General features: G+C 63.3%; 200 protein-coding genes, 1 tRNA gene, 2 other RNA genes, 6 pseudogenes and 1 riboswitch (1 of these 210 only partly in view). Of the genes and pseudogenes, 127 read left to right on the forward strand and 82 right to left on the reverse strand.

All coding sequences use genetic code 11. The features are described 5' to 3' along the window. Both pbpC and IHQ72_RS16595 read right to left on the reverse strand, forming a co-directional pair. Positions 1-1,525, reverse strand: the 5' portion of a protein-coding gene (pbpC, locus tag IHQ72_RS16590) for a penicillin-binding protein 1C (RefSeq protein WP_258123410.1). 566 nt of this gene lie to the left of the window's left edge; the window shows 1,525 of its 2,091 coding nt (coding positions 1-1,525); it begins with the start codon at positions 1,523-1,525; the stop codon falls past the left edge of the window. A 297-nt stretch (positions 1,526-1,822) separates the two neighbouring features. Continuing rightward, on the reverse strand, positions 1,823-7,303 hold the full coding sequence (locus IHQ72_RS16595; RefSeq protein ID WP_258123411.1) for an alpha-2-macroglobulin family protein: 5,481 nt from the start codon (positions 7,301-7,303) through the stop codon (positions 1,823-1,825). A 287-nt stretch (positions 7,304-7,590) separates the two neighbouring features. On the opposite strand from IHQ72_RS16595, the gene IHQ72_RS16600 reads away from it, so the two are divergent. The 6 genes from IHQ72_RS16600 to IHQ72_RS16625 all read left to right on the forward strand — a co-directional run bounded on the left by IHQ72_RS16600 (position 7,591) and on the right by IHQ72_RS16625 (position 24,187). Then, positions 7,591-9,519, forward strand: a complete 1,929-nt coding sequence (locus IHQ72_RS16600; RefSeq protein ID WP_258123412.1) for an autotransporter assembly complex protein TamA — start codon at positions 7,591-7,593, stop codon at positions 9,517-9,519. After that, the gene (locus tag IHQ72_RS16605) at positions 9,519-17,435 is read left to right on the forward strand and encodes a translocation/assembly module TamB domain-containing protein (RefSeq protein WP_258123413.1); all 7,917 of its coding nucleotides are present in this window, start codon (positions 9,519-9,521) and stop codon (positions 17,433-17,435) included. The genes IHQ72_RS16600 and IHQ72_RS16605 overlap by 1 nt, the downstream gene beginning before the upstream one ends. Positions 17,436-17,834: 399 nt before the next feature. Continuing rightward, positions 17,835-19,490, forward strand: a complete 1,656-nt coding sequence (locus IHQ72_RS16610; protein ID WP_258123414.1) for an ABC transporter substrate-binding protein — start codon at positions 17,835-17,837, stop codon at positions 19,488-19,490. A 227-nt stretch (positions 19,491-19,717) separates the two neighbouring features. Beyond that, on the forward strand, positions 19,718-20,752 hold the full coding sequence (locus IHQ72_RS16615; RefSeq protein WP_027153847.1) for an ABC transporter permease: 1,035 nt from the start codon (positions 19,718-19,720) through the stop codon (positions 20,750-20,752). Between the two features lie 12 nt (positions 20,753-20,764). Continuing rightward, positions 20,765-21,922 (forward strand): ABC transporter permease, encoded by a 1,158-nt coding sequence (locus tag IHQ72_RS16620; RefSeq protein WP_258123416.1) that lies wholly within the window; start codon positions 20,765-20,767, stop codon positions 21,920-21,922. A 48-nt stretch (positions 21,923-21,970) separates the two neighbouring features. Continuing rightward, a complete protein-coding gene (locus tag IHQ72_RS16625) occupies positions 21,971-24,187 on the forward strand; it encodes a dipeptide ABC transporter ATP-binding protein (protein WP_258123423.1) in 2,217 nt (738 codons plus the stop codon). A 13-nt stretch (positions 24,188-24,200) separates the two neighbouring features. Here IHQ72_RS16625 and IHQ72_RS16630 read toward each other — a convergent pair whose 3' ends face one another. Next, positions 24,201-24,791, reverse strand: coding sequence for a transglycosylase SLT domain-containing protein (locus IHQ72_RS16630; RefSeq protein WP_258123424.1), 591 nt, complete (start codon positions 24,789-24,791; stop codon positions 24,201-24,203). A gap of 217 nt (positions 24,792-25,008) precedes the next feature. On the opposite strand from IHQ72_RS16630, the gene IHQ72_RS16635 reads away from it, so the two are divergent. Further along, positions 25,009-26,547 carry a trimethylamine methyltransferase family protein gene (locus tag IHQ72_RS16635; RefSeq protein ID WP_258123425.1) on the forward strand — a complete coding sequence of 513 codons (1,539 nt, stop codon included), beginning with the start codon at positions 25,009-25,011 and terminating at the stop codon, positions 26,545-26,547. 243 nt (positions 26,548-26,790) lie between these two features. Continuing rightward, positions 26,791-29,232 (forward strand): GcvT family protein, encoded by a 2,442-nt coding sequence (locus IHQ72_RS16640; protein WP_258123427.1) that lies wholly within the window; start codon positions 26,791-26,793, stop codon positions 29,230-29,232. A gap of 19 nt (positions 29,233-29,251) precedes the next feature. On the opposite strand, the pseudogene IHQ72_RS16645 reads toward IHQ72_RS16640, so the two are convergent. Further along, a pseudogene (locus IHQ72_RS16645) lies at positions 29,252-29,644 on the reverse strand (DoxX family protein). A gap of 189 nt (positions 29,645-29,833) precedes the next feature. On the opposite strand from IHQ72_RS16645, the gene IHQ72_RS16650 reads away from it, so the two are divergent. Further along, positions 29,834-30,322, forward strand: a complete 489-nt coding sequence (locus IHQ72_RS16650; protein WP_258123428.1) for a hypothetical protein — start codon at positions 29,834-29,836, stop codon at positions 30,320-30,322. A 274-nt stretch (positions 30,323-30,596) separates the two neighbouring features. On the opposite strand, the gene IHQ72_RS36895 is transcribed toward IHQ72_RS16650, so the two are convergent. Both IHQ72_RS36895 and IHQ72_RS16660 read right to left on the reverse strand, forming a co-directional pair. Further along, complete coding sequence (locus IHQ72_RS36895; protein ID WP_309508892.1) at positions 30,597-30,965, reverse strand: hypothetical protein; 369 nt, start codon at positions 30,963-30,965, stop codon at positions 30,597-30,599. A gap of 84 nt (positions 30,966-31,049) precedes the next feature. Continuing rightward, positions 31,050-31,826 (reverse strand): VOC family protein, encoded by a 777-nt coding sequence (locus IHQ72_RS16660; protein ID WP_258123429.1) that lies wholly within the window; start codon positions 31,824-31,826, stop codon positions 31,050-31,052. A gap of 179 nt (positions 31,827-32,005) precedes the next feature. Here IHQ72_RS16660 and IHQ72_RS16665 point away from each other — a divergent pair. From IHQ72_RS16665 to IHQ72_RS16695, 7 genes and pseudogenes are all read left to right on the forward strand, one after another. Next, positions 32,006-32,722, forward strand: a pseudogene (locus IHQ72_RS16665) (gamma-glutamylcyclotransferase). 138 nt (positions 32,723-32,860) lie between these two features. Further along, positions 32,861-34,225, forward strand: a complete 1,365-nt coding sequence (locus IHQ72_RS16670; protein WP_258123430.1) for an NAD(P)-dependent oxidoreductase — start codon at positions 32,861-32,863, stop codon at positions 34,223-34,225. A gap of 2 nt (positions 34,226-34,227) precedes the next feature. Continuing rightward, positions 34,228-35,541, forward strand: coding sequence for an NAD-dependent dihydropyrimidine dehydrogenase subunit PreA (gene preA, locus IHQ72_RS16675; protein ID WP_258123431.1), 1,314 nt, complete (start codon positions 34,228-34,230; stop codon positions 35,539-35,541). Positions 35,542-36,016: 475 nt separating this feature from the next. After that, the gene (locus tag IHQ72_RS16680) at positions 36,017-36,535 is read left to right on the forward strand and encodes an RrF2 family transcriptional regulator (RefSeq protein WP_258123432.1); all 519 of its coding nucleotides are present in this window, start codon (positions 36,017-36,019) and stop codon (positions 36,533-36,535) included. Between the two features lie 12 nt (positions 36,536-36,547). After that, on the forward strand, positions 36,548-37,006 hold the full coding sequence (locus IHQ72_RS16685) for a carboxymuconolactone decarboxylase family protein (RefSeq protein ID WP_258123433.1): 459 nt from the start codon (positions 36,548-36,550) through the stop codon (positions 37,004-37,006). 63 nt (positions 37,007-37,069) lie between these two features. Continuing rightward, positions 37,070-37,447, forward strand: coding sequence for a DoxX family protein (locus IHQ72_RS16690; protein WP_258123434.1), 378 nt, complete (start codon positions 37,070-37,072; stop codon positions 37,445-37,447). A gap of 103 nt (positions 37,448-37,550) precedes the next feature. After that, complete coding sequence (locus IHQ72_RS16695; protein ID WP_258123435.1) at positions 37,551-38,045, forward strand: DUF3592 domain-containing protein; 495 nt, start codon at positions 37,551-37,553, stop codon at positions 38,043-38,045. 277 nt (positions 38,046-38,322) lie between these two features. Here IHQ72_RS16695 and IHQ72_RS16700 read toward each other — a convergent pair whose 3' ends face one another. Together IHQ72_RS16700 and IHQ72_RS16705 are read right to left on the reverse strand one after the other, a co-directional pair. Then, the gene (locus IHQ72_RS16700) at positions 38,323-39,162 is read right to left on the reverse strand and encodes an SDR family NAD(P)-dependent oxidoreductase (RefSeq protein WP_258123436.1); all 840 of its coding nucleotides are present in this window, start codon (positions 39,160-39,162) and stop codon (positions 38,323-38,325) included. A 218-nt stretch (positions 39,163-39,380) separates the two neighbouring features. Further along, positions 39,381-40,010: a TetR family transcriptional regulator C-terminal domain-containing protein gene (locus IHQ72_RS16705; protein WP_258123437.1), complete on the reverse strand. Its 630-nt coding sequence runs from the start codon at positions 40,008-40,010 to the stop codon at positions 39,381-39,383. A gap of 255 nt (positions 40,011-40,265) precedes the next feature. Between IHQ72_RS16705 and aptA the strand changes: the two genes are divergently transcribed. The 4 genes from aptA to IHQ72_RS16725 all read left to right on the forward strand — a co-directional run bounded on the left by aptA (position 40,266) and on the right by IHQ72_RS16725 (position 44,799). Continuing rightward, positions 40,266-41,594 (forward strand): omega-aminotransferase AptA, encoded by a 1,329-nt coding sequence (gene aptA / locus IHQ72_RS16710; protein WP_127315311.1) that lies wholly within the window; start codon positions 40,266-40,268, stop codon positions 41,592-41,594. A gap of 69 nt (positions 41,595-41,663) precedes the next feature. Beyond that, the gene (locus IHQ72_RS16715) at positions 41,664-42,914 is read left to right on the forward strand and encodes a Zn-dependent hydrolase (protein WP_258123438.1); all 1,251 of its coding nucleotides are present in this window, start codon (positions 41,664-41,666) and stop codon (positions 42,912-42,914) included. A gap of 62 nt (positions 42,915-42,976) precedes the next feature. Next, positions 42,977-44,428: a dihydropyrimidinase gene (gene hydA / locus IHQ72_RS16720; RefSeq protein WP_258123439.1), complete on the forward strand. Its 1,452-nt coding sequence runs from the start codon at positions 42,977-42,979 to the stop codon at positions 44,426-44,428. Next, the gene (locus IHQ72_RS16725; protein ID WP_258123440.1) at positions 44,425-44,799 is read left to right on the forward strand and encodes a hypothetical protein; all 375 of its coding nucleotides are present in this window, start codon (positions 44,425-44,427) and stop codon (positions 44,797-44,799) included. Before hydA ends, IHQ72_RS16725 begins: the two co-directional genes overlap by 4 nt. A 35-nt stretch (positions 44,800-44,834) precedes the next feature. On the opposite strand, the gene IHQ72_RS16730 is transcribed toward IHQ72_RS16725, so the two are convergent. Continuing rightward, on the reverse strand, positions 44,835-45,239 hold the full coding sequence (locus IHQ72_RS16730) for a cupin domain-containing protein (protein WP_258123441.1): 405 nt from the start codon (positions 45,237-45,239) through the stop codon (positions 44,835-44,837). A gap of 116 nt (positions 45,240-45,355) precedes the next feature. On the opposite strand from IHQ72_RS16730, the gene IHQ72_RS16735 reads away from it, so the two are divergent. The 5 genes from IHQ72_RS16735 to IHQ72_RS16755 all read left to right on the forward strand — a co-directional run bounded on the left by IHQ72_RS16735 (position 45,356) and on the right by IHQ72_RS16755 (position 50,352). Beyond that, on the forward strand, positions 45,356-46,147 hold the full coding sequence (locus IHQ72_RS16735; protein WP_258123442.1) for an ABC transporter ATP-binding protein: 792 nt from the start codon (positions 45,356-45,358) through the stop codon (positions 46,145-46,147). 516 nt (positions 46,148-46,663) lie between these two features. Continuing rightward, complete coding sequence (locus IHQ72_RS16740; protein ID WP_258123443.1) at positions 46,664-47,542, forward strand: ABC transporter permease; 879 nt, start codon at positions 46,664-46,666, stop codon at positions 47,540-47,542. Continuing rightward, positions 47,539-48,675 carry an ABC transporter permease gene (locus tag IHQ72_RS16745; protein ID WP_258123444.1) on the forward strand — a complete coding sequence of 379 codons (1,137 nt, stop codon included), beginning with the start codon at positions 47,539-47,541 and terminating at the stop codon, positions 48,673-48,675. Before IHQ72_RS16740 ends, IHQ72_RS16745 begins: the two co-directional genes overlap by 4 nt. An 80-nt stretch (positions 48,676-48,755) precedes the next feature. Further along, positions 48,756-49,727 (forward strand): ABC transporter substrate-binding protein, encoded by a 972-nt coding sequence (locus tag IHQ72_RS16750; RefSeq protein WP_258123445.1) that lies wholly within the window; start codon positions 48,756-48,758, stop codon positions 49,725-49,727. A 175-nt stretch (positions 49,728-49,902) separates the two neighbouring features. Next, positions 49,903-50,352, forward strand: a complete 450-nt coding sequence (locus IHQ72_RS16755; RefSeq protein WP_258123446.1) for a CHRD domain-containing protein — start codon at positions 49,903-49,905, stop codon at positions 50,350-50,352. Positions 50,353-50,448: 96 nt separating this feature from the next. Here IHQ72_RS16755 and IHQ72_RS16760 read toward each other — a convergent pair whose 3' ends face one another. The 3 genes from IHQ72_RS16760 to IHQ72_RS16770 all read right to left on the reverse strand — a co-directional run bounded on the left by IHQ72_RS16760 (position 50,449) and on the right by IHQ72_RS16770 (position 54,302). Beyond that, positions 50,449-52,098, reverse strand: a complete 1,650-nt coding sequence (locus IHQ72_RS16760) for a thiamine pyrophosphate-binding protein (protein WP_258123447.1) — start codon at positions 52,096-52,098, stop codon at positions 50,449-50,451. Beyond that, complete coding sequence (locus IHQ72_RS16765) at positions 52,095-53,270, reverse strand: CaiB/BaiF CoA transferase family protein (RefSeq protein ID WP_258123448.1); 1,176 nt, start codon at positions 53,268-53,270, stop codon at positions 52,095-52,097. Before IHQ72_RS16765 ends, IHQ72_RS16760 begins: the two co-directional genes overlap by 4 nt. Positions 53,271-53,366: 96 nt before the next feature. After that, on the reverse strand, positions 53,367-54,302 hold the full coding sequence (locus IHQ72_RS16770; protein WP_258123449.1) for an alpha/beta fold hydrolase: 936 nt from the start codon (positions 54,300-54,302) through the stop codon (positions 53,367-53,369). A 195-nt stretch (positions 54,303-54,497) separates the two neighbouring features. Here IHQ72_RS16770 and IHQ72_RS16775 point away from each other — a divergent pair, with 195 nt between their 5' ends. The 5 genes from IHQ72_RS16775 to IHQ72_RS16795 all read left to right on the forward strand — a co-directional run bounded on the left by IHQ72_RS16775 (position 54,498) and on the right by IHQ72_RS16795 (position 60,268). After that, a complete protein-coding gene (locus tag IHQ72_RS16775) occupies positions 54,498-55,517 on the forward strand; it encodes a ribonuclease T2 family protein (RefSeq protein WP_441338648.1) in 1,020 nt (339 codons plus the stop codon). Between the two features lie 207 nt (positions 55,518-55,724). Next, entirely contained in the window at positions 55,725-57,374 is a 1,650-nt protein-coding gene (gene ettA / locus IHQ72_RS16780; protein ID WP_258123451.1) for an energy-dependent translational throttle protein EttA, read from the forward strand. Between the two features lie 45 nt (positions 57,375-57,419). Then, positions 57,420-58,190 carry a trans-aconitate 2-methyltransferase gene (tam, locus tag IHQ72_RS16785; protein WP_258123452.1) on the forward strand — a complete coding sequence of 257 codons (771 nt, stop codon included), beginning with the start codon at positions 57,420-57,422 and terminating at the stop codon, positions 58,188-58,190. Positions 58,191-58,383: 193 nt separating this feature from the next. Then, positions 58,384-59,505: a beta-ketoacyl-ACP synthase III gene (locus IHQ72_RS16790; protein ID WP_258123453.1), complete on the forward strand. Its 1,122-nt coding sequence runs from the start codon at positions 58,384-58,386 to the stop codon at positions 59,503-59,505. 145 nt (positions 59,506-59,650) lie between these two features. Then, positions 59,651-60,268 carry an MOSC domain-containing protein gene (locus IHQ72_RS16795; protein WP_258123454.1) on the forward strand — a complete coding sequence of 206 codons (618 nt, stop codon included), beginning with the start codon at positions 59,651-59,653 and terminating at the stop codon, positions 60,266-60,268. A 13-nt stretch (positions 60,269-60,281) separates the two neighbouring features. Here the strand turns inward: IHQ72_RS16795 and IHQ72_RS16800 are convergent, their stop codons facing one another. The 3 genes from IHQ72_RS16800 to tsaA form a co-directional block, all read right to left on the reverse strand. Next, positions 60,282-61,241, reverse strand: a complete 960-nt coding sequence (locus tag IHQ72_RS16800; RefSeq protein WP_258123455.1) for an aminotransferase class IV — start codon at positions 61,239-61,241, stop codon at positions 60,282-60,284. Positions 61,242-61,349: 108 nt separating this feature from the next. Then, complete coding sequence (locus IHQ72_RS16805; RefSeq protein WP_258123456.1) at positions 61,350-61,661, reverse strand: DUF2293 domain-containing protein; 312 nt, start codon at positions 61,659-61,661, stop codon at positions 61,350-61,352. Continuing rightward, entirely contained in the window at positions 61,658-62,179 is a 522-nt protein-coding gene (tsaA, locus tag IHQ72_RS16810; RefSeq protein ID WP_258123457.1) for a tRNA (N6-threonylcarbamoyladenosine(37)-N6)-methyltransferase TrmO, read from the reverse strand. Before tsaA ends, IHQ72_RS16805 begins: the two co-directional genes overlap by 4 nt. Positions 62,180-62,323: 144 nt before the next feature. Here tsaA and IHQ72_RS16815 point away from each other — a divergent pair, with 144 nt between their 5' ends. Further along, complete coding sequence (locus IHQ72_RS16815) at positions 62,324-63,346, forward strand: ArsR/SmtB family transcription factor (RefSeq protein ID WP_192363051.1); 1,023 nt, start codon at positions 62,324-62,326, stop codon at positions 63,344-63,346. Next, positions 63,346-64,263 carry a methylenetetrahydrofolate reductase [NAD(P)H] gene (gene metF / locus IHQ72_RS16820; protein ID WP_258123458.1) on the forward strand — a complete coding sequence of 306 codons (918 nt, stop codon included), beginning with the start codon at positions 63,346-63,348 and terminating at the stop codon, positions 64,261-64,263. Before IHQ72_RS16815 ends, metF begins: the two co-directional genes overlap by 1 nt. A 529-nt stretch (positions 64,264-64,792) precedes the next feature. Here the strand turns inward: metF and IHQ72_RS16825 are convergent. Further along, positions 64,793-65,710 (reverse strand): DMT family transporter, encoded by a 918-nt coding sequence (locus IHQ72_RS16825; RefSeq protein WP_258123459.1) that lies wholly within the window; start codon positions 65,708-65,710, stop codon positions 64,793-64,795. Positions 65,711-65,927: 217 nt separating this feature from the next. Here IHQ72_RS16825 and IHQ72_RS16830 point away from each other — a divergent pair, with 217 nt between their 5' ends. Together IHQ72_RS16830 and IHQ72_RS16835 are read left to right on the forward strand one after the other, a co-directional pair. Beyond that, entirely contained in the window at positions 65,928-67,148 is a 1,221-nt protein-coding gene (locus IHQ72_RS16830) for an alanine racemase (RefSeq protein WP_077383117.1), read from the forward strand. 153 nt (positions 67,149-67,301) lie between these two features. Continuing rightward, entirely contained in the window at positions 67,302-68,849 is a 1,548-nt protein-coding gene (locus IHQ72_RS16835) for an acyl-CoA synthetase (protein WP_258123460.1), read from the forward strand. 189 nt (positions 68,850-69,038) lie between these two features. Here IHQ72_RS16835 and IHQ72_RS16840 read toward each other — a convergent pair whose 3' ends face one another. Next, positions 69,039-69,770, reverse strand: coding sequence for an SDR family oxidoreductase (locus tag IHQ72_RS16840; RefSeq protein ID WP_258123461.1), 732 nt, complete (start codon positions 69,768-69,770; stop codon positions 69,039-69,041). A gap of 131 nt (positions 69,771-69,901) precedes the next feature. Between IHQ72_RS16840 and IHQ72_RS16845 the strand changes: the two genes are divergently transcribed. After that, entirely contained in the window at positions 69,902-70,795 is an 894-nt protein-coding gene (locus tag IHQ72_RS16845) for a LysR family transcriptional regulator (protein ID WP_258123462.1), read from the forward strand. Between the two features lie 93 nt (positions 70,796-70,888). On the opposite strand, the gene IHQ72_RS16850 is transcribed toward IHQ72_RS16845, so the two are convergent. Continuing rightward, on the reverse strand, positions 70,889-72,070 hold the full coding sequence (locus IHQ72_RS16850; RefSeq protein WP_258123463.1) for a lytic murein transglycosylase: 1,182 nt from the start codon (positions 72,068-72,070) through the stop codon (positions 70,889-70,891). 79 nt (positions 72,071-72,149) lie between these two features. Beyond that, positions 72,150-72,941 carry a glycoside hydrolase family 25 protein gene (locus IHQ72_RS16855; protein WP_258123464.1) on the reverse strand — a complete coding sequence of 264 codons (792 nt, stop codon included), beginning with the start codon at positions 72,939-72,941 and terminating at the stop codon, positions 72,150-72,152. Between the two features lie 331 nt (positions 72,942-73,272). Between IHQ72_RS16855 and IHQ72_RS16860 the strand changes: the two genes are divergently transcribed. Together IHQ72_RS16860 and IHQ72_RS16865 are read left to right on the forward strand one after the other, a co-directional pair. Continuing rightward, positions 73,273-74,652: a serine hydrolase domain-containing protein gene (locus IHQ72_RS16860; RefSeq protein WP_258123465.1), complete on the forward strand. Its 1,380-nt coding sequence runs from the start codon at positions 73,273-73,275 to the stop codon at positions 74,650-74,652. A gap of 20 nt (positions 74,653-74,672) precedes the next feature. Then, positions 74,673-74,993 carry a hypothetical protein gene (locus IHQ72_RS16865; protein WP_258123466.1) on the forward strand — a complete coding sequence of 107 codons (321 nt, stop codon included), beginning with the start codon at positions 74,673-74,675 and terminating at the stop codon, positions 74,991-74,993. Here IHQ72_RS16865 and IHQ72_RS16870 read toward each other — a convergent pair. From IHQ72_RS16870 to IHQ72_RS16900, 7 genes and pseudogenes are all read right to left on the reverse strand, one after another. Beyond that, positions 74,980-75,384 (reverse strand): annotated as a pseudogene (locus IHQ72_RS16870) (class I SAM-dependent methyltransferase); the annotation flags it as partial. The gene IHQ72_RS16865 and the pseudogene IHQ72_RS16870 overlap by 14 nt on opposite strands. A gap of 183 nt (positions 75,385-75,567) precedes the next feature. After that, positions 75,568-76,514, reverse strand: a protein-coding gene (locus IHQ72_RS16875) for an IS630 family transposase (protein WP_143744659.1) whose coding sequence is annotated in 2 segments (ribosomal slippage) — positions 75,568-76,173 and positions 76,176-76,514 — 945 coding nt in all. Because the reading frame shifts where the segments join, the coding sequence is not laid out codon by codon here. Between the two features lie 197 nt (positions 76,515-76,711). Continuing rightward, a complete protein-coding gene (locus IHQ72_RS16880; protein WP_258123467.1) occupies positions 76,712-77,917 on the reverse strand; it encodes a M14 family metallopeptidase in 1,206 nt (401 codons plus the stop codon). 103 nt (positions 77,918-78,020) lie between these two features. Then, on the reverse strand, positions 78,021-79,673 hold the full coding sequence (locus tag IHQ72_RS16885; protein WP_258123468.1) for an alpha/beta hydrolase: 1,653 nt from the start codon (positions 79,671-79,673) through the stop codon (positions 78,021-78,023). A 423-nt stretch (positions 79,674-80,096) separates the two neighbouring features. Beyond that, a complete protein-coding gene (locus IHQ72_RS16890; RefSeq protein WP_258123469.1) occupies positions 80,097-80,783 on the reverse strand; it encodes a class I SAM-dependent methyltransferase in 687 nt (228 codons plus the stop codon). Beyond that, a complete protein-coding gene (locus IHQ72_RS16895) occupies positions 80,780-82,078 on the reverse strand; it encodes a BtaA family protein (RefSeq protein WP_258123470.1) in 1,299 nt (432 codons plus the stop codon). Before IHQ72_RS16895 ends, IHQ72_RS16890 begins: the two co-directional genes overlap by 4 nt. A 32-nt stretch (positions 82,079-82,110) precedes the next feature. Then, positions 82,111-86,028, reverse strand: a complete 3,918-nt coding sequence (locus IHQ72_RS16900; protein WP_258123471.1) for a hydantoinase B/oxoprolinase family protein — start codon at positions 86,026-86,028, stop codon at positions 82,111-82,113. 178 nt (positions 86,029-86,206) lie between these two features. On the opposite strand from IHQ72_RS16900, the gene IHQ72_RS16905 reads away from it, so the two are divergent. After that, positions 86,207-86,410, forward strand: a complete 204-nt coding sequence (locus tag IHQ72_RS16905; protein ID WP_258123472.1) for a hypothetical protein — start codon at positions 86,207-86,209, stop codon at positions 86,408-86,410. A 130-nt stretch (positions 86,411-86,540) separates the two neighbouring features. Here the strand turns inward: IHQ72_RS16905 and IHQ72_RS16910 are convergent, their stop codons facing one another. Beyond that, positions 86,541-86,825: a hypothetical protein gene (locus tag IHQ72_RS16910; protein ID WP_258123473.1), complete on the reverse strand. Its 285-nt coding sequence runs from the start codon at positions 86,823-86,825 to the stop codon at positions 86,541-86,543. A 45-nt stretch (positions 86,826-86,870) separates the two neighbouring features. Between IHQ72_RS16910 and IHQ72_RS16915 the strand changes: the two genes are divergently transcribed. From IHQ72_RS16915 to IHQ72_RS36905, 7 genes and pseudogenes are all read left to right on the forward strand, one after another. Continuing rightward, entirely contained in the window at positions 86,871-87,590 is a 720-nt protein-coding gene (locus IHQ72_RS16915) for a J domain-containing protein (protein ID WP_258123474.1), read from the forward strand. Continuing rightward, a complete protein-coding gene (locus IHQ72_RS16920; RefSeq protein WP_258123475.1) occupies positions 87,587-88,354 on the forward strand; it encodes an N-acetylmuramoyl-L-alanine amidase in 768 nt (255 codons plus the stop codon). Before IHQ72_RS16915 ends, IHQ72_RS16920 begins: the two co-directional genes overlap by 4 nt. 185 nt (positions 88,355-88,539) lie before the next feature. Next, a complete protein-coding gene (locus tag IHQ72_RS16925; protein ID WP_258123476.1) occupies positions 88,540-89,271 on the forward strand; it encodes a lytic transglycosylase domain-containing protein in 732 nt (243 codons plus the stop codon). A gap of 59 nt (positions 89,272-89,330) precedes the next feature. Continuing rightward, positions 89,331-89,728: RNase P RNA component class A (gene rnpB, locus IHQ72_RS16930), an RNA gene on the forward strand. Between the two features lie 180 nt (positions 89,729-89,908). Further along, positions 89,909-90,184 carry a type II toxin-antitoxin system ParD family antitoxin gene (locus tag IHQ72_RS16935; RefSeq protein ID WP_258123477.1) on the forward strand — a complete coding sequence of 92 codons (276 nt, stop codon included), beginning with the start codon at positions 89,909-89,911 and terminating at the stop codon, positions 90,182-90,184. Continuing rightward, a pseudogene (locus IHQ72_RS36900) lies at positions 90,181-90,270 on the forward strand (type II toxin-antitoxin system RelE/ParE family toxin); the annotation flags it as partial. The gene IHQ72_RS16935 and the pseudogene IHQ72_RS36900, both read left to right, overlap by 4 nt. A 125-nt stretch (positions 90,271-90,395) precedes the next feature. After that, complete coding sequence (locus IHQ72_RS36905) at positions 90,396-90,488, forward strand: hypothetical protein (protein ID WP_309508974.1); 93 nt, start codon at positions 90,396-90,398, stop codon at positions 90,486-90,488. A 9-nt stretch (positions 90,489-90,497) separates the two neighbouring features. On the opposite strand, the gene IHQ72_RS16945 is transcribed toward IHQ72_RS36905, so the two are convergent. Then, the gene (locus IHQ72_RS16945) at positions 90,498-91,613 is read right to left on the reverse strand and encodes a cystathionine gamma-lyase (protein ID WP_258123478.1); all 1,116 of its coding nucleotides are present in this window, start codon (positions 91,611-91,613) and stop codon (positions 90,498-90,500) included. Between the two features lie 402 nt (positions 91,614-92,015). Between IHQ72_RS16945 and mraZ the strand changes: the two genes are divergently transcribed. From mraZ to IHQ72_RS17060, 23 genes are all read left to right on the forward strand, one after another. Next, positions 92,016-92,474, forward strand: coding sequence for a division/cell wall cluster transcriptional repressor MraZ (mraZ, locus tag IHQ72_RS16950; protein ID WP_123151963.1), 459 nt, complete (start codon positions 92,016-92,018; stop codon positions 92,472-92,474). Further along, positions 92,471-93,502 (forward strand): 16S rRNA (cytosine(1402)-N(4))-methyltransferase RsmH, encoded by a 1,032-nt coding sequence (gene rsmH, locus IHQ72_RS16955; RefSeq protein ID WP_258123479.1) that lies wholly within the window; start codon positions 92,471-92,473, stop codon positions 93,500-93,502. The genes mraZ and rsmH overlap by 4 nt, the downstream gene beginning before the upstream one ends. Before the next feature lie 6 nt (positions 93,503-93,508). Then, on the forward strand, positions 93,509-93,904 hold the full coding sequence (gene ftsL / locus IHQ72_RS16960) for a cell division protein FtsL (protein ID WP_258123480.1): 396 nt from the start codon (positions 93,509-93,511) through the stop codon (positions 93,902-93,904). Then, a complete protein-coding gene (locus tag IHQ72_RS16965; protein WP_095494763.1) occupies positions 93,901-95,625 on the forward strand; it encodes a peptidoglycan D,D-transpeptidase FtsI family protein in 1,725 nt (574 codons plus the stop codon). Before ftsL ends, IHQ72_RS16965 begins: the two co-directional genes overlap by 4 nt. A gap of 54 nt (positions 95,626-95,679) precedes the next feature. Further along, a complete protein-coding gene (locus IHQ72_RS16970; RefSeq protein WP_258123481.1) occupies positions 95,680-97,134 on the forward strand; it encodes a UDP-N-acetylmuramoyl-L-alanyl-D-glutamate--2,6-diaminopimelate ligase in 1,455 nt (484 codons plus the stop codon). After that, the gene (locus IHQ72_RS16975) at positions 97,131-98,564 is read left to right on the forward strand and encodes a UDP-N-acetylmuramoylalanyl-D-glutamyl-2,6-diaminopimelate--D-alanyl-D-alanine ligase (RefSeq protein ID WP_258123482.1); all 1,434 of its coding nucleotides are present in this window, start codon (positions 97,131-97,133) and stop codon (positions 98,562-98,564) included. The genes IHQ72_RS16970 and IHQ72_RS16975 overlap by 4 nt, the downstream gene beginning before the upstream one ends. A 24-nt stretch (positions 98,565-98,588) precedes the next feature. Continuing rightward, on the forward strand, positions 98,589-99,671 hold the full coding sequence (mraY, locus tag IHQ72_RS16980) for a phospho-N-acetylmuramoyl-pentapeptide-transferase (protein WP_258123483.1): 1,083 nt from the start codon (positions 98,589-98,591) through the stop codon (positions 99,669-99,671). 8 nt (positions 99,672-99,679) lie between these two features. Beyond that, entirely contained in the window at positions 99,680-101,083 is a 1,404-nt protein-coding gene (murD, locus tag IHQ72_RS16985) for a UDP-N-acetylmuramoyl-L-alanine--D-glutamate ligase (protein ID WP_258123484.1), read from the forward strand. Beyond that, a complete protein-coding gene (gene ftsW / locus IHQ72_RS16990) occupies positions 101,083-102,234 on the forward strand; it encodes a putative lipid II flippase FtsW (protein WP_258123485.1) in 1,152 nt (383 codons plus the stop codon). Before murD ends, ftsW begins: the two co-directional genes overlap by 1 nt. 1 nt (position 102,235) lies before the next feature. Next, positions 102,236-103,363, forward strand: coding sequence for an undecaprenyldiphospho-muramoylpentapeptide beta-N-acetylglucosaminyltransferase (gene murG, locus IHQ72_RS16995; RefSeq protein WP_258123486.1), 1,128 nt, complete (start codon positions 102,236-102,238; stop codon positions 103,361-103,363). Further along, on the forward strand, positions 103,360-104,766 hold the full coding sequence (murC, locus tag IHQ72_RS17000) for a UDP-N-acetylmuramate--L-alanine ligase (protein WP_258123487.1): 1,407 nt from the start codon (positions 103,360-103,362) through the stop codon (positions 104,764-104,766). Before murG ends, murC begins: the two co-directional genes overlap by 4 nt. Then, on the forward strand, positions 104,763-105,728 hold the full coding sequence (gene murB, locus IHQ72_RS17005) for a UDP-N-acetylmuramate dehydrogenase (protein WP_258123488.1): 966 nt from the start codon (positions 104,763-104,765) through the stop codon (positions 105,726-105,728). Before murC ends, murB begins: the two co-directional genes overlap by 4 nt. Positions 105,729-106,027: 299 nt before the next feature. After that, positions 106,028-106,954: a D-alanine--D-alanine ligase gene (locus IHQ72_RS17010; RefSeq protein WP_258123489.1), complete on the forward strand. Its 927-nt coding sequence runs from the start codon at positions 106,028-106,030 to the stop codon at positions 106,952-106,954. Then, positions 106,942-107,883, forward strand: a complete 942-nt coding sequence (locus IHQ72_RS17015; protein WP_258123490.1) for a cell division protein FtsQ/DivIB — start codon at positions 106,942-106,944, stop codon at positions 107,881-107,883. Before IHQ72_RS17010 ends, IHQ72_RS17015 begins: the two co-directional genes overlap by 13 nt. After that, on the forward strand, positions 107,880-109,187 hold the full coding sequence (ftsA, locus tag IHQ72_RS17020) for a cell division protein FtsA (protein WP_258123491.1): 1,308 nt from the start codon (positions 107,880-107,882) through the stop codon (positions 109,185-109,187). The genes IHQ72_RS17015 and ftsA overlap by 4 nt, the downstream gene beginning before the upstream one ends. A 67-nt stretch (positions 109,188-109,254) precedes the next feature. Further along, positions 109,255-110,907: a cell division protein FtsZ gene (gene ftsZ, locus IHQ72_RS17025; RefSeq protein ID WP_258123492.1), complete on the forward strand. Its 1,653-nt coding sequence runs from the start codon at positions 109,255-109,257 to the stop codon at positions 110,905-110,907. A 273-nt stretch (positions 110,908-111,180) separates the two neighbouring features. Next, positions 111,181-112,128: a UDP-3-O-acyl-N-acetylglucosamine deacetylase gene (gene lpxC, locus IHQ72_RS17030; protein WP_258123493.1), complete on the forward strand. Its 948-nt coding sequence runs from the start codon at positions 111,181-111,183 to the stop codon at positions 112,126-112,128. Between the two features lie 203 nt (positions 112,129-112,331). Beyond that, positions 112,332-113,201 carry an outer membrane protein assembly factor BamD gene (locus tag IHQ72_RS17035; RefSeq protein WP_258123494.1) on the forward strand — a complete coding sequence of 290 codons (870 nt, stop codon included), beginning with the start codon at positions 112,332-112,334 and terminating at the stop codon, positions 113,199-113,201. A 13-nt stretch (positions 113,202-113,214) separates the two neighbouring features. Continuing rightward, on the forward strand, positions 113,215-114,885 hold the full coding sequence (gene recN, locus IHQ72_RS17040; RefSeq protein WP_258123495.1) for a DNA repair protein RecN: 1,671 nt from the start codon (positions 113,215-113,217) through the stop codon (positions 114,883-114,885). 140 nt (positions 114,886-115,025) lie between these two features. Continuing rightward, positions 115,026-117,233: an NAD-dependent DNA ligase LigA gene (gene ligA, locus IHQ72_RS17045; protein WP_258123496.1), complete on the forward strand. Its 2,208-nt coding sequence runs from the start codon at positions 115,026-115,028 to the stop codon at positions 117,231-117,233. Beyond that, the gene (locus IHQ72_RS17050; protein ID WP_258123859.1) at positions 117,233-117,925 is read left to right on the forward strand and encodes a DUF2461 domain-containing protein; all 693 of its coding nucleotides are present in this window, start codon (positions 117,233-117,235) and stop codon (positions 117,923-117,925) included. Before ligA ends, IHQ72_RS17050 begins: the two co-directional genes overlap by 1 nt. 102 nt (positions 117,926-118,027) lie before the next feature. Beyond that, the gene (locus tag IHQ72_RS17055) at positions 118,028-118,756 is read left to right on the forward strand and encodes an AzlC family ABC transporter permease (RefSeq protein ID WP_258123497.1); all 729 of its coding nucleotides are present in this window, start codon (positions 118,028-118,030) and stop codon (positions 118,754-118,756) included. Further along, positions 118,753-119,049, forward strand: a complete 297-nt coding sequence (locus IHQ72_RS17060) for an AzlD family protein (protein ID WP_258123498.1) — start codon at positions 118,753-118,755, stop codon at positions 119,047-119,049. The genes IHQ72_RS17055 and IHQ72_RS17060 overlap by 4 nt, the downstream gene beginning before the upstream one ends. 31 nt (positions 119,050-119,080) lie before the next feature. Here IHQ72_RS17060 and IHQ72_RS17065 read toward each other — a convergent pair whose 3' ends face one another. After that, positions 119,081-120,925: an aminopeptidase P family protein gene (locus IHQ72_RS17065; RefSeq protein WP_258123860.1), complete on the reverse strand. Its 1,845-nt coding sequence runs from the start codon at positions 120,923-120,925 to the stop codon at positions 119,081-119,083. A 433-nt stretch (positions 120,926-121,358) separates the two neighbouring features. Between IHQ72_RS17065 and IHQ72_RS17070 the strand changes: the two genes are divergently transcribed. Continuing rightward, positions 121,359-121,544, forward strand: coding sequence for a hypothetical protein (locus tag IHQ72_RS17070; protein WP_029351430.1), 186 nt, complete (start codon positions 121,359-121,361; stop codon positions 121,542-121,544). Positions 121,545-121,555: 11 nt separating this feature from the next. Here the strand turns inward: IHQ72_RS17070 and IHQ72_RS17075 are convergent, their stop codons facing one another. Both IHQ72_RS17075 and IHQ72_RS17080 read right to left on the reverse strand, forming a co-directional pair. After that, positions 121,556-122,428 carry a 50S ribosomal protein L11 methyltransferase gene (locus tag IHQ72_RS17075; protein WP_258123861.1) on the reverse strand — a complete coding sequence of 291 codons (873 nt, stop codon included), beginning with the start codon at positions 122,426-122,428 and terminating at the stop codon, positions 121,556-121,558. 86 nt (positions 122,429-122,514) lie between these two features. Continuing rightward, complete coding sequence (locus IHQ72_RS17080; protein ID WP_258123500.1) at positions 122,515-123,036, reverse strand: SCO family protein; 522 nt, start codon at positions 123,034-123,036, stop codon at positions 122,515-122,517. A gap of 304 nt (positions 123,037-123,340) precedes the next feature. Here IHQ72_RS17080 and IHQ72_RS17085 point away from each other — a divergent pair, with 304 nt between their 5' ends. The 3 genes from IHQ72_RS17085 (at position 123,341) to IHQ72_RS17095 (ending at position 125,053) form a co-directional block, all read left to right on the forward strand. Further along, positions 123,341-123,829 carry a CreA family protein gene (locus IHQ72_RS17085; RefSeq protein ID WP_258123502.1) on the forward strand — a complete coding sequence of 163 codons (489 nt, stop codon included), beginning with the start codon at positions 123,341-123,343 and terminating at the stop codon, positions 123,827-123,829. A 70-nt stretch (positions 123,830-123,899) separates the two neighbouring features. Continuing rightward, positions 123,900-124,541: a DapH/DapD/GlmU-related protein gene (locus tag IHQ72_RS17090; protein WP_258123503.1), complete on the forward strand. Its 642-nt coding sequence runs from the start codon at positions 123,900-123,902 to the stop codon at positions 124,539-124,541. An 83-nt stretch (positions 124,542-124,624) separates the two neighbouring features. Then, positions 124,625-125,053 carry a low affinity iron permease family protein gene (locus tag IHQ72_RS17095; protein ID WP_258123504.1) on the forward strand — a complete coding sequence of 143 codons (429 nt, stop codon included), beginning with the start codon at positions 124,625-124,627 and terminating at the stop codon, positions 125,051-125,053. Between the two features lie 3 nt (positions 125,054-125,056). Here the strand turns inward: IHQ72_RS17095 and IHQ72_RS17100 are convergent, their stop codons facing one another. Continuing rightward, entirely contained in the window at positions 125,057-125,923 is an 867-nt protein-coding gene (locus IHQ72_RS17100; protein ID WP_258123505.1) for an SDR family NAD(P)-dependent oxidoreductase, read from the reverse strand. Between the two features lie 135 nt (positions 125,924-126,058). Between IHQ72_RS17100 and IHQ72_RS17105 the strand changes: the two genes are divergently transcribed. After that, positions 126,059-126,340: a hypothetical protein gene (locus IHQ72_RS17105; protein ID WP_029351415.1), complete on the forward strand. Its 282-nt coding sequence runs from the start codon at positions 126,059-126,061 to the stop codon at positions 126,338-126,340. 6 nt (positions 126,341-126,346) lie between these two features. On the opposite strand, the gene IHQ72_RS17110 is transcribed toward IHQ72_RS17105, so the two are convergent. The 3 genes from IHQ72_RS17110 to IHQ72_RS17120 all read right to left on the reverse strand — a co-directional run bounded on the left by IHQ72_RS17110 (position 126,347) and on the right by IHQ72_RS17120 (position 128,274). Continuing rightward, entirely contained in the window at positions 126,347-126,922 is a 576-nt protein-coding gene (locus IHQ72_RS17110; RefSeq protein ID WP_258123506.1) for a TMEM175 family protein, read from the reverse strand. Between the two features lie 72 nt (positions 126,923-126,994). Continuing rightward, positions 126,995-127,249 (reverse strand): hypothetical protein, encoded by a 255-nt coding sequence (locus IHQ72_RS17115; RefSeq protein WP_258123507.1) that lies wholly within the window; start codon positions 127,247-127,249, stop codon positions 126,995-126,997. Next, entirely contained in the window at positions 127,249-128,274 is a 1,026-nt protein-coding gene (locus tag IHQ72_RS17120) for a LacI family DNA-binding transcriptional regulator (protein WP_258123508.1), read from the reverse strand. Before IHQ72_RS17120 ends, IHQ72_RS17115 begins: the two co-directional genes overlap by 1 nt. Positions 128,275-128,471: 197 nt before the next feature. On the opposite strand from IHQ72_RS17120, the gene IHQ72_RS17125 reads away from it, so the two are divergent. From IHQ72_RS17125 to IHQ72_RS17145, 5 genes are all read left to right on the forward strand, one after another. Beyond that, positions 128,472-129,500 (forward strand): Gfo/Idh/MocA family protein, encoded by a 1,029-nt coding sequence (locus IHQ72_RS17125; RefSeq protein ID WP_258123509.1) that lies wholly within the window; start codon positions 128,472-128,474, stop codon positions 129,498-129,500. A 2-nt stretch (positions 129,501-129,502) separates the two neighbouring features. Beyond that, entirely contained in the window at positions 129,503-130,408 is a 906-nt protein-coding gene (locus IHQ72_RS17130; protein WP_258123510.1) for a sugar phosphate isomerase/epimerase family protein, read from the forward strand. A gap of 103 nt (positions 130,409-130,511) precedes the next feature. Further along, on the forward strand, positions 130,512-131,525 hold the full coding sequence (locus tag IHQ72_RS17135; RefSeq protein WP_258123511.1) for a substrate-binding domain-containing protein: 1,014 nt from the start codon (positions 130,512-130,514) through the stop codon (positions 131,523-131,525). 64 nt (positions 131,526-131,589) lie between these two features. Further along, positions 131,590-132,387, forward strand: coding sequence for an ATP-binding cassette domain-containing protein (locus IHQ72_RS17140; protein ID WP_258123512.1), 798 nt, complete (start codon positions 131,590-131,592; stop codon positions 132,385-132,387). Beyond that, complete coding sequence (locus tag IHQ72_RS17145; protein WP_258123513.1) at positions 132,384-133,436, forward strand: ABC transporter permease; 1,053 nt, start codon at positions 132,384-132,386, stop codon at positions 133,434-133,436. The genes IHQ72_RS17140 and IHQ72_RS17145 overlap by 4 nt, the downstream gene beginning before the upstream one ends. A gap of 16 nt (positions 133,437-133,452) precedes the next feature. Here the strand turns inward: IHQ72_RS17145 and IHQ72_RS17150 are convergent, their stop codons facing one another. Further along, entirely contained in the window at positions 133,453-136,155 is a 2,703-nt protein-coding gene (locus IHQ72_RS17150; RefSeq protein WP_258123514.1) for an ATP-dependent helicase, read from the reverse strand. 219 nt (positions 136,156-136,374) lie between these two features. Between IHQ72_RS17150 and IHQ72_RS17155 the strand changes: the two genes are divergently transcribed. Further along, the gene (locus tag IHQ72_RS17155; protein WP_258123515.1) at positions 136,375-138,687 is read left to right on the forward strand and encodes a glucose/quinate/shikimate family membrane-bound PQQ-dependent dehydrogenase; all 2,313 of its coding nucleotides are present in this window, start codon (positions 136,375-136,377) and stop codon (positions 138,685-138,687) included. Between the two features lie 5 nt (positions 138,688-138,692). Here the strand turns inward: IHQ72_RS17155 and IHQ72_RS17160 are convergent, their stop codons facing one another. Both IHQ72_RS17160 and IHQ72_RS17165 read right to left on the reverse strand, forming a co-directional pair. Then, positions 138,693-138,851: a hypothetical protein gene (locus IHQ72_RS17160; RefSeq protein ID WP_258123516.1), complete on the reverse strand. Its 159-nt coding sequence runs from the start codon at positions 138,849-138,851 to the stop codon at positions 138,693-138,695. Between the two features lie 283 nt (positions 138,852-139,134). Continuing rightward, positions 139,135-140,214 (reverse strand): IS630 family transposase, encoded by a 1,080-nt coding sequence (locus IHQ72_RS17165; RefSeq protein ID WP_258116586.1) that lies wholly within the window; start codon positions 140,212-140,214, stop codon positions 139,135-139,137. A gap of 146 nt (positions 140,215-140,360) precedes the next feature. On the opposite strand from IHQ72_RS17165, the gene IHQ72_RS17170 reads away from it, so the two are divergent. Continuing rightward, on the forward strand, positions 140,361-141,266 hold the full coding sequence (locus IHQ72_RS17170; protein WP_258123517.1) for a dienelactone hydrolase family protein: 906 nt from the start codon (positions 140,361-140,363) through the stop codon (positions 141,264-141,266). 261 nt (positions 141,267-141,527) lie between these two features. On the opposite strand, the gene IHQ72_RS17175 is transcribed toward IHQ72_RS17170, so the two are convergent. The 3 genes from IHQ72_RS17175 to IHQ72_RS17185 all read right to left on the reverse strand — a co-directional run bounded on the left by IHQ72_RS17175 (position 141,528) and on the right by IHQ72_RS17185 (position 143,306). Next, positions 141,528-141,665, reverse strand: coding sequence for a hypothetical protein (locus IHQ72_RS17175; protein WP_258123518.1), 138 nt, complete (start codon positions 141,663-141,665; stop codon positions 141,528-141,530). Between the two features lie 35 nt (positions 141,666-141,700). After that, positions 141,701-141,994 (reverse strand): CBM9 family sugar-binding protein, encoded by a 294-nt coding sequence (locus tag IHQ72_RS17180; protein ID WP_258123519.1) that lies wholly within the window; start codon positions 141,992-141,994, stop codon positions 141,701-141,703. Positions 141,995-142,397: 403 nt separating this feature from the next. Then, on the reverse strand, positions 142,398-143,306 hold the full coding sequence (locus IHQ72_RS17185) for an EamA family transporter (RefSeq protein ID WP_258123520.1): 909 nt from the start codon (positions 143,304-143,306) through the stop codon (positions 142,398-142,400). Positions 143,307-143,395: 89 nt separating this feature from the next. Between IHQ72_RS17185 and IHQ72_RS17190 the strand changes: the two genes are divergently transcribed. After that, the gene (locus IHQ72_RS17190) at positions 143,396-143,875 is read left to right on the forward strand and encodes an Lrp/AsnC family transcriptional regulator (protein ID WP_258123862.1); all 480 of its coding nucleotides are present in this window, start codon (positions 143,396-143,398) and stop codon (positions 143,873-143,875) included. 160 nt (positions 143,876-144,035) lie between these two features. Here the strand turns inward: IHQ72_RS17190 and IHQ72_RS17195 are convergent, their stop codons facing one another. Beyond that, positions 144,036-144,233 (reverse strand): hypothetical protein, encoded by a 198-nt coding sequence (locus IHQ72_RS17195; protein WP_258123521.1) that lies wholly within the window; start codon positions 144,231-144,233, stop codon positions 144,036-144,038. Between the two features lie 112 nt (positions 144,234-144,345). Beyond that, on the reverse strand, positions 144,346-144,852 hold the full coding sequence (locus IHQ72_RS17200) for a thioesterase family protein (RefSeq protein ID WP_258123522.1): 507 nt from the start codon (positions 144,850-144,852) through the stop codon (positions 144,346-144,348). A 98-nt stretch (positions 144,853-144,950) separates the two neighbouring features. Here IHQ72_RS17200 and IHQ72_RS17205 point away from each other — a divergent pair, with 98 nt between their 5' ends. Further along, positions 144,951-146,363 (forward strand): FAD-binding oxidoreductase, encoded by a 1,413-nt coding sequence (locus tag IHQ72_RS17205; RefSeq protein WP_258123523.1) that lies wholly within the window; start codon positions 144,951-144,953, stop codon positions 146,361-146,363. 94 nt (positions 146,364-146,457) lie between these two features. Next, complete coding sequence (locus IHQ72_RS17210) at positions 146,458-150,492, forward strand: AsmA family protein (RefSeq protein WP_258123524.1); 4,035 nt, start codon at positions 146,458-146,460, stop codon at positions 150,490-150,492. Positions 150,493-150,498: 6 nt separating this feature from the next. On the opposite strand, the gene IHQ72_RS17215 is transcribed toward IHQ72_RS17210, so the two are convergent. From IHQ72_RS17215 to IHQ72_RS17230, 4 genes are all read right to left on the reverse strand, one after another. Continuing rightward, positions 150,499-150,726 carry a ribbon-helix-helix domain-containing protein gene (locus IHQ72_RS17215; protein ID WP_258123526.1) on the reverse strand — a complete coding sequence of 76 codons (228 nt, stop codon included), beginning with the start codon at positions 150,724-150,726 and terminating at the stop codon, positions 150,499-150,501. A 20-nt stretch (positions 150,727-150,746) separates the two neighbouring features. Next, positions 150,747-150,992 (reverse strand): DUF4169 family protein, encoded by a 246-nt coding sequence (locus tag IHQ72_RS17220; protein ID WP_258123527.1) that lies wholly within the window; start codon positions 150,990-150,992, stop codon positions 150,747-150,749. A gap of 18 nt (positions 150,993-151,010) precedes the next feature. Next, positions 151,011-151,544 (reverse strand): SspB family protein, encoded by a 534-nt coding sequence (locus IHQ72_RS17225; protein WP_123151927.1) that lies wholly within the window; start codon positions 151,542-151,544, stop codon positions 151,011-151,013. Positions 151,545-151,662: 118 nt separating this feature from the next. After that, on the reverse strand, positions 151,663-152,352 hold the full coding sequence (locus tag IHQ72_RS17230) for a TetR/AcrR family transcriptional regulator (RefSeq protein WP_123151926.1): 690 nt from the start codon (positions 152,350-152,352) through the stop codon (positions 151,663-151,665). 161 nt (positions 152,353-152,513) lie between these two features. Between IHQ72_RS17230 and IHQ72_RS17235 the strand changes: the two genes are divergently transcribed. Further along, complete coding sequence (locus IHQ72_RS17235; protein WP_258123528.1) at positions 152,514-153,719, forward strand: multidrug effflux MFS transporter; 1,206 nt, start codon at positions 152,514-152,516, stop codon at positions 153,717-153,719. Between the two features lie 32 nt (positions 153,720-153,751). Here IHQ72_RS17235 and IHQ72_RS17240 read toward each other — a convergent pair whose 3' ends face one another. Together IHQ72_RS17240 and ssrA are read right to left on the reverse strand one after the other, a co-directional pair. Then, positions 153,752-154,333: an AAA family ATPase gene (locus IHQ72_RS17240; RefSeq protein ID WP_258123529.1), complete on the reverse strand. Its 582-nt coding sequence runs from the start codon at positions 154,331-154,333 to the stop codon at positions 153,752-153,754. Positions 154,334-154,490: 157 nt separating this feature from the next. Then, positions 154,491-154,848: a transfer-messenger RNA gene (gene ssrA, locus IHQ72_RS17245) on the reverse strand. A gap of 169 nt (positions 154,849-155,017) precedes the next feature. On the opposite strand from ssrA, the gene IHQ72_RS17250 reads away from it, so the two are divergent. The 6 genes from IHQ72_RS17250 (at position 155,018) to IHQ72_RS17275 (ending at position 159,649) form a co-directional block, all read left to right on the forward strand. Further along, a complete protein-coding gene (locus IHQ72_RS17250; RefSeq protein WP_258123530.1) occupies positions 155,018-155,329 on the forward strand; it encodes a DUF2853 family protein in 312 nt (103 codons plus the stop codon). Positions 155,330-155,501: 172 nt separating this feature from the next. Next, entirely contained in the window at positions 155,502-156,296 is a 795-nt protein-coding gene (locus IHQ72_RS17255; protein ID WP_258123531.1) for a thymidylate synthase, read from the forward strand. Positions 156,297-156,594: 298 nt separating this feature from the next. Next, positions 156,595-157,392, forward strand: coding sequence for a molybdate ABC transporter substrate-binding protein (modA, locus tag IHQ72_RS17260; RefSeq protein ID WP_258123532.1), 798 nt, complete (start codon positions 156,595-156,597; stop codon positions 157,390-157,392). Positions 157,393-157,405: 13 nt separating this feature from the next. Beyond that, positions 157,406-158,110 (forward strand): molybdate ABC transporter permease subunit, encoded by a 705-nt coding sequence (gene modB / locus IHQ72_RS17265; RefSeq protein WP_258123533.1) that lies wholly within the window; start codon positions 157,406-157,408, stop codon positions 158,108-158,110. After that, positions 158,107-159,219: a molybdenum ABC transporter ATP-binding protein gene (gene modC, locus IHQ72_RS17270; protein ID WP_258123534.1), complete on the forward strand. Its 1,113-nt coding sequence runs from the start codon at positions 158,107-158,109 to the stop codon at positions 159,217-159,219. Before modB ends, modC begins: the two co-directional genes overlap by 4 nt. 88 nt (positions 159,220-159,307) lie before the next feature. Beyond that, positions 159,308-159,649, forward strand: a complete 342-nt coding sequence (locus IHQ72_RS17275) for a winged helix-turn-helix domain-containing protein (RefSeq protein WP_258123535.1) — start codon at positions 159,308-159,310, stop codon at positions 159,647-159,649. A gap of 33 nt (positions 159,650-159,682) precedes the next feature. Here the strand turns inward: IHQ72_RS17275 and cobF are convergent, their stop codons facing one another. Continuing rightward, positions 159,683-160,459 carry a precorrin-6A synthase (deacetylating) gene (gene cobF, locus IHQ72_RS17280; RefSeq protein ID WP_258123536.1) on the reverse strand — a complete coding sequence of 259 codons (777 nt, stop codon included), beginning with the start codon at positions 160,457-160,459 and terminating at the stop codon, positions 159,683-159,685. 133 nt (positions 160,460-160,592) lie between these two features. Between cobF and IHQ72_RS17285 the strand changes: the two genes are divergently transcribed. From IHQ72_RS17285 to IHQ72_RS17310, 6 genes are all read left to right on the forward strand, one after another. Next, positions 160,593-161,606 (forward strand): DUF4424 domain-containing protein, encoded by a 1,014-nt coding sequence (locus IHQ72_RS17285; protein WP_258123537.1) that lies wholly within the window; start codon positions 160,593-160,595, stop codon positions 161,604-161,606. Then, positions 161,606-162,124, forward strand: coding sequence for a dihydrofolate reductase (locus tag IHQ72_RS17290; RefSeq protein WP_258123538.1), 519 nt, complete (start codon positions 161,606-161,608; stop codon positions 162,122-162,124). The genes IHQ72_RS17285 and IHQ72_RS17290 overlap by 1 nt, the downstream gene beginning before the upstream one ends. 142 nt (positions 162,125-162,266) lie before the next feature. Further along, on the forward strand, positions 162,267-163,367 hold the full coding sequence (gene hflK, locus IHQ72_RS17295) for an FtsH protease activity modulator HflK (RefSeq protein WP_258123539.1): 1,101 nt from the start codon (positions 162,267-162,269) through the stop codon (positions 163,365-163,367). Further along, positions 163,367-164,311 (forward strand): protease modulator HflC, encoded by a 945-nt coding sequence (gene hflC, locus IHQ72_RS17300; RefSeq protein ID WP_258123540.1) that lies wholly within the window; start codon positions 163,367-163,369, stop codon positions 164,309-164,311. Before hflK ends, hflC begins: the two co-directional genes overlap by 1 nt. Positions 164,312-164,317: 6 nt before the next feature. After that, on the forward strand, positions 164,318-164,506 hold the full coding sequence (locus IHQ72_RS17305; RefSeq protein ID WP_258123541.1) for a DUF2065 domain-containing protein: 189 nt from the start codon (positions 164,318-164,320) through the stop codon (positions 164,504-164,506). A gap of 142 nt (positions 164,507-164,648) precedes the next feature. Continuing rightward, positions 164,649-166,163, forward strand: coding sequence for a DegQ family serine endoprotease (locus IHQ72_RS17310; protein ID WP_258123542.1), 1,515 nt, complete (start codon positions 164,649-164,651; stop codon positions 166,161-166,163). A 44-nt stretch (positions 166,164-166,207) separates the two neighbouring features. Here IHQ72_RS17310 and IHQ72_RS17315 read toward each other — a convergent pair. Next, positions 166,208-166,779 (reverse strand): annotated as a pseudogene (locus tag IHQ72_RS17315) (GNAT family N-acetyltransferase). Continuing rightward, on the reverse strand, positions 166,776-167,663 hold the full coding sequence (gene serB, locus IHQ72_RS17320) for a phosphoserine phosphatase SerB (protein WP_258123543.1): 888 nt from the start codon (positions 167,661-167,663) through the stop codon (positions 166,776-166,778). Before serB ends, IHQ72_RS17315 begins: the two are co-directional and overlap by 4 nt. Here serB and miaA point away from each other — a divergent pair. Further along, positions 167,653-168,621, forward strand: coding sequence for a tRNA (adenosine(37)-N6)-dimethylallyltransferase MiaA (gene miaA / locus IHQ72_RS17325; RefSeq protein ID WP_258123863.1), 969 nt, complete (start codon positions 167,653-167,655; stop codon positions 168,619-168,621). The genes serB and miaA overlap by 11 nt on opposite strands. A 104-nt stretch (positions 168,622-168,725) precedes the next feature. Beyond that, positions 168,726-169,517, forward strand: coding sequence for a GGDEF domain-containing protein (locus IHQ72_RS17330; RefSeq protein ID WP_258123545.1), 792 nt, complete (start codon positions 168,726-168,728; stop codon positions 169,515-169,517). Between the two features lie 562 nt (positions 169,518-170,079). Here the strand turns inward: IHQ72_RS17330 and IHQ72_RS37095 are convergent. Further along, positions 170,080-170,247: a BA14K family protein gene (locus tag IHQ72_RS37095; RefSeq protein WP_374120397.1), complete on the reverse strand. Its 168-nt coding sequence runs from the start codon at positions 170,245-170,247 to the stop codon at positions 170,080-170,082. 204 nt (positions 170,248-170,451) lie between these two features. On the opposite strand from IHQ72_RS37095, the gene IHQ72_RS17335 reads away from it, so the two are divergent. Further along, positions 170,452-170,631 (forward strand): hypothetical protein, encoded by a 180-nt coding sequence (locus IHQ72_RS17335; RefSeq protein ID WP_258123546.1) that lies wholly within the window; start codon positions 170,452-170,454, stop codon positions 170,629-170,631. A 164-nt stretch (positions 170,632-170,795) separates the two neighbouring features. On the opposite strand, the gene IHQ72_RS17340 is transcribed toward IHQ72_RS17335, so the two are convergent. Beyond that, positions 170,796-170,927 (reverse strand): helix-turn-helix domain-containing protein, encoded by a 132-nt coding sequence (locus IHQ72_RS17340; RefSeq protein ID WP_258123547.1) that lies wholly within the window; start codon positions 170,925-170,927, stop codon positions 170,796-170,798. A 184-nt stretch (positions 170,928-171,111) separates the two neighbouring features. Between IHQ72_RS17340 and IHQ72_RS17345 the strand changes: the two genes are divergently transcribed. Continuing rightward, on the forward strand, positions 171,112-173,244 hold the full coding sequence (locus IHQ72_RS17345) for an adenylate/guanylate cyclase domain-containing protein (RefSeq protein WP_258123548.1): 2,133 nt from the start codon (positions 171,112-171,114) through the stop codon (positions 173,242-173,244). A gap of 47 nt (positions 173,245-173,291) precedes the next feature. On the opposite strand, the pseudogene IHQ72_RS17350 reads toward IHQ72_RS17345, so the two are convergent. Then, positions 173,292-173,651, reverse strand: a pseudogene (locus IHQ72_RS17350) (helix-turn-helix domain-containing protein); the annotation flags it as partial. Between the two features lie 99 nt (positions 173,652-173,750). After that, positions 173,751-175,589 carry an ATP-binding protein gene (locus tag IHQ72_RS17355; protein WP_258123549.1) on the reverse strand — a complete coding sequence of 613 codons (1,839 nt, stop codon included), beginning with the start codon at positions 175,587-175,589 and terminating at the stop codon, positions 173,751-173,753. 154 nt (positions 175,590-175,743) lie between these two features. Here IHQ72_RS17355 and IHQ72_RS17360 point away from each other — a divergent pair, with 154 nt between their 5' ends. Next, on the forward strand, positions 175,744-176,310 hold the full coding sequence (locus IHQ72_RS17360) for a helix-turn-helix domain-containing protein (protein WP_258123550.1): 567 nt from the start codon (positions 175,744-175,746) through the stop codon (positions 176,308-176,310). Positions 176,311-176,356: 46 nt separating this feature from the next. After that, complete coding sequence (locus IHQ72_RS17365) at positions 176,357-176,884, forward strand: GNAT family N-acetyltransferase (protein ID WP_258123551.1); 528 nt, start codon at positions 176,357-176,359, stop codon at positions 176,882-176,884. Positions 176,885-176,886: 2 nt separating this feature from the next. On the opposite strand, the gene IHQ72_RS17370 is transcribed toward IHQ72_RS17365, so the two are convergent. Continuing rightward, positions 176,887-177,750, reverse strand: coding sequence for a LysR family transcriptional regulator (locus IHQ72_RS17370; protein ID WP_258123552.1), 864 nt, complete (start codon positions 177,748-177,750; stop codon positions 176,887-176,889). Between the two features lie 121 nt (positions 177,751-177,871). Between IHQ72_RS17370 and tmpA the strand changes: the two genes are divergently transcribed. From tmpA to IHQ72_RS17435, 13 genes are all read left to right on the forward strand, one after another. Then, a complete protein-coding gene (tmpA, locus tag IHQ72_RS17375; protein WP_258123553.1) occupies positions 177,872-179,023 on the forward strand; it encodes a 2-trimethylaminoethylphosphonate dioxygenase in 1,152 nt (383 codons plus the stop codon). Beyond that, positions 179,020-179,604: a (R)-1-hydroxy-2-trimethylaminoethylphosphonate oxygenase gene (tmpB, locus tag IHQ72_RS17380; RefSeq protein WP_258123554.1), complete on the forward strand. Its 585-nt coding sequence runs from the start codon at positions 179,020-179,022 to the stop codon at positions 179,602-179,604. The genes tmpA and tmpB overlap by 4 nt, the downstream gene beginning before the upstream one ends. 30 nt (positions 179,605-179,634) lie before the next feature. Then, entirely contained in the window at positions 179,635-179,835 is a 201-nt protein-coding gene (locus IHQ72_RS17385) for a hypothetical protein (RefSeq protein ID WP_258123555.1), read from the forward strand. 462 nt (positions 179,836-180,297) lie between these two features. Further along, on the forward strand, positions 180,298-181,458 hold the full coding sequence (locus tag IHQ72_RS17390) for a PcfJ domain-containing protein (protein WP_258123556.1): 1,161 nt from the start codon (positions 180,298-180,300) through the stop codon (positions 181,456-181,458). 328 nt (positions 181,459-181,786) lie between these two features. Further along, positions 181,787-183,538 (forward strand): acetolactate synthase 3 large subunit, encoded by a 1,752-nt coding sequence (locus tag IHQ72_RS17395; RefSeq protein WP_258123864.1) that lies wholly within the window; start codon positions 181,787-181,789, stop codon positions 183,536-183,538. 90 nt (positions 183,539-183,628) lie between these two features. Next, entirely contained in the window at positions 183,629-184,201 is a 573-nt protein-coding gene (gene ilvN / locus IHQ72_RS17400) for an acetolactate synthase small subunit (protein ID WP_258123557.1), read from the forward strand. A gap of 150 nt (positions 184,202-184,351) precedes the next feature. Beyond that, positions 184,352-184,948 carry a LysE family translocator gene (locus IHQ72_RS17405; RefSeq protein WP_258123559.1) on the forward strand — a complete coding sequence of 199 codons (597 nt, stop codon included), beginning with the start codon at positions 184,352-184,354 and terminating at the stop codon, positions 184,946-184,948. A 171-nt stretch (positions 184,949-185,119) separates the two neighbouring features. After that, positions 185,120-186,319, forward strand: a complete 1,200-nt coding sequence (locus IHQ72_RS17410) for an efflux RND transporter periplasmic adaptor subunit (RefSeq protein ID WP_258123561.1) — start codon at positions 185,120-185,122, stop codon at positions 186,317-186,319. Positions 186,320-186,335: 16 nt separating this feature from the next. Continuing rightward, the gene (locus tag IHQ72_RS17415) at positions 186,336-189,500 is read left to right on the forward strand and encodes an efflux RND transporter permease subunit (RefSeq protein ID WP_258123562.1); all 3,165 of its coding nucleotides are present in this window, start codon (positions 186,336-186,338) and stop codon (positions 189,498-189,500) included. A gap of 65 nt (positions 189,501-189,565) precedes the next feature. Beyond that, positions 189,566-190,171, forward strand: a complete 606-nt coding sequence (gene nthA, locus IHQ72_RS17420) for a nitrile hydratase subunit alpha (protein ID WP_258123563.1) — start codon at positions 189,566-189,568, stop codon at positions 190,169-190,171. Continuing rightward, positions 190,168-190,827 (forward strand): nitrile hydratase subunit beta, encoded by a 660-nt coding sequence (nthB, locus tag IHQ72_RS17425; protein ID WP_258123564.1) that lies wholly within the window; start codon positions 190,168-190,170, stop codon positions 190,825-190,827. Before nthA ends, nthB begins: the two co-directional genes overlap by 4 nt. Continuing rightward, positions 190,814-191,179, forward strand: a complete 366-nt coding sequence (locus IHQ72_RS17430; RefSeq protein WP_258123565.1) for a nitrile hydratase accessory protein — start codon at positions 190,814-190,816, stop codon at positions 191,177-191,179. Before nthB ends, IHQ72_RS17430 begins: the two co-directional genes overlap by 14 nt. A gap of 147 nt (positions 191,180-191,326) precedes the next feature. Further along, positions 191,327-192,454: an ATP-dependent DNA helicase gene (locus IHQ72_RS17435; protein ID WP_258123865.1), complete on the forward strand. Its 1,128-nt coding sequence runs from the start codon at positions 191,327-191,329 to the stop codon at positions 192,452-192,454. 25 nt (positions 192,455-192,479) lie between these two features. Here the strand turns inward: IHQ72_RS17435 and IHQ72_RS17440 are convergent, their stop codons facing one another. Beyond that, the gene (locus IHQ72_RS17440; protein ID WP_258123567.1) at positions 192,480-192,884 is read right to left on the reverse strand and encodes a SpoIIAA family protein; all 405 of its coding nucleotides are present in this window, start codon (positions 192,882-192,884) and stop codon (positions 192,480-192,482) included. A gap of 112 nt (positions 192,885-192,996) precedes the next feature. Here IHQ72_RS17440 and IHQ72_RS17445 point away from each other — a divergent pair, with 112 nt between their 5' ends. Together IHQ72_RS17445 and IHQ72_RS17450 are read left to right on the forward strand one after the other, a co-directional pair. Next, positions 192,997-193,737: a pyridoxine 5'-phosphate synthase gene (locus IHQ72_RS17445; RefSeq protein ID WP_258123568.1), complete on the forward strand. Its 741-nt coding sequence runs from the start codon at positions 192,997-192,999 to the stop codon at positions 193,735-193,737. A gap of 103 nt (positions 193,738-193,840) precedes the next feature. Next, the gene (locus IHQ72_RS17450; RefSeq protein ID WP_065012335.1) at positions 193,841-195,754 is read left to right on the forward strand and encodes a potassium transporter Kup; all 1,914 of its coding nucleotides are present in this window, start codon (positions 193,841-193,843) and stop codon (positions 195,752-195,754) included. 55 nt (positions 195,755-195,809) lie between these two features. Here the strand turns inward: IHQ72_RS17450 and IHQ72_RS17455 are convergent, their stop codons facing one another. Further along, complete coding sequence (locus tag IHQ72_RS17455) at positions 195,810-196,700, reverse strand: SDR family oxidoreductase (protein ID WP_258123569.1); 891 nt, start codon at positions 196,698-196,700, stop codon at positions 195,810-195,812. A 136-nt stretch (positions 196,701-196,836) separates the two neighbouring features. Between IHQ72_RS17455 and IHQ72_RS17460 the strand changes: the two genes are divergently transcribed. Beyond that, positions 196,837-197,247, forward strand: coding sequence for a winged helix-turn-helix transcriptional regulator (locus IHQ72_RS17460; protein WP_258123570.1), 411 nt, complete (start codon positions 196,837-196,839; stop codon positions 197,245-197,247). 92 nt (positions 197,248-197,339) lie between these two features. Here the strand turns inward: IHQ72_RS17460 and IHQ72_RS17465 are convergent, their stop codons facing one another. Further along, complete coding sequence (locus IHQ72_RS17465) at positions 197,340-198,101, reverse strand: glutathione S-transferase family protein (RefSeq protein ID WP_258123571.1); 762 nt, start codon at positions 198,099-198,101, stop codon at positions 197,340-197,342. Positions 198,102-198,200: 99 nt separating this feature from the next. Here IHQ72_RS17465 and IHQ72_RS17470 point away from each other — a divergent pair, with 99 nt between their 5' ends. Further along, on the forward strand, positions 198,201-198,659 hold the full coding sequence (locus tag IHQ72_RS17470; RefSeq protein WP_258123572.1) for a MarR family winged helix-turn-helix transcriptional regulator: 459 nt from the start codon (positions 198,201-198,203) through the stop codon (positions 198,657-198,659). A gap of 26 nt (positions 198,660-198,685) precedes the next feature. On the opposite strand, the gene IHQ72_RS17475 is transcribed toward IHQ72_RS17470, so the two are convergent. Beyond that, entirely contained in the window at positions 198,686-199,114 is a 429-nt protein-coding gene (locus IHQ72_RS17475; RefSeq protein ID WP_258123574.1) for an anthrone oxygenase family protein, read from the reverse strand. 181 nt (positions 199,115-199,295) lie between these two features. Between IHQ72_RS17475 and IHQ72_RS17480 the strand changes: the two genes are divergently transcribed. The 3 genes from IHQ72_RS17480 (at position 199,296) to IHQ72_RS17490 (ending at position 202,315) form a co-directional block, all read left to right on the forward strand. Then, entirely contained in the window at positions 199,296-199,961 is a 666-nt protein-coding gene (locus IHQ72_RS17480) for a TetR/AcrR family transcriptional regulator (RefSeq protein ID WP_374120398.1), read from the forward strand. Positions 199,962-199,985: 24 nt separating this feature from the next. Continuing rightward, positions 199,986-201,005 (forward strand): ketol-acid reductoisomerase, encoded by a 1,020-nt coding sequence (gene ilvC / locus IHQ72_RS17485; protein WP_258123577.1) that lies wholly within the window; start codon positions 199,986-199,988, stop codon positions 201,003-201,005. A 389-nt stretch (positions 201,006-201,394) separates the two neighbouring features. Next, entirely contained in the window at positions 201,395-202,315 is a 921-nt protein-coding gene (locus IHQ72_RS17490; RefSeq protein ID WP_441338649.1) for a DUF3592 domain-containing protein, read from the forward strand. Here IHQ72_RS17490 and IHQ72_RS17495 read toward each other — a convergent pair. Beyond that, a complete protein-coding gene (locus IHQ72_RS17495; protein WP_258123578.1) occupies positions 202,275-202,559 on the reverse strand; it encodes a PilZ domain-containing protein in 285 nt (94 codons plus the stop codon). The two genes, IHQ72_RS17490 and IHQ72_RS17495, sit on opposite strands and share 41 nt — an antisense overlap. A 202-nt stretch (positions 202,560-202,761) precedes the next feature. Next, entirely contained in the window at positions 202,762-203,358 is a 597-nt protein-coding gene (locus IHQ72_RS17500; RefSeq protein WP_258123579.1) for a BA14K family protein, read from the reverse strand. A 156-nt stretch (positions 203,359-203,514) separates the two neighbouring features. On the opposite strand from IHQ72_RS17500, the gene IHQ72_RS17505 reads away from it, so the two are divergent. Then, the gene (locus IHQ72_RS17505; protein ID WP_258123580.1) at positions 203,515-204,627 is read left to right on the forward strand and encodes an endonuclease/exonuclease/phosphatase family protein; all 1,113 of its coding nucleotides are present in this window, start codon (positions 203,515-203,517) and stop codon (positions 204,625-204,627) included. A gap of 12 nt (positions 204,628-204,639) precedes the next feature. Then, positions 204,640-205,356 (forward strand): hypothetical protein, encoded by a 717-nt coding sequence (locus IHQ72_RS17510; protein ID WP_258123581.1) that lies wholly within the window; start codon positions 204,640-204,642, stop codon positions 205,354-205,356. Positions 205,357-205,455: 99 nt separating this feature from the next. Here IHQ72_RS17510 and IHQ72_RS17515 read toward each other — a convergent pair whose 3' ends face one another. The 4 genes from IHQ72_RS17515 to IHQ72_RS17530 form a co-directional block, all read right to left on the reverse strand. After that, the gene (locus IHQ72_RS17515; RefSeq protein WP_258123582.1) at positions 205,456-205,698 is read right to left on the reverse strand and encodes a hypothetical protein; all 243 of its coding nucleotides are present in this window, start codon (positions 205,696-205,698) and stop codon (positions 205,456-205,458) included. 128 nt (positions 205,699-205,826) lie between these two features. Beyond that, complete coding sequence (locus IHQ72_RS17520) at positions 205,827-207,044, reverse strand: ABC transporter permease (RefSeq protein ID WP_258123583.1); 1,218 nt, start codon at positions 207,042-207,044, stop codon at positions 205,827-205,829. 2 nt (positions 207,045-207,046) lie between these two features. Beyond that, positions 207,047-207,751, reverse strand: coding sequence for an ABC transporter ATP-binding protein (locus IHQ72_RS17525; protein ID WP_374120370.1), 705 nt, complete (start codon positions 207,749-207,751; stop codon positions 207,047-207,049). 4 nt (positions 207,752-207,755) lie between these two features. Then, positions 207,756-209,048, reverse strand: a complete 1,293-nt coding sequence (locus IHQ72_RS17530) for an efflux RND transporter periplasmic adaptor subunit (RefSeq protein WP_258123584.1) — start codon at positions 209,046-209,048, stop codon at positions 207,756-207,758. 112 nt (positions 209,049-209,160) lie between these two features. On the opposite strand from IHQ72_RS17530, the gene IHQ72_RS17535 reads away from it, so the two are divergent. Together IHQ72_RS17535 and IHQ72_RS17540 are read left to right on the forward strand one after the other, a co-directional pair. Continuing rightward, complete coding sequence (locus tag IHQ72_RS17535) at positions 209,161-210,072, forward strand: PhzF family phenazine biosynthesis protein (protein WP_258123585.1); 912 nt, start codon at positions 209,161-209,163, stop codon at positions 210,070-210,072. 162 nt (positions 210,073-210,234) lie between these two features. Then, positions 210,235-210,310: transfer RNA gene (locus tag IHQ72_RS17540), tRNA-Lys, on the forward strand. Positions 210,311-210,426: 116 nt separating this feature from the next. Here the strand turns inward: IHQ72_RS17540 and cobT are convergent. Genes cobT through cbiE form a run of 7 tightly spaced genes read right to left on the reverse strand, consistent with a single transcriptional unit; the run spans position 210,427 to position 216,733 of the window. Further along, positions 210,427-211,437: a nicotinate-nucleotide--dimethylbenzimidazole phosphoribosyltransferase gene (gene cobT / locus IHQ72_RS17545; RefSeq protein ID WP_258123586.1), complete on the reverse strand. Its 1,011-nt coding sequence runs from the start codon at positions 211,435-211,437 to the stop codon at positions 210,427-210,429. A gap of 24 nt (positions 211,438-211,461) precedes the next feature. Next, complete coding sequence (locus IHQ72_RS17550; protein WP_258123587.1) at positions 211,462-212,223, reverse strand: adenosylcobinamide-GDP ribazoletransferase; 762 nt, start codon at positions 212,221-212,223, stop codon at positions 211,462-211,464. Then, entirely contained in the window at positions 212,220-213,533 is a 1,314-nt protein-coding gene (locus tag IHQ72_RS17555; RefSeq protein ID WP_258123588.1) for a cobyrinic acid a,c-diamide synthase CobB, read from the reverse strand. The genes IHQ72_RS17550 and IHQ72_RS17555 overlap by 4 nt, the downstream gene beginning before the upstream one ends. Further along, positions 213,530-214,348: a uroporphyrinogen-III C-methyltransferase gene (gene cobA / locus IHQ72_RS17560; protein ID WP_258123589.1), complete on the reverse strand. Its 819-nt coding sequence runs from the start codon at positions 214,346-214,348 to the stop codon at positions 213,530-213,532. Before cobA ends, IHQ72_RS17555 begins: the two co-directional genes overlap by 4 nt. After that, positions 214,345-215,109, reverse strand: coding sequence for a precorrin-4 C(11)-methyltransferase (cobM, locus tag IHQ72_RS17565; RefSeq protein ID WP_258123590.1), 765 nt, complete (start codon positions 215,107-215,109; stop codon positions 214,345-214,347). The genes cobA and cobM overlap by 4 nt, the downstream gene beginning before the upstream one ends. Then, on the reverse strand, positions 215,106-215,492 hold the full coding sequence (locus tag IHQ72_RS17570; protein ID WP_258123591.1) for a cobalamin biosynthesis protein: 387 nt from the start codon (positions 215,490-215,492) through the stop codon (positions 215,106-215,108). Before IHQ72_RS17570 ends, cobM begins: the two co-directional genes overlap by 4 nt. After that, a complete protein-coding gene (gene cbiE / locus IHQ72_RS17575) occupies positions 215,489-216,733 on the reverse strand; it encodes a precorrin-6y C5,15-methyltransferase (decarboxylating) subunit CbiE (protein ID WP_258123592.1) in 1,245 nt (414 codons plus the stop codon). The genes IHQ72_RS17570 and cbiE overlap by 4 nt, the downstream gene beginning before the upstream one ends. Before the next feature lies 1 nt (position 216,734). Between cbiE and IHQ72_RS17580 the strand changes: the two genes are divergently transcribed. Next, positions 216,735-217,517, forward strand: a complete 783-nt coding sequence (locus tag IHQ72_RS17580; RefSeq protein WP_258123593.1) for a cobalt-precorrin-6A reductase — start codon at positions 216,735-216,737, stop codon at positions 217,515-217,517. Here the strand turns inward: IHQ72_RS17580 and IHQ72_RS17585 are convergent. The 8 genes from IHQ72_RS17585 to IHQ72_RS17620 form a co-directional block, all read right to left on the reverse strand. Then, positions 217,481-218,245: a precorrin-3B C(17)-methyltransferase gene (locus IHQ72_RS17585; RefSeq protein WP_258123595.1), complete on the reverse strand. Its 765-nt coding sequence runs from the start codon at positions 218,243-218,245 to the stop codon at positions 217,481-217,483. The two genes, IHQ72_RS17580 and IHQ72_RS17585, sit on opposite strands and share 37 nt — an antisense overlap. Beyond that, a complete protein-coding gene (locus tag IHQ72_RS17590) occupies positions 218,242-219,003 on the reverse strand; it encodes a precorrin-2 C(20)-methyltransferase (RefSeq protein ID WP_258123596.1) in 762 nt (253 codons plus the stop codon). Before IHQ72_RS17590 ends, IHQ72_RS17585 begins: the two co-directional genes overlap by 4 nt. Next, positions 219,000-219,647, reverse strand: coding sequence for a precorrin-8X methylmutase (locus IHQ72_RS17595; protein WP_374120371.1), 648 nt, complete (start codon positions 219,645-219,647; stop codon positions 219,000-219,002). The genes IHQ72_RS17590 and IHQ72_RS17595 overlap by 4 nt, the downstream gene beginning before the upstream one ends. Further along, positions 219,644-220,984 carry a precorrin-3B synthase gene (gene cobG / locus IHQ72_RS17600; protein WP_258123598.1) on the reverse strand — a complete coding sequence of 447 codons (1,341 nt, stop codon included), beginning with the start codon at positions 220,982-220,984 and terminating at the stop codon, positions 219,644-219,646. Before cobG ends, IHQ72_RS17595 begins: the two co-directional genes overlap by 4 nt. After that, positions 220,981-224,445 (reverse strand): cobaltochelatase subunit CobN, encoded by a 3,465-nt coding sequence (cobN, locus tag IHQ72_RS17605; protein ID WP_258123599.1) that lies wholly within the window; start codon positions 224,443-224,445, stop codon positions 220,981-220,983. Before cobN ends, cobG begins: the two co-directional genes overlap by 4 nt. Before the next feature lie 18 nt (positions 224,446-224,463). Beyond that, complete coding sequence (cobW, locus tag IHQ72_RS17610) at positions 224,464-225,501, reverse strand: cobalamin biosynthesis protein CobW (RefSeq protein WP_258123600.1); 1,038 nt, start codon at positions 225,499-225,501, stop codon at positions 224,464-224,466. Further along, on the reverse strand, positions 225,498-225,932 hold the full coding sequence (locus IHQ72_RS17615) for a DUF1636 family protein (RefSeq protein ID WP_258123601.1): 435 nt from the start codon (positions 225,930-225,932) through the stop codon (positions 225,498-225,500). Before IHQ72_RS17615 ends, cobW begins: the two co-directional genes overlap by 4 nt. 38 nt (positions 225,933-225,970) lie before the next feature. Further along, a riboswitch (cobalamin riboswitch) is annotated at positions 225,971-226,174 on the reverse strand. 29 nt (positions 226,175-226,203) lie between these two features. Continuing rightward, positions 226,204-227,403: a winged helix-turn-helix domain-containing protein gene (locus tag IHQ72_RS17620; RefSeq protein WP_258123602.1), complete on the reverse strand. Its 1,200-nt coding sequence runs from the start codon at positions 227,401-227,403 to the stop codon at positions 226,204-226,206. Between the last annotated feature and the right edge of the window lie 139 nt (positions 227,404-227,542).

The raw sequence follows: 227,542 nt of genomic DNA on the forward strand, positions 1-227,542 counted from the left end.
CGGCACCCTCGGGCGGCTTGACGCCCGACAATATGTCGGTGATCTGCCAGTTCGCCTGATCGTCGAGGATGGTAGCGGTGGAGCGCTCGGCACTCGCCGGCTCGGTGCCGTCATTCAGCGTGTGCGCCTTGCCGCCATTGGCAAGCCCGGCATAGAGCTGGACGAGGTCGCGCAGCGTCACGCCGACGCCGCCAAGACCGATGGCGAGACCCGGCGCCTTGTTGACGGGCAGGATCGGCGTGACGCCGGCCTGGCGGAAGCGCGCGAGCAGCCGCGCCGGCCCGACCGCGTCGAGCACACTGATCGCCGGCACATTGAGCGACAGTTGCAGCGCCTGCCGGATGCTGACGTCGCCCTGGTAGTCCATGTCGAAATTCTTCGGCCGGTAGCCGGAAAAATCGGTCGGCCTGTCGTCGATCAGCGTTTCCTGCGCCACCAATCCCTGTTCGAAGGCGAGCCCGTAGATGAACGGTTTCAGCGTCGAACCGGGCGAGCGGACGATCCTGGTCATGTCGATCCAGCCGGAGCGGCTGGCGTCGAAATAGTTGGCAGAGCCGACTTCGCCGAGGATCTCACCGGTGCGGGCGTCGGCCAGCACCATGGCGACGGAGAGGCGGGGGCCGAGCCTGGTTGCGGCATCCCTGGCCACCTGTTCCAGCCCTTCCTGGACGCTCTTGCGGATCGTTAGTCGCAGCTTCTGGCCAGGAACGGCCCTGGGCAGCATCGCATTGGCGGCATGGGCGGCGAGCGCCGGCAGCGTGCGGCGGATGGCGGAAACGTCGTCGAGCGCGGCACGTGCGGCCTCGCGCTCGCCGAGCAGGCCTGACGAAGCCATCCGCATCAGCACCCGGTCGCGAGCGGCGTGGGCGATTGAAAGGTTGCGGTCGGGCCGGCGCTTTTCCGGCAATTGCGGCAATGCGACGAGCAGGGCCGCCTCCGAGACCGTCAGCCGCTTCGGCTCCTTGCCGAAATAGGCGAGCGAGGCGGCGCGCACACCTTCGAGATTGCCGCCATAGGGCGCCAGCGTCAGATAGCGTTCGAGGATCTCGCGCTTGGTGAGCCGCCGCTCGATCTGTAGGGCGCGCAGCATTTGCTTGACCTTCGAGCCAAGGCTGCGGCTGTCGCGCGGTTCGGTCAGCCTGGCGAGTTGCATCGATAGTGTCGAGCCGCCGGAGACGATACGGCCATTGGCCACGAACTGGCCGGCGGCGCGGGCCAGCGCCAGCACGTCGACGCCTTCATGGTCCCAGAAGCGCTTGTCCTCGTAAGTCACCAGCATGTCGACGAACTGTCTGTCGACCTGGTCGAGATGGGTGGCGAGCCGCCAATAGCCGTCCGGTGTGGCGAAGGCCCGCAACAGTTGGCCGTCGCGGTCCTGCACTTCGGTCGATACCGTCAGCGCCGCCGGCAGTGGTGGCGGAAAGGCGCGGTCGAGCTGCCAAAGCCCGCCCGCGGCGATTGCCGCAAAGCCGGCGAGGGAGGCGGCGGCGATGGCCGAACGGCGCAGGATTTTTCGGGAGAGCATGGCGCTGCCCTTCTTCCTTCTCCCCTTGTGGGAGAAGGTGGATTGGCGCGCAGCGCCAAGACGGTTGAGGGGTGCTGGCCAGAGCGCTATTGGTGCCAAGCTGGAACACCCCTCATCCGACCTCGCGGAGCCTGTCCTCGGGCTTGCCGGAGGCAAGACCCGTGGGCGAGGCCACCTTCTCCCACAAGGGGAGAAGGGAGAGCCGGCCGCGACCTCGGCTCCCTTTCTGCAACGCTGAAGATTGGCGAGATCCTTTGCGAAGGTGCCATCGTCATGTTCCTGTTCGCCATCTTTGCCTTACGGCGCCTTGACCTCCATCATGCCGGTCGCGGTACGGGCCGAATATTGCGGCCGGTACATGTCCTCGACACTTGCCGCCGGATGGGCATAGGTGCCCGGCGTCACCGCGCGCACGACATAGGCGAGCGTGATGTTGCGGTCGCCGTCGCCATCATTCGGATTGAAGGCCGCGACGAAACGGTCGTCGCGGAATTCGAGATGGGCGGCGTCGGTCTGGGCCAGCCAGGAGAAGTTCGACAACTGGGCGCTGGAAACCAGGCCCGGATTGTCGATCTCGAAGCCGGCCGGCAGCAGATCGGTGATCACCAGCCGCGACGGCCATTTGTTCTGCTCGTAGATATTGAGCACGACGACATAGCGTTCGTTCTGGTTCGCCTCCGTGACATTGGCTTCGGTGCCGTCGAGCTTGTAGTAGGTGCGGCCGATGGTGAAGCCGTTGCCGCTGGCCGGCAGCGGCTGGATCGGCGAGGCCACCGTGGTGACGACCGCCTGCAGCGGGCTGCTGCCGGTGTTGGCGACAGTCAGCGGGCTGTCGGCAATGTCGCTGCCGGCGATCTGGTCCGAATAGGCGCCGGCATGCGGCGCGCCATTGATGGTCAGCGCGATCGCATCATTGCCGGCCTTCAGCGCGCGGGCCGCCAGCAGCATCCAGGACTCGTCCTGCGTGCTGGTCCATCTGACGGCGGCGCGTTCCTGCGTCACCAGCTTGATCAGCGCCGGCACGATCGTTGGTACCGGCTTCGATTCGGCGGCAAGCGCCAGCATCGCCGCGCCGTCACGCAGCGGCGAGCCATAATCGGACCTGTAGTCGTCGTATGCCGAGCTTGAACTGGCCAGTTGCAGGGCGGCCTGGAAGGTGGCTTCCGAGCGCTGCGTGTCGCCATAGAGCGCCAGGCCCGCCGCCAATTGGGCGACTGCCATCGGGCTGGTAAAGGCTTCGAGCTGTGTGTCGGCATAGTAGCGCAGATCGCCGATCGAGGCCTTCTTGTTGCGGGCCAGCACATAGAGCGCATAGGCGATCTCGCTGCCGCGATCCTTGACGTCCTGGTCGTAGCCGATCGCGTTTTGCAGATTGCTCAGCGCCTGGTTCATCGCCTGGGCCGGCACGTCGTATTTCTGCTCGCGCGCCCGGGTCAGGAAGTCGGTGACGTAGGCGTCGAGCCACAGGTCGCCGGAGCCCGGACCCCACAGGCCGAAGCTGCCGGCCGACGCCTGGTAGCTCAGCACCTTGTAGATGGCGTCCTGGATGCGGCCATGCAGGTCGGCGTCGCTGGCCATGCCGACGCCCGAGGCCATCTCGTTGACATACAGAAGCGGCATGGCGCGGCTGGTGGTCTGCTCGGCGCAGCCATAGGGGTAGCGGTCGAGCGTCATCAGGAGCGACGGCACGTCGAAGGCCGCCGCCTGCGAAACGCCGACGCTGACCGAAGCGCCGTCGAGCAGGCTTGCCGCCAGGAGCTCCTTGTCGACGCGCAGCGACCCGCCATTGCCCTTGAGGTCGACCACCATGCGGGTGGTCACCGGCAATTGCGCCGGGCGCACCGGCACATAGAGCGTCTGCTCGACAGCGGTGCCGTCGGCATGGGCGAGCTTGATGGTGATCGAGGCGTCACCCGGCGTTTCAGCGATCAGCGGCACGGTCAGCGTCTGCCGTTTGCCCTTGGCGAGCGTCAGCTTTTCGGGCAGGGCGGCACTGCCGGTCGAAAGATTGCCGGTGGTGTTTATCGACAGTGCATAGTCGCCCTCCGGACCGTCGGTGTCGGTGACATCGAGCCGCATGACGGCCGAATCGTCGGGCGCCAGGAAGCGCGGCAAGCCGGCGGTGATCACCACCGGATCGCGCACGATCACGTCGGACTGGGCATGACCGACCCCGTCCTCGGTCCAGGCGACGGCCATGACGCGCACGGTGCCGTTGAACTGCGGGATGTCGAAGTCGATCCGCGCCTTCCCGTCGGCATCGAGTTGGACCGGACCGGAGAAGAAGGCGACCAGCTTTTCGGTCGGCGGGTTGCCTTGCGACTGTATGTTGGCGCCGTCGCCGCCGGTGCGCAGCTTGCCTGACGTGCCCAGCGAGCCGTCGATCAGGCGGCCGTAGAGGTCGCGTACCTCAAGGCCGAGCATGCGCTGGCCGAAGAACCAGGTCTCCGGATCCGGCACCTGGTAATTGGTCAGATTGAGAATGCCGAGATCGACGGCCGCGACCATGACATAGGCGTTGGCGCCCGGCTGCACGCCGGCCACGGAGACCGGGATCGACAGCTGCTGGCGTGGCATGGTCTTGTCCGGCGGCGTCAAGGTGACGGCGAGCTTCTTCGAGCCCGGATCGACCTTCAGCCATTTGACGCCTATGGCGCGCGCCGGCATGCGGGTTTCCTGCGCATCGCCCGGCCTGAACAGCGTTGCCGTGACATAGGCGCCGGCGCCCCAGTCGTCGTCGACCGGGATGTCGATGGTGCTACCGCCGGCCGGCACGCTGGCTGTGACGGTCTTCAAGAGTTTGTCGGCGCCGATGGTGACGAGCAGCTCGCCGGCAAAATGCGGCGACACTTTGAGCTTGGCCACTTCGCCCGCCGCGTAGTTGTCCTTGTCGAGGGCGATTTCCAGGCCGTCAGGCGTTTCGGTTGTGGTGGAGCTGACATACCAGCCGGCGTCGAATTCGTAGCTGGTCGCCGGGCCTTCCGGGTCCGAGGTCTCGATTTCGAGCCGATAGCGGCCCCAGTCGACCGGCAGCGAGACGGTGGCCTCGCCGTTAGCGGTCAGGTCGACCAGGCCGTTGGCCACCGACTTGGTGAAAGTGACCGGCTCATAGTTCCAGGAATTGCTCGAGCGGTACCATTGGTAATTGCGTTCGACCTTGACCAGCGACCATTGCGCGCCCTGCAACGCCTCGCGCTTGCCGTCGGGGTCGACGGCAATCAGGCTGAACTTCGCCGTGCCGCCTTGCGGCACCTCGTCACCGTCGAAATCCGGGCGGATGCCGATCATGTGGCCTTGCGGCCGGATGCCGATGTTGAGCGAGCGCTCGACGGCGCGGCCGCCGGTCTCGCGCATCCTGACCGTAACCTTGGCATCGACCAGTTTGGTGGTCGAGGGCAACTGGTCGACGGAAACCGGGAAGGTTGCCTTGCCGTCTTCACCGACCACCGGCAGGCCGGTGAACGGCGTGACTGACGGTTCCGCCGACTGCTCGTCGGCGAGGCCGAAGGAATAGCCCTTGAAGCGGTCCCAGTCGCGGATGGTCGACAGCGTCAGTTCGCCTTCGAGCGCCAGCCCCGCGGCCGGCGCGCCATAAAGGAAGCGGCCGTCGACGGTGACGTTGGCAGTTTCGCCCTGCGCGATCTCCTGCTTGTCGGCGGACAGGTCGAACTCGATGCGATCCGGCACGAAATCCTCGACCAGGAACATCTGGCTAGCGACCGCCGCCTGCTTGGGGTCGGTGTGGATCGCTACCGTCCAGGTGCCCCGCATGGCGTTGGGTTCGAGCGGCAGGTCGACGGCATGGCCGCCAGCCGACACGCCATCGCTGACGCTGCGGCGGTTCTCGACGCCGTCGGGACGGGTGAAGATGAAGGTCAGCGGCAGGTTCTCGATCGCCTTGGCGGCGCCATCGCGGGCAAGCGCCGCGACATGGACGTCCTCGCCGGCGCGGTAGATGCCGCGTTCGGTCCAGGCATAGACGTCGAGCGCGCCCGGCGCCGGACGCCCGGTGACGCCACGATCGGAAAGATCGAAGCCGGCGCGGCCCATGTCGAGGAAGACGAAGTCGCTGTCACCCTGCTTGGCTGTCAGCACGGCTGGGACCATGCCGCCGTCGCCGCGCGTCAGTCCAGGGTTGAAGACGGCGCGGCCTTCCGCGTCCGTGGTTGCGGTGCCAAGGATTTCATTGTTCCTGGCCAGCAGCGTCAGTTCAGCACCTGATATCGGCTTGGCGGTTCCGAGCGAACGGGCAAAGACGTTCAGCCCATCCTGCCCGGTATAGGTCGACAGGCCGATATCGGAGACGACGAACCATTGCGTGGCGCGCGAATCATATTCGTTGTCATTCTCATCGACCGGTTGCGCGGTCAGCACATAGACGCCGGGCTTGCGCTGCGGCAGCGCTTCGTCGACCGGGAAGGAGGTGGTGACTTCCTTGTTCAGGTCGTTGGCGATGTCGAGCTGGCCTTGCCAGACCGGCTCGCCCATCTGATCGGAAATGTTGGAGATGTCGTAGCCGTCAAGCTGGCGCAGGAACTGATAGCCGGACAGAAGCTGGGTCAGCGAACGGTCGCCGATGCGGTAGAGCTTCATTTCGGCGACGTTCATGTTGACGGTGACGACCGGGATGCCGCGGCGCGCGCCGGCAGGCAGCACGAAGCTGTCGCCGGTGAAACGGGCGGACGGGGCGCGGTCCTGCACATAGATCGACAGCACCACCGGGGCGGTGATCACCTCGCCGATGGCGGCCGGCAGGCCGGGGCGGAAGGTCACGTCGTAATGCTGGCCGTGCTCGAGCCCCTCGACGCAAATCTGCTTGTCCTTGGCCTCGACGCCCTTGGGGGCGGCGTTGTCGACGGTGACGAATTGCGAGTAGTCGACACCGGTCTTGACCAGGTCCTCGGAAAACTGCGCGCAGATACGCGGCGCGCTGGTGTCGGCGTCGACCGTGTGATCGACGACGCGGAAGCCTTTGCGGGCCTTGAGATCCTGATAGGCGGCCGAGACCCAAGGCGAACTGACCAGCGCGAGGCTCGCTTCGTAGGCCTGCAGGGCCGGCCGGGGGAGGTCGCGGCGGTCGAGCCCGTCGCCAAGCAGTGCCAGCGCTTCGGAGCGCGTTTTTGTGGTGCGCAGCAATTTGTAGGCGTTGAAGCCGGCGGAGGTGGCGTTCGCCGGCAGGGTGGACGCCTCCGCGCTGTTGGCGGTCGGCTGCACGGCGAGCGTTTCCCGCGCCAGTTCGAGCCAAAGCTGGCCATCTTCGGGCAATACCGAAACCAAAGCCTCGTATTTTTGGATGGCCAAGCGGTGGTCGCCGGTCTGCGACGCTTGTTTTGCCCCCTCCCTCAGCGCCGTCAGCCCTTCGGTGGGCTTGGTGTAGGCCGGGCCCGTGAGCCTGTTGCGGTATTGCTGGGCCTGGTCGGCCATCCAGGCGGGGAAGAAGGCGAGGTCCGGCGGCGCGCCAATATCGGGGTCGCCATCGACGTTGACGACCTTGCCGGCGACGGCGCCGTTGAATGGCTTCAGCGTGTTATAGTCGGATTTGAGAAAGCACCATTTGACTTTGGGGTTATAGGTGAAGGCGCGGCAGGCGGGATCGCCGAGACATGTCGTCTTGCACTGGTCGAGGCTGACATTCTGGTCGGATCTGAGATCGAAACCGAAATAATCGGAATTGTCCGATGTCACCACCCGGCGCGCTTCGGCCGCTTGCGCGACACTGCTCCAGGCGAAAAAGAGAAGGAAAAAGATCGACAGACCACGAGCCGCGCGCATTGCCATAACACCCTCCAGACACTGCTTACGTTACGTCTACGTTTCGTCCAGACATGTTCAAGCTCAGTCACGCTTGTCAACACGAGGACGCGGCAGGTTCCGCCTGCCAACGGTTTCCTTTCCGGCCGATGACCGGTAGTACCTCCATAGGACAGGGATCACGCATTCTTGCGGCGACGCAGAAGGTGTGAATTCCAAGCCCTGTCCATTTCAGACAATTGGATTGTGGCTCCTTTACGAGCAATTCAGAACTTCATTCCAATTTTAGCTTTGGCAGCTAGTGTAGAGTTGTAATGTCGGCGTATGAAAGGCAGATGTCGGGAGGAACCGCGCCACGGCGCGTGCTTTCGCACGCCCTGCTTTTCGCCTTGCTGTGCTCGACTGCATTGGTTGCCGCGAGCGGAAATGCGGCCGCTTTCGAGATCTTCGGCATCAAGCTGTGGGGATCGTCAGAGGATGAAGACGCCGACATCGTCGATCCGCTGCGCTATGCGGTGACCATCGAGGCGCCCGACGCCGACGAGGACCTCGCCGAGAAGCTCGAAAACGCCTCGGCGCTGAAGGACGACGAAGAACGTCCAGTCTCTGGTTCGCTCGGCCTGCTGGCCAAGGCGCGTGGCGACCGCGATCAGCTTGTCGCCGCACTTTACGCGGACGCCCGCTACGAGGGCGTCGTCACCATCACCATCGAAGGCAAGCCGCTCGACGATTTGCCGCCTGACGCCGAATTTTCGGGTCCGCAGCCGATCCCGGTGGTGATCAACATTGCGACCGGGCCGAAATTCACGCTTGGCGACATCAGGCTGGAGGGCGATGCGGCGGGGCTGGCGGGCGCCGATTTCGGCCTGATCGCCGGCGGCGATGCCGGTTCCGGTGCCGTGCTCAAGGCCGAGGCGTCGATCGTGCGGGCGCTCAAAGAGGAAGGCAGGCCGCTGGCCAAGGTGACGGACCGCGAGATCGTCGCCGACCACGCCACCTCGACGCTCGACGTAACGCTGACCGTGGCGGCCGGGCCGGTTGCCGGCTACGGCGACACCACGGTTGAGGGCACCGAAAAGGTCGACCGCGATTTCACCGAATATATGACCGGCCTGAAGCGCGGCCGCCAATATTCGCCGGAAGAGATCGACGAGGCGCGCGACCGGCTGCTCGGGCTGGAAGTCTTCAACAGCGTGACGCTGAAGGAGGCCGACGGTCTCGACGCCGACGGCAACATCCCGATCGGCGTCGAAGTGAGCGAGCGCAAGCCGCGCTATTTCGGCCTTGGCGGCACCTTCTCCAACACCGAGGGGCTCGGCCTCGAAGGCTATTGGGGCCACCGCAATCTGTTCGGCCGTGCCGAAAAGCTGCGCATCGAGGGCGCAATCAGCGGCATCGGCAGCAATGAGTTCACCGAGCTGAACTACAATGCCGGCATCATGTTCGAAAAGCCGGGCATGGTCGGGCCGGCGTCGAAATTCTTCGCCGGCGTCAGCACCGTATTAGAGCATCCCGACGCCTACGACAATTTCTCGGTCAAGGGCAACACCGGCCTGTCTTATGAACTCGACAAGCAGCAGACGGTTTCCGCCGAAGTCGCGCTCGACTATTCGAAGATCACCGATTCTTTCGGCAAGCACACCTATCTGATTGCCAGCGTTCCGCTGCGATATGTCTATGACAACCGCGACAACCGGCTGAACTCGACGACGGGATTCAGGGCGCTGGCCTATGCCGAGCCGAGCTACGACATTTTGAACGGTTCGGCCTTCGTCAAGCTGAGGGGCGAAGGATCGACCTATCAGTCGCTCGACACGGCTTCGAAATTCATCCTGGCCGAACGCGTCGCCATCGGCTCGATCATCGGTGCCGGCCTTCAGGATGTTCCGGCCAACCGGCGCTTCTATGCCGGCGGCGGCGGTTCGGTGCGCGGTTATGCCTATCAGGGCATCGGTCCGAAGGACGCCGACGGACAGCCGATCGGCGGGCTTTCGTTGTTCGAGACCTCGGTCGAGATGCGCATCGCCATCACCGACACGATCGGCGTCGTGCCGTTCGTCGATGCCGGCACGGTCTCGACCAAGCAGTTCCCGGATTTTTCCGACATTCAGGTCGGCGCCGGCGTCGGCCTGCGCTATATTACGCCGTTCGGACCGCTGCGCATCGATGCGGCGGTGCCGCTCAACCGGGGTCCCGATGACCCGCATTTCGGCATCTATGCCGGCATCGGCCAGGCGTTCTGATGACAATGGTCAAGCGCATCCTCCGCATTGTCTTTTACACGCTGCTCATCGTGGTGGCGGCGGTGGTCGGTGCGCTCGTCGTGCTGACCAAGACCGAGCGCGGCCGCGACAATCTCGCCGGCATCATCTCGACCGTGGCGTCGACCGATGACCGGAAGGTCACGGTCAGCGGCATCGACGGCATCTGGTCCGGCGCGCTGACTGTCGATCATGTGGTGCTGGAGGATCGCCAGGGCGCCTGGCTGGTGGCGCGCAAGGTGGCCGTCGACTGGTCGCCGCTGGCGCTTTTGTCGAAAAACTTCAGCGCCGGCCGCATCGCCGCCGATCGCATCGAGCTGGCGCGGCTGCCGGTGGCCGGCACCCAGCCGAGCCAAGGTGGCGCCACCACCCTGCCGGTGTCGCTCGACATCAAGCAGATCGACCTGCCGGAAATCGCGGTCGGGCAGGCGCTGGCCGGCAGCGGTATCGCAGAGCTCGCGGCCAAGGGGTCGTTCAAGGCCGACGCGGCGCCATTGGCGCTCGAAACCAGCCTCAACATCACTCGCCACGACGGCAAGCAAGGCAAGGTCGACGCCAACATCCATTTCGCGCCCGCCGACAATAAGCTCGACCTCGATCTGAAGGCATCCGAGCCGGCCGGCGGCATCATCGCCAATCTGCTCAATTTGCCCGATGCGCCGCCGGTCAACATCGTCGTCACCGGCACGGGGCCGGTCGCCAACTGGAGCGGCATCGGTACCTTCGTCGTCGACGGCCAGATCGTCACCCAGCTCACCGGTCGCCACCAGCTTACCGACAGGGGCAATTATGTCGAGGCCAAGGGCGACGGCGACTTCCAGCGCTTCTTGCCCGATAATCTGAAATCCTTGTTTGCCGGCAAGACCAGCTTCGACCTTGCCGGAACCGCGATCATGACGGGCGGCGTCGAAGTGGAGCGCGCCAGCATCGACAGCGATGCCGTGCATGGCACGGCCGCGGGCATCATCGACCCCAATGGCGCCAGCGACCTTTCGGTGGAGCTCGCCGCCAAGGGCCCACCGATCGTGCTGAGCCTCGGCACCGCGGCGCAGCCGGTGACCGTCGCGATCACCGGCGCCACGGCCCGCGCGTTCGGCGGCGGCAAGGCGCCGATAGTCGACATCGGCGCGTCTCTGGTCTCGGTGGTGGCGGGCGGCACGCGGGTGGACGATCTGTCGGCTGAAATCCATTCCGACGGCTTCAACATCCAGGACCGCAGCGGACCGGTCACCATCAAGCTTATAGCCGGCGGCCTGAACACCGACGTGGCGACGCTGGCGCCGCTGGTGACCGGCAGGGTGACCGCGGACCTCGCCGGCTCGGTCAGCAAGGACGAGATCGTCGTCGATCAAGGCACGCTGCGCAGCGATGCGCTCAATGCCTCGGTGACGTCCAGGGTGAGGCTGGCCGATTTGGCGATGACGCTCAAGATGAATGCCGATGCCGTCTCGACTGCGCTGCCGCCGCAGATCCGCTCGGTTCTGGGCAAGCGCGTGACATTCTCGGCGACCGCGACCCGTGACCCGCAAGGTTCCTTTGCCGCCAATGCGCTGCAACTCACTTCGGGCTCGCTGAGCGCCAGCGGCACCGCCAGCGCGACTGGCACCGACATCCAGGCCGATATCAAGGGCACGCTCGGCGATGTTTCGGTACTGTCGCCGATGGTTGGCGTACCGGTCGGCGGGGCCGTCGATTTCGCGCTGACGGCGAGCGGTGCGCGCACGGCGCCGGATTTCTCGGTCTCGGCCGACAGCGACAGCCTGACGGCGTCCGGCCGTACGGTCAAGACGATCAAACTGGCGGCGACGGGGAAGGCCGACATCGCCAACCCGGCCGCCGATGTCTCGCTGACCGGGTCCGTCGACGACCAGCCGCTCGATCTCAGGGCATCGTTGGTCACGCGTGACGGAAAGCGTTCCCTCAACGGCCTTAGCCTGTCGCTGGCCGACAACAAGGTCTCGGGCGATCTCGCTCTCGACGACAGCTTGCTGCCACTCGGCACGCTGACACTCGAAGCGCCCGATATCGGGCCGCTGGTCGCACTTGCCGGGCAGACGGCGGCAGGCGACGTGCAGGGCAGCATCCGCCTCTCGAGTGATGGTGGCGCGCCGACGGTCGCGATCGATCTGACGAGCGGGTCTATTTCGCGCGGCGATCTGGCGGCAAAGACCATCGCCGTTAACGCGCTGGTCGCCAACTATCTCAAGGCACCGGCGATCTCCGGCACGATCAAGGCTGATACGGTCACATCGGGGGCCACCGTGATCAGCGGCATCGGTGTCGATTTGAAGCGCGAAGGCGACTGGACCGGGTTTTCCGGCGGCGCCACCGTCAAGGACATCCCGGCCAGGGCCGAAGGCAGGGTGAAGATCGCCGACGGCACGACAAGTGTCGAGATCGCTTCCGGCGAAGCGACCATTCGCGGCATCAAGGCGGCGGTCGCGCAGCCGTCGACCCTGAGCATCGCCAATGGCACAGCCAGCATTGAGAAGCTGATGCTCGATGTCGGCGGCGGATCGGTGACCGTGTCCGGCACCGCCGGCCCGACGCTCGAGCTCGCGGCGGAGTTTTCCGCACTGCCGGCCGCCCTTGCCAATGATTTTTCACCCGGCCTCGTCGCCGCGGGTACGCTCGGTGGAACGGCGCAAGTGACGGGACCGTCGGCAGCCCCCAACATTCGTTTCAAGGCGCAGCTCAGCGGCGCCGAGACCAGCCAGACCCGCCAGGCGGGGCTCGGGCCGCTCACCTTCGATGCGGCAGGCAGTTTCTCGTCCGCCGGCGGCATTGCCATCGACCACGCGACGCTCGCCGGTAACAAAATTTCCGGCAAGGCCGCCGGCACCATCAATCCGAACGGCGCCAGCGATTTTGCGCTCGACCTGGCCTCGACCGGCCCGAGCCTGCCGCTGGCGCTTGGCAGCACCGAGAGCCCGATCAATCTCGAGTTGCAGGCGCTGTCGGTGGAGGTCGCGGGGCAGGGCATGCAATCGACGCTGAATATCTCCGCGACACTGCCGTCGGTCGCAACCAACCTCGCCAAGGCCGAAGGCATCGCGCTTGCGCTCCATTCCGACGCCTTCGATCTGAAGGGCCGGACAGGGCCGATTTCCGGCACGATGACGGCGGACAAGATCGGCCTGGACAATCCGACCATCGCGCCGCTGCTCGCCGGAAAGATCACTGCCAAGGTCGCCGGCGATCTCGCTACCGATACCATCGTCATCGACAGCGGCTCGGTGACGAGCGAGGCACTGAACACCGGCTTCAACGGAAGGGTCTCGCTGGCCGACGGCGCCATCGATCTCAACCTCAGGGTGGATGCGGCTTCCGCAGCGCTGCCGGCGGCAGTGCGCGGTGTGCTCGCCGAGCGGACGCAGCTCAGCGCGGCACTGAAGCGCGACGCCAACGGCAATGTTACCGCCAACGCGATCAGGCTGGTGTCCGGCGCGCTGACCGCCGACGGGCAGGCCAGCCTTGCCGACAACCAACTCGCCGTCGACATCAAGGGCGCGCTGACCGACATCTCGCTTCTGTCCGGGGATGCCAAGGGCGCCATCGCTTTCGCGCTGAACGCGCAAGGCGCCGGTACAGCGCCGGACCTGTCACTGACGGTCGACAGCGACCGGCTTTCGGTGGCGGCGCGAGAAATCACCGGGCTAAAGCTCACCGCGACGGGGAAGGGCGACATCGCCAGCCCGGCGGCCGATATCTCGCTCACCGGATCCATCAATGACGAGCCACTCGATTTCAAGGCGTCGCTGGTAACGCGCCAGGGAAAGCGGTCCATAAACGGACTAAGCCTGTCGCTGGACGACAACAAAGTTTCGGGCGACCTTGCTCTCGACGATAGATTCCTGCCGCTCGGCACGGTGGCGCTGGATCTACCCGATATCAGTCCGCTCGCAGCCCTGGCGCTGGAAAAAGCTAACGGCGACGTGCGTGGCACGATCGCCTTCTCGAAGACCGGCAATGCGCCTGAGGTCACCATCAAGGCTTCGACGGCTTCGATTTCACGCGGCGATGTTTCGGCAAAGACGGTCACCATCGATGCATCGATCGCCAACTATCTCGCGGCACCGGTGATCTCCGGAAAGATCCGTGCCGACAGCGTCACCTCCGGCGGCACCGTCATTCGCGGCATCGATGTCGATCTCAAGCGTGACGGCGACTGGACAGGCTTTTCCGGCGGCGCCAACGTCAAGGACATTCCGGCCAGGGCCGAAGGCAGGGTGAAGATCGCGGACGGCACGACAAGTGTCGAGATCGCTTCCGGCGAAGCGACCATTCGCGGCATCAAGGCGGCAGTCGCGCAGCCGTCGACCCTGAGCATCGCCAATGGCACGGCCAGCATCGAAAAGCTGCTGCTCGATGTCGGCGGCGGATCGGTGACCATGTCCGGCACCGCCGGCCAGACGCTCGACCTCGCGGCGGAGTTTTCCGCGCTGCCGGCAGCCCTTGCCAATGATTTTTCACCCGGCCTCGACGCCGCGGGCACGCTCGGCGGAACAGCGCAAGTGACGGGACCGTCGGCAGCCCCCGACATTCGTTTCAATGCGCAGCTCAGCGGCGCCGAGACCAGCCAGACACGCCGGGCGGGGCTCGGCCCTCTCAACCTCGATGCGGCAGGCAGCTTCTCCTCCGCCCGCGGCGTCGCCATCGACCACGCGACGCTCGCCGGTGACAAAATATCCGGCAAGGCCGCCGGCACCATCAATCCGAACGGCGCCAGCGATTTTGCGCTCGACCTCGCCTCGACCGGCCCGAGCCTGCCGCTGGCGCTTGGCAGCACCGAGAGCCCGATCAAGCTCGAGCTGCAGGCGCTTTCGGTAAAGGCTGCAGGGCAGGGCACGCAGCCGAAGCTCGATATCTCCGCTGTTCTGCCTTCGGCCGCCACCAATCAAGCTAAGGTCGAGGGGCTCACCCTGGCATTGCACTCGGACGCCTTCGACGTGAAAAGCCGGACAGGGCCGATTTCCGGCACGGTGACGGCGGACAAGATCGGCCTGGACAATCCGACCATCGCGCCGCTGATCGCCGGCAGGATCACGGCACAAGTCGCTGGCAGCCTCGCGACTGACACCATCGTGATCGACAGCGGGTCGGTGACGGGCGACGCGCTGAACACCGGCTTCAACGGAAGGGTCTCGCTGGCCGACGGCGCCATCGATCTCAACCTCAGGGTGGATGCGGCTTCCGCAGCGCTGCCGGCGGCAGCGCGCGGTTTGCTCGCGGAGCGGACAGAACTCAGTGCCGCGTTGAAGCGTAACGCCAATGGCAATGTCACCGCCAACGCGATCAGGCTGGTGTCCGGCGCGCTGACCGCCGACGGGCAGGCCAGCCTTGCCGACAACCAACTCGCCGTCGACATCAAGGGCGCGCTGACCGACATCTCGCTTCTGTCCGGGGATGCCAAGGGCGCCATCGCTTTCGCGCTGAACGCGCAAGGCGCCGGCACCGCGCCCGACCTGTCGCTGACGGTCAACAGCGACCGGCTCTCGGTGGCCGAACGCGAGATCACCGGGTTGAGGCTCACCGCCACCGGCAAGGCCGATGCCGCCAACCCGGCGGCCAATGTACAACTGACCGGAAATGTCGCGGGCCAGCCCCTGCAAGGCCGTGTCGTGCTGGCTACGTCCGACGGCAAGCGCGCCATCAACGGGCTTTTGCTGTCACTCGGCAAGAACCGGGTATCGGGCGACCTGGCACTTGACGAGGCGTTCGTGCCTGATGGCACCGTGGCGCTCGACCTGCCTGATATCGGACCGCTCGCAGCCCTTGCGCTGGAAAAGGCGGAAGGCGACATGCGTGGCACGATCGTTTTCTCGAAGACCGGCAATGTGCCCGAGGTCACCATCAAGGCTTCGACGGCTTCGATTTCACGCGGCGATGTTTCGGCAAAGACGGTCACCATCGATGCATCGATCGCCAACTATCTCGCGGCACCGGTGATCTCCGGAAAGATCCGTGCCGACAGCGTCACCTCCGGCGGCACCGTCATTCGCGGCATCGATGTCGATCTCAAGCGTGACGGCGACTGGACAGGCTTTTCCGGCGGCGCCAACGTCAAGGACATTCCGACCAGGGCCGCCGGCCGCGTCAGGATCGCCAACGGCACGACGACGGTCGAGCTCACCTCCGGCCAGGCGACCATGCGCGGCATCAAAGCGGCGATCGCGCAGGCCTCGACCATCACCATCGCCAACGGCACCACCAGCCTGGATCGGCTCGCGCTCAACCTCGGCGGTGGCACGGCGACGGTTTCGGGCAAGGTCGGGGAGGCGCTCAATCTCAACGCGACGCTGGCGCGGGTGCCGATGTCGCTCGCCAACAGTTTCTCGCCGGGCCTCGATGCCGCCGGCTCGATCTCGGGCACGGTGAAGGTGACGGGCGCGCCGGCCAATCCGGCCGTCGCCTTCAAGATCGACGCCGCAGGCGTCCAGACGTCGCAGACCCGCGGCGCCGGTTTCGGCGGCATGAGTGTTTCGTCCTCCGGTACGTATTCAGGCAACAGACTGGCCTTCGACGCCAACATGAGCGATGCCGCCGGTCTCGGCCTCAAGGGCGGCGGCACGGTGGCGACATCAGGCACGCCCACCCTTGATCTCGACTTTTCCGGCAAGGTGCCGTTCGCCTTCCTCACCCGGACACTCGCCGCGCAAGGCCTGTCGTTGAGCGGCACGGCCGACGTCGATTTGAAGGTGCGCGGCCCGGCGACGTCGCCGGTGATCACAGGCACGGTCCGCACGTCGGGTGCCCGCCTGATCGATGCACGCTCGGGACTTGCGATCAACGATATCACCGCCGATGTCGCGATCGGCGGCGGCGTCGCCAGGATCAACCGCCTGACCGGCAATTTGTCGACGCGCGGCAGCCTGTCGGCCAGCGGCACGGTCGGCATCAATCCGGCGCAAGGTTTTCCGGCCGACCTGTCGGTCAAGCTCGTCGACGGCCGCTATACCGACGGCAGGGTGGTCACCGCCAATCTCGGCGGCGACCTCACCATCAAGGGACCGCTCGCGTCGGCGCCGGTCATTTCGGGCACGATCAACCTGGCCAAGACCGTGATCACCGTTCCCGAAAAGCTGCCGGGTTCGCTAGCGGAGCTCGACGTCAAGCATAGGAACGCACCGGCCGCCGTGCGCGCGCAGGACAAGGCGTTGCGCCCGGCGACTGCGAGCGGCAGCGGCGGTGGCGGCGGCCTCAATCTCGATGTCACGGTCAACGCGCCGAGCCAGATCTTCATCCAGGGCAGGGGTGTCGATGCCGAGCTTGGCGGATCGCTGCGGCTGACCGGCCCGGCATCGTCGCCGCAAGCCGTCGGCACCTTCACCTTGCAGCGCGGGCGGCTGACGATCCTCGCCAAGCGGCTGACCTTCACCGAAGGCACGGTCGGCTTTTCAGGGTCGCTGGTGCCTTATCTCAACCTCACAGCGACATCGACGACGAGCAGCGCCACCGTCACCATCGTGGTATCGGGCGAGGCGACCAATCCGAAATTCAACTTCTCGTCGGTGCCGGCGCTGCCGGAAGACGAGGTCCTGGCGCAACTGATTTTCGGCCGCTCGATGTCGAACCTGTCGCCGCTGCAGATCGCCCAGCTTGCCGAAGCCGCCGCGCAACTGGCCGGTGTCGGCGGTTCGACCTCGCTGCTCCAGAACCTGCGCAGCGCGATCGGCGTCGACGATCTCGACGTCATCACCGACGAAGAGGGCGGCACCGCGGTCTCGGCCGGCAAATATCTCAACGACCGCACCTATGTGACGATCCAGAAGGGCGACAAGCCCGGTTCGGGCAAGGCGGCGATCGATCTCGATGTCGGGCGCGGCGTCAAATTGCGCGGCGAGGCCACCGATGCCGGCGAAGCCAAGGGCGGCGTTTTCTACGAGCGCGAATACTGAAGCCGGCCGACGCGAAAGGGTCTGGCAATCCGACAGTCGTCGCCGTTCTGGCACCCTGTCCGGGATCGGCTGGCGCTGTGCAAAGCTTGGCGCATCACGCAGAAAATCGGAATCGATTTTCGGTTAGGGATCATGCGCAAATCAGAGTGCTACAGCGTCCTTTGCGCGCCCAACGGTACGGGCGGCGCTGTATCGAATGTCTCAGTTTGATCGATGCCGGAGATTCGAACGGAATCTGCCGGGCAATAGCAATTTTGCGCCAAGACTGTCGTTATCACGCGAACTGCTTCCCTTCCAAAGTTGCACATTCCTTGGCATGTTCCCAACCCGTGCCGTTTTTGACATCATGGCCCGGATGCGGAATGGTAAAAGGCAGAAAGCCAACAATGGGAGTTCGTGATGACAATCTACAAGAGTAATGGCGATCGCGTTCCGGATCACATCCATGCAATGGCCGAAGAAGCCAGGGCCGGACGTGTCGATCGCCGCGAGTTTCTCGCTTTGGCCAGCGTCTTCGGCGCGTCCACGGCGATGGCCTATGGTATGCTCGGCCTCGCCGACCCGACGCCGGCGAGAGCGCAGGACGTACAGGGCAAGAAGGGCGGCATACTGAAGGTCGCTATGTGGATCAAGGATGCGAAGGATCCGCGCAAGGCCGACTGGTCGGAGATCGCCAATGCCGAGCGCCAGGCACTCGAGCCGTTGGTCAAGTACACAAACGAATACACGTTCCGCCCCTACCTGCTCGAGAGCTGGGACGTCAACGACGATGCCACCGAGTACACGCTGCATGTGCGCAAGGGCGTCACCTGGAACAACGGCGATCCGTTCACCGCGGACGACGTCATCTTCAACTTCAAGCGTTGGGCCGACAAGAAGGCCGAAGGCAATTCCATGCCCGGTCGTCTCGGCTCGCTGGTCAAGGACGACAAGCTGGATGAAAGCGCAGTCACCAAGGTCGACGATTTGACGGTCAAGCTGAAGCTCAGCACGCCGGATATCGCGCTCATCCCCAACGTGTGCGACTATCCCGGTCTCGTCGTCCACAAGACCTTCGACGAAAAAGGCGGCGATTTCAAAGCCTGCCCGATCGGCACCGGTCCGTTCGAACTCGTCTCCTACGATGTCGGCCAGAAAGTCGTCTACAAGCGCCGCGAAGACAACAAGTGGTGGGACGGCGAGGTCTTTCTCGACGGCATCGAGTTCATCGACTACGGCACCGATCCGGCAGCCACGGTCAGCGCCTTCGAATCCGGAGAGGTCCATACCAATTTCGAGACGTCGGCCGATTATGTGTCGATCCTCGACGGTGTCGACCTGGTCAAGTACGAGGTGGTCACCGCAGCGACCATAGTCTGCCGGACCAACGTGGCCAACAAGCCTTATGACGACCAGAAGGTTCGCAATGCGCTGCAGCTCGCGGTCGACAACGCTGTCGTGCTCCAGCTGGGCGGTGGCAATGCCGGCACCGTCGCCGAAAACCACCATGTCTCCCCGATCCATCCGGAATATTACGAGCTGGCGAAGATTGCCCGCGATCCAGCCAAGGCGAAGGCGCTGATGGAGGAAGCCGGTCAGGCCGATTTCGAGCACGAGCTGATCACGGTCGACGAAGACTGGCACAAGAATACCGGCGATGCGATCGCCGCGCAGATGCGCGACGCCGGCATCAAGGTGAAGCGCACGGTGCTGCCGGGTTCGACGTTCTGGAACGACTGGACGAAGTATCCGCTGTCGATGACCAACTGGAACATGCGGCCGCTCGGCGTCCAGGTTCTGGCGATCGGCTACCGCACCGGCGAAGCCTGGAACGAAACCGCCTGGTCGAATCCCGAATGGGATGCCAAGCTCAACGCCGCGCTTTCGGTCGCCGACGCCGCCAAGCGCAAGGAGATGATGAAGGACATCGAGCAGATCCTGCAGGATTCCGGCATCATCATCCAGCCCTACTGGCGCAAGCTCTACAGTCACTCGGTGCCTGCCGTTAAGAACTACGCCATGCACCCGACCTTCGAGCGCGACTACGGCAAGGTCTGGCTCGACGAGGAGGCCTGATCGGATCGATCGTGGAAGGGGCGGTTCGCCCCTTCCACCCACGCCATGCATGATTCCAGACCCGAAAGTAGGCGCAGCAAGAAAAGCGCGGACACTTCGGATGGGGGCGTGCAATAAGACAGGGTTGATCGCATTCTGAGGGTCCGTTTGACAGCCAGCTCTGCCGATAGCGGCTGATTTGGCTCCAAGCCGGCCTCAACCCCAACCAGACCGGCAGGGGGACCGCCATGCTCTCTTTCATCCTTCGACGCCTCGGCACCATGGCATTGACGATGCTGTGCCTGACGATGGTCGTGTTCTTCCTGATCAATCTCGACCCCAATCTGAAAAAGCTGGCGATCAGCCAGACTGAAATGCACACCTCGGCCGAGCAGCTCGAAAGCTGGCTGGTCAATCATGGCTACCGCCAGAATTTCTTCTCCCGTTATGGCCAATGGCTGGGTATCGTGCCCAAACAGCCGGTCACAGACCCGGCAACGGGCAAACCCGCGCGACGTTTTTCCTTCTGCAACGATCCTGTCGAGCCGACGTTCTCCGGCGTCCTGCAAGGCGACTTCGGCTGCTCGACCAAATTCAAGACGACGGTCGCGTCGAAGCTTTTCCCGGCGCTCGGCGCCACCGGCATACTGATGTTCTGGGTGCTTGTGGTGATGGTGCCGATCTCGCTTCTGATCGGCATCCTCGCCGGCATGCGCGAGGGCTCGCGAACCGACCGGACGTTGTCCGTCGCCTCGATCGCCTCGACGGCGACGCCCGAATATGTGTCGGGCGTCATTTTCACCGTCATTTTCGCCTCATGGCTCGGCCTGCTGAACGGTTCGGCGGCTTCGGCCAGCCGGGGCATCACCTTCTACAATTTCACGCTGCCTGTCATGACGCTGGCGATCTACGGCATCGGCTATATCGCCCGCATGACCCGCGCCTCGATGGTCGAGGTGATGACGCAGCAATATATCCGCACCGCGCGGTTGAAGGGCCTCTCCTTCGGCAGCGTCGTGGTCAAGCATGCGCTGCGCAACGCGCTGATCGCGCCGTTCACTGTCATCATGCTGCAATTTCCCTGGCTGCTCACCGGCGTCGTCATCGTCGAGGTGATGTTCCGTTACCAGGGGTTCGGCTACACGCTGGTCGAGGCGGCCGGCAACAACGACATCGATCTTTTGCTCGGTTGCTCCCTGGTCTCGGTGTTCATCGTGCTGATCACGCAGCTCATTTCCGATGTCGGCTACGCGTTTCTCAATCCGCGTATCAGAGTTCAATAGGGGATCGGGCGGATGCAGCTTGAATATATCGGCGCCTTCAATGTGGTGCTTGGCGTGCTTGCGCGTTTCTGGCCGGTCTGGATCGCTCTCGTCCTGGTGATGGGGGCGAGCTTCACCTACAAGAAGAGGCTTGGCCTCTACGGTCAACTCTTCGACAGCAGCGTCGGCGTCGTCGGCGTCGGCATCTGCCTGTTCTGGCTGTTCACGGCGATCTTCGCGTCAACCATCTCGCCCTTCAATCCGCTTGTCCAGATCCCGATCATGAAGGACGCGCTGCCTGGCGCGGTCGAGCCGCAATCGGGACTTGTCTACCTGTTCGGCGGTGACAAGCTTGCCCGCGACGTGTTCAGCCGTATGATCTATGGCAGCCAGATCGTGCTGATCATCGCGCCGGCGGCGACCGGTTTCGCGCTGATGGTCGGCATCACGCTTGGCCTGCCGGCCGGCTATTATGGCGGCAGGATCGATACGGTTCTGTCCTTCCTCGCCAATCTGGTGCTCGCCTTCCCGGTGATCCTCCTGTTCTACCTCTTGGTGACGCCAGGCATCATGGAGACGCCGATTCCCTATGCGATGGCCGGCCTGTTCTTCCTGTTCCCGATTATCTTCTTCAGCGTGCTGTTCTGGACGCGCTACAAGAAGCGGCCTGACCGGCTCTACATCCTCCTGGGGCTGACCCTTGTCATTGGCGGCTGGGTCTACGCCGGCCTGGTCTTCGATGCCGACCCGTTCAGGATCATCCATATCGATCCCAACCAGCTCAACATCTTCGTGGCGGTGGTGTTCGCCTCCAGCCCCGGCGTGTTTCGCATCGTGCGCGGTCTGGTCATGGACATCAAAACGCGCGACTATGTGGCGGCGGCGCAGACGCGCGGTGAATCGCCCTGGTACATCATGCTGTGGGAGGTCCTTCCCAACGCTCGCGGGCCGCTGATCGTCGATGCCTGCCTGCGTATCGGCTACACCACGATCCTGCTCGGCACGCTCGGCTATTTCGGCCTGGGGCTGGCGCCCGAGAGCCCGGACTGGGGCACGGCGATCAAGGATGCCAGCCGGCTGCTGCGCTCCTTCATCCATCCGGCCCTGCCGCCGACGATCGCGCTGATGTCGTTCGTGCTGGGCCTTAATCTGTTGGCCGACTCGCTGCGCGAACAATCGATGAAAGATTGATGGACGGGTCTTCGACCCTACTTAGCAGAACAAGGATTGGAGCGACCCATGAATGAGGCAGTTCGAAATCCCGCCAAGCCGACCAATGGGCCGATCATCGAGATCGAGAACCTGTCGATCTCCTTCTTCACCCGCAAGGGTGAGATACCGGCCGTCATGGACTTCTCCTGCACGGTCATGCCCGGCGAAGCGATGGGCATCGTCGGCGAATCCGGCTGCGGCAAGTCGACCGTGTCGCTCGGCATCATGCGCGACCTCTCCAACATCGGAAAGATCGTCGGCGGCCGGATAAAGTTCCAGGGCAAAGACATGGGCGAGCTGTCCGACGAGGAACTGCGCGCCATCCGCGGCAACAAGATCGCGATGATCTACCAGGAGCCGATGGCCAGCCTGAACCCGGCGATGAAGGTCGGCCAGCAATTGATGGAAGTGCCGCTGATCCACGACAAGGTGTCTAAGGAAGAGGCTTATCGACGCGCGCTGGAAATGGTGCGCTCGGTCAGGCTGCCCGATCCCGAGCGCATGATGCGCTCGTTTCCGCACCAGCTTTCCGGTGGCCAGCAACAGCGTATCGTCATCGCCATGGCGCTGCTGTCGAAGCCGGCGCTGCTCCTGCTCGACGAGCCGACGACAGCGCTCGACGTGACGGTGGAAGCCGGCATCGTCGACCTGGTCAAAGGGCTCGGCGAGAAGTTCGGCACCTCGATGATCTTCGTGTCGCACAATCTCGGCCTGATCCTGGAAACCTGCGACCGCATCACGGTGATGTATTCGGGCGAAGCGGTGGAGACCGGCAAGATCAAGGACGTCTTCGACCGGATGCGCCATCCCTACACGCAGGGCCTGTTCCGCTCGATCCCGCTGCCCGGCGCCGACAAGAATTCGCGGCCTCTGATCTCCATCCCGGGACAATTGCCGCTGCCGCACGAGCGGCCGAAGGGCTGCAATTTCGGCCCCCGCTGCCACCACTTCGTCGAGGGCGTCTGCAACGCCGCCGAAATCCCGATGATCGCGGTCGACGGCCATGAAGGCCATTTTTCGCGCTGCGTGCGCTTCAACGAGATCGACTGGGAGGCGCTGCCGCCCGGCGCCAAGAAGGTCAACGAGCGCGTCGAGCCCGGCGCGCCGGTGCTCAAGATCGAGGATCTCAAGAAGTACTACAAGGTCGGCGGCAGCGAGGTGTTCGGCTCGAGGGAAGGCCGCGTCGTCAAGGCCAACGAGACGATCTCTTTCATGGCACGCGAATCCGAGACCGTCGCCATCGTTGGCGAGTCCGGCTGCGGAAAGTCGACACTGGCCAAGGTGCTGCTCGGGCTGGAGACGGCAAGCTCCGGCAGCGTGACGCTGGGCAACAAGCAGATCGAGTCGACCAGCATCGAGAAGCGCAGCGTCGAGACGGTGTCGTCGATCCAAATGGTGTTCCAGAACCCGTTCGACACGCTCAACCCCAGCCATACGGTCGGCTCGCAGATCATCCGCACCCTGGAAAAATTCAATGTCGGCAACACCGTCGCTGATCGTCGGAAGCGGATGCTGGAGCTTCTCGACCTGGTGAAGCTGCCGCGGGCGTTCGAGACCCGCAAGCCGCGCCAGCTTTCCGGCGGCCAGAAACAGCGCATCGGCGTGGCGCGGGCCTTTGCCGGCGACGCCAAGGTGGTGGTGGCAGACGAGCCGGTCTCGGCGCTCGACGTGTCGGTGCAGGCGGCAGTGACCGAGCTCCTGATGGACATCCAGCGCAAGAACAAGACGACGATGCTGTTCATCAGCCACGATCTGTCGGTGGTGCGCTATATCGCCGATCGCGTCGTCGTGATGTATCTCGGTTATATCGTCGAACAGGGCACGACCGACCAGATATTTTCGCCGCCCTATCATCCCTACACCGAGGCGCTGCTCTCGGCGATCCCGATCGCCGACACCAGCGTGGTCAAGAAGCACATCGTGCTGGAGGGCGACATCCCGTCGGCGATGAACCCGCCAACCGGCTGTCCGTTCCAGACGCGCTGCGGCTACAAGAAGCTGGTGCCGGACAATCTTTGCGAGACGCAGGTGCCCCCGGTCAAGCATCTCGGCGACGGTCATATGAGCCTGTGCTGGCTTGCCGACGACGTGCTGGCGAAAATGGAGCCGGTGATCAAGTTCGACAAGGAACATGCCGCCAATGAAGGCGTGCCGGAAGACGCGCCGCATGGTGCCGGTCCGGGCTTTGCCGGCGCCCCGCCCAAGCGTCCGAGCGGCAAGAGGCCGAAGCTGACGGACGGTTAGATCCGTGGCGCCATCAAGGCGCACACTGGCGTAGCTGTGCGGCGTAATCGCGAGCCATCTGCTCGGTGGCCCGCGCGTAGCGCTGCACGCCGGCATCGCCCCGTTCGCCGCGCTTGTAGGCGGTCCAGCCAAGATAATAGGCCAGATACAGATTGTAGGTGTCGTTGCGGGCGACGCCGAGCGTGTCGGCGGTCTTGGAATGATACCAGCCGACGAAATCGACGGCATCGGCAAACTTGGTGCGGCGCGCCGCCCAGCTGCCCGTCTCGCTTTGATATTGCGCCCAAGTGCCGTCAAGCGCCTGCGAGAAGCCGGCGGCGCTGGAGACACGTTTCCAGGGAATGAAACCCAGAAGCTTGGTGCGCGGCGGCTTGGAGTTGCTCTTGAAGCCGGATTCCTTGCGCACCGTCGCCATCAGCACGGGAACCGGCACGCCGTATTTCTGCTCGGCGCGCTCGGCCGCTGCCTGCCAGTTGTCGAACCAGCCGTCATTCTGGTCGAACACGGCACAGACATCGTTGATATGGCTTGGCGGCGTCGCGCAGGCCGACAGCGCCAGCAACACGGTAACAGCTACAATTTTACTAAAACCCGACCTACACATTGGAAGAGGATTAGGCCGAAAACATAAAAGGAATCTTGCGGCGTTCCTTAACGGCTCATCGGCCGCTTTGGCTGGGGTAGAGCAATGATAATATTCCGACGCTTTCTGTCGCCTTTGTCGCAATGAAATTCCTAAAATGCCGCCTTGGCTAAAATCACGTCCGCAGGCGGCGGATTTCTGACAGCCCGGTCGTAGCCGCGGCGCTTTGATGCAGCACATGACCGAACCGAGACGCAAGCGCGGCGCCGCGCGAACCAGCAACAGGGGACCGACCGCCATTCCGCAACTGCCGTTGCGCCGCGTGACAAATCCCTATCCGCCAATGGCGATGCTCTCGGCCGACCAGATCGAGGCGATCCACGAAGCCTCGATGCACATTCTGGAGAATTTCGGCATCGAGGTGATGAGCCCGCGGGCGCTTTCCCTGTTCGATAAGGCCGGGGCCAAGGTCGATCATGCGTCGATGACTGTCCGCATCGACCGGGGCATGATCGACGAAGCATTGAAGACGACGCGGTCCAGCTACCGGCTTACGCCGCGCAACCCGGCCCGTGCCGTCCATCTCGGCGGCAACACCATCAACTTCACCCTGGTTGCCGGGCCGCCCAATGTGCACGACATGGAACGCGGCCGCCGCGCGGGAAACCTGCGCGACTATTGCGATCTCACCCGGTTGGCGCAGCATTTCAACTGCATCCACATGCTGGGCAACCAGGTCTGCGCCCCGGTGGAACTGCCGGCCAATTCCCGCCACCTCGACACCTATTTCGCCAATCTGACGCTGACCGACAAAAGTTTTCACGTCTCGGCGATCGGCCGGGGCAGGGCGCTGGACGGCATCGAAATGATGGCGATTTCGCGAGGGTTGACGCTTGATGAGATGCGCGACGATCCAGGCGTCACCACCATCATCTCGGTCAACTCGCCGCGCCGCTTCGACGAGATGATGGCCGAAGGGCTGATGACCATGGCCGAGTTCGGCCAATCGGTCGCGGTGACGCCGTTCACGTTGATGGGAGCGATGAGCCCGGTGACGCTTGCCGGCGCGCTGGCGCAACAGAACGCCGAGGCGCTGTTCGGCGTGGTCTTGACGCAGCTTGTCCGCCCTGGCGCCCCGGTCATGTATGGCGCCTTCACCTCCAATGTCGACATGAAGTCCGGTGCACCGGCCTTCGGCACGCCGGAGAACACCAAGGCCAACATCGCCTCCGGGCAGCTGGCACGGCGCTATGGACTGCCCTACCGGACGACGCCGGGCTCGGCCTCCAACGCCGCCGACGCGCAAGGCGCCTATGAGACGCTGATGGCGCTGTGGGGCGCGGTGCTCGGCCACGGCAATCTCGTCTACCACGCAGCCGGCTGGCAGGAGGGCGGGCTGACCGCGTCGTTCGAAAAGTTCATCATCGACGTCGAGATGATCCAGCACATGATGGAGTTTTTGCGTCCGATCGAAGTCAACGAGGCGGAACTCGCCGTCGAGGCGCTGGGTGCGGTGCCGACCGGCGGCCATTTCTTCGGCGAGCCGCACACGCTGGAGCGCTATGCCACCGCCTTCTACCAGCCGATGCTCTCCAATTGGCAGAACTACGAGGCCTGGCAGGAGGCCGGCGGGCTCGACACTACGGCGCGGGCGACGCGGCTGTGGAAGAAAGCGCTGGAAGACCATGTCGAGCCGACGATGGATATTTCCGCGCGCGAGGCGCTGGAGGCGTATGTGGCCAGGCGCAAGGAAGCGATCGGGCCGGGCGAGCCGTGATGGTCGAAGGCTTGCGCTCGTGTACCCCCCTCTGTCCTGCCGGACATCTCCCCCTCAAGGGGGGAGATTGGCTGTCACGTTCTCCTTCGCCAATCACCAACGTTGAAAGGAGCGCGGCGGCGCCGTCGCTGCTGATCTCCCCCCTTGAGGGGGAGATGGCCGGCAGGCCAGAGGGGGGTGGCTTGGCTCCTCCCGCCCCGATTCATCGTTCCCCTCCAACTCCCTGAAATAACGAGAAAACCCATGAAATCGCATGCAAAGGTCGTGGTCATTGGCGGAGGCGTCGTCGGCTGTTCCGTGCTGTTCCATCTGGCGCGTCACGGCTGGACCGACATCGTGCTCATGGAGCGTGACGAGCTGACCTCCGGCTCGACCTGGCATGCGGCCGGTGGCATGCACACGATCAATGGCGATCCCAACGTCGCCAAGCTGCAGAAATACACGATCTCGCTTTACAAGGAAATCGAAGAGCTGTCCGGCCAGGCGACCGGCGTCCACCTGACCGGCGGCGTGCTTCTGGCGGCGACCGAGGCGCGGCTCGACTGGCTGCGCGGCGTCGTCGCCAAGGGACGCTATCTCGGCATCGACCTCGAGGAGATTTCGCCTGATGAGGCGGCCGAGCTGATGCCGCTGCTCGACCCGAAGCAGTTCGTCGGCGCCGTGCGCAACAAGGAGGATGGCCATCTCGATCCATCGGGGGTCACCCACGCCTATGCCAAGGCCGCGAGGAAGCTCGGCGCCGGGGTTGAACGCTTCACCAAGGTCGAGGACATCGTGCGCCGCGCCGACGGGCTGTGGCGCGTCATCACCAACAAGGGCGAGGTGATCGCCGAGCATGTCGTCAACGCCGGCGGCCTGTGGGCGCGCGAGGTCGGCCGCATGGTCGGGCTGGAACTGCCGGTGCTGGCCATGGAGCACATGTACCTGATCACCGAGGACATGCCGGAGGTTGCCGCCTGGAACCAGAAGACCGGCACGGAGATCATCCACGCGGTCGATTTCGACGGCGAACTCTATCTGCGCCAGGAGCGCGGCGGCATGCTGATGGGTACCTATGAGAAGGCCAACAAGCCATGGTCCGAATTTTCCACGCCCTGGAATTTCGGCCACGAACTGCTGGAGCCTGACATCGACCGCATCGCGCCATCGCTGGAAGTCGGCTTCCGCCATTTTCCGGCCTTCCAGAACACCGGCATCAAGCAGATCATCAACGGCCCCTTCACCTTCGCGCCCGACGGCAACCCGCTGGTCGGGCCGGTGCGCGGCCTGCCGGGCTTCTGGGTCGCCTGCGGCGTTATGGCCGGCTTTTCGCAGGGCGGTGGCGTCGGCCTTGCACTGTCGAACTGGATGATCGAGGGCGATCCCGGCGCCGACATCTGGGCGATGGATGTCTCGCGCTACGGCGACTGGGCAACGATGGCCTACACCAACGCCAAGGTGCGAGAGAATTATTCGCGGCGTTTTTCCATTCGCTTCCCCAATGAGGAGCTGCCTGCCGGGCGGCCGCTCAAGACCACGCCGGTCTACGACCTTTTGTCGGCCAAGGGCGCGCAATGGGGCGTGGCCTTTGGGCTGGAAGTGCCGCTGTGGTATGCGCCCGAGGGCGTCAGGGACGAGTTCTCGTGGCGGCGCTCGAGCGATTTCGAGCATGTTGCAAAAGAGGTGAGGACAGTGCGGACAAGTGTCGGCCTGTCGGAAATCTCGTCATTTGCCAAATACAGGGTGACAGGCGAGGGCGCGGCGGCCTGGCTCGACCGCCTGCTTGCCTGCAAGCTGCCAAAGCCCGGCCGCATGACGCTGGCGCCGATGCTGAAAGAAGACGGCAGGCTGATCGGCGATTTCTCGCTGGCCAATCTCGGCAGCCCCAATTCCAACGGGGAGGGCTGGTTCCTCGCCGGTTCCGGCATTGCCGAGGAGTATCACATGCGCTGGTTCGAGGCGCATCTGCCGCAAGATGGTTCGGTCCATATCGAGGCGCTGGGGGCGAGACTGACTGGCCTGTCGATTGCCGGTCCGAGGGCGCGGGACGTGCTGGCAGAAGTCACGCGGGCGGATGTGTCGAATGCGGCGTTTCCGTTCATGGCCATCCGCAAGGTGGATATCGGCATGGCGCCGTGCCTGGTCGGCCGAGTCAGCTACACCGGCGATCTCGGCTACGAGATCTGGGTGGCGCCGGAATATCAGCGTGCCGCGTACCAGACCCTGATGGCGGCTGGCGAAGAATTCGGCATCGGCCTGTTCGGCTCGCGCGCGCTCAATGCGCTGCGGCTGGAGAAGAACTACGGCTCGTGGGCGCGCGAATACCGGCCGACCTATGGTCCGCTGGAGGCCGGGCTCGATCGCTTCGTCGCCTACGGGAAAGAAACCGATTTCATCGGCCAGCAGGCGGCACTCGCCGAGCGTCGGCAAGGCGGCAAGCTGCGGCTGCGTGCCTTTGTCGTCGATACGGCAGACGCCGACGTCATCGGTGACGAGCCGATCTGGTTCGACGGCGTCGTGCGCGGCTGGGTCACGTCAGGCGGCTACGCGCATCATTCGAAGACGTCCGTGGCTATGGGCTACGTGCCGAAGGAAATCGCCGATGAGGCCGACGGTTTCGAGATCGAGCTCTTGGGGAAGCGCTATCCCGCGCGCGTGCAGCCGACACCGCTGTTCGACGCGAATCTCGAGCGGATGCGGGGGTAAAGGCGCCGCTGGTGGCGGCTCAAGCGCTGCGGCGGTTGTCCAGCGCCAAGGCGCCGGGACCAGCAAACACCAGATAGAGGAAAATGAAGCAGAACGAGATCGTCGCGTCGCCGCCATTGTTGACGGGGAAGAAATCGCGCGGCATGTGCGCCATGAAATAGGCGATCGCCATCTCGCCGCTGAGAAGAAACTCGACCGGCCTGGTGAAAAGCCCCAATACCAGCAGGATGCCGCCGACGAATTCGAGGATGCCCGCGGTCAGCGATAGGCCGCTCAGGGTGGCGGCGTGTTAGCTGACCGGGAAATTGAACAATTTCTGGGTGCCGTGCTCGATGAACTGCAACGCGGTCATGATGCGCAGAACCCCCAGCGCCTGCGGCTGATATCTGGCAAGGCCGTCGAAAAGCTTCATCTAAACTCCATCTTACCCCGAACCGGCCATAGATTATCGCCCGGCAAGGGACCATTCACTTCGCATGGCCTGCCATCAACAATCGGTGATTAGAATGTTCCTCGTCCTTTTATTCTCGCTAGGGTTGCATTAAAATCGCTATAGTTGTATTGATAGCCAGACACTCCAAACCATGTGGGTTCGTTTGCCATGAGAAAAATCCTCGTCAGCCTATTCGCCATCCTTGCAGGCACGAGCGTCGCCATGGCCGACGACGCCGGCTGTGCTGCCTTCAAATGGCCGGTGACGCGCGAGGAGGCCCTGTTTGCGGCAGCGCCCGCCGCGCAGTCCGCGGCTGACCTTTCGGTCGGCGAGGCTGCAGATGTCGCGTTGGCGCCAGTCGACACGATCAGCTTCACCGTTCCGCCGGAACGCGCGCCGGCAGCCGGTACATTCGGCGCGACGGCAAGCGTAGCCGTTCCCCCTGAGGGAGAGCTCCAGATCAGCCTGTCTGATGAGGCCTGGATCGATGTCGTTCAGGACGGCAAAGCCGTGAAGTTGGCGGCTTTCAGTGGTATGAAGACCTGTCCGGGGATCCGCAAGAGCGTGCGCTTCAAGCTGGCCGCCGGCCCGGCGACCATCCAGCTCAGCGGCGCCACGAAAGAGACCCTTAAGGTTGCGGTGCTGGCGCCGGAATGACTTTGCGCCCTGAGGCAATTCATTTGCTCGCATCGCACCAACGGTGCGGTGCGGCTGTTCAATTTTGATAGGTATCGGGCTGGTTCAGTGTCCCGGCGCGATCAGCGCGAAATTCGGGCGAACCGCCGCCATGAGCACGATAGATTTCGCCTAAAGAACATCACCCGGATTGAATGGAACTCCGGCTCCCCGAAGTGCTTTCGCCAACTCGCGCTCCCAATTCTTGCCGTCGCTGAACGACACATAGCCGATGCCATCAAAGTCTGAAGGTTTCTCAACACCCTCGCCCATGAGTGCGCAGACGTTCTTTGATTCGAGCTTGCCGATGAAATCCTAGCTCGAACACTACGTTTTGTCGGGCTCGCTTCCAGTCCGGCGTGTCCCTCGCGGCTGGCGAGGCCGCGGATCTGGCACTCTTGCCGGTCGATACGATCAGCTTTACGCCCGCAGCCGGCACGTTCGGCGCGACGGCAAGCGTGCCGCCGGAGGCGCGCTCCAGATCAGCCTGTCCGGCGAGGGCTGGGTCGATGTCGTTCAGGACGGCCATGCCGTTCGCTCGGTCGATTTCAGCCGCGTGAAAACCTGTCCTGGCATTTGCACAAGCGTGCGTTTCAAGCTTGCGGCGGGTGCCGCGACCGTCCAACTCAGCGGCGCCAAAAGGCCGGTCTCAAAGTTGCGGTGCTGACGCTGGAATGATCCAGCGGCAGCACTCGGTCGGTCAGGACGCCTACCGCACCGGCGCCGTTAGTGCGAAATGGGCGCCTTGTGGGTCCGTGCACATCACGATCCAGCCGCCGCCGGGTACCTCCATCGGGCCCATAAGGATCTTGCCGCCACTGTCGGTTACGCGCTTGGCCGCCGCGTCGATGCTAGGTACATTGAAATAGAACTGCCAGACCGGCACGGGAATCTGCTCGGGCTTGTTCATCATGCCGCCGATAGGTTCGCCACCAGCGGCGAAGAGCTGGTAGATGCCCATCGGCCCCATATCCATGGCGTCGCCCTTGGTCCAGCCGAACTGGCCGGAATAGAAATCGAACGCGGCGCGCCAGTCGGTCGTGTAAAGTTCATGCCAGCCGACATGGCCGGGAGTAGTGGCCGGCACGGGCGGCTGGTCGGGGACAATTGGCTGCAGGAAGTTGAAGGCCGCGCCTTGCGGATCGGCGACGACGGCAAAGCGGCCGACGCCCGGAATGTCATCGGGTTCGCGATGAACCGTACCGCCGGCCTCCTTCAGCGATTTCGTCGAAGCGTCGACATCCCTGGTGTGGATGTAACCGACCCAGGCCGGCGGCATACCCATCTTGCGCACTTCGTCCGGCTGCGCCATCAGCCCGCCGACGCCGCGCTCGCCGACATTCATGACGACATAACGCAGCATGCCTGGTGCGCCGTCGAAGGCCTGCGCCTTCCAGCCGACCACATCGGTATAGAATGCCTCGGCAGCGTCGAGATCGGTGGTCATCAGTTCGTACCAGAAGAAGGGCATCGGGGACTTTGGCATTGTCGTGCTCCTTGCGTTTCCAGTTGTGGATTGTGGTTCGATCCATCCTAGGACGATCTTGGCGACAGAAATCCGACATCTGGGCCACAAATCGATCGCGGCAAGGCGCCCCTCATTTCGCAATCTTGCGCATGTTGCGGTTTTCGACTTTGCTTGCCGTCAACGAGGGTTGTTGATCCATGCGCCGGATGTCGCTCACTTCAGAGCTTGTCGCGCTATGCCATCGGGAGGAGGCCGATCCCGGTCCCGATGGAAGCTGGACGCAACTGAACGATGAGGATTTCCAGACCCTCGCGTCGCGGCTATCGAGCGAAGCAGACGCGGGCCCCTTGTGGGTGTTCGCCTATGGCTCGCTGATCTGGAAGCCGGCTTTCGCGTCCGTCGAACAACAGCGCGCTACCCCTTTCGGCTGGCACCGGTCCTTCTGTCTCGACATTGCCCGCTGGCGCGGCAGCGCTGCGCAGCCGGGACTGATGATGGCGCTCGAACGAGGTGGCCGATGCGATGGTGTGATCTACCGCTTGCCGGAGGGAGAAAAGCCGCTGCAGATCGAAAGACTGTTGCGGCGCTAGATCGACGATCACGAGAGCGTCGGCTCGGTCAGATGGCTTCCGGTGCGTACGGCTCAAGGTTCAGTGCGGGCGCTGGGCTTCTGGGTCGGTGTGACCGGCAGGGGGACGTCGCTCAACCAGCCGCTGGAGAGGGTAGCGCAAGTGCTGGCGCGGGCGTGCGGGCATGTCGGGTCGGGCGCCGAATATCTCTACAACACCGTCCATCATCTGGAAGAATTCGGCATTCGCGACCGCAATCTGGGGCGGCTGCAGGAACTGGTCGCGAACGAGATCAGGTCGATCCATGGCGGTGCCCCCGGAATGGGCCTGCTGTCTGCGTCGTGATCGCTCGCACACGAAAACATGACTACAATTATCATATTTTTATTAAGCGTTTTCAGCAGCTTGGCTGAAAATTGACCAATTGATAAAAAAACAAAACGTGTTAGCCTTCCCCAAAACCACAAGAAATGGGGAAGCGGAATGGCGACTGGTCATTTCAAGCAGGGCATTGCCGGCGGCCGGCTTTCGCCTGAACAATATGCGGATAATTTTTCCGACCTGCATCCGCCGCTCGATCATCACGAGGCGCTGGTCGAGTCCGACCGCTGCTATTTCTGTTATGACGCGCCGTGCATGAATGCATGCCCGACCTCGATCGACATCCCGCTGTTCATACGCCAGATCTCGACAGGCAATCCGATCGGCTCGGCCAAGACGATTTTCGATCAGAACATTTTGGGCGGCATGTGCGCCCGCGTCTGCCCGACCGAGACGCTGTGCGAAGAGGTCTGCGTGCGCGAAGTGGCGGAAGGCAAGCCGGTGCAGATCGGCCGCCTGCAGCGTTATGCCACCGATGTCGCCATGGCTGAGAATAAGCAGTTTTACCGGCGCGCCGCCCCGACCGGCAAGACGATCGCCGTGGTCGGCGCCGGGCCGGCCGGCCTTGCCGCCGCCCATCGGCTTGCCCGCCACGGTCATGACGTGACCATCCTGGAAGCCCGTCCGAAGGCGGGCGGCCTCAATGAATACGGCATCGCCGCCTATAAGAGCATCGACAATTTCGCCCAGGCCGAGGTCGACTATATCACGTCGATCGGCGGCATCGACATCCAGAATGGCAAGGCGCTCGGCCGCGACTACCAGCTGTCCGACCTGACCAGGAATTACGATGCGGTGTTTCTCGGCATGGGGCTTGGCGGCGTCAACGCGCTGCGCGCCGACGGCGAGGAGGCGCAAGGCGTCACCAATGCGGTGGAGTTCATCGCGGAGCTTCGCCAGGCGAGCGATCTTGCCAGCCTGCCGGTCGGCCGGCGGGTCGTCGTCATCGGCGGCGGCATGACGGCGATCGACGCGGCGGTGCAGTCGAAGCTGCTCGGCGCCGAAGAGGTAACGATCTGCTACCGGCGCGGGCAGGAGCACATGAACGCCTCGGAATTCGAGCAGGACCTGGCCGCCGCCAACGGCGTCACCATCCGTCACTGGCTGCAGCCGAAGCGAGTCATTGCCGAAGGCGGCAAGGTGTCGGGCGTCGAACTCGAATACACGGCGATGGATGGCGAGAAACTCGTCGGCACCGGCGAGCGGCTGACGCTTACCGCCGACCAAGTGTTCAAGGCGATCGGCCAGAGCTTTGTCCCGGCTGCGCTCAACGGCAGCGGGGCCTTGCTTGCTTTGGAAGCCGGCCGCATCAAGGTCGATGCCGAAGGCCGCACCTCGCTGGCCAACGTCTGGGCCGGCGGCGACTGCATCTTTGGCGGCGACGACCTGACCGTCTCCGCCGTCGCACAGGGCCGCGACGCGGCCGAATCGATTCACCGGGCACTGACCTCGAACGGGAGGGCATGAGCATGGCAGACATCCGCAACAATTTCGTCGGCATCAAATCGCCGAATCCGTTCTGGCTGGCCTCGGCGCCGCCGACCGACAAGGCCTACAACGTCATCCGCGCCTTTAAGGCGGGCTGGGGCGGCGTGGTGTGGAAGACGCTTGGCGAAGAGGGGCCGCCGGTGGTCAACGTCAACGGTCCGCGCTACGGCGCGATCTGGGGCGCCGATCGCCGCCTGCTCGGCCTCAACAACATCGAACTGATCACCGACCGCGACCTGCAGGTGAATCTGCGCGAGATCAAGCAGGTCAAGATGGACTGGCCCGACCGAGCTATTGTCGTCTCGTTGATGGTGCCTTGCGAGGAGCATGCGTGGAAGGCCATCCTGCCGGTGGTCGAGGAGACCGGGGCCGACGGCATCGAGCTTAATTTCGGCTGCCCGCACGGCATGTCGGAACGCGGCATGGGTGCCGCCGTCGGTCAGGTGCCGGAATACATCGAAATGGTGGTGCGCTGGTGCAAGGCCAACACCCGCATGCCTGTTATCACCAAGCTGACGCCCAACATCACCGATGTGCGCAAGCCGGCGCGGGCCGCCCTTGCCGGCGGCACCGATGCCGTCTCGCTGATCAACACCATCAATTCGATCACCGGCGTCAATCTCGATAGTTTCGCACCGGAGCCGACGATCGACGGCAAGGGCTCGCATGGCGGCTATTGCGGCCCTGCGGTGAAGCCGATCGCCATGAACATGGTGGCCGAGATCGCCCGCGATCCGGAAACGCATGGGCTGCCGATCTCCGGTATCGGCGGCATCACCACGTGGCGCGACGCTGCCGAATTCATGGCGCTCGGCGCCGGCAATGTGCAGGTGTGCACGGCGGCGATGACCTATGGCTTCAAGATCGTGCAGGAGATGATCGCCGGCCTGGAAAACTGGATGGACGAGAAGGGCCATGCCTCGCTCGACGACATCGTCGGCCGCGCCACGCCCAACGTCACCGACTGGCAATATCTCAACCTCAATTACGTCGCCAAGGCGCATATCGACCAGGAGGCCTGCATCAAATGCGGCCGTTGCCACATCGCCTGCGAGGACACTTCGCACCAGGCGATTACCAGCATGGTTGATGGCGTCAGACATTTCGAGGTGATCGAGGCCGAATGCGTCGGCTGCAATCTCTGCGTCAATGTCTGCCCGGTCGAGAACTGCATAACCATGGAACCGCTGGCGGCTGGCGTGATGGACCAGCGCACCGGCAGACCGGTGTCGCCGGTCTACGCCAACTGGACGACGCATCCGAACAATCCGATGGCCAAGGTGGCGGCGGAATAGGGAGCGGACGGGTGAGCCATCTGTCTCCCTGGGCAGAGGAGATTTGTTCGGCGCCTGAGCGTGCAACTCCGCAGAACTTGGGTTCCTCGCCCCACGAAGTGGGGAGAGGTGGCCCGGCGAAGCCGGGACGGAGAGGGGCCTTCGCGGCGGCTGGGAACTGTTCAAGGCTCATGATGGACTTCCCATCTTGCTCGCGCCCCGATCCTTCACCGGTTCTGGCTTCGCGACTGTCGTCCCCCTCTCCGTCCCGGCTTCGCCGGGCCACCTCTCCCCCGCTCCACGGGGGCGAGGAACCCAAGTCCTGCAAACTGGCGCCCGCAGGGCAATAAAGGGGCGGCGCAACGATCTGAATGGATCAGGTGCCGGAATTCCTGAAACGTCATAAACCCGCCACCGAACCTCCAAAGTGGGCATTTCCTATTGCGGATAGAATTTATCCACGATAAGATATATCCATGAATTGGAGATCAGCTCAATGAAGCTGGGCGAGGGCGTCGAAGCGGCCATCCACTGCGCCGCGATGCTGGCCGGCGTGGAAGGCGCGGCGACTATGCCGGGTGCTGCCATGGCTGAAGCGTTCGGCCTGTCGCCGAGCTATCTCCTCAAGCATCTCAACGCGCTGACGGCGTCGGGTATCCTGGAATCGGTGCCGGGGCCATCGGGCGGTTACCGGCTGGCACGGCCGGCCGAGCGCATAACGCTGCTCGACATCGTGCTCGCCGTGGAAGGACGGGAACCGGCCTTTCGTTGCGGCGAAATCCGTCAGCGCGGGCCGGCCAGGCTCGATGCCTCGGTCTACGTCAAACCCTGCGGCATCAGCGTCGCGATGCTGAAGGCCGAACGCGCCTATCGCGCCGCTCTTGCCGAGGCCCGGCTGTCCGACATCGTGGCGGAATACGTGAGCGATGCCGATCCCCGTTCAGTCGCCGCGAACTGCGCCTTTGTCGAGCGCCATCAGCGACCGCAGAAATCGAGTTCAACCAAGCAAGCGTGAAAGGTAATGACGATGAAGCAGAGGCTGCAATTCTTCGGCGCGGCGCCGGAAATCATGAAAGCGGTGTCGGCGCTCAACAAGGCGGTCGACGAATGCGGGTTGGAGGCAAGCCTGCTGCACCTGATCAAGCTGCGGGCGTCGCAGATCAATGGCTGTTCGTATTGCGTCGAGATGCACAGCCGCGAGGCGCGCCACGACGGCGAGACCGAACAGCGGCTTTATCTCGTCTCCGCCTGGAAGGAGTCGCCGCTGTTTTCCGAGCGTGAACGCGCAGCCTTCGCCTGGACCGAAACGGTAACGAAGATCGCGGACAGCGGCGTGCCGGATGATCTTTACGCAAAAACGCTCGAACAGTTTTCGGAAGAGGAACTGGTCAAGCTGTCCGTTGCGATCGGCATGATCAACACCTGGAACCGGCTCTGCGTTCCCTTCCACGCCATTCACCCGATGCCGGCGGCCAGGGCTGCTTGAGCGGACGGGACTGGACGCGCGGTTATGTGCCGCGCGTCTCTTTTTTGCTTTGGGATCAAGAGTATGTTGTCGAATTTTGAGAATGAGATTCTTCTTGCCGCCCGCCTGCTGCTTGGCGGCGCGTTCGTCTTTGCCGGCCTGCGCAACATCCAGAACGCGGGCCTCCTGACCCAGATGATGACGACACGCGGCGTGCCGCAGGCGCGGCTGATGCTGCGGCTCGGCATCGTCCTTCAGATCGTCGCCGGAGGGCTGGTGATTGCAGGCATCTGGACCGCTCTTGCGGCGGCATGTCTGATCCTCTTCCTGCTGGTCGCGACACCGATGTTCAACAATTTCTGGGATCACCAGGGTTCGGAGCGCGCCGCCCGCATCAACGGCTTTGTCGGCAATGTCGCGCTGACCGGAGGATTTCTAGCGCTGATGGGCCAGGCACTTTAAGGAGAATCGCGCAGCCGATATGGTATGAATTGTCATCTGCGCATTAATCGCTCCGTTGCGATTGCCTCGTATGATTGGCTCAGTTTCGCTTGTCGGAGCCTTTATGGAGCAAAGCTGGAATAGCTTCTGGGGAAGCGTTTCGCAGGCCTTTCACCTCGCGCTCTCGCCGCTTCGGGCGCTTGCCGAAACATTCGGCTATTTTCCGAGCGATATCCAACTCTGGTGCTTCGTCTGCGGTCTCTTTTTCCTGGTGCTTGTCGTTCCCCACACCTATGGCGATCTCGTGCTTCGGCACCGTCGCGTCTATGTGACAGGCAAGGTGGTGGAGATAAAGATGTCCGACGACTCGCCCAGAACGCCGACCATCGAATTCGCCGATCGTCGCGGCAAGATCTGGCGCTTTGAATCGCATTTGCCGGTCAATAACATGACCGGTTCGGTCGGAGCGGCGGTAAAGGTCATGTATGATCCCCTGCATCCGAACCGGGCACGGGAAGTGGGGCGGCCGATCATGAAGGCAGTCCATACGGTGGTATGGTATGCCATTATCGCCGGGCTAATGGCGCTGGCCTTCTGGCCCGGCCTGACGTCCGATTGAGCCTTTTCGAACAGCGCGCCATACCGCTTGTTTTGATGCATGTCGTTATCCCAAAACCGCTGCGCACCCTCGGGTCAAAGCCCGACGGCAGTTTCTTGGGCGACGTGCACTATGCGGCAAATCGCAGGCCGGCCCCGCCAAGGCTGCGCCATGCACCTTGAGCTTTTCCTGGTTGCGGCCGGTGATGGTCACCTTCATACCCGAGCCCGGCTTCCGCGCGTGGCCAGGCCGATGCCGGACGAGCCGCCGACGATCACGGCATGTTGGATTTTCTCAGTCATGAATGCCGTTCCTTCGATATCGGGGAGGGGCGCCCGACGAGGTCAAGGCTCAATGTCCGCAATTGCTGTCTTGCCTTCGCGTCATAGGCTTGCGCGTTGGCACGAGATTCTCTCTGGCCGTCGAAATAGAGGCCGCTCCGCCCTTCGAGCGCTGGCGATGTCGCGATGTTGAGGATAGCATCGGCGCCCGTCTCGACCGAGTTCCACGGCGTGATGCCTGCGTGCCGGACCATGGTCGTGTTCATGTAGCTTGCCGGATGCAGGCTGTTGACGGTCACATTGGTGCCCTTCAGCTCCTGCGCCAGATCGAGGGTGAACATGATCTGCGCAAGCTTGCTCTGGCAGTAGGCGCGGACGCCATCATAATTGCGGGTCAACATGACATCGTCGAAATCGATCGCCTGCTGGCCGGCCGAGGCGACATTGACGATGCGCGCCGGGGCGCTCGCCTTGAGCAGCGGCAGAAGCTCCGATGTGAGCAGGAAGCCGGCGAGATAGTTGACGGCAAAGCGCAGTTCGTAGCCGTCGGCGCTGACCTGTCGTTTGGTGCCTGCGGTGCCGATGCCGGCGTTGTTGATGAGAATGTCGAGCCGGCCCGTGCGGGCGCGCACGGCCTCGGCGAGACGGCGGACCTCGGCCAGGGACGAGAGGTCGGCGACGAGAAGCTCGGCCTTGCCGCCGGCAGCTTCGATCTCGGCGACCGTCGCCTTGCCCCGTGTCCCATCGCGGCCATGCACCAGGACACGCGCGCCGCCGGCGTCGAGCCTTTGCGCGACCAAACGGCCGACGCCGTCGGTCGATCCGGTGATGAGGACGGTCTTGTCTTTCAGTTCCATGCTCAGAGCCTCCGTGTCGTTGCTTTGAATGGAAGATGGGACATCCGGCACGCTTCAAACAGTTCAAATTTTAGCCTGGTACCATACTGCTATAACGACGCCGATGGATTCCCCGACGCATTCAGCCGATGGTTGGCCGCAGCCCGTCAGCCTCGTCAATCCCAGGGCGTAGCAGCGGGAAGCGGCGTCGCGAAGACCCCAGGACGACGAAACGAGAGTTAGCTCTTCGGCTTCAGCCCCTCGATGAACAATTGCTCGAGAAATCTTGCTGCATCCTCGAAACGGCCGTCGCCGCCGCGGTTGGGGCCGAGCACGGCGCGGACCTGAACGTCGAAATCGGCATAGTGCTGCGTCGTCGCCCAGATCGAGAAGATCAGGTGCCAGGGGTCGGTGCGGGCGATCCTGCCGGCGCGCATCCAGCCCTTGATGACGGCGGCCTTCTCGTCGACCAGCGTCTTCAACTCGCCCTCCAGCATGGGCATGATGCGCGGGGCGCCCTGCAGGATCTCGTTGGCAAACAGCCGGCTTTCCCTAGGGAAATCGCGCGCCATTTCGAGCTTGCGCCTGATGTAGCTGCGCAATTCGGTCAAGGGGTCGCCGATGTCGTCGAGTTCGCGCAGCGGCGCCAGCCAGGTGTCCAGAAGCCGCTGCATCAGCGTCTCGTGGATGTCCTCCTTGCGGCGGAAATAGTAGAGCAGGTTCGGCTTCGACATGCCGGCGGCTTCGGCGATCTGGTCGATGGTCGAGCCGCGAAAGCCGTTGGTTGAGAAGACCTCGAGCGCCGCCTCCAGGATGAGCTCCCGCTTTTGCTGCTGGATGCGGGTGCGGCGCGGGGCCGGGGTATCCATGCCTGTCGTCATCCCCGCAGGACATTGCCGCGAGGGCCATCTGGACCAATTCTCTGGACCAGTTTTTCTCCGGCCTGTGGAGCGCGCTTCAGATGCCGCATTTCCGCTAGTAATCCCTTGACCGCCGACAGCGCGGTGCTAACGTTTGTCCAATCGGTCAAAAATTTGCGTAGCACGAAAACGCAGCAGAGACCAAGTGTCGGGAAGACCAAGCGTTAGCCGCACCGAAACAGGTTACAAGGGGAAGTCTTGGTCATGTCCAACCGGCTGAAAGTCACGCCGAACGATCTCAGCGCATTCTGGATGCCGTTCACGGCAAACCGGCAGTTCAAGCAGGCGCCTCGCATGATGGTGTCCGCCAAGGACATGCATTACACGACGAGCGACGGGCGCAAGGTTCTCGACGGCACCGCCGGCCTGTGGTGCGTCAATGCCGGCCACTGCCGGCCGAAGATCACCGAGGCGATCCAGCAGCAGGCGGCCGAGCTCGATTATGCGCCGGCGTTCCAGATGGGTCATCCGATCGTCTTCGAACTGGCGAACCGCCTGGTCGACCTCGCGCCGAAGGGCATGGACCATGTGTTCTTCACCAATTCCGGATCGGAATCGGTCGAGACCGCGCTGAAGATGGCGATCGCCTATCACCGCGCCAAGGGTGAGGGCTCGCGCACCCGCCTGATCGGCCGCGAGCGCGGCTATCACGGCGTCAATTTCGGCGGCATCTCGGTCGGCGGCATCGTCACCAACCGCAAGATGTTCGGCACGCTGCTCGGTGGCGTCGACCACATGCCGCACACGCATCTGCCCGAGAAGAATTCGTTCACCAAGGGCGTGCCCGAGCATGGCGCGGAATTGGCCAACGAACTGGAGCGCATCGTCGCGCTGCATGACGCCTCGACCATCGCGGCCGTCATTGTCGAGCCGGTAGCCGGTTCCACCGGCGTCATCTTGCCGCCGAAGGGCTATCTCGAGAGGCTGCGCGAGATCTGCACCAAGCACGGCATCCTTTTGATTTTCGACGAGGTCATCACCGGCTTCGGCCGCCTCGGCACGCCGTTCGCCGCCGACTATTTCGGCGTCACGCCCGATATCATGACGACCGCCAAGGGCGTCTCCAACGGCGTCATCCCGATGGGCGCGGTGTTCGTCAAGAAGGAAATCCACGACGCCTTCATGACCGGCCCCGAGCATATGATCGAGTTCTTCCACGGCTACACCTATTCGGGCAATCCGATCGCCTGTGCGGCAGCCCTCGGCACGCTCGACACCTACAAGGAAGAGGGGCTGCTGACCCGCGGCGAGGAACTGGCGCCGTATTGGGAAGACGCGCTGCATTCGCTGAAGGGCGAGCCGAACGTCATCGATATCAGAAACATCGGCCTGATCGGCGCGATCGAGCTGGCGCCCATCCCCGGCAGTCCGACCAAGCGTGCCTTCTCGGCCTTCGTCAAGGCGTTTGAGCGCGGCGCGCTGATCCGCACCACCGGCGACATCATCGCGCTGTCGCCGCCGCTGATCATCACCAAGGGCCAGATCAACGAATTGATCGACCATGTGCGTGAAGTGCTGAGGGCGGTGGACTAGATACTCCACAACGTATAGGGCGGCGACGGGAACCGTCGCCCTTTATGTGAATAGATGAGAGGAACTTGAATGGCCGCTCCCGGCGAGAATCTGCGAATCAATTCAGACCGTTTGTGGGATTCGATAATGGAGATGGCGAAGATCGGCCCCGGCATTGCCGGCGGCAACAATCGCCAGACGTTGACCGACGCGGACGGCGAGGGGCGGCATCTGTTCAAGCGCTGGTGCGAGGCGGCGGGGCTCGAAATGGGCGTCGACGAGATGGGCACGATGTTTGCCCGCCGCGAAGGCACCGAGCCGGATCTGCCGCCGGTCTATGTCGGCAGCCATCTCGACACCCAGCCGACCGGCGGCAAGTATGACGGCGTGCTCGGCGTGCTTGGCGGGTTGGAGATCGTGCGCTCGCTGAACGAGCTCGACATCAAGACCAAACATCCGATCGTCGTCACCAACTGGACGAACGAGGAAGGCGCGCGCTTTGCGCCGGCGATGATGGCATCCGGCGTGTTCGCCGGCGTCCTCGACCAGGCCGATGTCTATTCGCATGTCGACAAGGACGGCAAGAAGTTCGGCGAGGAGCTCGAACGCATCGGCTGGAGAGGCACCGAGAAAGTAGGTGAGCGCAAGATCCACGCCTTCTTCGAGCTGCATATCGAGCAAGGCCCGATCCTTGAGGACGAGGGCATCGACATCGGTGTCGTCACCCATGGCCAGGGGCTGAAATGGCTGCAGGTGACGCTGACCGGCAAGGAGGCGCATACCGGCTCGACGCCGATGCCGAAGCGCCGCAATGCCGGGCTCGGCATGGCGCGGGTAATCGAGCTGGTGCACGAGATTGCCATGGACTATCAGCCCGACGCCGTCGGCGCGGTCGGCCACATGGAGGTCTATCCGAACTCGCGCAACATCATCGCCGGCCGCACCTTGTTCACCATCGACATCCGCTCGCCGGAAAAGGAGGTGCTGGATGCCATGGACGGCCGCATCCGCGAGGGCATCGACACGATCTGCGAGGCGCTCGACATCAAATATCAAATCGATCAGGTCGGCCATTTCGATCCGGTCACCTTCGACGCGGGCTGCGTCAAGGCTGTGCGGGATGCGGCAGAGCGCCTGGGTTATACGCATCGCAACATCGTCTCCGGCGCCGGCCACGATGCCTGCTGGATCAACCGCGTCGCGCCGACGGCAATGGTGATGTGCCCCTGCGTGGACGGGCTCAGCCACAACGAGGCCGAGGAGATCACCAAGGAATGGGCGGCGGCCGGCGCCGACGTGCTGTTCCACGCGGTGGTGGAAACAGCGGTGATTGTGGAGTGAACTAGAAACCAAGATTCCGAACGCCGCTCACCAAGAAGCGCGAGAAAAACAAGGGAACAAAAATGACCAAAGTCATCAGGAACGGCACCATTGTCACCGCCGATCGCACCTGGAAGGCCGACCTGCTGACGCAGCACGGCAAGATCATCGCCATCGGCCCGGACCTGCATGGCGACCACGAGTTCGACGCTACCGGCTGCTATGTCATGCCGGGGGGCATCGATCCGCACACCCATCTCGAAATGCCGTTCATGGGCACCTATTCGGCCGACGATTTCGAGAGCGGCACGCGCGCCGCCCTCGCCGGCGGCACCACCATGGTTGTCGATTTCTGCCTGCCGTCGCCGCAGCAGTCGCTGCTCGAGGCCTTGCAGATGTGGGACAACAAGACCTCGAAAGCCTCCTGCGACTATTCCTTCCATATGGCGATCACCTGGTGGGGCAAGCAGGTGTTCGACGAGATGGCCACCGTCGTCGACAAGGGTATCACCTCGTTCAAGCACTTCATGGCCTACAAGGGCGCGCTGATGGTCGACGACGACGAGATGTATTCGTCGTTCCAGCGCTGCGCCGACCTTGGCGCGCTGCCGCTGGTTCATGCCGAGAATGGCGACGTGGTTGCCGCCCTGTCGCAGAAGCTGCTGGCCGCCGGCAATAACGGCCCCGAAGGGCACGCCTATTCGCGCCCGCCGGAAGTGGAAGGCGAGGCGACCAACCGCGCCATCATGATCGCCGACATGGCCGGCGTGCCGCTCTATGTCGTGCATGTCTCCTGCGAGCAGGCCCATGAAGCCATTCGCCGGGCGCGCCAGAAGGGCATGCGGGTGTTCGGCGAGCCCCTGATCCAGCACCTGACGCTCGACGAGAGCGAATATTTCAATAGGGACTGGGACCATGCGGCGCGCCGGGTGATGAGCCCGCCCTTCCGCAACAAGTTGCATCAGGATTCGCTGTGGGCCGGCCTGCAGGCTGGATCGCTGCAAGTGGTGGCGACCGACCATTGTGCGTTCACCACTAGCCAGAAGCGTAACGGCATCGGCGATTTCACCAAGATCCCGAACGGCACCGGCGGGCTTGAGGACCGCTTGCCGGTGCTGTGGACCACCGGCGTCAACACCGGCCGGCTGACGATGAACGAGTTCGTCGCGGTGACCTCGACCAACATCGCAAAAATCCTCAACATGTACCCTAAGAAGGGCGCCATCGTCGAAGGCGCCGACGCCGATATCGTCGTCTGGGACCCGAAGCGCAAGAAGACGATCACCTCCAAGAAGCAGCAGTCGGTGATCGACTACAACGTCTTCGAAGGTTTCGAGGTCACCGGCCTGCCACGCTTCGTCTTCTCGCGCGGCGAACTGTCGATTCAGGAGGCTGAGGTCAAGGCGAAGCCCGGCCATGGCGAGTTTGTCGCTCGCGAGCCGAATGCAGCGGTCAACCGGGCGCTGTCGACCTGGAAGGAAATTTCCGCGCCACGCAAGGTGGAACGCACGGGTATTCCGGCGACCGGGGTGTGAGCTTGGCGAGTCCGGCAGCGATCGTCTCACTGGTTATGGCGAGCATTACCGCCGTTCCGGCAGCGGCTGAGGTCCTTGCCGGTTCCTATGGCAATGATATCGGTTGTGCCGGTGTACGGCTCGGTTATCAGGACAGCGATGCCTATGTCGTCCTGACCGCCGATGGCGTCGAAACCTATGGCAGCGGCTGCCGGTTCGCGCGGCAACTGGTCACGGCGCCTGGTACGCAGTCGTTCAGCTCGACTTGTTTCGCTGAAGGCGAGGAGGGAACGACGACTGAGACCGTCGAGGTCACCAACAAGGGAACGGACGTTTTCTTCGTGACCATTCCCGGCCTTGAAGAGATAGGGCCGTTGAAATCATGTTCGTGACGGTGCCGATGACGGCCTCTCCGTCGATGCCGGCCTCAGGCGACCAGCCCATCCAGTTCCGGCAGCAGGACGACGCTTTCCTGTTCGTTGGGATCGGTGCGGGCGATGACCGCCGAGGCCGGGCTGTCGCTCAGATTGGCCGGCAGATGCGGCACACCGGCCGGAATGTAGAAGAGGTCGCCGGCCTTGACCACGATCTGCTGCTCGAGCCCGTCGCCGTACCAGGTATGGACCTCGCCCGAGAGCACATAGATCGCCGTCTCATGGCTTTCGTGCATATGCGCCTTGGCGCGGGCACCGGGCGGCATGGTGAGCAGGTGCATGCAGATGCCGGTAGAGCCGACCGTCTCAGTGGCGATGCCGGTGAAATAACTCAGTCCCTGCTTGCCTTCATAAGAGTTTTCGGGGCGGATAAGATGGCAGGTGGTTTTGGGCGGCATCGGGAAAACTCCGGGCGACGATCGAGTGAGACACGGTAAGTGGAAAGCAGCATTGTGGCAAAAGCAACGGGATTCCGGCCGGCGCGGCAGCGGCGCGAAAAGGCAGGCTGCAGCCAATGACCGGACAGTCGCCAGCCGTCGTTTCGGCAATCAAACTCGGCCTGACCTTCCAGACCAATGACGGTCCGGTGCAGGCGCTGTCTAATGTCGACCTGACCATCGGCAAAGGTGAATTCGTCTCCTTCATCGGGCCGTCCGGCTGCGGCAAGACGACCTTGCTGCGGGTCATCGCCGATCTGGAGAAACCAACCTCGGGAACCATCTCCGTCAACGGCATGACGCCCGAGCAGGCGCGCCAGAGCCGCGCCTATGGCTATGTCTTCCAGGCGGCCGCACTTTATCCGTGGCGCACGATCGAGCGCAACGTGGCGCTGCCGTTGGAGATCATGGGCCTCTCCAAGGCAGAGCAGGCGGCGCGCATCAAGCGCACGCTCGACCTCGTCAACCTGGGCGGCTTCGAGCAGAAATACCCGTGGCAGCTTTCCGGCGGCATGCAGCAGCGTGCCTCAATCGCGCGGGCGCTGGCCTTCGACGCCGATCTTCTGTTGATGGACGAGCCGTTCGGCGCGCTGGATGAGATCGTGCGCGACCATCTCAACCAACAGCTGCTGGAGCTTTGGGAGCGGACCAACAAGACCATCTGCTTCGTCACCCACTCCATTCCCGAGGCGGTCTACCTCTCGACGCGGATCATCGTCATGTCGCCGCGTCCGGGACGTGTCAGCGACGTCATCGAATCGACGCTGCCGAAGCAGCGGCCGCTCGACATCCGCGAGACGCCGGAGTTCCTGGCGATCGCGGCGCGCGTCCGCGATGGGCTCAGGGCAGGACACAGCTATGAGGATTGAGCGGGTGGAGAACGGGCTCCCTCCGTCCCATGAGGCGCTTCCGCCCCGCGAGGGAGCGGTCAACCATGCCTTCGTCATCCTAGGGCGGAGCAGCCGCGAAGCGGCGTGCGCACACCCTAGGATCCATTCCGTGACTTCGGCCGAAAGGCCCAAACGGCTCAGAATGTCGGCCACGCAGGCGACGACGGCTGACGTTCTCTTGAGGTCGGGAGCAATGTTCCGCACCGTTGCGGAGTGCGAAAGTTACGGCATGGATCCTAGGGTCTGCGCCGCGTCGCTTCGCTCCTTGCTTCGCCCTAGGATGACGAAGGCGTGGTTGGCCGCTCCCTCTACGCACGCCGCTTTGCGGCTGCTCCGCCCTAGGATGACGAAGAACAGGCATGGCCGTACGTGCGGCAGCGCTGCCAGCAGAGGGGGGTTGGCGGCGTTGCAGCCGAAGTCACCCGGCCTCCGCTTCGCTCCGGCCACCCTCTCCCCGTCGGGGAGAGGAGGGCGCCAGTCGCCCGAGGGCTGCTGATGGACTCCTTTCGCGACAAGATCGTTCCGGTGACCTCGATCCTCGCTGGCGTGGTGGTCGTCTGGTATGTTTTCGCCGTCATCCTCAACGCGCCGTTCCAGCGCGATCTCGACCGACGTGCCGGCGAGACGCCGGGGGTTGTGGAATTCATCGGCAAGACGATGTCGCAGCCGAAGCCGACGCTGCCGGCGCCGCATCAGGTGGCTGTGAATTTCTTCGAGAACACTTTTCTGCGCAAGGTCACCAGCAACCGCAGCCTTGTCTACAATGCCTGGGTGACGCTGTCCTCGACGCTGCTCGGCTTCGCCTTCGGCACGGCGCTCGGCATCGTGATTGCCGTCGGCATCGTGCATGTGGCGACGCTCGACCGCAGCCTGATGCCGTGGATCATCGCCTCGCAGACGATTCCGATCCTGGCGGTGGCGCCGATGATCATCGTCGTGCTGGCGGCGATCGGCGTCACAGGCCTGATCCCGAAGGCGCTGATCTCGACCTATCTGTCGTTCTTCCCGGTGGCCGTCGGCATGGTCAAGGGCCTGCGTTCGCCGGAACTCACCCATCTCGACCTGATGCACACCTACAATGCCAGCCCGTCGCAGACCTTCTGGAAACTGCGCGTGCCGGCGTCGGTGCCGTTCCTGTTCACCTCGATGAAGGTGGCGGTCGCCGCCAGCCTGGTCGGCGCCATCGTCGGCGAACTGCCGACCGGTGCCGTCGCCGGCATCGGCGCCAAGCTGCTCGCCGGCGCCTATTACAGCCAAACGATCGACATCTGGTCGGCGCTGGTTGCCGGCTCGGTCGTGGCGGCCTTGCTGGTGATGGTGGTCGGCATTGCCGGGCGCATCGTCGACCGCGCCATGGGCGGGAGGCCGGCATGAGCTCTCTCCTCAGCCTTTCGTCGATCACGCCTCGTTCCTGGCAAGGGTATGCAGCGCTTGCGCTTCTTGCCGGCGCGATCCTTCTTTGGCCGCTTGTCGATGCGGCGCCCGGTTATGGTATCGCCACCGCTGCTTTGATTTTCTTGTTGCTGCTTCTGGCAATCGAGGCCGATAATTTCCCACCGGCAATTGGGGTGGTGTTGCTCTTCCTTGGCGCGCATGGCGCGGCGTGGCTGCTGCTCGCCGGCATAACCGGCAATGAAGGCACCGCTCGTGCATCGTTCTATTTGCTGCTTGCCGCGGCATGGCTTCTGGCCTGGCGCTGCGTGACGGTCCTGTCCGCGCTTCGCCCGACCTCGCGCTGGGCGGCAACCGCTTTGAGGCTGATCATCCCAACGATCTTCGGCGCCTGGATCCTGATTATCTGGGAAGCGGTGACGCGCGGCGCGGGCATTCCTTTCATCCTGCTGCCGCCGCCAAGCGCGATCGGCGTGCGCATCGCCAATTCGCTGCCGATGCTGGCCGCCGACGTGCGGCAGACCATCTTCAAGGCGGTGATCTTCGGCTACGTCGTTGGCAGCGGTGCCGGCTTCCTTGCCGCCATCGCCGCCGACCGCGTGCCGTTCCTACGCCGCGGGCTTTTGCCGATCGGCAATATGGTCTCGGCACTGCCGATCATCGGCGTGGCGCCGATCATGGTCATGTGGTTCGGCTTCGACTGGCAGTCGAAGGCCGCCGTCGTCATCATCATGACCTTCTTCCCGATGCTGGTGAATACGGTCGCCGGGCTTGCCGCCTCCGGCCATATGGAGCGCGACCTGATGCGCACCTATGCGTCTAGCTACTGGCAGACGCTGTTCAAGCTGCGGTTGCCGGCGGCGGCGCCCTTCATCTTCAACGCGCTGAAGATCAATTCGACGCTGGCGCTGATCGGCGCCATCGTTGCGGAGTTCTTCGGCACGCCGGTCGTCGGCATGGGATTCCGGATTTCGACCGAAGTCGGACGGATGAATATCGACATGGTCTGGGCCGAAATCGCAGTTGCAGCACTTGCGGGTTCGGTCTTTTATGGCGTGGTCGCTCTTTTCGAGAGAGCAGTCACGTTTTGGCATCCCTCCGTCCGTGGTGGATAGGCGGTGGCGGGTTTGGAATCAGGGCGCATTGAAGGTCCTGATCCTAAAAGGGTGAACACTTAACTTCAGAGGGTAAAAACATGAAAAGACTTGTTATTTCGATGCTGGCCGGCGCGATGTCGCTTGCCGCGTTCCAGGCGATGGCCGCCGACAAGGTGACGCTGCAGCTGAAATGGGTCACACAGGCCCAGTTCGCCGGCTACTACGTCGCCAAGGACAAGGGTTTCTATGAGGCCGAGGGCCTCGACGTCGAGATCAAGCCGGGCGGCCCCGATATCGCGCCCGAGCAGGTGATCGCCGGCGGCGGCGCCGACGTCATCGTCGACTGGATGGGCGGCGCGCTGGCCGCGCGCGAAAAGGGTGTGCCGCTGGTCAATATCGCCCAGCCGTTCAAGAAGGCCGGCATGCAGCTGGTCTGTCCCAAGGACGGCCCGGTCAAGACCGAAGCCGACTTCAAGGGCCGCACACTCGGCGTCTGGTTCTTCGGCAACGAATATCCGTTCTACGCCTGGATGAACAAGCTCGGCCTGAAGACCGACGGCGGCCCGGACGGCGTCACCGTGCTGAAGCAGAGTTTCGACGTGCAGCCGCTGATCCAGAAGCAGGCGGATTGTATTTCGGTCATGACCTACAACGAATATTGGCAGCTCATCGACGCCGGCTACAAGCCGGAAGAGCTGATCGTGTTCAACTACTCGGCCATGGGCAACGACCTGCTTGAGGACGGGCTCTATGCCTTGGAGGACAAGCTCAAGGATCCGGCCTTCGAGGACAAGATGGTGCGTTTCGTGCGCGCCTCGATGAAGGGTTGGAAATATGCCGTCGACAATTCCGACGAGGCGGCCGGCATCGTCATGGACAATGGCGGCCAGGACGAGAATCACCAGAAGCGCATGATGGGCGAAGTCGCCAAGCTGATCGACAATGCCGACGGCAAGCTCGACCCGGCGACTTACGCGCGCACCGCCAAGGCGCTGCTCGACCAGAAGATCATCACCAAGGAGCCGACCGGCGCCTACACGACCGCCATCACCGACAAGGCGATCAAGTAGGGAGCCATCAATAGAGGCGATCAACTGGGCTCCTGCAGTCGAAAAAGGGGGCGGGCGACCGCCCCCTTTTTTGGGGATGTAAAATAGCCGTTACCGGTGGAAACATCCGCTCGCCGCAACCGTTGTTGCGGTGCATCCAGCTTCAGCGGATGTCATCGCCACAACGGAGATTTCCATGCGCATGCAATCCTTCTCGCCAATGCTTTCGGGGCTGGCCGTTTCGGCTTCCTTCCTGTGCGCTTCACCGGCCTTGGCCGACATGATGAAGATGAAGGCGACGCTCGATGGCGCTCAGCAGAATCCGCCCATCACCACAGAGGGCAAAGGCGAGGCCGATCTCGGCTTCAACACCGCCACGAAACAGCTGACCTGGAACGTGACGTATTCAGGTCTCAGTGGACCGGCGACGGCCGGACATATTCACGGTCCGGCAGCAAAGGGTGAAAATGCCGGCGTCGTCGTCCCGTTCAAGGGCGCTCCGAAAAGCCCGTTCAAGGGGGCGGCGATCCTGACCGACGCGCAGGCTGCCGACCTGATGGCCGGCAAATACTACATCAACATCCATACGGCGGCCCACAAGGACGGCGAGATCCGCGGGCAGATCGAGAAGGCGGCGACGATGTAGCGCAACGTCGCCCGAGGGTGACTATAGCGCTGCATTAACCTGTCGAAGTTTGCGGGACAGAGGGGCGCGAAGGAACTCGGCCTATGCCTCTGGCACTCAGGACCTGTCTCTTATCTGGGTCATCGTCCGGGTCGGCGTGATGGCCTCGGGATCGAGCCTGATCTCGACAATCGACGGCTTGCCGCTGGCACGCGCGCGTTCGAAGGCCGGCGCGAAGTCGGCCGTCTTCTCGACCGTCTCGCCATGGCCGCCATAGGCGCGGGCGAGAGCCGCGAAGTCGGGATTCTTTAGGTCGGTGGCGACGACACGGCCCGGATACTCGCGTTCCTGATGCATGCGGATGGTGCCGTAGATGCCGTTGTTGACGACGACGACGATGATCGGCAGATCGTACTGCACCGCGGTGGCGAACTCCTGCCCGTTCATCAGGAAGCAGCCGTCGCCGGCAAAGGCGATCACGTCGCGCTCGGGAAACAATTCCTTGGCGGCGACCGCTGCCGGCGTGCCGTAGCCCATCGAGCCGGAGGTTGGCGCTGCCTGCGTGGCAAATCGGCGGGAACGGTGGAAGCGGTGCACCCACGTCGCGTAGTTGCCGGCGCCGTTGGTGAGGATCGCGTCGTCGGGCAGCATTTTTTCGAGATAGTTCATGATCGGCCCCATCTGGACAGGGCCGGGGCCGCTTTCGGGTGGTGTCGACCAGTCGAGATAGGCTGCGTGCAGCTTCGGTGTTTCATCAGCCCATGCCGGCGTGGCAGCTGGCTTGCGCCCGGCAAAGGCTTCGACGAAAGCGGACGGCGAGGCGTTGATCGCCAGCGTCGGCCGATAGACACGGCCGAGCTCGCCTGCGTCGGCATGGACATGGACCAGCGTCTGGTCGGGGTAGGGGCTCTTGAGCAGCGTGTAGTCGGAGGATGGCATCTCGCCCATGCGGCCGCCGACGAGCAGCACGAGGTCGGCCTGCTTGATGGCGGTGGCCAGCTTCGGGTTGATGCCGATGCCGACATCGCCGGCGTAGTTCGGGTGGAGATGATCGAACAGCATCTGGCGGCGAAAGGAGCAGCCGACTGGCAGCGACCAGGCTTCGGCGATCGTCCGCATTTGCGCGACGGCCGCCGCATCCCAGCGCGTGCCGCCGAGGATCACGAAGGGGCGCTTTGCCTTGCCGAGCAGCTTTTCCAGCGCATCGATCTCGGCCTCGCCCGGCCGCGTTTCGACCGGCGTGTGGGGCAGGGCTTCCGGCGCTTCGGCCAAGCTGGTCAGCATGTCTTCCGGCAGCGAGATGACGACCGGGCCGGGACGGCCGGACGTCGCCACCGCGAAGGCGCGGGTGACGAATTCGGGGATGCGCGCGGCGTCGTCGATCTCGACCACCCATTTGGCGATATCGCCGAAGAACCTGACGTAGTCGACCTCCTGGAAGGCCTCGCGCTGCTTGGCGTGGCTGGCGACCTGGCCGATGAACAGGATGACGGGAACCGAATCCTGCATGGCAATGTGGATGCCGGCCGAGGCGTTGGTGGCGCCGGGGCCGCGGGTGACGAAGCAGATGCCGGGCTTGCCGGTCAGGCGACCATGGCAGTCGGCCATCATCGCAGCACCGCCCTCCTGGCGGCAGACGATGGTGCGGATCGGCGAGTCGTGCAGCGCGTCGAGCACCGCAAGGTAGGATTCGCCGGGCACGCAATAGATACGGTCCGTTCCGTTGGCTTCGAGCGCATCGACGATCAGTTGTCCGCCGGTCTTCATTTTCCTGACCTCTCCAGTTCGGCAAGGATTTCTTTGGTGTGTTCGCCGAGGCGCGGCGAGGGCCGCTCATAGAACAACGGCGTGCCCGACATGATCATTGGCGCGCGCACCGAGGGCAACAGATTGCCATGGCCGTCGTCGAGGTCGAGCCGCATGCCGCGCGCGATGGTCTGCGGGTCGGCGAACATCTCGCCGATCGTGTTGATCGGGCTGGCAGGCACGCTTGCCGCCTCCAGCTTGGCCAGCAGCGGATCGCGATCGAAGGTCTTCAGCGCCTCGATTATATGCTCGCGCAGCGTCGCCCGGTTGGCGACCCGGGCGGGATTGGTGGCGAAATCGGGGTTCGATGGCAGGTCGTCCAATCCGACGGCGGCGCAGAATTTGGCGAACTGGCCGTCATTGCCGATCGCCAGGATGATGTGGCCGTCCTTCACCGGCACCACTTCGTAGGGCGCGATGTTCATATGCGCATTGCCCATCTGCACCGGCGATTTTCCCGAGACCAGATAGTTGAGGTTCTGGTTGCCGAGCGCCGAGATCTGGCTGTCGTAGAGCGCCATGTCGATATGCTGGCCTTCGCCGGTCTTCTCGGCGTGGCGAAGTGCGGCCTGGATGGCAATGACCGAATAGAGGCCGGTGAAAATGTCCGATATGGCGACACCGGCTTTTTGCGGCTCGCGGCCGGCTTCGCCGGTGATCGACATCATGCCGGCCATGCCCTGGATGATGAAGTCATAGCCGGCGCGCGGCGCATACGGCCCGTCCTGGCCGAAGCCGGTGATCGAGCAATAGATCAGCCGCGGGTTGATTTTGCGCAAGCTGTCATAGTCGAGGCCATATTTCTTCAGGCCGCCGAGCTTGAAGTTCTCGATCAGCACATCTGATGTCGCGACCAGCTGGCGTACGGTCTCGGTACCTTCGGGCGTCGAGAAATCGATGGCGATGGAGCGCTTTCCGCGATTGCAGGAATGGTAGTAGGCGGCCGAAAGGTTTTCGCCGTCATGGCTCATGACGAAGGGCGGACCCCATTTGCGGGTGTCGTCGCCGCCATCAGGGCTCTCGACCTTGATCACGTCGGCGCCGAGATCGGCAAGCAACTGCCCAGCCCACGGCCCGGCCAGGATGCGGGCGAGTTCGATTACTCGGATGCCTTTCAGCGGAGGCTCGGTCATGGATCACCGTGATTGATCGGGAACGCAGCCTGTATCAATCCCACGTGCTGCTGTCACGGTTCTTGCAATGGGCCAACCCGACCATGCCAATGTCGATCACGCTTGTTTCAGCACCCTATCGGCCCATGCGGCGAAATCGTTCATGATGATATCTCGATTCACCTCGTTCAGGCTTTCATGGCGGGTCTCGACGTAAACCTTTGAAACGAGATTCGAAAAGCCCATCCTGTACAGGCGGCCGGCGAGCTGGCCGACCGCCTTGCCGCCGTCGGTGGCGGGGTCCTTTTCGCCGCCGACCAGGCAGATCGGAAGGGCCTTGCGGACGCCGGAAAAATTGGCGTCGTCGGCACCGTCGAAGACAAAGCCGAACAGGTCGCGCCACATCGACACGGATGCATCCCAGCCGCACAGCGGATCGGCGATGTATTTGTCGACTTCGGCTGCGTCGCGCGACAGCCAGTCGAACGGCGTCCGGCGATCGGGGACGGCCTTGCCCCAGGCCTGGAAGGTCAGTCTCGGCAGCATGCGCGACGGCATGTCGGAGCCGAGCCGGAATTTTTCCCAGGCCAGGATCATTTGTGCGGCACGGCCGGCGAGCCCGGCGGAAAAATTGGCGTTCCAGATGGCGGCGGCGTGCAGCCGGTTCGAATGGTGAAGCATGAAATTCAGGGCTACGAGGCCGCCCATGGAATGGCCGAAGACGATGACCGGCAGGCCGGGATGGTCACCGGCGATCAGGTCGTGCACCGCCGCGATATCGGCGATGACCTTGGTGCCGCCATCCGATTGAGCGAACTGGCCGAGTGGCGCATCTGGCGCCTTGGTGGCGCCGTGGCCGCGATGGTCATGGGCGTAGACGTGGTAGCCGCGCTCACCCAGAAAGGTAGCGAAGCGGACATAGCGCGCCGCGTGTTCGGCCAGACCGTGATTAATCTGGACGACTGCGAGCGAGCGGCCCTCGGCGCGTTTCACATAAAGGTTGAGCTCGGCACCGGTCGGCGATCGGAGCACGCGCTTTTGGCTGAATGACATTGTCGCTTCGTCTCCAACGCGCCTTGTACGCCTGCGAACGTTTGTGTGCGCCGACGCCGGTTTTGCGTCAATCCGTGATTCCGCAGCGCAGTTCTTGCGCCGCAACGCGGGGTATCGCAATTCTGACATGGAGAATTTGTTACCGAGAGAGGGCGGCAGTCTGTTGCCGCAGCAGTTTTCGGCCGGGGTACTTTTATGCATATGCGGACAGGTCTTGTTTTCGGATTGGCGCTTGCCGCCGCGTCGCCGACAGGTGCTGCGTGGGCCGAGGTGAAGTTGAGCGGCTCCTTCGTGGCCGACGCCACCTGTCCAGCGACGCAGGCCATCAAGAGCGGCAAGAATCCCGGCAACATCTCGACAGATGCGGGACAGAGCTACGAACTTCTGGCCGGCAACAAGGATGCTCCCACGCACTATCTGATCCTCGTACCCGGGGCCGATCCGGAGCGCCGCTGGGTGAAGGTCGATTGCGGCCATGTTTCGGGCGCGTCAACGATGCCGACAGCACCCGCGCCGGCCGACCGGGAGAAGTCTGCTGCGCCCGCTTCGGGAAAACCCGAATATGTCCTCGCGCTGAGCTGGCAGCCGGCCTTTTGCGAAACCAAGCCCGGCAAGACCGAATGCAAGGCACAGACTGCGGCCGGTTTTGACGCGACGCATTTCACCTTGCATGGGCTGTGGCCGCAGCCGAACGGAAATTTCTATTGCCTGGTGGCAGCGGCCGATAAGGCGAACGACAATCCGGCGCACTGGCAGGACCTGCCGCCGGTCGAACTCGAGCCGAACACGCGGTCGGAGCTCGATCAGGTGATGCCGGGCACTGCATCCGATCTCGACAGGCATGAGTGGATCAAGCATGGCACCTGTTACGGCAAGAGCCAGCAAGAGTATTTTTCCGATGCGCTGAACCTGACGCGCGCGGTGAATGCTTCACCGGTGCGTGATCTTTTCACGCAAAAAATTGGCCGGGTTCTGACCTCCGACCAGATCCGCGCCGCCTTCGACAGTGCTTTCGGTCCCGGCGCGGGCGAGCGGGTTCGCGTCTCCTGTTTGAACGACCGTTCGAGCGGCAGGCGGCTGATCGGCGAACTGACGCTCGGCCTGGCCGGCCCGATCGGCCCGAACTCTGCGCTCAGTAAGCTGTTGCTGGCGTCGGCGCCGACGAACGATGCCGGTTGTCCGAAAGGCACCATCGATCCGATCGAGTTCCAGTGACACGCCGTGCCGGGCGGGATGCCTACGCGCCGATGCCGCGTCCCACCTGGAGATGCCGGCGCTGACGGTGATGTCAAACCGGCTGGTGGGTGCCTTGACCGCATGTCAAAAATGCCAAAACAGTTTGCCGTTCGGCGCGGCATCGCCTACATAGCGCGCAACTTCCATTCAATCCGACATCCAGTCGACTTTTCAGGGAAAGCGCGCGTGGCACGCCAGTTCATCTATCACATGGCCGGCCTCAACAAGGCCTATGGCACCAAGAAGGTGCTCGAGAACATTCACCTCTCCTTCTACCCCGACGCCAAGATCGGCATCCTCGGCCCGAACGGCGCCGGCAAGTCGACCATCCTCAAGATCATGGCCGGCATCGACAAGGAGTGGAGCGGCGAGGCATGGCTGGCCGAAGGCGCCACCGTCGGTTATCTGGCGCAAGAGCCGGCACTCGATGCGAACAAGACCGTGTTCGAGAACGTCATGGAAGGCGTCGCCGCCAAGACCGCGATCATCGAGCGCTACAACGAATTGATGATGAACTATTCCGACGAGACGGCCGACGAGTCGGCCAAGCTCCAGGACGAGATGGACCGGCTGAACCTGTGGGATCTCGAACAGCAGGTCGAGATGGCGATGGAAGCGCTCGGCTGTCCGCCCAAGGAAGCCGATGTCACCAAGCTGTCGGGCGGCGAGCGCCGCCGCGTCGCGCTTTGCCAGCTCCTGCTGCGCCAGCCCGACCTTCTGCTGCTCGACGAGCCGACCAACCATCTCGACGCCGAGACGACGGCGTGGCTGGAAAAGCATTTGCGCGCCTATCCGGGCGCGGTGATGATCATCACCCACGATCGCTACTTCCTCGACAACGTCACCGGCTGGATCCTCGAGCTCGACCGTGGCCGCGGCATTCCCTATGAGGGCAACTACACCAAATATCTCGAAGCCAAGGCCAAGCGGCTCAAGCAGGAGGGCCGCGAGGACGATGCGCGCCAGCGGGCGATCGGCCGCGAGCGCGAGTGGATACAGTCCAGCCCGAAAGCCCGGCAGACCAAGTCGAAAGCGCGCATCCAGGCGTTCCAGGATCTGCTGGATGCGGCCGACAAGCGGCGTCCGAGCGACACGCAAATCGTCGTTCCGCATGGCGAGCGGCTCGGCAATGTGGTGATCGAGGTCGAGGGCCTGTCGAAGGGCTTTGGCGACACGCTGTTGATCGACGATCTCGAATTCAAGCTGCCGCCCGGCGGCATCGTCGGCGTCATCGGCCCGAACGGCGCCGGCAAGACGACGCTGTTCCGCATGATCACTGGCCAGGAAAAGCCGGATGCCGGCACGATCCGCGTCGGCGAGACGGTCAAGCTCGGTTACGTCGACCAGAGCCGCGACGCGCTCGACCCGACCAAGACCGTGTGGGAAGAAATCTCGGGCGGCGCGGAAGTGGTCAAGCTCGGCAAGTTCGAGGCCAACACCCGTGCCTATTGCGCGTCGTTCAATTTTCGTGGCGGCGATCAGCAGCAGAAGGTCGGCAATCTTTCCGGCGGTCAGCGCAACCGCGTCCATCTCGCCAAGATGCTGAAGACCGGCGGCAATGTGCTGCTGCTCGACGAACCGACTAACGATCTCGATACGGAAACGCTGGCCGCGCTCGAAGACGCGCTGGAAAACTTCGCCGGCTGCGCCGTCATCATCTCGCACGATCGCATGTTCCTCGACCGGCTGGCGACGCACATCCTGGCATTCGAGGGCGACAGCCATGTCGAATGGTTCGAGGGCAATTTCGAGGATTACGAGCAGGACAAAATCCGCCGGCTCGGCCCCGATGCCGTCAATCCGCACCGCATGACGTACAAGAGGTTGACGCGGTAGAGCTTTTTTAGGGCGGCGAATTCTCAAATGATCTGAGGAGCTGAAATGGCCGACTGGTCCGCCGCCCAATATCTCAAATTCGAGGACGAGCGCACGCGGCCGTCGCGCGACCTTGTCGCGCAGGTGCCGGTGGAGGCACCGCGCAGAGTGGTCGACATCGGTTGCGGGCCGGGCAATTCTACCGAATTGCTGGTCGAACGCTGGCCGAGCGCGCAGGTCAGCGGCTTCGACACCTCGCCTGACATGATCGAGAAGGCGAGGGCGCGTCTGCCTGTAGTAACCTTCGAACTGGCCGATGCGGCGGCGTGGCAGCCCGAACAGCCGGTCGACGTGATCTTTGCCAATGCGGTATTCCAGTGGCTGCCGGAGCATCCGGCGATCTTGCAGCGGCTGATGGGATTTTTGGCGCCCGCCGGCGCGCTTGCCGTGCAGATGCCCGACAATCTGGGCGAGCCGTCACACCGGCTGATGCGGGAGACGGCGGCCGAAATGCCGTTTGCCGAAAAGCTCGAGGGTGCTGCGCGCGGGTCGTTGCCGCCGGTATCGTTCTATTACGATCTTTTGTCGCCGTTCTCCGACCGGCTCGACATCTGGCACACCGCCTACAATCACCCGCTGGCCGATGCCGGGGCAATCGTCGAGTGGCTGAAGTCGACCGGACTGAAGCCGTTCCTCGATCCGCTCGACGAGGACGATCGGCGGCTTTTCCTCAAGCGCTACTCTGCCAGAATAACCGAAGCCTATTCGAAGACGGCAAACGGCAAGGTGCTGCTGCGTTTCCCGCGCCTGTTCATCGTCGCGCGGCGATCCGCTTAGAAACGGTAGCCACACAGAGAGGCAGTGCCTGGCGGCGCTTGATCCGCACCATTTTCGGCAACGCAAGGTTGTGGTCTTTTGCCTCAGGCACTTGATTTAAGCCGGCGTAAACACCCACCAGATACGAAAAACAGTTGCGCCCAACCTTCGCGGCGCCCAAATGAGAGCCGCAACGCCTGCGCATGGGGTGGAAATGCATCGCGTCATCATCAGCGGCATCGGCGTTGAAATCCCCGAGCCTTCGATCACCAATGAAGAACTGGTCGACAGCTTCAATGCCTGGGTCGACACGGAGAATGTCCGCCGCGAGGCTTCGGGCGAGACGCTGCTGCAGAAGTCGGACAGTGCCTTCATCGTCCATGCTTCGGGCGTACAGACCCGCCATGTGATCGAGCGGGAAGGCATTCTCGACCCGACCCGCATGGCGCCGCGCATTCCGGCGCGGCCCGACGATGCGCTGTCGCAGGAGGCTGAGTTCGGCATCGCGTCGGCCAGGAAAGCGCTCGACCATGCCGGCCTGGAGCCTGGGGATATCGACCTGGTGATCTGCTCGGCCTCGCATCACCAGCGGCCCTATCCGGCGATCGCCATCGAGATGCAGCAGGCGATGGGCACGAAGGGCGCCGGCTTCGACATGGGCCTTGGCTGCTCGTCGGCGGCGGCGGCATTGCATATTGCGGTCAATCTGGTGCGGGCTGGCGCTCACAGGCGCGTGCTGGTGACGACGCCCGAGATCATCACCGGCCATCTCAACTTCCGCGACCGGCAGACGCATTTCATCTTCGGCGATGCTTCGGTCTCGATGGTCGTGGAGGGGCTTGCCCAGGGCGATAAGCGGCCGGGGCGCTTCGAGGTGCTCGACACGCGCACCTGGACGCAGATGTCCAACAACATTCGCACCAATCTTGGCTACTACACGCGCACCGCCCAGGACGATCCTTATATGATCAATCTGGAAGGCAATCTGATCAAGCAGGTCGGCAACAAGGTGTTCAAGGAAGTCACCGTCGCCGGGCACAAGTTCATCGTCGAGTTCCTGGCCGAGCACGGGCTGACGCCGCAAGCGATCCGGCGCTTCTGGCTGCATCAGGCCAATGCCCGGATGAACGCCATGATCCTGAAGCTGTCGTTCGGCCACGAGGTCGGCCATGACCGCGCGCCGATGGTGCTGGAGCGCCTCGGCAACACCGCCGGCGCCGGCGCGATCGTCGCCCTGTCGGAGAACCACGCCGACATGAAGGCCGGCGACTACGGCCTGCTCTGCGCCTTCGGCGCCGGCTATTCGATTGGCGGGGCGCTATTGCGCATGCTCTGATCTACTTTGGCGCGAACGGCACCAGCATTAGCGGGCGCCGGTATGTAATCGCATCAGTCTGCTTGATTGGAGTATCAGTGCTTTAGACTGGACCTGATGAGCTCACTGCGGCTAATTGCTTGGCATCACGCACGGAGCGAAGCCTATGCTGGATCTGTTCCCCGAGACCGAAAACCCGGTCGAAATCATCCCGGCGCGGAAGCTTGCCGCGCAGGTGGCAGCGGTTTACGTCGCGCCATCGGATCATTTCGAGACACGCGCGGTGGATGAATTGCGGCTCGGCTTCGACGGCATTGACGGCGATTTCCACGCCGGTGCGACGCGGCGCTCCGGCGGGCGCGAGCCCTGGTATCCACGCGGCACCGAGATGCGCAACGAGCGGCAGCTGTCTGTTGTGGCGGCGGACGAGCTGGCGATCGTCGCCCAGCGGATGGGCATCGCCGAGATCAAGCCGGAGTGGATCGGCGCCAATCTGTTGATCGAAGGCCTGCCGCATTTCTCCATGCTGCCGTCCGGCACGCTGCTGTTCTTCAGGGGAGGCGTCACCATCAAGGTCGACGCGCAGAACGGACCTTGCCGCATCGCCGGGCGCTTGGTCGCCGAAAATGCCGGAATGGCCGACCATGCGACCGGCGCGCTGCTGTTCCCGAAGGCGGCAAAGCGGTTGCGCGGCCTCGTCGCCTGGGTCGAAAAACCAGGCCGCATCACGACCGGCGAGGAGATTTCGGTGCGTGTGCCCGAGCAGTGGATTTACCGGGCCTGAGGCCAGGGATGGGTCAGGGATAGCGCACCGGGCTGGACCAGACCGGGTCTTCGTGCTTTTGCCAGTAGATCGCCATGAGGCGCTTGGTAATCGCGCCGACCTTGCCGTCCGCGACCGGAATACCGTCGATCATCGTCACCGGCATGATGCCGCCGGCGGTCGAGGTGATGAAGACCTCGTCGGACCGACGCAGCGCAGCGACGCTGACATCGGCCGCTGCAACGGCAAGCCCTGCCTCCGCGCAGAGATCGAAGACGGTGCGACGGGTGATGCCGGGCAGCACGCCGGCAGCCGGCGTCGACAGTTTACCGTCATCCACGCAAAAGACGTTGAAGCCGGGGCCTTCCGCGACATTGCCGTTGAAATCGAGGAGCAGCGCGGTCTCGGCGCCGCGGTCATAGGCGTCGTAGAGGCCTCGCACCAGGTCGAGCCAATGATAGTTCTTGATCGCCGGGTCGATCGAAGCCGGTGGGATGCGCACCTTGTCGCTGATTGCCACATGCAGGCCGCGCTGCAATTGCTCGGCATTGGCGACCGAGCCGAAGGGAACGGCGAACGCCATGAAACGGTTGACCGCGTCGCGCGGGTCGCGGCTGAAGGTCGGCGAGGCGCCGCGCGTGCACAGCATCTCGACATAAGCGGCGCGATGACCCGACAGCGCCACGCAATTTTCGAGGATCTCGGCGACGCCATCGCGGCCGAACGGGATCGTCATGCGCAGCTTTTCCAGCCCGCCGAAGAAACGATCGAGATGGAGGTCGAGGCGGAAGAAGCGACCGTTCCAGACATGCACCGTGTCGTAGGTGGCGTCGGAATGCAGGAAGCCCCAATCCAGCACCGAGATCTTGGCTTGCGACATCGGTAGATATTGCCCGTCCAAGAAGGCAACCCCGTCCGGATAGGAGTGCGGGTCTATGTGGCGGGCGGAGAGCGAGGGCAGTGGTTCGGCCTGCGGATCGATCGAGTTGCTCATTACGTCCTCCGTCAGGTCGTTTTTCGCCGACCAGATGGCGGGATAGAGCGGCACGGCGGGTGGTACAAGACACAGGCTGGTCCTGCCGCTGGGCCATTGAGGAACTTGTTACTCTTCCTCCTCGTCATCGAGCAGACGCGTGGCGCGCCAGCGGGTCAGCACGCTGTTGGTCTGTTCCATGACGAAGAAGCGCGCCGAGTCCCGGTCGTAGCCTTCGGCCAGCAGTTTTTCGTAGTCGGTGTGCACGTGACGGATATGGGCGATGGTCGCCAGCCACACCGCGATCGTCGGCGGCAAGCTCTTCATATGCACCGCGCCGGCGTCGGCGCGGATCTTTTCCATGTCGGCATAGGGCGCCAGCGGCAAGAGCGCTGTCAGCGCCTTGGCGATGGCGCGGCGGCGGCCGGTCGGCGCGCTCAACGCACAACCTGTCCGGGCTCGTCCCGTCCGGCAATGGTTGCGTCGGCAAAGGCATCGGTCGAGGCGAAATAAGGCTTGATATCGATGACCGGCGTGCCGTCGAGCACGTCGATGGCATCGAGATCGATACGGCCCGTGTCGATGTCGAGGGCGACGAGCCTGGCGATATGCAACCCGACCGGGTTCGGCCGGGCCGGGGAGCGCAGCGAAAAAACGCCTTTCGGTTCAGCTGCATGGCGGGGTTTCTGAACAATCATGGTCCGCGGCGCGTGGTGCAGCCAGGACAGGATGATGACGTGGCTGGCGCGCTCCAAGCCAAGCAAGCCGTCACGATAGCGCTGATCGATCGTGAGAACCGCCTGCTGTCCCGTTTCCCGCGCGGCTTTCATGTTCTTGGGGCAAGTTTCCCGCGCGGTCCAGGGCGAGGCGATGCGGCCGATGAAGACGACATGGCCGTCCGGCGGCATATCGGCCGGATCGGTTTCCAGAAGCCTTTCGCCGCTGCGCGTCTCGAACATGGTTTTTCGCCCCGATCCTGCTTCCGGCTTTGCGCGATCCGTCACGCATGCGCCATTTTCTTGTCCGGAAGCGACATAGCACTTGCAAGGCTATCAAAATCGACATAAACATATGTTTATATCTTTTTCAAAGAGAATGCCCGCATGCATGTCGCTCTCGACACCATGGTAGATACATTGAAGGCGGCGGCCGAATCCAGCCGGTTGCGCATCCTGGCGTTGCTGTCGCGCGGCGACCTGACCGTCTCCGATCTCACCGAAATCCTCGGCCAGTCGCAGCCGCGAGTCTCGCGCCACCTGAAGCTGCTGCTGGAGGCGGGGTTGATCGGCCGCTATCAGGAGGGCTCATGGGCCTTCTTCCGGCTGTCGGATTCGGATGCGGCGCGGGATTTCGTGCTGCGGCTGGTGTCCGGCATCCGGGGTGCCGATCCGCAGGTCGAGCGTGACCTCGAGCGGTTGGCAGCGGTCAAGCGCAAGCGGCAGGATCGCGCCGCCGAATATTTTTCCGTAAATGCTGCAAGCTGGGACCACATCCGCTCGCTGCATGTGCCGGACCGCGCCGTGGAGGCGGCGCTGCTCAAGCTCGTCGGCAAGCGGCCGTTCCAGTCGATGCTCGATCTCGGCACCGGCACCGGGCGGCTGCTCGAGATCTTTTCGCCGCTCTACCGGCGCGGCATCGGCATCGACATGTCGCGCGAGATGCTGACGGTGGCGCGCGCCAATCTCGACAAAGCCGGCATTTCGAATGCGCAGGTGCGCCAGGGCGATATTTTTGCGCCACCGGTCGAGCGCGACGCCTTCGATCTCGTCACCATCCACCAGGTGCTACACTACCTCGACGATCCCGCCCGCGCCATCCGCGAGGCAGCAAGGCTGCTGCGCCCGGCAGGCCGGCTGGTGATCGTCGATTTCGCTCCGCACGCGCTGGAATTCCTGCGCGACGTGCACGCGCATGTGCGGCTCGGCTTTTCCGACCGGCAGATCACCGAGTGGTTTTCCGAGGCCGGGCTCGATCTCGAGGACAGCCAGGAATTCGAGCCGCGCGGCGGCAACGAGGCCAGGCTCACCGTCAAACTGTGGCTCGGCCGTGACCAGCGCATGCTGATCGCCGATCCTTCCAACCACGCACAACCGGCCAATGCCTATCCGATAGGGGAAACCGCCTGATGAACCAGTTCCGCTTTTCCCGCCGCCCTGACATTGGCGACAAGGTCAGAGTTTCGTTCGAGTTCTTCCCCCCGAAGAGCGACGAGATGGAAGCACGGCTGTGGGACACCGTCACCCGGCTGCAGCCGCTCAAGCCGAAATTCGTCTCCGTCACCTATGGCGCGGGCGGCTCGACGCGCGAGCGCACGGCGCGGACGGTCAAGCGCATCCTCAACGAAACGGCGCTGACGCCGGCGGCGCACATGACGTGCGTCGATGCGGCGCGTCACGAGGTCGATGAAGTGATTCAGGAATTCGCCGATATGGGTGTCACCCGCTTCGTCGCCTTGCGCGGCGATCCGGCCGAGGGCGTCGGCGCCGCCTACCGTCCGCATCCGGACGGCTATGCCAATGGCGCCGAACTGGTGGGGGCGCTGAAAGGTGTCGGCGATTTCGACATCTCGGTCTCCGCCTATCCGGAAAAGCATCCGGAGAGTCCGGATTTCGCCACCGACATCGACATGCTGAAGCGCAAGGTCGACAATGGCGCGACACGGGCGATCACCCAGTTCTTCTTCGACAATGATCTCTACGAGCGCTATGTCGAGCGGGCACGGCGGGCCGGAATCTACATACCGATCGTGCCGGGCATACTGCCGGTCCACAATTTCACCCAGGTTGCCAATTTCTCGGCGCGCTGCGGCGCGCTGGTGCCGGCGTGGATGGCCGAGCGCTTCGACGGGCTGCAGACGGACCCGCAGACGCATGCGCTGGTGGCGTCCGCGGTGGCGGCCGAGCAGGTGCTGGACCTTGTCGAGCGCGGCGTTGGCGATTTCCATTTCTACACGATGAACCGGGCCGATCTCGTCTTCGCCGTCTGCCACATGATCGGCATCCGCTCGCATGAGGTTGAAGCTGCGGGGTCTGCTGCGGCGTAAGTCTCGGCCGAGTCTCTGGAAATGCAAAAAAGGCCGGGTAAAAACCCGGCCTTTTCAATGACTTGGACTATTCGGTGCTGATCTTCCGTTGCTTTGGCGGGTCTACGGAAGAAAGCCCATAATCAGGGCTCCGATGAATGCAAACGCAGCACAGATCATCAATGCGTTGATTGGCCTCGTGAGTCCCACGTCATAGCCTCCTCTTAAAGAGCTATGGCCAGAGTCTAGGGTCATTTGTGCCACAGGCAAGCGGAAAATATGCTGCAATGCGACGACATTGTGGAATTTACGAGCGGCCATTTGCCGTTAGGTATTGAAACTCTTCGGCAAAATCCCGCTTCGACCTGTGCATAAAATGTGACGAAGCTGGGGCAAGAATGCATATGACAGCGCTACCGCCGCCGAGAATCGGAATCGATTTTCGAGTCGATGCGAAGATTCAACGAGTTAGAGCGTCGTTTGCGCGTTATCGCAAAACCGCTGCGCACCCTCGGTTCAAGCCCGAGGGCGTGCTTTTGGGCGACATGCATTAACGTCGGCCGAACAGGCGGCCGTCGATGGTGACGAGGCCGAGCGCGATCAGCGCCATGCCGCCGAGCTCGAACAATTCGAGCCGCTCGCCCAGGAACAGGCAGCCGAGCAGGATGGCGCTGGCCGGCACGATCAGCGTGACCAGCGAGGCGTTGGTGGCGCCGGCCGAGGCGACGAGGTTGAAATAGAGAATGTAGGCGAAGGCGGTGGACAGCAGGGCCAGCGCCAACACCGCTGCCCAGACCGGCGACGAGGCCGAAAACAGGTTGGCAGTGCCGTGGCCAAGCAGCACGATCGGGATCATGATGATGGTCGAGGCGGTCAATTGTCCAGTGGCGATGATCGGTGACGGCACACCCTTGAAGCGCCGGGCGATCATCAGGGCCACCGCATAGGACAGCGAGGCGCCGACCAGCGCGAATTTCGCCCAGACCGGCCCGCCCAGCCCGGCAAGCAGGCCCGGACCGATCATCACCGCAGTGCCGACGATGCCGAGCGCGATCCCGGCAAGCTTGTTCCAGGAGAGTTTTTCGTCTGATGTCAACGCGTTGGCGAGGATCAACGTCCAGAACGGCGTCGTCGAATTGAGCACCGAGGCGACACCGGCGCCAAGCTCGGTCTGGCCGGCAAAGATCAGCGAGAACGGAATGACGTTGTTGACGAGCGCCAGCAGAAAGAACAGGCCGGCTTGCGGCAAGGCGAGGCGGAAGGACGGACCGCGCAGGCCGAGATAGAGATGCAGCGCCAGCGCCGCGATGGCGACGCGAAACAGCACCAGCACCAGCGGCGGAACCTCGGCAACCGCAATGCGGGCGAAGAAGAACGAGCCACCCCAAATCGCACCGAGCAGCAGAAGCTGCGCCCAGTCTTTCAAGACCATGGGGCCGCGCATTGCCGTCGTCGTTGTGACTGCCATGGATAATCCTCCCGGATGGCTCTGAATGCCAAGTCGATCAGGCGTCTGTTCAGGCCATATCCTGTTCGACGGCAAGGGCCACCCGAAACCAGATCAGTGGGCTAGCATTCCATCATCTGCCGTAGCGCCGCAGCGTCAGGGGTGCGAGACACAGAATTGTTTTCATTCCCGCATAGGTTGGATTAATTGTGCGCAGTCTAAGCCAAGGGATTCGTCCATGCAGCAATTCGAAAATGCGCGCGAAGCGGCGCTGGCGCTTCGCCCGGACGATCCGATCTATTGCTTTCGCCCGCAGGTGCTGAAGGCGGACGCCAGGCAGTTCATGGGCATGTTTCCCGGCAAGACCGCCTATGCGGTCAAGACCAACGGCGAGCAGATCGTGCTGAAGGCGCTGGTCGAGGCCGGCGTCGGCGCTTTCGACGTGGCCTCGCCCGGCGAATTCGCCGCCGTGCGCGCGGTCTCGCCGGACGCCGAGATGCTCTACATGCATCCGGTCAAGGCACAGTCGGACATCAAGCTGGCGCTGGAGAAATATGGCATCCGGGTCATCTCGCTCGACCACGAGGACGAGATCACCAAGCTGACCCGCGTGGTGCGGGCGCTCGATATCGATCCGGGTGCGATCACCGTGTTTGTGCGCATCCAGACGAAAGGATCGGCCGCCTACGAACTGTCGAAGAAGTTCGGCGCCGGCCCGGCCAATGCGGTCGATCTGGCCGAACGGCTGAACCGGACCGGCTACAAGGTCGGCTTGTGCTTTCATGTCGGCAGCCAGATCGAGGATCCCGACACTTATGAGCGGGCGCTGGCCTCGGCCGACTGGGTGCGCAACCGCGTCAGCTTCGACATTGCCGGCCTCGACGTCGGTGGCGGTTTTCCCGCCGAATACGGCCATGATCCCAACCGCAAGCAGATCGAAATGCCGTCGCTCGGCCAGATCATGTCGCGGCTGTCGGGCGACCTCAAGGAATACCAGTTCGACCAGATGCCGCTGGTGGCGGAGCCGGGCAGGGTGATCGTGGCGCGCTGCCTGTCGCTGATCGTGCGCGTGCTGCTGCGCAAGGGCAAGCGGCTCTACATCAATGACGGCATCTGGGCGTCGCTGTCGGATTCATGGACCGGCAAGATCACGCTGCCGGCGCGCTTCATTCCAGACCCGGCGATCCGCTCGCGCAATGGCGAGGAGAAGACCATCGTGCCATTCAAGGTCTGCGGCGCGACCTGCGATTCCGTCGACATCCTGTCGCGGCCGTTCTGGCTGCCGGAAACGGTCGATACCGGCGACTGGATCGAGATCGGCCATATCGGCGCCTATTCGCTGTCGCTGAGGACCCGGTTCAACGGCTTTTATCCCGACACCTTTGTCGAGGTGACGACGCCGTTCGACGAAGGCGACGCGCCGCAGGGGTTCGCCAGCCTGGAGACAATGGCGGATTAGTTAGTTCGTGAACTCATAAACCGGCACGGCCAGCCGCGTACGGAAGTCTGCTTTCGATTTGAAGATGCTTCTTCTTCACGACTGCCCCATGTCGCGGAAGTGCTAAATGCAGACACGTTGTCGAACCTAAGCCCATGTGCAACATAGACCAGAATGTCCACATGCCACAATGACTGGATCGCTCATCACGCCGCCCGTCGGCCGGAGGCGGTCGCGACGGTAAATCTGGAAGACGGCCGCCGCCTCACCTACCGCGTGTTTGATCAGCGCATCGCGACCCTGGCGCGGCATCTGCAGGAGACCTGCGCCGTCTCGCCCGGCGTGCGCGTAGCGCTGCTGGCGCACAATTCGACCGACACGTTTGAGCTACAATTCGCCTGCTTCCGCCTCGGCGCCATTTTTGTCCCGCTCAACTGGCGGCTGGCGCTTCCCGAACTGGACGCCATCATCGCCGATTGCACGCCCGCTGTGCTCATCTACGACCCCGAGTTTGGCGATGTTGCCGATGAGCTGACGCGCCGCCACGGCATCGTGCATCGCCTGCTGCGCGGTCCTGAGGAGAGCCCCTACGAGCGCGCCATCGCCGCGGCGCAGCCGCTCGCAGCGCCGCACCGGCTCATGCATGACGACGTCTGCACGATACTCTACACCTCCGGCACGACAGGCGTGGCCAAGGGCTCCATCGCGACCCACGGCATGAACTTCTGGAATGCAGTGAACTGCATTGGCGTGGCCGTGCTGTCGCCGCAGACCGTGCTGCTCTGCGTCCTGCCATTATTTCATGCGGCTGGCCTCAACATCTACGCAAATCCCACCTTCTATGCCGGCGGCACCGTCGCGGTGACACGGCGCTTCGATGCCGGCGAGGCGTTGCGGCAGCTGGCCGATCCCATGCTTGGTGTGACGCATCTGCACGGCGTGCCGGCGCACTACCAGGCCATGGCGGCGCACGCGGATTTCGCCGCGGCTGACCTCTCCCACGTCGTGGGTGCCTTCGTCGGCGCGGCACCCGTTCCCGTCCCGCTCCTCGAAACCTGGCGGCGCAAAGGTGTAGTACTCAGACAGAACTACGGCATGACCGAGACAGGTCCGCTGATCCTCAATCTCGAGGCGGCGGATGCTGCGCGCAAGGTGGACTCGGCCGGCAAGCCCGTCATGCACGTCGAAGTGCGCGTGGTGGCCGATGCGGCGCGCGATGCCGCCCCGGGCGAGGTCGGCGAACTCTGGGTCCGTGGTCCCGCCGTCACGCGGGGCTATTGGAACCAGCCGGAAGCGACGCGCGCCGCCTTCGCCGAGGGCGGCTGGTTGCGCACCGGCGATGCCGTGCGGGTCGACGAGGAGGGTTTTGTCACGATCGTCGATCGCTGGAAGGACATGTACGTCTCCGGTGGCGAGAACGTCTATCCGGCCGAAGTCGAAAATGTTCTCTACAGCCATCCTGAGGTGGCCGAGGCGGCAGTGATAGGTGTGCCCGATTCGCGCTGGGGCGAGGTGGGCTGCGCCATCGTAGTGAGAAAGAATGGTGCGGCGGTCACAGAGGCCGAGCTGCTGGCACACTGCGCCACCGCCTTGGCGCGCTACAAGGTCCCGCGCACGGCGATGTTCGTGGAAGCTCTGCCCCGCAGCGCGGTCGGCAAAGTGCATAAGCCTACGCTGCGGCACCAGTTCCGAAGTTCTGTCTCTGGGAATTCGCAAACATAGCGCGATCATTCTCCCGGTCGAAATCGGTCGGACGTCCGCTCGGGGTCATTCTCGTTGATTCGGGCCTTGCGGCGAGTTTGAGTGCGGCGACATAGTTCTCGGGTTGCCGTAACCAGAGATCGATCTCGATCTCGGCTTTTGCCGTCGCACTGAACGACGTTGTGGGTTTGGGGCATAGGCTGCGGTCGGTCAGGCCACGCCGCCGCCGGCCTGGATGTTTTCGCCGGTCAGCCAGCGGGCCTCGTCGGAGGCGAGGAAAACCGCGACATCGGCAACGTCGCGCGGCGCTCCGATCCTGCCGAAGGGCGACATGCCGGCAGCCACAGCCCTGTCCCGCTCCGGAAGCAGGTCGGTGTCGGTAAAGCCCGGCGAAAGCGCATTCACGGTGACGGAGCGCGGTCCGAGCTCGCGAGAGAGGACGCGAACGAACTGCTCGACAGCTCCTTTGCTGCCGAGATAAAGGGCGGTCTGGGTGAAGAACATCTTGGTTCCACCGGTGGAAACCGCGATGATACGGCCACCGTCGCGCACGCGGCGCGCCGCTTCCTGAAGGGTGAAGAAGGTGCCTTTGGCATTGGCGCCGAAGACGTGGTCGAAGTCGGATTCGGTGGCCTCGACGAACGGCTTTATGACGGCGACGCCGACATTGGCGACAACGATGTCAATTGCCCCCATCTGCTTTTCGGTTTCGTCGAACAGCCGGCGGATGTCGGAAACGCTGGAGATATCGGCCTTAACGGCAAGAGCTTTTCCGCCATTCTCGCGGATGGCAGCAACGGCCTCCTGGGCGGCTTTCTCGTTGCCGACATAGTTGACGACCACGGCCGCCCCGTTTGCCGCGAGGCCCTCGGCGATGGCGCGGCCGATGCCGCGCGAACTGCCGGTCACGAGCGCGGTTTTGCCTTCAAGCGAATGATACATAGCTGCTGTCCTTTTCTCGTCCGGCTACGGCCGCTCCAAATCGAGCGTCGGTTCCATGTCGAAGTTAGGGGCATGCTATTGCTCAGATAATGGCCTATTATTGAACAGGCTTGTTAAGTCTGGGGTACATAATGCGCGGGACCGAGTTTTCCGAGCTGAAGGCGTTCGCAACGATCGTCGAGGAAGGCAGCTTTGTCCGCGCCGCGGCCAGGCTCAGGATTTCGCCGCCGGCGCTTAGCCAGACGATACGCGTGCTGGAAGATCGTGTCGGTGTCCGGCTGCTCAACCGTACGACCCGCAGCGTGTCGCCGACCGCAGCAGGCGAAACGCTGTTTGCACGCCTCGCACCGGCATTCAATGAACTCGAATGGGCTGTCGCCGACGCGCATGCATCACGCGATCGACCGGCAGGCTCGCTGCGCATCAATGTTCCACGCATCGCCGCCATGCGTTTCATCGTGCCCATCCTCGGCGATTTCCGCCGCGCCTATCCCGATATTGCCCTCACCATAATCGTCGACGACACGCTGACCGATATTGTCGAGGGACGATTCGATGCCGGAATCAGGCTTGGTGAGCGGCTGCATAAGGACATGGTGGCGGTGAAACTCAGCTACGAGTTGGAGATGGCTGCGGTGGCGGCGCCCAGCTATCTCGAGAATCACCCCATACCCCGCCACCCCGCCGACCTGCACCATCACCAATGCATCAATTTCCAATGGCCCGGCGGCCGCAACATCTATCGATGGGAGTTCGCGCGAGGCCAACGCGCTTTGGAAATAGCCGTGAACGGCGGTCTGACGGTCAACGATACGGATCTGATGATAAGGGCGGCCCTGGATGGGATCGGCGTGGCTTACATGCTGGATTACCAGGTTCGGCCGTGGATCGAAGCCGGCAAGCTCATCCGTTTTCTCGAAGCCTGGTCGCCCCGATTTCCGGGCTTTTACCTATATCATACGAGCTCCCGGCAGGTTCCGCCGGCCTTGCGTGTCTTCATCGACTTCCTGCTTGCCAGGCGGTGACGCCGCTCGGTGGAGGTGACGCGCCACAGGGGGTTGCCAGCCTGTGGCTGGGTGAGTTCTTCCCTTCTCCCCTTGTGGGAGAAGGAAGAGGAGCTACAGTTTCGCCAAAAGCTCCGGTGTCGGCCAGCCGTCGACCGGCAGGCCTAGCCGCATCTGCTCCTTGCGGATCGCCTCGCGGGTGTTGGTGCCGAGGATGCCGTCGACCGTTCCGACGTCATGGCCTTTGGCCTCGAGCTTTGTCTGCAATGCCCTCATCTGGTCGCCGTTGAGGCCGGGTTCGGGATTGCGCGGGTCGAATTGCGGCGCACCCGCCAGCCGCGCGGCGAGATTTGCCGCGGTCAGCGCATAGGTGAAGGACTGGTTCCACTCGAGGTAGACGTCGAAATTGTCATAGACGAGGAAGGCCGGCCCCTTGCGGCCCATGGGCAGCGCGAGGCCTGCCTTCAGGCCATTGTCGACAAGCGGCGTGCTGTTCGGGTTGGTGACACCCCACTGAGCCCACTGCGTCAGCGGCAGCCTGTTGGTGCGGCCAGTCTGGTCCCATGGCATGTCGTCGGGCACACGGACTTCCTCGATCCAGGGCTGGTCGCGTTTCCAGCCGCGCGACATGATCTTGTTGGCCGTGGTCATGATCACATCCGGCGCGCTGCTGCGCAGGTCGACCAGACCGTCGCCGTCGCCGTCGACGCCGCGGCCGAGATAGTCGGACGGCAGCATCTGCGTCTGGCCGATTTCCCCCGCCCAGGCGCCGGTGACATCGGCCGGCACGACGCCGCGATCGATGAGGGTCAGCAGCGGCGTGATCTGCGGGCGAAAGAGTTGCGGGCGGCGGCAGTCATGCGAGAGCGTGACCAGTGCGTTCAGGGTGTGGAAATCGCCCTGCACGGCGCCGAAATCGGTTTCCAGCGCCCAGAAGGCGGCGATGATCGGCGGCTGGACGCCGAATTCCTGGTCGGCGCGGGCAAAGACGTCGGCGTATTTTTTCAGATTGGCGGCGCCCTGCTTCAGCCGGTAGGCCGAGATCATCCGGTTCGAGAACTCGATGAAGGTCTGGGTAAAGACGCCCTGGGCGCGGTCGCGCGCCAGCACCTTTTTGTCGGCGGTGGCCTTTTCCAGCGCCTCAAGGCCGGCAGTGCCGACGCCGGCGTTCCTGGCCTCCGCCGCTACGCCCTGCTTCCATGCCTCGAAATCGCCGCCGCATTGCTGTGCCACCGCTGGCGTCGCCGCCGTAGCTGCCAGAAGCAGCGCCGCGAGAATTTCCAAGCGCAATCGCATCGCCTCCCCCAAGAAGATCACCAGCGGTTGCAAGCATCCTTCATTTGGCTGTGTCGAAAAGCAGGCGGCAGGCCCGGTGTCAACGGGTGTTCTGCCGCAGCCACTTGTTCCAGGCTGTTTCCGAGCCGTTGAAAACGTTGATATCGGCCTTGCCTGGGATGCCCGGCACAATACCCGTTCCGGTGTACTGCCAGAAGGTGAAGGGGTGGCTGCCGTATTTCTTGCGCGGGTGGCCGGCCACCGAACGCAGCCAATAGGGATAGTCGCGGAAAACCGACAGGCCGTTGTCGTCGAAGAAATCGATCGAAGTGTAGATGATCGGCTTCTTGCCGTAGTGGTTTTCGACGATTTCGAGGAATGTGCTCATCTCGCTGCGCACCGTGGCCGCATTGGGGCGCAGCTTGCAGGTCGGCGATTGCGGGTTCCATTCCATGTCGAGAACCGGCGGCATCGCCGAGCGGTCCTTGGGCACGTTCTGGATGAACCAGCGCGCCTGCGTGGCGGCCGGTGTGCAAAAATAGTAGAAATGATAGGCCGCGCGCGGGATTCCTGAAGCTTTCGTGCGGCTCCAATGCTCGTTGAAATACGCGTCGAAGCGATCGCCGCCTTCCGTCGCCTTGATGAAAACGAAGGAAATGCCGTTGGCCCTGGCCGCCGGCCAATCGACCGAGGTCTGGTATTTGGAGACGTCGGTGCCGTGAACGGCATAGCTCCACGGCGCGCCGCTGTCCCATTCATGCGGGTCGGAGTCGTCAAAACGGGGTGCGCGCACCGCAACGGTCGGGGCGCCCGGCAGCGACGGCGCAAGATCGTCGACGGTCGAGCAGGCGCCCAGCAGCGTCAGCAAGATGAAAGCCGCGAAACGGCGCATCGCTACTCCTGAACCGGTTTCAGCCGGCCGCTGATGGGTTGTTGTTGCAGGTGGTCCCTCGACCGTGCCCCCAAGCGATCGCCCCACAGGACCGCTCTATCTTTTAAAGTGCGCCGCTTCGGCGCGCCTTAATCTTTGTTATGCATGTCGTTATCCCAAAACCGCTGCGCACCCCCGGTTCGGGCCCGGGGGCATGCTTTTGGGTGACATGCATCAGTGCTCGCCGATCATGGTTGATATTCCGTTGATGGCGCTCGACCGAAACCACGATTTTGCCGAAGCAATGGCGGCAAATCGATGGCATAGATAAGCGTCCGGGGGGAGTCGGAAAATGCAGATTGTTCTGAGGCTGGTGAAATGGCTGCTCGGGCTGGCGGTGCTGGCGGTCGCAGCACTCGCCGCCTGGCTTTACATCGCGCCGCCAGAACTGATCCGCGTCGGCTCGGGTTATACGGCCAAGATCGTCTGCTCGAATGTCTTTATCGCCGGACGCGATGCCGACCAGGCGCTCGCCGTCGACGTGCAGTCGCCGGGCCATCCGCTGCTCAGGCTGATGAGGGTCTCCGTCGACAAGGAGCAGGGCACGGTTTGGGCGGGGCTGTTCGGCGTGTTCGGCAAGAGCGTCGCGGTCATTCGAGACGGGCTCGGCTGTGCTTCGGTTCCGGATGGCGACATCGCCACGGCCAAAGCAGTCGCCGGGCCGGCGCTGACACCGGCGCCGCCGCTCGATGCACTCTGGCCGGAGGGCGACAAGGTCGATGCCTCGCAGAACCCCGAAATCGCGAACATCCTCGACGATCCTGCAATGACCGGCGCCGGTATGCGGGCGGTGGTGGTGGTCAAGAACGGCCGCCTCATCGCCGAGCGCTATGGAAACGGCTTTTCCGAGAAGACGCCGCTGCTTGGCTGGTCGATGACCAAGACGGTAAATGCCGCGATCGTCGGCACGGTGGTGAAGGACGGCAAGATGGTGATGACGAACCAGGGCCTGTTCGGACCCTGGAAAGCGGACGGCCGCGCCGCCATCAGCCTCGCCGACATGATGGCGATGTCGAGCGGGCTGGAGTTCAACGAGGATTATGGCGACGTCACCGACGTAACGCGGATGCTCTACCTCGAGCCTGATATGGCGGGCTTTGCCGGATCCAAGTCGCTGACCGGCGAGGTGGGCAAAATGTTTGCCTATTCGAGCGGCACGGCAGTGATGCTGTCGCGGCTCTGGCAGGATGCGATCGGCGATAAGGACGAGGCGCTGGCGTGGCCACGGGTCGCCCTGTTCAATCCACTCGGCATGCAGAGCGCGGTGCTCGAGGCCGACAAGCACGGCACCTTCGTCGGTTCGTCCTATCTCTACGCCACGGCGCGCGACTGGGCGCGCTTCGGCCAGTTCCTGCTGCAGGACGGCGTCTGGAACGGCAAGGACATACTGCCGGCCGGCTTCGTCGGTTGGATGCGGGAAGCAGCACCCGCCACGAAAGTCTATGGCAAGGGCCAGTTGTGGATCGAAGGCCCGGGCGACGAGGAGAGCCCCGGCGCCGGCGTCGCTGCTGGCCTGCCTCAGGACACGTACTGGATGGAGGGGCATGACGGGCAGACGGTCGCCATCATTCCGTCCGAGAAGCTGGTGGTGGTGCGGCTCGGCCTGACGCCGGCCAAGCTCGGCTACCGGCCGCAGACGATGGTGATGGCGCTGGTAAAGGCGCTCAAATAGCTTACCGAGGGAGACCAAGGTTGGGTGTTTTAAGTATCGGCGATGACCTGCAGGTGTGGGGAGGCGGTAGACGAATAATTTATTCGATCATCGAGTATGCGATCGGCATGGTCGGTGAAAAACCTTACCTGACCATACTCAAGGAGAGCTTCGACCGCGGATACAATCACGCCGATTTGGCTGTATTGACCCGAGATGAGTTAAGCGAATTTCGGGATGCTGCAGCAAGCTATACGCGCAACATTCAGTGGAAGCGGGAAGGACTTAAAGACTGCGAAGGGTTGATGCAGGGACTTCTAGGCCTCGTCGATGCACGGCTTGCGCAACTTACGACGCATTGATGGATTTTGCGATTATTCCGAGCCAGGCATAGCCGCGGTAAAGCGTTCTGAACCGAAGGCTTGCGCTAATCCGCTCGGATTCCGATTCCAGAACGTCGCGCAGCGCTTCACGCGGCTCGACATGGAATTTCCTCAACCAGCCGCGCAGCAACCCTCGGAACCAGCGGGGCAGGGCCTCCTGCTGGCCGAAATCGACGACATGCAGCGAGCCGTCAGGTGAAAGGGCAGCGAGTGCCGCGGATACCGTCTTTTCACAGCCGGGGATCATCGACAGCGAATAGGACACGAATATGCGGTCGAAGCTAGCTAGGCCGAACAGCGCCTTCGCGTCGAAATCGGTGGCGTCGCCGCGCGCCAACGTGACACGGCCGGACAGGCCTTCACGGGCCATGGGTCAAAACTCAATCACCTGAACGACCGAGTTCGGACCCTTCTCAGACATTTGACGCCGAGAGCTGGGGCGACGCAAGTTGGGTGGGAAGCGGACGCTCCGTCGCTAGTCGTTTTTGGAGTACGGATCCTACGAGCACGGTCAGGCTCAATCTGTCGGGGCGGCCTCTAGAGCGGGATGAATTTAGGTTGGCGCATAGCCGGCCTCGATGAAGTAATTTCTGCATTCGGTTGAAGTGACAGTGCCGAGGATTTGGCCGATGGCGTCACAGACGGTCTCGACCGTTCGCTTGGCAGCCTTGCGCAGCCAATGCTTGAGCTTGGCGAAGAATTTCTCAATAGGGTTGAGGTCGGGGGAGTATTTGGGCAGCAAGAACAGCCTGGCGCCGGCCGAGCGGATGGCACGGCGCACGGCCTTGCCCTTGTGCGAACCGAGATTGTCCATGATGACGATGTCACCGGGCTTGAGGGTTGGGACGAGAACCGCATCGACATAGAGCTGGAAACGCTCGCCGTTGATCGGTCCGTCGATCAGCCATGGTGCATCGACACGGTCGTGGCGCAGTGCCGCCAAGAAGGTCATGGTCTTCCAATGACCGTGCGGCACCTTGGCCTTGATCCTCTCGCCGCGCGGCGCCCATCCTCTGAGCGGCGCCATATTGGTCTTGGTCCAGGTCTCGTCGATGAACACCAGGCGGGAAGGATCGATGCGGTCCTGATACTTTACCCACTGTGCCCGCCGGCGCGCCACATCCGGGCGATCCTGCTCACTGGCGATCAGCGTCTTTTTTTGTGACTGAGCTTCTCGGCGTGAACGAACTCCCACACCGAGCGGTAATCGACCTTCAGGCCGTGATCGCCAAGCTCGGCCACAAGACCGCGCAGTGTGAACTCCGCCGCCCGGCAGCGCCGCAGCAGCCACTCCCGATGCTCTCCGGCAATCTTCTTCGGTCTGTGCCCACCCATCTTGCCGGGTGTCAGCTTGTTCGTCTCGCGCAAGCGGCGCACCCATCGGATGACCGTGCTGATTCCAACCCCGTAGCGCTCTGCCGCCTGACGTCGCGACAGGCCCTCCTGCTCAACCGACGCTACCACCCGCGTGCGAAGATCCATCGAGTAAGGCTTGCCCATCCATGCTGGCCTCCTGACCCAGCCAGCAGGTTGAATCAGATTTGCTCGCCTTCGGGAATCCCCTTTCGATTCAGACTCAATTCATCCCGCTCTAGTCCGGCGATATCGAATTTCACCATAGAGCACCACTTCGGCGACGCGTTTGGATTGCCGCGATCGCTCGTCAGTTCACCTAAGCCGCCTCGGCAGGGTGTGAACTACTCGGGATAAGTCTCGACGCCCTCCGGCGCCCCCCTGTGGAAAAGGACAAATACCAAGGTATTGCCGGCCTCGGCCGTCGTATCGCTGCGCAGACCCGCCACCTCTCCAGCCACGCTGCTGGTGTACTCCGCAACCACCTCGCCGAAGCTGTTACGCTGAATGGCCACTTTCTGTCCGGGTCCGACCTTGTCGTTCAGCTTGACCAGATGCTCGACGAACCCGGCCTGGGTTGCCAGGATCGGGAACGCACTGTTGCCGACAAAAACATTCACGTCCTTGCCTGTGCGTCCCATTGGCTCGGCAAGGATGCCATGATGCTTGAGGACGTTCATCGTGCCTTCAACGAATAGGGGAATCATCTCAAGGTCGAGGATACGCGCAGCACCAACCTCTGGACAAAAGGATGGGATACCCGCGGCGACAAACGCGTTATGAAGGACACTTGGATACACAGGATTGTCGAAGATCTGGCCCACTGGATAAAGTTCCAGCATCGCCTTGATCTCGGGCACATCCATGTCGCCAATATTGAATGCGGAGGCATCGAATCCGGTCGTCCCGGTATGGAAGTCGATTGCGACGTCAGCGTTCGGCCGAAGGAGCCGGTTGAACAGGAGACCGGCGTGGCGGCTGGCCGCACTGGCACCGTTCTCGTTGCCGGGCCATTCCCTATTCATGTCGATCAGGTCAATGCCCCTGCCAGAATTGGGCCATCTGCGCTGCATGCTTTCCATGGCTGGACGGGACACGTCCGTGACCGCCATCACTGTGCCCGACATCTCCGCCGGATCAAGTTGGTTCATCACGGTCTGGACCGTATGCACAGAACTCATCTCGTCACCATGCACACCACTGACCAGGACAGCGCGCTTGCCCGGCTTTGCCCCCTTGGCGACCGTCACGGACACATACCAGTGCTGTCCGGTGGGCATCTGCACGCCCTGAAAATACAGAAGGTGCTTCTTGCCGGGCTCCAGGTCCTTGACGTCGAGCGCGCTGACGACTTTCTTCCCCTGGATCATATCGCCGGTATAGACCGTTGCTGATAGCGCACCCGGTGTCGGGCTAACAGATGAAGCCGCTGAGTCCTGGGCGTTCGCAGAACCAGCATTGGCCGCGAAGACGGCCGCCGCGCCTACCGAGGCAATGGATGCTACAATTAGATCCCGGCGATCGAGGCCTTTTTTAGGTTTGTCCGACATGATGGGGATCTCCTTATGTCGTGTGGAAAGCCAAAGTCGAATGCCAAATGTGTAGACTTTCGTAAGCAAACCGCTCGCATAACGCACTCGTCGCAGGCAGCGATCACATCCTGCCGCGAGCGGCAAGATACTGCTTCAATCGCGCGATCTGGTCGGCAGACCAGCCCTGCGGATCAGTCACCGCGAGCCACGCGTCGACGTAGTGTTCGGGCGCAAAGACATGACCATAGCCCATCGGCGTACTGGTCGCGACGGCCATGTCAAAGGCCAACTGTAGCATCGATACCACCGGATACCACCGCAGTTCCGGCGAGACGTCCGGGCCGCGTGGAGCGTCCATCCACTCGGGACGACGATAGAAGTCGCGATAATCGAAAAACGTAATCGCATCGCTGGCATATTGGAGGTAGACAATGCGCATGGGACCCCAAGGCGCGTCCGCCGGACCGGTCTCGCCATTCTGGTTCATGAAGCGGACGAACGAACCGTTCCGGAACCGCGGCAACCAAGCAGGCGTACCGGCATTGCGATGCTCCGTTATGCTGCGCCAAATTCTGCTCTCAAAGGGCGGACCGCTCCACAGCGCCCCTTGGACAGGGTCACCAAGTATCTCGAAAAGCTCCACCGATCTCTCGGAGTTCATCGCTCCGAGGCTCAGGCCATGCAGATAGAGTTTGGGTCGCCTGTCGTGGGGAAGCGTCGTCCAGTATTCATAGACTGCGGCAAACAAAGCCCTTGCTGCTTCCGAGCCGTATTCCGGCTCGACCAGCAACGATAGCGGGCTCGACAGATAGGAGTACTGCTGGGCAACACTCGCCACGTCGCCATTGTGGAGGTATTCAACCGTATCCATCGAGGCGGGATCGATCCAGCCACTTCCGGTAGGCGTGATGACGACCAGTACGGAGCGTTCGAAGGCCCCGACGCGCTTCGATTCCTCAAGGGCAAGTTGCGCCCTCTCTTCGGCCGTGTCGGCCGCCCGAAGCCCCACATAGACCCGGATGGGTTCGCGCGCATCCTTTTGCGTGAACGTGCTTATCTCGCTAGCGGTAGGTCCCGTCGCGATGAACTCCCGTCCTGCCCGTCCAAGTTCTTTCCAGCTGACGAGGGAAGCGGCGCTGCCGGTCTTGAGCGGAGATGTCGGCTGCGCTCGATCCGGTTCGACGAGGGCATCAAACGTTGCGAAGGACGAATCGGCGACGTAGAGCGCGTAGCGGACGAGCACGCCATTTGCGACCGCCCAGAACAGCAATATCGCGACAGTGAAACCGATCACATTCGAAACCCTGCGGGGGACGAAGCGGCCCGACCTTTCTGAAATCAAACGGGAGATGCGTTTGAAGAGCCGGGCCAGCGCGATGAGCATCAGGAACGTGACGATCGCGATGACGCAGACTTCAAGCGGATGCGCGCTCGTCACGGGTTCGAGGTGCATCAGTTGACGGATTGAATTTTGCCATTCCGCTGCCCACCATAAAAACAAGATGGCGATTGCTGCGCAAATGGCCGCGACGGCGATCTTAAGAGCAAGCAGGAACCGCTCACGCGGTTCCGGAAGCTCCATATAGGCCCACAGCCAGCGCCACGCGACTCCGATGCCGTATCCGGCGGCGAAACATGCCCCGGAGAGCACGCCCTGGGTCAGACAGGTTCGAGGAACAAGGGTCGGCGTAAGAGAAGCTACGAAGAACAGCGTGCCCACGACGAGGCCGCCAGCAGAAAGCGTGCGCCAGAACTTTGCCAGCCAGTTACGCATTTGGTCGCTTCGCTTCTCCCAGGATAGTGGTCTCGCGATGAATACGACCAGCCCATCATGGCTTGCTCTCGCGTTTTGTAGAAGGAGGGCAGGATAAATTTCCAGCTGCTCCGTCCGGCAAGTCGCAATATCTGGTTGAGTTGCATTGCGATCGCCAAAAATCCCCGTCGCTATTGGAGAGCCGATGTTTGCAAATGGCGCGACCGCAACGGGAAGCCCGAACGAGTCAAGAGGATACTCGGTTGAGCGTTGGCCTTTCGCGCCGGAAGACACAAGCGGCGTTCGCCAGGTCTAGTCTAAGCCGATTCAGAGTTCGTTCTCGTGAAGAGCGTGGCGAGGTGGACAGCAAAGTCCGCTCCTGACGCGCGAAGTTGCCCGTCTTCGACTCCGGCTCGGCCTGACCTGAATTTCAACACACCCTGACTAGCTGCGCTGCCCGACCACGGCGAGCCAGGCGTAGCCGCGATAAAGCGTTCTGAACCGAAGGCTTGCGCCATTCCGCTCGGATTCCGATTCCAGAACGTCGCGCAGCGATTCACGCGGCTCGACATGGAATTTTCTCAACCAGCCGCGCAGCAGGGTGCGGAACCAGCGCGGCAGGGCCTCCTGCTGGCCGAAATCGACGACATGCAGCGAGCCATCAGGGGAAAGGGCGGCTAGTGCCGCCGATATGGTCTTTTCCCAGCCGGGGATCATCGACAGCGAATAGGACACGAATATGCGGTCGAAACTCTCGAGCCCGAACAGCGCCTTCGCATCGAAATCGGTGGCGTCGCCGCGCGCCAGCGCAACACGGCCGGACAGGCCTTCGCGGGCAATGGCAGCAGTGGCCGTTTCCAGCATTTCGGCTGAAATATCGAGCCCGAAGAAGCGGGCGTCGGGAAAGCGGCGGGCGGCGAGGACGATGTTGCGGCCGGTGCCGCAGCCGAGTTCGAGCACGGTGCCGCCGGCCGGAACATCCAGTCCTGATATCAGCCGGTCGCGGCCGAGCAGATAGTATTTGCGGGTCAGGTCGTAGATGTGGCGCTGCCAGTGGTAGACGCCGTCCATCAGCTCGGCGTGCCCGGCCGGCGGTTCGGCGTGCCTGGCCGGCAGTTCGGTCGCGCTCATGCGGACTGCTTCACATAGAGGTGGAAGCCGCCATAGATGGCCGAACGGTCGCGGGCCGAGAATTCGCGCGAGGCTTCGTCGGCATAGCTCCACTGGTCGAGCAGCGAATTCGAGACCCGGCCAGGCAACAGGCTGGGTTCGGCTGCGGTGCGGAAAATGACGCGGGCATCAGTCGACGCGGTCCGGGTGATCTCGGCCCACAGCGCATTGAGCTGGTCGTCGGTCATCCAGTCCTGCGCGTCGAGCAGGACGAAGCGGTCGACCGAACCGGCATCCTTGCCGGCGAGAAATTCGATCAGATTGGCATGATGGATGGCGACGCGGTCGACATTGTTGCGGATCGTATTGTAGTTGCGCTTTTCGAGATAGGCAGGCAGCGCCGCCTCGCCGGGATTGGGATAGCGGCGGGCAAAAGCCTGCCAGGCGAAATAGTTGTTCTCTAGCGGAAAATCGCAGGCGAGCTTTTCGAGCCGGGCCTTCAGCACGCTGGCCATGGTGCCGTCGCCCGAGGTGATCAGCGAATCATATTGTGCCGGCGGAATGCCAAGGCCGAACAGCGAGGCTTTTCGCGATGTTGCCCATTTCAGCAGCGGTTTTTCGAAGACCGGCGCCAGCTCGTCGTCGAAGAAGCGGCGCTGGTCGGCGAGGCTTTTGGCTTCCATGATGCCGGCCGGATCGACACCGAAGAATTTGGCGGTGCGGTGACCCATGGCGATGAACAGACCGAGCAGCCCGGTCTGGTAGAAATTGCGGTCGAAGACGGCGATGCGGCGACGGAGGCGCCAGTTGCGACGCTCCCAGTAATGGCGGCTGACCGGGTCGAGATGCGGCGCGATGAAGCGGTCGTAGGCTTGCGAATTGTGACGGGTCTGGGCAGCGCCGAAGAAACGGAACAGGTCGCCCTGCGAGGGCAGATGGCGCACCGCCTCGAGCTTCATGCGGTTCAGCGCGATATGGGCGGCGTTGAGATCGACGGCGTCGATCCTTTCGGGCGCCCGGGTGAGATAGGCGAGGATGTTGCAGCCGCCCGAGGCGATGGTGACGACGCGGTGGCCCTGGCCAAGCTGCATCGCCTCCATGTCGACGTCAGGGTCTTCCCAGATCTGCGGATAGACGAGGCCGGAAAACAGCAAGGCGAAGAGCCGTTCGGAAACGCCGGCCTTTGACAGCGGGCGGTTCTGGTATACGGCCTTGCCAACTTCCTTGCCGCGGCGAAAAACCAGTTCTCCGGAAATGTCGGTCATGGCAAGGCGATTCCCCGTTTGCTTTGCCGCAAGCGGGTAGCGCAGGGTCATGACAGGCCGGTGACAAGCCTGTTGAAGCGAGCTCAGGCCTCGCCAAATCCGCCCGGCGTCGGCGTCGTCACAATGACGGCTTCACCCGCCTCCAGCACCGTCTGGTCGCAAGCCTTCAGGAGTTCGACGCGGCCATCCTTGCGGCGGACCTTGGTCGAGCCAGCCTCGCCATCGCCGCCGCCATCCAGGCCTTGCGGCGGGCGGTTGCGATGTGAGGACAGGATGGCGCATTCCATCCTTTCGAGGAAACGGATGGTGCGCTCGGTGCCGTCGCCGGCACTCCATCTGCCTTTGCCGCCGGAGCCTTCGCGGATGTGGAAATCCTCAAGCAGGACGGGAAAGCGCAATTCCAGCACTTCCGGATCGGTCAGGCGCGAATTGGTCATGTGGGTGTGGACACCCGAAGTGCCGGCAAAGCCGCGGCCGGAATTCATCCGTCCGGCCGGCGAGCCGGAGCAGATCGTCTCGTAATACTGGTAGCGCTTGTTGCCGAAGGTGAGGTTGTTCATCGTGCCTTGCGCATTGGCCATCGCTCCCATGGCGCCGAACAGCGCGTTGGTGACATGCTGCGAGGTCTCGACATTGCCGGCGACGACGGCGGCGGGGTAGGCGGGTTTCAGCATCGAGCCATCGGGGATGACGATGTTGATGGGGCGCAGACAACCGGCATTCATCGGGATCATGTCCTCCACCATGACGCGGAAGACATAGAGCACGGCGGCGCGGGCGACCGGCTCGGGGGCGTTGAAATTGTTCTTCTCGACCTTCGACGTGCCAGTGAAGTCGACCGTCGCCTCGCGCTTGTCCCGGTCGACCGATATCTTGACCTTGATTACCTGGCCGGTGTCGGTTGGATATTCGTATACGGAACTGTCGGGCAAGCGCTCCAGCACGCGGCGCACGCTCTCGGCCGCATTGTCCTGGACATGGCCCATGTAGGCTTCGACGACATCGAGGCCGAAATGCGCGACCATCTTGCGCAGCTCGGCGACGCCCTTTTCGTTAGCGGCGATCTGCGCCTTGAGGTCGGCGACGTTCTGATGCGGGTTGCGCGCGGGATAGCGATGGTCGGTAAGCAGCGTCTCCAACTCCTTCTCGCGGAAGCGGCCGCGATCGACGATGCGGAAATTGTCGAACAGCACGCCTTCCTCGTCGACGGTGGTGGCGAGCGGCGTCATCGAGCCGGGCGCCGTGCCGCCGATATCGGCATGATGGCCGCGCGAGGCGACGTAGAAGAGGATCTTTGGCGATTGGCCGATCTCCCCCCTTGTGGGGGAGATGCCCGGCAGGGCAGAAGGGGGCAACGTCGAGCGCTCAGCTTCGCCATATACCGTCTCGCCAATTGGAGGCGTTGGCGGGACAGCGCCCCCCTCTGTCGGCTTTGCCGACATCTCCCCCACAAGGGGGGAGAATGGGCGCTCTTCCTCGAAGACCGGCGTCACTACGGTGATATCAGGCAGATGCGTGCCGCCATTATAAGGCGCATTCAGTGCAAAGACGTCGCCGGGATGGATGTCGCCGGAGTTCAGCCGGATGATGGTTTCCACCGAACGGTCCATGGAACCGAGATGCACCGGCATATGCGGCGCATTGGCGACCAGCGCGCCATCACGGTCGAAGACGGCGCAGGAGAAATCCAGCCGTTCCTTGATGTTGACGGAATAGGCGGTGTTCTGCAGCGTCACGCCCATCTGTTCGGCGATCGACATGAACAGGTTGTTGAACACCTCCAGCATGACCGGATCGGCCTCGGTGCCGAGTGCCGCCTGCCGGCGCTTTTTCTCGATGCGGCGCAAGAGCACATGGTTCTTGGCGGTGATCCCGGCCTGCCAGCCCGGCTCGACGACGATGGTCTGGTTCGGTTCGATGACCAGCGCAGGGCCGGCAACCTTGTGCCCCGGTTTGAGTACCTCGCGGCGGAAGATGCCGGCGTCTCGCCAGGTGCCGTCGGCGAAGATTTTCCGACTCTGCGAAGGGCTTGCGGCGATGTCCTCAAGGACTGAATCACTTTCGTCGCGGCCAGTGCCGCCGGTGTCGATGCCTTCGACGCCGACCGATTCCACGATCATCGGCTTGTCGTCATAGACGAAGCCGAACTGCGCCTTGTGGGCCGTTTCGAAATCGCCCTTGGCGCGTGCGATAGAGCCGTGCTCGAAATTCACCGGCAGCGCGGTGTCGGTGCCGTCATAGCGGACCTGCAGCACCGGTTTCGAGGCGACGGCGTCCTCGGCGATGCCTTGTGCGGCGAGCTCGTCGATGACGGCTTTGCGCAATGTCGCGATAAGGTCGTCGATCGCCGGCCTGGAGTCTTCCGCCAGCGGTTTCAGCAGCGCCTGCTGGCGCGACGAAATAATCGAGGACAACCCAATGCCATAGGCCGACAGCAGGCCGGAGAAGGGATGGATCAGCACCGCTTCCATGCCGAGTGCGTCGGCAACGAGGCAGGCGTGCTGGCCACCGGCGCCACCAAAACAGTTCAGCAGATATTCGGTGACGTCGTAGCCGCGCTGCACGGAAATCTTCTTGATCGCGTTGGCCATGTTTTCCACGGCGATGGTGACAAACCCTTCAGCCACCGCCTCCGGTGAGCGGCCGTCGCCGATTTCGGCTGCGAGTGCTGCGAATTTCTCGCGCACGGTTTGCACGTCGAGCGGCTGGTTCTGGCCGGGTCCAAAAATGGCCGGGAAGAAATCGGGCTGCAGTTTGCCCAGCATGACGTTGGCGTCGGTGACGGCCAGCGGACCGCCGCGCCGGTACGCGGCCGGGCCGGGATTGGCGCCGGCCGAATCCGGCCCGGCGCGAAAGCGGCCGGCCTCGTAATGCAGGATCGAGCCGCCGCCGGCGGCGACGGTGTGGATGCGCATCATCGGCGCGCGGATGCGCACGCCGGCAACCTCGGTGTCGAAGGCGCGCTCATAGTCGCCATCATAATGGGCGACGTCGGTGGATGTGCCGCCCATGTCGAAGCCGATGACCTTGTCGAAACCGGCGAGTTTTGCCGTCTCGACCATGCCGACGACGCCGCCGGCCGGACCGGACAGCAACGCGTCCTTGCCCTGGAACATGTCGGCGGCGGTGAGGCCGCCCGACGACATCATGAACATGAGGCGAGGGGATTCCCTCCCCCTTGAGGGGAGGGTGGCGGCGAAGCCGCCGGGTGGGGTTGGCTCGACTGGGTTCGACGCTCTGGCGGTGCCTTCTGAGATGACCCCCTCTGGCTGCTGCGCAGCCATCTCCCCCTCAAGGGGGGAGAAAACGCCCAGTTCACCCGCCACCCTTTGCACATACCTTGCCAGGATCGGGGACAGATAGGCGTCGACCACGGTGGTGTCGCCGCGGCCAACCAGCTTGATGAGTGGCGAGACCTCGTGACTGACCGAGACTTGGCGAAACCCCAGTTTTCTGCAGACTTTTGCAACCGCTTTTTCGTGGTCGGGATATTTCCAGGCATGGATGAAGACGATCGCCACGGCGTCGATGCCGTCGGCCCTGGCCTGTTCGATGGCCGGGCGCACGGCGGCGATGTCGAGCAGCCGTTCGACGCTGCCGTCGGCGCGCACGCGCTCGTCGACCTCGATGACGCGCTCGTAGAGCTGTTCGGGAAGAATGATCTCCTTGGCGAAGATGTCGGGCCGCGCCTGATAGGCGATCCTCAGCGCGTCGCGAAATCCCCTGGTGACGAGCAGCAGCACACGGTCGCCCTTGCGCTCCAGAAGCGCGTTGGTGGCAACGGTGGTGCCCATCTTGACGTCGCCGATCAGGCTGGACGGGATCGGAGCGCCGGATTTTAATCCGAGCAGCTCGCGAATGCCCTGGATGGCGGCGTCGGCATAGGCTTCAGGATTCTCGGACAGCAGCTTGCGCGGGTGCAGCCCGCCTTCCGGGTCACGGCCGATGATATCGGTGAAGGTGCCGCCGCGGTCGATCCAGAAGTCCCATTTGGCGGTCACGGCAGCTACTCCAGGCATTTTATTGATTCAGTGTGTTAATTCGCCATGGCTTGGTGGGCAACGGCAAAAGCAGATGATGTTACATGCGGAAATGCAACGTTATGAAACTCATAGGCGCCTGATGCATTTTCTCCTCGATCGTCACCGGTAGCGGGGGCGTGATTAGAGGAGAGATGTTATGAAGAAACTCATTCTTGCGTCGGCTTCGGCGCTTGCCCTGCTTGGCGTTGCGGCTTGCAGCGACAGCGGCACGGGCGGGGACGCCACAACCACGCAGAGCACCAATCCGCCGGCGGCCGAACAGCCGATGCAGCCGGCTCCTGACGCCACGAAGCCGGCCGAGCCGGCTCCGGCAGAGCCTGCTCCTGCGCCGGCGCAGTAGTAGTTTATCGGACTGAAAATTTGAGGAAGGCCGGCATATGCCGGCCTTCCTAGCATTTGATTCAAGACACGCTTGCCTTGCGGCAGAGGGCGGCGATATCGCCACGAGCGCGAAAGCACGGTTTCGTCCGTCACTTTTTCGACCAGAAGAATGGCAAGGAGTGACGAAGGTTTGCAGCAATTGTACCTGCAGCCTGGCTGACCTCCCAGCCCGGCATTTTCCGCACCAGTTTCCCCGAGACGACACAGCCGAAGCTCGCCGCCAAGGCAGCAACAAACAGCAAGATGTCACAGGGCCTGCGGTTTCGCGCGATATGGCCGGTGTGGCTGCCGTCTGCTGGTTTTCCATGATCGACGGTTAGCGCCAGCTGCTTCAGGCGTCCCGCGAAATCGGTTGGGCCGGGGCCCTGCGGCACTGTCTTCCCTTGATAGCGGTGGCCGGTTAGCCCTAATAGGTGCTCATGTCGATTTGGGATCGCCTCGGCGAGTTCATCACGCGCGTTTCGTCCTCAACCTCGTCGGGTGTCGCCGACGTCGTCGAAGCCGTGCGGACGGTTTTCTCCGGCGATGCGGATCTGCGCCGGCGCGTCGCCTTCTCGGTGGCGATGATCGCGCTGTCGGCCAAGATGGCCAAGGCCGACGGCATCGTCACGCAGGACGAGGTGCGCGCCTTCCAGGAAATATTCGAAGTGCCGAAGGAGCAGACGCGCAATGTGGCGCGGCTCTACGATCTGGCCAAGCGCGACATCGCCGGCTTCGAGACCTATGCCGCGCGCATGGCGCAGCTTTGCGGCTCCGGCCATTCGAACTGCGCGATGCTGGAGGACATTCTCGACGGGCTGTTCCACATTGCCAAGGCTGACGGGCTGGTCCATGAGCGCGAAGGCCAGTTCCTGCATCGCATCGCTGAGATCTTCCGGATCGAGGAGGCGCATTACCAGAGCATTCTGGCGCGGCACGTCGATCTCGGCGCCGCCGATCCCTATGTCGTGCTCGGCATCGAGCGTGGGAAGCCGTTCGAGGAGGTTCGGAAGCGTTATCGCAAGCTGGTCTCGGATAATCATCCGGACCGGCTGATCGCACGCGGTCTGCCGCAGGAATTCATCAAGATCGCAACGAGCAGGATAGCGGCGATCAACGCGGCCTATGAGATGATCGAACGAGGCCTGCGGCACGCATGAGCGGCTTCCTGCCCGACGAGCCGAGCGCCGAGGTAAGGGTATCGCCGAATTTCGGCCCACGGCGCGAGGCGACCAAGCCCGACATGATCGTGCTGCACTACACCGGCATGAAGACCGGCGCCGGCGCCGAGGCGTTGCTGTGCGATCCGGCCAGCGAGGTCTCGTCGCACTATCTCGTCCATGAAGGTGGCCGAATCGTCCAGATGGTCAGGGAAAGCGACCGTGCCTGGCATGCCGGCAAGAGTTCTTGGTTCGGGCGCACCGACATCAACTCCTGTTCGGTCGGCATCGAGATCGTCAATCCGGGGCATTTGCTGGGCTATCGGAACTTTCCGAAACGGCAGATCGATGCCGTGATCGGCCTGTGCAGGGGGATCGTTCAGCGCCATTCCATTCCAGCCCAACGGGTGCTCGCCCATTCCGACGTGGCGCCGGGACGCAAGATCGATCCGGGCGAGAAATTCCCCTGGCAGGCCCTGTTCGAGGCCGGTGTCGGCCACCTCGTCGAAGCGGCACCCATCAGGCGCGGCGCGGTGCTGAAGGCCGGCGATGCGGATGCCGAGGTCGAGGCGTTGCAGTCGATGCTGGCGCTCTACGGTTATGGCGTGGAGATCTCAGGCGCTTTCGACCGGCAGACCGAAATCGTCGTCGATGCTTTTCAGCGGCATTTCCGGCAGCGTCTGGTCGATGGTGTGGCCGACGGGTCGACAATCCGCACGCTGGAAAGGCTGCTTGCTTCCGTAAGGGCAGTTTCGTCCAAGTAGTCTTTTCCTATCCGTAAAGTTACAATCTGTCACTTAAAGTGACTTGTCTCGCCTTCTTTGCCGCCAATTCGACCGTCAAAGGCGATCCGTGCAAGTTGTCGGACCTACGGCCCTCCAGATGTTCCGATGTTGATTTAGCGTCGCTGCGTGAAGTTCTTCGCGCGGTTCAAACAGAACAGGATCACATGCAGAAATTGACCGTTGTAACGGCAGCTATTGCTGCCGGCGTAATGACTTTTGCCATCGGTGCGGCGAATGGCGCGCCGCTGAGCCAGCGGGCCGACCAGGGTTTCATTACCGCATCCGGCAGAACCGCCACGCCGAAAGCCGGCCAGGGCGCAAAGGAAAAAAGGACAGCCTCCGCAAAGGCGGAAAAAGCTGGGGTAAAAGTGAAAAAGCCAGTCTCTGCAAAGAAGGCAGTCTCCAAGCGGCATGTGAAGCGCAACAGGACCCGCATCGACCAGGCGACGACGGCGTCGATCGGCCGGAAAAGCAGGGCGGCGGCGCCGAAGGCGGCGGCCGCTGGCGGCAGCGGCCAGTATTCGACGATCATCGAGCGTCATGCCGCCAGCAATGGTGTGCCGGTGTCGCTCGCCAAGGCCGTCATCATGATCGAGAGCAGTTTCCAGCCGAACCAGGTCGGCAGCGCCGGTGAGATCGGCCTGATGCAGATCAAGCCGTCGACGGCGCGGATGATGGGTTACAGCGGCTCGATCAAAGGTCTCTACGATCCCGAGACCAACATCAAATACGGCATGAAATACCTCGCCATGGCGCGGAACCTCGGCGACGGCACGACCTGCGGCACGATCCTGAAGTACAATGCCGGCCATGGCGCCAAGCGTATGAACCCGATATCAGCGGCCTATTGCGGCAAGGTCAAGGTGCAGCTGGCCGCGCTTGGAGCGCCGGCGTAATAAGCCGGAACCTGCTTTTTTGTTTGCGTTTTCGGACGCGAATCCCTTTATACGCCTTGCCAGCTGGCCGGGCGGCCGCACCCGCGAAGCCGAAAGGCTGCGGGTGAGGAAAGTCCGGGCTCCATGGAGACACGGTGCCGGTTAATGGCCGGCGGGGGCGACCCTAGGGAAAGTGCCACAGAAAGCAAACCGCCACGATCCGTCGTGGTAAGGGTGAAAGGGTGGGGTAAGAGCCCACCGCGCGACTGGCAACAGGAGCGGCACGGTAAACCCCACCGGGAGCAAGACCGAATAGGGGCGGTGCGAGGGGAAACCCTCGAGGGCTGTTTCCGGCTCACCGTCCGGGTAGGTTGCGTGAGGTGCATGGCAACATGCGCCCAAGATGAATGGCCGCCACGTTCTCGCGCCGCAAGGGGCGAGGGCCATACAGAACCCGGCTTACAGGCCAGCTGGCAATTTCTTCCAGATTCTACAAGGAAATTCCCTGATATCAGCAGGTTGCGTCTTCGGGCGCGCCTGCTGGTTCAAGCGCTTCATTGACTGAATCAGCTTTGCTGGGCTGAGCGCGGAACAAGCGTTTCTTGAAACCGGTACGATTAAATCGTACCATAGGTGCGGGCAATATCAGGAGCGCTTCATGGGTCAGGTCGACAAACGCAGCATCACGCTTTCGCTGGAACTGGCGGCGGCGGTCGACGATGTGGTCGCCGCCGGCGAATATGCTTCGGCGAGCGAGGTGATCCGCGACGCACTCAGGCAATGGAAGGACCGCCGCGACTTGCATGGCTACACGGTCGAGGAGTTGCGCAAGCTGGTGCAGGAGGGGATCGACAGCGGACCGGGACGGTTTGCGTCGATCGGCGAAATCAAGGCCGAAGCGCGCAGACGATTGAAATCCGATACCGCGGCATGAATTTGCTGGCCATCATCCGAACTGCAAATGCAGAAGAGGATTTGATCGCGATCTGGCTTCATATCGCGCGAGATGGCGAGGCGGCAGCGGACCGGTTGCTCGACCGGATCGAAGCCCGCTGGCAGCAACTGGCGACTTATCCTTTCTCTTCTCAGGCGCGCCGCGCGAAGACATTGCACCCGGCATTCGCCATCTGGTCGTCGGCGAGTATATCACCTTATATCGTGTCGGCGACGATGCGATCGAAATCCTGCGCGTGCTGCATGGCCGGCGCAATATCGAAGCCGACGATCTGGCTTCGTGATCGGTTTGTTCAGCCGCCGATGCCGTCCAGCGACGTTTCGATTGCCTGCCAAAGCGCTTCCACCGGCTCGCAGCCGACCGACAGGCGAACAAAGCCAGGCGGCACCGCATCACCCCAGCGGGCGCGCCGCTCGGCCGAAGAGTGGACGCCGCCGAAGGAGGTCGCCGGCTGGATCAGGGCGCAGGCGCCGATGAACCCTTCGGCCTTGGCTTCACTCCCCAGGTCGAGACCGATAAGGAAGCCGAAACGCTCCATTTGGGTGGTCGCCAGATTGTGCGAAAGGTCATCCTCCAGTCCAGGAAAGCGGACGGATTTCACGCTCCGATGATTTGTCAGGCGTCGGGCGATCAGTTCGGCCGACGTGCACATGCGGTCGAAGCGGACTTCTAGCGTCTCGAGGCCTCGATGGACCAGCCAGGCTTCGAATGGTCCGGGGATCGAGCCCGACAGTTTGCGCCAGTCGCGGATGGCGGTGATGATCCCAGTGTCACGGCTGGCGACATGGCCGAACAGCGCGTCGGAATGGCCATTGGGCGCCTTGGTGTCAGCAGCAACGACGATATCGGCGCCGAGATCGAGCGGGCGCTGACCGTAGGGCGTCATCGTGGTGTTGTCGGCGACGACCAGCGCGCCGGCCCCGTGCGCAAGGCGCGCCACGCCGGTCATGTCGCAAATGTCCAGCCCGGGATTGGATGGCGTCTCGACGAACACCAGCCGGTAGCCGGAAAAACTGCCGTCCAGAAAGGACTTGGTCGGTCTTGTGTCAAACGAGACGCCTAAAGGTTTGAGGAAGCGCTCGGCAAGCACGCGCGGTGTGTAGTAACCATCGGACGGCAACAGGATGCGATCGCCTGCCTTGAGCAGCGCGAAGGAGACCGCCGAGATCGCGGCCATGCCCGACGGGAACGCTACAGACGGCGCGTCCTCAAGGTGGCCGAGCATGTCTTCCACCGCATCCCATGTCGGATTGTCGTAGCGCCCGTACTGGCTGACGCCGGCCGGGTTGCCGGGCAGATGGAAAGTTGTCGTCACTATCAGCGGTAGTGAGACCGGGTCGCCCTTGGCGAGCTTGACGCCACGCAAATGGGCAAGGGTGGCGGCGCGCGACTTCGCTGTTTCGGACATCGGTTTTCGAACCCTGACTTTGAGGAGAAGAATGCGCAGACGCTATGCCGGGTCACACCGGCAGGCAAGCGCCGAACCGTGCCGGCAAACCGCTCTAAACGCTTCGTTAGGCTTAATGGAGCATAAAGACGGGAGTGCCGTCAAAGCTGCTCTCATCGGTTGTGGCGCGCGTTTGTGAAGCCTATTCCCGTTGACGCCCATAGCGCCCCATGATATCCCATTTCGATATTCAAGCCTTCGTTCCGCGTCAGGGTGAAGCGTACGCCAATCGGGCAGCCGCAGCGGCTGCGCGTTTGCTTGTTTTCGCCTGGAACGAAGTGAGTTTTGGGCAGGGACCGCGCCGGGGCGGCGCGGGCGGGAAGATGCAGAGGGGTGCGGCGGCGCAAGCGGCCGTAACGCGTAATGGACCGGTTTCTGTCAAGCGCGGTGAACAGGATCGATGCGAAGGGACGGGTGTCCGTTCCAGCGCATTTCCGTGCGGTTGTGCAGAAACGCGGCTATTCGGAACTCTATGCGCTGCGCTGCCTGGATCGCCCGGCGATGGATGTCGGCGGGCTCGACCTGCTCGACCGCTACGAGCAGCGCATCGCGCAGGAAGACCCCTTCCTGCAGACGGCGGACGACATGTCGTTCTTCTGCCATGGCGATGGGACATTTCTCAAGCTCGATCAGGACGGCCGCATCTCGATGACCGATTTCATCCGCGAGCACACCGGCATTTCCGCGGAAGCGGCGTTTGTCGGTCGCGGCAATTTCTTTCAGATCTGGGAACCTGGACGGCTCACCGCCTATGGGGCGGAAGCGCGCGCCCGGCTTTTGCAGCTTCGGCAGGGGACGAAGCCTGGGGAGCGACCGGAATGATGGCGGGCTACGGCGATGACCCTCACGCCGCTGGCGGACCGGCCCGTCACATTCCGGTCCTCCTTGCCGAAGTGCTGGAGGCGCTTTCGCCTGGAGCGGGCGAGCTGATCGTCGACGGCACCTTCGGCGCCGGCGGCTACACCAAAGCCATTCTGGCAAGCGGCGCCTCGGTCGTCGCCATGGACCGCGATCCGGATGCGATCGCTGCGGGTCGTGTCCTCGAACAACAATCAGGCGGCAAGCTCAGGCTCGTTCAGGCGCCGTTCTCGACATTGGACGAGCATGTCGAAAGTGCTGACGGCGTCGTGCTCGACATCGGCATCTCCTCAATGCAGATCGACCAGCCGGAGCGCGGTTTTTCGTTCCGCGCCGACGGACCACTCGATATGCGTATGGCGCAGGCTGGCCTCAGCGCCGCTGATGTCGTCAACAGCTTCAAGTTGGGCGACCTTGCCCGCATCTTCGGGTTTCTTGGCGAAGAGCGTCACGCCGGCCGCATCGCCCGCATGATCGAAAGCCGTCGCGAAAAACATCCGTTCGAGCGCACGCTCGACCTTGCCGACGCCATCGAGACGCATGTCGGCCGCGCGCCGAAGGACAAGATCCATCCGGCGACCCGCGTCTTCCAGGCGCTGCGCATCTTCGTCAATGACGAACTCGGCGAACTGGCCAAAGCGCTGTTTGCGGCTGAACGCGTGCTGAAACCGGGAGGACGGCTGGCCGTGGTGACGTTCCACTCCCTGGAAGACCGCGTCGTCAAGCGCTTCATCGCCGATCGCGCCGATGCGGCAACCGGATCGCGGCACCTTCCCGAGGCGCAAGCGCGCACCGCCACCTTCAAAAAGGCGGGTAGCGGCGTGACGCCTGATGAGGCCGAGATATCAGCCAATCCGCGCGCACGCTCGGCAAGGCTGCGCGCTGCGATCCGCACCGAAGCACCGCCGCGCGCCGGCGACATTTCGATTTTCGGGCTTCCAAAACTTCCTGACCCAAAACTTCCCGGTGCCGACCGCCCGGGAGAGAGGTGAGCGCACGTGTTTCGTACCAGCGACATAGTCCTTATCGCCGTCATGGTTTCGGCTGCGGCCTTGACCTACAAGACCAAGCGCGAGGCCGAAGAACAATTGGCGGCGGTGCACAAGATCCAGGCGCAGATCCGCTACGAGGAGGATACGATCGATCTCCTGAAGGCGGACTGGAGCCTGCTGACCCAGCCGTCGCGCCTGCAAAAGCTGGCCGAGATCTACAAGTCGCAACTCGAACTCGAGCCGGTCAGCGCCCGCCAGATCGTCGGGCTGGATGACCTGCCGGCAAAACCCCTCACCATCGAGGACCTTTCCTCGCAGCGGCTGGGCGGCATGGCCGACAATTCTGGCAAAGGACCCTTGGGCGACAAAGACCCCGTGGTGACCGGAGGCATCGTCCAATGATCGCCAGATTTCCATCGATCGCCAGACTGCTGAAGCGCCGCGCCAAGTCGGAAGACGGATCGATTGTGGTCGAAGGCGCCCGCAAGGCGACCGGCGGCAAGGGCAGGACCCGCATCGTGATGACGATGGCGGTGTTCTTCGGCATCTATTCGACCATCACCGGGCGGCTGGTCTATCTGGGTTTTCAGAACCCCGACCTGTCCGGCGGTCCGCAGAGCCGGGTGACGGCGTCACGGCCCGACATCGTCGACCGCAACGGCGAAGTGCTGGCGACGGACATCAAGACGGCGTCGCTGTTTGCCGAACCGCGCCGCATTGTCGACGCCGACGAGGCGATCGAAAAGCTGGCGACGGTGCTTCCCGAGATCGACTACGAGCAGACCTACCACAAGCTCAAGAGCGGCGCCGGCTTCGTCTGGCTGCAGCGGCAACTGACGCCCAAGCAACAATCGGATATCATGCAGCTCGGTGTTCCCGGCTTCGGCTTCCGCACCGAAAAGCGCCGCTTCTATCCGGCTGGCGAAACTTCGTCCTACATTGTCGGGCTCACCAACATCGACAACCAAGGCATCTCCGGCATGGAGAAATACATCGACGAACAGGGGCTGAGCGATCTTCAGGCGTCGGGCCTGGCGGTGGCCAAGGATCTGAAGCCGGTGCAGCTCTCGATCGACCTGCGCGTCCAGCATATCGTGCGTGACGAGGTCGCCACCGGCATGGAGAAATACCGCGCAATCGCGGCGGGCGCCGTCGTTCTCAACATCAAGACCGGCGAAGTGATGGCGATGGCCTCGGTTCCGGATTTCGACCCGAACAACCCCTACAATGCGCAGGACAAGGACCGCTTGAACCGCATGTCGGCCGGCCTTTACGAAATGGGTTCGACGTTGAAGAGCTTCACCACCGCCATGGCGCTCGATTCCGGCAAAGTGACGCTGGAAAGCCGTTTCGACGCTTCGCGCCCGATCAGGATCGGCCGTCAGACCATCCATGATTTTCACGGCAAGGCTCGGGTGCTGTCGGTGCCCGAAGTGTTCATCTACTCGTCCAACATCGGTTCGGCCAAGGAAGCCGAAGCGGTTGGCATCGAGGGGCACCGCGAATTCCTGCATCGCCTGGGGATCCTCGAGAAGATGCAGACGGAACTGCCGGAGGTCGCCCGCCCGACCGAGCCCAAAGTCTGGAAACAGGTCCATTCGATTACCATCGCCTTCGGTCACGGTGTGTCGACAACGCCGCTGCAGACGGCGGTCGGCTGCGCTGCGCTGCTGAACGGCGGCTATCTGATCCAGCCGACATTCCTGAGGCGCGCGCAGGAACAGGCGATGTCGGTGGCCAAGAAAGTGGTCAGCGACAAGACGGTCGAGAGCATGCGCTATCTCTACGCACTGAATGCCGAGAAAGGGTCAGGCAGGAACGCCAGGGTTCCAGGTTACCGCGTCGGCGGCAAGACCGGAACGGCCGAGAAGGTTGTCAACGGCCGCTACTCAAAGGACAAGAATTTCAACGCCTTCGTTGCGGCTTTCCCGATGGACGATCCGCAATACATCGTGCTTACGATCGCCGACGAACCGAGGCCGGAAAAGCCCGGCATGGGTGCAACGGCCGCCTCGAATGCTGGCGTCATGGCTGCGAACATTATCCGACGTTCGGCTTCCATGCTTGGCGTGAAGCCAGATTTCAGCCATGAAAATGGCGCAACGCTGGTTTCCTATCAGTGATTCTTAGGGCGCGCCGGCAACAGCGCGCTATTTTGTTGCGATGAACGGGGTTCGATGAAGCTGAAAGACCTAGCCGGTATCATGCCTGTCGAGGGGACAGCTTCCTTCGATACGGAGGTTACCGGGATTTCGTCGGATTCCCGCGAGGTAGGACCGGGCGTGGTCTTCTTCGCGCTCACCGGCACCAAGGCCGATGGCGTGGCCTATGCCGCCGATGCCGCCAAGCGCGGCGCAGTGGCGATCGTGGCCGGCAAGGGCAGTGCGGTCGCCGGACTGCCGGTGCCCGTTCTCGCCGTCGACGATCCGCGCCTTGCGCTGGCGCTGAGTGCCGCCCGCTACTTCGGCAGGCAGCCGCAAACCATGGTCGCGGTGACCGGGACCAGCGGCAAGACATCGGTTGCGGCCTTCACCAGGCAGATCTGGGAGCAGTCAGGCTTTGCCGCCGCCTCGATCGGCACGACCGGCGTGGTAGCGCCGGGCCGCAACGAATATGGCTCGCTGACCACCCCCGACCCGGTAGATCTGCACAGGCTGCTGCGGGAACTGGCGGATGCCGGCGTCACCCACGCATCGATGGAGGCCTCCAGCCACGGTCTCGACCAGCGCCGGCTCGACGGCGTGAAGCTTGCAGCCGGCGGCTTCACCAATCTCGGCCGCGACCACATGGACTATCATCCGACAGTCGAGGACTATCATCGCGCCAAGCTGCGCCTGTTCGACACGCTGCTGCCGAAGGGTGCACCGGCCGTCATCTTTGCCGACGATCCGTGGTCGGAGCCGACGATCCGGGCGGCGAGGGCGGCGGGACTGGATGTGCTGACGGTCGGCCGTCACGGCGAGTTCCTGACACTGAAGCGGGTCGAGCACGAGCGCCACCGCCAGCGTGCCGAGGTGGAAGTCGATGGCGTTCTCCACGAGATCGACCTGCCGCTGGCCGGCGATTTCCAGATCGCCAATGCCCTGGTTTCGGCGGGCATCGCCATCTCCACTGGAACACCTGCCGCCAAAGCCTTGATGGCGTTGGAGAAATTGAAGGGCGCACCGGGCCGGCTGGACCTTGTTGGCACCACTGCCAACGGTGCGCCGGTCTATGTCGATTACGCGCACAAGCCGGACGCGCTGGAAAACGTGTTGGCGTCGGTGCGGCCGTTCACCACCGGTCGCGTCATCGTCGTGTTCGGCTGCGGCGGCGACCGCGACCGGGGCAAGCGGCCGATCATGGGCGAGATCGCCACGCGGCTCGCCGATGTCGTCATCGTCACCGACGACAATCCGCGTTCGGAAGTGCCCGAAACGATCCGCTCCGCGATCCTTGCCGCTGCGCCCGGCGCCATCGAGATCGGCGACCGGCGCAAGGCGATCCACGAGGCGGTCGCCATGCTCCATGCCGGCGACACGCTGATCGTGGCCGGCAAGGGGCATGAGGAAGGCCAGACCATCGGCGCCGAGACGCTGCATTTTTCCGACCATGAGGAGGTCCGCGCCGCGCTCCAGGAGCGCGTCGCATGAACTTCCTGTGGACCTCCGAGGATCTCGTCGCCGCCATGGGCGGACGACCGCTCGGTCCGATGCCGGAGGGTATCGGCGGCATCTCGATCGACAGCCGCAGCCTTGAGCCGGGCGATGCTTTCTTCGCCATCAAGGGCGAGGCGATGGACGGCCATGATTTCGCGACCGCCGCCATCAAAGCCGGCGCCGGCGTGCTGGTCGTCGCCGAGGGCAAGCTGCCATCGCTCGGGCGGCTGACGGCGCCGATGATCGTCGTGCAGGACGTGCTCGCCGCACTGGAAAAGCTAGGGCTGGCCGCACGCGCGCGCTCGAATGCCAAGATCATCGCGGTGACCGGTTCGGCGGGCAAGACCACCACCAAGGAAGCGCTGCGCCATGTGCTGTCCGCGGTCGGCAAGGTGCACGCATCGGCCCAGTCTTTCAACAACCACTGGGGCGTCCCGCTGACGCTGGCGCGGATGCCGGCGGATTGCGACTATGCCGTCTTCGAGATCGGCATGAACCATCCCAACGAGATCCGGCCGCTGGTCAAGATGGTCCGGCCGCATGTCGCCATCGTCACGCTGATCGCCGCGGCACACCTCGGCTTCTTCCGCAATCTGGACGAGATCGCCAAGGCCAAGGCCGAGATTTTCGAGGGGCTGGAACCGGACGGTGCCGCCCTTCTCAACCGCGACGATCCGCGCTGGAAGCTTCTGGGCACGTTGGCGAGAGCCGCCGGCGTCGAGCACATTTACGGGTTTGGCGAGAATGCCCGTGCGACCTTCAAACTGCTCAAATGCGCGCTGCATGCCGATCATTCTGTCATCACCGCCAAGATCGGCGGACAGGAGATCACCGCCAGGGTAGGCGCACCGGGCCGCCACATGGTGCAGAATGTGCTGGCCGTGCTGGGCGCCGCGCATCTGGTCGGCGCCGACATCGCCAGGGTGGCACTGGCGCTGGCCGATCTTTCGGCCGACCGAGGACGCGGCAAGCGCCATGTGCTGCGTCACCCGAAAGGTCCGATCACGCTGATCGACGAGAGCTACAATGCCAATCCGGCGTCGATGTGCGCAGCAATGGCGCTGCTCAACGCGACGCCGGTGTCGGGCGAAGGCAGGCGCATCGCGGTGCTCGGCGACATGCTCGAACTCGGCGACCACTCGGCGAAGCTGCATGCAGCCCTTGCCGATCTCATCGTCGGCACAGACACGCGCACGGTCTTTCTCGCCGGTCCGGAAATGCGGGCGCTGGCCGACATCCTGCCTGATGAGATCGAGACGGAGTATCGCGCCGGCGCAGAGGATCTGAAACTGGTGCTTCTGTCGGCGCTGAAGCCCGGCGACGTGGTGATGATCAAATCGTCGAAAGGCATCGGGTTTTCCAAGTTGGTCGACGCACTGCTCAGCAAATTTCCGGCGGTAGCCACAACCGCCAAACAGACCTAGAGCCAGGTCCGGGGACCGAATCGCATGTTCACACTGCTCGTCGAATTCGCGGACAAGATCTCGGTCTTCAACGTCTTTCGCTACATAACCTTCCGTACCGGCGGCGCGCTGATAACAGCGGCGCTGATCGTCTTCATCTTCGGACCGGCTATCATCAATTCGCTGAGGCTGCGGCAAGGCAAGGGCCAGCCGATCCGCGCCGACGGGCCGCAGACGCATTTCAAGAAAGCCGGCACGCCGACCATGGGCGGGCTGATGATCCTGTGCGGCATCATCGGCTCGTCGCTTTTGTGGGCGAACCTGTCCAGCATCTATGTCTGGGTGGTGCTGCTGGTGACCCTGGGTTTCGGTTGGATCGGCTTCTACGACGATTATCTCAAGGTGACGAAGCAATCGCATCTCGGCTTTTCCGGCAAGGCGCGGCTGGCGCTTGAATTCGTCATCGCCGGCATCGCCGCCTGGGTGATCATGCACAACGGCCAGGCGCCGTTCTCGTCATCGCTGACTTTTCCTTTCGCCAAGGAGTTTCTCGTCAATCTCGGCTGGTTCTTCATCCCGTTCTCGTGCTTCGTCATCGTCGGCGCCGGCAATGCGGTGAACCTGACCGATGGCCTCGACGGGCTGGCGATCGTGCCGATCATGATCGCGGCGGCGTCCTTCGGCGTCATCGCCTACCTCTCCGGCAATGCGGTGTTCGCCGAATATCTGCAGATCCATTTCGTGCCCGGCACCGGCGAGTTGGCAGTGGTCCTCGGCGCAGTGATCGGCGCCGGCCTCGGCTTCCTGTGGTTCAACGCACCGCCGGCGGCGATCTTCATGGGCGATACCGGCTCGCTGGCCTTGGGCGGCCTGATCGGCACGGTCGCGGTTGCCACCAAGCACGAGATCGTGCTGGTCATCGTCGGCGGCCTGTTCGTCGTCGAGATCCTATCGGTCATCATCCAGGTCGGCTACTTCAAGATGACCGGCAAGCGGGTGTTCCTGATGGCGCCGATCCACCATCATTTCGAAAAGCTGGGCTGGACCGAAAGCCAGGTGGTGATCCGCTTCTGGATCATAGCAGTCATCCTGGCGCTGGTCGGCCTGTCGACCCTCAAGCTCCGATAGGAGGTCGCTTGATCCCCGCCGCATCTTTCGCAGGCAAGCGCGTTTCGCTCTTCGGGCTCGGCGGCTCGGGGATCGCCACTGCGCGCGCGTTGATCGATGGCGGGGCGGACGTGCTCGCCTGGGACGACAATCCCGGCAGTGTCGCCAATGCCGCGGCCGTCGGTATCGCGACCGGCGATCTGCGCTGCGCAGACTGGGCGAAGTTCTCGGCCTTCGTGCTGTCGCCCGGCGTGCCACTGACGCATCCGAAGCCGCACTGGACAGTGGAGCTGGCGCGCGCTTCAGGCGTCGAGATCATTGGCGACATCGAGCTGTTCTGCCGGCAGCGGACCTTGCTGGCGCCGGCAGCACCCTTTATCGCCATCACCGGCACCAACGGCAAATCGACGACGACGGCGCTGACGGCGCATATCCTGAAATCGGCCGGACGCGACACGCAGATGGGCGGCAATATCGGCCGCGCGGTGATGACGCTCGATCCGCCGGAATACGGGCGGCACTATGTCGTGGAATGCTCGTCCTACCAGATTGACCTGGCGCCCTCGATCAATCCGACCGCCGGCGTCCTGCTCAACCTGACGCCCGATCATCTCGACCGTCATGGCACGATGCAGCACTACGCCGCGATCAAGGAACGGCTGGCGGCCGGCAGCGAGACGGCAATCGTCGGTGTCGACGATTCCTGGTGCGCCCAGCTCGCCGACCGGCTGGAACGGGCAGGCCAGCACGTCATCCGCATTTCCAAGCGCCTGCCATTGACCGACGGCTATTTCGCCGATGGCACCGACCTGATGGAGGCGGTGCATGGCCGTTATAGTCGGATCGCCTTTCTCGAAGGCATCGGCTCGCTGCGCGGCCAGCACAATGCGCAGAATGCGCTGGCCGCTATCGCCGCCTGCCTCAAGGTCGGGCTCGAGCTGGGGGAGATCCAGTCGGGCCTGGAGAGCTTTCCCGGTCTGGCGCACCGTATGGAGCAGGTCGGCCGCAAGGGCCATGTGCTGTTCATCAACGATTCCAAGGCGACCAATGCCGATGCGGCAGCGCCCGCACTGTCCAGCTTTCCGCGCATCTACTGGATCGCCGGCGGGCTCCCGAAAGAGGGTGGCATCGAGCCGTTGCGCGGCCTCTTTCCGCGCGTCGCCAAAGCCTATCTGATCGGTGAGGCCGCACCAGCCTTCTCGGCGACGCTCGGTGAGGCGGTGCCTTACGAGATCTCCGGCACGCTGGCCGCAGCAGTCGAGCACGCCGCAAGCGACGCGGCCAGGGATGATGGCAACGGCGAGGTGGTAGTGCTGCTTTCGCCGGCCTGCGCCAGTTTCGACCAGTTCAAGAATTTCGAAGTGCGCGGCGAAGCCTTCAGGCAAGCTGCGAGCACTATTGATGGCGTGAAGCTCATCGGAGGGACACGGTAATGCAAAGTCGTCTCGACAAAAGCCCGGTTGCCACCTGGTGGTGGACGATCGATCGCTGGTTCCTGGCTGCGTTCCTGTCGCTGATGGGGCTCGGCATCGTGCTGTCCTTCGCGGCAAGCCCGGCGGTGGCCCAGCGCATCGGCCTGGACAGTTTCCACTTCGCCACACGGCAGATCATCTTCACCATTCCCGCACTTGGCGTGATGCTGGCGGTCTCCTTCCTGGAATCGCGGCAGATCAGACGCATGGCCCTGGCGATGCTGTGCATCATGCTGGTGCTGATGGTGGCGGTGCTCTACATCGGCGTCGAGGTGAAGGGCGCGCGGCGCTGGGTGTCGCTCGCCGGCGTGTCGATCCAGCCGTCGGAATTCCTGAAGCCGGCCTTCGTCGTCATCTGCGCCTGGCTGTTTGCCGAACACAAGCGCCAGCCCGACATTCCCGGCAATCTGTTCGCCATGCTGCTGCTGGCCCTCGTCATCTCGCTGCTGGTGGCGCAGCCTGATTTCGGCCAGACCATGCTGGTGCTCGGCACCTGGGGGGTGATGTTCTTCATGGCCGGACTGCCATGGCTGTGGATCATCGCGCTGGGCGCTGCCGGTATAGGCGGCGTGTTCGCCGCCTACACGGTGTTCCCGCATGTCGCCGGCCGCATCGATCGCTTCATGACCGGCGAGGGCGACACCTTCCAGGTCGACATGGGCCGCGATGCGCTGATCAACGGCGGCTGGTTCGGCGTCGGGCCGGGCGAGGGCACTGTCAAGCGGGTCATACCCGACAGCCATGCCGATTTCGTCTACTCGGTGGCCGGCGAGGAGTTCGGACTGATCATGTGCTTCTTCATCATGATCATCTTCGCCTTCATCGTGCTGCGTGGCCTCAGCACCGCGCTCAAGGAGCAGGACGATTTCACACGCTATGCGGTTGGCGGCCTGGTCACGGTCTTCGGTCTGCAGTCGGTCATCAACATGGCGGTCAATCTGCAGCTGATGCCTGCCAAGGGCATGACCTTGCCGTTCATCTCCTATGGCGGCTCCTCGCAGATCGCCATCGCCATCTCGATGGGCATGGTGCTGGCGCTGACGCGCAAGCGGCCGGAAAAGCGCAAGCAGTTGGGATTCGCACCGTCGCAGCGCGCCATGCCGGCGGAATGAAATGTCGAGGGGCGCGATCCTTCTGGCGGCCGGCGGCACGGGCGGGCACCTCTTCCCGGCCGAGGCGCTGGCGCACGAGCTGATCAGGCGCGGCTGGGCGGTGCATCTCGCCACCGATGATCGTGCCGAGCGTTTTGCCGGCCAGTTTCCGGCCGCAGGCATCCATCCGATCCAGTCGGCGACGATGAGTTCGAAAAATCCTTTTGCCGTGCTCGCCGCCTTCTGGAAAATCTGGGGTGGCGTGCGGCAGGCGTCCGCCCTGATCGGCCGTATCAAGCCAGCCGTCGTAGTCGGTTTCGGCGGCTATCCGACACTGCCGCCGCTCTATGCGGCGACGCGGCGCAAGGTGCCGACGATGATCCACGAGCAGAACGCGGTGATGGGGCGCGCCAACCGGGCGCTTGCCGGCCGCGTCGATGCCATCGCCGGCGGGTTCTTGCCGGAAGATTCAAGCGCTGCAGGCGCCAAGATCGTGACGACAGGTAATCCGGTCAGGCCGCAAGTGCTGGAGGCGGCAAAGACGCCTTATGCGATGTCGACCGGGAATCAGCCGTTCCGCTTTCTGGTGTTCGGCGGCAGCCAGGGCGCACAGTTCTTTTCCGACGCAATGCCAGCGGCGGTAGCACAGCTTTCCGACGCACAACGCAAGCGGCTGGTGATCACCCAGCAGGCCCGTGCCGACGACGTCGAGCGGGTGAAGGCGGCCTATGCCGCCCTTGGCGTCGAGGCTGAGGTATCGCCCTTCTTCACCGACATGGCGGCGCGCATGGCTGCGGCGCATCTGGTGATGTCGCGATCCGGCGCATCGACCGTATCGGAAATCGCGGTGATCGGCCGGCCAGCGCTGCTGGTGCCCTATCCGCACGCGCTCGACCACGACCAGGCGGCCAATGCCGCGGCATTGGCAGCGGCAGATGGCGCCGAAGTGCATCCGCAATCCTCGCTCTCGCCCGAGCGCATCGCTGTGCTCCTCGGCGCGCTGATGGACGATACGGAGCGGCTGACCACAATGGCAGCAGCGGCGAAATCGGCCGGAAAACCGGACGCGGCACGGTTGCTCGCCGATCTGACAGAGGCTATTGCGTCGAAGAAAAGCGTATCGGACTTCAGGAAGGAGACGCACGCATGAAGATGCCGCAGACGATCGGCCTCGTGCATTTCATCGGCATCGGCGGTATCGGCATGAGCGGCATCGCCGAGGTGCTGCACAACCTCGGCTATAAGGTGCAAGGATCCGACCAGGCCGACAGCGCCAATGTGCAGCGGCTGCGCGACAAGGGCATCGAGTGCTTTGTCGGTCATCATGCCGACAATATCGGCGATGCCGAAGTGGTGGTCGTCTCGACGGCGATCAAGAAATCCAATCCGGAGCTGAAGGCGGCGCGCGAGAAACTGCTTCCCATCGTCCGCCGCGCCGAGATGCTGGCCGAACTGATGCGCTTCCGGCAGGCGGTGGCCATCGGCGGCACGCATGGCAAGACGACGACGACCTCGATGGTGGCGACGCTGCTCGAAGCCGGCGGGCTCGATCCGACCGTGATCAATGGCGGCATCATCAATGCCTACGGCACCAACGCCCGCATGGGCGATGGCGAATGGATGGTGGTCGAAGCCGATGAGAGCGACGGCACCTTCCTGAAGCTGCCGGCCGAGATTGCCGTCGTCACCAACATCGATCCCGAGCATCTCGACCACTACGGCTCCTTCGACAAGGTGCGCGAGGCCTTTCGCCAGTTCGTCGAGAACGTGCCGTTCTACGGCTTCGGCGTCATGTGCACCGACCATCCGGAGGTGCAGGCGCTGGTCAGCCGCATCGAGGACCGGCGCGTCATCACCTACGGCGAGAACGCGCAGGCCGACGTGCGTTTCACCAATCACCGCATGAACGGCCCGATCTCGGAATTCGACGTGGTGATCCGCGACCGCAAGACCCGCGGCCAGTCGACGATCTCAGGCCTGCGCCTGCCGATGCCCGGCCGTCATAACGTCTCCAACGCGACCGCGGCGATCGCCGTGGCGCACGAGCTCGGCCTTTCGGCCGAGGCGATCAGGAAGGGCCTGTCGTCCTTCGCCGGCGTCAAGCGGCGCTTCACCCGTACCGGTTCGTGGAACGGCGTCGATGTGTTCGACGATTACGGCCACCATCCGGTCGAGATCACGGCGGTTCTGAGGGCGGCGCGCGATGCCACCAAGGGCCGCGTCATCGCCATTGCCCAGCCACACCGCTTCACCCGGCTGCACGACCTGTTCGACGAGTTTTCCGTCTGCTTCAACGATGCCGACACGGTGATGGTGGCGCCGGTCTATGCGGCAGGCGAAGAGCCGATCGACGGGGTGACGTCCGAAGCATTGGTGTCGCGCATCCGCTCCGGCGGCCATCGCGACGCGCGCTACATCGAAGGCCCCGCGGCGATTGCGCCGGTTATCCGCGATCTGGCGAAACCAGGCGACTTCATCGTCTTCCTTGGTGCCGGCAACATCACGCAATGGGCCTACGCGCTGCCCAGGGAACTCGGCGGTACTGCCTCATGATGCGCGGCCAGGCATTGATCGACAAGCTTGGCGGCCGGCTTGCCGGCCTGCGCGGCCGCATCACGCTCAATGCCGAGATGGACAAGATGACCTGGTTTCGCGCCGGGGGACTGGCCGACGCGCTGTTCCAGCCGGCCGACGAGGACGATCTCGCCGCGTTCCTGAGAGCAGTGCCCGAAGAGATACCGCTGACCATCGTCGGCATCGGCTCGAATCTGCTTGTCCGCGACGGCGGTATTGCGGGTTTCGTCATCCGGCTTTCGGCCAAGGGCTTTGGCGAGGCCGAAGTGATTGCGCCGACCACAATCAAGGCGGGTGCCGCCGCGCCCGACAAGCGCCTTGCCGCCGTCGCCTATCAGGCTGGTATAGGCGGCTTTGAATTTTACCACGGCATTCCGGGTGCCATCGGCGGTGCGCTGAGGATGAACGCCGGCGCCAATGGCGTCGAGACGCGCGAGCGCGTCGTCGAGGTGCGGGCGCTCGACCGCAAGGGCGATGTGCATACGCTGAGCAACGCCGATATGGGCTACGCCTATCGCCATTCGGCAGCACCTGCCGGGCTGATCTTCACATCGGCTGTGTTCGAAGGGGTTTTGGCAGACAAGGCCGCGATTCAGGCGGCGATGGACGCCGTCCAGCATCATCGCGAGACCGTGCAGCCGATCCGGGAAAAGACCGGCGGCTCGACCTTCAAGAATCCGGAGGGCACCTCGGCCTGGAAGGAGATCGACAGAGCTGGTTGTCGGGGGCTGATGATCGGCGGCGCGCAGATGTCGCCGATGCATTGCAACTTCATGATCAACACGGGAACCGCGACCGGCTACGACCTCGAATATCTCGGCGAGACTGTGCGCACGCGTGTGCTCGAAAAGTCGGGCATCCGGCTGCATTGGGAAATCAAGCGCATCGGCAATTTCCGGCCGGGGCACGAGGTCCAGGAATTCCTCGGACAGTTGCTCTAAAGACTCACAACCCAGTTTTCGCGGCCGTTTTTGCGGAAAGTGAATCTCTCGGAATCGTAAGGACTTGCCAGTGAATCAACTCTCTGATTCTCTGCCCTGAAGCGTTTCCTGATTTGAGTCGTTTCGACGCGTTGCCAGCGTTTTTCCGTCAGGGCAACCTGCCGGGAGGCTCGGGGACTCGATGTTGCGGAACCACGAGAGCAGGGACTGCTCCGAGCGTTTGAGTGTGTGCCCTTTCCGGGGCATATAAGATGCAGACCCGCCGTGAAAGGGCCCGCCGTGAGAGGGAATGACGGGAAATGAAAAGCAAGCACGTGGCCGTCCTTCTGGGTGGATTCTCGTCCGAGCGGCCCGTGTCTTTGTCCTCGGGGAAAGCCTGTGCTGATGCGCTTGAGAAGGAAGGCTACCAGGTCGCTCGCGTCGACGTCTCTCGCGATGTCGGATCGGTGCTGGCTGAGCTCAAGCCTGATGTTGCCTTCAATGCGCTGCATGGCCCTTTCGGCGAGGACGGCACCATACAGGGCATCCTCGAATATCTTGCCATCCCCTACACCCATTCCGGCGTGCTCGCCTCGGCGCTTGCCATGAACAAGGAACAAGCCAAGAAGATCGCCAAGTCTGTCGGCATCCCGGTTGCCGAATCGAAGGTGGTTAATCGCTTCGCCATCCAGAACAAGCACCCGATGAAGCCGCCCTATGTCGTCAAGCCGGTCAACGAGGGGTCGAGCTTCGGCGTCGTCATCGTGCACGAAGGTCAGTCGCATCCGCCGCAGGTCATCGGTTCGCCCGACTGGAAGTATGGCGATACCGTCATGGTGGAGCGCTATGTGCACGGGCGGGAATTGACCTGCGCGGTAATGGGCGACGTGGCTCTCGGCGTCTGCGAGATCATCCCGACCGGCCATTCCTTCTACGACTATGATTCAAAATACGTCGCGGGCGGATCAAAACACGAATGCCCTGCAAAAATTTCACCGAATATTTACCAAAAAATACAGACACTGACGCTCAAGGCTCACCAAGCTATCGGCTGCCGGGGCGTTTCCCGGTCGGACTTCCGTTATGATGATCGACACTCCGAGAACGGCGAAATTGTCTGGCTCGAGATCAACACTCAGCCGGGCATGACGCCGACATCCTTGGTGCCTGAAATCGCCGCGCAGGCGGGACACTCGTTCGGCGATTTGTTGAGTTGGATGGTGGAGGACGCTTCGTGTCTGCGTTGAAGTGGGGACAGGGCAAGGGGAAGGGCGTGGCCTGGCCGACGCTGTTCGGTGTTTCGTTGTCGTTCGACCATTTCGTGCTGCCGCGTCTGCTTCGCCGGCCGGCGCGCGTGCTGGCGCGTCTGGGCGAGGACGACTTCGAGGCGCCGCCTTTTTCCGCAGCCATGTTGTCGGCGGCGCTGCTTGTATCGGGCAGTGCCTATGGCGCCTATCTCGGCGGACATGTCGACGGCATCGTCCAGGGCATCACCGCCCGCACCGGCTTCGCCGTCGACCAGATCAAGGTCGTCGGCAACCGCGCGACCTCCGAGATCGACATTCTCGACAGGATGCAGCTCGATGGCTGGACGTCGCTGATCGGCTTCGACGCCGAAGCCGCGCGGGAACGCATAACCACGCTGCCCTGGGTCGAGGTTGCGGCGGTGCGCAAGGTCTATCCGCACACGCTGGAGGTGCGCATCGAGGAGCGTGAGCCCCTTGCGCTCTGGCAGCAGGGCAGCGAGCTTTCCGTCATCGAACGGTCCGGCGCCGTGATCGCGCCATTCTCCGGCGGCAGGCAGTCGCTGCTGCCGTTGATCATCGGCACCGGCGCGCCGGCCAAAGCGCCCGATTTCCTGGCCAGGATCAAAAAATACCCAGAGCTTGCCGCGCGGGTCAAAGGCTATATCCGCATCGGCGAACGGCGTTGGGACCTGAAGCTGGAGAACGGCATCACCGTCAAGCTTCCCGAGGATGGCGAGGACCAGGCGATCGCCGATCTGGTCAGGATGGACCGCGAGAACGGGCTGCTGACGCGCGACATCGCCGCCGTCGACATGCGCCTTTCCGATCGCCTCGTCGTCCAGTTGACGCCGGAAGCGGCGACGCAGCGCGAGGCTGCGCTCAATGAAAAGCCGAAAATGCCGAAGCGCAAGGCGGAGACGAAGATATGAGCTGGCTTGGCGGCAACAGCGATGCCTCGTCGCGCCGGTCCGGCATCATGACGGTGCTGGATGTCGGTTCGAGCAAGGTCTGCTGCGTCGTGGCCAAGCTCAAGCCGCGCGAGGACGGCATGCTGCTGCGCGGACGCTCGCATCGCATCCAGGTGATCGGCATCGGCCACCAGAAATCGCAAGGCGTGAAATCGGGTGTCGTCATCGATCTCGACAGGGCCGAGCACGCCATCCGTCTTGCCGTCGATGCCGCCGAGCGCATGGCTGGCCTGACCGTCGATTCACTGATCGTCAACATGACGGCGGGCCGGCTGAAGAGCGAAAGCTTCTCGGCAACCATCAATCTCGGCGGCCATGAGGCCGACGAGGCCGACATCAAGCGCGTGCTTGCCGCCGGCGCCAAGCAGGCGCTGCGGGCCGAGCGCGAGGTGATCCATTCGCTTCCCGTCGGCTTTTCGCTGGACGCCGAGCGCGGAGTGCGTGATCCGCGCGGCATGATCGGCGATCAACTCGGCGTCGACATGCATGTGCTGACGGGTGACGCGGCGCCCTTGCGCAATCTGGAGCTTTGCATCAACCGTTCGCACCTGTCGGTCGAGCGCATGGTGGCGACACCCTATGCCAGCGGGCTTGCCGCACTGGTCGACGACGAACTCGAAATGGGTGCAGCCTGCATCGACATGGGTGGCGGCACCACGACGATCTCGGTGTTTTCGGAAGGCAAATTCGTCCATGGCGACGCCATCGCCATCGGCGGCAACCACGTCACGCTGGACATGGCCAAGGGCCTGTCGACCTCGCTCGACGCCGCCGAGAGGCTGAAAGTGATGCATGGCTCGGCGCTGCCCGGCAGTGCCGACGACCGCGACCTGGTCTCGATACAGCCGATCGGCGAGGATGGCGAGGTGCCGCTGCAGATACCGCGTTCGGTGATGACGCGCATTATCCGCGCACGCATCGACGAGACGCTCGAACTGTTGCGCGACCGGCTGAACAGGTCCGGCTACGGCAACGCCGTCGGCAAGCGCGTCGTGCTGACCGGCGGCGCCAGCCAGCTTTCCGGCCTGCCCGAGGCAGCGCGCCGCATTCTCGGACGCAATGTGCGCATCGGCCGTCCGCTCGGTGTAGCGGGCTTGCCCGAGGCGGCCAAGGGGCCGGCTTTCTCGACGCCGGTCGGGCTTCTGATCTACCCGCAGATGGCGAATTTCGAGAGCCATCCGGCGAAAGGAATTTCTGGTCTCAGGATGACCGGAACGGGCGGAAAACTGCATCGAATGAGTCAGTGGTTGAGAGACAGTTTTTAAATTGACGGGGACAGCCCCATAGGCGGCCGCAGCGGCGAAGCGGCGGGAAAGGCAAAGGACGGAGACAATGACCATCAATCTGCAGAAGCCGGATATCACCGAGCTCAAGCCGCGTATCACCGTGTTCGGTGTCGGCGGCGGCGGCGGCAATGCCGTCAACAACATGATTACCGCCGGCTTGCGCGGCGTCGAGTTCGTGGTCGCCAATACCGACGCGCAGGCGCTGACCATGTCCAAGGCGGACCGCCTGATCCAGCTCGGCGCGCATGTCACCGAGGGCCTGGGTGCGGGATCGCAGCCGGAAGTCGGACGCGCGGCGGCGGAGGAATGCATCGACGAGATCGTCGATCATCTCTCTAACACCCATATGTGCTTCGTCACTGCCGGCATGGGCGGCGGCACCGGCACGGGGGCCGCGCCGGTTGTTGCTCGTGCTGCCCGCGAAAAGGGGATCCTCACCGTCGGCGTCGTCACCAAACCGTTCCATTTCGAAGGCCAGCGCCGCATGAAGACGGCGGATCTGGGCATCGAGGAATTGCAGAAATGCGTCGACACCCTCATCGTCATCCCCAACCAGAACCTGTTCCGGCTGGCCAATGACAAGACGACCTTCGCCGACGCTTTCGCCATGGCCGACCAGGTGCTCTATTCCGGCGTCGCCTGCATCACCGACCTGATGGTCAAGGAAGGGTTGATCAACCTCGACTTCGCCGACGTCCGCTCGGTCATGCGCGAGATGGGCAAGGCGATGATGGGGACCGGCGAGGCTTCCGGCGAGGGCCGCGCCATGGCCGCCGCCGAAGCCGCGATCGCCAACCCGCTGCTCGACGAGACCTCGATGAAGGGCGCCAAGGGCCTGTTGATCTCGATCACCGGCGGCCGCGACCTGACCCTGTTCGAAGTCGACGAGGCGGCGACCCGCATTCGCGAGGAGGTCGACCAGGAGGCCAACATCATTCTGGGTGCGACGTTCGACGAGGATCTTGAAGGCGTCATTCGCGTCTCGGTGGTTGCCACCGGGATCGACAAATCGGCGGCTGAAATCGCCGCCGCGCCGATCGCCATCCGCACGGCTCCGCCAAAGCCGGTCAATCGCCCGGCCGTTCCGGTCACGGAAAGCCGTCCGGCGCCTGTCCAGCAGGGCGGCTACGAGCCACGCGCCGCCGATCCTGTAGCCGAGGCGATCCAGCTTGCCGAGGCGAATGCCGCGGCGATGGCGCGTCCCGCGCCGGCTGCCCAGGCGGAAGATTTCCGTCCGCAGAGCAAGATATTCCAGGCGCCGCCGGCGCAGCCGCAGCCGATGGTTCAGCAGGTGATGCAGCCTGCGCCACAGCGCGAGGTGCTTCAGCCGGTAGCCGCAGCGCCCCAGCGCATGCCGCGCGTCGAGGATTTCCCGCCGGTGGTGAAAGCCGAAGTGGAAGCCAAGGGCCGCCCGGCCGACCATGAGAACAGCGGCCCGATGGGACTGCTCAAGCGCCTGACTAACGGCCTTACCCGCCGCGAAGAGGAGCCTGCACGGCTACAGCCGGCGCAGCCGCGTGAGCCGAAACTGCGCCAGGCGGCACCCGAAGTGCGCCGCCTTGCCAGCCAGGATCCGCAGCTTTACGCGCCACGCCGCGGCCAGTTGGACGACCAGGGCCGGCTGACGCCGCAGAGCAGGGCTGTCCAGGAAGACGATCAGCTGGAGATTCCGGCATTCCTGCGCCGCCAGGCCAACTGACCTGTTAACGGTCCGTAACAGTTGTTAACAGGCAGACAAGAAATTGTTTGCCTGTTAATGTTAAAAGTGCTTGTAAAACAGGGAGTTACGAGACCGTATCCGCTTCGGATTGCGGTTACAGAGAGTAAGAAACCGTGATTTGGAGACTTCCTGCTGGACCACTATCTTCGCCCCGATCAATTTCGGTTTGCTGGGATTCGGGGAAGTGGCCCTGCCTGCCGATCAAAGAGCCGCGCCCTTGGGCTAATGAAGCGGACGTAGGCAGTATGGGCTATGGGGTTTGTTTTGCACGACTATCAGACGGCACTTAAATCGCGTGTGACGCTGACCGGCACCGGCGTTCACAGCGGCAATTCCGTTACCGTTCATTTCCTGCCGGCAGACGCTGATACGGGTGTCGTGTTCCAGCTTTCGAATGGAAGCGAAGACCGGGAGTTCCGTGCGCTCGTTTCCGAGGTCGGCGCCACCGATCTCTGCACTATGCTCGGCGATCCGGCAGGCGAGCATATCGCCACCGTCGAACACCTGATGGCCACCCTTTTCGGGCTCGGCATCGACAATGTCGTCATCGAGATCGACGGCCATGAGGTTCCGATCCTTGACGGCAGCGCCGTGGCGTTCGTGGAGGCCATCGACCAGGCGGGCATCGAGACGCTGCCGGTCAAGCGCCGCTATATCCGGGTGGTCAAGCCGGTTCGGATCGAGAACGGTGCCTCCTGGGCGGAGTTTAGGCCCTATGACAGCACGCGCTTCGAAATCGAGATCGATTTCGAAAGCCCTGCGATCGGCCGTCAGCTTTTCGCATCCGACATGAACGCCGACATTTTCCGCCGCGATATCGCGCGGGCCCGTACCTTTGGTTTCATGAAGGACGTCGAGCGGCTGTGGGCAGCCGGCTATGCTCTTGGCGCCTCGCTGGAAAACTCCCTGGTGATCGGCGACGACAACCGTGTGATCAACATGGGAGGCTTGCGCTATCCCAACGAGTTCGTGCGCCACAAGACGATGGACGCCATGGGCGATCTGGCGCTGGCCGGCGCCCGGTTCATTGGCTGCTTCCGTTCCTATCGCGGCGGCCACAGGCTGAATGCGGCAGCGCTGCGCCGCCTTTTGTCGGACCGTTCGGCGTTCGAGATCGTCGAGACGACACGCCGCGAGCGCGGTCGTACCGCCGAGATGAGCGCCGTCTATGCGCCTGTCTACGCGCCCTGGATGATCTGATTCTTAACGTTTTTCGGGTTTTATGGCTGCCGGCCGGTGTTGCATGAATGCATCATTGGCCGGCGAAATCACGCAAGTGTGCAGGCTGCGCCAGGCCGCCACAAAAATGTGCGATTGGCCGGAGATAGCGTTGCCGGGCACGGCGATTATGGTTATGCCTGCTGCCGACGACTGAAATGACGCCGAAAGGGCGGAATCCAATCATGTTCTTCAAGCGAATTGGTCAATCGAAAGCGCCGCATCGGGCTGTTTTCCTGGCGCTTTCGGTGGTTGTTCCACCGCTGTTCCTGTCGGCCTGCATGTCGTCCGAGAAGGATGTCGACCTGTCGACCTATGTCGAGCAGACCGAGCCGGCCGACGTTCTCTACAATCAGGGTCTCGCCAATCTGAATGCCGGGCGCCTGCAGGAGGCGAGCCGCAAATTCAGTGCCGTCGACCGCCAGCATCCCTATTCCGAATACGCCCGTAAATCGATGGTGATGGGCGCCTTTGCCGACTATCGCCAGGGCAACTATACCGAGGCGATCGGTTCGGCCAAGCGCTATCTCACGCTTTATCCGTCGACCGACGACGCGGCCTATGCCCAGTACATCATCGGGCTCAGCTATTACCGGCAAATCAGGGATGTCACCCAGGACCAGAAGGAAGCGCGTCAGACCGTGCAGACGATGCAGGATCTGGTGACGCGCTGGCCCGATTCCGAATATGTCGATGACGCCAAGGAAAAGATCCGCTTCGCCAACGACCAGCTCGCCGGCAAGGAGATGCAGATCGGCCGCTACTATCTCGAGCGCCGTGAATATATCGCCGCCGTCAAGCGGTTCCGGGCCGTGGTGGAGACCTATTCCAACACGCGTCATGTCGAGGAAGCGCTCGCGCGCCTCACCGAAACCTATTATGCGATGGGGCTGACATCGGAAGCCCAGACTGCCGCGGCTGTGCTCGGCACCAACTATCCCGACAGCGTGTGGTACAAGGATTCCTACAAGCTCCTGCAGACTGGTGGGCTCGAGCCGCGCGAGAATGCCGGCTCGTGGATCGCCAAGGCCGGGAAGCTGATCACCGGCGCCTGAGCGGCGCGCCACCATGCTTTCCAGACTGTCGATCCGCGATATCGTTCTGATCGAGAAGCTGGACATCGATTTCTCGTCCGGTCTTTCGGTGCTGACCGGCGAAACCGGCGCCGGAAAATCCATCCTGCTCGACGCGCTGTCGCTGGCGCTTGGCGCCCGCGGTGACGCTTCGCTGGTGCGGCATGGCGCGGCACAGGGCCAGGTCATCGCCGTGTTCGACGTGCCGCGCAACCATCCTGCCCGCATGCTGCTTGCCGACAACGCCATCGAGGACGATGGCGACATCATTCTGCGTCGCGTGCAGACGGCGGACGGCCGTACCCGCGTCTTCGTCAACGACCAGCCTTCCAGCGTGACACTGATGCGCGACGTCGGTCACGCGCTGGTTGAGATCCATGGCCAGCATGACGAGCGTGCCCTGATCGATCCCGGCGCCCATCGCGAATTGCTCGACAGTTTTGGCGGTCATCTCGGCGCTGTGGGGGCGACCGCCGAAGCATGGCGGTACTGGCGGGCCTGCGAGCAGGAATTTTCGCGGCACCGCGCCAAGGTGGAAGCGGCGGCCCGCGAGGCCGACTATCTGCGCGCCGCGGTCGCCGAATTGACGAAGCTCGACCCCCAACCCGGCGAGGAAGCCGACCTTGCCGAATTGCGCGCCTCGATGATGCGGGCGGAAAAGATCGCCTCGGAAATCCACGACGCGCAGGATGTGCTCTCAGGCCCGTCCTCGCCCTTGCCGCAACTCGCCAGCCTGTTGCGGCGGCTGCAGCGCAAGGTGACCGAGGCGCCCGGCCTGCTCGACGACGTGGTCAAATCGCTCGATGAGGCGATGCTGTCGCTCGACGCGGCGCAATCGGGCGTAGAAGCGGCACTTCGCGCCACCGAATACGATCCGCGGCGGCTGGAACAAGCCGAGGAGCGGCTGTTTTCGCTGCGCGCCGCCTCACGCAAGCACAGTGTGGCGGCCGACGATCTGGCGCAATTGCGCGACACGATGGCCGCCGACCTTGCCGATCTCGACGCCGGCGAGGAGCGCCTGCACGGGCTGGAGAAGCAGGCCGCCGCGGCGCGTGAGACCTATGACATTGCCGCGGCACAGCTTTCGTCGCTTCGCCATGCGGCGGCGGTCGGATTGACCAAGACGGTGATGGCCGAATTGCCGGCACTGAAGCTCGAACGGGCCGCGTTCATCGTCGAGATGGCAAGTGAGGCCGAGAGCCGCATGGAAGACGGCATCGATCAGGTCGAGTTCTGGGTTCGCACCAATCCCGGCACAAGACCGGGCCCGATGATGAAAGTCGCCTCCGGCGGCGAACTTTCGCGGTTCCTGCTGGCGCTGAAGGTGGCGCTGGCCGACCGCGGCTCGGCGCCGACCTTGGTCTTCGATGAAATCGACACCGGCGTTGGCGGCGCGGTGGCGGATGCTATCGGCCAAAGGCTGGCGCGGCTGTCGAAACGCGTGCAGGTGCTTTCGGTTACGCACGCGCCGCAAGTGGCGGCACGCGCGGCGACGCATTTCCTGATCTCCAAATCCGGCGGCGCCGATCGCGTCGCCACCGGCATCGCCGAGATGGACCGGGCGGCGCGCCAGGAAGAGATCGCACGGATGTTGGCCGGGGCGACGATCACCGACGAGGCACGCGCAGCGGCCGAGCGGCTGCTTCGCGAAAACACCGCCGCATAGCGGAGCTCACGCTCGGCGTTATGGATCGAGTCAGGATGTGGCTCCATCCTGCTGTTCAGGAATGATTTTCTCGTACCCGCTCTCTCCCTCATGGGAGAATCCTGTTCTATTGTGTCGCGCCACCGGGAAGGGAGCAATGCATGGCCGAAAAACCAGTTGATTCGCTCAGCGAAAGCGAAGCCGCAAGCGAGCTAAAGCGGCTGGCGGCGGAGATCGCCGAGCACGACCGGCGCTACCACACCGAGGACGCACCGATTATAACGGACGCGGAATATGACGCGCTAACGCAGCGCAACCTCGCCATCGAACAGCGCTTCCCCGCTTTGGTGCTAGAGGATTCGCCATCGCGCCGAGTGGGCGCGCCACCGGCGGAAGGCTTTGCCAAGGTGCGCCATGCGGTGCCGATGCTCAGTCTTGCCAAGGCCTATACCGACCAGGATGTCACCGACTTCATCGAACGCGGCCGGCGTTTCTTTAACCGCGACAAGGATCTGGACATTGCGTTCACGGCTGAGCCGAAGATCGACGGGCTATCGGCTTCGCTGCGTTATGAAGGCGGTGTGTTCGTGCAGGGAGCAACGCGCGGTGACGGCGCCGTCGGGGAGGACATCACCGCCAATCTTAGGACAATCGCCGACATCCCCAAGCACCTGAAAGGCTCGGGCTGGCCTGATGTGATCGAGATACGGGGTGAGGTCTATATGACCTATGCGGAATTCGAGGCTTTGAAGGAACGGTCGGCGGCGGTTGGCGGCCAGGACTATGTCAATCCGCGCAATACGGCGGCCGGATCCCTGCGTCAGAAGGATCCGTCCGTTACCGCCAGCCGCAACCTCAAGTTCTTAGCCTACGCCTGGGGCTACACGTCAGAGGATCCCGCTCCGACTCAATACGATTCAGTGCAAAAATTCGCTGAGTGGGGTTTCAAGATCAGTCCGCTGATGGTGCGGGCGAAGTCGGTCGACGAACTGGTCGCGCACTATCACCTGATCGAGGCCCAGCGCTCGTCGCTCGGCTACGACATCGACGGCGTCGTCTACAAGGTGGACCAGTTGGAATTGCAGCGCAGATGGGGTTTCGCCACTGGCGAACCACGCTGGGCCATCGCTCATAAATTTCCTGCCGAACAGGCAATGACGACCGTGCTCAGGATCGACATTCAGGTCGGCCGCACCGGCACTCTGGCGCCCGTTGCACGGCTTGCGCCCGTCACGGTTGGCGGCGTGGTGGTCGAAAATGTCACGCTTCACAATGAAGACTACATCAAGGGTCTGGACAGCAACGGCCAGCCAATCCGCGACGGCTGTGACGTGCGTATTGGCGACACAGTCGTCATCCAGCGGGCGGGCGACGTCATTCCGCAGATCGTCAGCGTCGTTATCGACAAGCGCCCGGCTGATGCCGTGCCCTACGAATTCCCGCACACCTGTCCGATCTGTGGCTCACCCGCAACGCGCGAGATCAACGAAAAGACCGGCAAGGAAGATTCCCGCCGACGCTGCACCGGCGAACTGATCTGTCCCGCGCAGGCCGTGGAAGGATTGCGCCACTTCGTGTCACGTGGCGCCATGGATATCGAAGGCCTGGGCGCCGAAAACATAGACCTGTTCTTCAATGCGGGATTGATCAAAACAGCCGCCGATATCTTTACTCTCAGGGATCGCCGTCCCGCCGTGACCAAGACGCTGGCTGAGCGGCGCGAGGAGCAGGCCAGGCAACGCGAGGCCGCATCGGGCAAGACGCGCAAGAATGTGCGCGGTGTCGAGGAACGCAACTACGAAGGTCTCGACAAGCTGTTCGCCGCCATCGACGCTCGCCGCGAACCGGAACTCGATCGCTTTATTTTCGCGCTGGGTATCCGCCATATCGGCGAAACCACGGCCGCTGTACTTGCCCGAACCTTCTCAACCATTGAGGAGTTGATCCGCATCGGCAAGGAGACTGCGGCGGCGGCCGATCCACACACCGTTTTCCCATCGATCAATGGCATCGGCGACACGGTGATAGGTGCGCTTCGCGATTTCTTCGGCAATGAACGCAACGACGACGTGCTTGAAGCCTTGCTCGCGCAGGTCCACCCGAAGCCGTACATTGTGAACGTCTCAGTCGGCAGCGCGGTCGCCGGCAAGACGATCGTGTTTACAGGCACGCTGGAAAAGATGACACGCCCCGAGGCCAAGGCGATGGCTGAACGTCTCGGCGCGAAGGTCGCCGGCTCAGTCTCTGCGAAGACCGATCTCGTGGTGGCAGGCCCAGGCGCCGGTTCCAAGCTGAAGGACGCGACCAAATTCGGCATCGAGGTGGTCGACGAGGACACTTGGTTGCGGCGGATCGGCAAAGGAGCATGATGGCCGCTGCATTTAACGGTTTCGGCCAAAAGGCCATTCCCTTCCTCAAGGCACTCGATTTCCATCAGAGCCGGGAGTGGTTTCTGGAAAACCGCGATCTCTTCCAAAGCGAACTGCGCGACCCGTTCGGCGATCTCGTTGAAACGCTCTCCGAGCGCTTCACGGCAGCGGGGCTGGGTTTGCGCGGCGATCGCAAGAAGTCGCTGTTCCGGATCAATCGCGACGTGCGTTTCGCTAGGGACAAACGACCCTACAACCGGCATTTGTCGGCGATCCTTTCGCCTGACGGCACCAAGATGGAACAGGGCGTGTTCTTCGTCCATATCGGGCTTGAGCGCTGCTTTGCCGGCGTTGCCTGGTGGCAGCCCGGGCCGCCGCTCTTGCTGGCGATGCGCAACGCCGTCGCGACGCGGCCGGGCGAATTCCGGGCGCTCATCAAGGCGCTGAAGAAAAACCGTCTCGAACTCGATGCGGAAGGTTGCATGAAGCGAGCGCCACGCGGCTTCGAGCATGTCACGGAGGCCGATCTCGCGGCGGCCATTCGCAACCGGCATTTTGCCGTCCGGCACGAAATCGACCCGGCGGGAATCCACAGTGCGGCACTGGTCGACGAACTCGTCGATTTCGTCATGCGCGCCAAGCCGCTGCTCGACTGGGGCAGGGCGATCGAAGGCAAGGTCCCGGAGGAGTAGAGGCTAGGGCGATCATTTCCGCTGATCGTTTGGCTCAAGCGAATTGGTGTGACAAGGCAGGCGGCGCTACCTACATACGACCATTCCCGAGGGAGTGGGTCGATGTTAGCGGAAGCAATCTCCGAAAACCGCGCGAAGAGCGATTTCTGGCAAGGCGTGCGGCTCTCGATGCCTGTCGTGGTGGCGTCGGCGCCGTTCGCGCTGCTGTTCGGCGCTATCGCCGTCGACAACGGTTTTTCGGTGCTGGAAGCCTTCCTGATGAGTGCCATGGTTTTCGGTGGCGCCAGCCAGATGGTCGGCATCGAATTGTTCGGGCAGCATGTCGCGCCATGGCTGATCGTGCTGTCGATCTTCGCCGTGAATTTCCGCCATGTGCTTTACTCGGCGGGTATCGGCCGGCGCATCGCACATTGGCCGCTGGTGCAACAGGCAGTCGGCTATTTCATCCTGACCGATCCGCAGTTCGCGGTGGCCGAGCGCAAGGCGGAGGCCGGCGAAACCGTCGGGTTTGCCTGGTATATGGGGCTTGGCCTCCCGGTCTATGTGTTCTGGGTGACCGAAAGCGCGCTTGGCGCGGTGTTCGGCAAGCTCATTCCCGATACACATGCGCTGGGCATCGATTTCCTGCTGCCGATCTATTTTCTCGGACTGGTCATGAGCTTTCGCAAACGGCCGCTGTGGCTGCCGGTGGTCGTCGCCAGCGCTGTTGCCTCCATCATCGCCTACAAGACGGTAGGCTCGCCCTGGCACGTCTCCATTGGCGCCGTGGCCGGCGTGCTGCTCGCGGTCATCCTGCCGCCCCACCACAGTGGTGTGGAGGCGCGGCCATGAGCACCACCTTGTGGATCATCATCGCCGGTGCGATCGCCACCTACCTGACCCGCATCGGCGGGCATCTGGTGATCTCGCGCTTCGAAAATATCCATCCCCGCGTCGAGGCCGGGCTGAACGCCGTGCCGGCTGCGGTGCTGACCACGCTTGTGGCGCCGGCGGCACTCGGTGCCGGGCCGGCGGAATGGGCGGCATTGATCGTCGCCGGGCTGGTCTCGCTGCGCGGCGGGCTTATGGCGATGTTTTTGGCCGGTGCCGCCGTCCTGGTCCTCGCCCGGCAGTTCGCCGGGTAGACGAAACCTGCTACACACGCCTTGCCGAGGATCAAATCTTCTGGTCGTGCGGCAGTGGCGCGGTTGCCTTTTCCAGCCAGGCCAGCGTCTCGCCTTCGAGCATCGGTCCGATCTCGGCCAGCACACGCTGGTGGTATGTGTCGAGCCAATGCAGCTCGTCGCGCGTCAAAAGGTCGGATCGCACCAGCCTGGTGTCGATCGGCGACAGCGTCAGTGTCTCAAAGCTGTGCATGGCGATGTCGCCGCCCTCTATCTGCTCGGCCGGTGTCACCAGAATGAGGTTCTCGATGCGGATGCCGTAAGAGCCTTCCTTGTAGTAGCCCGGCTCGTTGGAGACGATCATGCCTGCCAGCAGCTTTTCGGTGCCGGTCCTTGCGATGCGCTGCGGGCCCTCGTGCACGGCCAGATAGGAGCCGACGCCGTGGCCGGTGCCATGGGCGAAATCGCAACCATGGTTCCACAGAGCCAGACGCGCCACGGCATCGATCTCGGAGCCGCGCGTGCCCGGGGGAAAGCGCAGCATGGAAATGCCGATCATGCCCTTCAGCACCAGCGTGAAGCGTTCGCGCATTTCCTCGGTCGGTGTGCCGATCGGCACGGTGCGGGTGATGTCGGTGGTGCCGTCCTGATACTGTCCGCCCGAATCGAGCAGGAACAACTCGCCAGACTGAAGCTTTCGGCTGGTGGCGCGGGAAACGCGGTAGTGCATGATGGCACCGTTCGGACCGGCGCCCGAGATGGTGTCGAAGGACACATCGCGCAGCGGCATTTGCGTTTCCTCGCCGGTGCTGCGGCGGCACTCCTCAAGCTTGGTGACGACCGCGATCTCGTCGAGCTTGCCGGGTTCCTGGCGGTCGAGCCAGCAAAGCAGCTTGGCCACGGCGGCGCCGTCGCGGCGATGCGCGGCGCGGGCGCCGTTGATCTCGGCCTGGTTCTTCGTCGCGCGTGGGATGCGGGCAGGATCGGGCGCGGCAATGACGGTACCGCCATTGTCCTCGACCAGCATTCTGAGCTTCTCCGCCGCCAGCGCTGGGTCCAGCGCGATTCTTGCGCCGCCCTTGGCTAATCCTGCGATCGCCGCTTCGAATTCACTGGGTTCGTGCAATTCGGCGAGCTGCGTCAGATAGGCCGCGACGGTGCGCGAAAACTTGCGCTGGTCCATGAAAAGGAGGTGCGACCCATCGGCGGCGAGCACGGCGAAGCCGAGCGTCAGCGGCGTGTGCGGCACGTCGCCGCCGCGGATGTCGAAGGCCCAGGCGATGGAGGACGGGTCGGTCAGCACGGCATGGGTGGCGCCGTCCTTGCCGATGGCCTCGGCCAGCCGTGCCAACTTGTCCTTGGCCAGTTCGCCGGCAAAGGCGATCGGATGGAGCTCGACCGGCGCCAGCGGCGGTTGGGGCTGGTCCTTCCAGATGGCGTCGATTGGATTCTTCTCGAGCGGCACCAATGTCGCCCCCGATTTTTCGGCCGAAGCTTTCAGCGCTTTCACGTCGCCGATCGTCTGCAGCCACGGATCGAAGCCAAGCCGCACGCCCTTGCCGAGATTGTCCTTGATCCAGGTGGCGGGCGGATTGTCGACCAGGCTTTCGATCGAAAAGATGTCGAGATCGACCTCCTGGCGCACCTGCAGCGTGTAGCGCCCGTCGACGAACATGAAGGCACGGTCGCCGAGCACGATGGCGACGCCGGCCGAGCCGCTGAAGCCGGTCAGCCATTTTAGCCGCGCCGAGCGGTCGGCGACATATTCGCCCTGATGCTCGTCGGCACGAGGCACGATGAAGCCATCCAGCCCGTTGGCCGCCAGCCATTGACGCAGCAGCGCCACACGCGGCTTGCCGACGGCGGGGTCGCCGGCGGAATCAAAGGTCTGGAACATCATGGCCTCTCCTTGGGTGCTGGCGCGACCGTAGCGCATGACCCCGAAAATCGGAATCGACTTTTGCTACGCTGGCCGCCGGCCGGATTCGATCCAGCAGGGCGATCGCTTCAGCTCTGCGCTGCCCCTCATTGCCCTGCCGGGCATTTCTCCCCGTATAGTGACGGGGAGAAAAACACCTTCGCGAACGATTTCGCCAATCTCCAGTGTTGCGGAAAGGGTGCCGAGGTTGCGGTCGGCCCCTTCTCCCCGTCACTAACGGGGAGAAGGTCCCGGCAGGGCGATGAGGGGCGGCGCCGCCATCGACAGTGGTCATCTACGTGCGCTTTTTCGCATGGACGACATGCAGAATCAGCGATTTTAAAAGAGGTCAACAGAGTTTACCTTTTTGGCGTGGAGGAACGGTTCTTATTGCCCTGCAAAGGAGACCATCATGTCCACGATTTCAGCCAGACGCGGATTTTTCAGAAGCGCTGTGAATGCTCTCATCGAAGCGCGCCAGCGCGAAGCGAGCCGCTATGTGAGCGGCGTTCTGCTTGGCTTTGACGACGAAACGCTGAAAGCGAACGGCTACGATCGCGAAGAACTGAAGAAGGCCGCAAGGTCGCGCTATGTCTGAGCGAATTTGCGTCACCGCTTGAGGTAGATCGTCACCCAGCCCTCGCGATGCAACGTCCTGACATGGCGGAACTGCTGGCCGACATAGGCCGAGACCACCGCGTCGCGTTGCCGGTCGAGGATTCCTGACAGCACGATCGAGCCGCCCAGGGCGATATGCCCGGCCATTTCGGGCGCCAGCCGCATAAGCGGCCGCGCCAGTATGTTGGCGACGATAAGGTCGAAAGGGCCGCGCGCTGCAAAGATCGGATGGTGGAAGCCCGGTGCCGTCACCGTTTCGACGAGCGCCTTGACGTGGTTGAGCCGCGCATTGGCGGCGGCGACTTTTGTGGCGACCGGATCGATGTCGGTCGCCAGCACCGGGATATGGGCGAGCTTGGCCAGCGCGATGGCCAGCACCGCACTGCCGGTGCCGAGGTCGAGCGCGTTGCGCGGGCGCTCGCGCCGCACGACCTGTTCCAGCATTTCAAGGCAGCCGGCGGTGGTGCCGTGATGGCCGGTGCCGAAGGCGAGGCCCGCCTCGATCTCGATGGCGAGTTCGCCGCTGTGGCGCTTCCTGCGGTCATGCGCGCCGTGAACAAAGAAACGGCCGGCGCGCACTGGCTTCAGTCCCTCCAGCGAACGCGTCACCCAGTCGATGTCAGGCACGGGCTCGCGCGCAATCGGCCTCGACAAGGCAAGCCCGGCAAGGATCTCTTTCACGCGAGCCTCGACGGCGTCGACATCGCCGTCGGCATAGAGCGACACTTCCTGGATGTCGCGATCCTCATCGACTTCGAGGATGGCAATCGGCAGGCCCTCGTCCTCGAAGGCCGTTTCGAACGCCGCGAAGATACGGTCGGCCTCGATCTTTCCAGTGGTGAAATAAAGCCGCGTTTGGGTCATCAAACGATGATCTTGTTTGAGCATGATCTTTTCCGAAAACCGGTCCCACTTTTCGCTGTCGCGGACCTTCGGTTCGGGATCATGCTCTAACCTTCCGCCGCCAGCCGCTTGAGCTTGGCGATGGCGGTGTCCGGGCTTTCGCCATAAGCGATGGTGCCGGCGAAATCGCCCCTGGCGTTGAGCAGCAACACCGAAGCGGTGTGGTCCATCGTGTAGTCGCCGTTGCCGGTATCGACCTTCTTCGAATAGATGCCGAAGGATTTGGCCATGGCTTGGACTTTGTCCGGGTCGCCTGATATGCCGAGGATGCGGTCGGAGAAATTACTGATATAGGCGTTCATGATTTCGGGCGTGTCGCGCTCCGGGTCGACCGTCACGAAATAGGCGCGCAGGTTCTTGCCGTCGTCACCCATCGTCTTCAGCCAGCCAGCCAGTTCGAACAGCGTGGTCGGGCAGACTTCCGGGCAATGGGTGAAGCCGAAGAAGACGACGCTGGGGTGGCCGCGAAACGCAGCCTCGGTGACCGGAGCGCCCTTCTGGTCAACCAGCGTGAACGGCGCGCCATAGGGCTCGCCGCTGTAGAAAGGCCTATATGTCCAGATGGTCATTGCACCGATCCCGACGGCCATCGCCACGAGGATGCCAACAAGGATAAAGCGCATTACAGGGGAGGCGTCGCTGTACATCTAGCGTGCTGCTGTTGAACTGAAGGGCAATGAAAAATGCGGGCCTAAAAACGATGACATGCTGAATATCACTCCGATCTCACCAAGGGCAACCATAGTGCTCAAGAACGCTTACGCAAAGATGCCGCGTTGCCGCAACTGCGGGCCGGCGCGCAATATCCAGCTTGCAAAGCGCTGCCGCCCGTCCCACCTGAGGTCGGCAAAACTCGAACCGCAGGAGGCTTCCTTGCGAAAACTGATCGGCGGCGCTTTGGCCGCATGCCTTGTCATCGGTGCTGGTGCGGCTGGCGCCCAGGAGGTCGGCAAGGTCGGCGTCGACTGGCTCGGCAACGACATCATCGTCGAGGCGATCAAGGATCCGAAGGTCGAAGGCGTGACCTGCCACGTCTCCTATTTCGACCGCGGCGTGATCGATCGCCTGCAGAAGGGCAACTGGTTCGAGGACCCGTCCGATTCCTCGATCTCGTGCCGCCAGACCGGGCCGATCACCATCAGCGACATCGACATGAGCGAGGCCGGCGAGGAGGTATTCAAGCAGGGCATCAGCCTGATCTGGAAGAAGCAGGTGGTGAACCGCATCTACGACAAGACCAATGAGACCCTGATCTATCTGTCGCACTCGCGCCAGGTGCAGGACGGTTCGGCGAAAATGTCGGTCACCACCGTGCCGCTCTACGGCCAGAACGTGGTGTGGAGCAACGGCAAGCCGAAATAGCCTCTGGTAACAGGTGACGGACGATTGGTCCCGCTTGCGGGATCAATCGCTCGGGCGTAAAGCCGCCGGGATGGACCGTCCCGAAAACCTCGTCCTGAAAGATCCCAAGCCGCGCATCCACCCGACCGCGGAGTTGAAGGCGTGCAAGCTTGGGCGCTACGCTTCGATCGGCGAGCGGGTTATCCTGCGCGAGGTATCGGTCGGCGACTTCTCCTATTTCGAGCGCCACGCCGAGGCGATCTACACGACGATCGGCAAGTTCTGTTCGATCGCCGCCAACAGCCGCATCAACGCGCTGGAGCATCCGATAGAGCGGCTGACCCAGCACAAGGTCAGCTATCGCCCGAACGAGTATTTTCGCTGGCTGGGCGTCGACGCCGGATTTCGGGAGCGACGGCGGGCGAAGTCCGTCAGTATCGGCCACGATGTCTGGATCGGCCACGGCGCGGTGATCATGCCTGATGTGAGCATCGGTAATGGCGCGATCGTCGGCGCCAATGCTGTGGTGACGCGCGACGTACCTGCTTATGCGATTGTGGCCGGCGTTCCGGCCAGGCAATTGCGCCAACGCTTCGCGGCGGACATTACCGCGCGGATCGAAAGCCTCGCCTGGTGGGACTGGCCGCACGAGAAACTGGCCACGGCAGTCCCCGACATGCAGGCGCTGTCCATCGAGGCTTTCCTCGATCGCTGGGAAAACGAAATACCCTGATCTTGCGGGGGCGTGCACGGTTATGTCGGTGAAATCTCTCCTCGCAAGGGAACCAGGAGCGGTCGCCGGTTGTTCTCCTTGCCATGATCGAGAAGCTTTTCACCAGGATCGCCAACTATGTTGCCCATCTCGCCGGTCTGCCGTCGACATTCGCCGTCTGTTTTCTGATCATCGTTGTCTGGGCGGTAAGCGGTCCGATGTTCGGGTTTTCCGATACGTGGCAACTCATCATCAATACCGGCACGACGATCGTCACCTTCCTGATGGTGTTCCTCATCCAGAACACCCAGAATCGCGATGGCACAGCGATTCAGACGAAACTCGACGAGTTGATCCGGGTCGGCAAAGCTCACAATACTTTTATCGGCATCGAGCACCTGACCGAATCCGAGGTCGAGGAGATCCGCAAAAAATGTGAACAGGCGGCGAAACGGCATGACCAGAAGATCGCCGATGCGGCGGTCAAGAAAGCCGCTGCGCAAAAGCGCGGCTCGACGACACATGCGGCGTGAGCGTCAGCCTTCCATGAACGCCGCGAAAGCATCCTTATGGTCCGGATGCCAGCGCGACAGAGCGGGGCGGTTCTCGATGATGTCGCCGATCGCCCAGGCCATCCGCTTTTCGTCCATGGGCCGCGTCGCCTCGTTGTCAGGACAAAGAATGTAGAAATCGCCACGCACCAGCGAGGCCAGCATGAAGTCGATCACCTGCTCGCCGGTCCAGGCGCCGGCGGGCTTTTCGGTTGCACCCTCGGTCAGGCCGGTAAAAGTGAACCCCGGAATGAGCAGATGCGCCGCAACCTTTGCGCCGGGCTCGTTGCGCAGCGCGTGTGCCAGGCCTTCGGTGAAGGTCTTCACGCCCGATTTGGAGACGTTGTAGGCAAGGTTGCCGGGCGGCGTGGTGATGCCTTGCTTGGAGCCGGTGTTGACGATCAGGCCCGGCCTGCCGGCCGCCAGCATGCGCGGCACGAAGGCCTCGACGCCATGAACGACGCCCCAAAAATTGATGTCCAGCAGCCGCTTCCAGGCGTCGCGGTTCTCCCAGGGTTTGCCGGGATTGTTGCCGACGCCCGCATTGTTCATCAACAGCGACACGCCGCCGAAGGCACCGAACGCCTTTCCGGCCAGTCGGTCGAGCTCGTCGGCTTTCGAGACGTCGGTGGCGACCGCGAGTACCGCGCTGTCGCCGGCAATCGTTGCAACGGCGCCGGCAGCCTCATCGAGCCGGGCGCCGCCAATATCGGCCAGCACGATTTTCATGCCCATCGCCGCCAGCCGCTTGGCCGCGGCAAGGCCGATGCCGCTGGCGCTGCCGGTGATGACGGCAACGTTGCCGGAGGCAAGGGCAGGCAAAGCGCTCTGGATTTCGGCGTCGGCGGTCATGGGTGATAGTGTCCTCGTTCAAGTTGCGCCGAACTTAACGCGCCGAGGGGTTCGCGCAAGCCCGCTTTGGCGTCCTTGGGTTGACCACATCGGCGGGCGCTGCGCATGCTGTCCGCGTAAGAAGGAGATTACCGATTGACCGACTGGATCGAGATCCTGAAAGAACAGACCGCCACCGGCGACCAGATGAGCCGCGAGGTGCCGCAAATGCTTGCCAATCCCGATATCAGCGAAGCGCAAGTGAAGACGCTGTTTTCGGCGCTCGAAAAACAGGCGGAGTTCGTCGAAAAGCTGCGCATGGCGCTGGAAAAATTCGGCCATGATTTTTCGGTGATCAAGGCGGCCGAGCGGCTGGAGGAACGCTATGCCGACCTTGCGGCCTCGGTGGCGGAAAAGCTGAAAGCGATGCGGGGCTAGGCAGACCTATTTTTCGACCAGCCTCTCGAAGCGCCGGTCCGGTACGAACCAGATCATGGCAACCAGCATATAGAGCGCGACGCCGATCCATTGATTGACGAAGGTCAGCGGAATGGCGGCGATGTAGAGGACCACCGAGATCTTTTCCTTGCGGTCGGTGCCTACCGCTCTGGCGAAGGCAGTGTCGTTGCCATGCAGCCGTTGCAGCATGACGACCAGAATGAAGTAGGCGGCCGCGCAAAGCGCCAGGACAACACCGTAAACGGCGACAGGCACCGGCGCGAAATGGTTTTCGCCCATGAAGGCGGTGGTGACGGGCATCAGCGACAGCCAGAACAGTAGATGCAGATTGGCCCACAGCACGCGGCCATCCACCCGCTGCACGGTGTGGAACATGTTGTGCAGATTGTTCCAGTAGATGCCGACATAGATGAAGGACAGCACGTAGCTGAGAAAAGTGGGCCATAGCGGTGCCAGCGCGGAAAACTCCGCGCCATGCGGCACCTTCAATTCCAGCACCATGATGGTGATGATGATGGCCATGACGCCATCGGAAAATGCCTCGACTCGTCCCTTGCCCATGGATTTCCTCTACTGCGCCTGGCTCATCCTAGGCGATCGAAGTGGCTGGAGGGAAGGCCTGGGCGCTGTCGTTCAGCCATTCGGCGTCTCAGGCGAAAGATGCGCGCGCTGGCGCAGCACGCCGAGGCCGGTGTCCGGAGGCTCGCCGGCAGCCGGCCTGCCCTCGATCATGTGCATGGTGCGCCATCGGCCAAAGCGGTAATAGGCGGTTGCCAGCGCGAGCGACGTGATCGAGCCGACCGGAAAGCTCCACCATAACGCTTCCTCGCCGATAACAAGAAGAGCGGCCGGCCAACAACAAGAGGGGAAGGTGAGTGCGGCCATCATCAATCGCTGTCGCGTGCGATCAGCTCCAGCGGCCAGATCTCACGGATGATCCGCGCGCCCTCAGGCCCCGCGAAGGCCGGGATCGACGCCAGCAGCATTTCGGCCAGCCGCCGTCCCATCGGCTCCAGGGGAGGGCGGAAGCCGGTCAACGCCGGTGAAAAATAGCGGCAGAGCGGCGTGTCGACGATGACGATCACCGCAATGTCGTGACCGGGCTTGATGCCCATCTCAGCCAGTGCCTTGCAGCCGCCGAGTGCCATCGCGTCATTGTTGAAGATGATGGCGGTCGGCGGGTCCTTGGAGCGCATGACCTGCGGCGTCACCTTGTAGCCGCCGGCCTCGTTGATGAAGTCTTCCGCGATCAGCCCGGGGTCGACCTCGATGCCGTGCCGCTGCAGGGCCTTGCGATAGCCGGCCAGGAATAGATAGCCGAAATTGAGGTTGAGTGACGGGCGGATGGCCGCGATGCGGCGGTGGCCGCGCGCCACCAGGCGGTCGACCGCCTCGGCCCCGGCTTTTTCGAAATCGAGGTCGAGCGACGGATAGGATTTGCCGCCGGATCGGCTGCGGCCGAGCGTCGCGAACGGGAAGCCGACCCTGGTCAGGTAATCGATGCGCTCGTCCTCGCGACGCGTCCAGGCCAGCACCACCGCATCGGCTCGGCGCGTCTCGACCACCCGGCGCAGGCGCTCCTGCTGGTAGTCGCCCGGCGCGCCCATCACCACGATCAAGTCGAGCCCGCTTTCGGCGAGTTTCGCCTGCAGCCCGGTCAGGAACGGAATGAAGAACGGCTCGCCATATTGCTGGTCGCCCGGGTGCGGCTGCAACATGAAGGCGATCGAGTGGGTGGCGCCGCGCCGCAGGCTGCGGCCGGACTGGTTCGGCGAATAGTTCAGCTTTGCCGCGGCATCGAGCACGCGCTGGCGTGTATCGGCATTGACGTCGGCGCGCCCGTTGAGCGCGCGCGACACGGTGCCGATCGAAATGTTCAGGTGACGCGCAAGGTCGTGGATGCTGGACGCCAAAGGACGGTTCTCCCCTTTCTTGGCTATCACCGGCCGCACTTCAGGCCAAGGCGATAAAGCTGATTTTCGCGAGCGGCCAATTGACATTCTACGCCTCCGGGTGTGTTCTCGTAAACGTTTACGGAAAAACGTTTACGGTCATGCCGTGAATGCCGTGACGATCGGTCTGGAGGGGCCGAGTGGAGGAGGAGCGCTGGATGATGAATGTCGTCCTGGTCGGCTGCGGAGCGATGAGCAAGCACTGGCTCGATGCGGCGAGGCAGATCGACGGGTTGGCTATTGTCGGCCTTGTCGACCTCGACGCCGACAGGGCGAAGGTAAGGGCGCGCCAATACGAGCTTGCCGGCGCCATTGTCGGAACCAATCTTGACGCCGTGCTCGACCAGACCAAACCCGACGCAGTGTTCGACGTCGTGGTTCCGGTGGCCCGGCGCGAGGTTGCGCTCTCCGCGTTTGCCCATCATTGCCACCTCCTGACGGAGAAGCCGCTGGCTGACAGCCCGGAGAACGCGCGCGCCATCGTCGAGGCTGCCCGACGCGCCAAGCGCGTGCACGCCGTCGTCCAGAACCGCCGCTATGTCGCCAACGTCAGGCGCATCAGGCGTTTTCTCGATTCCGGCGCCATCGGTGCGCCAACCAGCATCCACGCCGAATTCTTCGTCGCGCCGCATTTCGGCGGGTTTCGCGAGGAGATGCGCCATGTCCTGCTGCTCGACATGGCGATCCATACCTTCGACGCCGCCCGCTACATGGTCGGCGCAGCACCGGCCAGCGTCTACTGCCAAGAATGGGAGCCGGTCAATTCCTGGTACCGGCAGGGATCGTCGGCCACCGCAATCTTCGAGCTCGGCGGCGGCAAGCTGTTCACCTATTCCGGCTCCTGGTGCGCCGACGGGTTCCGCACCAGTTGGGAGAGCACATGGCGCATCGTCGCCGAGCACGGCAGCCTGGTCTGGGACGGTGAGGATGGGCTGAGGGCGGAAGTCGCGCGGCCTATCCGTGAAGGCCTGTTCGATCGCACAGAGCCGCTTGCCGTGCCGCCGCTCGATCCGAGAGACCGCATCGGCGGCCATCTCGGCATCATCCAGGATTTTGTGCGCGCCGTCGAAACTGGCAGCGAGCCGGAGACGCGCGGCGCCGACAACATCAAGAGCCTGGCCATGGTCTTTGCCGCGATCGAAAGCGCCGAAACCGGGCGCCGGGTCGCGATCGCACAGGAAGGGTGACGATGCCAAACCCGCTTCTCGACATCAGGATCGGCACCATGGTGCGGGCCAATCTCGATGACCCGGCCGCCTATATCAAGGCGATCCTGCCGCTCGGCTTCGAGAGCATCCAGCCCTTCTTCTGGCAGACGCTGGGCGGCAAGGACCTTCCGCGCCTTGCCGGCCAGATCCGTGAGGCGATCGGCGAAACCGATGTCGTCGTCTCCTCGATCGGCGTGTTCGGCAATCCGCTGGAGAGCGGCGATGTCGATCGCGGCGTGCTTCACGCCTGGGAAACGGCCATCGACCATGCGCATCTGTTCGGCACCTCGATGGTCAGCGGCTTCACCGGCCGCATCCGCGGCAAGCCGCTGCCCGACAGCCTGCCGCGCTTCCGCGAGGTCTGGGGACCACTGGCCCGGCGCGCCGCCGACAAGGGCGTGCGCATCGCCTTCGAGAATTGCGCGATGGACGGCAACTGGGCTGATGGAGACTGGAACATCGCCCACAATCCGGACGCCTGGGAGCTGATGTTCAACGAATTGCCGGACGACAATCTCGGCCTGGAATGGGAGCCCTGCCACCAGCTCGTCTACCTGATCGATCCAATCCCGCAGATCCGCAAATGGGCGCCGCGCATCTTCCATGTCCACGGCAAGGACGCGACGGTGCGCTGGGACGTGATCCGCGAGCATGGCGTGTTCGGCCGGCTGCCGTTCGTGCAAATGCGCACGCCTGGCTTCGGCGACAGCGACTGGACGAGAGTGATCGGCGAGTTGCGGCTGGCCGGCTACAATGGCGCCATCGACATCGAAGGCTGGCACGACCCGGTCTATCGCGGCGACCTCGAGATTACAGGGCAGGTGCGGGCGCTGGACTATCTCAAGCAATGCCGGGGAGGTGCGACGTATCTGCCGAACCCGGCGTGAGGATGGCCGGCGCGAGGAGCCGGCCAGCGAAGCATTGCGGCGAGAAGCCGAAGCATTCGTCGAAAACCCCTCGGCTTGCGAGGGAACAAAGGGAGGAACGTGCATGAGCATCACGACGAGAAGGACAGTTCTGCGCTCGACCGTCCTGGCGGCCGCCACGGCGCTCGCCGCCGCAATCTCCACCTTGCCTGCCCAGGCGCTCGATGCCCAGTGGTGCAAGGACGTCCACATCCGCTTCTTCGTCGGCGGCGCCGAGGGCGACGCCTTCGGCACCATCGTCTACAATGGCGCCAAGCAGGCCGAGGCCGATCTTGGGCCAAAGGTCGACTACATCTTTTCCCAGTGGGATGTCGAGAAGATGGTGCAGCAATTGCGCGAGGCCGTCGCGGTCAAGCCCGGCGGCATCGCCATGATGGGCCACCCGGGCGATGCTTCGATCATGCCGCTGGCCGAACAGGCGCACAAGGACGGCATCAGGATGATGTACCAGAACGTGCCGGTGCCGAAGGTCACGGCAGCGTTCGGCGGCGGCTATGTCGGCGCCCAGCAGGAGCAGCAGGGCCGCGCGCTCGGCGCCGAGGCGTTCAAGCTGGCCGGGCTCAAGGCCGGCGACAAGGCGATCATGATCGGCCCGTTCGAGAACGAGAACCGCGGCGCGCGCGAGCGCGGCACGGTCGCCGCCCTGAAAGAGGCGGGCGTCGAGGTCATCCAGCTCTCCTCGCCGCCGAGCGGCGAATGGGCTTCCGACCCCAATCTGGCCATTCCGGTGATTACCGCGGCACTCCTCAACAATCCCGACGTCAAGGCGGTTGGCTATCCCGGCGGACAGATGCTGGGCAACGTCCCGACTTACATGCAGGCGGCGGGCAGGAAGGCGGGCGATATCTTCAATTTCGGCTTCGACACCAGCCCGCAGATCGTCGAGGGCTTCAAGGGCGGCTGGGTCCAGCTGACGGCCGACCAGCAGCCGTTCCTGCAGGGTTATCTGCCGATCCTCAGCCTCTGCCAGCAGGTTGTGCTGGGCCTCGCGCCGATAAATGTCGACACCGGCGCCGGCTTCGTCACGCCTGAGAATTACGAGATCGTCGCCGAGCTCGCCAAGCAGGCGCTGCGCTGACTTTTTAACACCGCATGCCGGTCGGACAAGCCCGACCGGCAGCCGGAACCAAGCGAGGATCGCCATGGCCGAACGCCTTATCGAACTGAGCGACATCAGCAAGTCCTATGGCCAGGTCTACGCGCTGGGCGGGGTCAATCTCAGCGTCGACCGCGGCGAGGTGGTCGGCCTGATAGGCGACAACGGCGCCGGCAAGTCGACGCTGATCAAGATCCTCTCCGGCGTGGTCAAGCCGACCAGCGGCGAGATCCTCATCCGCGGCCAGCCGGTGACCGGCTGGAGCGCCGCGCGCTCGCGCGACGCCGGCATCGAGACGGTGTTCCAGGACCGGGCGCTGGCCGTGCAGCAGACGATCGTGCGCAACATCTTCATGGGCCGCGAACTCACCGGCATTCTCGGCTGGCTGAAGGTCAACAAGGAAATCGAGGAGGCGAGCCGCCTGATGCGCGAGATCGGCTTCACCTCGAAAGTGTTCACGCCGCAATCGATCGTCGGCCAGCTCTCCGGCGGCGAACGCCAGGGCGTGGCGATCGCGCGGGCCATCTACAAGCAGGCCGACCTGATCATTCTTGACGAGCCGACGACGGCGCTGTCGCTGACCGAGACCGCCAAGGTCTTCCATTTCGTGCGCCAGGTGCGGGCGAGCGGACGGTCGATCCTGTTCATCGGCCACAACATCCACCACGTCTTCGACATTGCCGATCGTTTCGTGGTGCTGGATCGCGGCAAGGTCGCGCTCAGCGCCGACCGGCGCGACGTCAAGTCGGCCGAAGACCTCATCAACTTCATGGAAGACGTCGCGCACCCCGGTGGTTTGGCCGGACTGCACGACGCCGGCGACGCGGAGCTGGGAAAACGATGAGCAAGACAATGGAGCCCGATCTGCACGAGCCGTCCGCCGGCATCTCCCGTCCCGGCAATCCGCGGAAAGAGTGGAAACACCCATCCGATCACTGGATGCGCGGCTTCATCCTCGACAACCGCGCCGCACTCGGCACGCTTGCCGTGTTCGTGGTCATGATGACAGTGTTCATGATCGCCAACCCAATCGTCTTCACCACCTGGTATCTCTACAGTTCCGTGCTCACCACGCTGCCGGTAGCGCTGTTCGTGGTGGTGCCGCTGGTCTTCGTCGTCACCTGCGGCGAGATCGACCTGTCGTTTCCGGCGACGATGGGTTTTGCCTCATGGGTGTTCGCGCTGGTCGTGCAGGCCGGCTACGATCCGTTCCTCGGCATCGTCGCCGCCATTGCGACGGGCACGTTGCTCGGCTTCCTGGTCGGATCGCTGGTCGTCTATGGCGGGCTGTCGTCGCTAATCGCCACGCTCGGCATGAACTTCCTGCTGCGCGGCCTGATCCAGATCATCAACGAAGGCAAGTCGACCGCGCTGACCAGCCTCGCCGACAGCTGGGCCTACAAGATCTTCTCCAGCCAGCTCTACGGCATCCCGGTGCAGATATTCTGGGCGATCGGCTTCGTCGTTCTGTCGGCGCTGCTCTACAACAGGCATCGGTTCGGCGCGCAGGTGAAGGTGGTCGGCGACAATCCCGACAGCGCCCAGCAGATGGGCATCGACGTCAAGCGCGTGCGGGTGAAAGTGTTCGTCTTCGTCGGCATCGGGGCGGCGATCGCCGGCACGTTCTCGGTGATGATCAACTTCACCTGGTGGCCGACGGCTGGCGACGGCTATTTGCTGCCGGTGCTGGCATCGGTGTTCGTTGGCGGCACGCCGACCTGGGGCGGCATCGGCACCGTCGTCGGCGGCGCGATCGGCGCCGTCACGGTGTCGTTCATCCAGACCGGCGTCGTTGCGGCGGGCCTGAGCGGCTTCTACGTCCAGTTCTTCAACGGGCTGATCATCATCCTGTCGTTGCTCGGCCACAAATGGAACCAGGCGCGGTATCGGTGAGCGGAGGGGCGGATGCTCACACCCCGGTGACAAACCCGTCCAGCACGCGTTTCTGGCCGGCCTTGTCGAAATCGATGGTCAGCTTGTTGCCGTCGATGGCCGCAATGTTGCCGTTGCCGAATTTCTGGTGGAAGACTCGGTCGCCGACATTGAAGGGGGATGGCGTGTCGGCAACGGATTTGGCGACCAGTTCGCCGTCGATGGTGCGGCCTTTGATCGAGGTGCGGCCGGCGCCATAGCCGCTGTCGGTCTCGCCGTAGCCAATGCGCTCGACCTGGTGGCCGGAACGCGAGCCCCAGTTGCGGTCGGTCGCCTCGGTGCGGTTCTGTTGCGCGCGCTGCCAGCCCGGCGTCGCATAGGTGCTGGAGAAGGCACCGGATTTCTCGGTGCCGCCAACATTGTCGAAGCGCGAAGCGCCGTAAGGATTCTGCCTTCCTGCGCCTTGGCCGCCCCGTCCGGAGGCGAAAGACCCGCCGCCATAGGCATTGCCGTAGCCGCCATAGGAGTTGCCGCTCTCAGCGACCTCGACATGGGCCTCCGGCAGTTCATCAAGGAAGCGCGACGGGATGGTCGATTGCCACAGGCCGTGGATACGGCGGTTGGAGACGAACCACAAATGCAGGTTCTTCTTGGCGCGGGTCAGGCCGACATAGGCCAACCGCCGTTCTTCCTCCAGCCCGGAGCGGCCGCCCTCGTCGAGCGCGCGCTGGTGTGGAAAAAGACCTTCCTCCCAACCAGGGAGAAAAACGGTCTCGAATTCCAGGCCCTTGGCCGAATGCAGCGTCATGATGTTGACGGCGTCGAGCTCGGCGTTCTGCTCGGCGTCCATCACCAACGCGACATGTTCGAGGAACGAGCGCAGCGATTCGTACTCCTCCATGGAGCGGATCAGTTCTTTGAGGTTTTCCAGCCGGCCGGGAGCTTCCGCCGAGCGGTCGTTCTTCCACATGTCGGTGTAGCCGCTCTCTTCCAGGATGGTCTCGGCGAGCTCGGTGTGCGGCGTGGTCTCCAGCGCCTTCTGCCAGCGCTCGAAATTGGCGGCGACTTCGCGCAATGCTGCGCGCGGCTTCGGCTTCAGTTCGTCGCTCTCGGCGAGTTTTTCCGCAGCCTCCAGCATCGGAATGCGGAGCGTCCTGGCGGTGTCGTGGATCTGGCGGATGGTGGCTTCGCCCAGCCCGCGCTTCGGCACGTTGACGATGCGCTCGAAGGCGAGATCGTCGGCACCTTGGGCAACGACGCGGAAGAAGGCCAGCGCATCGCGGATTTCGAGGCGCTCGTAGAAGCGCGGGCCGCCGATGACGCGATAGTTGAGGCCGAGCGTGACGAAACGATCCTCGAATTCGCGCATCTGGAAGGAGGCGCGGACGAGAATGGCCATATCGTTGAGATTGTGCTTCTGCCGCTGGTAGGCTTCGATGGTTTCGCCAACGGCGCGGGCCTCTTCCTCGGAATCCCAGGCGGCATGGACATGCACCTTCTCGTCGTCCTCGGCGACTTTTTCGGTGAACAGCGTCTTGCCGAAGCGGCCTTCATTGTGGGCGATGAGGTGGGAGGCGGTGCCGAGGATGTGCGCGGTGGAGCGGTAGTTGCGCTCCAGCCGGATGATCGCGGCGCCGGGGAAATCCTTGTCGAAGCGCAGGATGTTGTCGACCTCGGCCCCGCGCCAGCCATAGATGGATTGATCGTCGTCGCCGACGCAGCAAATGTTTACGGTGGACCTAGCTCGGCCTTCGGATGAGGAGCGCCCAATCTCCCCCCTAGAGGGGGAGATGTCGCCGGAGGCGACAGAGGGGGGCGCTGTCCCTCCAGCCTGTCGGCGCGAGGCACCCCCCTCTGTCCTGCCGGACATCTCCCCCTCAAGGGGGGAGATCGGCTTGGCGTCCGGCCGCTGGGCCAGCAGGCGCAGCCACATGTATTGGGCGGTGTTGGTGTCCTGGTACTCGTCGACGAGAATGTATTTGAAGCGCTTGTGGTACTCCTTCAGCACGTCCGGATTGTCGCGGAAGATGCGGATCGGGTGGCACAGGAGGTCGCCGAAGTCGCAGGCGTTCAGCGTCTTCAGCCGCTCCTGATAGGCCTTGTAGAGCTCGCGGCCCTTGCCGTTGGCGAAGGCGCGGGCGTCGCCCTCGGCAATGTCGGCGGGGCCAAGCCCCTTGTTCTTCCAGCCGTCGATCATCTGGGCGAACTGCTTGGCCGGCCAGCGCTTGTCGTCCAGCCCTTCGGCCTGGATGAGCTGCTTGATCAGGCGCACGACGTCGTCGGTGTCGAGAATGGTGAAGTCGGATTTGAGCCCGGCAAGCTCGGCGTGGCGGCGCAGCAGCTTCACTCCAATCGAGTGGAAGGTGCCGAGCCACGGCATGCCTTCGACATTGCCGTCGCCGATCAGCAGGCCAATGCGCTGCTTCATTTCGCGCGCGGCCTTGTTGGTGAAGGTGACGGCGAGGATCTGCGACGGGAAGGCTCTCTTCGTGGCGAGGATGTGAGCGATGCGGGTGGTCAAGACACGCGTCTTGCCGGTGCCGGCGCCGGCCAGCACCAGAACCGGACCCTCGGTGGTTTCCACCGCCAGCCGCTGTTCGGGGTTGAGCCCGTTCAGATAGTCGGGCGCATTGGTGTGGCCGCTGCGGGCAGCCATGGCGCGCGCGGCAATGCCGGACGGGGCCGTGGGCCGCGCATTCGGTTCGTCAAAAAAGGGCATGTCTTCCGAAAAGCCGGACATTGTCCCCGAATGTAGTGATTCGGCAGCGAAAGGCCAGAAGTGTCTCCGTTTTGTTCTCAATCCAGGCGGGGGAGTTACAAATCCGGTAGAACACCACCTATAGCGCCAGCCTGCTTGACAGCCATGCCGGGCCGGAGAAAGTTGTGCTCGGGGCAGGAACGCAATGCCGGGTTGCCCATTGACGCGTGCGAAGCGCGCACCAGTCGAAGGAGCATCGTTTTGGCTGTCGTCATCACCTCCCTCATCCTTTTCCTCATCGGCCTGGTACTCGGCGGCGGCGGCATCTGGTTAGCTTCGCTAGGCGGCAGTTGGTATTACATCATTGCCGGCATAGCCTTCCTCGTCGCTGCCTGGCTGCTCTACAGGCGCAAATCCATGGCGCTGTGGCTGTACGCGGCGATCGTCATCGGCACGCTTTGCTGGGCGGTCTGGGAAACCGGCTTCGACTGGTGGGAGCTCGGTCCGCGCGGCGGCATTATCGTGCTTATCGCGTTGTGGCTGCTGACACCGTGGGCGCGGGGCGGGCTCACCGGTCCCGATGGACGCGCGCCGCTGATCCTCGCCGTGCTGGCGTCGATCGGCGTCGCCGGCTATTCGATGACGACCGATCCAAAGGATATTGCCGGCGAACTCAACACCGACAAGGTGACGCCGACCGCCGATCTCGGCGGCAACGTGCCAGGCGGCGAATGGCACTATTACGGTCGCACGACGTACGGCCAGCGCTATTCGCCGCTCGACCAGATCACCCCCGAAAACGTTGCCAATTTGCAGCCGGCCTGGACCTATCGCACCGGCGATGTGAAAGGGCCCGACGACGTCAGTGAGACGACCTATCAGGTGACGCCGTTGAAGGTTGCCGACACGCTCTACATCTGCACGCCGCACAATTTCGCCATCGCTATCGACGCCGCGACCGGCAAGGAGAAATGGCGCTTCGATCCCAAGGTCAAGCTGGACAAGGACCGCCAGCACCAGACCTGCCGCGGCGTGTCCTATTATGCCGATGCCAAGATCGCCGCCGGCCAGCCTTGTGCGGCACGCATCTATCTGCCGACATCCGACGCTCGGCTGATCGCGCTCGACGCCGCGAATGGCCAGGTCTGTCCCACATTTGCCGAAGGCGGCACGCTGAACCTGCTCGCCAACATGCCATATCCGAAGCCGGGCTATTATTATTCGACTTCGGCGCCGCTGATCGTCGCCAACAAGATCATCGTCGGCGGCGCGGTCAACGATAATTATTCAACGCAGGAGCCGTCCGGCGTCATCCGCGCCTTCGACGTCGACACCGGCGCCCTGATTTGGAACTGGGATTCCGGCAATCCGGACCAGACGACGCCACTGGCGCCGGGTCAGACCTATACCCACAACTCGCCCAACATGTGGTCGACGGCGAGCGCCGACGAGAAGCTCGGCTTGCTCTATGTGCCGCTCGGCAATCAGACGCCCGACCAGCTCGGCATGGGACGCAGCGCCAATGTCGAGAAATTCTCCTCCTCGATCACCGCGCTCGACCTCAACACCGGCCAATTGCGCTGGGTGCGGCAGACCGTGCATCATGATCTGTGGGACATGGACGTGCCGGCGCAGCCGACGCTGGTCGACATCACCACGGCCGGCGGCGTCGTGCCGGCGCTGGTCGGGCCGACCAAGCAGGGCGACCTCTATGTACTCGACCGGCGCAGCGGCGAGCCGATCGTCCCGGTCAACGAAGTGCCGGCGCCGGGCGGCGCGATCGAGGGCGACCACACCTCGCCGACGCAGCCGGCTTCGGATATGAGCTTCAATCCGAAGCCGCTGACCGGGGCCGACATGTGGGGCATCACCATGTTCGACCAACTGGCCTGCCGGATCGAATTGCTGAAACTGCGCTACGAGGGCCGCTACACGCCGCCGTCGCTGCAAGGCTCGCTGATCTATCCCGGCAATTTCGGCACATTCAACTGGGGCGGCGTGGCGGTCGATCCGGTCCGGCAGGTGATGTTCGGCATGCCGACATACCTGGCGTTCATCTCCAGGCTGGTGCCGCGCGCGGACGTGCCGCCGCCGGGCGATACCAAAGGCAGCGAACAGGGCCTAAACCGCAACGACGGTGCACCTTACGCAGTGATATTGAAGCCGTTTTTGTCGCCGCTCGGCATTCCCTGCCAGGCGCCGCCCTGGGGCTATGTCGCGGGCGTCGATCTCAGGACCGGCAAGATCGTCTACAAGCACCGCAACGGCACCGTCTACGACATGACGCCGCTGCCACTGCCGTTCAAGGTCGGCGTGCCGGGCATCGGCGGGCCGATGATCACCGCCGGCGGCGTCGCCTTCCTCGGTGCCGCGGTCGACGACTTTTTCCGCGCCTATGATCTGACGACCGGCCGGCAGCTCTGGCAGACTCGGCTGCCGGCCGGCGGGCAGTCGACACCGATGACCTACACGGTCGTCGACGGACGCCAGTTCGTGGTCATCGTCGCCGGCGGCCATGGCTCGGTCGGTACCAAGCCGGGGGATTACGTGATGGCCTATACGCTGCCGAAATAAGGCGTTCAGTCGTTGGTTTTCGAGCGGCTTCCGGTAGGCCGGCGCCGGTTGCTGCGGACCTTGACCGTCGATCGCCTGGCCGCCAAGGCGGCGGACCGCAGCGCCAGCATCGCGGCGCCGGCAAGCACGAATGCGCTTACGAGGATCGGGGTCGGGAAGGTCATGAGCGTTGTTCCTTCTTGTCAGAGCCAGCCACAGGGTAGGCAGGATCACTACCGGCGGCTTTCGTTCATACTGCGGCAGCACCGCCAAGATTGTCGGAGATGACCAAAATTTGACGAAGATGCGGCGCATTCGCGTCATGGCCTTTCGGGCCGAGACCAGCAGACAGGCCTTGGCGACGACGCCGAAGAAGGCCCACGGCTGTCGCCTTGAATTATCCTAGCTAAGGAAATCGCTCCGACGGTCCATAGCCAATGCAAGCCGACCGGCGTTGTGGAGTGCATGCTAGTGTTGTGACTCTAACACTCGACGCCCTCGTGCGACCTTTTCAAGGATGTCAGCAGCCTTGGCGGCCCAGATGAAGGGTTTGGGGTCGGCATTGTGATGCTCCAGGTAGGCCTCGATCGCGATCGTCAGGTCGGTCACGCTGCGGAAGACGCCGCGGCGGATGGCGTCGTCGGTGATGAGCCCGAAGAAGCGCTCGACCTGGTTCAGCCAGGAGCCAGAGGTCGGCGTGAAGTGGAGGCGGAAGCGCTTATGCCGGGCAAGCCAGGCTTTGACCTTGGGATGCTTGTGGGTGGCGTAGTTGTCGACCACCAAATCCAGGGCGAAGTGCTTGGGCGTGTTGCGATCGATCGTGCGCAGGAAGCGCAGGAACTCCTGGTGGCGGTGTCGCGGCATGCATTCGCCGATGACCTTGCCGGTGGCCACGTCGAGGGCGGCAAACAGTGTCGTGGTGCCGTTGCGCTTGTAGTCATGGGTCATCGTGCCGGCCCGCCCCTTCTTGATGGGCAGCCCCGGCTGCGTGCGGTCGAGCGCCTGGATTTGGCTCTTCTCGTCGACGCAAAGCACCAGGGCTTTGTCCGGCGGGTTGAGATAAAGGCCGACGACGTCCTGGACCTTCTCGACGAACGCCTTGTCATTGGACAGCTTGAATTTTTTGATCAGATGCGGCTTCAGCCCGTGCGCTGCCCAGATGCGCTGCACGCTCGACGGGCTGAGCCCCACCACCTTGGCGAGCTTGCGCACCGACCAATGGGTGCTCGCCGGCGGCTTCTGATGCAGCGTCATATCCACCACACGCTTGATCACCTCGGCCGAAAGCGGCGGCTTGCGGCTCGGCCGGCTGGCATCCCGCTTCAGCCCCTCAATGCCGCACGCAACGTAACGATCACGCCAGCGATAGGCGGTTCGCTTGGTTTTGCCGGTCGCCCGTACAATCGCGGTGACGCCGTCGCCGTCCGCCCACATCAGCACGATCCGCGCCCGCCAAACCCATTTCTGTGGCGAGTTGCGGTCCGCCACCCAACCTTCCAGCGTCGCCCGATCCTCAGGAGACAACCGGATGCCCGATTCAGTTGACATGCCCTCTGACTCGCACATCAGAGAGCTAAAGGGAATCCTTTCGTTAGAGACGGAACACTAGGGCCTCACTGATCCGTGACTGGACCATGCGGGCTTCCACCCTATCTTGCGCGGCGGGAGTGTTTCCCGAAGCCGAGGAGAGCGCCATGACGAAACCTAGCCCTGCCAGCCCAGCCGTCACGACACCCGCCATTACCCAGGCGATGATCGACGCCTATGACGAATACACGCATCTGACGCTCGACCGGCGGCGCTTCATGGAACAGTTGACCAGGCTTGCCGGATCAGGTGCGGCGGCGGCCGCAATCGCGCTGCTGCTGGCTGCGAATTCGGCCCGGGCAGCGATCATTGCCGAGGACGATTCACGCGTGACGGGCGAGGACATCAGCTATCCCGGCAGCGGTGGCGAGATGAAGGGCTATCTGGTCAAGCCGGCCGGCCAGTCCGGCAAGCTCGGCACCGTCATCGTCGTGCATGAGAACAGGGGGCTCAACCCGCATATACGCGATGTGGCGCGGCGCGTGGCGCTGGAAGGCTTCGTGGCGCTTGCCCCGGACTTCCTGTCGCCGCTCGGCGGCACGCCGGCCGACGAAGATAAGGCGCGTGAGCAGTTTTCCAAACTCGATCCGGCGCAGACCATCGCCAATGCGGTCGCAACGGTCGCGTTCCTCAAGGGACACGCGGATGGCAACGGCAAGGTCGGCGCGGTCGGCTTCTGCTGGGGCGGCGGCACGGTGAACACATTGGCTGCCAACGCGCCGGATCTGGCCGCCGCTGTCGCCTATTACGGCATGCAGCCGAAGGCCGAGGATGTGCCGAAGATCAAGGCGGCGTTGCTGCTGCATTATGCCGGGCTCGACACCCGCATCAATGCCGGCATCGACGCTTTCAAGAAGGAACTCGATGCAGCCAAGGTCGAGTACACGGTCTATGTCTATGAAGGCGCCAATCATGCCTTCAACAATGACACGTCCGCGGCCCGCTACGACAAGAACGCGGCGGACCTCGCCTGGGGCCGGACGAGCGCCTTCCTCAGGGAGAAGCTGGCGTAACAGCTTGCTGTCATGCGAGCGACGGCGCCCAGCCCGCCTCGAAAGCAGTTGCCGGCTGCAAGCCCGGCTCCCCCAGAACACATCAAAGCCTCGAAGACATTCGTGCGACTATCATCAGCGTATCAGTCCGAGTTCCGGCTTTGGGTGGCAGTTTTGTCGGCTCCTTGCGTTGTCATTCACATGCGGGCCTTCGCCGCCTTCGACGCAGCGCAGTGGCTTGAGCGAGTACGTCCTGAGCTGGCCCGAAGCGACGGCCTGACGTTACTTCACGACCTTGATGACCGGTCGCTTCCAGGTGCCGTCGAGGATGGCCTCGTCGGGCCAATAGGACAGTGCTGACGGGCAGGTCCAATCACGAAAATGGCGGACAACACTGCCCGCCGTTCTCGACTTCGTCAAAGCGGCTGCGCCTAAAGCGCGTCGCGGTTGCCCCTCTATTGGTGGCCGCCGAGCTGAAAGCCCATCTGGCAGAAATCGGGATGCTTGGCTTTCAAGACGTCGTCGTTGCAATCCGCCAGCATATCGGCGCGATCCTCGTCCTTCAGGGCCTTCCACGCGGCAGTGAAGTCGGCTTCCGGCTTCAAGGTCGTCATGCTGGCGTCGGTGTAGAAAGGCGACATCGTCGCCGCATCGTCGAGCGCCGAAGTGCCGTCCGCTCTCTTGGATAGCGCGGCGCCGGTCGTCACCGAAAGCGCCAATACGCCTATGCAAATAATCTTGATTTTCATGATCATTCCTCCGGCTTGGTTGAGGTCGTCCGCAGACTGCATCCCACCGCTACCTGAAATGCCGAACGACTCATATTGTCCTTGTGGGCAAAACTCCCCTCCATCAAGGCAGGGCGCAATCTGCCTCGGGAAAATTGCAACTCAGGCACACCACGCGAAGCACTCCAGTCCCTGATGTTCATTCGGCCAAAGGTCTATGCGGACATCGACTACGACCCAGCCGAATGACCGCTTTGGTTCCATGGATGTATCTTGGTGTAGAACCCGGCAACGACCGCATCGCGGCCGCAAGTCGAAGTTCAAACTAAGGCATCGCCAGAACGCCGCTGCAGAACAGGACGACGGTGCCTTGACGTCCGGGGCCCGACTATAGAAGGGATCGGAAAGCAATGCTTTCAGGCGCTTATGAAGTTGGCGCCGGCTTGTGGAAGGCGACGCCGGCCACCACAAGCGCGACGCCGAGGCAGTCGGTAGGGCCGGGTATCTGGCGCAGCACAATGACGCCGATCAGCGTGGCGGTGACCGGCAGCAACGCCAGCATCAGCGCGAAGCTCGATCGCGGCAGCCGCGACATGGCAAGCTGGTCGCAGATATAGGGGATGACAGACGAGCAGATGCCGACGCCGATGGCGGCGATGAGCAGCGGCGGCACCGAGAAAGCCGGCAGCGCATCGGTGAAGCCGATCGGCAGCACGATGAGGCAGGCGACCGCCATGGCGGCACCCAGGCCGGCGATGCCGTCGCCAGCGCCGGCGCGGGCAACGCGATGGCCAAGGACGATATAGCCGACGAACAGCGCGCCGTTCAGGAAGGCCCAGAACAGGCCGATCGGGTCGCTTGACCATTTGACATCGATCAGCAGCAAGGTGCCGATGACGGCAACGGCAAGGGCTGCGAGATTGCGCGGGCTCCTGACGCCTACCAGCGCGACGCCGATGGTGCCGACGAATTCGATCGCCGCGACCAGCGAGATCGGCAAACGGTCGAGCGCCAGGTAGAAGGCGCAATTCATCACGCCAAGGCAAGCACCAAAAGCGAGAAGCAGCAGTCTTGTCGGCCGGTCGGCGCGGACGAAGACCGTCCATGGCCGGGTCAGCGGCGCGAAAACCAGGGTGGCGGTGACGATGCGCAGCCAGGCCATGCCGAGCACGCCGACATGCGGGAAAAGCAGCACGGCGAATGCCGGCCCGAGATAATGGAACACGGCGCTGACGCCGAACCAGACATGCGGCGGCAGCGAGGTCGCCAGCTTGCCAAAAACAGGGCCGGCGAGCGCAGGGACTGCGCCTGGGGCTTGCGCTTGATCATCCATAGGATCATTATCGCAGGCAATCTTTCCGGTTTATATGGATAATGACCAGCCAAAGAGATCATTGATTTCCCAAAACCGAGGAGTTTTCCCTGAAACGCCTTCGAAACGAAAATTCCGACCTGGATGCGGCTGATCTGAAAATCCTGCGCCTGCTGGAAAAGGATGCGCGCACCAGCACCGCTGAACTGGCGCGCTCGGTCGGCCTGTCGGCGCCGAGCGTGGCCGAGCGCATTCGGCGGCTGCAGGAGAGCGGCGTGATCGAGGCCTACACGGTGCGGATCAATCCGGCCGCGCTCGGCATGAAGCTGTCGGCATGGCTGCGGATCAGGCCGGTGCCCGGGCAACTGGCTGTAGTGGCCGAGATCATCCGCGATTTGCCGGAAATCGCCCAGTGCGACCGGGTGACCGGCGAGGACTGTTTCATCGCGCTGGCGCATGTCGGCTCGATGGCCGACCTCGAACGGGTGATCGACCGGATCATTCCGTTTGCGATGACCGACACCGCGATCATCCAGTCGTCACCAGTGGTGGCGCGTTCGCCGCTGGAGGCAGTGAAGCACCAGCCCTGATGTTGAAGGGCGAGTGAGCATCTGTCAGCAAGCACCATTGGCGAAGCTGCCAATCTCCCCCGCAAGGGGGGAGATCGGACTTCGCTTCGGCTTTCGCCAACGACCAACGCTGGAAGGCAAGCGGGGCGGGCAAACCGGAAAGTATTTCTCCCCGCACCGATCAGGCGTGGCCGCGCTTCATCCGCGCTTGCTTCAGGATGGCGCGCCAGCGGATCATGGCGAAAGGGATCGGCTCGTTGTTGTTGGCGATGTTAAAAATCTCGTTGTTGAGGTTCTTCAGCGAGCGCCAGAAATCATAGTCGGTGATGCGTGGGTCGGCCGCCAGCCTGTCCGCCTCGACCTTGATGTCGGTTTTCATGCACGTTCCCCGAACCGCTTCAGCCCCGCCGCCCGTGCGGACGGTTTTCGAACGCCGCGCTGAGTCGTTCAACGCCTCAATTCGGCTTGTTCACGTTAAAACCTTGGTAAGGTTAACGGCGGTCTGACTGCGGTTCAACCGTCTTGCGACGAATACCGATCGAACGGCCGGCGCGCTCGGGCATCGGCAGCGCCGCATGGGCGGCGCGCATCGCTTCCACCATGGCCAGGACATCGGCCGGGAAGGGCGCCACCTTCGGTCCGGACATGTCGACGTGCAGTGACAGTGATTCGGAAGTGGCAGCGAGCCAACCGTCGACATGGCGGATTTCCTGGTAGGCCCTGAGCCGCTTTTCGTCATGGTCGAGGAGCTGGAACGAGACATTGACCTTATGGTCGAGATGCAGCTCCTGGATATAGCAGACATGGACTTCCGCCGTGTAGATGGTCAGCCGCCGCTGCTTCACATAATCCATCCCCATCCCCATCATTTCGAACGCTTCGTCGGAGCAGCGGTCGAACAGCACGTTGTAATAGGCCATGTTGAGGTGGCCGTTGTAGTCGATCCAGTCCTTCTCGACGTCCATGGCACGAGAGACGAAGGGGGCAGGGGTGGACATCGAAAACTTCCTTCTCGCTGGACAGAGCGTGGTTGGTGAGACTACCCATCCATAAGTCCATAACAAGGGTGGACACTGGTCCATTCGCGGAGGAATAGATGGCTCTGAGCGACCTCAATCCGGTCGAGCGCAACGAAGAAGGCATCGCCGCTGTGCTCGGCATCCTCAAGCAGCGGCTCGGCGAGCGGTTCCAGACCGGCGAGGCGATCCGCGCCCAGCACGCGCATACCACCACCTACATTCCGACCCAGGCGCCGGATGGCGTGGCGTTTCCGGAGACGACGGCGGAGGTGCAGGAGATCGTGTCGACCTGCGCCGCGCACCGCGTGCCGGTGATCGCCTTCGGCGTCGGCTCCTCGCTGGAAGGCCATACCAACGCGCCGGGCGGCGGCATCTCGCTGGATATGTCGCGGATGAACCGCATCCTCGCGGTCAACCCGCAGGATCTCGACTGCACCGTCGAGCCCGGTGTGACGCGCGAGGATCTCAACCGGCATCTGCGCGACACCGGCCTGTTCTTTCCGATCGATCCGGGCGCGAATGCATCGCTCGGCGGCATGGCGGCGACGCGCGCGTCGGGCACCAATGCGGTGCGCTACGGCACGATGCGCGAGAATGTGTTGTCGCTGACGGCGGTGATGGCCGACGGCGAGACGGTGACGACCGGCAAGCGCGCAAAAAAGAGCTCGGCCGGCTACGATCTGACGCGGCTCCTGATCGGCTCTGAAGGGACGCTTGGCATCATCACCCAGCTGACCCTGAAGCTGCAGGGCATTCCGCAGGCGATTTCTGGCGGCGTCTGCCCGTTTCCCAGCGTCGAGGCGGCCTGCAACACGGTGATCGCGACAATCCAGATGGGCATTCCGGTGGCACGCATCGAACTGGTAAATGCGCTGCAGATGCGGGCGATGAAGAGCTATTCGAAACTCGATTATCCCGAAAGCCCGTGCCTGTTCGTCGAGTTCCATGGCAGCGACGCCGGCGTTGCCGAGCAGGCCGAGACCTTCGGCATGATCGCCGAGGAATATGGCGGCGGACCATTCCTGTGGACCAGCGTCGCCGAGGAACGGACGAAGCTGTGGAAGGCCAGGCACGATGCCTATTGGTCGTCGCTGACGCTGCGGCCGGGCGCCAAGGGGTTGTCGACCGACGTCTGCGTGCCGATCTCGCGCTTTGCCGAATGCGTCACGCAAACCGAGGCCGACATCGCCGAGATGGGGCTGATCGCGCCGATCGTCGGCCATGCCGGCGACGGCAATTTCCATGTGCTGGTGCTGATGAACGCGGACGATCCGAAGGAAATCGCCGCGACGGAAGAGTTTGTCGCGCGGCTGAACATGCGGGCGATCGGCATGGATGGAACCTGTACCGGCGAGCACGGCATCGGACAAGGCAAGGTCGGCTTCCTGCGCCATGAACTCGGCCACAGCGTCGACATCATGCGCACGATCAAGCAGGCGCTCGACCCGCAGAACATCATGAACCCTGGGAAGATACTGCCAGCCGATTAGAGCTTTTTGCTCTTGGAGCGATCGATTTGCCTCTTTATCAACACGCTGATGCGGGTAGAGTGCGGCTGATTTTCAATCAACTGCTTGGGAGTTGATGCTCGCACGCCTGTTCGTGATCTTCGGTGGCCTTTTCGTGCTGGTGCTGTGTGCGGCGCTGGTGGTGCCGTATTTCATCGACTGGACGGGCTACCGGGCCGATTTCGAGCGCGAGGCGAGCGCCATTCTGGGTCGCAAGGTCACCGTTCAGGGCGATGCGACAGCGAAACTGCTGCCGTTTCCCTCGGTGACCTTCTCGAATGTCACTGTCGCCGGCGGCCCCGGCGGCCAGCCGGCAATGACCGTCGAGACCTTTTCGATGGATGCGGAACTGGCGCCCTTCCTGAGCGGCGAGGTGCTGATCTTCGACATGCGGCTGGTGCGGCCGAAGGCAACGATCGACATTGCCGCCGATGGCACGGTCGACTGGGCGATACGCCCGTCCTCGCCCTTCGATCCCAGCCAGATCTCGATCGAGAAGCTGACGGTGACGGACGGAGAGATCGCGCTGCGCCATGCCGCTGGCGGCCGCAGCCATCTTCTTTCCGAGATCAATTCGAAAATCTCCGCCAGATCGCTCGCCGGACCCTGGCGGATGGATGGTTCGCTGCGGCTCGACGGCCTGCGCAGCACGGTCATCGTCTCCACCGGCAAGGCTAGTGGCGACGGACAGATGCGGCTCAGGCTCAAGGCCGATCCAGACGCCTATCCGCTGGTCATCGAAGCGGATGGCAATGCCGGCATTGTCGACGGGGCCGCGATCTATTCGGGCCAGTTCAAAGTCACAAGTTCTGACAAGAATGGCGCCGACAAGCGTTCGGCGCAGCTTAACGGCACCGACGGTGAGATGATGAAGGCCAGCGCGGCCAAGCCGGAGCCGGGGTTCAGGCTGAACGGCAAGTTCTCGCTCGACCACCGGAAGCTTGGTGTCGACGAATTCCGTTTCGAGACCGGGCCACTCGACAATCCCTACACCGCAGACGGCAAGGCTGCCGTCGACCTTGGGCCGAACCCTCGCTTTTCGATCGAGGCCGATGGCGCTCAGGTGCAGTTCGATGAAGCCGTCGGCGCCGCGACGGGACTGACGCTTTCCGAGCGCGTCGCGGCGTTGGAGCAGGCGCTGCTCGACCTGCCCAAGCCGACCATACCGGGCACCGTCGAGGTGAAGCTGCCGGCGGTGGTGGCCGGCGACACGACGGTTCGTGACGTGCGCCTTTCCGCCGAACCGGCCGATGCCGGCTGGTCGGTGAAGTCGCTGGGCGCGACGCTCCCGGGCCGCGCCAGGCTGGAAGCAAACGGTATGCTTAGTCTCGAGGATCAGTTCGGCTTCACCGGTTCGCTGCTTCTGGCCGTGGGGCAGCCTTCCGGCTTCGCCGCCTGGCTGTCGAAGGATGTCGACGAGGCGATCCGCCGGCTGCCGGCCGCCGGCTTCAAGGCCAAGGTCGACCTGACCGGGAACCGCCAGGCCTTCAGCGACCTCGAGCTCGTTCTCGGCAAGGCGAAATTTTCCGGCCGCATCGATTCCAGCCAGGGCGACGACGCCAGGCCGTCGGTGCTGATGCGGCTCGAAGGCGGCGAGCTCGACGTCGACGGGCTCGCCGCCTTCGCCTCGATCTTCATCAGCGACAAGGGCGCCAACCGATTTTCCGACCGCGACCTCGATTTCCAGATCAAGGCCGGGCCGGTCAGCGCCGGCGGACTGACCGCCGATACGGTCGATACGGCGCTCAGGCTGCGCGACGGTCTGCTCGAAATCGACCGGCTCTCGGTTGGCGGGCTTGCCGGCGCCTCGATCAGCGCCACCGGCCGGATCAAGGATTTCCCAGCGAGCCCGACCGGCAAGCTCGATGCCTCGGTGGTTGCCGTCGATCTCAAGCCGTTGGTCGACGTCGCGGCGAAGCACTATCCCGACAATGCCGTGCTGAAGGGGCTGGCGGGGCGTGTGGCCGCCTATCCCGAGCTGCTCCAGAATGCGCGCATCGATCTGGTGACGAGTGCCGCCGCCAATGGCGACGGCACGACGGGACTGGCGGTCAGCGCGCAAGGCAGGGCAGGCGGCTCGGCGTTTTCAGCATCGCTGTCCGGCAAAGGACTGCCCGATCGGCTTCTCGAGGCGCCGGTGTCCGTGACCTTCAACGCCAGCAATACCGACGCCACCGCGCTTCTGGCGCTTTACGGCCTGCCGGCGCTGCCGCTCGGAATGGTTGGCGAGGCGACCACCGATGTTTCGGCGAAAGGCACGCTTGGCGGCGGCATGGCGACGAGCTTCAACCTCATCGGCAACGACTTCAAAGCCGGTTTCGACGGGACATTCGCCGGCACGCCACAAGGCGCCACCGCCAAGGGCAAGGTCAGCCTGGAAGCCGCCGACATCGAGCCCTGGCTGATGACGACAGGCGTCGGCCTGCCGGGCATGGGGACAGGCATGTCGACATGGTTTGCGGCCGACGCCGACTTCGGCAACGGCCTTCTGGTGCTGTCCGGCCTCAGCGGCGCCATCAACGAGGCGGCGGTTTCCGGTGACGTCAATGTCGACGTCAAGGGCGGGCTGCCGCATCTTGCCGGCGCGCTGGCGCTCGATGATCTGGATCTCGACCCGATGGCGGTGGCACTGTTTGGCGACCAGGCTTTCCTGGGCTCTGGCAAGGCTTGGCCGACTGCTCCATTCAGCCAGAAGTCCAGCCTGCCGTTCACCGCCGAACTCGACCTGACCACGGCATCGCTGGCCGCCGGCCCGCTGGCCACGGCCTATGACGCGGCGCTTTCGCTGAAGCTCGACCAGGAAGGCATCCGCGTTTCGGACCTCAAGGCAAAGTTCGCCGGCGGTGCGCTTTCCGGGCTGTTCGAGCTGAAGAACAATGACGGCACCGGGCTTTTCTCCGGCCAGATGAAACTTGCCGGCGCCGATCTGGCCACCGTGCTGCCACAGGCCGGCATCAGCGGAAGCGGCGATTTCTCGGCGGCGCTCTCGACCAGTGGCAAATCGGTCGATGCGATGGTTGCGGCGCTGTCCGGTTCCGGCACGGCGGAGCTGAAAGGCTTGACCATTGCCGGCGTCAATCCCGACGCCTTTGGCGCCTTCATCGCCAAGGCCGACGCGATCGGGCGCGATATCGATGCGGCCAAGACAGCCGGGTTCGCGCCGCAGATCGCCGCGGATGGCAGTTTTCCGGCTGGGGAAACCGACATCGCCTTCACAATTGCCGGCGGCACGCTGAGGGCACCGCCGGTCAACCTGGAAAATCCGGCGGCGAAGCTGTCCGCCGACATCACGGCGGACCTGAACGCCAGCACGGTCGCCACCAGTGGTTCGATCACTTATCGGCCCGGCGATGAAGCGCTGATCGGCTCCGACCCGACTGTGAATTTCAGCGTCGACGGGCCGTTCGGCGCCGCGAAGCGGCAATTCGACAGTGAGCCGCTGGCGCAGTTCCTGACCCAGCGCGCGCTGGAAAAGGAACAGCAGCGGGTCGAGGCCATGCAGGCGGCACTGCTTGAAAAACAGCGGCTGCGGCGCGAAGTGCGTTACTACGCGGCCCTGCAAGCCGAGCGTGAGAGGGCAGCCGAGGAATTGCGCAAGCAACAGGAGGCGGCGCGGCTGCAAGCCGAGGCAGATGCCAGGGCGAAGGCTGAAGCCGAGGCAAAGGCTCGAGCCGAAGCGGAGGCGAAGGCCAAAGCGGATGCGCAGGCGAGGGCTGAAGCCGTGGCCAAAGCCAAGGCCGAGGCGGAGGCAAGGGCGAGGGCTGAAACGGAGGCCAAAGCCAAGGCGGAGGCGGAGGCAAGGGCTAGGGCGGATGCCGAAGCGAGAGCCAAGGCGGCGCAAAAAGCGGCGGACGAGGCGGCGAAAGCCGAGGAACAGCAACGCCGGAAAGCGGAAGAGGCGAGGCGGACGGAAGAGGCGAGGCGGATCGCTGCGGAACAAAAGGCAAAGCTCGACGCCCAGCGCAGGGCGGCGGCTGAGCAGGCGCAGAAAATCGAGCGCGCGCGTCAGCCGCCGGCCAATGACAACCAGCCGCCAGCAGGATCCGCGCCAAAACCCACGCTTGAACCTTCGTCGATCGACAATCTGCTGAAGTCGCTGGGCGGCGGATAGCTCCACCTAGACCGGTTTCTTCCCTCGCTTCGCCCAATCCAGGACGTAGAGCCTGAGCGCCGAGGACAGGTTGGCATCGCGCGGCCGGGCCTCGTCGATTTCGGCGACGAGGGCGGCGAGCGTCAGTTTGCGCGCAGCCGCGATGGCGACGAGATCGTCGAAAAACGGCTTTTCGAGCGAATAGCTGGTGCGATGGCCGCGAATGGTAACCGAGCGTTTCTCGACCGGGCTCACCGGACGTGACTCATTTCACTTCAAGCATCGGATTTATCCGAAAACCGCGGCGCACTTTTCGGTCCGATGCTCGGGGAATCCGGATCGCCAGAGGCTTCGCGGCGATGGCCGGCGACAAACGTTTCTGCTTTCTCGGCGATCAGACGGTCACGCTCCCGGTCGGCCCTGGAACGGCCGTGCAGCGTCCGGTTCTGTTCGGCCAGGCGCCCCTTCTCAGTTCGTGCCTTTTGCTTGCGGGCCTGGCGGAGATTGACGATGTCGGCCATGTCGCGCGGCCCGTCGGATCACTTCTTGCGGAAGGCGTCGAGCGACACCACTTCGGCGCCCTTGGCGGCGGCGTCGGCCGCGGCAGGCTTCTTTTCGGCCTCAGCGGTCTTTTTCTTTTCCGGCTTTTTCTCGGCGACGGCGGCCAGCGGTTCGGAAGCGGGCTGGCCGGCCAACTCCTCTTCTGCCGAGGTCTCCGTCTTCACGTCGAATTCGAGCTCGAAATTGACGGACGGGTCGTAAAAGCCGCGCACGGCCGAGAACGGGATTTCCAGCTTTTCCGGCACGTCGGAGAAAGACAGCCCGACCTCGAAGCCGGTGTCGGTCACCTTCAGGTCCCAATACTGGAACTGGATGACGATGGTCATCTGTTCGGGATAGCGCTCGCGCAAGCGGGAAGATACGCGCACGCCCGGGGCGCCGGTCAGGAAAGTGATGAAGAAATGATGGTTGCCGGGAAGGCCGGTGCGCGCGACCTCGGCCAGGACTTTGCGCATGACGCCGCGCAACGCCTCCTGGGCCAGAATGTCGTAGCGGATGTGGTCGTCGGCCATGTGGCTGTCGGGTTCCGTTGAATCGTCCGCATAGCTGTAATCAAGCTTGAGCGCGGCGTAAACCGGATATAGACGCCGGCAGCGCAGATGCGAGAGGGCATGCCTCAGATTTGATCGCTCAGGCGCCAGCGAGCGCGCTGTGCTTTTGCGCGTCGGCCGCCGGCTGCCGCTTGCCGAAGGCGCGCAGGAAGGTGCGCACGCCATGTGTTGCCGATTGCAGCACCTCATCATCGGTCGGCGTGCCGCCAAGCATGAAGGTCGTCTGCAATTCGGCATTGGCAAGGGCCAGGAACTGGCGGGCCGCGACGTCGGGGTCCTCGATGTCGAGGAAACCGGCATGGGCGAGGCGGGCGAAACGGGCGGCGATAGCCGGCCATGTCCTGCCCGGTCCCTGTTCGCGCCATTCGGCAAAGAGCTCGGGATAGCGCTCGCCCTCGGTCTGGATCAGCTTGCGCAGGAATTTTCCATCGCGGTTGCAGATACAGTTGCGGTTCATACGCACAGCAAAAGCGATCAGATCGGCCTCGAGATCCTTCGGCTGGTCCGGAAAGGTGGAAATGGTGGCGAAGATGCCGGCATTGCAGCGCTCGGTAAGGTCGCGGACGATGGCGACGAAGAGTTTCTCCTTATCGCCATGGTGGTTGTAGATCGTCTGGCGCGAAACGCCGGCCTCGGCGGCAATCATGTCGATATTGGCGCCGGCGAAGCTTTCGCGGCAGAACACCTCGCCGGCAGCGTCCATGATGGAGGCGCGCTTGGCCTCATGGCCGCGTGGCGGGATGGTGTCAGGAGAAACGTCATGCTTCATGAAAACTATATAGAGGTGATTGACGAATTAGACAACAGTGTCTAAATTTGTGGACTATCGTAAGGGATTTCCTCCGCGGGAAGTCGGAATTTCATGGGATGGAACGTTCTAGGATTACCCGCCGGTCCGCGGCAAACCAGATTTGAGAGAAGCCCGCCATCATGAGTCCCCAATTCCTCCGCATCGCGGTCGTGCTCGGCCTGTTGTCCGCCATCGGTCCGTTTGCCATCGATATGTATCTTCCGGCGCTGCCTTCGATCGGCGCGGATCTGCAGGCCAGCACCGCTGCCGTGCAGATGAGCTTGCTGATCTTCTTTCTGTCCATGGGTTTTGGCCAGATCGTCGTCGGACCGATCTCCGACATGGTCGGGCGCAAGCTGCCGCTCTATGGCGGCCTCGCACTGTTCATGGTCGGCGGCATCGGCTCGGCGCTGGCACCCTCGGTCGAATGGCTGATCGCCTTCCGTTTCCTGCAAGGGCTCGGCGCCAGCGCAGGCATGGCGGTGCCGCGCGCCATCGTGCGTGACCTGCACACCGGCACCGAGGCTGCCAAGCTGATGTCGCTCTTGATGCTGGTGTTTTCGGTGTCGCCGATCCTGGCGCCGCTGACCGGTAGCGTCATCATCGAGAATTTCGGCTGGCGTGCCGTGTTCTGGACGGTAACGGGTGGGGCGGTGCTTGCCACCATCCTGCTGGCGACCTCGCTCAAGGAGACGCGGCCGGTCGAGGCGCGTGCAGGCAGTTCGTTCGGCACCGCGCTCTCGGCCTATCGCTTCCTGATGGGCGACCGCAACTTCCTTGGCCTGGCGTCTATCGGCGGCTTCGGGATCGCGAGCTTCTTCGTCTATCTGTCGAGCTCGTCCTTCATCCTGATCGACCATTACGGGCTGTCGCCGTCGGTCTACAGCGTGTTCTTCTCGATCAACGCGGTCGCCTTCATCGGCATGTCGCAGTTGACGGGGCTGCTGTCCGAACGGTTCGGGCTAAGGCCGGTGGTGCGGGTCGCGGTCGTCGGCTATGCGACGACGATGGTGGTGCTGTTCGCTGTGATGGCGTCCGGCGTCGACCGGCTCGATGTGATGGCGGTGCTGCTGTTCGTCGGCTACGGGTTCCTCGGCCTGGTGATCCCGACGACTTCGGTGCTGGCGATGGAGGAGCATGGCGCGATCGCCGGCACGGCCTCGGCGCTGATGGGCACGCTGCACTTCGCCATCGGTGCGGTGGCCATGGGCATCGCCGGCGTGTTCTTCGACGGCACGCCGCTGCCGATGGTGGCCGGCATCACGCTTTGCGCGGTGATCTCCTTCATGCTGGCCAAGGTGACGCTCGGCCGTGGGCGGGAGGTTGTCGAAGCGCCTGCAGAGTAGATGCTTTCCAGCGAGAGCATGAAAAGGCCGGGTCAGTCCCGGCCTTTTTCATGTCCGGGCTCAAGCTGCAAGCCTGCCTCGGCGAAGACGACTCGCAGTCGCGCCTCGACCGGCGCCAAGGGCAATGGGACCAGCTCATAGCCCAATTCCGTGTAGATGCTGGTCAGCGCATGATAGGTGCGTTCGGCCTCGTCGAGGGTCTGCTTTCGTTCGCTGTCCTGCCGAAAAATCTCCGGCCATGGCGGTGCGATGAAGACATGACTGGCGTAGCGGAAGCGTTCGGCGGCATTTCTGACGTGGTCGGGCACCGGCAGGCCAGTGAGGCGCAGATAACCAAGAGTGTCCGGCACGCCGCGATCGAAGAAGACGGGCCCGTTCTGTTCGAGGGCGGTTCGATAGGAGCGCAGCTCCCAGGACAGCATCAGTTCGGCGAACTGCGCCGGATCGTGCCAGGGCAGGGCCGGCCCTCCTATCGCCAACTGATCGCGGATGATGTCGCGACCGGCTTCGGGCGAGGTGGCAAGGCCGGCCGACCGCAAGGCTTCGATCAATGTGGTCTTGCCAGAACCCGGACCGCCGGTCAGCACGAAAAATCGATCGGAATCGTTTTGCATTTTTCAGTCCTTTCGGATGAATGCGTCCGCCCGCATCTGCCGGCAAGACAGCGTCGCGACGGAGCGCAGCCCAAGAAGCGCGGCCAGCAAGCCTGCTGCCGTCACAATATCGAGGGGAGATGGGGATCGGAGGGGGAAGTGGGAATCGAAGGGAAGAAGTGGAGGTTTCTGTTGCCAGGTACCTCCGAACCCCGCCTAGAAGTGCGAACCACTAGGGCTTGAATTGAAGCCATCGCACCGCTTACGCGGCGAGACGTGCTTCCGCATAGTTGTCGTTGGCAACTATAAGTTTAGCCCGATAACGGTGGTACAATGCCGGGCAAAAGTACGATCTTTACACCTTCGTCGATCCTATTTCGCCCCCAGCAAAAGCCGCTCTTCGACAAAGCGGTTTTTGGTGGAGGCGCCGGGTACCGCCCCCGGGTCCGAACGGCTTATTTCATCGCCTGTTTATCGCCATAGTCGGTCAAGCCGACGAAACAGATATAGGGACCGATCGTGGAAAATGAAAGGCCTCAATGATGCTTTGTCGCTGCGTCAGACAGCCTCGCGAAGGCTTGACTTGTCAACGGTCTCAACCGAAGCTTTGCGGTGGTGAGGAGTTACCGACTTAGCGCACATCTTGCGGCAGCGCGCCACAACCCTCATCGACCGGATCCCGTGGCGCCGACGAGGGGAAATTTGATGACCGATTATCTCGCAGACGTGAAGAAGTACGACGCAGCGGCAAGTGCCGACGCGGTCGCCAAGATCGTGAAGCATTTGGGCATTGCGCTCAGGAATCGGGATTCCTCGCTGGTGTCCTGCACGGACTCCAAGGAACTCGATCGCGTCAAGACCAACTGGGTTGCCAAAAAGCTCGGCATTGCCGACGGCAGCAAGGCGGACGCGGCCATTGAAAAGACCTGCAAGGCGATGGAGGCCGACAACACCAAGATCCGCGTGACCTTCTATTACCTCGTCGCCAAGGATCTGGGTAAGCTCGCCAGCCTCTGACAATCGTCCTGCATCAGGCATCCTGCATCGGCGGAATGCTGGCGCGATTTCCGCGCCGGCCCACAATGTAGTCGCCTGTGGGAACATTATGCACTTTGACATGTTCGGCCGGCAGCCAGTCGGTTATGATGGCCGGTAACCCGAATCGAGCCCCCGAATCGAGCAGAAGCCGATGCGCCAGTATCTCGACCTCTTAAAGCACGTGCTGGAAAACGGCGCCGATCGCGGCGACCGCACCGGCACCGGAACGCGCTCGGTGTTCGGTTATCAGATGCGCTTCGACCTTGCGCGCGGCTTTCCGGTCACCACCACCAAGAAGCTTCACCTGAAGTCGATCGTGCATGAACTTCTGTGGTTCCTGGCCGGCGATACCAACACTAGATATCTCAACGCCCACGGCGTCTCGATCTGGGACGAATGGGCCGACGAGAATGGCGACCTCGGCCCGGTCTATGGCAAGCAATGGCGCTCCTGGCCGGACGGCCATGGCGGCACCATCGACCAGATTGCCAATCTCTTGAAGGAGATACGCAAGAATCCTAATTCCCGACGGCTGATCGTTTCGGCGTGGAACCCGGCCGAAGTGGAAGCCATGGCGCTGCCACCCTGTCACTGCCTGTTCCAGTTCTATGTCTCGGAGGGCAGGCTTTCCTGCCAGCTTTACCAGCGTTCCGCCGATATCTTTCTCGGCGTGCCGTTCAACATCGCTTCCTATGCGCTGCTCACTCTGATGGTGGCGCAGGTGACGGGGCTGAAACCCGGCGATTTCGTCCATACGCTGGGCGATGCGCATCTTTACGCGAACCATTTCGAACAAGCGCGCGAACAGTTGCGGCGCACGCCCAAGGCGCTGCCGACGCTATGGATCAATCCGGAGGTGAAGGACCTCTTGGCCTTCAGCTTTGAAGATTTCCGGCTGGAAAACTACCTCGCCGATGCGACGATCAAGGCGCCCATCGCGGTGTGAGCCGCAAACATCGGGCTTCTACTTTACCCTGTCTCGAAATTGCTCGGTGGCGGTGCTGGGTCGTCCGCCGCGAGTACCGTATCCGATGCTTTGATCCACGTCGGCCTGCAACGTTGCGCTGTATGCACTGCTATTTATCGTGAGCGGTGGCGGCAACACGCAATGCCATTAGCGGGGCCATTGGCTGGGTCATTGTTCGGGCTGAGTCTGGCAAAAGCCGTTCCCTTGTTATATTCAGATGGATATATCGATTGGCGGGCTCGCGCCGATCGGATTTTTTCAAGCCCCAGGAGAGTTCATGCCGGTGCGCAAGGGTCTCGGATTGAAGGCACCCGCCATTGGCGGTCTCGCAGCGATGTTGATCGCCGCCATGCCGATTGCCCATGCGGATGACAGACTGATCGTCTTCGCCGCGGCAAGCATGAAGAACGCACTGGATGCCGTGAACACCGCCTGCGAGGCCGATGTCGGCGAGGCGGCGATCATTTCCTATGCGGCAAGCTCTGCATTGGCCAAGCAGATCGAGGGCGGCGCGCCAGCCGATGTCTTCATCTCAGCCGACCTCGACTGGATGAAATATCTGTCCGACAAGAAGCTGACCAAGCCGGATACCGAAGTGAAGTTGCTCGGCAACCAGATCGTGCTGGTGGCGCCGAAGGATTCGTCGGTCGAAACCAGGATCGAAAAGGGTTTTGATCTTGCTGGGCTGATCGGCGACGGCAGGCTTGCGATGGGCGATTTCAAAGCGGTGCCGGCCGGCAAATATGGCAAGGCCGCACTTGAATCGCTCGGCGTCTGGTCCTCGATCGAAGGCAAGGTGGCACAGGCCGAGAACGTGCGCGCAGCGCTCAAGCTGGTTTCATCAGGCGAAGCAGCGCTCGGCATCGTCTATGCCACCGACGCGCACGCCGAGCCCGGCGTCAAAGTGATCGGCGCCTTCCCGGAGGATTCGCACCCGTCGATCGTCTACCCGGTTGCCCAGATGGCGGATTCCAAGGACAAGGATGCGCCGGCATTCCTGGAATGCCTGCAATCCGCCAAGGCAGGCGAGGTCTTCAAGGCGCAAGGTTTTACGGTCCTCACGCCGAGCAACTGAGGCACACCAAAAGATGAATTGGTTGCTGGACCTCACTCCCGACGAATGGAATGCGGTCCGGCTGTCCGTCAAGGTGGCGACGGTGGCGATGATCGCCAGCCTGCCGCCCGGCATATTGATCGCGCTTGTGCTTGCCCGTGGCCAATTCTGGGGCAAGACGCTGCTCAACGGGCTGGTGCATCTGCCGTTGATCCTGCCGCCGGTGGTTATCGGCTATCTGCTGCTGCTCTCCTTCGGCAGGCGCGGCCCGGCCGGGGCCTTTCTGGCCGAGCATTTCGGCATTGTCTTTTCCTTTCGCTGGACGGGTGCCGCACTGGCCTGCGCTGTCATGGGCTTTCCCCTGATGGTGCGGGCGATCCGGCTGTCGATCGAGGCGGTCGATCGCAGAATCGAGGCGGCGGCCGGGACGCTTGGCGCCAATCCGCTGTGGGTGTTCGGGACGATCACGCTGCCGCTGATCCTGCCCGGCCTGATTACCGGCGCGATCTTGTCTTTCGCCAAGGCGATGGGCGAATTCGGCGCAACCATCACCTTCGTTTCCAACATCCCAAACGAGACGCAGACGCTGCCGTCGGCGATCTATACGTTCACGCAGGTGCCGGGCGGCGATGCCGGCGCGCTCAGGCTGACGCTGATCTCGATCGTCATCTCGATGGCAGCACTTATCGCGTCGGAGGTGTTGGCGCGGCGTGTCGGCAAGCGGATGGATATCGAATGACGGTCGTGGTCGACATCAGCCATCGGCTTGGCGATTTCGAGGTCGACGCCCGCTTTGAGAGCGCCGGGCGGCTGACCGCGCTGTTCGGCCCCTCGGGCTCTGGCAAGACGACGCTGATCAACATGATTGCAGGCCTGATCCGGCCCGACAAGGGGCGGATCGAGGCCGACGGCCGCGTGCTGGTCGATACGGGTGCGGGCCTGCTCGTGCCGAAGCACAAGCGCCGCATCGGCATGGTGTTCCAGGATGCGCGGCTGTTTCCGCATATGAGCGTGGCCAGCAATCTGCGCTACGGCCGCTGGTTCACGCCGACGGCGGAACGCTATGCGGACATGAATGCGGTGGTCGACCTGCTCGGCATCGGTCCTTTGCTCGACCGGCGGCCGGCAAAGCTTTCCGGCGGCGAGAAACAGCGTGTGGCGATCGGCCGGGCGCTGCTCGCCAGCCCGAAATTGCTGCTGATGGACGAGCCGCTGGCTTCGCTCGACGAGGCCCGCAAGGCAGAAATCCTGCCTTACATCGAGCGGCTGCGCGACGAGACGAGAATCCCGATCGTCTATGTCAGCCATTCGATCTCGGAGGTGGCGCGGCTGGCAAGCGACGTGGTGGTCCTGGCGCAAGGCAAAGTCGCCGCCTGCGGCCCGACCGGGGCGATCATGCAGCGGCTCGACCTGTTGCCGGCGGAAGAGCGCGGCGAGGGCGGCGCGGTGCTGGATACCGCGGTGCTGCGCCACGATGAAGTCTTTGGCATGACCGTGCTTGGCTCGGCGGCGGGCGAGATCCGCGTGCCGCTTCTGGCAACTCCGGTCGGCGCGCCGGTGCGCATCCGTATCCGTGCCCGCGATGTGATGATCGCCACCGAACAGCCGACGGGCCTCAGCGCGCTCAACATCTTGCCGGGCACGATCGTGGCGATAGAGCCGGGCGAGGGGCCTGCGGTCGAGATCGGCATCGACTGCCATGGCGCAACCGTGCTTGCCCGGATCACCGAGCAATCCCGACAGACGCTGAAACTTCGGCTCGGTCGAGAGGTCTACGCGGTGGTCAAGACGGTAAGCTTCGACCGAGCGAACACGAGCGCCGGCTTGCCTGTCGAGGCGGATGGATGACCGGCGGATGATGTCGCTATATCATTTTGGAATAGCGATATCGCTGGAGAGCTTCTAGGATGGATGGGGCGTGACTGCGGAGGAGCAAATGCCGTCGCTGAGCTTGCGGATAAACCTCGATCCGGACGGCCGCATCGGACCGGGCAAGATCGAGCTTCTGGAGCAGATCGCCGCATTCGGCTCGATCTCGGCCGCGGCGCGCGGCATGGAAATGTCCTACAAACACGCCTGGGATCTCGTCGAGGACATGAACCGGGTGTTCGGCAAGCCGCTGGTCGCGGCGCAGACCGGCGGGAAAAAGGGCGGCGGCGCCCAGTTGACGCCGGTGGGGCTTGCGGTGGTCAGCCGCTTTCGCGCCATAGAACGGGCCGCCGCTTCCGCCGCCGCGACGCATATGGAAGCATTACAGGCGGAGATCGATGCTGGGTGAAGTTGGTGGAATCTGTTTCGGCCGAGCCTACCCCTATTCCTCTTCCGGTTCGCCGGGCTTGCGCAGCAGATAAGTGTCCATGATCCAGCCCTTTTTCCGGCGGGCTTCCTCGCGGGTCTTCACGATCTCGTCGCCGACATCGCCAAGGCGGCCGGAAATGAGGATCTCGTCGGGCGTGCCGAGATAGGCGCCCCAGTGGATGACGAGGTCGTTGTCGTCCAGCGTGTTGAAGGCGCATTTGCCGTCCAGCATGACGACGGTGCTGCCGGCATTGTCGGGCAAACCTTCCTCGGTGAGCCGGCGGCCGGTGGTGATCTGAACCGCATCGCCGATGCGGTTCAGCGCCATCTTGTGGCTGGCCGCTAGCGCCTGGACAGCAGTGATGCCGGGGATCACCTCGAGGTCGAACTCGACATTGCCTCTCATGCGCACACGCTCCAGGATACGCAGCGCGCTGTCGTAAAGCGAAGGATCGCCCCAGATCAGGAAGGCGCCGCAGCCATCTTGCGAGAGCTCGTCGCGGATCAGGTCTTCATAGATCGCGGCGATCGCCTCGTGCCAGTCATCGACGGTCGAGCGGTATGAGGGCGCCGGCTCTGCCCGCACCGGCACGTAGAATTCGACGCGGCGCGAGATCGGATTGGTGACGAAGCGGTCGCAGATCCGGCGGCGCAGTTCTGCAAGATCGTTCTTCTTCGCGCCCTTGTCGGGAATGAACAACACGTCGGCGCGGTTCAAGCCGCCGATGGCCTGCACGGTCATGTGGTCGGGATTGCCGGCGCCGATGCCGATGACGAGAAGCTTGCGCATGGGCGAACTCCTGCCTGATCGGAACGTCGCTGTCCAGACACGCCTGGCACGCGCCGACGAGTGCACGGAAGGGCTTTGAAACTCCACATTGAAACGGCTAGAGTCATACCGGCATTTCGCCAAAGGAGCTTCCATGTTCCGTTATGTTTTGACCGCCGCGCTGGCGCTCTCGGCCACGCCCGTATTCGCCAATGATTCGATCGCCGAATTGGGAACGGGCGGCCTGATCCTGTCGCGCAGCGACGCGGTCGCCATGGAGAGTGAGGACCTCTACATCTCGCCGGAAAAAGTGACGGTCGATTATGTCTTCCGCAACAACACCGACAAGGATGTCGACGCGATCGTCGCCTTTCCGATGCCCGACATCGAAGGCGATCCCAACGAGATGCCGGCGATCCCCGACGGCCAGAACGACAATTTCCTCGGCTTCGAGGTGACGATCGACGGTGTGGCGGCAAAACCGCAACTCGAGCAGAAAGCGTTTGCATTCGGCATCGACATCAGCGCCGATTTGAAGGCGCAAAACGTGCCACTCTACCCGTTCGGCGACGCGGCCAGGGCGGCATTGGCAAAGCTGCCGCAAGCGGTTGCCGACGACTGGATCGATCGCGGCCTCATCATCGAGGACACCACCGACGACGGTTCAGGCATGAAGACCGTCTATGTGCCGTTCTGGCAATTGCGCTCGACCTACTGGTGGCGCTCGACCTTTCCAGCCAACAGCGCAGTCCACGTCGCCCACCGCTACAGGCCGAGCGTCGGCGGCACGTCCTCGGTCAGCTTCTTCTATGACGGCCAGTTCCAGGGCCAATACGCCGCCTACAAGACCCGCTACTGCATGGACGGCACGTTCGAGAACGCGATCCGCAAGGCAGCGAAGGGCAACCCCGACGGCACTCCGAGATATTTCGAAAACCGCATCGCCTATGTGCTGACCACTGGCGGCAACTGGGCGACGGGCTCCATCGGTAAGTTCAAGCTGACTGTCGATAAGGGCGATCCGAAGAACCTGGTCTCGTTCTGTGGCGAAAACGTCAGGAAAGTCGGCCCGACGCGTTTCGAGATGACGGCAGAAAATTTCTACCCTGAGCACGACATCGACATATTGCTGCTGGCGCCTTCGGGCGATGGCGGGAGCGGCGGCTGATGGACGTCGCGATCTATGTCGCCATCGCCGAAAACGGCGTGATCGGGCGCGATGGCGGCTTGCCGTGGCGGCTTTCCAGCGATCTCAAGCGGTTCAAGGCCGACACGATGGGCAAACCTATCATCATGGGTCGCAAGACCTATGAAGGCATCGGCCGGCCTCTGCCTGGCAGGCTCAACATCGTGGTGACCCGCGACAAGGCCTGGCGCGCCGAGGGCGTCGAAATCGTGCATTCGCTCGACGAGGCGATCAGTCTGGCGAAGGTGCGCGGGCGCTGCATGGCCGGCGCCGACGAAATCTGCGTCATCGGCGGCGGTGAGATCTATGCCCAGGCGCTGCCGCTGGCCGACCGCTTGCATGTCACCCATATCCTTGCCGCGGTCGACGGCGACGCGCATTTCCCGCCAATCAACCCGGATTTGTGGCACATTGTTCGCTCGCAGGACGTTCCGGCCGGTGAAAAGGACAGTCATGCGACACGCTATTCGGTTTACGAGCGACGCCGCGACGTGCATTGAGAGGCGATAAAGGATCGCGACGGTCCAAAACGGACGGTGACGACGACCGATCGCGTTGAAAGCGTGCCGTCGCATCCCTATAGAAGAACAACACTGGATTTTGCGTCGTCAGACCGGCGCGTGGGGGAGCGAAAGGACATTCATGCCCTGGAATGACAAAAGCGGCGGTGGCGGCCCATGGGGCGGCGGCAACAATCCAGGACCCTGGGGGCAGGGACCGAAGGGGCCTAGCGGTCCGCAGGGCTCGCCTCCCGATCTCGAAGATATCATCCGGCGCGGCCAGGACAGGTTGCGGCGCGCGTTGCCAGGTGGCGGTGGCGCCAGCCCAGCCGTGTTCGGGCTGATCGCGGCGGCGCTTGTCGTGCTGTGGGCGTTCAAGGCGGTCTATACCGTGCAGCCCGACGAGGTTGCGGTCGAACTCAGATTCGGCGTGCCAAAGGCGGAGTTCTCGCAGCCAGGCCTGCATTTCCATTGGTGGCCCATCGAGACGGTCGAGACGGCCAACATTGCCGAACAACTCGTCAACATCGGCGGCGGCACGGCCTCCGGCAACGGTTCAGGGCTGATGCTTTCGGGCGACCAGAACATCGTCAACGTCCAGTTCTCCGTGGCCTATCAGGTCTCCGATCCGAGGGCCTATCTGTTCGACGTGTCCGATCCCGACGGCATGCTGCGGCAGGTCGCCGAAAGCGCCATGCGCGAAGCGGTCGGTCGGCGGCCGGCGCAGGACATCTTCCGCGATGATCGCGAGGGCATTGCGGCGTCCGTGCGCGAAATCATCCAGACGACGCTGGACGGCTATCAGGCCGGCCTTAACGTCAACGCGATTTCGATCGAGGATGCCGCACCGCCGCGCGAAGTGGCCGACGCGTTCGACGAGGTGCAGCGCGCCGAACAGGACGAGGACAAGTTCGTCGAGCAGGCCAACCAGTATTCCAACCAGAAGCTCGGCCAGGCGCGCGGCGAGGCCGCACAGATCCGCGAGGAGGCGGCCGGCTACAAGAACCGGGTCGTGCAGGAGGCCGAAGGCGAGGCGCAGCGCTTCATCTCGGTCTATGACGAATACGCCAAGGCGCCGGATGTGACGCGCCAGCGGCTTTATCTGGAAACGATGGAGAGGGTTCTGAAGGATTCCAGCAAGGTCATTATCGAGCAAGGCAGCGGACCAGGGGTCGTTCCCTATCTGCCGCTGCCTGCACTGCAGCAGAAGGCGCCGGCGCCGGTCCTCGGAGGAACCCAGTGATGGCCAACCGTCTTCCCATCATCGCCGTCATCGCCGCGGTTATCCTGTTCCTGCTCTATTCGTCGGTCTTCGTTGTCAATGCGCGCCAGCAGGCGCTGGTGCTCAGGTTCGGCGAAATCGTAGACGTCAAGAGCCAGCCCGGCATCTACTTCAAGGCGCCGTTCGCCTTCTTCGACGCCGACAGCGTGCAGTTGATCGAAAACAGGGTGCTGCGCTTCGACCTCGACAACATCCGCGTCCAGGTTTCAGGCGGCAAGTTCTATGAGGTCGACGCCTTCATCGCTTATCGGATCTCCGATCCGCGCGTGTTCCGCTCCGCGGTGTCCGGCCAGATCGAACTGGCCGAGGCACGGTTGAGGACGCGTCTCGACGCCGCCTTGCGTCGGGTTTACGGTTTGCGCGACTTCGAGGCGGCGCTCTCGGAAGAGCGAGCCGTGATGATGCGTGAAGTGCGCGACCAGCTGAGGCCCGACGCCACGTCGCTCGGCCTGCAGATCGAGGATGTCCGCATTCGCCGAACCGATTTGACGGCGGAAGTCTCGCAACAGACATATGATCGCATGAAGGCTGAGCGTCTGGCCGAAGCCGAGCGGCTGAGGGCGCGCGGCAACGAGGCGGCGCAACGCATCAGGGCGCGCGCCGACCGCGAAGTGGTGGAGATCGTCGCCGAGGCACGGAGAGAGTCTGAAATCCTGCGCGGTGAAGGCGAAGCTCAACGCAGCGCCACCTTCGCGAATGCCTACCAGCGCGATCCAGCCTTCTTCGACTTTTACCGGTCGATGAATGCCTACGGCACGGCGCTGGACAATACCGGGACGACGATGGTGCTGTCGCCGAATTCGGAATTCTTCCGTTTCTTCCGCAATCCCGCCGGCGCGGATGCGTCGGCAGCGCCGCCCGCAGCACCTGCTGCACCGGCAGCGCAGCCAGGCACCGGCCAGTAACGGCCGGTGCAGGATTTTCTGGCGGCAATAGGCTTGGTTCTCGCCGTAGAGGGCCTGGTCTATGGCGGCTTTCCCGGCCTCGCCAAGAAACTTGCCGGCGAAGTTCTGTCGATGCCGGAGAATGCGCTGCGGGTCGCCGGGCTGATTGCCATCGCCGTTGGCGTCGGCCTCGTCTGGCTGGTGCGGGGTGGATGACGGTTTATGATTTCGGGATAACGGAGGTTTTATCCTCCGCCGATAGCCATAGCCGCAAACGTGCCGTATTTCTTGCCAACATGGTTCGACGCAGCGTTTTCGGCGAGCGCTTTTCTTCTCAGAGACACCGGGAGACTTCTCGATGACATCCAACAGGTTTTTGCGCGCGGCGAGGCGGTCGTTCACCGCGGGTGCTGCAGCACTTCTTATCGGCGCCGCTACCGTCCCGTCGCTGGTGACGCCTGCGGCCGCCGCCGACGGCCCGGCTTCGGTCGCCGATCTCGCGCAGGGCCTGCTCGGCGCCGTGGTCAACATATCGACCTCGCAGAGGGTGAAGGGCACGGAAGGCCCGGGCGCGGTACCGATGCCGCAGCTTCCAGAGGGCTCGCCCTTCCAAGATTTCTTCGACGATTTCTTCAAGAACCGTCCCGGCGAACAGGGCAACCCCTCGCAAAAGGTGCAGTCGCTGGGCTCCGGCTTCGTGGTCGACGCCGAGCAGGGCATCGTGGTGACGAATAATCACGTGATCGCCGATGCCGACGACATCGAGGTGAATTTCTCTGACGGCGTGACGCTGAAGGCGACGCTGGTCGGCACCGACACCAAGACCGACGTGGCGGTGCTGAAGGTCGATCCAAAAGGGCACAAACTGACGGCGGTGAAATTCGGCGATTCCAGCAAGATGCGCGTCGGTGACTGGGTGATGGCGATCGGCAATCCGTTCGGCCTCGGCGGCACCGTGACGGTCGGCATCGTCTCGGCCCGTAACCGCGACATCAATTCCGGTCCCTATGACGACTTCATCCAGACCGATGCCGCGATCAACCGCGGCAATTCCGGCGGGCCGCTGTTCAACAGCGACGGCGAGGTGATCGGCATCAACACGGCGATCATCTCGCCGTCCGGCGGCTCGATCGGCATCGGCTTTTCCATTCCCTCGCAACTCGCGTTGGGCGTCGTCGACCAACTTCGCCAGTTCGGCGAGACGCGGCGCGGCTGGCTCGGCGTGCGCATCCAGCCGGTGACGGACGACATTGCCGAAAGCCTCGGCATGGCGACTGCCAAAGGCGCGCTGGTTGCCGGCGTCATCAAGGGCGGGCCTGTCGACAACGGCACCATTCTGGCGGGCGACGTCATCATCAAATTCGACGGCAGGGACGTCAATGAAATGCGCGACCTGCCGCGCGTTGTCGCGGAGAGCACGGTCGGCAAGGCTGTCGACGTGGTCATCGTGCGCAAGGGCGTCGAGCAAACCGTGAAGGTGACGCTCGGCCGGCTCGAAGATGGCGAAAAGCTTGCCAGCGGCGAGAACGGCAACACCGAAAAGGACAATGGCGACGAGGCGCCTGCCGTTTCGACGGTTTCCGTGCTCGGCATGACCGTTGGCGAGCTCAACGACGAGACGCGGACGAAATTCGGCATTGCCGCCGAAGTCTCCGGCGTCGTCATCACTGACGTCGCCAAGGATTCGGCCGCTGCCGAACGCGGCATCCAGGCCGGCGAAGTGATCACCGAGATCGCGCAGGAATCGGTCGCCACGCCCAAGGATGTCATGGACCGGATTGCTGCGTTGAAGGAGCAGGGACGCAAGAACGCGCTGCTGATGCTGGCATCGAAGACCGGCGAACTGCGGTTTGTGACGATCCGGATGGACTGAGTCCGGTAAAGGCGCAACACTTTGATTTTGAGGGAAAAGGGCGGCTAGCGAGCCGCCTTTTTTCTTGCTTGCCAATCCTTGCCTGTCAGCCTGTAGAAACATGCCGCTTGAGCATGGCGTGGCTGTCCGGAATGCCGGGGTGGTCGAAATCTCTGGCCGGGTCGGCGGTCATGCCCAGGCGTTCCATGACGGCGATGGACCGGCTGTTATCCTTGACAGCGAAGGATACGATTTCCTCGAGGCCAAGCGTTTCGAAGCCATAGGCGAGCCAGGCTTCGGCTGCCTCGGTGACATAGCCATGGCCCCAGAATTCGGGCGCCAGGCGCCAGCCGATCTCGACGGTGCCGGCCGGCAAGAAGGGCAAATGATCGGTTCGGGTTATGCCGACGAAGCCGATGCAATGGCCGGTGACGTCGATCTCGGCGGCTGTGAAGCCGAAACCGTCGCGGTCGATGACGGCGCGCAATTCATCCATCTTGGCGTCGGCCTGCGCGCGGTCGCGGCGAAACGGAAAGAATTCCATGACGCGCTCGTCGGAATTGATGCGGTAGAAGAGCTCACGGTCGCGATCCTCCCAGTTGCGCAGGATCAGGCGCTCGGTGCGGATCGGCGTCACTCTACAAATTCTTCCCGCCGGTAGCCCTGCAGATAGAGAAGCGCGGTCAGGTCGCCATGGTCGATGCGGAATTTTGCCTCCGCCGCCACGACCTGCTTGGCATGAAGTGCCACACCGGTGCCGGCAAGGCGGATCATGTCGAGGTCGTTGGCGCCATCGCCGACAGCAATGGCGTCGGCGGTCGTCAGCCCGAGGCGCGCCGAAATCTCAAGCAGCGCATCGGCCTTGGCGGCGCGCCCCAGGATCGGCTCGGCCACCAGCCCGGTGAAGCGGCCATCCTGCTCGATCAGGCGGTTGGCGCGGTTCTCCTGAAAGCCGAGCATGTCGGCGATGCGTGAAGTGAAGACGTTAAAGCCACCCGACACGAGTGCAGTCCATGCGCCGTTGGCCCGCATGGTCTGGACAAGCGCGCGGCCGCCGGAAGCCAGCGTCAGGCGGTTGGCGATGATAAGGTCGACCACGGCAGTGTCGAGGCCCTTCAGCAGCGCCACCCGCTCGCGCAAGGCCGGCTCGAAAGCGATCTCGCCATTCATCGATCGCGCCGTGATGGCGGCGACGTAGTCCTTGACGCCGATCTCGTCGGCAAGCTCGTCGATGCACTCCTGGTCGATAACAGTCGAATCCATATCGGCGATGAGGATTTTCTTCCGCCTTCCCTCGGCCTGCTGGACGACAACGTCGACCGGTTCGGGTGCGAGCACGGCGCGCAGGCTGGCGGTCGTTTCAGCGGCATCGGCCGTCTCGGGCAAAGCGAATGCGCAGGCGATGCCGTCGGCCAGCCAGCGAACAGTGCTTGCGCCGACCGACAGTGACGCCATATTCGCAAGCGCCGGCGACAATGCGCGGCCGGCGGGATGGGACACAAGCGTGGCGATCAGCGGCATCGAAAATTCCGGCGGGCAGGCGGGCGAGGGCCGCGTTAAGAACGCGATCCTGATAGCCGGGCCGACCGCCAGCGGCAAGTCCGCCCTTGCGGTCGACCTCGCCGAGCGCAATGGCGGCGTCATCGTCAACACCGATTCCATGCAAGGCTATTCGGTGCTCGACGTGCTGACGGCGCGGCCGACTGCTGCCGAACTCGCTCGCGTCCCGCATTTCCTCTACGGACATGTCCATCCCTCCACCGCATATTCCACCGGCGCCTGGCTGCGCGACGTGATGAAGCTCATCGACGACGGTGCGTTCTTGGAACGGCTGGCGATTTTCGTCGGTGGTACGGGGCTTTATTTCCGGGCGCTTGCGGAAGGCATTTCGGAAATGCCCGACATTCCGCAGTCGATCCGTGATCGCTGGCGCTACGAACTCCAGGAGCAAGGCGCAGCCAAGCTGCACCGCATCCTGCTGCGCGAGGATTCCGCAGCCGGCATGATGCTGAAGCCGACCGACGGCCAGCGCATCGTGCGAGCGCTGGAGGTGCTCGACGCATCGGGCCGTTCCATCCTGGAATGGCAGGCGGCGCGCGGTCGTCCGTTGATCGACAGAGCCAGCACGCGCTTCTTTGTGATCGAACCGGACCGAACGGAGCTGGTGGAGCGGATTGAGGCGCGGTTCGACCGCATGCTGGAGAAGGGCGCCCTCGACGAGGTCAGGCGGCTGACCGAGCTTGGCCTCAATCCGGACTTGCCGGCGATGAAAGCGATCGGCGTTCGCGAACTGCAGGCCGCAATGGCCGGCGAGTTGAGTTTTCCCGAAGCGATCGAGCGCGCGAAGATCGCGACGCGACAATATGCCAAGCGCCAGGCGACCTGGTTCAGGCATCAGTTGGGTCCGGAATGGCTGAGATTGCGCCCCGGTGATCGTGTGGAATCCACAATCTCGGATACCCTTTCCAGTGCAACCTGAAAAGTTGACTTTGAGGGGAGACTTCCCGTTGAAGTTGTCCTAATTAACCCTCCGTAAGCCCGTGCATGGCATAACGTCTTTGGGAATTTTCCAACGGGGAGCAGATGCGTTTTCACAAGGCGGAATCAGCCTTTTTCGTCTTTATCTTCGTGATCCTGGCCGCCGGCCTGGTGACGCTTCACGCCTATGGGCTTCTGCAAGCCTTCGCCGAAGAGGTTCATATACCCGCCAGGGTCGACGAGATCATCTATCTCAACAAGCTGTTGTTTGGGACCGGCGTCCTTTTGGCGACTGCCCTGTTCTTCGGCATTTTCTTCATCTACCCGCTGATCCGCAAGCAGGCGACGGAAGAAGGCAAGTTGCGCGCCATGACGGTTTCGCTCAGCGCCCGTTCGGAAACGCTGGAGCATGCGGCGCTGACCGACGGCCTGACCGGCATGCAGAACCGGCGTTATTTCGACGATGCACTGAGGGAATATCTCGAGGAATTCCGTCGCATCGAGAAGCCGGTCGGGCTGATGATCCTTGATCTCGACCATTTCAAGCAGGTCAACGACACCCACGGCCATGATGTCGGCGACCAGGTGTTACGGGCGGTCGCCAGCTGTCTCAAGGACATGACACGCTATCACGACGTTGTGGCGCGCCTGGGTGGCGAGGAGTTCGCAGTGGTCACGCCCAACATGGACGCCGAACTTCTGTCCAAATTCGCCGAGCGCATCCGCAAGGCGATTGCCAACATGTCGATACTGTCTGGCAATGTCCGCCTAAGGATCACCACGAGCGTCGGCCTTGCCGTCTGGGACCGTAAGGAAACCGCCGAAGAGTTTTATCGCCGTGCCGACCGCCAGCTGTATGAGGCCAAGAGGCAAGGCCGCAACCGCGTCTGCGCCTGAAATCCTGGAGAGAATTCATGAGGCCGGCCGACTGACGCAGCTTTCTCGACTTCCGGTGCTCATGGACGCAAATGTCCACTCCGCTCCGGGTTCTCGAAAGCCACGTCATTCGATCCGGCCTGATGAATTCCCTTCCGGGATCAAACATCTAGGTCCTATCCAGGGCAATTCGCGGATAGACGCATCTCCACATGAAAGTTCTAAGGTTCCGGCCCATGCAAGCAGGCCGCCCAAGGCTAAACATGGTTGGGTACTGGAGCGGGCGCTTGCACGGGGTACGTCACGCATCACGACAGCAGTTAGCAGTGCGACAGCTACGCCGGCCAGTAGGGGCCAAGCGGCATACAGCGCGAGTTCAAGTGAAGCCGGCAGTTTCCCTGCATCCAAGCGGATACCCACACGCGCGCCCGGGCGGCTGATCATTATGCCGCCCACGATAAACATGATGCCGTTCACGACGGCCGTACTCCGGCTCCACAACATCAGCCGCGGTGCTGAACTCTAGCATATAGGCTGAATTGCCAAACGCCGAAAAGGAAACACAGCAACGAGCGCTTGCCGTTTAGCGGTGTGGAGAAATGCATCTCCTGCGTCCGCCTCGATAGGGCTGAAAAGTGTCGGTGCCGCCGTCATAGGAACGGTATCGGTCCAGACACCAATCTCGATGAGACTGTACAATAGCCCCCGGGCTTAGGCCAAGTCGGCTATGCCCCGGCAAGGGATCCCGCATGGGCTCGATCGGAACTGCGAGATCGTATTTGATTTGCGGCTGGCGATAGGTGCTAACGACACCGCGCTCCGGGTGCCGCCAGTGGGGGTTGACGCGCCGCTGGTGCAGTAGGTTGGGGATGACCTCGATGTCCTTCTCCTGCCACTCACATGGCCGGTCGCGTCCACAGCCGGTGATGCCAGGACGAACCTGATAGATCTGCGATTGGTTGAACTCGTTGTAGATCAGGGGACGGTTCAGGTCTTGGAACTCCTGGGCCGAAGCCGGCGCCAGCAAGACAAGGCCGGGGGTCGCGAAGGTGAAAATCAGGAGTTTCGTTTCATCCGCCGCGAAAACCTCCCCGCCGGCGAAACAGGCGACGTGATCTCGGCTGTTTTGTGTTGAGGACGAATATCCTGCGCGCCATCGTCGAAAATGTCTGCCCCGGTGGGCAGACATCAGTAAGCTGGATACGGTAGGCGAAACCCTAATTCGCGACTCTCCAGACGTTCATCGCCATCATCGCGCGCTCCTAAGTTAAGGGCGAGGGCGGCGGCCTTACCGCGGGACTAGACGTCGAGCTTGTCCAGGAGCGCGGATATGTGGTGGTCGACCGTCTTGGGCGAAATGAAGAGTGCGCTGGCAATCTGGCCGTTCGACCGGCCCTGGTCGGCGAGCAGCAGGCCATAGGGCCGCAGCATGTCCCGCGTGTCCTCGGACGCATTTCGACGCCGAGGATTCCTTGCCACCAAGTCGGCTCGTCGCCGAACCTGCGCGCTTCGATGCATTTGGCGACGCCTGTAACCGAGCAGGGACAGTGTCGGTTCGAATTAACATCATTCGTGATATCCCCCAGGCATTCGCGTTTTCTGTTAGAACTCGATTATGTCTTCGACCCATGTGACCGGCTCACCCCGCCCAGCGCGCTGGGGCTTGGCCGCAAAGCTGTTTACGATTCTCGCCCTGCTTGGCGCGATCGCGGTCCTGGTGACCGGGGTGCTCGGTTATTTCCGCGCCCGCGACGCCCTCGAAAAGGCAGTCTTCGATCAGCTCATGGCCGCCCGGCAGACCAAGTCGCGCCAGGTCGAAACCTACTTTCGCACAATCCAGGCCGATCTGCGCCTCCTTTCCACCTCCAAGATGGTGGTCGATGCAACGCGTGAGTTCCGTATCGCAGTCGACCAGCTCGACCGGGCAAGCGCGTCACCTGAATTGCGGCAGAAGGTCAGCGACTGGTACGCTGACAACTTTCTCCCTCGGATAACAAGGGTATTCGGCAGGGAGCCGGCTGTGGCCGACTATATGCCGGTCGGCGCCGCTCCTTACTACCTGCAGTACCATTATATCGTTGCCAATCCGCATCCGAAGGAGCGGCGCAAGCTTCTCGACGACGCTGGTGACGGCAGCGACTATAGCAGGCTGCACGCGGTGTATCATCCCGTGATCCGGGCCGCGGCCGCAACGGTCGGCTTCTTCGATTTAATGGTGGCCGACGTCAAATCAGGCCGCCTGATCTACACGGTCGAGAAGGAGGTGGATTTCACGACCTCTCTTCAAATCGGACCCTACCGCAACTCAAGCGTCGCTGAGGTGGTCGCCCGCTGCGCCCTAAGCCCCGACAGGTCGGCCATCTGTCTGGAGGATTTCGCCCCATACGCGCCATCGAACGGCGCGCCGATCGCCTTCATGGGAGCACCGGTGATTGACCAAGGCGTCGTCATCGGCGTGCTGATCGCGCAACTGTCAAACGAGGAGATCGACAACGTCGTCACGGGCGGCCGCCGCTGGCGGCAGGAAGGCTTTGGGAACACGGGCGAGGCCTATCTCGTAGGCCCTGATTATCTGGTGCGCTCCGGTCCACGAACGTTCTACGAGGATCGGGAAAAATACTTCGCCGAACTCAAGTCCGTCGGCACCTCGGACGAGGAGATCGCCACCATTCAGCGTTACGGAACGCCGGTGCTGCATCAGCGCATCGACACCAGGGCCACCCAGGCTGCGCTCGGCGGCGTCGAGGGTACCGGCGAGATCATCGGCTACCGCGGCGTTCCGACGCTCGCTTCATGGGGTCCGCTCGCGATTCCCGGCGTCACGTGGGCCCTCGTTGCCAAGATCGACAGCGCTGAAGCATTCGCGCCGATCGCCCAGCTCCGCCAAAATCTGCTGGTCGTGGGGGGACTGGCGCTGCTGGTGGTGGTCGCCACCGCAGCGTGGCTTTCGCGCGCGATGCTCGGACCGCTGCGCGAACTCACTGCCGGGGTGATGCGCTTCGCTGCCGGTGACTATGGGACCAGCGTGCCGGTCCGCACACGCGACGAGATTGGCCAGCTCTGCTCGGCCTTCAATAGCATGGTCAAGGATCTGCACGAAAAGAATATCGTCATCGAGAACAAGAATCGCGAGAACGAGGCGCTGCTGCTGAACGTCCTACCGGCGCCGATCGCCAACCGGCTGCGCGGTGGCGAGGAGGGGATCGCTGACGGCTTCGCGGAGGTCACCGTTGCCTTTGCTGACATAGTCGGCTTCACCGCGCTGACATCGGAGATGCCGCCGCATGAGGTCGTGACGTTTCTCAATGGGCTGTTCACGCGCTTCGACGCCGCCGCCCAGGATCTCGGTATCGAGAAGATCAAGACCGTGGGCGACGCCTATATGGCAGTATGCGGCCTGCCGGTGCCGGTGCCCAACCACGCCGAACGCATGGTGCGCATGGCCATCCGCATGATCCACATCACACGCGAGCACGCCATGGAGCACAAAATCCCAATGAAGATCAGGGTCGGCGTCAACAGCGGTCCCGTCGTCGCCGGCGTCATTGGGAAGAGCAAGTACATCTACGACTTATGGGGCGACACTGTGAACCTTGCGAGCCGGATGGAATCGGGAGGAATCGCCGACTCTGTTCAGGTGACGCGCGCGGTCTACGAGCAGCTCAAGGATCAGTTCGTCTTCGAGCCGCGCGGCGCCATTGAAGTCAGGGGCAAAGGGAAGGTAGAGGCGTGGCTCTTGAGATTGTAGGGGCGTGGCCTAGTATCCAACCAGGCATAAATGGCGGCCCACCTCAGATCGGCGTCCACCTGCGGCAGCCGCGAAATGCCATGGCGCTGAAGGCAGCGATGCAACGACGAGCGCGTCAGATGCGGGATCGAGGGCTGTAGGGCATAGAGACAATCATCCAGCGCCAGCAACGTGTGCTTGCGAAAGGCGACGATCACCGCTTCCTCTTCGAGCGACAGCACTGTCGATCTTGGTTTCTTCGGGCCGGTGGGAAGATCGGCGGTCGAGATCCGGTTCCTCCACTTTCTAACTGTCTTCTGATCGATGCCGTAGCGCTTGGCCAGCGCTCTCAGGCTCTCTTGACTATGCTGTATCGCTCGACGGACTGCCTCTGTCGTCGTGGCGCGGCGGTGTAGAACCTGTCCCATAGCGCATCCTTTGATTCGGACGGCAATGATGCGCCATTAAAGTCCGGGATCAAACACCTAGAGACTGACAAAGTCTTCAGGATTCATCGGCCGCTGGGCTCAATCGTTTTGCGGGCGCAAGCCGAAGGTTGCGGGTTTCAGGCCATAGCGCATGTCGAAATCGTCGTCCGGCTGGACGCGTGCGACAGTCGGGGCGGGCGGCTTGCGATAGTCGGGATCGCCGGCCTGACGGCCGGAATCCACGACTTCGGCGAAGGCCATCGCCTGCTGCGGTTTTGGCACGTTGCGCAGCCTTTCGACGATCGCCACCAGGTCGACATCATTGCCGATTTCGGACGGCAAGGCTTCCTCGCGCTTGGCCGTGCCGGGAATCAGCTCATCGGACATTTTTTCGAACTTCAGCCGCATGGTCGTCGCCACGCCCTCACCGAAGGCGATGGCTTCGCGCTGGCCCATCGAAGACAGGAATGCCAGCGTCGAGGCCGAGGAATCAGCGATCGCCGAGCGGATGATCGCCTGGTCCTGCTCATTGGCAAGCCGCATGGCGAAAAAGGTCGAGCACTGCGACAGGATGGTGGGATCGAGCTCGCCCGGGCGCTGGGTGACGATACCGAGATAGCAGCCATATTTGCGGCCTTCCTTGGCGATGCGCGACAGCGCATGCCGGGTCGGTGCAAAGCCGAGACGCGGATCGGCCGGCATATAGCGGTGCGCTTCCTCGCACAAGAACAGCAGCCGCAGCCGGCCTTCGCTCCACAGCGCCAGGTCGAAGGCCAGACGGGCCAGCACCGAACAGACGGAATTGACGACTTCCGATGGCATGCCGGCCATCTCGAAGCAGGTCACCGGCCGGCCGTGATGCGGGACGCGGAAGATATTGCCGATCGTCTCGTGGATGGTATCCTCGATCAGGCGCGAATTGAACATGAAGCGGTAGCGCGGATCCGCGGCCGCCGATTCGATGCGCGTCTTCAGCGATCTGAGAGTGGGACGGTCATTCTTGCTTTCCAGCAATCCCATGCGCTCGTCGATCTGCTTGATGAGATCAACAATGCGGTAGGGCACCGGCGTGTCCGCGGTCATCGCGTCGGAGCCGCGCTTGAGAGAGGTGCCCGAATTCGGGTTTCGGTACAGGCTCTTGGCAGCGGGGATGAGATCGCGCAAGGCATCGACTTCCTCCGGTACCGTCTCACGGCCGCGAAACAGCACCTCGGCGAATTCCTCGAGCTTGAACATCCAGAAGGGCAGATCCAGCGTCGTCGAATCGACCTTGACACAATATTCCGGCAAGGACGCCGCGAACTCATTGTGCGGATCGAGGATGAGGATGCGCAGGTCGGGCCTGGCGGCGATCGACTTGCGCAAAAGCAGCGAGACGGCGGTGGATTTGCCGACGCCAGTGGTGCCGACGACGGCGAAGTGACGCGCCAGCGTGTCGTCGATGGCGATATTGGCGTCGATCGTCTCGTCCTGCGACAGCGTGCCGATGGTGATCGAATGGCGCCCGGCGAGATCATAGACCGCCTGCAGGTCGCGGCTGCGGATGCGGTGGGCGATGGCGCCGATATGTGGATAACAGGTGATGCCGCGGTCGAAAATCGGCTTGGCGCCAGGCCCGACGCCGTCGCGCACCTCGCCGATGAGCTCGATGCTGACCTCGATCGGGTTCTGGCCCTCATTGCTCCAGGCGCGATCCGACTTGCCGATCCCGTAGACCAGGCCGACGGTTCGCGTGGTGCCGAGATTGATGGAAATCATCTTGCCGACGGTCCATTGGCCGGTGACCGTACCTTCGGCGTCCTCGGCATAGGCGCTGATGGTGGCGCGCGCGCCGTCGCACTGCACGACATTGCCCAGAATGCGCTTGTCGTTTTGCTCAGCTGTTCGGCGCTCCTGCATTGTCGGTTCTCCGACGGAGGCTTGACGTTCGACAAACATGAGCAGGCTGTCCCCATTTCCCCAGGAGATCGACCTTAAAGCGGCGGGGTTAAGGTGGGGTGAGGTCGGATGGTGCAGAGAGCCTTAAAGCCATTGGCGAAAATTGAATCAAACCGTCTTTGCTCGACTTGAGAAAATTCGCTATACTGAACAAATGAATGGTATAGCGAACGACATCTCTTCTACCATCGGCAGGCGAATACGCTCCGAAAGGATCATGCGAGGCTGGTCCCTGACGGAGCTTGCCGACCGGTCGGATGTATCCAAAGCCATGCTGAGCACGATGGAGCGCGGCAAGACGAGCCCGACCGCGGCGCTCCTTGTGCGCATCGCCGCGGCCTTTGGCATGACGCTTTCCACCCTGATTGCGCGGGCAGAGCTGCAAGGCGGCGGACTGCTTCGCCAGAGCGATCAGCCGATCTGGCGCGATCCCGCCACGGGTTATGTCAGGCGGCATCTTTCGCCGGTCTCGGACATGCCGCTTCAACTGATCCGGGTCCAATTGCCGGTGGGAGCCAGGGTGAGCTTTCCAGCGGCGTCCTATGCCTTCATCAGGCAGCAGATCTGGCTGATTTCGGGACGGCTGGAATTCACCGAGGGCGATGTTGTGCACAGTCTCGAACCAGGCGACTGCCTGGCGCTTGGGGCGCCGTCGGACTGCACCTTCCACGCTCCGGGACCGGATGCCGCCGACTATCTGGTCGCACTGGCACGAGGCTGAGGCGATTTCAAAGCCATTTCCTCTTTGCTCCAAGGGTTTCGCACACATGAGTTCCATCGAAGTCAAGGCACTGACGCAGGCTGCGGGAACGCAGGCAATGCTGGTCGACCTGTTGATCGAGACGGTGGCGGCCGGCGGGTCGGTCAGTTTCATGCACCCGTTGTCACAGGAGGCAGCCGGCGCCTTCTGGGCGAAATCGCTTGCCGCCGCGGCAAGAGGCGAAAGAGCTGTGCTTGGCGCATGGCACGTCGAGGTTCTGGTCGGTACCGTCACCTTGCTGCTCGACTGTCCTCCCAACCAGCCGCACCGGGCCGAGGTCGCCAAGCTGATGACCCGTCTCGAGCATCGCGGCAAAGGTATTGGAACCCGTCTGGTGCGCGCTGCGGAAACTCTTGCCGTCGAGAAAGGCCGCACGCTGCTGGTGCTGGACACGGCGACCGAGGAGGGGGCATCGGGTCTCTATGAGAGATTGGGCTTCACCTTGGCCGGCGAGATACCAGACTATGCGTTGAAGCCGCATGGCGGGCTGACCGGCACGCTCATCTACTGGAAACGCATCGGTCAGTCTCTGTGACGTCACGTCGACGCCATTTTGGTGAGACGCGACAGCAGCCATTGACGGAAGTCTTGCTCGGGCCGCGTCAGCGGGGCGGCCGACGCCCGTGTAAGGAAATGCCCAAAGCTGCTCGAGAGTTCGAAGCCGGAAAGCCTCACCAGATACTTGCTGGCGAGCGCGGCATCGATCAGCGGCCGTGACCCCAGCAGCACGCCAGCCCCCGCCTTGGCCGCCTCCATGGCGGCCACGAAACTGTCGAAGCGGTGCGACCGCCTGGGGTGCCCCGGCACGCCGGCGGCGATGAACCATTCCGCCCACATTTCACGCGCTCCAGCGACCAGAAGCAGCGGCAGGGAGGTCCAATCGGCGCTGCCGGCCAAGGCCGGGGACGCCACAGGCACCAGCCGCTCGACAGTCAGCCTGTCGGCTTCTCGCCCGGGAAATGCGCCGCTTCCGAAGCGAATATCGAGCACCGAGCCGCTCTGGTCATAATCCGTCGGGCGATGGATCGTCACCACATCAAGCTGGATCCGCGGCAGGGTTCTCGCAAGATCGGGCAATGCGGGCATGAGCACCAGCAGGACAAAGGAGATCGGCGCTCGAATAGTCACGGTTTGGATGGCGCGCGGCTCGAACAGTTCCGTGGTGCTGTTGCCGATGGTGGCGAATGCAGACTGGATATGGGGAAGATAGGCGGCGCCTTCCGGCGAAAGTGCCACACCACGGGCAAGGCGTGAGAACAGCCGGATCTTCAGCCGCTCCTCGAGAAAGCGGATGTGCTGGCTGACCGCCGCTTGTGTCAGGCCAAGCTCGACTGCGGCGGCCGTGAAGTTCGACAGCCGCGCCGCGGCTTCAAAACTGCGCAGCCAATCGAGAGGGGGCATGCTGCTCCGGCCGGCTTTAACCATTAGAATTTTGTGCCCTTTGGTCTTAAAATGATAATTTGAGTTATGCCTAGGAAGCCGTCAGCATGCAAGCAGATGCAACGACTGGAGCTTGTTGGGCATGTTGACGAAAGCGGTGATCGGCGACGAGGGACGAACGATCGAACTTGGCTGGAAGGACGGAATGCGTACCCGCTTTCACGCAATGTGGCTGCGCGACAACGCGCTCGACGACAAGACGCGCAGCACCGGCAACGGCCAGCGGCTCATCACCATCCTCGACATTCCGGCTGCTACGAAGATCGGCGCGGCCTCGATCAAGGACGATGCCCTTGAGGTCAGCTTCGTGCCCGAACAGAAAACGGTCAGCTTCCCCGCGGCATGGCTGAGCGCCAACGCGTATGATCGCGACGTGCCCCGTCAACTTGGCTGGACCGGCGAGGACACCATCCGATGGACCAAGGCCACGATGCAAAATTCGGTACCGCGCGCCAACTACGTTGCGGCCAGCCGCGACCGCGCTGTCCTGCGGCAATGGCTGTCGGCGATCAAGGCCTACGGCTTTGCCGTGATGGACGGGCTGCCGACCGAATCCGGCGCGCTTTGCAAGGTTTCCGACCTGTTCGGTTATATCAGGGAGACCAACTACGGCCGCTGGTTCGAGGTGCGCGCGGAGGTCAATCCGAGCAATCTGGCCTACACCAATCTCGGCCTGCAGGCGCATACCGACAATCCCTATCGCGATCCGGTGCCGACATTGCAGATCCTGGCCTGCATCGAGAATACGGTGGAGGGCGGCGAGTCCAGTGTCGTCGACGGCTTTGCTGTTGCGGCTGCTCTGCAGGCTGAGAATCCGGAAGGGTTTCGTCTGTTGAGCTCATGTCCGGCCCGCTTCGAATATGCCGGTTCGTCGGGCGTGCGGCTGCAGGCGAAACGGCCGATGATCGAGCTCGGGCCAGATGGCGAGCTGATCTGCATCCGCTTCAACAACCGCTCGCTGGCGCCCACCGTCGATGTGCCGTTCGCCGACATGGAGGCCTACTACGCGGCCTATCGCCGTTTCGCTGAACTGATCGAGGATCCCCGTTTCGAAGTGACGTTCAAGCTCGAAGCCGGGCAATCCTTCATCGTCGACAACACCCGCGTCATGCATGCGCGAAAGGCGTTTTCCGGCACCGGCACGCGCTGGCTGCAAGGCTGCTACGCCGACAAGGACGGCCTGCTGTCGACGCTTGCGGCGATCGAACACGGTTTCAAGGAGGCGGCGGAATGAGCGGCCAGGACCCGAACGCGGACAACATCGTCGAGTTCATCGCCGACATCTTCGAGCGGCGGGGTGCCGAATCCTATCTCGGCGAGCCGGTGACGATGTCGGAGCATATGCTGCAGGGGGCCTGGTTGGCCGAGCAAGATGGTGCGCCAGATGTGCTGGTGGCGGCGGCGCTGCTGCACGACATCGGCCATTACACCAGCGAATTCGGCACCTACTCGCCTGAGGATGTCGAGGACAAGCACCATGACGAGGCCGGCGGCGAAGTGTTGGCGCCGTTCTTTCCACCGGTTATCGTCGAATGCGTCAGGCTGCACGTCTCGGCCAAGCGCTATCTATGCGCCACCGACCCGACCTATTTCTCTCGGCTTTCGGAAGCATCGGTGCATACGCTGTCGTTGCAAGGCGGCCCCATGAGCGCCGATGAAGTCGCCGAATTCCGCAAGAACCCGTTCCACGAGGAAGCGGTACGGGTTCGCATCTGGGACGAAGGCGGCAAGATTGCCAATATGAAGACGCGGGCGTTCCGCGATTATGTTCCGCTTCTGCAGCGGGTCGTTCGCGAGTTTCGCGATGGCGCTTGACGCAACCCATCACCGGGAAGGAGACAGCCCATGTGTTTCTGCTTCGACGGCGACAATGCAGTAGCTGCATACCGGCCGGATGACTGCCGCGAGCGCCTGCCCGCCACGCGTGCTGTCGTCTGCCTGCCGGTCGCTTCCCACAGCGAGCCCGGCGCCGCTGTCGGCTCGCTCGAACCCATCGATGCCGAGCATGTTCGCGATCTTGCTGTTGCGCTTGTTCCGATGTATTAGCCGCGCCCGACATGCGGCCCCCTTTTCATTGCCGCACCGTACAGACCTTTGAAGGAGGCGACGATGAGATATTGTTCACGCATTTTGCGCCTTCGCGGCGGTCGGACGGGCTGACCCGCGCCACAGCGGGTTTTCCAACTTCAATCTGAGAACGACTGTGCCGCGATGCTTTGTCATCGCTGCGTGGATTCCATGAAGACGGTGGGAGCCGGGAGCTCCCGGCCGACGATCGCGGCTGCCTGAAGACCTGAGATGCGCCTTTGCAACACCACGTCAGGCCATTGTAAACATTGAAAGAATGGCTCTTGCGTCAAGTCTTCTGCGAGCGTAGAGACGCCGCCCATTCCTAACCCATCATCCCCTGAGGAGACCTGTCAATGACCCGGCAATCCAGATCGACACATTCCGTGCCGGCGCTGGAATTGCGTGCGGCTGACAGGGTTCCAATTGGGAAAAACGGCCATGGCGAAGTCCATGATCCAGCGCAGGCAGGAAGCCGAGCGCGAACGCATTGAAGCATATGCCGTAACGCTGCGGCGGATTTCTCCCGTCGCGCGTCCCGCTCCGGATTTCGAGCGGGCGCTTGACGACGCACGCCGCGGCTTTGCCGGTATGGCGATCCGCGACGGTGCGTTGTGGCGTCCAAAGCTGAAGACGCGCGACCCTGCGCGGCTGCGGCTGGCGGCTGCCCGCTATCTTTATGCGCGCTATCCGGTGTCGGCCGCGCTCGAAGCCATCTGGCTGGATAGATCGGGGCTGGACGGCCCGGAGATCGCGCTTCGCAAGACCTGGTACATCGCCGTCGCGCGTGGTGACTCGCTGTACAAGGCGGGCGCCAGTGCCTGGCTGTCGCGCAAGGAAGTGCATTGCTTCCTGAACGTGTCCGGTGACTTCTCGTTCGACGAGGCGTTTTGGTTGGCGATCGCGCGGTCCTACACGGATGATCCGGGGTTGGCGGCCCGACTTGCGCGGACGAAAATCGCGCGCACGCCGCGCGGGGAGTTGGTCTTCTGGCGTGAGGTGACGCGATTTTTCCGCGGCCAGCCCACCTCGAAGGAGGAGATCGACGATCTGTGCGACTATATCGGCGCGATGCACCAGCGCGATGCAGCGTACAGCCTGAAGGGGCGCACACTGGCTTCGTTGCGTCGGCAGATGTTGGAATGGCACCACGACATTGCCGCGATCGAACGCATCGAGGCGATGCGCCGCCGCGCTGCCGGGAGGGCTCCGCCTACTGCCGGATTGCAGTCGCAGCGCCGCGCCTGGGACGGCTCGCGCCTCGAGGACTGGGGATGGCAGCCATCGGCCAAGGAGGCGAAGGCGCATGGCGAGCGTTTCTTCGTCCGCCAGCTGAAGACAGCCGAGGATCTGGTCGCCGAGAGCCGGGCGATGCATCATTGCGTCTCGACCTACGCAGCCAAATGCATCGCCGGCAACGCCTCGATCTGGGTGCTGCGACGCACGGCGCTCGGCAAGATCGAGCGGTTGCTGACGATCGAGCTCGACCCGCAAAACCGTGCGGTGCAGGTGCGCGGTTTCGGCAGTCGTCTCGCCTCGCTGGAAGAATGCAAGGTCGTCGAGCGCTGGGCCAAGGCGAGGCGCGTGGTGCTCAGGGCCTGAAAAAGGAAGACCCCGCGCGGCGCAAATGCCGCGCGGATTGCACAAGGGGCGAATGTGCCGCCGCCTGGCATCGTGTCACATTCACCGTTGACAGCGGCGCAAAACCAATTCTATTGTCCGCCACCATGAAAACGGCACTCATTCTCGTAGTAGGAAAGCGCGTGGGCAAGGCGGTGTAACCGCCGGGCGAAAACCTCCCATGCGCAGACACAGGCTCCCTCGGGGGCCTTTTTTATTGCCCGAAACACGACTAAACGACCAGCAATCGCCCGATGGCGGACAGTACGGGACCAGACCGATGAGCAGTGGACAGAACGAGCGTCGCGAAATGACGGGCGCCGAAATGGTGGTGCAGGCGCTGAAGGACAATGGCGTCAAGCATGTTTTCGGCTATCCGGGCGGCGCGGTTCTCCCGATCTATGACGAGATCTTCCAGCAGGACGAGGTCGAGCACATCCTCGTCCGTCACGAGCAAGGCGCGGGTCATGCGGCGGAGGGCTATGCGCGCTCGACCGGCAAGGCCGGCGTCATGCTGGTGACCTCGGGGCCCGGCGCCACCAACGCGGTGACGCCCTTGCAGGATGCGCTGATGGATTCGATCCCGCTGGTCTGCCTGACCGGTCAGGTGCCGACCTCGCTGATAGGCTCGGACGCATTCCAGGAATGCGACACGATCGGCATCACGCGGCCCTGCACCAAGCACAATTGGCTGGTGAAGGACGTCAACGAGCTCGCGGCAATCATCCACGAGGCCTTTCACGTCGCAACGACAGGACGTCCCGGTCCGGTCGTCGTCGATATCCCGAAGGACGTGCAGTTCGCCAAGGGCATCTATGTGCCGCCACAGACGGCGCCGCGCACGAGCTATCAGCCTAAGGTCCAGGGCGACCTGGAAAAGATCAAGGCGGCGGTCGAGCTGATGGCCAAGGCGAAAAGGCCGATCCTCTATACGGGCGGCGGTGTCATCAATTCCGGCCCGGAAGCCAGCCATTTGCTGCGCGAACTGGTCGACCTCACCGGCTTCCCGATCACCTCGACGCTGATGGGCCTTGGCGCCTATCCAGCTTCGGGCAAGAACTGGATGGGCATGCTCGGCATGCACGGCACCTATGAAGCCAACATGGCGATGCATGATTGCGACGTCATGGTCTGCATCGGCGCGCGCTTCGACGACCGCATCACCGGCCGGCTCACCGCGTTCTCGCCGAACTCGAAGAAGATCCATATCGACATCGATCCGTCGTCGATCAACAAGAACGTCCACACCGATGTGCCCATTATCGGCGATGTCGGCCGGGTGCTGGAGGATCTGGTGCGGCTGTGGCGGGCGACCGCCAAGGCCGACAAGAAGGCGCTGCACCCGTGGTGGGAGCAGATCGCGAAATGGCGCGCTCGGGATTCGCTTGCCTACAAGATGAACCACGACGTGATCATGCCGCAATATGCCGTCCAGCGGCTCTACGCGCTGACCAAGGACATGGACACCTACATCACCACCGAGGTCGGCCAGCACCAGATGTGGGCGGCGCAGCACTATCATTTCGAGAAGCCGAATCGCTGGATGACCTCCGGCGGGCTCGGCACGATGGGCTACGGCCTGCCCGCGGCGCTCGGCGTGCAGATCGCGCACCCGGATGCGCTGGTCATCGACATTGCCGGCGACGCCTCGGTGCAGATGACGATGCAGGAGATGAGTGCCGCGGTGCAGCACGAAGCGCCAATCAAGATCTTCATCCTCAACAACCAGTATATGGGCATGGTGCGGCAGTGGCAGCAGCTTCTGCACGGCAACCGGCTGTCGCATTCCTACACCGAAGCGATGCCGGATTTCGTCAAGCTTGCCGAAGCCTATGGCGGCCACGGCATCCGCTGCGAGAAGCCGGATGAACTGGACGACGCGATTAAGGAGATGATTTCGGTGAAGAAGCCGGTGATCTTCGACTGCCGGGTGGCCACGCTTGCCAACTGCTTCCCGATGATCCCGTCGGGCAAGGCGCATAACGAGATGCTTCTGCCTGACGAGGCGACGGACGAGGCGGTGGCCAACGCCATCGACGCCAAGGGCAGGGAACTGGTGTAACGCCTAACGCCCAAGCCAAGGCAGGGCTGTCGGAAGAAGCCGTGTGGAAACAGAAAAACAGTTCAAAAGTTTGAAATCGAGATTCATGTCATGAACGCACAGCTTCAACCGACCGGCTCGGCCTACTTCATCGCCAAGGAAACTGAAAAGCCGGAGACTCACACGCTGTCCGTGCTGGTCGATAATGAGCCGGGCGTGCTTGCCCGGGTCATCGGCCTGTTTTCCGGACGCGGCTACAATATCGAGAGCCTGACGGTCTCCGAAACCGAACATGAGAAGCATCTGTCGCGCATCACCATCGTGACGCGCGGCACGCCGCATGTGCTGGAGCAGATCAAGCACCAGCTCGAGCGCATCGTGCCGGTGCACCGTGTCGTCGATCTCACCGTGCGCTCGCACGAGCTCGGCCAGGACCGGCCGCTGGAGCGGGAACTCGCGCTGGTGAAAGTGGCCGGCACCGGCGAAGGCCGCGTCGAGGCGCTGAGGCTGGCCGATGCCTTCCGCGCCAGCGTCATCGACGCCAACACCGAGCATTTCATCTTCGAGATCACCGGCAAAGGCTCCAAGATCGACCAGTTCATCGCCATCATGAAACCGCTCGGCCTGGTCGAAATCTGCCGCACCGGCGTGGCGGCGTTGAACCGCGGCCCGCAAGGGATGTGATCATCCGGCGCTTTGGGTCCAGTGCTCTGGCACCGCCTGTATTTATTCTGTCGGCTTGATCCTGACCTTCTGGCCCGGCTGCCGCCGTGAGGTGGCCTTTGTGCGTCTGAGGTAAAAGGACAATATTGCTGACCTGCTTGGGAGAAGCCAATGACCCTCGATGCGTTCCTTGCCTTGCTGGTCTATGCCTTCGTGACCTCGATCACGCCGGGTCCGAACAACTTCATGCTTCTGGCTTCCGGCGTGAATTTCGGTTTCGCCAAAACCATTCCGCACATGCTGGGCATCAGCATCGGCTTCCTCGTGCTGTTGCTGGCCGTCGGCTTCGGGCTGGGCGCCGTGCTGACGGCATTTCCGGTTCTCCACACCGGATTGAAGATCGCGGGTGGCATCTACCTGCTCTATCTCGCCTCGAAGATCGCCATGTCGCGTTCGCTCAGCGGCAAGGGCGAGGCCAAGTCGCGTCCGATGCGGTTCATCGATGCGGCGGCGTTCCAGTGGGTCAATCCCAAGGCGTGGGTGATGGCGATCACCGCCATGGCCGTCTATGCCATTCCGGAGCATCCGTTTCTGTCGGTGGCGTTGATCTCGATAGCCTTCACCGTCGTCAACCTGCCGAGCGTCTCGGTGTGGGCAGGTTTCGGCATGGCGCTGCGCGGTTTTCTGTCGGACCCGGTGCGGCTTAAATGGTTCAACATCGCAATGGGCGTGCTGCTGGCAGCGACACTGTGGCCGATGCTGCGGTAGCTGACGCTTGTTGTGCACTGCACATTAAATCTTCGTAATGCCGGGTTTTGGCCCTTTTTCGCCTTCGGCGCCCTCTATCTATTCTATTTGGTGAAACCGCGGCACGAGGCTGCGAGTTACGCCAAGATATGACCACCGAACCACGGCGTGTCGGATAAAAGGCCTTTGACGATGCGTGGAAAGATCGTGCTTGCGGTCGCCTGCCTTGTCGCGGCCGGGCTGTACCTTTCGCCCGCGGCGACGGACAAAGTCTGGCAGATGCTGTCAGCGGGCCAGGCGGCGCCTGACAAATCGGCGGCCGCAAATGCAGCACGCTCGACCTCGGTGGTTGCCGCCACCGCTTCGACGGCCGACTTCCCGATCCGGCGCTACGCCATCGGCTTCGTATCCTCCCCCGCCGTAGTCAGCGTCAACGCACGGATCTCGAGCCAGATCACATCGATCGCCGTCAAGGACGGGCAGATGGTGAGGGCTGGCGACCTCCTGTTCTCGCTGGACGATCGCGCGCTGAAGGCGCAACTGGCCCGCGATCAGGCGACGCTCGCCAAGGACCAGGCGCTGCTTGCCAGTGCCACGGCCGATCTTGAGCGCGCCAAGAATCTCGTCGCCAAGCAGGCCGGCACGCAGCAGACCTACGACCAGGCGATCGCCGCGCAGAAGTCCGCCGCGGCCTCGGTCGATGCCGACAAGGCAACGATCGATGCGGACGAGGTCCAGCTTGGCTTTGCCACGATCACGGCGCCGATTTCCGGCAGGCTGGGTGCGGTCAACGTCGCGATCGGCGATCTCGTCACCACCAGCAACGGCAGCAGCGCGTCGGCCCCGCTGGTGACCATCACCCAGGTGGACCCGCTGCAGGTGAACTTCAATCTTCCGGAAAGCGATCTTGCCTTGCTGCACAAGGCGCTGGCGGAGCCGCAGGAAGGTGCAGTCACGCTGACCAGGGACGGCGATCCGACACCGATCGGCAAGGGGACCCTCGATTTCGTCGATTCCAGCGTCGACACCGCCTCCGGCACAATCGCGACGCGGGCCAGCGTGCCCAATGCCGATCTTTCGTTGTGGCCAGGCCAATATGTCAATGTCGTGCTCGATGCCGGCATCATGCCGCAAATGACCTCGGTTCCCACGGTTGCGGTGCAGCCTAGCCAGAAGGGGCCATTCGTCTATGTGATCAAGCCCGACAACACGGTGGAGGTGCGGCCCGTGCAGGTCGCACTGAGCGAAGGCGACAAGAGCGCTATCGGCGAAGGGCTGAAAAGCGGCGAACGTGTCGTCGTCGAGGGCCAGGCAAAGCTGAAGAACGGCTCACCAGTCCACGAAGGCGAGGCCAGTGATCAGGCCTCTCCTAGGGTTGCCGAGGCTGGCTAGGCGGGGGGACGCGGCCATGATCTCCGAATTCTGCATCCGCAGGCCTGTCGCCACCCTGCTCATGTCCTTTGCGCTCGTGCTGGGCGGGCTGTTCGCTTACAAGTTCCTGCCGGTGGCCGCTCTGCCTAGCGCCGAGTTTCCGGTGGTTAACGTCTCGGCCTCGCTGCCCGGCGCCTCGCCGGAAACCATGGCGACCTCGGTGGCAACGCCGCTGATCAAGCAGTTTACCACCATCGCGGGCATCGATTCGATCTCGACCACGAATTCGCTCGGCTCCACCTCGATCGCCATCCAGTTCGTGCTCAATCGCGATATCGATGCGGCCGCTGCCGACGTGCAGGCGGCGATCGCACGAACGCAGCGGCAATTGCCGCCTGAGATGACCAGCCCGCCGAGTTATCGCAAGGTCAATCCGGCCGATGCGCCGATCCTCCTGATGTCGCTGGTCAGCGACACGGTTCCGCTGACCGATCTCGATGGCTTTGCAGAGAATGTAATCTCGCCGTCGCTGTCGACGATCGAAGGCGTGGCGCAGGTCTCGATCTTCGGCCAGCAGAAATACGCGGTGCGCGTCCAGATCGATCCGACTGCGCTCGCCGCACGCGGCATTTCGATCGACCAGCTGCAGACGGCGATCGCCTCGGCCAATAGCAACACGCCGCTCGGCGTGCTGCAGAACGACAAGCAGCAGCTGACGATCACCGCCAATACGCAGCTGAACAACGCGGCGGGATTTTCCAATATCATCATAGCCACCAGGAACGGCCGTCCGGTTCGGCTCGGCGAGGTGACCCGCGTCATCGATTCGGTCGAGACCACGACGACGGCAAGCTGGTACGACGGCACCCGCGCGATCATCATGGCCGTGCAGCGCCAGCCCGATGCCAATACCGTCGACGTCGTCGATCGCGTCAAGGCGATGCTGCCCTCCTTCCAGGATCAAATGCCGGCGGCGGCCAGTATCCAGTTGCTCAACGACCGCTCGACTTCGATCCGCGAGTCGGTCGACGACGTGCAGTTCACGCTGCTGCTCACCATCGCACTGGTGGTGATGGTGATCTTCCTGTTCCTACGCCGGGTTACGGCAACAATCATCCCGGCGGTGGCGGTGCCGATCTCGCTGATCGCCACGCTCGGCGCCATGTTCCTGTTCGGCTTTTCCATCGACAACATATCGCTGATGGGGCTGACGCTGGCGGTCGGCCTTGTCGTCGATGATGCGATCGTGATGCTGGAGAACATCTTCCGCCACATGGAGGAGGACGGGCTCTCGGCCCTCGAAGCGGCGCTCAAGGGCGCCCGCGAAATCGGCTTCACCATCATCTCGATCTCAATCTCGCTGGTTGCTGTGTTCATCCCCGTGCTTTTGATGGGCGGAGTGATCGGGCGCATCTTCAACGAGTTCGCCGTGGTGGTGACGGTCGCCATCCTGGCGTCGATGTTGGTGTCGCTGACGCTGACGCCGATGCTGTGCTCGCGGCTTTTATCGGTGTCGAAGGCCGAGCGCGAAGCAGCGCAGGGCGAAGGCCACAGGCACAATGTCTTCATGCGGGGCTATGACTGGCTGCTGACTTTTTGCCTGCGGCACAGTTTCCTGGTTTTTCTCGTCTTCGTTGGGACGGCCGCACTGTCGGTCTGGCTGATCCAGACCTCGCCGAAGGGCTTCTTCCCGCAGGAGGATATCGGCCAAATTTCGGTGACGACCACCGCGCGCCAGGACATTTCGTTCGACGCCATGGTGAAGCTGCAGGGGCAAGTGGCTGATGTCTTTACCCATTCACCCTATGTCTCGCATGTAGGGTGGTCGGTAGGCAGCGGAGACAACGCGCTCAACCAGGGCCGGCTCTATGTGCAATTGAAGGACAAGGACCAGCGCCCCGATATCGACAAGGTGCTCTCGGATCTGCGGCGGCAGCTGGCCAATGTCCCCGGCATCGAAACCTTCATGCAGCCGGTGCAGAATCTGCGGCTCGGGGCGCGCGCTTCGGCCAGCGCCTATCAGCTCGTCGTGCAGGGCCTCGACATCGGCGCGGCGGACGTTTGGGCGCAGAAGCTCACCGATGCGATGGCCGCCGACCGTAGCGCCTTCACCGACGTCACCAATGATTTGCAGAACAACGCCTTGCAGGCGTCGCTGGTGGTCGACCGCGACAAGGCGGCGACGCTCGGCGTCGACACCGATACGTTGCGCTCCAGCCTCTATGGCGGTTTCGGCACCGAGCAGGTGTCGACCATTTTCGGTTCGGCCGACAGCTATGAGGTGATCATGGAACTCGACCCGAGGATCGAGTGGTCGCCAGAAAGGATGCTGGCGATCAAGGTGAGGACGGCCAGCGGCAGCCTGGTGCCGCTCGGCGCCTTCGCTCGTGTCGATCGGACCGCCGGTGCCTTGACCGTCAACCAACTCGGCCAGCTTCCGGCAGTGACCATTTCCTACAATCTGCCGCAGGGCGTCGCGCTCGGCGACAGCGTGAGCCGCATCAATGCGCTGAAGGAAAAGATCGGCATGCCGGCGACGATCTCGACCACTTTTTCGGGCACGGCGAAAACGTTCCAGGATTCGCTTGCCAACCAGGGCCTGCTGATCGGCGGCGCAATCCTGACCATCTACATCGTCCTCGGCATCCTCTACGAGAGCTTCATCCATCCGCTCACCATCCTGACCGGACTTCCGTCCGCGGTGCTCGGCGCGCTTGTTGCGTTGCGGCTTGCGGGGATGGATCTTTCGGTGATCGCTGTCATCGGTATCTTGATGCTGATCGGCATCGTCAAGAAGAACGGCATCATGATGATCGACGTCGCGCTCGAACTCAGGCGCGAGGGGATGTCGCCGCTCGAGTCCATTCACAAGGCCTGCCTGATGCGCTTCCGTCCGATCATGATGACGACGCTGGCGGCGCTGATGGGCACGATCCCGATCGCGCTCGGCACCGGCGCCAGCGCCGAACTGCGACAGCCGCTCGGCGTGGCGGTGGTCGGCGGCCTCGTCGCTTCGCAAGCGCTGACGCTGTTCGTCACGCCGGTCATCTATGTCTACATGGAGTATTTTTCGGGCTGGCTTGTCGGGCTGTGGCCGAAGCGCCGCGACGAGCAGCCACCGGTCGAAGCTGTCGTCCAGCCGTCGCTGTTCGAGCACGGAGAAGAGTTGCAAGGCGAGCCGCAGAAGGCGGCAGCCGAATAGAAGCCGACGGGCTGGCCCAAGCCGTGGCGCTTGCGGTGGAATGCTTGCAGCCGTAATTTACGGCCATGTCCCATAACCACGACCACGACAACGAGCTTGATCCTTTTGCCGCCCGGGTGCGCGCGCTGGAGACGATCCTCACTCAGAAAGGGCTGATCGATCCGGCCGCGATCGACGTGATCGTCGACACCTACGAGACAAAAATCGGTCCGCGCAACGGCGCTAAAGTGGTGGCGAAGGCGTGGGTCGAGCCTGACTTTGCCACCTGGCTGAAACGCGACGCGACGGCGGCGATCGGTTCGCTCGGCTACACCGGCCGGCAGGGCGAGCACATGCAGGCCGTGTTCAACACGGCGGAGACGCACAACCTCGTCGTCTGCACGCTATGCTCCTGCTATCCGTGGTCGGTGCTCGGCCTGCCGCCGGTCTGGTACAAGGCGCCGCCCTATCGTTCGCGCGCGGTCATCGATCCGCGCGGCGTGCTCGATGAATTCGGGCTGACGCTGCCGAAGACAACAAAAATCCGGGTGTGGGACTCGACCGCCGAGCTGCGCTATCTGGTCGTCCCGATCCGGCCGAACGGCACCGACGGCTGGAGCGAGGAGCGGCTGGCTGATCTGGTGACGCGCGACGCGATGATCGGCACCGGACTGGCGCGGGAGCCGACATGAACGGGCCGCAGGATCTCGGCGGGCAGATGGGGTTCGGGCCGGTTGCACCCGAAAAGGACGAACCCTATTTCCATGCCGAATGGGAAAGACGAGCGCTTGGCGTGACGCTGTGCGCCGGCGCCATGGGCGCCTGGAATATCGATGAGAGCCGGCATGCGCGGGAATCGCTGCGTCCCGCCGACTACTATGCCTCGAGCTATTATGAGATCTGGATCAAGGCGCTCGAAATCTTGCTGAAGCGGCATGGTTTTGTCAGTGACCGCGATCTGGTCGCGGGCAAGGCGATCGACCCTGCTGCGACGCCCAAAAGGGTGCTGAAGGCCGAAAACGTGCCGGCAGTATTGGCTAAGGGCGGCCCCTGCGACCGTCTGATCGCCACGCCGGCGCGATTCAAGGCAGGCGACCTGGTGCGGACGAAGAATTTCCATCCGACCGGCCACACAAGGCTGCCGCGCTACGCACGCGGCAAGCAAGGCGCCGTCGAGGCGGTGCGCGATGGTTTTGTCTTCCCTGATACGAATGCGCACGGCCAGGGCGAAAACCCGCAATGGGTCTACACGGTGGTTTTTGACGGCGCGGAGATCTGGGGCGAGGGCGCCGACCCGACGCTGATCGTGTCGATCGACGCCTGGGAGAGCTATCTTGAACCGGCGTGAGGCGAAGTCAGTCACCGCCAAGCTGCCGGCGGGCATTGATGCGCCGGTATTCGCCGAGCCATGGCAAGCGGAAGCCTTCGCCATGACGGTTGCGCTGAACGACAAGGGCCTGTTTTCCTGGAGCGAATGGGCAGAGGCCTTGTCCGCCGAGGTCAAGAAGCCCGGTGTCGCAAGCGACGGCCATGATTATTACGAGCACTGGCTGGCGGCGCTGGAAAATTTGCTGTCGGCCAAAGGCGTTGCCGGCAGGAGCGACGTCGATACGCTCGCTGCCGCCTGGGAACGCGCCGCGCATGCGACGCCGCACGGCAAGCCGATCCTGCTCGAGAACGATCCCGGCCCGACCGGCTAGGTCGTGGCGGCTCGACTTCGTTCTCTTTACGTTCCGATCCCTGCCTGATAACTTGCGTCATTGGAGGCGGTAGGTCCGCCGCCGATGATCTTGGTGACGGTAGTCGTCGGCCTTGTCTTTCCCTCGCGAATCCGGTCTCTCGCGCTGATGGAATTCTCTCCTCAACAGGACGATGCGCTGAAAGCGGTCGCCACCTGGCTCAAGATCGGAAAGCCGCAGCTCTTCCGGCTGTTCGGCTATGCCGGCACCGGTAAGACGACGCTGGCGCGCTATTTCGCCGAGCATGTCGACGGCCAGGTGCAGTTCGCGGCCTTCACCGGCAAGGCGGCGCAGGTGCTGCGTTCCAAGGGCGCGGTCAATGCCCGCACCATCCATTCGCTGATCTACCGGCCGAAGGGCGAGGAATCGGTAGCGGACGAGGTGACCGGCAAGACCTCGATGTCGCCGACCTTTTCGCTCAACCGGCAAAGCCCGATCTCGCGGGCCAAGCTCGTCGTCATCGACGAATGTTCGATGGTCGACGAGCAGCTCGGCCGCGACCTGATGAGTTTCGGCACGCCGATCCTGGTTCTCGGCGATCCCGGCCAGTTGCCGCCGATCTCGGGCGGCGGCTTCTTCACCGACCATGAGCCGGATATTCTTCTCACCGAGATCCACCGGCAGGCGCGCGACAACCCGATCATCCGACTGGCGCTCGACGTGCGCGAGGGTCGCGAATTCATGCGCGGCGATTATGGCACGGCGCAGGTGATCGGCAAGGAAGACGTCACACAGGAACTGGTGCTGAAGGCGGACCAGGTGCTGGTCGGCACCAACAGGACGCGGCGTCGCTATAATCAGCGGCTGCGCGAGCTGAAGGGGTTCAATGCCGACTACCCTCAGGCCGGCGACAAGCTCGTCTGCCTGCGTAACGACCCGGCCAAGGGATTGCTCAACGGCTCGCTGTGGAAGGTGATGACCTCGTCGCGCGAGACGGTGAAACCCGGCATCAATTTGCTGGTCTCACCGGAGGAGGACGATCCGGACCGCGGCGTTGCCAAGATCAAGCTGCTCAAAGCGGCGTTCGAGGACCCGGACGCCGATATTCCTTGGCAGCAGAAAAAGCGCTTCGACGATTTCGACTATGGCTACGCGCTGACCGTGCACAAGGCGCAAGGCTCGCAGTGGAACGAGATCGTGCTTTTCGACGAAAGCTGGGCGTTCAAGGAAACCCGCCAGCGCTGGCTCTACACCGCGATCACGCGCGCGGCCGAACGGCTGACGATTGTCAGATAGGCCGATCGAGCGGCCGGGGGCTGCGTCACCGTGGGGCAAGCGGTCTGGCGCCGAGCCATTCCCACGCGGATGCTTCGTCCTTTGCCTCGAAATGCCTGAGCTCGACGGGCGAGGAAACAGGCAGCAAGCCCTGTGCGCTGGGTACCCAGTTCGGCTCGCCGACCGCAGCGCAGCGGCCGACATGCTCCACGGCAAGGGCCGTGCCCTGTTCAAGCGTTTCGTCCGACACATCGACCCAATCGACGCCATCATGATCGATCAGGCGCACCAGCACGTCGATTTTCGGGTGCAGCGCGTAAGCCGCCTCCAGCAAACCGAACAGGTTTTCCGCATCGGCCGCCGTGACATGGCCGACGACGTCGATGGCGAACAGGTCGTCGCGGTCGGTATCGATACGGCGAACCGCCGGCACGGCTTCAAGATAATTCACGGGTCTTCCTCTTGCTGGATATTATACGTCCCTCTGGAACACCGGAAACCCCCTGTCTGTTCCCGCCAAAGGCGGTATAGATGGCCGCAAGTACATCCGGACCCGAGAACCCATGCCTGCAAAACTCTCCGTCAATCTCAATGCCATCGCCATGCTGCGCAACCGGCGCGACCTGCCGTGGCCTGATGTGACCGGGCTCGGGCGACTGGCGCTGGCCGCGGGCGCGCATGGGCTGACAGTGCATCCGCGGCCCGACGAGCGGCACACCAGGCATTCCGACCTGCCGGAGATCAGGGCGCTGATCGACGACGAATTCCCCCAGGCGGAGTTCAACATCGAGGGCTATCCGAGCGAGGATTTCCTGGCGCTTGTGGAAAAGCACCAGCCAGAGCAGGTGACGCTGGTGCCCGACGACCCTGCCCAGGCCACCTCCGACCATGGCTGGAACTTCGCCGCCGAGGCGGCGTTCCTGACACCGATCGTCAAACGCCTGAAAAAGGGGGGCTTTCGCGTGTCGCTGTTTTCCGACCCGGATCCGGCAGGCATGAAGGCCGCGCGCGACACCGGCGCCGACCGGATCGAGCTCTACACCGGTCCATATGGCAGCTATCATTCCGATTCGGCAAAAGCGGCGAAGGAGCTGGAAAGATTGGGAAAAACCGCGGATGCCGCGCTTGCCGCCGGGCTTCAGGTCAATGCCGGGCATGATCTGGTGGTGAACAACCTGCCGGCATTGGCAAAGCGCATCCCGGTATTGGCCGAAGTGTCGATTGGACATGGGTTGACAGCCGATGCGTTGGAGTATGGCATGGCCGGGACGGTCAAAAGATTTCTGAAGGCCTGTGGGTGGTAAGGATGGAAGCCTCGCTTTGCAGACATGGCAGCCATCACGTTGGGGCACTTGATATTGCATCGCAGCAAGCGTAGAGCACCGCCCGCTTATCGGAGTGTCGTCCATGGCCCTTACCAACAGTGGTAGTGAGGCAGAACCAGTCGAACAATCAAGCCATCCTGAGGTCGAAAAGCACAGCACCAAGGTTTTGATGCTGGGCGCTCTCGGCGTGGTCTATGGCGATATCGGCACCAGCCCGATCTATGCGCTTCGCGAAGCACTGCATGCTTCGTCCGGCACCGATCCGCGCAGTGCCGTTCTGGGCATTCTGTCGCTGATCGTCTGGGCACTGACGATTATCGTGACAATCAAATACGTCGCCTTCGTGCTTCGGGCGGATAACAAGGGTGAAGGCGGTACCCTGTCGCTTATGGCGCTGGCCCGGAAAGCTTATCCGGCTGGTTCCGGCATCATTCTTGCCATTGGTCTCTGCGGAGCCGCACTGTTTTTCGGCGACGCGATCATAACGCCGGCCATCTCGGTGCTTTCAGCGGTGGAAGGCCTGAGCGTCGTGACCCCGGCGTTCGATCCGTACGTGGTTCCCATTACATTGGTGATTCTTGCCGTTTTGTTTGCCGTGCAGCGCTTCGGAACCGGTAGAGTGGCCTCCGTTTTCGGGCCGGTGACGGCGCTCTGGTTTCTGGCGATCGGCATTGCCGGATTGGTGCATATTCTTGACGATGTGTCGGTGCTTTTGGCAATCAACCCCTACTATGCAGTTGCCTATCTTGCCGAAGCCAAAACGGGCGCATTTCTCACAGTCGGCGCGGTCTTTCTGGCGGTTACCGGTGCTGAAGCGCTTTACGTCGATCTCGGGCACTTCGGTCGCCGTCCAATCGTGCTAGCCTGGTTCTGGATCGTCTTCCCCTGCCTGCTGCTCAGCTATTTTGGGCAAGGCGCATTCGTACTTGCTCACGGGGGGCTGCCCGACAATCCGTTTTTCCAGATGCTGCCAGATTGGGCACTGATACCAATGGTCGGGCTAGCAACAGCAGCGACTGTCATCGCCAGTCAAGCCGTTATCTCCGGGGCGTTTTCGCTAACTCGGCAAGCGGTGCAGCTCAATCTTCTGCCCAGAATCGAAGTTCAGCATACTTCCGAGATGCAACTCGGCCAAATTTACATGCCACGCGTGAATCTCATTCTCGCGCTCGGCGTAATGCTGCTCGTCGTCGGCTTTGGCAGTTCGAGTTCGCTCGCTTCCGCCTATGGAATTTCGGTGACAGGCGAAATGCTGATGACGACTATTTTGCTGTTCGTGGTGATGCGGTGGCAATGGAAATGGCAGACCGCGCTCGCTGCGGCGCTGGCGCTGCTCTTTGGCACGATAGACACCGGCTTCTTCCTGGCAAATATTGTGAAATTCGTGGAAGGCGGATGGGTCTCGATCGCTGTTGCCTGCATCATGGGGCTGATCATGGGGACCTGGATACGCGGAAGTCGCTATCTATTCGACAAGACGCGCCGGAACGAAATTCCGCTCGATTTCCTCGCCGGCAATTTGTTGAAGAAAAAGCCGCAGCTGGTGTCCGGTACGGCCGTGTTCCTGACCAGTGATCCCGTCAGCGCGCCGACCGCGCTGATGCACAGCCTGAAGCACTACAAGGTGCTGCACGAACAAAACGTCATCCTCTCGGTGGTGACGGCTCAGCAGCCCGTGGTGCCCGACAGCGAGCGGGTCAAGATGGAAACGATCAACGAGCTGTTCATGCGGGTGACGCTGACCTTCGGCTATATGGAGCAGCCGAACATCCCGCGTGCGCTGGCGATCTGCCGCAAGCAGGGCTGGAAGTTCGACATCATGACGACCTCCTTCTTTCTGTCGCGGCGCTCGCTCAAGGCGTCACCCAACTCCGGCATGCCGGTGTGGCAGGACAAGCTGTTCATCGGGTTGGCGCGCACCGCAGCGGATGCGACCGAATATTTCCAGATCCCGACCGGACGTGTTGTCGAGATCGGGACGCAGGTGGCTATCTAGACAAAAGGCCGTGCCCTGTCCAAAGGCACGGCCTTTGCCAGAATCTCCGCGGCCTTCAGCCGGCCAGAGCTGCCTTGTTCGCCTCGAGGAAATGCCTCAACGATTTCGGCTTTTTGCCTGAAAGTGTCTCGATCGCATCGGTCACCATGCCGATGCGGCCGGAGCGCGTGTTGGTGTCGAAGGAAGTGACGACGGGGGCAAAGCCTTCGGGAACGCCGGCAGCCTTCAGACCCTCGGTCAACGCCTCGTCCGAAAGCTGGACGACCTCGATGGGCTTGCCGGTGACGTCGGTCACCAAGGCTGCGATCTCGGCGACGGTGTGGGCCTGCGGACCCGTCAGCGTGTATGTCGTGCTTTCGGAAGCGCCCGACGCAAGGCCCGCGGCGATCGCCGCGGCCATGTCGTCGCGAGCGCCATGGGCGATGCGGCCGTCGGCCGCCGATGTGTACCACTGCCCCGAGGCAATGGCATGCGGCAGCGACATGAACAGGTTCTCCTGATACCAGCCGTTGCGGAAAATCGTGTAGGGGATGTCGCTCGCCTTGATCGCCTGCTCGGTACCGTAGTGATCGCCCGCAAACAGCACCGGCGATCCCGGCTCAGGATTGGGCATCGAGGTGTAGAGCAGATGCGAAACACCTGCCTTCCTGGCGGCTGCGACTGCATTCTCGTGCTGCTTGAGGCGCTTGCCCCCAAGGTCGATCTCGCCGGTCGAGATGATCAGGACCCTGCCGGCGCCCTTGAATGCCTCGACGAGCGACGCCGTGTCATCGAAATCGGCTTGCCTGATGGCAACGCCGCGCGTCGCCAGGTCGGCGAGGTTTTCTGGATTACGGGTGGCGGCGATGATGCGTGCGGACGGAACCTTGAGCGTGTCCAGCAGATGATGGATGACGCCGCGGCCGAGCTGGCCGGAGGCGCCGGTGACGAGAAGGGTTTCGGTCATGGGAAGTCCTGTCGTTGCGCCGGAGCGGCGGGTGCTTATATAAGTCTCAAAAAGAGACCAGCACTAAAATAGGAATTGACAGACCTCCGTAAAGAAGGCAGTTTTGCGGGAGGTAGGCAGGCGCAGGGAACCAGCGATGGACGGCAAAATCGTCAGTCTGAGATCGAAACTCGAGATTTACAAAGCGGGCAGCGGCGGGGGCAACATTGCGGACTGTCCGGTTCGCGATGTGATCCAGGGCATCAGCAACAAATGGAGTTCGCTGCTGATGATGGCGCTGGCAGAAAAGCCGTACCGGTTCGGCGAATTGCGGCGGCTGGTACCCGACATTTCACAGCGCATGCTCACCCAGACGCTGCACGATTTGCAGCGCGACGGTTACGTCCATCGCGAGGTGTTCCCGACCAAGCCGCCGAGCGTCGAATACAGTCTGACCGATCTCGGACGTTCGATGTTCGGACCCCTGCACCAGCTGCTCCAGTGGGCCGAGCTCAATCATGGCGCTGTGCGCGCCGCTCGCGCCGCTTTTGACGATACCGACACTTAACCCAACGCCAAGAGCGACGGCTTGATTTGGCGATACCGCTGAAGGATCGGTGGTGGCTGGAACCGTGGTCGATCCGTTCAGGCGGATCGGTATCAAGGAAGCGCGGCGGCCGCCTCGTTGCGGCGGATGAGTTTCGAAAGGTGCGAACCCTTCGCTTGCAGGAATGCATGAAGGCGCTGTGGATAGTCTGGGGTGACAGCGTCCTTCACCGACTTGCGTTCGTGCAATCCCTTCCGCCAGGCCTCGACAAGCGGCTTTCCGCTCAGGATGCCGAAATCGCCGATCCGATCGAAGGCGTCGAAATAGCGAAAGACTGGTCCATAGACAGCATCGACCATTGAAAAGCGCTCGCCGGCGAACCACGGCCCAGTTCGGCCGGCCGCCAGTTCCTCTTCGAGACGGTCGAACATCGCCGACAGACCTTCGCCTTCGGCAAGGAAGGCGGCCTCGGTCGGCGCGGAATAGAATCGACCGATGGCGTTGAGGATGGCCGAGCCAAACTCGACCCAGGCGCGGTGCCGGGCCCGGGCCAGCGGGTCGGCAGGATGGAGTGGGGGCCGTTGCGTTTCCTCGAGGAATTCGAGGATGACCGCCGATTCGAAAATCACCGTTTCCTCGCCATTTTGCTGCACGCGCAGCAGCGGCACCTTGCCGAGCGGCGATATCGCCTTGAACCAGGCCGGCTTGTTGGCGAGATCGATGGTGAAGCGTTCGAACGGCACGTCTTTTTCGGCGAGTGAGATCGCCGCGCGCTGCACATAGGGACAAAGGTGGTGGCTGACGAGAACGAGCTTGTCGGACACCAGGCTGCCCGTCTCCGGGATGTCGCCGATCTTGCAGATTTCATGTTTCATGGCAGTGTCTTCGGATATCAATGCAGTTGCATGTATATAGATGCATTTGCATTCACGTGCAAGCTTGATGCAATTGCATCTATCCCCTATGCTGCAATCATGACGGAGAAAACCAATCCTTCGCCCGCGGCCATCAAGGCCTGGGCGCGCCTGATGCGCGTTTCGCGCCAGCTGGTGGAAAGAGCCGAAGATGCGCTGAAGGACAGCAGCTTACCGCCGCTTGCCTGGTACGATGTGCTGCATGAGCTTGCCGAAGCCGGCGAGGGCGGCCTGCGGCCGTTCCAGCTGATCGAGCGCACACTGTTTGCGCAATATAACATCTCCCGGCTACTGGCGCGGCTCGAAGCGGACGGGCTGGTCGAGAAGCTCAGGGTTGCCGATGACGGGCGAGGACAGACTATCCGCATCACCGGCAAGGGGCGCGAGATGCGCCGCCGCATGTGGGCCGTCTACGGACTGTCGATCGCGGAGCTGGTCGGCGCCAGGCTTTCAGATGATGACCTCGACACCTTGTCGGCTCTGCTTGGTCGGCTGCGCCATCCAGCCGCCCTCGAGTGATGTGGCCTTTGCTGAACGTCGCGACGTCAGACACTTCCCCAGAGGAATGCCAGTGCCGCCAGCACGCCAAGCATGACGCGAACCAGATGCAGATTGCCCCATTTGACGATCAGCGCCCTCGCTTGCGGATTGACGGCAGCCGCGTCCATCGCCTCCAGCAATCGGTTTGTCGGCATCATTGCGATCAGCGTCCATGGCCAGGGCAGGATGATCAGCACCGCCGCGAGCAGATAGGCGAGACTGCCCGTCTGCCACCAGGCAACGACACCAAGAACACAGGCGACGACGGCGATCGACGCCTGCATGGCGGCGCCGCGCTTGTAGGCGGGCTGCCATTCCTGCAGCAGTGCCCTGTCATCGAGGCGAAGCCGCGCCGGCTGCTCGGCGACGCTGACATAGATGGCGGCGCCCGCGAAAGCGGCGGTAACGGTCAGTGCAAGCAGGCCGACGAGCATCTTGCCTCCGTGACATGCCGTTCCAGTGGAGGCCGTTCCAGTGGAGGCCGTTCCGGTCTGGAAGGCGTCAAAAAGCGGAGATAGGGCTTGCACCGGGTCCGACAATACGTCATAGACATGCCGAACCGTAACGTACGGTACGGACCTGGCTGCCGCCGTCATCGAGCAGGAAAAGAGTTTGTTGCAGGCAAGCGTCGACATCGACACCGGCGAAGCGCTGACGGAGCGGCAGAAAGCCGTGCTCGACGCCGCACTTCGCCTGCTGGTCGAGGAGGGCGACCAGTTGACCATGACCGCCGTGGCGCGGCGGGCGAGCTGTTCCAAGGAAACGCTCTACAAATGGTTCGACGATCGCGACGGGCTTTTGACGGCAACGGTGCAATGGCAGGCGTCCAAGGTGCGGGTGGTGCCGGTCGACCGCAAGGGGCTCGATCTTGCCTCGCTGACGGCGAGCCTAGAACGCTTCGCCTCGGACTGGCTCAAGGTGATTTCGAGCGATACCTCGATCGCGCTCAACCGGGTGGCGGTCGGCCGTGCCGGCCCAATCCGGCGCAAAGACGGCAAGAACGATCTTGGCGCCATCGTGCTGGAGAACGGCCGCTTCGCGCTGGCCAGACGCCTGAAACCGGTGCTGGAGGCCGGTCGGCAGGCGCGGCTTCTCGAGTTCTCGGATGCCGAAACGGCATTCCGCACCTTTTTCGGGCTGGTCGCCCGTGACGTGCAGATCCGCCTGCTGCTCGGCGACCGGCTGGAATTGACTGATGCGGCGATCGGCGGCGATGCCGTCCGGGCGACGCAGCAGTTTCTCGCTCTTTACGGAGCAAAAACCGGGCCGCAAGGCCTCTGAATTCAAAACGGGAAGGAAAGAAAAATGCGTGTCTATTACGATCGCGACGCCGATCTCAACCTGATCAAGGGCAAGAAGGTCGCCATCATCGGCTATGGCAGCCAAGGCCGGGCGCATGCGCTCAATCTCAAGGATTCCGGCGTTAAGGATATCGCCATCGGCCTCAAGGCCGGCTCGGCGACCGCCCAAAAAGTCGAGGCCGACGGGCTCAAGGTGATGAGCGTGGCGGAGGCCGCCAAATGGGCCGACCTGATGATGATGGCGACGCCCGACGAGCTGCAGGCCGACATCTACAAATCCGAGATCGCACCGAACATCCGCGATGGCGCGGCGATCGCCTTCGCCCACGGCCTCAACGTGCACTTCGGCCTGATCGAGCCGAAGGCCTCGGTCGATGTCGTCATGATCGCGCCGAAGGGGCCTGGCCACACCGTGCGCGGCGAATACCAGAAGGGCGGCGGCGTGCCGTGCCTGGTCGCGGTCAACCAGGACGCTTCGGGCAATGCGCTCGATCTCGCCCTGTCCTATGCCTGCGGCGTCGGCGGCGGCCGTTCGGGCATCATCGAGACCAATTTCCGCGAGGAATGCGAGACCGATCTGTTCGGTGAACAGGTGGTGCTGTGCGGTGGTCTGGTCGAGCTCATCCGCGCCGGCTTCGAGACGCTGGTGGAAGCCGGCTACGCGCCGGAAATGGCCTATTTCGAATGTCTGCACGAGGTCAAGCTGATCGTCGACCTGATCTATGAGGGCGGCATCGCCAACATGAATTACTCGATCTCGAACACCGCCGAATGGGGCGAATATGTTTCGGGCCCGCGCATCATCACCGCCGACACCAAGGCCGAGATGAAGCGCGTGCTGAAGGATATCCAGACCGGCAAGTTCACCTCGGAGTGGATGCAGGAATACCGCGCCGGCATGTCGCGCTTCAAGGGCATCCGCCGCAACAACGACAGCCACCAGATCGAGGAAGTCGGCGCCAAGCTGCGCGCGATGATGCCGTGGATTTCGAAGAACAAACTGGTCGACAAGGCCAAGAACTGATCGAAATCCACGTTCGTTTTCTTGCGCGTCCTCGGGCTTCGCCCTGCGGGCGCGCGGGAGATTTCGAAGAACAAGCTGGTCGGACAGGGCCAAAAAATTAATTCGCAATTTATCATTGCACAGGAAAAGCCGGCGGATCGCTCCGCCGGCTTTTCCGCGAACGTGACAGGGCGCGTTGTCCTCGCCATCGTGGTATGCGTGTGCTGGGCAGCGTACGCCTTGCCGAGGGGGCAGGTTTGGAACTCAAATTTCTGTTGATCGGGTTTGCATGCGTGGTCGCCGGCATGCTGACCGTTGTCACACTGTTGAAGTGCAGAGAGGTGAGGGCGGTCAGCCGCTGGTTTCCGACTCCTGGAAAGATCCTCTCGTCACGAGTGGAGGCTCGCGAAGTGACCAGTTCGGGATCCGGCTCGGGACGCAGAGGTTCAACCGAGACTCGAAGCTTCCCGGCGATCACCTTCGAGTACAAGGTGGGCGGGAAAACGTTCCGCAGTTCGCGCTACAGCGTGCAGGAGAATGTCGGAAACTTCGCCGTTCCCGAAACCCTTGCGCGGTTTCCCAAGGGAGCCGACGTAACCGTTTTCTATGACCCTTCCGATCCGGCCAAGGCCGTGATCGAGCGCAACCTGCCCGATGGCGCCCTCAAGTTCATGGTCCAGCTTTCGGCGGGGCTGTTGATTGGCGCCGTTGTGTTGGTCTTCTCCATCGGCGGCGTCCTGGAGGCGATCAGGCCGCATTTGCCCAAGCCGCAGAACCTCGGCGCGGAGGCCCTGCTGCTTGTGATGGGGCTATTTACCTTGCGCATGCGCTTTGCCCACAAGTCGCTAGCGGAACAGGCGGCCAGATGGCCTGTCACCACGGGACGCATCGACGCATCGGGCCTGCAGAAATTCCAGATCCGCGACAGGTTGAAGGGCGGTGGGTACCGGCCTTGGCGAACGGTCTTCAAATCCCGCGTCGTCTATAGCTATAGCGTCGCCGGCCAGCGCTATGCCGCCGACCGCGTCGCTTTCGGCTCGAATCTGACGGCCTCGCTGCCAAGCCTCGTCAGCGGTCAATCGCAGCGCTACCTCCAGGGCGACAAGGTCGAGGTCCACTACGATCCCGCCAATCCCGCTGCGGCCGTTCTCGAATGCAGGGTGCGAGGACTTTGGGTCCTGTGGGCCTCCGCCTCTGCCTTCCTTGTCGGGCCGCACTGCTCGTCGGGGTATTCTAGGAGATTTTCTCTCCTAACTTCGTCGACTGCTCAGAGGACGCGGTTCGGGGGATTTAGCCGTAGTGCCAGTGGGGCTTTGGCTCGGTGCCGATGAACATGATGCCGATGCGGTCCTCGCGGCGCCAGCGGACCACTGCCTTGTAGGCGATGCCGTCGGTCGGCACATAGAGCAGGAATTCGTCGGGCACGCGAGCATCGATCGAGACCTTCAGTTCGGCGCCGCCGTCATGCATGTTGCGCACCGTGCACGTGACCTCGGACCTGGTCATGCCGGTCAGGATCGTCGCGCCCTTGAAGACGCGCTGCCTGCGTTTGTCCCGGTGTTCGTCTTCAGCCATCGCGCGCCAATCCCCGGCGATCGTCGCATTTCATGTGGTGCGATCGGCAAGATAACTAGGCCTGCCGGATAAACATAGCGTTATCGTCGGCGGCGAAACGATTTCGCGGTGCCCTGGCCGGACAAAGAACAGTTCAGAAGAAGGCTGAGCCAGACGGAAACGGCGCCGCGAGGAGCGGCGCCGTCTGGAATGCATCAGTCGATCAGCGATAGGGCGACCAGCATTGCTGGCGCGGGCCGTTATAGGGTTGGAACGTGTTGTCCCAGGTGCGATACGACCGGTAACGATTGTAGCACCAGCGGACATGGGCGCTCGAATAGTAACCGTTGTTGTAGTAGCCCCGGTTGTAGTAGCCCTGGTTGTAGTAGCCCTGGTACAGGCTGCCAAGGCCGAACCCAAGGCCCAAACCGAGAAGCGCGGCGGCGCCGTCGTCGTCGTCGTAGTAACGGCCGTAATAGCCGCCACCGTAGTAACGGCCGTAATTGCCGCCACCGTAGTACCGGCCACGATTCTGGCGCCAGTGCCGCCCACCGTTCCAGTTGCCACGGTTCCAGTTGCCACGGTTCCAATTGCCACGGTTCCAGTTCCTGGCTCCTGAGAAATTACGGCCACGCATCCAGACGTTATTATTGCCGCCAGCCCAGCCATCGCGCACCGGCACGATTTCGCGTGCCGCGGCAGCAGTTGGGAGCGGGACGTCAGGCTGAATGGGCCCGGCCATGGAAGGCGCCGAGAGGCCGGAAACAAGACCCAAGGCCAACATGCCCGATCGAATGGTAGTCAAAAAGAGCGGTTTCATTTCACTCTCCGAAGTTTCAGGCCCCACGCTCAGGTTAACCCTAATCATGGACCTTTGCGTCTGAACGGAAGATGAACGGAAAGGTTCCATCAACCATGAATGGGCATCGCCCAGCCCCCTTGTTTTCGGCTGCGCTTGTGGGCAAAGGTCACCGCCATGTCCCTGCGCCTCGCCACCTTCAATGTCGAAAACCTGATGAACAGGTTCGATTTTTCCGGATACCGCAACCAGCTCAACGAAGATCGCACGCTGGCGCTTTTCGACATCCAGAGCGAGGCCGAGTACAAAATGCTGGAACAGGCGCGGGAGATCGCGCTATCCGACGATACGCGCCAGCTGACGGCACTGGCCATCGCAGCCACCCGCGCCGACATCATCTGCATGCAGGAGGTCGACAATATCGAGGCGCTGAAGGCTTTCGAATATGGCTATCTGTTCAAGATGGTTGGGCATGGCTACCGCCAGAAATACACCACCGCCGGCAATGATTCGCGCGGCATCGACGTCGCCGTGATGATGCGCAACGAGACCGCGCAGGGCCACCCGATCGAATTCGTGCGCATGACAAGCCACGCCTATGTCACGTTCGAGCAGTTCGGCTTGTACACGCCGGAACTGGCAGCGTTAGGGCATCAGGCCAACCAGCGCATCTTCCGGCGCGACTGCCTGGAAATCGACCTGACCGTCGGTGGCGTGCCGCTGACGCTGTATCTGGTGCACTTCAAGTCGATGGGCTCGCCCCGCAACGGTCTCGACGGGCGCCAGGCGACAATGCCGCTGCGCATCGCCGAGGCGCAAGCGGTGCGCCGGATCATCGAGGAGCGTTTCGGTGGGGATCATGCCGCCGACAAAAGCTGGGCGATCTGCGGCGACATGAATGACTATCGGCAGCGCGTGAAGATATCCGGCGACGCCTTTGACGGCTACCGCTTCGAGGTGATCGATGAGAGCCAGTCCTGCCTCAGCGTGCTCACCGCCGGCGGCTTTTGCGAGAATGCGGTCGAGCGGCGCCCGGAGATGGACCGTTGGACCTTATACCATACGCGCGGACCGCAAGAGCGGCATCTGTGCCAGCTCGACTACATCCTGTTGTCGAAGGCACTGGCAGCCAAGAATGCGACCGCCGTTCCCGACATCATCCGCAACGGCCAGCCCTGGCGCACGATCTTTCCGGCGGGCCAGGAGGTGGACCGCTTTCCGCGTGCCGGCTGGGACCGGCCGAAGGCGTCGGATCATTGTCCGGTGGCGATCACCCTGGAAATAGCCTGAGGATCGTTTTCGTTGAGCTTCGACCTGCCACGCAACATCATCCTGCCGGTCGACGCCGTCGACGTCAGGCTCGACCCCGGCCCGCATCCGTTCGAACGCGATAATGCGCAAGCGATCGCCGAGAATTGGCGGCGTGAGACGGTGGCCAACCCGGCGCTGTTCGACGGCACCGTGGTGCTGCTTTCGGCGCTCAGTTATCGCGACAACAGCCTCGTCGGCCGCTGCCATGCGGTGCGCTACTCGACCTTCATGCTTTGGCGCGGCAATCGCCATGTGGCTGGGGCCGAGCACGCCTATGCCCATGCCATGCTGGTCGCCGGCGACAATGCGCTGGTGGCGATCCGCATGGCGCGGCACACGGTCAATGCTGGCCGCGTCTACTTCGCCGCCGGCTCGTTCGAGCCGACCGATTTCCGCGATGGCCTTGTCGATGTCGACTTCAACATGATCCGCGAGGTGCGGGAAGAAACCGGCCTCGACCTTGCCGGCGCGACACGCGGCAGGCGCTACTATGCCCTGTCGACGGCAACCGGCACGGTGATCTTTCGTCGCTATCGCGAGACGGCATCCGCCGACGAGGTCGCGCAGCGCATCAGTGCCTTTGTCGCCACCGAGGCAGAGCCAGAAATCGACGGGCCTGTCATCATCCGCAATGCCGACGAGCTGCCGGGCGGGCTGATGCCGCACATGAAGCCACTGATCGAGTGGCATTTTGCCGGCCAGGACTGACGCATCGGCCCGAAAATCGGAATCGATTTTCGAAAAGCACGATGCAAAGATTCAAAGTGCTAGAGCGTACTTTGTGCGTCCAAGTGGACGCACGTCGCTCTAACGACGCATTTTGTTTTCGATGGTTTTGCGGTCGTTGCGGGCAGCGACGAAAAACAGCACGACGCCGACACCCAGCAGCGCACCCATCGCCGTTCCCATCGTCTGACCGACAACCTGCTGGAAATCAGCGGTGACGCGATCAGGATTGTCCATGCCGTAACTGGCCAGATACCACCAGAGGCCTGCCAAGGCGGCCTCAACGATCACCACCGCCAGAATCAGGCGCTCTTTCTTGCTCATACTTCCCACCCCCCCTGAGGTCATATTAGCCCTGGCGATTATACTAGCACCGCAGATTGAGCGGCGACAGGGAAGAGGCGAAAGACCACCAAAAAAGCTTAAACAGCCGAAACGTCGCGTGACGCCCTCTATTCATGCCTGAGCGCGTCGATCGGATCGAGCCGCGCGCCGCGCAGCGCCGGGAAGAAACCGAACACCATGCCGATCAGCGCCGAGAAGCCGACAGCGAGCAGGATCACCGCCGGGCTTGGTGCGAACGGGATGGCCAGCGTCAGCGAGGCGAGGCCGGCCAGTGCCAGGCCGATCAGGATGCCGATAATGCCGCCGAGCAGCGACAGCACGGTCGCCTCGACCAGGAACTGGATGAGAATGTGCCTTTCATGCGCGCCGATGGCCAGCCGGATGCCGATCTCGCGGGTGCGCTCGGTGACCGACACCAGCATGATGTTCATGATACCGATGCCGCCGACGAGCAGACTGACGCCGGCGACCGCGCCCAGCATGCCGGTCATCGTCGTGGTGGCGCTGGCCATGGCGTCGGCGATCTGGGTCATGTCGCGGATCGAGAAATCGTCCTCGCGGTCGGGCGTGATGCGGCGTGTGTCGCGCAAGATGTCCTCGACGCGTGGCAGCAGCTCGGTGGTCGACGTCCGGTCGTCGGCGGCGACGTAGATCGAGTCGATGTCGCGGTTGCCGGCGATGCGGCGCTGGTAGGCGGCGAGCGGCATCAGCACGACATTGTCCTGGTCCTGGCCGAAGCCGGTATAGCCCTTCGGCTCGAGCAGGCCGATGATCTTGCACGAGGTGCGGTTGACGCGAATGATCTCGCCTTCGGGGTCGCCGGCGCCGAAGAACTGCTGGCGCACGGTTTCGCCGATCAGGCAGACGCCGGTACCCGAGCGGATTTCCGAATCGCTGAATGGGCGGCCCGAAACCAGCTTCCAGTCGCGCGCATCGAGATAGGCGCTGTCGGTGCCGGTGACACCCGACGTCAGGCTCTCGGTGCCGAAGATGACGCGGACCTGCTTTTGCGATGCGGGCGAGATGGCGCGGGCGCCGCTCAGGTGTGCGACAAGCGCGGCAAGTTCCTTGCTGCCGAGCGGACGTGTGGCCTGGTCGAGCCCTCCCGGTCCGCCGGGCCCGGCTGGGCGGCCGGGACGGACAACGAGCAAATTGCTGCCCAGCTTGGAGATATCGGCCTTGACCTTTTCGGTGGTGCCCGAGCCGATGGTGAGCATGGCGATGACGGCGGCGACACCGATGACGATGCCGAGCAGCGTTAGGAACGAGCGCAGCACGTTGCGGCGGACCGAAAGCAGCGAGAGGCGGACGGTTTCCCAGATCACGGTTACACCACCTCAAGGTTCATGGCGTCGGAGGCGACGTGGCCGTCGAGGAAGCGAATTGTGCGCTCGGCGTAGCCGGCGACGTCGGCCTCGTGGGTGACCATGGCGATGGTCAGGCCAAGCTCGGTGTTCAGCCGCGTCAGGAGTTCCATGATCTCATGCGTGCGTGCGGTGTCGAGGTTGCCGGTCGGTTCGTCGGCGACGAGCAGGGTTGGCCTGGTGACGATGGCGCGTGCGATCGCCACGCGCTGCTGTTGGCCGCCGGAGAGCTCGGCTGGCGTGTGGTGCTCGCGGCCGACAAGGCCGACCTCGGCCAGCGCCTTCATGGCGAGATCGTGACGCTCGCGGGCGGCGACGCCGCGATAGATCAGCGGCAGTTCGACATTCTCCACCGCGGTGGTGCGCGGCAGGAGATTGTAGCCCTGGAAGACGAAGCCGACATAGCGATTGCGCAGCAAGGCGCGGCGGTTGCGGTCGAGACGGCCAGCATCGATGCCCATGAAGCTGTAGGTTCCTGCCGTCGGCGTGTCGAGGCAGCCGATGATGTTCATTGCCGTCGACTTGCCCGAACCGGACGGGCCCATGATGGCGACGAATTCGCCGCGGCGGATAGCAAGGTCGACGCCAGCCAGCGCATGGACCGTGGCTTCGCCCTGGCCATAGCTTTTCCAGACCTTGTCGAACGTGATGAGCAGCGAGCCTGACATGATTTCAGCTCCGCTGCTGCGCTGCGGTGATGACTTGCGCGCCTTCTGCGAGACCGGAGGTGATCTCGGTCAGTTCGCCGTCGGTGGAGCCGATCTTGACGCTGACCGGCCGGGGCCGGCCATTCTCCAGCACGTAGAGCGTGCGCGAGCCGTCGGTAGGCTGCGCCGTCGGCTGGCGCTGGCGGTTGCCGCCTGGACGGCCCATACGGCCCGTGAACAGGTCGCTCAGGCTCCACGCGCGGGCGGCTGTTTGCGCCGGCCGATAGCGAAAAGCGATGGCCGGCACGGTGAGCACGCCCTTGGCCTGCCTGGTGACGACCGAAACGGTGGCAGTCATCCCAGGCCGTAACAGAAGCTCGTTGTTGTCGACCTCGAACCGCGCGTCGTAGGTGACGACGCCGTCGGTGGTGACCGAAGCATAGGAGATGTCGCGGATCTCGGCATCGAACGGCCGTTCCGGAAAGGCGTCGACAGTAAAGCGCGCATGCTGGCCGGGCTTGACCGCGCCGATGTCGGCCTCGTCGACCGCTGCCTTCAACTCCATGTTTCTGAGGTCGGCGGCAATGACGAACAGCACTGGCGCCTGCAGCGAGGAGGCAACCGTCTGGCCGGGATCGACCGAGCGCGTCAGAACAATGCCGTCGATGGGCGCATAGATGGTGCTCTTGGCGAAGTCCGTCTGCTGCGCCTTGAGATCGGCATTGGCGATGGCAAGATTGGCTTTGGCGCTGTCGAGTGCTGCCTTGGAGCGGTCGCGCGTCGCTGTCGCCGCTTCAAGCGACTGGTCCGTCGCCATGCCGCGTTTGGTGAGCGCCGCCGCGCGCACAAGCGCCCTTTCGTTTTCGGTGAGGGTTACGGTGGCGTCCTCGACATTGGCGGCCGCCGCCTTGGCGGAAGCCTCGGCGCGCTCGATCTGCACCTCCAGCTTGGCGGTGTCGAGCGCCGCCAGCACATCGCCCTTCTTCACCTGCTGGTTCTCGTTGACCGCGACCGAGCGAACGACGCCGGACAGTTCGCTCGAAATGTCGACTTGGGTGAGCGGCTGCAGCGTGCCGGTGGCCGATACCTCGACGGTGAGGTCGGCGACTGCGGCCGGCACCGTGGTATAGTCGATCTTGGCTGGAGACCCGGCATACCACTGGTAGCCGGCGAGGCTTGCGGCGATGACCACCAGCACAAGCAGGCCATAAAGCCAGCCGCGACGGCGCTTCTTCTTCAGACCAAGATGGTCAAGTCCGAGTGCCGTCTCTATGTCGGAAGTGGATTCCGTCTTTGGCAGATTGACAATCTGGTCCACGCCGGACCCCTATAAACAGTGATGATCCCATCAGTGCACAGATCAGGCCTAATGGTTCAAATATCAAATTAAATTTCGCCCATGTTGGGATTGAGGCAGAAGGCTTTCTACAATGCTGACCCGGAATTACTTACTTTACGACGTGTTCACCACCGAGCGGCTGGCCGGCAATCCGCTGGCCGTCGTGCTTGACAGCAAGGGGCTGGACACGGCCGCGATGCAGGCCACCGCTCGCGAGTTCAACCTGTCGGAAACCGTTTTCGTGCTGCCGCCTGACAATCCCAAGCATCGCGCCCGCATCCGCATCTTCACGCCCGATTATGAGATGCCGTTCGCTGGCCATCCGACTGTCGGTTCCGCGATCGCGCTTGCCGAAATGGCTGGCGATGGCGACACCGCCGGCATCTTCGTCCTGGAGGAGAATATCGGCCCGGTGCGCTGCGCCGTCAGCAAGCACGATGGCGCCACCTTTGCCGAGTTCGACCTGGCCAAACTGCCGGAGCCACTGGAACTTGTCGCTGACCCGGAGGCGATCGGCGCGGCACTTGGGCTGGGGCCGCACGAAGTCGGCTTCGAAAACCACCGCGTCTCGTTCTGGTCGGCCGGCGTGCCTTATGTGACCATCCCCGTCGCTGGCCTTGAGGCGGCGGCGCGGATAAGGCTGGACAACCAGGCGTGGTCGGAACTGGCACCCCGCAAGAGCGAATGGGCCCTTGCCAGCCCGTATGTCTATTGCCGCGAGACGGTGAACTACGACAGCGCCTTCCATGTCCGCATGATCGTGCCGGGCAATCCTTCCTATGAAGATCCGGCGACCGGTTCGGCGGCCGCGGCCTTCGCCGGCGCGATCATGCACTACGATGGCCCGAGGGAGGGTGTTTCCCAACTCTGGATCGAGCAAGGCTTGGAGATGGGCCGGCCTTCGCGCATTCGCCTCGAACTGAATGTCGAAGGCGGCAAACTGGCCGCCGCCCGCATCGGGGGCCATGCGGTAAAAGTGGCGGAAGGCAAGCTGTTTGTCTGACAAACCATGCTCCGTCATCCTAGGGTCTCTGCTCCGCTTCGCGTTCGCTCCGCCCTAGGACGACGAAACCCGGCGCGATTTGTCGGGAAATGAATCCGGCAGGGCTGGACATGGCGGATGGCGGCGGCTATATGCCCGCCGACGCTGGTTTTACCGGCGAGTGGGTGCGTAGCTCAGTTGGTAGAGCAGCTGACTCTTAATCAGCGGGTCACAGGTTCGATCCCTGTCGCACCCACCAAAGATTTCAAAGACTTAGGTGGAAAGTTCCCTGGAACAGGGTGAGAACGTGAGACGATAAATGCCGTCTCACGCCCCTGTATCGAGCCGTGTCGCCTCTCATGAGTTTGCGAGCATTTACTTCTCCGAAACACCAGCCTCTGCAAAACTTGCCATACGGGCATGACATTCGAGCGCCGAACGGACGATGTTGACGGCGAGGCAGGCGCCTGAGCCTTCGCCGAGCCGCATGCCGAGATCGAGCAGCGGCGGCAGGCCGAGCGCTTCGAGCAGGCGGCGATGGCCGGATTCGGCAGAGACATGGGCGGCAAGCGTGTGGGCGAGGCCGGCGGGGTGCAATCTTGCCAAGGGTGCGGCGGCGGCGGTGCAGACGAAGCCGTCGAGCAGCACTGGCACGCCGTGATGGCGCGCGGCCAGCGTCGCACCGAAAATGGCGGCGAGTTCGCGCCCGCCAATGGCTGCTGCGATCTTCAGCGGGTCGGCAAAGCCCTCGGCATGGCGCTGGAGGCCGGCCTCGATGGCGGTGATCTTGCGCACCAGGCCGGCATCGTCGACGCCGGTGCCGCGCCCGGTCCATTTTTCCGCACCACCACCGAACAGGGCGGCTGAAATGGCCGCCGCCGGTGTAGTGTTGCCGATGCCCATCTCGCCGAAACAGACGAGGTCGAGGTCTTTCGTCACTGCGCCGTAGCCGGCCGTAACCGCGGCGAGGAAGACCTCGTCGTCCATTGCCGGCACTTGCGTGAAATCGCCGGTCGGACGGTCGAGGTCGAGCGGAATGACGTCGAGTTCGGCGCCGGCGATGCGGGCCAACTGGTTGATGGCGGCGCCGCCGCCGGCGAAATTCGCCACCATCTGCACGGTGACCTCCGACGGGAAGGCCGACACGCCCTGTGCGGTGACGCCGTGGTTGCCGGCAAAGACGAAGACTTTGACGCGGTCGAGCTTCGGCATGTCGCGGCCCTGCCAGCGAGCAAGCCATGCCACGATGGTTTCCAGCCGGCCGAGGCTGCCTTGCGGCTTGGTCAGCGTGTCCTGGCGGCGGGCGACTGCATTTGCCGCGGCGTCGCTGCCGGCAGGCAGGTCGAGGCAGGCCGCGCGCAATTCATCAAGCGATTTGAAAGGCATGGGGGCAAAGTCTCCGAAACAGAGTCAGGGAAGGCAAACGGAAGCGACGAGCAGGATTGCGATTTCGCCAAACTGCTGCAGCGCGCCGACCGTGTCGCCGGTTTGGCCGCCGATCTGGCTGAGGCACAGCATACGGAAGGCGGCAAACAACAGGCCGAGCAGGATGAGCGCGGCGACCGCGCCACCGAACCCTAGCGTCAGCAGCGCGACGGCGCCGAGCACGGCACCGGCAATGGCGGTTTCGGCCGACACGGGGCCTGCATCGGCCGAGAGGCCGTCGCTGCGCGCCGCCGGCAACAGATGCATGAAAGCGCCGAACAAGCCGCGCGAAGCGGCATGCGCGGCAATGAGAGCCCAGAACACGTGGGCCGGGCCGGCGAATTCCGAAAGCACGCTCCAGCGGATCAGCAGCGACAGAGCGAGCGCGCAGGCGCCGTAGGCGCCGATGCGGCTGTCGCGCATGATCTCCAGTTTTTTCTCGCGTGTCTTGCCGCCGCCAAAACCGTCGGCGACATCCGAAAGTCCGTCCTCATGCATGCAGCCGGTGGCGAGCAAGGTTGCGGCCAGGGTCAGTGCTGCTGCCGGACCGACGGCAAGGCCGAGCCAGGTCCCGATCGCGTAAACCAAGGCGCCAAACAGAGCGACGGCGAGGCCGGAGACCGGCGCTGCCCAGATCGCGGCAGCAAGGCTGCGGTCCCGGAAATCGACGACCGGCAGCGGCAGCCGGGTGAAGAAGACGAAGCAGAGCGCGATGTCATCGAGCGCTTGGCGGGGCGAGGCGGTCATTCGCCCCTCGCAATGGCATGGAAGAATGTGCCGCTGACATGGCCGCGGCGATAACCGGAGGCACCGAGCTGATTGCCTTGGCCGTCAGCGAGGTCGGCTAGGGGTTCGTCGTTGCCGGTGGCAATCATCTGCGCATAGTGGAATTCGTGGCCGCGGATCAGCGTGCCGTCGGCTCCGAGGGGGCAATCGGCACGCAGTCGCGCCTCGCGATAGCCGAGGTTCATCTTCCGTTTGGCAAAACTGGTCGAGTGACCAAGCAGGCCGAGCATCCTGTGCGTCTCGCCCGATGCGTCCTCCAGCGCCTCGCCCAGAACCATGAAGCCGCCGCACTCGCCATGCACCGGCCGTGTTGCCGAAAACGCCTCAATGCCGGCGCTGAAATTTGCAGCCGCTGCAAGTCGGCCGGCGTGAAGCTCGGGATAGCCGCCGGGCAGCCAGCAGACGTCGCAATTGCCGGCCGGCGCTTCGTCGGCGAGTGGCGAGAAGGGGACGATTTCCGCCCCGGCCTTGCGCCAATGTGTGGCGACATGCGGATAGAGGAAGGTGAAGGCAGCGTCCTCGGCCAGCGCGATGCGCTGGCCCGGCGGCGGCAGCGCATCGCCGAAACTGCCGGGAGCGGGCGCCAATGGCGCCGCCAGCGCCATGATGGCGTCGAGGTCGAGCGATCTTTCGGCCATGTCGGCCAGCCGGTCGAGGTGGGCCATCAAATTCTCATATTCGCCGGCCTGGACGAGGCCAAGATGCCGCTCCGGCAGGTTGAGCTTCGGGTCGCGCAATATCGCGCCAACGACAGGCAACCCGAGCGCCTCAATGGCATCGCTGCACAGCCGCCGGTGGCGTTCACTGCCCAGCCGGTTGAGCACCACACCGGCCATGCGCACATCGGGGTCATATGTAGCAAAACCCTTCGCGATGGCCGCCGCCGTGGTCGACTGTCCGGAAACGTCGAGCACCAGCAGCACCGGCAGCCCGTAAAGCCGGGCAAGATCTGCAGCCGCGCCGGTGCGGCCCCGAGCAGCGGGAATCCCGTCGAACAAGCCCATCGCGCTTTCGAGGAAGATGAAATCGGCGTCTTCAGTTGCGTCGCCTGCCAGCGCGTTGAGCAGCGCAGGTGGCATCGCCCAGCTGTCGAGATTGACACCGGAAAGGCCTGTCGCGGCGGTGTGGAAGCCGGGATCGATATAGTCGGGGCCCGACTTGGCGCCGCGCACTTTCAGGCCGCGCCTGGCGAGCGCGCGCAGGATACCGATTGTGACGCTGGTCTTGCCCGAGCCCGAGCGCGGCGCGCCGATGATGATCGCGCGGGTCATGGCTCGCCCGCCAATGCCGCGCGCATCGCGACGATGCCGCCGACGACGATCAGCGCCGGCGCGGCAAGGCCGGCGGCAGCCGCTTCCTCGGCGATGGTGGCGAGCGTGGCGACGACGATACGCTCCTGCGGCGTCGTCGCGGCAACGATCACTGCCGCCGGCGTCGACGGCGCCAGTCCGCCCCCGAGCAGCGAGGCTGATATCAGCGGCAGATTGGCCATGCCCATATAGACGACGACCGGCTGGCCGGTGCGGGCGATTGCTGCCCAGTCGAGGTCGTCATCGGTGCCGGCGGCGTGGCCGGTGGCCAGGATCACCGCCTTGTTGATGCCGCGCATGGTGGCCGGGATGCCGGCACCGGCAAGCGCGCTGAGGCCCGAAGTCAGGCCGGACAGGACGCGGAACGGGATGTTTTCGCGCGCCAGCGCCAGCGCCTCTTCGCCGCCGCGACCGAAAATATAGGGGTCGCCACCCTTCAGCCTGACGACGCGGCGACCTTCTCGCGCCAGCCGAACCAGCAGAGCGGTGATGTCGTCCTGCTTCATCGATGGCTGGCCGCCGCGCTTGCCGGCGTAGAACAGCTCCGCGGCCTCGGCGACAGCGACGATATCGGGCGATACCAGCGCGTCGTAGACGAGCGCATCGCACTGCCCAAGCGCGGCCAGCACTTCCAGCGTCAGGCAGCCGGGATCGCCGGGGCCGGCGCCGGCCAGCCAGACATGGCCCGGCTCCAGCTGGCGCGGCTTGAAGTTCAGCCGGACCAAAGCCTGTTCGATCGTGGCGTTTCCGCTGTTGTTTCCGGTGCCGTCGTTCACAATCCGTCCCGCCCGCGAAAACGCCGCTGGTAGTGGGCGTCGTAAAGTGAACTCTCGCGAAAGCCTTCCGCTGCCAGCGAACGGCCGACGAAGATGATTGCCGTGCGCTCCATCGGATCGGCGGCCAATTGCGCCTCGATCGTCGCGAGCGTGCCGGTCAGCACGCGCTCGTCCGGCCAGGAGGCACGGAAGACGACCGCTACCGGGCACTCGGCGCCATAGCATGGCGTCAGCTCGGCGACGACACGGTCGATCGCGTGGACGGCAAGGTGTATGGCGAGCGTGGCGCCGGTGCGGCCGAAGCCGGCCAGGGTTTCGCCGGGCGGCATTTTCGAGGCACGACCGGAGATGCGGGTCAGCACCAGGCTTTGCGCGACTTCGGGAACGGTCAGCTCGCGGCGCAGCGCTGCCGCGGCGGCTGCGAAAGAGGGCACGCCCGGCGTCAGCGTATAGGCGATGCCGTGCTTCTCCAGCCGGCGGATCTGCTCGGCGACAGCGCTCCACACTGACAGGTCGCCGGAATGCAGGCGGGAGACATCATGGCCGGCCTGGTGGGCCGCCAGGTACTCCGCTTCGATCTCGTCGAGCGACATCGGCGCGGTGTCGATCAATTTCGTGCCGGGCGCGCAGTGCTGCAACAGTTCCGGGGCGACGATCGAGCCGGCATAGAGGCAGATTGGGCAGCTTGCCAGCAGCCGGCTGCCGCGCAAGGTGATGAGGTCGGCCGCGCCCGGTCCGGCGCCGATGAAGTGGACGGTCATGCCGCATCTCCGCTGATGGCGATGGCGCAGGTGACCGGGCCAAGCACGGTTCGCGGCCCAAGCAGTTTCGCGCCTTTCCCTGCGGCGGCAAGCGCGGAGGCTTCGGAAACCGACGGCGTGCCGGCGCGCTCCTGTGACAGGCTCGAGTGGCTGATGACGCGCGACGACGCAGCCTTGAGTTCATCGTCCTCGACAACGATCACTGGCAGGGCGAGTTCGCGCCCCGCCGAAAAGATTGCCTGCTCGTCCTGCTTCGGAGAAGCAGTTGCGAGCGCCGAAAGCGCCGTCATCGCCAGCCCTTGGGCTTCCAGCGCGGTTTCTATCGCCGCAAGAATGTCTTGCACACCCACGCCTTTGCGGCTGCCGATGCCCGCGATCATCATGGCTTGACCCAGCTCCATTGGGTGACCGGCATAGCCGGCCGCCATGCCTGCATCGAACCAACCGGTGAAGCACGAGATATAGAGATGCGGGTGAGATCGCCGCCGAGCGCGGCGTGACGGGCGAGAAGCAGCGCCTCCATCTCCAGCGTCACCGCGTTGGCGACCAGCCGGCCGCCAACACGCAGGGCCTTGATCGCCGCGCCCAGCACGCCGGTATCGCTGCCGCCGCCGCCGATGAAGATCGCATCGGGCGTGCCTAGCTTGGCAAGCGCCTTTGGTGCCGAACCTTCGACCACCACAAGGCCGGGCACGCCGCAATGTGAAGCATTGCGGTGGATGCGGGCGGCGCGGGTTGGATCGGCCTCGATGGCAATGGCGCGCATCGTGGGATGGGCCAGCATCCATTCGATGCCAATTGAGCCCGAGCCGGCGCCGATGTCCCACAGCAATTCGCCGCGCTTGGGGGCGAGGGCGGACAGGGTGATGGCGCGGATCTCGCGCTTGGTGATCTGGCCGTCATGCTCGAACAAATGATCGGCAAGGCCCGATGTCAGCGGCAGGATGCGTGCTTCCGAAGTTGAGTCAACTTCGATTGCCAGAACGTTGAGCGGATTGATCTTTTCGAGGTCGAAGGCGTCCGCGCGCGCCGAACGCAGCCTTTCGTTCGGGCCGCCCAGCGCCTCCAGGATCGTCAGCTGCGAGGCGCCGAAATCGAGTTCGGTCAACAGGCGCGCAATCGCCGCCGGCGCATCGCCGTCCGAGGTCAGCACGAGGATACGGCTGCCCGGATGCAGCAACGGCCGGATGAGGTCAAGCGAGCGGCCGTGCAGCGAAATGGTCTCGATATCCTGCAGCGCCCAGCCGAGGCGGGCGGCGGCCAGCGACATGGCCGAAGGCGCAGGAATCACCTGCATCTCTTGGGAAGGAATCTTGCGAGCAAGGGTGACGCCGACACCGTGGAAGAACGGATCGCCCGACGCCAGCACGCAGACTCGCCTGCCGGAAAACGCCAGCACGTCGCGCATCTCGGCATCGAAAGGGATCGGCCAGGCACGTGCCTCGCCTTTGGCGAGTGACGCGACAAGGGCAAGGTGGCGCGTGCCGCCGAAGACGAATTCGGCCTCGGCGATCAGCCGCTTGGCCTCTTCGCCGAGACCCGCTACACCGTCCTCGCCGATACCGACGATTGTTAGCCATTTTTCGGTGAGCCAGGCGGCGCGCGATTGAGCTTCAGCAGGCATGATGACCCACCGCATTCTGATCCTTGGCGGAACCACCGAAGCCCGGCAACTGGCGGGAAAGCTGGCCGCGCGCACCGATCTCGCGATCACATTGTCGCTGGCCGGCCGCACTGAAAGCCCGGCGGCGCAGGGCGTGCCGACGAGGGTGGGTGGGTTCGGCGGCGCCGATGGACTGGCGGCGTATCTCCGCGAGACCGACGTCGGCCTGCTGATCGACGCCACGCATCCCTATGCGGCGAAAATCTCCGCCAATGCCGCGGAAGCGGCGCATGGGGCCGGTGTGCCGATCGTTGCGCTCAGGCGCCCAGGTTGGGAGCCAGCCGAATGCGACCGCTGGACGCTCGTCGATGGAGTAACCGACGCGTTGAAGGTGCTGGGATCGGCTCCACGCCGCGTCTTCCTGGCGCTCGGACGGCAGGAGGTCGCCGCCTTTGAGGCCGCACCCCAACATCACTATCTTGTCCGCAGCGTCGATCCGGTCGAGCCAAGGCTCGCTGTGCCCGATGCGACCTATCTCTTGGCGCGCGGGCCGTTCCGGGAAGCCGACGAACGTGCACTGCTTCTGCAACACCGCATCGACGTCGTCGTTTCCAAGAACAGCGGCGGCGAAGCGACTTACGGCAAGATCGCCGCAGCGCGGGCACTCGCCATTGAGGTGGTCATGATCCGCAGGCCGGCGCTGCCGGATGTCCCGTCGGCGGAAACCGTCGAAGCGCTTGCCGCAATGGTCGATCATTTTCTGGTCAGTCATTTTCTTAGGCCCGCCGCCGAACGCGGCGTGTAGACCAGCGCCGGTTTTTCACCGCGCTTGATGATCCTGGTTTCCGGCGAGCCGATGATGATGCAGGTTGCCATATCGGCCTTTTCCGCGTCGGCGTCCGCCAGCAGAAAAACCTCGATGCGCTCGTCGGGGCGGCCGGCGGCGCGGCCGAAGACGACCGGCGTGGTGCCGGGCAGGATCGCCGTCAGGCATTCGAAGGCGCGGCCAAGCTGCCAGGGGCGACCCTTGCTGATCGGATTGTAGAGCGCGATGACGAAGCCGGCGCCCGCCGCCGCCAGCAGCCGTAGCTCGATCAGGTCCCAGGGTTTTAGATTGTCGGACAACGAGATGGCGCAGAAATCATGGCCGAGCGGTGCGCCGATGCGGGCAGCGACCGCGAGCATGGCGGTGATGCCCGGCAGCATCGCAACGTCAACGGCACGCCATTCGGCCGGGCCGGCCTCGATCGCCTCGCAGACGGCTGCCGCCATGGCAAAGACGCCGGGATCGCCGCCCGAGACGACGGCGACATCGTGGCCCTGCGCAGCCTTTGCCAGCGCGTCCTTGGCGCGGGTCAACTCCTCGCGATTGTCCGAGGCGACACGGGTCTGGTCGGGGCGGAGATCGAGCCGGTCGAGGTACGGCTTGTAGCCGTAGAAGAATTTTGCCTCGGCAACGGCGCGGCTCGCTTCCGGCGTCACCTGGTCGGCATTGCCGGGTCCAAGGCCGATGACGGTCAGGCGGCCGCTCATGCTCCGGCCTCCATCAACGCGTCAGGGCGGCCGGACCAGCCGGCCACCAGCACGATGGCGAAATAGGGCGCCTTGTCGTCCTGCTTTTCGGCCAGCCGCATCGAGACGCCGCCCGGCATGGTGCCGCGCTCGACATAGACGGCACGCGCCAGCTTGTCGGTCGCTTCCAGCGCGCGCCTGATCTTGGGCAGGTTGCGGCCGACCTTCATGATGACGGCGGCATCGGTGTCGGCGAGGCGGCGCGTCAGCTCGAATTCGCTCATTGTGCCCGGCAATACGGTCAGCACATCGTCGCCCTGGACGATTGGTGTTCCGGTCGCCGACCAGCAGCCGGACATGGCGGTGACGCCGGGAATGACCTCTGTCGGATAGCGGTGCGCCAGCCGGACATGCAGATGCATGTAGGAGCCGTAGAAAAGCGGGTCGCCTTCCGAAAGCACCGCGACCATCCTGCCGGCGCTGAGATGCACGGCGACCTTTTCGGCCGACTCTTCGTAGAAATCCGCTATCTGCGACCGGTAATCGCTGTGATCCTTGTCGATTTCGGTGGTCACGGGATAGAGCAGCGGCAACTCTATCAAATCGGGACGAAAATGCGCTCCGACGATGGCGCGCGCGTTGCTGTTGTTGCCGCGCTTGGCGAAATGCGCCACCACGTCGGCCTCGGCCAGCGCGCGCACGGCCTTGAGCGTCAGCAGTTCGGGGTCGCCGGGACCGGTTCCGACGCCGACAAGCCGGCCTTTTGCGATCGCGTTCACAGGCCCGGCCTCGCCAGTGCGTTGAGTGCGGCGGCGGTCATGGCGCTGCCGCCCAGCCTGCCGCGCACGATCGCGTAGGGCACGCCATAGGAATTCTCGGCCAGCGCGTCCTTCGATTCGGCAGCACCGACGAACCCGACCGGCATGCCGATAATAACAGCCGGTTTCGGCGCGCCGTCGCGCAGCCTTTCCAGCAGGTAGAAAAGTGCTGTCGGCGCATTGCCAATGGCGACGACCGAACCCGCCATCCGCTCGCCCCACAGGTCGATGGCTGCAGCCGAGCGGGTGTTGCCGATCTTTTTCGCGATCTCGGACGTCCGCGCGTCGCGAAGCGTGCAGATCACCTCGTTGCCGGCCGGCAGCCGGGCGCGCGTGACACCGTGTGAGACCATCTCGGCATCGCAGAAGATCGGCGCTTCGGCTACCAGCGCCGTGCGCGCGGCGGCAACAAAATCCTCCGAAAAAACAAAGTGCTTGGCAGCCTCGACCTGGCCGCAGGCATGGATCATGCGGATGGCAACATCGGCTTCGGCATCGGAAAACCGCGACAGGTCGGCCTCGGCGCGAATGATGGCGAAGGAGCGCTCATAGATCGCCGTGCCGTCATGGATGTAGTCGTAGGCGGTGCGGGCGGGCATGTTCATTCCTGTCGGTAGAGTTCGGTGACACCGGCCGCGCCAAGCCTTGTCAGGCAGGCGGCGGTGGTCTCGTCGGGATGTCGTGTGCCGCGGATCGCGGCTGCAATGCCGCCGACACCGCGCGCGGCGTCATAGCCTGGCCTGTATCCGGCGGGAAGGACCTTTGCCGTCCCGTCCACGACAAGTCCGGCCCCGTTTTCGCCGCCGACCAGTGTCAGCGCCGCCGGGCCGGGATGGGCACAGCCCTTGGCGCAGCCGGAAATGTGCAGGGTGACGGAGGCATCGAGGAGGTCGCGGTTTTCTGCGGCGATGGTCTCGGCGATGTCGCGCGTGGCGATCCGGCCGGAGGCGCAGGCCGGCGCACCGGGGCAAGCGGCGATCCTGGTGCGCGGATCGGCTGCGTCGGTGACGAAGCCGAGGGTGGTGGCGGCTTGCTGAAGCGAGTGGCAGGCGGTCGGGGAGAGGCCGATGAAAAGCAGCGCGCGTTGTGGCGCGAGGCGGATTTCCGTGACGCCCAAGGTGAGGGCGTGTTGCGTGAGCTTGATGAATTTTTGCGCTGGCATGCTGCCGAAGGGGAGGCCGATGCCGAGGGCGATGCCGGTGGCGGCCAGATCGATAACTCCGATGGGCCGGCGTTCCTTCGCGCCCCCCTCTGTCCTGCCAGAGGGGGGCGCGAAGGATCGCCAGCTTGCGAGAGATATCAATTGCCTCTCCGTCAAATCCCTTGCATGAGCTTCGCGGCCTTTTTCGGCAACCATCCTCAGCATCGCGACGGCGATATCACGGGCCGCATCGTCTTCCACCGTAACGAGCGGCTTCGCATTCTGCCCATCACCCGCGACAGACACCTGCCACTTGATTCCCGTATCGATCCGCACCGCGATCAACCTGACGTCGGCGGTCACTCCGTCCATCCTCAATTGCCCGCCGCCGTCGACGATCATCGAAACCTTCGGGCCAAGGCGTTGCGCCAGCCCGGCATCCTCGATGGCTTTGCGAATCCGCTCCGCCAGCGGGCGCGGGTCAGCAATTTCTTCCGGGTCCAGCCCCGCTAGCGGTCCGTGCTCCACCGGCACGCCGGTGCGCACGGCGATGCCGAGTGCATCGACCTCGACGGCCAGAAGCCGGGCGCTGGCCGGCGTCAGGCCGCGTATCTGCAGGCTGCCACGGGCGGTCACTTCCATGATGCCGTTGCCATGCCGCAAGGCGGATTCACCGAGTCCGATCAAGGATTTCGGCGAGAGTCCTCCAGCGACCGGGTTGAGCCGCACCAGAAGCCCGTCGCCGGTCTGCATCGGCGCGGACAAAGCGGGGCAGGCGCCGCGACGTGAGAGGGCGTTCATGCGGCCACCCCCAGCGCATGGGCCTCGGCGATCAGTGCGGCGAGATCGTCATCGATGGAATTGCGCAGCGGATGCCAGAGACCGCGCCGGCGCGCCGACAGCAAACGCTCGGCGATGACTTTCGCGGCCGCCGGATTTTCGCGCAGCATGAACGCCCGGACCGTGGGGTCGCCGAGATAGGCGTCGTGCACGGCTTCGATCAGCGTGCCCGGTATGCCATGGGTGGTCTCGGCGAAACCGATCAGCCGGTCGACCGTCTCGGCGAATTCCGAGGCGCCGCGCGGCCCGTGTCGCATCTGGCCGGCAATGAAGCGCGGGTTGACCGCGCGGGCGCGAACTACCCGAGATACGGCTTCTCCAACCGAGCGCGGCTTCGGCTTTTGCGGATCTGTGGTGTCGAGGACGATGACGTCGGCGTTCTTGCCGAGGGCCGCAAGCGCCGCTGAAAAACCGCCGATGAAGGCGACATCGGCGGAGCCTTCCAAAATGTCGCGGCCGGGGTCGTCTCCCGTATGGACGAGAAGGTCGGCCTCGGCAACGCGGCCCTCGAACGCGCCGGGCGCCGAAATCCCTTCGCCCTCGGCGCCGCCATAGGCGTGCGACGTTGCGTCGAGGTAGGCGCGACCGATTTCTTCGCGCGCGGCCCAGTCGCCGCTCGACAGCAACTCCTCGACACCGGCGCCGTAAGTGCCGGGCGAGGTGCCGAATATGCGCGGGCTGACCTTGCCATCCGCGCGGGTTTTTGCGGCGAGCGGGTTTTCCGACGCATCCTCGTTGCGGGCGGCGACGGCATTGGCGGCCGCATCGATCAGGGCGATCTGGGTCGGGAACATGTCGCGGAACAGGCCAGATATGCGCCAGGTGACATCGACGCGCGGCCGGCCGAACGTTGCCGGCGGCAGCACCTCGATGCCGGTGACGCGGCCGGTGGCGGAATCCCATTGCGGCCGGCAGCCCATCAGCGCCAGGCCTTGCGCGATTTCCTCGCCGCCGGTGCGCAGCGAGGCCGAGCCCCAGAGGTCGATGACCAGCGAGCGCGGCCAGTCGCCATGCGATTGCATGTAGCTGCGCAAGACCTCGTCGGAGGCCGCCCTGCCGAGATCGAAGGATGTCGGCGTCGGCATGGTGCGTGGATCCGATGTGAACAGGTTGCGGCCGGTTGGCAGGACATCGCGCCGGCCACGCGCCGGCGCGCCGGCAGGACCGGCAGCGACATGGCGGCCGTCGAGGGCCGCGATCAGCGCAGACTTCTCGGCCGCCGCACTTTGCTGGCGCAAAGGATCGGTTTCGCCCTCGGGCGAGCGGCCATAGATGTGCAGGCCGTCCTTGATGGCGAAATCCTTCAGGTCGCAGAGCCAGGCGTCGATGCGGCGCAGCGCTTCATCGGGCGCGTCGGTTCCGGCGACGCCGGCCTCGGAGGCGAGGCCGGTCTTTTGCGCGGTTTCGACGATCAGCCTCGCCAGGCGATCGCGGCGGCGGCGGTCGAGCCCGTCGGCCTGGGCATATTCGTCGACCAGCCGCTCAAGCTGGCGCTGGTTTTCGTCCAGACCGGCGCCGGTCAGCGGCGGCGGCAAATGGCCAAGGGTGACGGCGGCAATGCGCCGCTTGGCCTGCGCGGCCTCTCCCGGGTTGGAGACGATGAACGGATAGACGACGGGCAGGGGACCGGTGACGATCTCGGGAAAACAGGATTCGCTGAGCGCAACGGTTTTGCCGGGCAGCCATTCCAGCGTGCCGTGGGCACCGACATGGATGAGGGCATGGACACCAAGCGACTTTCGCAGCCAGAGGCCAAAGGCGATCAGCGCATGGCGCGGTGGTAAGGTCGGGTCGTGGTAGTCGGCGCGGCGATCGGCCGAGCGCCCGCGATCGGGGGCGAGTGCTACGGTGATGTTGCCGAAGGTGGCGGCGCGGAAGGGGAAATTTGCCGCGGTAGGCGCTTGAACACCCCCCTCTGTCCTGCCGATCTCCCCCTTTGAGGGGGAGATGTCCGGCAGGACAGAGGGGGGTGCCTCGCACAAACCTGTCTCATCTGCCGCATTCCCCCACGCGGCCGTCACGGCAGCCATTGCTTCAGCCGGCAATTCCGTCGAAAGGTCGAGATAGTCCCCTAGTCCCAATCCACCTTCACTGCGCTCCAACTCACCCAGCAACTCACGCGGCGTTCGCGGAATCCCTTCAACGTTGTAGCCCTGTTCGCTCAGGTCGTGCAGCATCGCCAGCACGCTGGACGGCACGTCGAGGCCGACGGCGTAGCCGGTGCGGCCGGGGGCGCTCGGATAGTCGGGGATCAGGATGGCCAGCTTGCGTTCCGCGCGCGGCGTCCGCTGCAGGCGGATGAAAGCTTCGACACGGTTCGCCACCTGCGCCACGCGGTCAGGCTCCGGCCGGTTGGAGAACGCGCGGAAAGCCAATGCGGGATCGACCTCGCTTTCGCCCTTGAAGGAAATGGCGCCGGCGAGAATGCGGCCGTCGAGTTCGGGCAGGACGACATGCATGGCCAGGTCGGCGGGCGCCAGGCCGCGCTGATTGTTTTGCCAGACATCGCGGCGTGTCGTCGCCACAATGACCTGGAATACCGGCACGCCGGCGCGGTCGAACAGGGTTTCGACGCCGGGCTCGGCACCGGAGGCGAAAGCAGTCGCGGTGATGATGGCGGCAGGGTTTAGCGCGGCAAGTGCGGTCTCGACAAAGGCCAGCAATGTCGGGTCTTTGAGGCTCGAGACGAAGATCGGCATGGGGGCCATACCGCGCTGCCGCAGGGCTTCAAAAAGGGCGTCGATCGGCGCCACGTCGGCGGCGAGCAGCATCGAGCGGTAGAAGAGAATGGGGATGACGGGGGCGGATTCTACGGCTGGGGGGCGCGAAGGAATGCCGACATTTGATAAGTCCGGTCTTTCTATGACACCACGTGCGGGTTCGTAAAATCCCGCCTTCGGCACGACAACCGGCTCCACGACGGCCGTGTCCTGTCCCGCCAGCCGCGCCAGCCTCTGCACCAATGCCGTCATATTCTCCGGGCCGCCCTCGCGGAAATAGTCGAGCAGGCCGTCCAACTCTTCCCGCGGCAGCGTCGAGCATTCGATCAGCCGCAGGTCCTCGTCGCGGCATTCGCCAGGCAGCAGCGCCAGCTTTATGCCGCGTGCGTGGGCGGTCGAGGCGAGCTGGTCGCAGCCATAGCGCCACCAATCATAGCCACCGAGAATGCGAACCAAAATAACCCTGGCGTGCCGGGCGACACTGTCGATCCACAGGTCGACTGACATCGGATGGCGCAGGTCGCGCAAGGCCGCCAGCCGCATCGACGGCAGGCGATCTGCATCTGCTTTCCACGCCGCCGCCAGCCCGGCCAGATCGCTGTCAGTGAAGGACAGCGCCACGACATCCGCAGGCGTCTGCCTGAGATCAACAGGCTCGGCGAGATCGTCGAGCGAGGCGGACGTGGTGGTGAGGATGTGCATCGCGGCTCGTGCCTGGGGTCAGCCGGCGAGGATACGCTCGATTGCCGGGCGGTTCAGCCCTTTCAGGCCGATGACGACGAGGCGCGAGCGGCGATCGTCCTCAGTGGTCCAGGCGCGGTCGTAATAGTGATTGACGCGCGGACCGACAGCCTGCAGCAACAGCCGCATCGGCTTGCCTCCGACGTCGACGAAACCCTTGACGCGCAGCACGTTTTCTTCCTCGGCCGCCGTGGCGACGCGCAACGCCAGCTCATCGGGATTGGCGATCGACGGAATGTCGATGACGAACGAGTCGAAGTCGTCATGCTCGTGATCGAGTTCGTCGTCGTGATGAGTCTTGCGGTTCTCGATGTCGTCCTCGACGGCAAGGCCAAGGCCGAGCAGCACAGACGGATCGACCTTACCCTGCGAGGTCGGTACGATCTTCACCGCGCGCGCGGTGTGCTCGCCGATGATGGCATTGGCACGGGCTGAGCCGGCGGCGTCCATCAGGTCGCTCTTCGACAATATAATCAGGTCGGCGCAGGCGAGCTGGTCCTCGAACACCTCCTCGACCGGATCGTCATGGTCGAGTGTCTCGTCCTGCGCGCGCTGCGCCTGCAGGGCGTCCATGTCGTTGGCGACGCGGCCATCGGCCAGCGCCGGTCCGTCGACCACGGCGATGACGCCGTCGACCGTCACACGGCTCTTCACCGTCGGCCACTGGAAGGCCTGGACCAGCGGCTTGGGCAAAGCGAGGCCGGAGGTTTCGATCAGGATGTGGTCGACCCTCGGCGACAGCGACAGGATCTGGTCGAGCGCCGGGACAAAATCGTCGGCGACGGTGCAGCAGATGCAGCCATTGGCCAGCTCGACGATGTTTTCCTCAGGGCAAGTGTCGATGCCGCATCCCCTGAGGATCTCACCATCGATGCCGATGTCGCCGAACTCGTTGACGATGATGGCCAGCCGCTTGCCGCCGGCGTTTTCGAGCAGATGGCGGATCAGCGTCGTCTTGCCGGCGCCGAGGAAGCCGGTGACGACGGTGCAGGGCACGCGGGAGAGCGAGGCGGTCATATCTGATCCTTCAAAAGGTCGAGGGGAGGGATGCGGGCGACAAGGCCGCGCTTCAGGCAATCGGGGCGGCCGCGCCATGGAATGAGGCCGTCCGTCGAGGTGGCGAAGAGTTTTGCGCCAGCGACGAGATCGGCGCCGCTGGTCGCGGTCAGGTCGCCAAAGACATAGCTCCAGCAGCCGTCGCGCAGGATCGCGGCGCTCAGCCGGCGCTTGCAATTGCCGAGGCATTCGACGGTGCGGATATGGATATTTTCGCCGGATGCGGCGCGGCCCGTGTCTTCTGCGAGCAATTCGCCGGCGCGGGGATGGGCATCGGAGCCGGTCTCGTCACGACAGGAGGCGCAGACAATCACGGTGACGCCGGCCAAGGCTTCCCTATCGCCGGACAATACGCCCGCTGTCTCAGCCGGAAAACTGCTGTCGCGTTCCAAATCAGGCTCCTTGCCCGGAAAACCCGCCAGGCGATCGGATTCTATTGTCCTAGACGGCAGGTCTCCTGGCTCGCGGGTCATCGCCTTGGTGCCGCCTTCCCGGGATTTTCCCAGTGGTTATCGGCCTTGGCTCGTCGCTTACAGTTGCGGGGACAGCCGCGGATTTGAAATCGGGATTTCGCACCGCATTCCCTCTTGGCTCCTCCCTTTGCCGAGAGGAGACCGTCTGAACCGGATTTAGTCTTGTGCAGGCAGTCGTGTCAACGCACGTCTACGACGCGGCAATGTTGGCGAGAGCCGAACCCAGATCACCGGCCGGCGTCACTTCGATGCGTTCCAGGCCGAGCCAATCCTGCATCAGCTTCAACTCTTCGAAGAGTTCGGCGGCGGTTTGCGGCGGGGCGCCGGGCTCGGCATAGGCGGCATGGACGCGCAGCACGCCGGCGGGGCGGTCGGCCTTGAGGTCGACGCGCGCCACGATCCCTTCGCCGAGCAGGAACGGCAGCACATAATAGCCGTACTGGCGTTTTTCGGCCGGGGTGTAGATCTCGATGCGATAGCGGAAGTCGAACAGTCTTTCCGTGCGCGCTCGCTCGAAGACGACCGGATCGAACGGCGCAAGCAAGGCGCGCGCCTCGATCTTGCGCGGAAAACGGGCGTCCTTATGAAGATAGGCGGGCTTGTCCCAGCCTTCGACGCCAACCGGCAAAAGGTCGCCTGCCTCGACCAGTTCCTCAATGCGGCCCTTGATGTCGGCGGGAGAGAGGCGGAAATAGTCGCGCAGGTCGCCCGCCGTCGCAACGCCGTGGGCGCGGGCGGAGATGCGCAGCAATTCGCGATGCGCATTTTCAGGGGAGGGCACTGGCAGGCCGAGTATTGCCGGCGGCAGTACGCGTTCCGGCAGATCATAAAGCCGCTCGAAGCCACGACGCGACGCGGTGGTGATACGGCCGGCCCAGAACAGCCATTCGAAAGCGTGCTTGGCGTCGCTCCAGCCCCACCAGCCGCCCGAGCCTTTCTGGCCTTCGAGGGCGGACGCGGCGATTGGGCCGCGCGACACTACCTCGCGGTAAATGTCTTCGATGTAAGTGGTGCGTTCGCGCCCCCATTTGGCCAGCCCGTTATACATTTCCTCGCCACGTTCGGCCCGCTCCATGCGCCAGCGCATCAGCGGATAGGTTTCAACCGGCAGAAAGGAGGCTTCGTGCGCCCAATATTCGAAGACCGTGCGCTTGCGCGTCACGGCGGCGTTGTCGAGCAGGGCAAGCGGGTAGGGGCCAAGCCGTGAATAAAGCGGCATATAGTGGGCACGCACCACCGCACTGACGGAATCGATCTGCAGCAGGCCGGTCCGGCCAAGCACACGGGCCAGATGGCGGCGATCGGGCGTGCTGCTGGGGCGAGGATCGGCAAACCCCTGTGCGGCAAGCGCGGTGCGCCGGGCCATGGCGAGCGAGATTTTTTCCTTCATGCAGACGGCACTCTGTTGGCCTTCGACCAAGGTTGGGGCGAATGATTCCGCGTCATGCTAGCAGGGTTTTGGCGGCATCTATGTCAGGAGAGAAAACTGGAGTAAAAAGTGAAGGAAATCAAACAGGAGCGGATCGGAC

The sequence above is a fragment of the Mesorhizobium onobrychidis genome (genome assembly GCF_024707545.1).
GTDB lineage: Bacteria > Pseudomonadota > Alphaproteobacteria > Rhizobiales > Rhizobiaceae > Mesorhizobium > Mesorhizobium onobrychidis.

Bases quoted from the DNA above. Each gene is read 5' to 3' on its own strand.
- IHQ72_RS16595 (WP_258123411.1), bottom strand. From the start codon at position 7,303: ATGGCAATGCGCGCGGCTCGTGGTCTGTCGATCTTTTTCCTTCTCTTT.
- IHQ72_RS16600 (WP_258123412.1), top strand. From the start codon at position 7,591: ATGTCGGCGTATGAAAGGCAGATGTCGGGAGGAACCGCGCCACGGCGC.
- IHQ72_RS16605 (WP_258123413.1), top strand. From the start codon at position 9,519: ATGACAATGGTCAAGCGCATCCTCCGCATTGTCTTTTACACGCTGCTC.
- IHQ72_RS16610 (WP_258123414.1), top strand. From the start codon at position 17,835: ATGACAATCTACAAGAGTAATGGCGATCGCGTTCCGGATCACATCCAT.
- IHQ72_RS16615 (WP_027153847.1), top strand. From the start codon at position 19,718: ATGCTCTCTTTCATCCTTCGACGCCTCGGCACCATGGCATTGACGATG.
- IHQ72_RS16620 (WP_258123416.1), top strand. From the start codon at position 20,765: ATGCAGCTTGAATATATCGGCGCCTTCAATGTGGTGCTTGGCGTGCTT.
- IHQ72_RS16625 (WP_258123423.1), top strand. From the start codon at position 21,971: ATGAATGAGGCAGTTCGAAATCCCGCCAAGCCGACCAATGGGCCGATC.
- IHQ72_RS16630 (WP_258123424.1), bottom strand. From the start codon at position 24,791: ATGTGTAGGTCGGGTTTTAGTAAAATTGTAGCTGTTACCGTGTTGCTG.
- IHQ72_RS16635 (WP_258123425.1), top strand. From the start codon at position 25,009: ATGACCGAACCGAGACGCAAGCGCGGCGCCGCGCGAACCAGCAACAGG.
- IHQ72_RS16640 (WP_258123427.1), top strand. From the start codon at position 26,791: ATGAAATCGCATGCAAAGGTCGTGGTCATTGGCGGAGGCGTCGTCGGC.
- IHQ72_RS16650 (WP_258123428.1), top strand. From the start codon at position 29,834: ATGAGAAAAATCCTCGTCAGCCTATTCGCCATCCTTGCAGGCACGAGC.
- IHQ72_RS16660 (WP_258123429.1), bottom strand. From the start codon at position 31,826: ATGCCAAAGTCCCCGATGCCCTTCTTCTGGTACGAACTGATGACCACC.
- IHQ72_RS16670 (WP_258123430.1), top strand. From the start codon at position 32,861: ATGGCGACTGGTCATTTCAAGCAGGGCATTGCCGGCGGCCGGCTTTCG.
- preA (WP_258123431.1), top strand. From the start codon at position 34,228: ATGGCAGACATCCGCAACAATTTCGTCGGCATCAAATCGCCGAATCCG.
- IHQ72_RS16680 (WP_258123432.1), top strand. From the start codon at position 36,017: ATGAAGCTGGGCGAGGGCGTCGAAGCGGCCATCCACTGCGCCGCGATG.
- IHQ72_RS16685 (WP_258123433.1), top strand. From the start codon at position 36,548: ATGAAGCAGAGGCTGCAATTCTTCGGCGCGGCGCCGGAAATCATGAAA.
- IHQ72_RS16690 (WP_258123434.1), top strand. From the start codon at position 37,070: ATGTTGTCGAATTTTGAGAATGAGATTCTTCTTGCCGCCCGCCTGCTG.
- IHQ72_RS16695 (WP_258123435.1), top strand. From the start codon at position 37,551: ATGGAGCAAAGCTGGAATAGCTTCTGGGGAAGCGTTTCGCAGGCCTTT.
- IHQ72_RS16700 (WP_258123436.1), bottom strand. From the start codon at position 39,162: ATGGAACTGAAAGACAAGACCGTCCTCATCACCGGATCGACCGACGGC.
- IHQ72_RS16705 (WP_258123437.1), bottom strand. From the start codon at position 40,010: ATGGATACCCCGGCCCCGCGCCGCACCCGCATCCAGCAGCAAAAGCGG.
- aptA (WP_127315311.1), top strand. From the start codon at position 40,266: ATGTCCAACCGGCTGAAAGTCACGCCGAACGATCTCAGCGCATTCTGG.
- IHQ72_RS16715 (WP_258123438.1), top strand. From the start codon at position 41,664: ATGGCCGCTCCCGGCGAGAATCTGCGAATCAATTCAGACCGTTTGTGG.
- hydA (WP_258123439.1), top strand. From the start codon at position 42,977: ATGACCAAAGTCATCAGGAACGGCACCATTGTCACCGCCGATCGCACC.
- IHQ72_RS16730 (WP_258123441.1), bottom strand. From the start codon at position 45,239: ATGCCGCCCAAAACCACCTGCCATCTTATCCGCCCCGAAAACTCTTAT.
- IHQ72_RS16735 (WP_258123442.1), top strand. From the start codon at position 45,356: ATGACCGGACAGTCGCCAGCCGTCGTTTCGGCAATCAAACTCGGCCTG.
- IHQ72_RS16740 (WP_258123443.1), top strand. From the start codon at position 46,664: ATGGACTCCTTTCGCGACAAGATCGTTCCGGTGACCTCGATCCTCGCT.
- IHQ72_RS16745 (WP_258123444.1), top strand. From the start codon at position 47,539: ATGAGCTCTCTCCTCAGCCTTTCGTCGATCACGCCTCGTTCCTGGCAA.
- IHQ72_RS16750 (WP_258123445.1), top strand. From the start codon at position 48,756: ATGAAAAGACTTGTTATTTCGATGCTGGCCGGCGCGATGTCGCTTGCC.
- IHQ72_RS16755 (WP_258123446.1), top strand. From the start codon at position 49,903: ATGCGCATGCAATCCTTCTCGCCAATGCTTTCGGGGCTGGCCGTTTCG.
- IHQ72_RS16760 (WP_258123447.1), bottom strand. From the start codon at position 52,098: ATGAAGACCGGCGGACAACTGATCGTCGATGCGCTCGAAGCCAACGGA.
- IHQ72_RS16765 (WP_258123448.1), bottom strand. From the start codon at position 53,270: ATGACCGAGCCTCCGCTGAAAGGCATCCGAGTAATCGAACTCGCCCGC.
- IHQ72_RS16770 (WP_258123449.1), bottom strand. From the start codon at position 54,302: ATGTCATTCAGCCAAAAGCGCGTGCTCCGATCGCCGACCGGTGCCGAG.
- IHQ72_RS16775 (WP_441338648.1), top strand. From the start codon at position 54,498: ATGCATATGCGGACAGGTCTTGTTTTCGGATTGGCGCTTGCCGCCGCG.
- tam (WP_258123452.1), top strand. From the start codon at position 57,420: ATGGCCGACTGGTCCGCCGCCCAATATCTCAAATTCGAGGACGAGCGC.
- IHQ72_RS16790 (WP_258123453.1), top strand. From the start codon at position 58,384: ATGCATCGCGTCATCATCAGCGGCATCGGCGTTGAAATCCCCGAGCCT.
- IHQ72_RS16795 (WP_258123454.1), top strand. From the start codon at position 59,651: ATGCTGGATCTGTTCCCCGAGACCGAAAACCCGGTCGAAATCATCCCG.
- IHQ72_RS16800 (WP_258123455.1), bottom strand. From the start codon at position 61,241: ATGAGCAACTCGATCGATCCGCAGGCCGAACCACTGCCCTCGCTCTCC.
- tsaA (WP_258123457.1), bottom strand. From the start codon at position 62,179: ATGTTCGAGACGCGCAGCGGCGAAAGGCTTCTGGAAACCGATCCGGCC.
- IHQ72_RS16815 (WP_192363051.1), top strand. From the start codon at position 62,324: ATGCATGTCGCTCTCGACACCATGGTAGATACATTGAAGGCGGCGGCC.
- metF (WP_258123458.1), top strand. From the start codon at position 63,346: ATGAACCAGTTCCGCTTTTCCCGCCGCCCTGACATTGGCGACAAGGTC.
- IHQ72_RS16825 (WP_258123459.1), bottom strand. From the start codon at position 65,710: ATGGCAGTCACAACGACGACGGCAATGCGCGGCCCCATGGTCTTGAAA.
- IHQ72_RS16830 (WP_077383117.1), top strand. From the start codon at position 65,928: ATGCAGCAATTCGAAAATGCGCGCGAAGCGGCGCTGGCGCTTCGCCCG.
- IHQ72_RS16835 (WP_258123460.1), top strand. From the start codon at position 67,302: ATGTCCACATGCCACAATGACTGGATCGCTCATCACGCCGCCCGTCGG.
- IHQ72_RS16840 (WP_258123461.1), bottom strand. From the start codon at position 69,770: ATGTATCATTCGCTTGAAGGCAAAACCGCGCTCGTGACCGGCAGTTCG.
- IHQ72_RS16845 (WP_258123462.1), top strand. From the start codon at position 69,902: ATGCGCGGGACCGAGTTTTCCGAGCTGAAGGCGTTCGCAACGATCGTC.
- IHQ72_RS16850 (WP_258123463.1), bottom strand. From the start codon at position 72,070: ATGCGATTGCGCTTGGAAATTCTCGCGGCGCTGCTTCTGGCAGCTACG.
- IHQ72_RS16855 (WP_258123464.1), bottom strand. From the start codon at position 72,941: ATGCGCCGTTTCGCGGCTTTCATCTTGCTGACGCTGCTGGGCGCCTGC.
- IHQ72_RS16860 (WP_258123465.1), top strand. From the start codon at position 73,273: ATGCAGATTGTTCTGAGGCTGGTGAAATGGCTGCTCGGGCTGGCGGTG.
- IHQ72_RS16880 (WP_258123467.1), bottom strand. From the start codon at position 77,917: ATGTCGGACAAACCTAAAAAAGGCCTCGATCGCCGGGATCTAATTGTA.
- IHQ72_RS16885 (WP_258123468.1), bottom strand. From the start codon at position 79,673: ATGCGTAACTGGCTGGCAAAGTTCTGGCGCACGCTTTCTGCTGGCGGC.
- IHQ72_RS16890 (WP_258123469.1), bottom strand. From the start codon at position 80,783: ATGAGCGCGACCGAACTGCCGGCCAGGCACGCCGAACCGCCGGCCGGG.
- IHQ72_RS16895 (WP_258123470.1), bottom strand. From the start codon at position 82,078: ATGACCCTGCGCTACCCGCTTGCGGCAAAGCAAACGGGGAATCGCCTT.
- IHQ72_RS16905 (WP_258123472.1), top strand. From the start codon at position 86,207: ATGAAGAAACTCATTCTTGCGTCGGCTTCGGCGCTTGCCCTGCTTGGC.
- IHQ72_RS16915 (WP_258123474.1), top strand. From the start codon at position 86,871: ATGTCGATTTGGGATCGCCTCGGCGAGTTCATCACGCGCGTTTCGTCC.
- IHQ72_RS16920 (WP_258123475.1), top strand. From the start codon at position 87,587: ATGAGCGGCTTCCTGCCCGACGAGCCGAGCGCCGAGGTAAGGGTATCG.
- IHQ72_RS16925 (WP_258123476.1), top strand. From the start codon at position 88,540: ATGCAGAAATTGACCGTTGTAACGGCAGCTATTGCTGCCGGCGTAATG.
- IHQ72_RS16935 (WP_258123477.1), top strand. From the start codon at position 89,909: ATGGGTCAGGTCGACAAACGCAGCATCACGCTTTCGCTGGAACTGGCG.
- IHQ72_RS16945 (WP_258123478.1), bottom strand. From the start codon at position 91,613: ATGTCCGAAACAGCGAAGTCGCGCGCCGCCACCCTTGCCCATTTGCGT.
- mraZ (WP_123151963.1), top strand. From the start codon at position 92,016: ATGGACCGGTTTCTGTCAAGCGCGGTGAACAGGATCGATGCGAAGGGA.
- rsmH (WP_258123479.1), top strand. From the start codon at position 92,471: ATGATGGCGGGCTACGGCGATGACCCTCACGCCGCTGGCGGACCGGCC.
- IHQ72_RS16965 (WP_095494763.1), top strand. From the start codon at position 93,901: ATGATCGCCAGATTTCCATCGATCGCCAGACTGCTGAAGCGCCGCGCC.
- IHQ72_RS16970 (WP_258123481.1), top strand. From the start codon at position 95,680: ATGAAGCTGAAAGACCTAGCCGGTATCATGCCTGTCGAGGGGACAGCT.
- IHQ72_RS16975 (WP_258123482.1), top strand. From the start codon at position 97,131: ATGAACTTCCTGTGGACCTCCGAGGATCTCGTCGCCGCCATGGGCGGA.
- mraY (WP_258123483.1), top strand. From the start codon at position 98,589: ATGTTCACACTGCTCGTCGAATTCGCGGACAAGATCTCGGTCTTCAAC.
- ftsW (WP_258123485.1), top strand. From the start codon at position 101,083: ATGCAAAGTCGTCTCGACAAAAGCCCGGTTGCCACCTGGTGGTGGACG.
- murG (WP_258123486.1), top strand. From the start codon at position 102,236: ATGTCGAGGGGCGCGATCCTTCTGGCGGCCGGCGGCACGGGCGGGCAC.
- murC (WP_258123487.1), top strand. From the start codon at position 103,360: ATGAAGATGCCGCAGACGATCGGCCTCGTGCATTTCATCGGCATCGGC.
- murB (WP_258123488.1), top strand. From the start codon at position 104,763: ATGATGCGCGGCCAGGCATTGATCGACAAGCTTGGCGGCCGGCTTGCC.
- IHQ72_RS17010 (WP_258123489.1), top strand. From the start codon at position 106,028: ATGAAAAGCAAGCACGTGGCCGTCCTTCTGGGTGGATTCTCGTCCGAG.
- ftsA (WP_258123491.1), top strand. From the start codon at position 107,880: ATGAGCTGGCTTGGCGGCAACAGCGATGCCTCGTCGCGCCGGTCCGGC.
- ftsZ (WP_258123492.1), top strand. From the start codon at position 109,255: ATGACCATCAATCTGCAGAAGCCGGATATCACCGAGCTCAAGCCGCGT.
- lpxC (WP_258123493.1), top strand. From the start codon at position 111,181: ATGGGGTTTGTTTTGCACGACTATCAGACGGCACTTAAATCGCGTGTG.
- IHQ72_RS17035 (WP_258123494.1), top strand. From the start codon at position 112,332: ATGTTCTTCAAGCGAATTGGTCAATCGAAAGCGCCGCATCGGGCTGTT.
- recN (WP_258123495.1), top strand. From the start codon at position 113,215: ATGCTTTCCAGACTGTCGATCCGCGATATCGTTCTGATCGAGAAGCTG.
- ligA (WP_258123496.1), top strand. From the start codon at position 115,026: ATGGCCGAAAAACCAGTTGATTCGCTCAGCGAAAGCGAAGCCGCAAGC.
- IHQ72_RS17050 (WP_258123859.1), top strand. From the start codon at position 117,233: ATGGCCGCTGCATTTAACGGTTTCGGCCAAAAGGCCATTCCCTTCCTC.
- IHQ72_RS17055 (WP_258123497.1), top strand. From the start codon at position 118,028: ATGTTAGCGGAAGCAATCTCCGAAAACCGCGCGAAGAGCGATTTCTGG.
- IHQ72_RS17060 (WP_258123498.1), top strand. From the start codon at position 118,753: ATGAGCACCACCTTGTGGATCATCATCGCCGGTGCGATCGCCACCTAC.
- IHQ72_RS17065 (WP_258123860.1), bottom strand. From the start codon at position 120,925: ATGTTCCAGACCTTTGATTCCGCCGGCGACCCCGCCGTCGGCAAGCCG.
- IHQ72_RS17070 (WP_029351430.1), top strand. From the start codon at position 121,359: ATGTCCACGATTTCAGCCAGACGCGGATTTTTCAGAAGCGCTGTGAAT.
- IHQ72_RS17075 (WP_258123861.1), bottom strand. From the start codon at position 122,428: ATGACCCAAACGCGGCTTTATTTCACCACTGGAAAGATCGAGGCCGAC.
- IHQ72_RS17080 (WP_258123500.1), bottom strand. From the start codon at position 123,036: ATGACCATCTGGACATATAGGCCTTTCTACAGCGGCGAGCCCTATGGC.
- IHQ72_RS17090 (WP_258123503.1), top strand. From the start codon at position 123,900: ATGGACCGTCCCGAAAACCTCGTCCTGAAAGATCCCAAGCCGCGCATC.
- IHQ72_RS17095 (WP_258123504.1), top strand. From the start codon at position 124,625: ATGATCGAGAAGCTTTTCACCAGGATCGCCAACTATGTTGCCCATCTC.
- IHQ72_RS17100 (WP_258123505.1), bottom strand. From the start codon at position 125,923: ATGACCGCCGACGCCGAAATCCAGAGCGCTTTGCCTGCCCTTGCCTCC.
- IHQ72_RS17110 (WP_258123506.1), bottom strand. From the start codon at position 126,922: ATGGGCAAGGGACGAGTCGAGGCATTTTCCGATGGCGTCATGGCCATC.
- IHQ72_RS17115 (WP_258123507.1), bottom strand. From the start codon at position 127,249: ATGATGGCCGCACTCACCTTCCCCTCTTGTTGTTGGCCGGCCGCTCTT.
- IHQ72_RS17125 (WP_258123509.1), top strand. From the start codon at position 128,472: ATGATGAATGTCGTCCTGGTCGGCTGCGGAGCGATGAGCAAGCACTGG.
- IHQ72_RS17130 (WP_258123510.1), top strand. From the start codon at position 129,503: ATGCCAAACCCGCTTCTCGACATCAGGATCGGCACCATGGTGCGGGCC.
- IHQ72_RS17135 (WP_258123511.1), top strand. From the start codon at position 130,512: ATGAGCATCACGACGAGAAGGACAGTTCTGCGCTCGACCGTCCTGGCG.
- IHQ72_RS17140 (WP_258123512.1), top strand. From the start codon at position 131,590: ATGGCCGAACGCCTTATCGAACTGAGCGACATCAGCAAGTCCTATGGC.
- IHQ72_RS17145 (WP_258123513.1), top strand. From the start codon at position 132,384: ATGAGCAAGACAATGGAGCCCGATCTGCACGAGCCGTCCGCCGGCATC.
- IHQ72_RS17150 (WP_258123514.1), bottom strand. From the start codon at position 136,155: ATGTCCGGCTTTTCGGAAGACATGCCCTTTTTTGACGAACCGAATGCG.
- IHQ72_RS17160 (WP_258123516.1), bottom strand. From the start codon at position 138,851: ATGACCTTCCCGACCCCGATCCTCGTAAGCGCATTCGTGCTTGCCGGC.
- IHQ72_RS17165 (WP_258116586.1), bottom strand. From the start codon at position 140,214: ATGTCAACTGAATCGGGCATCCGGTTGTCTCCTGAGGATCGGGCGACG.
- IHQ72_RS17170 (WP_258123517.1), top strand. From the start codon at position 140,361: ATGACGAAACCTAGCCCTGCCAGCCCAGCCGTCACGACACCCGCCATT.
- IHQ72_RS17180 (WP_258123519.1), bottom strand. From the start codon at position 141,994: ATGAAAATCAAGATTATTTGCATAGGCGTATTGGCGCTTTCGGTGACG.
- IHQ72_RS17185 (WP_258123520.1), bottom strand. From the start codon at position 143,306: ATGGATGATCAAGCGCAAGCCCCAGGCGCAGTCCCTGCGCTCGCCGGC.
- IHQ72_RS17195 (WP_258123521.1), bottom strand. From the start codon at position 144,233: ATGAAAACCGACATCAAGGTCGAGGCGGACAGGCTGGCGGCCGACCCA.
- IHQ72_RS17200 (WP_258123522.1), bottom strand. From the start codon at position 144,852: ATGTCCACCCCTGCCCCCTTCGTCTCTCGTGCCATGGACGTCGAGAAG.
- IHQ72_RS17205 (WP_258123523.1), top strand. From the start codon at position 144,951: ATGGCTCTGAGCGACCTCAATCCGGTCGAGCGCAACGAAGAAGGCATC.
- IHQ72_RS17210 (WP_258123524.1), top strand. From the start codon at position 146,458: ATGCTCGCACGCCTGTTCGTGATCTTCGGTGGCCTTTTCGTGCTGGTG.
- IHQ72_RS17220 (WP_258123527.1), bottom strand. From the start codon at position 150,992: ATGGCCGACATCGTCAATCTCCGCCAGGCCCGCAAGCAAAAGGCACGA.
- IHQ72_RS17225 (WP_123151927.1), bottom strand. From the start codon at position 151,544: ATGGCCGACGACCACATCCGCTACGACATTCTGGCCCAGGAGGCGTTG.
- IHQ72_RS17230 (WP_123151926.1), bottom strand. From the start codon at position 152,352: ATGAAGCATGACGTTTCTCCTGACACCATCCCGCCACGCGGCCATGAG.
- IHQ72_RS17235 (WP_258123528.1), top strand. From the start codon at position 152,514: ATGAGTCCCCAATTCCTCCGCATCGCGGTCGTGCTCGGCCTGTTGTCC.
- IHQ72_RS17240 (WP_258123529.1), bottom strand. From the start codon at position 154,333: ATGCAAAACGATTCCGATCGATTTTTCGTGCTGACCGGCGGTCCGGGT.
- IHQ72_RS17250 (WP_258123530.1), top strand. From the start codon at position 155,018: ATGACCGATTATCTCGCAGACGTGAAGAAGTACGACGCAGCGGCAAGT.
- IHQ72_RS17255 (WP_258123531.1), top strand. From the start codon at position 155,502: ATGCGCCAGTATCTCGACCTCTTAAAGCACGTGCTGGAAAACGGCGCC.
- modA (WP_258123532.1), top strand. From the start codon at position 156,595: ATGCCGGTGCGCAAGGGTCTCGGATTGAAGGCACCCGCCATTGGCGGT.
- modB (WP_258123533.1), top strand. From the start codon at position 157,406: ATGAATTGGTTGCTGGACCTCACTCCCGACGAATGGAATGCGGTCCGG.
- modC (WP_258123534.1), top strand. From the start codon at position 158,107: ATGACGGTCGTGGTCGACATCAGCCATCGGCTTGGCGATTTCGAGGTC.
- IHQ72_RS17275 (WP_258123535.1), top strand. From the start codon at position 159,308: ATGCCGTCGCTGAGCTTGCGGATAAACCTCGATCCGGACGGCCGCATC.
- cobF (WP_258123536.1), bottom strand. From the start codon at position 160,459: ATGCGCAAGCTTCTCGTCATCGGCATCGGCGCCGGCAATCCCGACCAC.
- IHQ72_RS17285 (WP_258123537.1), top strand. From the start codon at position 160,593: ATGTTCCGTTATGTTTTGACCGCCGCGCTGGCGCTCTCGGCCACGCCC.
- IHQ72_RS17290 (WP_258123538.1), top strand. From the start codon at position 161,606: ATGGACGTCGCGATCTATGTCGCCATCGCCGAAAACGGCGTGATCGGG.
- hflK (WP_258123539.1), top strand. From the start codon at position 162,267: ATGCCCTGGAATGACAAAAGCGGCGGTGGCGGCCCATGGGGCGGCGGC.
- hflC (WP_258123540.1), top strand. From the start codon at position 163,367: ATGGCCAACCGTCTTCCCATCATCGCCGTCATCGCCGCGGTTATCCTG.
- IHQ72_RS17310 (WP_258123542.1), top strand. From the start codon at position 164,649: ATGACATCCAACAGGTTTTTGCGCGCGGCGAGGCGGTCGTTCACCGCG.
- serB (WP_258123543.1), bottom strand. From the start codon at position 167,663: ATGCCGCTGATCGCCACGCTTGTGTCCCATCCCGCCGGCCGCGCATTG.
- IHQ72_RS17330 (WP_258123545.1), top strand. From the start codon at position 168,726: ATGCGTTTTCACAAGGCGGAATCAGCCTTTTTCGTCTTTATCTTCGTG.
- IHQ72_RS37095 (WP_374120397.1), bottom strand. From the start codon at position 170,247: ATGCGGGATCCCTTGCCGGGGCATAGCCGACTTGGCCTAAGCCCGGGG.
- IHQ72_RS17340 (WP_258123547.1), bottom strand. From the start codon at position 170,927: ATGCTGCGGCCCTATGGCCTGCTGCTCGCCGACCAGGGCCGGTCGAAC.
- IHQ72_RS17345 (WP_258123548.1), top strand. From the start codon at position 171,112: ATGTCTTCGACCCATGTGACCGGCTCACCCCGCCCAGCGCGCTGGGGC.
- IHQ72_RS17355 (WP_258123549.1), bottom strand. From the start codon at position 175,589: ATGTTTGTCGAACGTCAAGCCTCCGTCGGAGAACCGACAATGCAGGAG.
- IHQ72_RS17360 (WP_258123550.1), top strand. From the start codon at position 175,744: ATGAATGGTATAGCGAACGACATCTCTTCTACCATCGGCAGGCGAATA.
- IHQ72_RS17365 (WP_258123551.1), top strand. From the start codon at position 176,357: ATGAGTTCCATCGAAGTCAAGGCACTGACGCAGGCTGCGGGAACGCAG.
- IHQ72_RS17370 (WP_258123552.1), bottom strand. From the start codon at position 177,750: ATGCCCCCTCTCGATTGGCTGCGCAGTTTTGAAGCCGCGGCGCGGCTG.
- tmpA (WP_258123553.1), top strand. From the start codon at position 177,872: ATGTTGACGAAAGCGGTGATCGGCGACGAGGGACGAACGATCGAACTT.
- tmpB (WP_258123554.1), top strand. From the start codon at position 179,020: ATGAGCGGCCAGGACCCGAACGCGGACAACATCGTCGAGTTCATCGCC.
- IHQ72_RS17385 (WP_258123555.1), top strand. From the start codon at position 179,635: ATGTGTTTCTGCTTCGACGGCGACAATGCAGTAGCTGCATACCGGCCG.
- IHQ72_RS17390 (WP_258123556.1), top strand. From the start codon at position 180,298: ATGGCGAAGTCCATGATCCAGCGCAGGCAGGAAGCCGAGCGCGAACGC.
- IHQ72_RS17395 (WP_258123864.1), top strand. From the start codon at position 181,787: ATGACGGGCGCCGAAATGGTGGTGCAGGCGCTGAAGGACAATGGCGTC.
- ilvN (WP_258123557.1), top strand. From the start codon at position 183,629: ATGAACGCACAGCTTCAACCGACCGGCTCGGCCTACTTCATCGCCAAG.
- IHQ72_RS17405 (WP_258123559.1), top strand. From the start codon at position 184,352: ATGACCCTCGATGCGTTCCTTGCCTTGCTGGTCTATGCCTTCGTGACC.
- IHQ72_RS17410 (WP_258123561.1), top strand. From the start codon at position 185,120: ATGCGTGGAAAGATCGTGCTTGCGGTCGCCTGCCTTGTCGCGGCCGGG.
- IHQ72_RS17415 (WP_258123562.1), top strand. From the start codon at position 186,336: ATGATCTCCGAATTCTGCATCCGCAGGCCTGTCGCCACCCTGCTCATG.
- nthA (WP_258123563.1), top strand. From the start codon at position 189,566: ATGTCCCATAACCACGACCACGACAACGAGCTTGATCCTTTTGCCGCC.
- nthB (WP_258123564.1), top strand. From the start codon at position 190,168: ATGAACGGGCCGCAGGATCTCGGCGGGCAGATGGGGTTCGGGCCGGTT.
- IHQ72_RS17435 (WP_258123865.1), top strand. From the start codon at position 191,327: ATGGAATTCTCTCCTCAACAGGACGATGCGCTGAAAGCGGTCGCCACC.
- IHQ72_RS17445 (WP_258123568.1), top strand. From the start codon at position 192,997: ATGCCTGCAAAACTCTCCGTCAATCTCAATGCCATCGCCATGCTGCGC.
- IHQ72_RS17450 (WP_065012335.1), top strand. From the start codon at position 193,841: ATGGCCCTTACCAACAGTGGTAGTGAGGCAGAACCAGTCGAACAATCA.
- IHQ72_RS17455 (WP_258123569.1), bottom strand. From the start codon at position 196,700: ATGACCGAAACCCTTCTCGTCACCGGCGCCTCCGGCCAGCTCGGCCGC.
- IHQ72_RS17460 (WP_258123570.1), top strand. From the start codon at position 196,837: ATGGACGGCAAAATCGTCAGTCTGAGATCGAAACTCGAGATTTACAAA.
- IHQ72_RS17465 (WP_258123571.1), bottom strand. From the start codon at position 198,101: ATGAAACATGAAATCTGCAAGATCGGCGACATCCCGGAGACGGGCAGC.
- IHQ72_RS17470 (WP_258123572.1), top strand. From the start codon at position 198,201: ATGACGGAGAAAACCAATCCTTCGCCCGCGGCCATCAAGGCCTGGGCG.
- IHQ72_RS17475 (WP_258123574.1), bottom strand. From the start codon at position 199,114: ATGCTCGTCGGCCTGCTTGCACTGACCGTTACCGCCGCTTTCGCGGGC.
- ilvC (WP_258123577.1), top strand. From the start codon at position 199,986: ATGCGTGTCTATTACGATCGCGACGCCGATCTCAACCTGATCAAGGGC.
- IHQ72_RS17495 (WP_258123578.1), bottom strand. From the start codon at position 202,559: ATGGCTGAAGACGAACACCGGGACAAACGCAGGCAGCGCGTCTTCAAG.
- IHQ72_RS17500 (WP_258123579.1), bottom strand. From the start codon at position 203,358: ATGAAACCGCTCTTTTTGACTACCATTCGATCGGGCATGTTGGCCTTG.
- IHQ72_RS17505 (WP_258123580.1), top strand. From the start codon at position 203,515: ATGTCCCTGCGCCTCGCCACCTTCAATGTCGAAAACCTGATGAACAGG.
- IHQ72_RS17515 (WP_258123582.1), bottom strand. From the start codon at position 205,698: ATGAGCAAGAAAGAGCGCCTGATTCTGGCGGTGGTGATCGTTGAGGCC.
- IHQ72_RS17525 (WP_374120370.1), bottom strand. From the start codon at position 207,751: ATGTCAGGCTCGCTGCTCATCACGTTCGACAAGGTCTGGAAAAGCTAT.
- IHQ72_RS17535 (WP_258123585.1), top strand. From the start codon at position 209,161: ATGCTGACCCGGAATTACTTACTTTACGACGTGTTCACCACCGAGCGG.
- cobT (WP_258123586.1), bottom strand. From the start codon at position 211,437: ATGCCTTTCAAATCGCTTGATGAATTGCGCGCGGCCTGCCTCGACCTG.
- IHQ72_RS17550 (WP_258123587.1), bottom strand. From the start codon at position 212,223: ATGACCGCCTCGCCCCGCCAAGCGCTCGATGACATCGCGCTCTGCTTC.
- IHQ72_RS17555 (WP_258123588.1), bottom strand. From the start codon at position 213,533: ATGACCCGCGCGATCATCATCGGCGCGCCGCGCTCGGGCTCGGGCAAG.
- cobM (WP_258123590.1), bottom strand. From the start codon at position 215,109: ATGACCGTCCACTTCATCGGCGCCGGACCGGGCGCGGCCGACCTCATC.
- IHQ72_RS17570 (WP_258123591.1), bottom strand. From the start codon at position 215,492: ATGATGATCGCGGGCATCGGCAGCCGCAAAGGCGTGGGTGTGCAAGAC.
- cbiE (WP_258123592.1), bottom strand. From the start codon at position 216,733: ATGCCTGCTGAAGCTCAATCGCGCGCCGCCTGGCTCACCGAAAAATGG.
- IHQ72_RS17580 (WP_258123593.1), top strand. From the start codon at position 216,735: ATGACCCACCGCATTCTGATCCTTGGCGGAACCACCGAAGCCCGGCAA.
- IHQ72_RS17585 (WP_258123595.1), bottom strand. From the start codon at position 218,245: ATGAGCGGCCGCCTGACCGTCATCGGCCTTGGACCCGGCAATGCCGAC.
- IHQ72_RS17595 (WP_374120371.1), bottom strand. From the start codon at position 219,647: ATGAACATGCCCGCCCGCACCGCCTACGACTACATCCATGACGGCACG.
- cobG (WP_258123598.1), bottom strand. From the start codon at position 220,984: ATGAACGCCCTCTCACGTCGCGGCGCCTGCCCCGCTTTGTCCGCGCCG.
- cobN (WP_258123599.1), bottom strand. From the start codon at position 224,445: ATGCACATCCTCACCACCACGTCCGCCTCGCTCGACGATCTCGCCGAG.
- cobW (WP_258123600.1), bottom strand. From the start codon at position 225,501: ATGACCGCCTCGCTCTCCCGCGTGCCCTGCACCGTCGTCACCGGCTTC.
- IHQ72_RS17620 (WP_258123602.1), bottom strand. From the start codon at position 227,403: ATGAAGGAAAAAATCTCGCTCGCCATGGCCCGGCGCACCGCGCTTGCC.